Raw genomic sequence first — 230686 nt, forward strand, 5'->3', positions numbered from 1 at the left:
TAAAAGTTTTTAAAATGGCTGTGGATTGGTAAGGATTAGTATAAGATATTGAAATTTTTAAAGGATGGTATTTTTTGAACTGGGCAATTGCTGTCGGACCAAGTTCAAATACAAGGTTAATTGCTTCGTCCTTCTTACTTAGTTTTTCTAAAATCTTTTTCTTATTTAGCCTTTTGTTCGTCGTGTATGGTTCGATATTAATGAGATCATCGACAGGAAACATCATCTTCTTTTCTTCTTTTAAGTCAAAACCTTCAATGATCCAATGGCTTTTTTCTTGATAAAGGTGCAATAGATAAATTGGATAAGACTTGATTTCTTCATCTTCTTTCATAGTAATCAATAAATGGTTATCTAAAAGAAGGATTTGAATGAGTTTTTCTAACATAGGATGGGGGAGATCAGAAAGCTCAAGTAGATCGGGATTATAAGGATTAGTCCCTTGGAAAAGCAAGAGTTGATTTAAAAGAACGAGATCATCTTGCTGGGTTTCTGAGATGAGTCCTAGTAGTTTTTCGGCTAAAGATTGACGACTCTTTAGGTAGGGAAGTTGTTGATTCCTCGTAGCCATAAAGGCAATAAAAAGAGCTTTCACTTCATTATCAGTAAAGCGAACAACGGGCAGGATAGAGTTGTGCATAACAAAATATCCCCCGGTCCTCCCAACTTCAGCGACAAGTGGCATTCCCATAGCTTCAATTTCTCTAATGTCTCTAATAGCTGTCGACCGTGATATGTTAAATTCTTGTATAATTTCAGATATTGTAAAGTGGGAGCGGTTGTTGATATACCGCATAATTGTATTAATCCGTTCAATTTTTTTCATTTTGGTCTCCTAAACAGTATCATTTTTTGACATGGTTTAAAGGTATTATAAACGTATCAGATGAAAAGGTAAATCGTTTGATTAATAAAAAAAGAGGCAGGTTTTGCAAATGAAAAATTATACTATAGAAGAAAAAGATAGCTTTATTGTATTAGGTATTGGAACTGAAATTAAGAGTGAATACACAGACTTTGCTGGAATAAATAAAGAAAAGGAAGACTTTTGGTCGGCTGTTAAAGAAGATGGAAGGCTGGACACTTTAAAAGCTTTAGCTACAAATGAATACATTTTTTCCGTGAGCGAAGCGGTGAATAACAAAATGATGTATTATGCGGGTGTCATGACAGAAGCACAAATAGAAGAAGAATCTAGAGTGATTCAGTTTCCGAGGGGAGAATACTTAGTAGTGAAAGGGGAAGACAAAACGGCTGAAGAGCTAAGTAATAAGCTTACTGGCATCGCCTTCGGTCAAGCTTTACCAGAAGCAAAGGATTTTGCCTATGTTGGTGGACCGAATACAACGGTTGAGATGGGGCAGAGAAATGGCTTAGTATTTGGTGAAATGTGGATTCCGGTTGTTAGGAAGTAAAGTGATAAAAGGTGCGAATATGGAAAGTAGAGGCTAATGATCTTGTATTGTTGGCCTTTTTAACATGAATATAATATTCATATGCTGCTACACAGTATGTTCTGATAAAATGGAATAAAAGGGAATTACTGTAAGGTGGTGGTGGGGAGAATAAAAAAGGCTATTTGAGCTATTCATAGTAACGTTTGTTTTTCTATTCCTTCATGTAAGTACATTTACTAATGAAAGATTTAACGATAAATTGGGATCCTTTACTTTCATTGAGCTACTTCTTATGCTTTCTATTTACACTGCATTTATAGAAAAGTATTTTGATGATATACAAAAGTGGATTCAAAATATTACATGTTGCTTTGCTTTATTCGTAGTGGTTTTAGTAGCTCTATGGATAGGTTATTTTTAGTCCTTACTTAAGAGAATGAGAAATATGTGATTACACTACATTCGATTCGATAATATGACTTAGCTGCATCGGTTTATATTAATCTTTTCTCTCCTCAATCATGATAAAATGTACAAAATGAGAATCCAATTTAATAGATATTATAAGAAAACCATCAATTTGATTATCCTTTTTCAAATTGATGGTTTTTATTTTTGAAATAAATATGTATTTTTTTAAAAAATATTTTTTGACCCCCATAAAACTATGTATTCCTCCGAATATGTATAGTGAAGAAAATAAATAGAAGAAAAATGACTATGAAAGAATATAGAAGCATTAATAAATTTACTAGATTAAGTGGGCATCCGAAATAAAAGGATGAAATTACCAATGATATAGAGAAGAGTTATTCAAGGATTGCAGATAAAATAGAAAAAGAATAAGCAAAACGAACGGTAGAAAATAAGAAAGTAGATAAAAATTAAAACTTAACTTTTGTGCCGAGAGAAAAGGAAAATCATTAAGAAAACGTTAGGAAAAGTTAGAATCGAAAAATATAACTAACAGCAAGAAGACAAGACCGAAGAAAAGTACCAAGAAAATCTGGTTAAATGGTCACTTGTGTAGTGGCCATTTTGCTATTTGAAGGAGGCTGGGAGATTACAAGTGTTGAGTTTAGTAATGAAGATCTTAAGAAAACCGAAAATAGAAGATATCGTATGTAACATACAAAACAACGAAGAAGACAAAGAAGCGTTTATCGTACAGTATCAGCCTTTTATTAGAAAATCAATCTCATCTGTCTGCCGCCGATATATAACAGAACAGGATGATGAATATAGCATTGGATTGTTTGCGTTTAACGAAGCAATTGAACAGTATTCATATACAAAAGGAAAATCCTTTTTAGCGTTTGCTGATCTTCTTATAAAAAGAGATGTAATTGACTATATACGTAAGGAGTCTAAACATAACTTTGTCTTTTTAAAAGAAGATGAGCAAGAGGAAATGTTAGAAATGCAAGTATCGCTTACGGAGTATATGAAAGAGATGGAAAATAGTAACCGTAAGGAGGAAATTCTTCATTTTCAAAGTGTGCTAGCTGAGTTTAAAATCACATTCTCAGAGCTTGCTAAAGAATCTCCTAAGCATCGTGATACACGTGAGCACTTAATAGAAATTGTAAAAATTATTATAAAAGAAGAGGAAATGATGGAAGAGCTGTTCCGAAAGAAAAAGTTACCGCTTAAACATATAGAACCACGTGTTAGGGTAAGTCGTAAAACGTTGGAACGACATAGAAAATACATTATTGCAATGTGTATTATTTTTGCAAACAACTATACATATATTCTGGATTACATAAGAGGGGAAAAGCATGATGAATAAAGGAATTGTGATGGATATAAAAAAGCATAGCGTAGTTGTTTTAACACCAAATGGAGAGTTTATTACGTGTAAAAGAAAAGGGGATTCTTGCATAATCGGGGAGGAAATCTTATTTGATGAGCAAGAACAAAAAGCATCGCATTTTTCGATCCCTTCCTTTTTAAAACCTGCATCAATACTTGTTGCTTGTTTTCTATTTGCAGTGCTGTTTTTCTACAATCAACCAGAAGAAAAAGTATTTGCTTACGTCTCAGTTGATATAAATCCAAGTTTAGAGGTGAGCGTAACAAAGGATTTTCGTGTTATAGATTTGCAGGCTTGTAATGATGATGGAAGGCGTATTTTAAAAGAATTGAAGCAATGGGAAAATAAACAATTGCAAGAAGTAATACGTAGGATTATAAAGCAAAGTCAAGAGGATAAGTATTTAACGAATGATAAGCAAGTTATGCTAACAGCTGTTGCAAAGGACAAGGCACTAGAACCACAGTTGGAAAAGGCGATGAAAGAATTAAAGAAAGAATATGAGCTAAAACATATTACAGTTGAATATCAAAGTAGCACAATGCAAGTACGAGAGAATGCTAGAAAAGCTGGAATTGGCACAGGTGTCTATATAAAGCAAGAGAGTGAGAAGAACAAATCGCTTACGCCTCCTGCCACGCCGTCTAATCCGGTGGAAAACGAAGAAGAGATACAATTGCAGCCGGAGTCATCTCCTGATGCATCACCGGATTTGTCTCCCGTACAAGAAAAAAAATATGAGAAGCCAGAGCATAAAGAACAAAAGAAAACAGAAGAACAGCCATCGAAGCAAATAAAAGAAAACAATGGAAGAGGATCCCAGCAAGAAAATAGAGGGAATCAACAGGAGAATAACAGTAGAGAATCTCAACAGGGAAATAATGGGGACCGACAAGGGAACAATGGAAGAGGATCTCAACAAGGAAATAATGGGAATCAGCAAGGGAACAACGGAAGAGGATCTCAACAAGGAAATAATGGGAATCAGCAAGGGAACAATGGAAGAGGATCTCAACAAGGAAATAATGGGAATCAGCAAGGGAACAACGGAAGAGGATCTCAACAAGGAAATAATGGGAATCAGCAAGGGAACAACGGAAGAGGATCTCAACAAGGAAATAATGGGAATCAGCAAGGGAACAACGGAAGAGGANCAACGGAAGAGGATCTCAACAAGGAAATAATGGGAATCAGCAAGGGAACAACGGAAGAGGATCTCAACAAGGAAATAATGGGAATCAGCAAGGAAACAATGGAAGAGGACCCCAGAAAGAAAATGATGGAAACGAGCAAGGGAACAATGGTAGGGGGTCTCAACAAGAAAATAGAGGCCACCAGCAAGGGAATGAAAAGAAGAATCAATAGAATATGGAAGTGAGAGATTCATTTCAAAGCTAAAAGGATTTCTCTCGCTATTGTGGGCAGTAAAACTCCCATCTCAAAATTTGGCTTGGGCAAAGAAGTTAGGTGGGGGTTGGGCTGCTTGTAAATGCCCAATTGGTGAGGGCTGATTAAAGTTGCACTTTATTATTCTATAGTTCTATTAAGAAGGAGTATGTGAAAAATATAATGGAGAAAAACATTCAACAAGAGAAAGATAAAGAAAAACCTGTTTTTTATGATCCGAAAGGAAGGAGAAACATAGCCTTTATTTGGTTTCTATGTATCTCAATAGTTAGTGTAGGTGTTGTATTTTATTTTTTCTTTCAAAGTATTTTTTCAACACCAGAAATTCCAAACATGAATCCTACTGTAAAACAAGATACGAAACTTGTACCAATTAATCAAAAACTTAGTGAGGAGCAGTTAAAGAACGAAGAATTCAAGCCAAATACCGAAATGAAGGATAATAAAAATTTGGTGAATTCGACAAACGATAGTAAACAACCTAAAGAAGTGTATGGTTTTTATGTAAACTGGGATGAAAATAGTACCGCTTCTTTAAAAGAAAATATCGATTCATTAACCACGTTAGTACCAGAATGGTATCATTTAAAAGAAGATTTAACGATTAGAAGTGAGATAAAACCTGAGATTGTAAAACTAGCAAAAAAAAATCATGTGAAAATTATGCCGTTACTTACTAACTATACAGAAAAAGCTTCTGGCCCTGATAGTGAGCTTATCCATAAGTTACTGAATTCGCCGAATGATGTGAAGACGAAATTTATTAATGATTTAGTAAGCCAAGTTAAAAAGAATCAGTTTTCAGGTATTAATATTGACTTTGAGGCCGTACCTGAAAGTGATAGAGAAAACTTAACAAATTTTATGAAAGAACTTACTACGGAATTTCATGAACATGATTTGCTCGTTACACAAGATGTTCCAGCTAATGATAAGGCTTTTGATTATAGTGCGTTAGCAAAAATAATAGATCGAATGATTGTAATGATGTACGATGAGCACTATGGAGCCGGGGAACCAGGACCAATTGCTTCAAATAAATGGTTCCAACATACATTAAAAGAACTGAATATTCCGTCTAATAAGCTTATAGTTGCTTTCGGTAACTATGGATATGATTGGGAAGTGAATAGTAAAGAAGCTGCGAAGTCTTTAACTTTCTCAGAAGTTATGGCAATGGCTCATGATTCAAATATGAAAATTCAATGGGATAACATGAGTGGAAATCCTTATTTTAGATATAAAACAGGAGAGAAAGAACATACTGCATGGTTCTTAGACGGTGTTACTCTCTATAATCAAGTGAAAATCGCAATGGACAACAATGCAAAGGGGGTTGCGTTATGGAGATTGGGAGCAGAAGATCCTACAATATGGAAAGTTTTAAAAAATCCTATTGAGGCACAAAAAAATCCTAATGTATTACATAAAATCAATAGTTTAGATGAAGTAAATTATTCTGGACAAGGTGAAATTTTACAGATTGAGAATGAAAGAAAAAATGGATTGAGAGATTTTAAAGTAGGCAAAGATGGTTATCTTACAGATGAAGTATATCAATCCTTACCATCTGCATACGAAGTGCAACGATATGGAAAACCGAAAGGGAAACAAGTAGTATTAACATTTGATGATGGACCAGACCCGAAATATACGCCAGAAATTTTAAATATATTAAAAGAGAATAAAATAAAAGCTGCTTTTTTTGTCCTTGGTGAAAACGCACAACTAAATCCTAGTATTGTAAAAAGAATATACGATGAAGGGCATGAAATTGGCAATCATACTTTCAAGCATCCTAACGTAGCTGATACGTCTTTACTACGAACAAAAGTAGAACTTAATACGACGCAACGTCTGATCCAGGAAATAACTGGGCATTCTACAGTTTTGTTTAGGCCACCATACGAAGCGGATGCTAACCCGGATTCCTCAAATGAAATAGTGCCTATTTTACGGGCACAAAATATGAACTATACAATGGTAGCAGAAAAAGTGGATCCCGAAGACTGGGCAACACCATCAACAAATGAATTAGTAAAGCGTGCTCTTAATCCCGTTTATAAGGGAGAGGGAAATATTATTCTTCTTCATGATGCGGGAGGGAATCGTACCCATACAGTAGAGGCGCTCCCAATCATTATTAAAGACCTAAGAAAGCATGGATATAGTTTTGTAACAATCTCGGATTTAATGAATAAAGAACGAGAGGAAATTATGCCTCCTGTTTCTTCAGAGGGGAAGCAATATTTACTTTACAATAAAGCTGTCTTTTCAGGGGCAGGATACTTTAAACATATATTAACAACTATTTTTTATGTTGCTATTGGATTAGGGATTTTTCGATTCTTATTCTTAATTTATTTTGCATGGAAGCAGAAAAGAAAAACGCTATCTCGCTATATTAATTCGTCATATCAACCTTTTGTTAGTGTTGTCATAGCGGCATATAATGAAGAAAAGGTGATAGCTAAGACGATTCGCTCAATTTTGGATAGTAATTATAGAGAATTTGAAGTTATTGTTGTGGATGACGGATCGACAGATGATACGTCAAAAGTAATGAAAGAAACATTTTATAAACACTCTAAAGTTCGTTTCATTCAGAAAGAAAACGGCGGGAAATCATCGGCAATGAACCTAGCGTTTCAACAATCGCGAGGAGAAATCATTGTTACTTTAGATGCGGACACTATTATTGCGCAAGACGCCATTTCTCTAATGATTAGACACTTTGAAGATCAGAATGTAGCAGCAGTTTCAGGTAATGTTAAAGTGGGGAATAGACGAAATTTGTTAACTACTTGGCAACATGTTGAGTATATTACAGGGTTTAATTTAGAACGTAGAGCTTTTGATGAGTTAAATTGTATTACAGTTGTTCCAGGAGCTATTGGGGCGTGGCGCAAGAAGAATGTAGTTGAATCTGGATATTTAAGCGAAGATACATTAGCAGAAGATACGGATCTTACTATTACATTTTTACGTCAAGGGCATAGAATTGTATATGAAGAAAAAGCGTATGCTTTTACGGAATCACCTGAAGATGTGAAAAGTCTTATTAAACAGCGGTATCGTTGGTCATATGGTACGCTCCAATGTCTTTGGAAACATCGAAAAGCTTTGTGTAATTCAAAACATAAAACATTAGGGTTTATTGCATTGCCTAACATGTGGTTATTCCAATATGTTCTGCAATTCATTGCTCCTTTAGCGGATATATTAATGATCATGGGGCTATTTGGTAGCGATCCGCTAAAAGTTTTAGGATTTTATTTTGTATTCTTTTTATTAGATCTGCTCGCATCTCTGTTTGCATTTAAATTAGAGGAAGAGAACCCTAAACCGTTAGTGTGGTTAATTTTACAACGCTTTATTTATCGTCAATTTATGACTTATGTTGTCATTAAATCTATATGTTCATCGCTTCGAGGAGTAGCGGTAGGATGGAATAAACTAAAGAGAATGGGGAGTGTTAAACATTCCACGGAACATAAGGAGGCATCATAAGAGAGCAGACTATCTGCTCTTTTTTTATTGATTTTAGTAAGTTGAATATAGAGTAGTGGTGAGACATTATGTTAAGATTCTCCTTTAGTTTCGGATTAAAGTTTTTTTATATTTTTTTAAAATGACGGACATAAAAACGCATATACCTTCGAATTATATATATGGATAACATAAATATGTATATAAAAGGGGAGAAATAAGATGAGAGAAAAAAAAGAAATGTTTCAAGAAATTGCTGAGGTGTTAAAGGTATTGGCGCATCCCGTTCGTCTATCTTTAGTAAAAATAATGCTTGCAAAAGGCCCTACTAATGTAACAACAATGTATGGGGATTTACAAATGCCTCAAAGTACAATTAGTCAACATTTATCTAAACTAAAAGCTGCTAAAATGGTTACAGGTACTCGGAAAGGATTAGAAATTTATTATGAGGTAACGGACAATCGCACAAAATCAATATTAGCATGTTTAGTTTAAATACTGATTGTCTAGACATTAAGAAGAGGATGCAAAAGTAATTCTTTGACTACAATTTTTAAGATTTTATACAAAAGTAATATGTATAAGTGCATGTGATTTTCTTACTAACATAAGTTGTATGTAGGGTGGTTATTAATTTGTTATACTTCTTAATTAGCTTATTTTATTAAAAATTAGTAAGGTGAAGGATTATTTATGTACACATGAAATATTTTATAAAGAGTACGACTTTACTCCAAAGTTACATTTTTAGTTTTTTATCTATAGATCTAATACTAAAGGGAAAATAACTGAAATATAAATGTAATTGAAAGGAGTGGAGTAACAATGGAGGTAAGCCTTTTTTTAGGATTTTTTTGGGGGTGGATAACGGTTATCATCTCAGGAATACTTTTTGTACGACCATCTATACTACGTGAACTGAAAAAATTAGTGGTAGAAGACAGAGGATTTGGAATTATGTATGGCTTTCTATCAATTTTCCTCGGGTTAGGTACTGTTATCTTACATAATGTTTGGACACTTAATTGGCAGGGACTCATTACACTTATTGCATGGCTCGCACTATTAAAAGGGATTTATGTAATTGCATATCCTGAACCATCCAAGAAAACCGATTTTGAAGTAAGAGTACTATCTACTCGTATAGTGCTTGCTATCCTTGGTGCTTTATCTTTATGGATGCTTTTCATACTTTATATGAAATAGAGACAAATATTTTTGATCATGGGAGTATATAGGTGAGGAGTTTTGGGTAGTCCTTTGGAACGGGATTTTATAGTTAACTGTAAATATAGTGTTTCTTCCCTTGTAGATATGTTTTTATAAATAGTGAGATGGGCAAAACGAAAAGAGTCCTAAATAAATAGGATTCTTTTCGTTTTATAAAAGTGAACTTATTTTGTATCACTAATACAATGGATGATTATTTTTCCGGACTATTCGCAGTTATCTATCTTGGTATACTCAATGGTGGCTATGTGACCATCCGGTCGAATCAAAACGGTATCTATATTTTTTAACTTGGAATCTTGTATTTCTCCTATTATCACCTTTATGTGTGAATCAATATTTATTTTATTTATCTTATCTATATAAGTAGGGTGTATTAATAAAATAAATTTACCATCCTGCATTAATTCAAAGAGTTTATAACTTTTCTTATTTAGAGAAGAAATAGTGAGGTTTGTACATCTTTTTCCTATCAATGGATGCCTTTCTATATCGTGCATCGACGAATACATTATCCCTAAGCCACTTACTCTTTCAGATAAATCTTGATTTATCTCGGGGTATGTAAGTAGGTACGAAAATAAATCCCTCAATTCCATTCCTGCGTTTGAAAAGTGTATCATTAATTGTTCTTGCGCTTGTACTTCCTTGAAAAATTGTTTTCCCACAGCATGTCTTTCAATATGATAACTTTCTAATAGGCTTTCATATTTTTTTTGTTTTATTGCGAGTCCTAATTTCCATCCTATATTAAAAGCATCTTGTAGACCTACATTCAAACCTTGTCCTCCAGCAGGGAAATGAATATGTGCTGCATCCCCAGCTAAGAATACACGCTTATGTTGATAAGTATTTGCTAGTTTGGTTGCATTGCCAAAACGAGAAAGCCATATTGTGCTCTTAATTTGAAGATGTTTACCTGTAATACTATAAATACTATCTATAAACTCTTTTTCTGTAACAGCAACATGAACAGGTATTGTCTGATTCTTAGGGTCAATAATTGCAAAACGAAATACATCAGGTGTAATAGGTACCATCATTAATATCCCATTTATATTAGAAGTAGATAAAAATGGATTATCTGGTATACCTTCTAAAATAACATCACCTAATATAGCGGTAGTTGTTGTGTTTGTTCCATTAAACGGTATATTTGATAATTCACGAACTACACTTCTTGCTCCATCAGCTCCTATTACATATGGAACTTCTATTTTATATATTGTTTCTCTTTGTTCTATTTCTAGTTGTACGAATGTTTCATATTGTTTTAAGTCTTTCAGAGTATGCCCGCGTTTAATGACTACGCCTAATTCTAATGCATGTTCTTCTAATATTTCTTCTGTAATAGATTGGGGAATAAAAAGTGTATACGGAAAATCAGTATTTAAATTTTTAAAGTTTAATCTTGTATCTAAGGCAGCAAAATGACTTGTATTTAATTTCTGTCCTCTAGCTAAAAATCTATCTGCAATACCTCTCATAGCCATCAATTCTAAGGAACGAGGGTGTAGTGTGAGTGCTCTAGAATTTCGTACCCGGTCTAATCTTCTCTCTAAAACAACAACTTTTACGCCTTGGATAGCTAATTCACATGCTGCCATAAGTCCAACTGGACCACCACCAACTACCGCTACATCATAATAATTGTCCATATCATGCCCTCCATTTATTTAATTGTTTAAGAGCTAATGTGAAAAATTGTAAATAGATTAATGATATCTATTGTACATATATAATTATACTTCATTTTAGTTTCTTCGGAAACTAAAATGAAGTTCCTAGGAGAAGTCTACATAGTAAGTGTGTAGTTAAAGCTATATATCGTTTCTGCAGCTTCTTCTGCTTGTGCTATTTTTGCTAAAAATGCTACTGCTGTAGTTCCATATGGGAGTTGTAAAGGTCTTTCCGCTATTCGTAGTTTTAATGAAGTAGTAGTGGTTTTAACTCGACTTCAAATAATTCGCTTTCAATTTCATTAAGTGCATACATTGATACAGGGTGTGGAGAGGTATTAGATAAGACTTGTGATGAAAGAAGTGCTCCTGATGAGGAGTAAAATGTAACAAACACTTGTGAAAATGGAGGTACCATAATGATTACACGGTCAGTTTTTTGTAACGTATTAACCAACTCCAAAATAATATAGTTTTATAAAAATCAAAAAAAAAAATAGATAAATATAAAGATATTATTATGGGTACTTTTCCGATAGTGAATTAAGAAAATTAATAAACTCTTTATTTTATTGTAAATAATTTAAGAGCACACAAATATGCGCGCTCTTAGAATAGAAAGGTAGTTTTCTATGAGTAGGGAGTCCTCATATAATAAAATATGCTTGTCCAATTTAAATGTGAGAAGTTTTTTATAAAAATGCTATTTGGTAAGTCTATGTGAAAAATTACCTTGTACAGGAACTCTTTGCAAAGTATTTTGTCTGCAGTCATGATTATTAAAGTTGATGAGAGCTGTTATTCGACTAATAAAACCACATCTCAAATTGTTGACTATATGTCTAACAACTAGGATGCGGTTCAATTAATAAAAAGTGTCCGAGCAAAATATAAGGTGAAAAGTATAAGATACTTTTGTTATAAAGAGTATTTATAGATGAATGTTATTGTTTTTTATTTCTGAAAGATTTGGGGTTCTAAATTACGAGTTGTTGGAGTCCCTCTAATATAAAATTTCAGTAGAAATATTGAACTACTAATATGAATGTAGAAGATTTAATAAAGACGGTAATGTTTTTTTAGTCATGTAATCTTTTCAATTGATGATCTTTTCCCCATTCACATAGTTCATCCATAATTTGCATTAAAGATTTCCCATATTCGCTTATTGTGTACTCAACCTTTGGTGGAACTTCTTGATATACAGTACGATGGATAATTCCATCAGCTTCAAGTTGCCGAAGTTGTTGAGTCAGAACTTTTTGCGTAATGTTTGGAATTTCTCGTCGGATTTCATTTGTTCGCATTTTTCCATCTATTAAGACACATAAAATATGAACTTTCCATTTTCCGCCGATTACATCGAGTGTCGTTGCAATTGGGCAGTCATCATTTTGATTCATATAACACCTCCACAGGTACTTTAAGGTTCCTATAGCACTTTAAAGTACGTACTTTTCAATTATATGTGACTCATTCATACTAATACGTAAAGGGTTGAATAATTTATAAAGGGGATGAAAAATGATGAAAACACTTGTAATTGTAGCACATCCTGATATTGAAAAATCAAAAATTAATAAAAGATGGATTGAAGAACTTGAGAAATATTCGGATGAAATTACGGTGCATGAATTGTATAAAGTGGCACCGAATTGGGAGTTTAATGTGGAAGAGGAACAAAAGCTGTTAGTAGAACATGACCGATATATATTTCAATTTCCTCTCTACTGGTACAGCTCACCACCTTTATTGAAAAAATGGTTCGATGATGTATTAACATATGGGTTTGCATACGGATCACAAGGAGATAAAGTGAAGGGAAAAGAATTTGGTGTAGCTATTTCTATAGGTGGATTAGAAAAAGACTATGAAAATAGTGGGATTACAATGGATGAGTTGACGAAACCATTCCAAGCTACATGCTTATATACAGGTATGGAATTTATACCTTCCTTTTATTTATATGGTGCAGAATATAAACTAAGTGATGAAGAGATTGATAAAAGTGCACCTGAATATGTGCAATATGTGATAAACAAGAAGTATTCTAATATATAATGAAAAATAGCCATTTACTTGTGAAGTAAATGGCTATTTTATATTCTTCTTATATTCACTAAGTGTAATCTTTAGTAAATTAATAGTTAATCTGGTAAAATAAAAAACCTAACATATATAAAGGGGAGTTTTACTTGAGAACGATGCAAAAATTATTACAAAAAAGAGCAATGCAATCACCAAATTTGGAAGCGCTTGTAGGCGGAGAGAAAAGGTATTCGTTTCAGCAGTATAATGAACGAGTAAATCAGCTTGCACATTATTTGTTACATAATGGTGTGCAAAGAGGAGACCGTATAGGAATACTATGCAAAAATAATCACCCGTTTCCAAGCGTTATGATGGCAAGTTTAAAAATTGGAGCGGTATGTATTCCGCTAAATCATCAGCTTACTGCTTATGAATTAGAAACGATTGTAAAAGAAGCGAAATTAAAAGTATTAGTTATTGATGAAGAATTTAGTGAAGTATTATTAAAGATTGATGCTGTTAAAGAAATCCCTTATGTAATTCAAACGACAAAAGAAGGCTTTGGTTCATTTGAATTAGAGTTGCAAAAACAGCCAACGTCAGAACCGAACGTAGAAGTTCATGAAGAAGACGATGCCATTTACTTATTTACTTCAGGAACGACTGGACAGGCGAAAGCATGTGTAATTGGACATAAAAACTTGCATCATTATTTTGCTGAAATTGCGGGCCAAAGAGAAATCCCAGCAGGTGAACGTTTTTTATCCGTGCATCCATTGTTCCATATGAGTGGCGTGCTTTCTATTTTAAATTGTATTTATCATGGCGTTACGATGATTTTCTTAGCTGATTCGAATCCTGCTATTATTTGGGATAAGATTGAAGAAGAGAAAATTACTACGATGCTTGCGTTCCCAGCTGTTTATAGTTACATGCTTGATGAGCTAAATAAAAAAGAACGTAACATTTCAACCTTTAAAGTAGCACAAAGCGGTGGTACAAAAGTGCCAGAAACACTCATTCAAAAATATATGGAAAAAGGAATATATATGGTGCAAGGCTATGGCAGTACAGAAGGTTGGGTTGTAACCTCATGGCATCCAATGATGGGAAAAGAAAAGATGTCTTCTGTAGGAAAAACACTGAAACATGTAGAGGTGAAAATTGTTCATCCAGAAACAGGTGATGAACTAATAACAAATGAAGTCGGAGAGATTCATGTAAGAAGTCCATACATGTTTAAAGGATATTGGAATAATGAAAAGGCGACAAAGAAGGTAGTGAAAGATAATTGGTTTAACATGGGTGATGCTGGCATGATAGATGACGACGGATTCCTGCATATTATGGGAAGATATAAAGACGTTATTATACGCGGTGGTGACAATGTATATCCAGATCAAGTAGAAGATGTTATTCATGAAATACATGGTGTTTTAGAAGTTGCAGTAGTTGGAGTTCCAGATGACTTTTGGGGAGAAGTTCCAAGAGCTTACATTGTGAAGGATGGCGAAACAACATTAACAGAAGAAAGTATTACTCAGTATTGTAAGGAGAAATTAGCCAGTTACAAAATACCAGAAGTGGTATTCATAGAAGAATTACCGAAAAATGCTTTAGGAAAAGTGTTGAAGAGGGAATTACGAGATGTAGTTCTTATGAAATAGAAAATTATGAAACGATGGAGAACCCAGTTATGTATAAAGCATGACTGGGTTTTTATGTATCAAAAACATAATAATTTACTAGATTTTGTATTTCGTGTAAGATAATAAAGAATATTCAATTAATAATTCGAGGGATGAAATTAAATGAAGCTACCGTTATTAGAAGTAGAGACGGATAGACTCATTATCCGTCCATTTCAAAAAGATGATTACGAAAGTTGGTTAGATGGATTTAATAAGAGACTGCCATCGCAGTATAAATATGACGATGGCTATCAAGTTCTGGTATCATCAACAAAAGCATGGTTCACGGAATGGATAAGAGGTTTTGATGAAGCAGCACATAGAGATGAGATGTATGTATTAGGCATTTTTCGTAAAGAAGACGGAGCTAATATTGGAAAGCTAGAGCTGATAAAAATTTTACGAATGGATTACCAATGGGCGATGATGGGGTATTCCATACATAATCAATACTGGAAAAATGGATATGGCATAGAAAGCGTGAAAGCTGCGTTATCGTTATTTTATAATAGTCTTCATTTTCATAGAATTGAATTACATATACATGTTGATAATGAGCCATCTGTTCGTCTTGCGGAACGATCAGGTTTTTCTTTTGAATGCGAGAGAGAGGCGTTTTCTTTAGAGAATGGTAAGTGGATGGATTTTCTTATTTATTATAAAAATAAAGAAATGAACAAATAAGGAGAAAAGAAAATGAAGACTATAAACGTATTTCATTACGACGCATTTACGAATAAACCAAATAAGGGAAATCCAGCAGGTATTGTATTAGAAGCAGATGGATTAACGGAAGAGAAAATGCAAATTATTGCTGAAAAAGTTGGATATAACGAAACAACTTTTGTTCTTTCTTCAGAAGTAGGAGATATAAGAATGCGTTATTTTACACCTGGTTTTGAAATGGATTTATGTGGTCATGGGACAGTAGGGACGATATATGCTTTGCGCGAAAAAGGTTTATTAGAAGAGAAAAGTAACCTTACGATTGAAACGAAGGCTGGGATTTTACCGATACAAATAGGTGTAAATAAAAATGGAGAAACCTTTATTAAAATGAGACAGGCAGCACCTCAGTTTAAAGAATTTACAGGTTCAAAAGAAAAATTAGCTCATAGTATTGGTTTAGAAATAAATGATTTAGATGTAAGTTTACCGATTGTATATGGAAGTACTGGTAATTGGACTGTAATTGTACCGATTAAAAATCTTAATGCATGCGAGAGAATGAAACCTAATAATGCTGCATTTCCATCAGTATTAAAAGAAATACCTAATGCTTCTATTCACCCAATTTGTCTAGAAACTTATGATGAACTAGCACAAATGCACGGCCGTCATTTTTCATCAGCTTACGCTGGGACGATTGAAGATCCAGTGACAGGAACAGCTTCAGGTGTAATGGGAGCGTATTATGCGGAGTATTTAGAGAAAGATTTTGAACATGAATTGGATTTAATCGTTGAGCAAGGACAGGAAATAAATAAAGATGGTCGTGTAACTGTTTATGTAACGAAAGAGATAGAAAACGAGAAGTTACAAATAGATATTGCTGGAACAGCGGTGTATGTGAAAGAGTTTGAAGTTTCAATATAAAGTGAAACTTTAATCAGTGGGGGTTTTACTGCCCGGTGAATAGCAAGATAAAAAAGAAAGCCCGGAATACATCCGGACTTTCATTATCTGTTCAATACTTCAATGTACGAAGCATTTCCGGTTGTTCTTAAAGCGGAGCGGAAATTATTATTTTCTAACGCCACAGCAACTTGTTGTAACTGCTGTGCATCATCATGATGGATAAGTAAGCTGTCAGCACCGCTTTCTTCTATATGAATGTGTTCGACATTTCCGATAGCATCATGTACAGCTTTTAAAAATTCAGGTTTCATGGTGTCCTCCTATATGTATGTAACGTTGTTATTTAGTATTTCCTTATTTTTGAAATATAAAAGTAAATGAAAGGAGAAATAAAATGAATATAACGCAGTTTAACGAACAGATAACATCATTATTTGAAGAGCATCTTCACAAATATGGCGATGATGAATATGGTTTTACTCATATAAGTAAAGATGAATTTCACAAAATCGGTTACACAACAAATCTGACATTAGAGACGATTGAAGAAGCGTATAAAAATGGAGTCGATATGATAGTTACACATCATGCGCCGTGGAGTTTTTTATTTGGTATGGAAAAGGCTTGTATTGAGAAATTGAAGCAATATGAAATGAATCATTTTTGGATTCATTTGCCGTTAGATTTTGTAAAGTTTGGCACGTGTACGTCGTTATTTAACGGAATTGGGATAGATACAATACTAGAATATTCCACGTATGAGGAAGAAGAACTACCGGGAATAGGAGAATATAAAGAAGCGATTCCTTTTTCAAACTTAGTTGGAAAACTGGAAGAAAAAATGGAAGAGAAAGTGAAGAGCTGGAGAAATCATGATAAACCAGTAAAACGGATTGCGATTTTAACCGGTGCAGGAAACAATACAAATTTAATTGAACGTGCATTAGAAAAAGGATGTGACACGTACATAACAGGTGAAAAAACATTATATACAGTGCAACATGCGAAATTTAAAGGGATTAATTTAATTGTAGGCAGTCATACTTTTACAGAAGTGTTTGGTGTAGAAAGTTTGGCTCATAAATTACAAGACAGAGACCCGGCAATAGAAATTATTAGAGTATATGAAGAGCATTTAGAGTGATGAAATCACATCACATTACCATAAATGGAATGAACTATATGATGGAATATTGAAGAAAGCCATTGTAATAAAATAAAATTGTTGTTTGCTATATTAGGATGGTTGGCAGGATTCCCCTCACGTTTGTCAAATAATAGTAAAGTTGTCTTTTAAATTAAGGGAATATTCCGAATTAAAGGGTGAGAGAATGGAAATTTCAATAATCACTGCACAACTAATTAAGGAAAAAGTTATTTCACATTATCCAAATAGCGTAAAAGCATTAAACGGGGGAACGACAAGTACTGTATATTTGTTGGATGAACAATACGTTGTAAAGTTGAATGAATCGGATGTCATACGTGAAGAAGCTTATTTTCTTCAGTTTTATAAAAAGGACGAATTATTTCCAAAGCTTTTATATAAGGAACCTTTAAATCGCTATATTGTTTACTCATTCCTTGAGGGCACAACGTCTTGCAAACTAGGCCATAAACGGAGTGTTCTTTGTAAACTTGTAAAGGAAGTTATCAATAAGTATGAAGTGGCTACAGAGGTTGATGGCTGGGGATGGAAAGAAAATCTGCTTCAATCTTGGAGTGAATTTTTAACAACAAATGTGATAGAAGCTCATGAAAATGTAAGACGTTACATAAGTGAAGAAGAGTATAGAACGGTTCTTAATTTAGCAAATAGGGATGCTGGAATAAATCAGCCATTTTTATTGCATGGTGATCTTGGATTTCATAACTTTATATTTAAAGAGAATAAACTGCACGGTGTAATTGATCCTTTACCAGTGTTAGGAGATCCTATATACGATTTAATTTACGCGTTTTGTTCAACTCCGGAAAATTTAACAAAAGAAACAATTAATTATGCGATGAAACAGTGTGTATTTCATAAAAAAGACTGTGATTTATATGAAGAAATAGTCATAGGATTATATTTACGTATAGACACATGTTTAAGACACCACCCGAAAGATTTAGAAGATTATTTAATAGCTTGGCGTTATTGGATGGGTGAAATTAAGCCGGCTTTATAGCACAAATATTTTTGGGGGAGATAGTGAAATGAATGTTGCAGAAGCGAAAAAGGATTTAGCAATAAAAACGAAGAGAGGCTTACCGATTATATTAGCCGGCGTTTTATTTTGGATAGTTATGAGTATAACGGGATTTGTTCTTTCTGAAAAACAAGTGGTGTGGGTATATTTAATCGGTATGGGCTGTGTGTTTCCTTTTGGCTTAATGATAGCTGCTATATTGAAAATTGATATGTTTGCGAAAGGAAATCCGTTAGGGGTTTTGGCAGGCTTAATTGGTGGGATAAATGTATTGAATATTCCACTTGTATTACTTGCCTATTTTCAATTTCCAGAATGGTTACCTTTTGTAGTAGCGATGTTAATAGGTGTTCATTTTATTCCGTACGTATGGATTTATGAAAGTAAAAGTTATGGTTTATTGTCAGTAGGGACTGTATTTGTAACGTCAGTTTGTGGGATTCTTTTTGCAGAAAAAGGATTTATTGTAATTCCATTATCGGTTACAGTTGTCTATTTACTTACTTTTATAAGTTTGTTAATTGAAAATAAAAAAGCAGATCATTATCAACAAAAGTCAGCTTAATAAAGAAATAGGGATAGGGGGAATTATTATGGAAAATTTCGTTTGTACAACGTGTGGTGTGCAGTATGCAGCGAGTGTAGAAGAACCGGTGAGTTGTCATATTTGTGATGAAGAAAGGCAATATGTTAACCAAAAAGGACAATCTTGGACGACACTAGAAAGCTTACAAACAGGTGATACATATAAAAATGAAATAATCGAAGAGGAAAATGGACTTTATAGTATTACGACAAAACCAGGATTTGCGATCGGTCAAACTGCATTTCTAGTGAAAACAGAGTCATATCGTTTACTATGGGACTGTATTACGTATTTAGATGAAACGACAATTGAGAAGATAAAAGAGCTTGGTGGATTAGATGCAATTGCATTGTCTCATCCGCATTATTATTCAACGCAGGTAGAATGGGCGGAGACATTTGATGTACCAATTTATATACATGAAGATGATAAAGAGTGGGTAATGCGCCCGAGTAGTCGTATTATTTACTGGTCTGGAGAGTCATTACAATTAGCTGATGGATTAGTCATTCATCGTTTAGGGGGACATTTTAAAGGTGGATCTGTCTTACATTGGGAAGAAGGTAATGATGGAAAAGGGATTTTGTTAACAGGTGATATTATTCAAGTTGTAGCGGATGAAAGGTGGGTAAGCTTCATGTACAGCTATCCAAACTTAATTCCACTACCAGCGAGAAAAGTGGAAGAAATGGTGAATCGAGTGAAGCCGTTACAGTTTAATCGTTTATACAACGCTTTTCATCGAGTAGTAAAAGAAAATGCAAATGAGGCAGTTGAACGTTCTGCTGAAAGATATATAAAAGCAATAGAAGGAAAGTTGTTTCATACGTAAAAGGAGAATAGCTTAATGAAAACGTTAGTATGCTTTGGAGATAGTATTACAGCTGATGAAACATTTTTTAATGGAATGCCGAGATTAACACCACGTTTGCAAGAGGTGTTTCCGAACTGGAAAATAGTGAATGCAGGTATTCCAGGTGATAATACATTTGATGCGTTAAATAGAATTGAAGAAGATGTAATATCATATAAACCAGATTTCGTAACAGTTTTTCTTGGTACGAATGATGCAGTCCCTTTTTCTCAAGTGTCATTACAAGCATATAAAGAAAACTTAGAGAAGATTGTGAACCAAATTTCATCAAATAAAGTACTACTGATTAGTCCTGCACCAGTTGATGAAGAAAGACAGCATAACAGAACAAATAGAGTACTTGGTCAGTATGCAGACGTGGTGGAGGAAGTGGCGAGGGAAACAGGAAGTTATTTTCTAAACGTATTCGCTGAAATGATTCAAGAACGGGATTATAAAAGATTTGTAGAAAATGATGAAAAAGATGGATTACACTTTGGACCAGAAGGTTATGAGTATGTAGCGAAGTTAATTGGTGAAAAGTTAAAAGGGATTTTATAAGGAGCAAAGCACTTAGTGTTTTGCTTTTTCTTATTTCTTTCGCAGTCCATAAACTTATTGATTGCTGTAATTTGGACAAACGTTTTGCATTTGTATGTGCGTAAAAGGCTAGTACTGTTTTAAAGTAATATAAATTTATTTTTTAAAATTTATATTTCGTAGTTGAAAATCAATAAAGGTGTAACTATAATAGTTACAGTAAGTTCGTTGTTTTGAAATGTACACATTGAATTACAAGAATGAAGGGAGTTTTTATGTAAATCAAAAAGTTATAAAAATCTATTAATTTTTATAATGAGATAAAATGTTTTTTGTTCGTACAAATTATTAAATATGTTATTTCTAATAGAAAACTAGAGGTGGAAAAATGAAAAATTTTAAGGGTATGTTGATATCATCACTTGCAATTACAACTTTTGCTGGGGTAGGTACGACATTTGTAACAAATACAGTACATGCTGCTAATAACGATTCTAGTAAAATACAAGTTCGTTCTAATAAGAGTATAAACACAACAACTGGCTCGAGAGGGCCTGTATTATCAGTCAATCCTTATGATGAACCTAGATTTTCGAGACAGGGATATCTTGAAGAGGCACCTTTAGGAATTAATGCTCCTTATGCTTGGGGAATTAAAGGAGGAAATGGTCAGGGAGCAACTTTTGTAGATTTGGAAGAAGGCTGGTTATTAAATCATGAAGATTTAGTCGGTCAAAATATTGAATTTATGTCTGGAAAAATGAGTAATGATCTTTCTCACGGTACTTCAGTTCTAGGTGTTGTTTCTGCAGCTGACAATGGAATTGGGAACATTGGGATTGCACCAAAAGCAAAGGCAAAAGTAATTTCAGTGATCCGAGATAATGGGAGAATCGATGTAAGAGATGCTATTTTAAGTGCCGTAGATTCTTTACAGGCTGGAGATGTTTTATTAATTGAAGAATCCTTTAAATATGATGGATATGGAGATGACCCTTTACCAGTCGAAGTGTATCCTAGTATATTTAACGCAATTCGCAAAGGGACAGATAAAGGCATTATTATTGTAGAAGCAGCTGGTAATGGTGGGATTGATTTAGATGAATTTAAAGACCGTAATGGTAAACAGATTTTAAATCGAAATAGTCCAGACTTTAAAGATTCAGGATCTATTATAGTTGGAGCATCTACTGCAAGAGTTCCTCATAAACGTTTAGCTTTCTCTAACTATGGTAGTAGAATTGATGTATATGGTTGGGGAGAATATGTTGATACATTAGATACATATCAAAATCAAAATAGTAAAGGACAAAAAATTACAGATCAGAACATAATTAATCGTTATACTCCTAATTTCCGTGGTACTTCTAGCGCTTCGCCTATAATTGCTGGGGCTGCTGTATCGATTCAAGGGATTGCTAAAGAACATTTAGGTAAGGCATATTCACCAAAAGAATTGAGAGCAATTTTAAGTAATCCAAATACAGGCACAAAGTCTAATAACCCATCATCTGATAAAATAGGGGTTTTACCAGATTTAAGGGCGATTTTGTCTAACCTTGGATATAATAGTGATTTGACTACCAATGATCCTATGGTATTTCCAGATAACATAGAAAAAAATGAAGGAAAAGAAAATTCAACTTTCGTATTTCCAGGTGAAGAAACAAAAAGAACAGGTGATAAAAATTCAACTGTAACCTTCCCAGAAGAAGATTTAAAACAGGAGGAAAAAGAAGAGGGATTAATTGTTTTTCCTGATTAATAAAAAAATACTACCTTCCATTTGGAGGTAGTATTTTTTATTTCTTGTCATTAACAAGCAGGCATGAAAGTTGTATTTGTTTATCTTTCATAATGAATTTAACCACAAAGTCGAATATTTGACTGTTAATTAACTTTTTCTTCTCAATCAATTATATTAATTAATCTAGAAATGCTTGCTGCAATGCTTTGAGCCCATCGCTGTATATACCATGGAACAGATTAATTGCCTCTTCATCACTAACTTCAACAGGAGTGAACGTACCAGACCACTCTACTAATGATGTGTTACTTTCAGTACCTTTTTTCACCCGGATTGTAGATAAATAATTAGTGACCGGGAACGGTGCATTCATGATTGAATACGTGTAGTAGCGTTCCTTATCATTGAATACTTCTAAGCGTTCTATAATTGTATCACCATCTGGATTAGCTAGATGACGTACACGACCGCCTTCAGTTAATTTACTACTAGGTATATAAGGTAACCAGTCTGGAAGGGAGTTGAAACCTCCGATTAATTGCCATACTTGTTCAGGTGATCCGAAAATTTCCATAGATATAGTAGTATATGCCATGTTCATTACGCTCCTTTTCATCCCGGTATTTACGGGTAAATAATCAGTAGGGGATAAACCGCCCCACTGATTAAAGTTTCACTTTATAGGTCCATAACTTATAGTGAGAATGAATTTTATCGTGGATTTTTTATTTGATATATAATTATAAAGTTAAAACTATATACTTTTAATGATTAAATTATATAATAAATATAGAAACGAAAATTTATGAGCAAGGAAGTTGAAAAATATGACATTAACAATGGGCTTTATTGGATTTGGAAAGTCAGCTAATCGCTATCACTTACCTTATGTAAACACACGTAATAATATAAAAATAAAAACGATTTTTGTACGTCAAATAAATGAAAAATTAGCGGCTCCATATAAGGAAAAAGGTGTTTACTTCACTACTGATTTGGATGAATTGTTGAATGACAAAGAAATTCAAGTGGTGACGGTCTGTACGCCAGCACATACGCATTACGAATTAGCGAAAAAAGTTATACTTGCTGGAAAGTCAGTTATCGTTGAAAAACCATTTTGCGATACAGTGGAACATGCGAAAGAATTATTAGCTTTAGGACGAGAAAAAGGTGTAGTAGTTATGCCTTATCAAAACCGCCGTTTTGATGGTGATTTTTTAGCTGTGAAGCAAGTAGTTGAACAAGGATTCCTTGGTGATATTATTGAGATTGAATCACATATTGATTATTTCCGTCCTGGTTCAATCACTCATGAAGCTCCAAAAGAAGAAGGTTCATTTTATAGTTTAGGTATTCATACGATGGACCGCATGATTTCACTATTCGGCCGTCCAGATACGGTGACATACGATATTCGTAATAATGAAATGGAAGGTGCGGTTGATAATTATTTCGATGTTGGTTTACATTACGGAAATCAGTTGAAGATTAAGCTGAAAACGAACCATGTCGTAGCAAAAGATTATCCACGCTTTATCGTCCATGGAACAAATGGATCATTTATTAAATATGGTGAAGATCAGCAGGAAAATGATTTGAAAGCGGGGATTATGCCTGAGAGTGCAGGGTTTGGTGAAGATTCACCGATGTACTATGGAGTTGCTAAATATCGTAATGCAAATGGTGACTGGATTGAAAAACAAATTAAAACGCCGCTTGGTGATTACGGTCGTTTCTATGATTCCGCGTATGAAACAATTATAAATGGTGCACCAAAACTTGTGAAAGACGAAGAAGCGGTAACGAATATTGAAATCTTAGAAAATGGATTTGCTGCCCCATCACCTTCAGTTTACAAACTTGAGGCTTTACATTTGAATGAATAGAAGAGAGTTTGCAGTATAAAGGAGGTATGAAAATGGCAAGCGGATCAACACAAGTAAAATACCTCGGCATTTATCAAAAGATTAAACAGCAAATTTTAGACGGTGAATATAAAATCAACGAAAAAATTCCGAGTAGCCCCGTCCTTGCTGAAGAATTTGGTGTTTCAGCCCTTACTATTAAGAAAGCGCTGGATCTATTAGTTAGAGATGGCTACATCATCCGCCGGCGCGGAAGCGGAACAGTGGTGCAAGATTGGCGTCAACAGGAAAAGGCACGAATGATTCAAACTTTAACGGGTACGAAAGCTGTATACGGCAGTGAGGTAGAAAGTAAAATTATCGAGTTTGCGATTGTTGGGGCTGATGAAGTAGTTGCTGAGAAATTGGGAGTTTCAATCGGTGATTTCGTCTATAAAATCATTCGCCTCCGCATCATTCACAGCATTCCGACGATTATGGAGCATACATGGATGCCAATTTCGGTTATCCCAGGTGTTGAGGCTTCTGTTTTAGAGGAGTCGATATACTCACATATTCAAAATAAACTTGGCCTTGAAGTAGGGACATCTGTTGTCAGGGTTAAAGGAATTCGCCCAGATGATAGGGAAAAGCAGTTTATGAACTTAACAAATCAGGATTTCCTAATGCGAGTTGAACAAGTAGCTTACTTAACGGATGGACGAACTTTTGAATATTCTTATGCAGATCATCTACCAGAAACCTTTGAGTTTGAAACAGTCATTACGGCAAAAAATTATAAAGAGACATAAAAACCGGTTGAGGCAAGTATTGTCTCAACCGGTTTTTTATCTTGGATAGAATTTACACATATAGTAGGAGCAGTTATTATTCATCGGCTGTAATCAGCATGGATGTGTTCCCGGTTTTTTCAAGATGAACTTCTCCCCAGGAACAGAGGGAATCGAGTATAGCTCCTAAAGACGAACCGTAATCGGTTAAAGAGTACTCTACTTTCGGTGGTACTTGGTCATATATTTTCCTTTGGATTACACCATCTTCTTCTAGTTCCCGTAATTGTTGCGTTAACATTTTTTGCGTAATACCAGGCATTAATCGTTTTAATTCACTCGTTCTTTTTGTCCCTTTTTTTAAATGACAAAGGATAACAACTTTCCACTTTCCGCCAATAACTTCTAAAGTCGCCTCTACAGGAATATTGTATGTTTTCATAAAAAAACTCCTTTGATGAATTTAGATTATAGTTTTGAGCCTAAATACGTTGTAATACTAAAATTATTTCTTTTTAGTGCCGATAACACTTTAAAGTACGTACTATTTATTGTGCGAAATGTCGTTCATAATAACTGATGTAAGAGAGAAGTAAGCAGAACTGCACTTTAAAGTGTATATATTACTTTTTAGTACCTATAACACTTTAAAGTACGTACTTTTTATTATGTTAAATATATTCCATAATAGCACTTGTAAGCAAGAAATGAATAAAATGTGCTTTGAAGTGCATTTGAGATTGGTTAGCTGTAATACTATGGGGACATTCATACAAAAGAAAACGATTTGTTGCGTTACAATAATTAATCCAAGACTTAACAGTTGATTAATCGAACTGTAAAGTTTAAAATTACAGTAAGATTTTTAGAAGTGAGTTGTCATCGTCTGTAAAATGTAGTTTCAACAATGTTATAGAAGAAGCATTTTGAAAAGAAATGAATAGTAGAGATAAACGAAACATTACGTGAATTTGATTCTAAACTGTAATTTTTTTTAATACATTTCAATAACCGATATGTAAAATGTACGTTTGATAAAAAACATTAAAGGAGTGAGTTAAATATGGTAATTCTATATACAACAGCAAGCTGTGCTTCATGCCGAAAAGCGAAAGCATGGCTTGAAGAGCATCAAATTGATTATATTGAAAAAAACATCGTATCAAATTCTATGACAGTTGATGAGCTTAAAGCAATTCTTCGTTTAACTGAAGAGGGGGCTAATGAAATTATTTCAACTAGATCCAAAACTTTTCAGGACTTAAATATAAATATTGAGGAGCTTTCGCTTAATGAATTTTATAAATTAATAATCGAGTATCCACTAATGTTGCGTCGCCCAATTATGCTGGATGAGAAAAGATTACAGATTGGTTTTAATGATGAAGAAATTCGCAAGTTTTTACCACGTAGCGTTCGAACATTTTTAAACATTGAACTGCAAAAATTGGCCAATTAATAAGTAATATTTTTTAGAAAAAGTTTTTTGAAAGGAGGAAGCAGAAGATGATTGAAGTATGTGTTACAGTTAATTATAATGATAGAAATTATCAAACAAATGTTATTGTGAGTAAAGATACGATTTGGACAAAAATTAAACAACTGGCAGAAGAACAAGTGAAGAAACAGTGGAGTGTTTAATTTTATTTTCAACTTAAAAAGCTAAATGAAGTTATCGGATATAGGCCAGACCGGATAGAATATAAAGGAATTAATTTTTTATGGTAAGAAGTATTCTATATGTTTTAACGTTCTAACCTATCTGTAATATTTATGGCTACAGTATGTTAATATATGAGAAACAATATTTTTAATCGTAGGAGGAAAACAATGAACAGCGACTTTACCTTGGCCATTCACAGTTTAACTTATTTAGCTTTACAGCCAGACCGGATGTCAACAAGTAATGCTATTTCAGAAAGTGCAGGTGTACATCCAGTACGTATTCGTAAAGTACTAAGTTTGTTAAAAAAACATAAGTTTATACAATCAAAAGAGGGAACTGGTGGAGGCTTTATTTTCGCTCGCGATTTAGGTGAAGTTAATCTTTGGCATATTTATCAGATAACCTCTGAAGGTGCTTTGCAGCCGAAGTGTCCGGAATCAAACGATCAGTGTGTTGTAGGTTCGAACATGCGAAAAGTTCTTTTTGCTATTTTCTTAGGTGCTGAAGAACATCTAGGTGAATACTTAAAGAATTATACAATGAAAGAAGTTGTTGACCTTATTAATCAAGAGCGTTAAGCGGCTTAATTATTATATAGCCGTGAGTTCTTAACACATAAATGTAATGAAAAATATTACAGTTAAATTTATTTTTTTATGTTGTTTATCGTCACTAAAAATAATTTGTAGGAAGGTGAAAGAGTATGATGTCAAAGCATAATCCTGTTTTAAAAGTAGGCGATTGGGTTCGAGGAATATCAGTAGAGGGTGAATTAATACTTGGTTATATTGAATCATTTGATAATGTAGGGGAAGTAGTTAAGGTTAATGTTGTGAAATGTGACAACAGAGATACAATAAATAAAACAATGTCCTTTTTAAGTAAACATGTAAAAAAACTCCCTGAATCAAAGGCAATAAATAAGGAACAAATTCTTTACCTTATAGACCTTGCATTATTAACAGGGGACGAAGAATGGTTTATCGGACTTTCTTCAAAATTAAACTCGATAAACGAGCTAGTTAATGGGGGAGTTTAATTTTTTAGCTTATACCCTAATCAATAATATCCTTTCTTTTGTTGCATCTTAATAAAAGAGGGGATGGATGTTATGAAAATAAGATTAACAATGGTTAGCATCATATGTCTGTTTATTTTTTTATTACCCTGCATTTCTGCTCAAGCAATTGTAAAAAAGGAAAATGATATAAACAGAAATTTTGGCATAGATTTAACTGGTTATAAACTTTATTCGTTTGGTGAATTTAACCAATTAGATTATAAGATAACACCACTTACTCAGTTGTTTTTAGGAATAGTGCAAACAGAAGGTGAGTGGATTAATGAACCACGATTATATATTAAGGGAAATAAAGGTTATTTTCATCTTTTGAAAGCGGACGGTACGAATGTTCTTTATACCGTTGAAAAGAGCGGGGATTTTTGGAGAATTATAGATGTAAAAAGAAAGAAAATCAGCAGAATAACTGTATCAAAACAGCTTTTAAAAGAAGTAGTAATTGAGCTCTTATTGGAGCCAATAAGTAAAGAGGTTGAAAACTATTATAAGGAACCAAAACTTTGGTATCGAGGTTCTGAAAAAATACTTGAAATAAAAAAAGATACAACAAACTATACTTTTTATGTAACTGTTCAAATTCAAACTTTTGAGGGTGCACACAACCCGCCTTATTGAGAGGACACAATTACTTTTCGCATAAAAGGAAATGATCTAAAAACGATTCATTACAAACATAGAGATATTCCTGAAGAAGAGTCGAACAAACTACAATTAAGATAACATTGAAGTGATTTGTTTGTGCATCCTTGATAATGATAATTATGTAAATGAGCTGTCCATATTGGGCAGCTTTTTTGTTTTTTGCTCAATGTAGTTTTTTTAAAGTGTATATGAATTCAATATTAATAATATATATCCCAAAATTTGGTTTTTATATTTTGGAAATCTTTTCTTTTTACCTACATTAATTATTTATTAGAATATCTTTTATGTTTAAAATGAAATTTTTTGATAAAAGGGGATATAAGTATCTCCATCATGAGTTACCTAGAAAGACAATGTATTATTGTATTTTTTTACTAACTAATTCAGCTTTAAGCGATAAAAACAATGGCTACATGCTAACTGTAAAATATTATCCATATAAAATTATTCACCTTTAATATTTCTGAAAATATAAAAATATTAATTTTATAAATATACACGTTATAATGAGGGCGTCGAGAGAAATTTTATTATCTCTGGAGAAAATATAAAAAATGCGATTACTAGTAAGAAAGGTGTGTGATTAGAGGCGAAATGTATGTAAAGTGCTTCAGTGGCTTGTGTAAGCAATATCATCAGTGCTGCCGAAGTTATTAAAGTAATGTATAGAATTGAGAAAGAAATGCCTCGCAAATTAAGAGAGGCCGGTTTAGCTAAAATTACTGTTAAAAGTAAAAAAAGAGAAACCATTAAAGTAATACACTGTTATTAGAAATGTTGCAACGTATTTATGAAGTCTATTCTATATTGTTCTCTTAAGAGGTCTTTATATAAAGAGCGGATATTACGAGTAAACTTTTTTGTGAACGCTAACAATTATATTAGGACGCTAACTAGCGAATGTTTCAATTTGGATTCATTATGATGAAGGACATACAAAGTGGGGCAACTTGTAAGGAATTCATTTTCCGAAAAGGGAATATTTGTTAGGTGCAAAGAGAGATGTAGGAATAGATACAAGGGGGAGTTATTATATGAACGGGAATACTGCAAAGAAAATAGAAGTTCAAGCTGAAAATACCGCACGAAAAAATGAGCAATATGCAGATCCGAAAAAGTGGCATAAGCAGGATACTACATGGGCACTCAGTCTATTTGGAACTGCAATTGGAGCAGGGGTGCTCTTTTTACCGATTAATGCAGGTTCAGGTGGTTTATTATCTTTACTACTAATTACATTACTTGCATATCCAGTTATGTACTACTCACATAGGGCGCTTGCTAAAATGATATACGCTTCTAATTCTGCTGATGAGGGGATCACAGGTACAATTAGAGAGTATTTCGGAAATAAAGCGAGTATCATTTTTAACATCGTATATTTCAGTTCAATTTATACAATCGTACTAATGTATTCGGTTGCGCTTACAAATACTGCAAGTAGTTTTATCGTGCATCAATTGCACATGCCAGAACCTCCAAGGGCTATTTTATCACTTGTATTAGTTCTTGGTCTTATCGCTATACTAAATTTTGGTCAAGATATTACTGTAAAGGTAATGAGTATGTTAGTGTATCCTTTCATAGTTTCTCTACTTTTTATCGCAATATCTTTAATTCCACAGTGGAATACGTCAATGCTTAGTTTTTCAGCTGTTTCAACTGCTTCAACAGGAACAGGCTATTTTGGGACGATATTGATGATTCTACCAATCATCGTATTCTCATTTAATCATTCACCTATGATTTCATCATTTGTTGTGAAACAGAGAGCTACGTATGGAATCGAAGCCACTGATGCTAAATGTGCGCAAATACAAAAGGTTTGTTATATCATGACATTCGCTGTTGTTATGTTCTTCGTTTGGAGTAGCGCATTGAGCTTGACTCCAGATGATATAAAAATGGCAAAAGAACAAAACTTATCAATTCTTTCATATCTTGCTAATGAGCTTAATTCGCCTGTAATCACGATTGCAGCTCCAATTATTGCTTTTGTGGCTATTACAAAGTCTTTCCTTGGCCATTATATAGGAGCATTTGAAGTAATGCGTGACATGATTATTAAGTTCGGTAAATCACGTGGAAAAGATATTGAAGAAAAAACAATTAAGACAGTAATCCTTACTTTTGTTGTATTATCATGCTGGTTTGTTGCTTATACAAATCCAAGTATTCTTGGACTTATTGATTCTCTAAGCGGTCCATTAGTTGCTGCTATCTTATGTCTATTACCGATGTATGCGATTCAAAAAGTGCCAGTACTAGCTAAATACAAAGGGAAAATGAGCAACGTATTTGTTATTATTGTAGGTGTACTTACTGTCTTAGCAAGTATTAAGTCATTATTCTAATTCACTATTATTGGTATTAGTGTAAAAATAGTTAACATGAAAAACTTTTTGGACAAACTTCTCACATTGGAGAGTTTGTCCTTTTTTAGTCATTCTATCAACTTGCCGACAAACAAGCCACCTTCCAGGCAGAAGGTGGCTTGTTTCGGTATTAATTTATTTTAACTATTCATGTCTGAATGGCCCTTTTGGAGCAATTAGCTCTAAATTAGTACCATCTGGATCGGGGAAGTAGGCAACTCCTGTACCAAATCCAGATTTCTAGCCGTCTTCTTGAAAGATAATTGGTTCGTCATATGGTGCTATCCTATGCCCATCAAGCTAACAAAATGGATTGCCTCTGAAACAAAAAATGATTTTTATTACTATAAAAAACGTAAAGTATCTGTTTTTAGAAAAAAATAATTTTTATAAATTGATGGAGATATAACTCAATTCTTTTATATATTTAGTTAAATATGATTGTCAGAATGAACTTAAAGTAATTATGATTTCTAGAAATACGAACTGATGTTTTGAATTGGTTTAAAGTTGCTGGAACAAAATAAAACCAATTGAGCAAAAAAACTTGCAAAAATAAAAAGAGAGATGTATATTAATTGATGTATCAATAATTGATACATCAATTAATATTTTGACAAGAAAGAAAAGGAACATTTTATGAAGGAAATGTTCGTAAATATCAGTGGAGAAGAACGCAAAATACTTATTCATGTTCTATTACAGATACAAAAAAATGTAGAGAATATTAAAGAATAGAGAGTGTAGGGGGCAGAATAGTGTGGAAATAATCGCAGCTATTTTAGTCGGGATCGTAGCATTAGAACATTTGTTTATCATGATCCTTGAAATGTTTTTTATTGATTCAAAAGTAGCGAAACGTGCTTTCAAATTACCGAAGCATTTAGAAGGAGATCGAAACGTAGCCATTATGTTTGCAAACCAAGGTTTATATAATGGATTTTTAGCGGCTGGTCTCATTTGGGGACTTGTACTTGGGCTCAATCCAATTGGTTATATGGTCCAATTATTTTTCGTGATTTGTGTGGTGATAGCAGCTATTTTCGGAGGTTTCACATCTAATAAATCAATTATTGTGAAACAAGGACTTCCAGCTGTTTTAGCACTAGTTGCTCTTTTATGTATGATATAGAATCAAAGTTTCTCAATAAAAGAACTCATTTTTGAAAAAATACGCTATTCTTTCTTTAGAATTATAGGAAAGGATAGCGTTTTTGTATGTCTATTTCTATATGTAGTGAATTACAACTATTCCTTCAAGGGATTCAACTGCTTTTCAGCTTTTGGATATATTTTCATCCATCTTTGTTTCCTCCTATTGTTGGATAGTGTAATAATTGATAAAAATTTTGATGAAATTGGATTATAATGATTGATCAAAAAAGCTAGTGATTAAAAATATTATTCTTTAGTACATACATTTTTAAGATGTTAAATATATTTCATAATAGTCGCTGTAAGATAAGGGTAACTAGAATAGTACTTTTTATAACTTTGAATATCATTCATAATAGCACCAGTAAGAAGAAAACAAGCTTTACGGTACTAGTCACCAAAGATGTTACAGTAGTTTATTTAGAATCAGATTGATTGAAAGGTTGTACTATATGGCCTAATAATTTCGAAAAAATGTCGGTGTGGCATAAAACAATTATGGAGGTTAAAGATATGAGTACTTCAAATTTGAATGAAATAAGTAAACGAATTTTAATAGAGGAGGAAACACTTCAATTTTCCTCTTTTACAAATGAAGATGCACTGCAACTAGGTTTATTTATCGTTGAAACAGCGAAGAAAGAGGGGAAATTGATTGCTGTTGATATAACGAAAAACGGTGTGCAATTGTTTCATTTCAAAATGACAGGGACAAATGAGGAAAATACGAAATGGATTGAGCGTAAAAAACGAGTCGTTTCTCTGCATGATCATAGCTCGTATTATATGCAGATACAAAGTGAAATAACTGGAATCTCATATAATGAAAAATATCTTTTAGATACTTCGGAATATGCTGCGTTTGGTGGCTGCTTTCCTATCAGAATAAAAGACGTAGGGGTTATTGGAATGATAACAGTTTCGGGATTACCACCAGAAGAAGATCACGAATTGGTTATAAGAGCAGTTAAGAATCATCTGAAGCAATAATAAAAAGGCCAAAACGAACAAGAATATGTTCATTTTGGCCTTTTTATTATTCATTTCATGTAATGAACATAGATCTAATCTTTTTCTAATAAATACATGAGTACTAAAAGATATTAGGGAATGAAGAATCTTTAATCCGAGACACTTTTCTTGACGATGATAATTTATGTAGTTAATATGATAGATATAAAATAACTTAATTACTTTTAATAATTAAATTATTTTATATAAGTTATAGTAATTAAGTAGTATGTGGTAAAAATGCTTTGAATTGCCACTATTAATATTGGGGACAATGAGAAAGCGACAAATATAAAAAATTTGAAGTTAAGAAGCAAGAGTGAATCAACAATGATAGTAGCTTCTGTACAATGCATTTTTACTATAGTGACAATGACTATACATCACGAGGGGGACTGAACTTGGAATCAATGACCTTTGTTTTATTTGGAGCGACAGGGGACTTAGCAAAACGCAAAATTTACCCCGCGCTATATAACTTATATAGAGATCAAAAGCTTCCAAAGCAAATATCTGTTATCGGGCTTGGAAGACGTGAAGTGTCTCATATAGATTTTCAAAAAAGAATAAAAGAATCAATAGAGACGTTTTCTCGTCAGAGGGAAGAAGGTACTCCGGAACTCGAAGGTTTTTTAGATAATTTTCGCTATTGTCCATTAGATGTGAGTAAACCGGAAGACTATGAGAGGTTATTACAAGTCGTTCGTGAAAGGGAAGAGGAACTACATATAAAAGGTAATAGAATGTTCTATCTTTCAGTTGCTCCTGAATTTTTCGAGACCATTGCTTTAAATATTAAGGAAAGCGGACTTGATAAAACAGATGGATGGAAACGCCTGATGATTGAGAAACCGTTTGGGCACGACCTTACATCTGCTCGTGAGCTTAATGATAAGCTTAGTCGCACGTTTGAAGAAGACGAGATATACCGTATTGATCACTATTTAGGTAAACCGATGATTCAAAACCTTGAAGCACTAGAATTTGCAAATCCTGTTCTCCAATCGATTTGGAACAAAGAACATATAGCAAATGTACAAATTACAGCTAGTGAAACAGTTGGGGTTGAAGAAAGAGCCGGATATTATGATCATGCAGGAGCCATTCGAGATATGGTTCAAAATCATATGTTACAAATATTAATGATGACTGCTATGAATCTGCCGGAAAAGGTTAATGCGTGTGAAATTCGAGAGGAAAAACGAAAAGTAATGGAGACGCTTCGTAAAGTGAAAAAAGAAGACGTTCAAAGCCATATCATTCGCGGTCAATACTCTTCAGGAGAGATAAAAGGCGGGCAAGTTGTAGCGTATAAAGAGGAGCCAGGAGTAAATCCTTCTTCTAACATAGACACATTTGTTGCTGCTCGTTTGTGGATCGATAATCCATTTTGGACTGGCGTTCCCTTCTATATACGAACAGGAAAACGAATGAAAGAAAAGTCTACTCGTATTGTAATTGAATTTAAAAATACGTTAAAACAGCAATATCAAGATAATAATCCAAATGCAGCACCTAACTTATTAATAATTGAAATTAGCCCAGGTGAGAATGTTTCATTACAGTTAAATAGTAAAAATCCATTGAAAAATGGAGAGATTGAACCGATGCGTATTAACTTTACTTGCGAGCAAGTGGATGTGGGAGTACCTGAAGCGTATGAAAGACTCATTCATGATGCGGTGAGTGGAGACGCTACATTCTTTGCACATTGGAGAGAAGTTGAATTGTCATGGGAATGGGTACAACCAATTCTTGAAGCGTTCGAGGAAAACTTATTACCGCTTCATGAATATGAGTCTGGTTCATATGGTCCAGAAGCGTCTAATGAACTGTTGCAAGAAAGTGGATTTAAATGGTGGTTAGATCAAGAGACGGAAAAATAAGTACTTTCTTTCATGAAAGCATTTAGGGGGACGATTACTATGGCACAAAACATAAATCAATTAGCAGTGAATACACTTCGTACGTTATCGATTGATGCTATTAATGCGGCAAACTCAGGTCATCCAGGTCTTCCGATGGGAGCAGCACCAATGGCTTATGCATTATGGGCGAATCATTTAAATTACAATCCTAATCACCCAGAATGGTTTAACCGTGATCGTTTCGTTTTATCGGCAGGACATGGATCTAGTCTGTTATATAGCCTACTTCATTTAGCTGGATATGACGTTTCAATTGATGACTTGAAAAACTTCAGAAAGTTAAATAGTAAAACACCAGGACATCCTGAGTTTGGTCATACTCCTGGAGTTGAAGCGACTACAGGCCCGTTAGGACAAGGGATTGCTAATGCTGTCGGAATGGCAATGGCAGAAGCTCATTTAGCAGCGAAGTTTAATAAGGATGGTCACTCTATTATAGATCACAATACGTATGCTTTAGTCGGAGATGGTGACTTAATGGAGGGTGTCGCTTATGAAGCGATGTCAATGGCAGGACATATGAAACTTGGCAAGTTAATTGTACTGTATGATTCAAATGAAATTTCACTTGATGGTGAATTAGGCATTGCTTTCTCTGAAGATATTCAGAAAAGGGCAGAATCTGTACATTGGCAATATGTAAGAGTTGAAGATGGAACCGATGTCGATGCTATTACAAAAGCCATTACATTAGCGAAAGAAAATACGGATCAACCTACTCTTATAGAAATTAGAACCATTATAGGTTATGGAAGTCCAAAAGTTGCTGGAACGAATAAAGCACATGGTAATCCGCTTGGAGTAGAAGAAGCGACAGCGACAAAACAAGTGTATGGTTGGCACTATGAGGAAGACTTCTTTGTGCCTGAAGAAGTAACAGCTCATTTTAATGAACTGAAACAAAAAGGTATTGAAAAAGAGAACGAATGGAATGAGCAATTTAACGTATACAGAGAGTCAAACCCTGCACTAGCAGATGAATTAGAAAAAGCGATTACAGGTGAGGTTTTAATTGAAGCGAAAGACATTCTATCTTTTGATACTGAAAAAACAATTTCCACTCGTGTTGCAAGTGGGGAAGCTATTAATCATTATGTGAAATCGATTCCTTCTATTTTCGGTGGAAGTGCGGATCTTTCTCATTCTACGATGACAGATATAAAAGGTGAAGCAGTATATGCAGTAGAATCATATGCTGGACGAAATATATACTTCGGTGTACGTGAACATGCAATGGGCGCGGCAGCGAATGGACTGGCTCTCCATGGAGGAGTAAAACCTTTCGTAAGTACATTCTTTGTATTTAATGATTACCTTCGTCCATCGATTCGACTGGCTGCACTGCAAAAGTTACCTGTTACTTACGTATTTACACATGATTCGATTGCTGTAGGAGAAGATGGTCCAACGCATGAACCAATTGAACAATTGGCAGCGCTTCGAGCAATTCCTGGTCTAACAGTTATCCGTCCGTCAGATGCAAATGAAACAGCAAGTGCTTGGGCGTATGCTTTACAGCAAACGGATGGTCCAGTCGTTTTAGTACTGAGCCGTCAAAATTTACCGGTGTTTAATGAAACGAAAGCGAACATAGAGAATCTCTCTAAAGGAGCTTACGTATTAACACAAACAAATGAAAATCCGGATGTAATTTTAATTGCGACAGGTTCTGAAGTATCCTTAGCTGCTAGTGCGAAAGCAAAATTAGAAGAAGAACAAGTTTCTGTTCGCATCGTTGCAATGCCGAGCTGGGAGTTATTCGATCGCCAATCGAACGAATATAAAGAATCCGTTCTTCCGTCTTCTGTAACGAAACGAGTATCTCTTGAGATGGGTGTATCTCTAGGTTGGGAACGTTATGTAGGACAAGAAGGAAAAGTACTATCAATTGAAACATTTGGAGCTTCAGGAACTGGAGCTGAAGTCATGAATCTATTTGGATTTACGACAGAAAATGTTGTTCAAATTACAAAAAATGTGTTGAATTATTAAGCTATGACTGTGAATACCTTTCTGTACATACTAACATTTCAGTGCTGAAAGGTATTCCAGATTGTAGTGATATGGATTTTTAATAAAAGATGATTTGAGGAGGAATTATATTATGCAAGTAGGATTAATTGGGTTAGGTAAAATGGGATTAAATTTAGGGAAAAATTTAATGGATCATAAACATGAAGTAGTAGCATTTGATTTAAATACGAGCGCAGTAGAAGAAATGAAAGAGTACGGGGCAACGGGTACATCTAGTTTAAGTGAACTTGTTCAGTCATTACAATCACCAAGAATTCTTTGGGTAATGGTACCACACGCTGTTGTTGATTCTGTTATTGATGAGGTTACACCACTTTTATCAAAAGGAGATATTTTAATTGATGCTGGTAATTCACATTATAAAGAGTCTATCCGCCGATATGAGCAATTAAAGAAAGATGGCATTCACTTTATGGATGCAGGAACTTCTGGCGGAATGGAAGGCGCTCGTAATGGTGCTTGTTACATGATCGGAGGAGATCAAGAAGCTTGGGACATCGTTGAACCTATCTTCCGCGATACTGCTGTAGAAAATGGATTCTTATATGCTGGAAAAGCTGGTAGTGGTCACTTCTTAAAAATGGTTCATAACGGAATTGAATACGGTATGATGGCTGCTATTGGTGAAGGATTTGAGATTCTAGAGAAAAGTGAATTTGACTACGATTATGAAAAAGTATCAAGAGTATGGAACAACGGTTCAGTCATTCGTTCTTGGTTAATGGAATTAACAGAAAATGCATTTTCTAAAGATGCAAAATTGGATGAGATTAAGGGTGTTATGCATTCTTCTGGTGAAGGAAAATGGACAGTAGAAACAGCATTAGACCTTCAAACAGCAACTCCTGTTATCGCAATGTCTCTATTAATGCGCTACCGCTCATTAGACAATGATACATTTACAGGAAAAGTTGTAGCAGCTCTGCGCAATGAATTTGGCGGACATGCAGTAGAAAAGAAATAAAGTGAAACTTTAATAAGTAGGGGCTTCATTCCACACCAATCGGGCTTTTACGGGATAAGCATATTAAACATGTAACTCATCAACGTTTAAAAACTGGAGGGAATTAATCATGAAATTTTTTATTGATACTGCAAATCTTGAGGATATAAAAAAAGCATATAAACTTGGAGTTTTAGCTGGTGTTACAACGAATCCTTCTTTAGTAGCAAAAGAGGGCATTAAATTTGAAGACCGTATTGCAGAAATTTGTCAGGCAGTTCCTAAAGTTGAATCTGTTTCGGCAGAAGTAACGCCAGATGCTGTTACAGCTGAAGAGATGATCGCCCAAGCAGAAGAACTGATTAAAATTAACGGTGGCGATGAAAAAGTTACAATTAAACTTCCGATGACGTTAGCTGGATTAGAAGCTTGTCGCTACCTTACTGAAAAAGGTGTGAAAACGAATGTTACACTTATTTTCACGGTGAACCAAGCACTTTTAGCTGCTCGAGCAGGTGCAACGTACGTTTCTCCATTTTTAGGACGCTTAGATGATATTTCTGAAGATGGCGTATTATTAGTTGCTAAAATTGCTGAATTATTCGATGTTCATCAACTAGATACACAAATTATTGCGGCTTCTGTTAGACATCCAGATCATGTAACTCGTGTAGCGATGGCAGGTGCTCACATTGCAACAATTCCTTATAAAGTAATTGAACAACTTGCTATGCACCCATTAACAGACCAAGGTATTGAGAAATTTGCTGCTGATTGGGCGAAAGCGCCTAAATTATAATGAAGTGAAATGTTCACTAATTGCTTTTTTACGAGAGGGTCAATCTCTATGTGACTTCATCCTATAAACTTAATCTTGATTTTGACATCTTATTACGTGAAAACAGCAATATCATATAGAAACGATTCATTTTCAAATTAGTACAATAGATATGAAAAGGCCCCCTTATGAGAGTAAAGTTAGTTAGCACGTAATTCTCATAAGGGAGAGTCTTTTTTCGTATAAACCATGGTGCTCCCAAGTATGTATGCATAATTAGTAAAGAATTGAGAGTGTTCTTTTTTAATGGGATATTCTGAAAGGGGTTACATAGTGAGATCGAAATATATGATCGGTGTAGATATTGGGACAACTAGTACAAAATCGGTTTTGTTTTCAATTGATGGATCTGTTATTGCAAGTCATGGAATTGAATATCCTTTATATTCTCCTACGCCTGAAATAGCAGAACAAGATCCAGAAGAAATCTTTCAAGCGGTGATACATACGATTAAAGAAGTTGTGCAATCAAGTAATATACAAGCGGTTGATATTCTCTGTGTTTCTTTCAGTTCGGCAATGCATAGCGTTATCGCTGTAGACGAAGATGGAAATCCGTTAACGAAATGTATCACGTGGGCAGATAATAGAAGTGCAAGCTGGGCGGAGAAAATAAAGAATGATATGAATGGTCATGAAATTTATTTACGTACTGGGACACCTATTCATCCGATGTCACCACTTTCGAAATTAGTTTGGTTACAGAATGAGCGGGTAGAATTGTTCGCAAGAAGTTATAAATTCATTTCTATTAAAGAATATGTTTTCTACAAGTTATATAAAGAATATGTAATTGATTATTCTATAGCATCAGCGACAGGGATGTTTAATTTGAAATCTTTAAAATGGGATGAAGAGGCTTTACATGTTGCGGGAATTACAGATGACAAGCTTTCTAAACTTGTTCCAACAACGCACAGTTTAACAGGATTAGATGAAGAGCTTGCCAAAGAGATGAATGTACTTGTTTCTACGCCTTTTGTAGTAGGAGCGAGTGATGGAGTACTATCTAATTTAGGTGTAAATGCAATAGACCCTGGCGTTGTGGCTGTTACAATTGGTACAAGCGGTGCGATACGTGCTGTAACAAATCGTCCTGTAACAGATCCAAAAGGTAGAATTTTTTGTTATGCGTTAACTGAAGACCATTGGGTAATCGGTGGTCCAGTTAATAACGGTGGTATGATTTTCAGATGGGCTCGTGACCAATTGGGCACTTCAGAGATTGAACTTGCGAAGCGTTTAGGAAAAGATCCATATGAAGTACTTACTGAAATAGCAGCAAATGTGAATCCTGGATCTGACGGTTTATTGTTTCATCCGTATTTAGCAGGGGAAAGAGCTCCTTTATGGAATGCAAATGCACGGGGATCTTTCTTTGGACTCGGATTGCATCATAAGAAAGAACATCTTATCCGTGCTGTTTTAGAAGGAGTAATTTATAATTTATATACCGTTCTTCTCGCTTTAAAAGAGCTAATTGGCGAACCAAAAAAAATTCAAGCGACAGGCGGTTTTGCAAGATCGGAACTTTGGAGACAGATGATGGCAGATATTTTCCATCAAGACGTATATGTTCCTGAAAGTTTCGAAAGCTCTTGCTTAGGTGCTGCAATCCTCGGTTTATATAGTTTAGGTGAAATAGATACATTATGCGTAGTTTCTGAAATGGTAGGGGCAGATTTTCATCATGGGCCAAACATGGAAAGTGTGGAAAAATATAAAGATTTAACACCAATCTATATTCGTCTGTCTCGTCAATTGGAAGAAGAATATGAAAGTATAGCAGCGTACCAAAAAAAGTGGGTTTAAAAGCTATTTATCAAGAAAATATGGTAACGTATAAAGAGGTACTCCGATTTTTTAGGATACTCTTTCAACATAAAATATTTTAAGAAGTATGATGAACGAAAAATATAGGGAGAGAGGGTTATAAAAATGAAGGATAACAAAGAGTTTATTGGATATGTTGGAACTTACACAAAAGAAAATAGTGAAGGAATATATAAGATTACTTTAGACACAGAAGCAAAAAAAATTAGTAATGTAACACTTGCCGCTAAGCTGGATAACCCTACATATGTAACGATTAACCGAAATAATGAGTATCTCTATTCCGTTGTTAAGGAAGGAGAATCTGGTGGTGTAGCTGCCTATTCAATTGATAGTAAAACTGGAGAGTTAAAGGCAGAAAACAGACAAGTAGTAGAAGGGGCTTCTCCTTGTCATGTGAGCGTTGATAGTGGGAATCATACGGTAGTTACAGCAAATTACCATAAAGGAACGATTGAGTCTTTTGAAATAAATGAAGAAAATGGAACTGTAAATCCTGCTTCATCTATTATGGCGCATGAAGGTTCAGGTCCAAATAAAGAAAGACAAGAAAAACCACATGCACATTACGCGGGATATACTCCTGATGAAAAATATGTGATAGGTGTTGATTTAGGAATTGATAAGTTAATTACGTATGAAATAAAAGATAGTACATTAACAGAAGTGAATAGTTTATCTGTAAATCCAGGGAGTGGTCCAAGACACATTACTTTTCATCCAAATGGAAAATACGCTTATGTAATGACGGAGCTTAGTTCAGAGGTTATTGCGCTAACATATAACTCGGAAGAAGGATCCTTTACAGAAGTACAGTATATTTCTACTCTTCCAGAACACTTTGATGAAAATAGTCAAGGAAGTGCTATCCATATTTCTTCTGACGGCCGTTTTGTATATGCAGGTAATCGTGGTCATAATAGTATCGCTATTTATAGCGTAGATCAAAATTCAGGTCAGCTTACATTTGTTGAACATACATCTACAGAAGGAAATTGGCCGAGGGACTTTGTATTAGATCCCACTGAAAAGTTTCTTGTTGCTACAAATGAAAAGTCACATAATCTTGTGCTATTTTCAAGAGATGAATCTAGAGGAAAGTTAACACTTTTACAATCTGATGTTGCTGTGCCAGAGCCTGTTTGTGTGAAGTTTTTAAATGTTTAAGTTGTGTTCGATATAATTTCATATACTCAGAAAACAATAAAAAGCAAAGCGATATCGCTTTGCTTTTTATTGTTTCTTTTTCGGTCTACGTACTAATTCGCCGCCGCAGTTTGGACAAACGTTGTGTCTTTCTTCTGTACATGGTGCGCAAAATGTACATTCATATACACAAATGTATGCTTCAGAATCTTGTTCGAGCGATTGATCGCAAATTTGACAGTTTGTTTTCATTTGTAGTGCCATAATAAGTCTCCTTTTAGTTAGAAAATTTATAATTTAATTATAATTCATTAAATAAAAATAGTCCTTTTCAATTGAAAGGAAATCGAATGATAAAGTTATGAATTGAAACGAAAGATGCCGGTTTATTTTAAAATTGATTATTTATTACAGTTGGAATATTATGAAATAGTCAAAAGACAACAGGGGGTATAGATTTTGACTAATCATAATGATCATTTAAAAGCAAACTGCGAAAAATGCTTCGGTCTATGTTGCGTTGCATTACCGTTCGCAGCATCGGTAGATTTTGCAGTGAATAAAGATGGTGGTAAACCATGTTCCAACTTACAATCAGATTTTAAATGTAGTATACATAAAAATCTTAGAGGAAAAGGTTATAAAGGTTGTACAGTATTTGAATGTTTCGGCGCTGGGCAGAAGATTTCTCAAGTTACATTTAACGGGGTTGATTGGCGGAAAGATGCTAAGCATGCGAGAAAAATGTATGATGCTTTTCCAGTTATGCATCAACTTCATGAAATGCTTTGGTATTTGAATGAAGCGATTCTTTTAAAGGCAACACAGCCAATTCATAAAGAGCTGAAGACCGCAATTGAGGAGACAGAGCGACTTTCGAATTTAAATCCAGATGAGTTAATGAAAATAAATGTTCCAGTGCATAGGGCAGAGGTAAACATTCTTCTTTTAGAAACGAGCGAATTAGTATGGAAGGAAATGAATACTGCGCGTAAGAAACGAATCATACACCGCGGTGCAGACCTTATGGGAGCAAATCTGAAAAAGAAAGATTTACAAGGTGCAAATTTAAGAGGAGCATATTTAATTGCGGCAAACTTAAATGGAGCAGACTTACGAGGGGCAGATCTCATCGGAGCAGATTTACGAGATGCAGATATTCGCGGGACTGATTTTACAAATAGTATTTTCCTGACGCAAGTTCAAGTTAATGCGGCTAGAGGGGACAAACATACGAAATTACCGAAATTATTGTCTCGTCCATCGCATTGGAGTGCGTAAAGAGTGAGGAGTATTTAGTGTGGATATATTTCAGTATTTAGAAGAGGTGCAAGAGGATGCCTTTTCGTTAGCAGTAGAGCAAATAGAAGCGAAGTATTATGATATTTGTTGCATGTTGGCGTCTACAGAATATGCAGAACGAATTAAAGCAATTGATTTAGAGTCATATAAGGAAAGTATTAGAGTAGGTTTGGATGCAGCTGTAGAAATGGCTACTAATGAAGAAGCAAAGGCGATTTATTTTGAGTATGATCTTGATAACGAGTGGAATAGTCAGTTTTATCCCGCATTAACGGGCAGTAAGACCCCCACCTCAAAATTCAGCGAAAGCAAAGAAGTTACGTGGGAAGTCAACTGCCCGTAAAAGCCCGATTGGTTCAACTAATAATCAGTGGGGATGAAGAACGCCCCCACTGATTAAAGTTTCACTTTATATTTGTGAGGAATATGTTTCAATGGAAGAAGAGGACGATAATTGGGCTTCAGAATGGACATATAATATTGAGGGGCCGGGGTCTGTAGAATTAGCGGATATGTATACTGAAAATGGCTTTGACACAAGTGAAAAAGCAATCGGTATAACTTTATATTTAATTGCTAAAACGCTGTGTAGTTTTATAAGTGTACGTAGTGAAGTGCAAAGTAATATACCGATTTGTATTGGTTTTCACGACCAAGATCCAATTATACGAACAGGCAGAGACTAAGAATCTCTGCCTGCTTTTTATTTCTTTTCAAAAGTAGTAATTAAAACGCTACATATAATGAGAATACCACCAATGAAAAAGTTACTATTTAATGTTTCATTTAAGAGCAACCAACCAAGTAACGATCCAACGATAGGTTGGAAGAAGAAAAATAAGGAACCGATGCTTGCATCCAGTAATTCTAATCCTTTATTCCAAAGGAAAAAGGCACCTGCTGTTGAGACGATTCCTAAGTATAATACGCCTAATATTACGTACGTATTTACTGTTCCGATAGAGGCCGCTTGTAGCTCCCATATCATAAAAGGTGTAATAAAAAAGAGTGAAAAGAAAATTGCGTACGTTGTAATAACTAAGGATGAAAATTGGATTGAAGCGATTTTTACATAAATAGATAGTAAAGCCCACGTAATAGCGGCTCCAACTAAAATGATTGTTCCGATAAAATAGGAGCCGATTTCAATATCCCATCCGATTACGATAATGACACCGATTGTCGCTATTATAGTAGATAAAAGTCTACGAGCAGTTAGTTTTTCTTTCAAAATGAGCGCTGCAAATATAACCATAAATGCAGGTGTAGCTGATGTAACTAACGAGCCTGTATGAGCGTCGGATAATTTTGTTCCGATAAATTGGCATGTGATTGAAATGAAATAGCCGATAAATCCAATCCAAGCGAATAATAGCCAATCTTTTTTGCGAATGGTTGCTTTTTTCTTTTGCTTTTTCTCAGCTATTTTCAAAATGAAATACAAAACAACAAAAGCGATAATAAAGCGTAACCAAACGAGTGTCAGTGGTGGGATAAAATCGAGTATGTATTTGCTAACAACATACATACCACCCCATATACTTGCTGTTAGTGATAAATATATAGCTCCTAAAATTGTTTGTTTCATGTAAAGTACCTCCGTCTATTTTTAGGGTAATATGAGTTCCCTAAGACGAGGCGTAGTGTATGTGCTAAATGAATGCCCGTCTTAGTTTATAGACGGCCTACAGGTTGATCGTTTTCGAATGAAGTGTTGTAGTACATGAGTGCATTCCTCCTTCATATTTTATAATGATATTATAACTTAATTTTCAGTTTATTGTACTGGGTTATTTTTTTAGAAATAGAACGGTATGTTCTAAAATAAGAAAATTTGAAAAGAACAGGTGATTTCATAAATATATTTGGCTAGCACGTAATTAATGAAATTTAATAATTTAATTATATAAGTAGAAACATATTCTATAAGTTTAAGAAAATATATGAAGTTGTGTATAAATTGTGAATAATAAACCGTCACGTTTGACTGTACAGTTTATGTGTTGTATGATGTAAGTAATATAAACAAGGGGGGAAGATCGTTGGGAAGGTGTATCGAATCGGACAGTTGGCTCTCATGGCTCACGTGTCGAAACGAACGATTGATTATTATACGAATCTAGGTATCTTAAAAGCGGAGCGATCTCAATCTAATTATCGCTATTACGACGAAACAGCATTTGAGACATTACAATTTATTGAGAAGTGCAAAGAAATGCATATGCCGCTTTGTGAGATTAAAGAGAAAATCGAGGAGAAGAAGAAGCTGCTCGGTATCAATGAACACGTTTCGAAACAAGTGAATGAAGTGACAGACCATATTCACCGATTAGAAGTGGAGCTTACTGAGTTAAAACCGCTTTTAGATGAATTGACTGATTCACAACGTGAAAAAATATCGAAATCTTTATCAGGTCAAACGACAGCTTTAATACAGACACTTGCTCTATTATTATAGAATAAGTGAAATCCGACCTCTTTAATTTTTGTATCGGGCTATGTTTTCTAACAAACAAATAAGAAAACATTATAGTATACAGGAGGTGGACACCTTAGTTTTTTAACTAAGGGGATTCATTGGAAATATTTAATTTAGTCATGGTTGCGATTTTAATCGCATTTACTGGATTTTTCGTAGCAGCAGAGTTTGCGATTGTAAAGATACGTTCAAGCCGTATCGATCAGCTTGTTGCGGAAGGAAAACGCGGTGCTTTAGCAGCGAAAAAGGTAACAACAAATTTAGATGAATATTTATCTGCTTGTCAATTAGGTATTACAGTTACAGCTATGGGATTAGGTTGGTTAGGTGAACCGACAATCGAAAAGTTATTACACCCGTTATTTGAGAAATGGAACTTAAATCCTTCTATTTCATCAGTATTAACATTTGGTCTTGCTTTTATGATTATGACGTATTTACACGTTGTAGTAGGGGAATTAGCTCCGAAAACGATGGCAATTCAAAAGGCTGAAAGGGTAACGTTATTATTGGCAGGTCCATTAATGATGTTCTATAAAGTAATGTATCCATTTATTTGGGTATTGAACGGTTCAGCTCGTGTGATAACTGGTTTATTCGGTTTAAAGCCAGCTTCAGAACATGAAGTAGCTCATACAGAAGAAGAATTACGTCTTATCCTTTCAGATAGCTATGAAAGCGGCGAAATTAATCAAGCTGAATACAAGTATGTAAATAACATTTTTGAATTTGATAATCGTATTGCGAAAGAGATTATGGTACCGCGAACAGAAATCATTGGTTTCTACCTGGAAGATTCAGTAGAAGAACACATGAAAGTAATCCAAAATGAGCGATACACACGTTATCCGATTTTTGGGGAAGATAAAGATGATATTATCGGTATGGTCAACGTAAAAGATTTCTTTATTCGATATATGACCGAGGATCAAAAAGATTTATCATTTATTCGCTCGTATATGCGTCCGATTATTGAAGTGATGGAAACGACTCCAATTCACGATTTATTACTTCAAATGCAGAAAAAGCGAATTCCGATGGCTGTTTTATATGATGAGTACGGAGGAACAGCCGGAATTGTAACGCTTGAAGATATCTTGGAGGAAATCGTCGGCGAAATTCGTGACGAATATGATGAAGATGAAGCACCACCAATTCAACATGTGAACGAGCAACATATCATTGTTGATGGAAAAGTGCTTATCTCAGAAGTGAAAGATTTATTTGGATTACACATCGAAGAAGATGATGTGGATACAATCGGTGGATGGATTATGATGCAAAATCATGAAATCGAAGAAGGACAACACGTTGAGGCGGAAGGTTATGAATTTAAAGTGTTAGAAAAAGACGCTTACCAAATTAAACGTGTTGAAATTCGTAAGATGGAACAAGAACAAGAAGAAGAGAAAGCAGCAACTGTGTAAGTTGCTGCTTTTCTTCTAAAGTACAAAAAATGAGAACTTAGGAGCGGATATTTTGATTCAAGAAGCCTTACGTGTATATCGATTACAATTGTATGTGATCTTTAGTGGTTTACTACTTATGTGGACGATTACTCCGTTTGGAAAACAAGTGACAGGGTTTGGTATTGGATTAGCAGTAAGCGCCTATTGTCTTTGGTTATTAGCTCGCAGGGTGGAGAAACTCGGAAAAAGTATCGTAATGAAGGAAAAGGCTCCTGGGTTAGGAGTTCTAAACCGATTTGCAGCTGCCATTTTAGGAGCAATCATCATGTATGAAATTGAGCATGAAATGGAAATGTGGGCATTTGGTACAGGCATTTTAGGTGGTCACTTTTTAATGATTGCAAATTTAGCTTATGCGAATATGCAGTTAGTGAAAGAGGAAGAGGAAGAGAAGCAAAGGGAACATGCTTCGAAAAACATAGAGCTATGATGAAAGGGGCTTAATGGGGTTCCTTTTTTGTGTTTAAGTGAGCTAATGAAAGGAATCAATTTTACGACAAATATAATACGCTTCTTTTTTTCGTTTTTCAATAGTATGAAAAATAATGTAAAAAAATTTAAAAACCCATCGATTTCTAAAGGTTATGTATGTTATTATGACAAAAGACTTTTTGAAAGAGGTGGATACCAATGTTACAAGCGTTACTTATTTTTGTGCTTCAAATTATTTATGTTCCAATTTTAACAATCCGTACGATTTTGCTTGTAAAGAATCAAACAAGATCCGCTGCTGGTGTTGGATTGTTAGAAGGAGCTATTTACATTGTCAGTTTAGGTATTGTGTTTCAAGATTTATCAAATTGGATGAACATCGTTGCCTATGTCATTGGCTTTAGTACAGGACTTTTATTAGGCGGTTATATAGAGAATAAATTAGCAATTGGTTATATTACGTATCAAGTTAGTTTACTAGACCGTTGTAATGAATTAGTAGATGAACTACGTCACTCTGGATTTGGTGTTACGGTATTTGAAGGCGAAGGAATTAATTCTATACGTTATCGCTTAGATATCGTTGCAAAGCGCTCTAGAGAGAAAGAACTGTTAGAAATCATTAATAAAATTGCACCGAAAGCGTTTATGTCTTCTTATGAAATCCGTTCATTTAAAGGCGGATATTTAACGAAGGCGATGAAGAAGAGAGCGTTAATGAAGAAGAAAGATGAACATGCATCGTAAAGAAAAGGGGGTAGTGCAGCTTTAAAAGCATGGCATAATCCCAAAATAAAAAGAGAGGAATCAAGTTTGAAAAAGATTCCTCTCTTTTTTATGTATTATTTTTTTCTACTCTTTCTTAAATTAACAAGTAACCATACAACTTGAATAATTATTGGTAATATAAATGCAATTAATAAAACGATAAAGGCTATTAATTTCAGCTCAGGTGTTTGAGTAACACCGGTCCCATCAACCTCTCTTAGCAAAATGATAGCTGTCAATATCCCGAAAGCTATAATCCAAAATATGTTACCAATCCACCAATAAATCCATCTTCTTTTCATGCTAGCACCCCTTATATTTACCCACTGTTAAAAGTGAATTTTCGTTCGTTACATTTATAATGAAATGCCTATAAAATTAATTTTTTTTAACTGTATACCTAACTTGTTTAAAGGTTACCATTTCTCCATCTTTATCATCATCTTTTGTTTGCAAAAGTTGAACTTTTGGCTTGTAGTCCGTCCTATGAGCGTGTTCGATATCTTTAATGTTAAGCTTGTAGGATTCACCATTATTAATTTTTTGTTCCAATACTTTTTTATTAGCAACATAAATAAAGGTCACTTTATTTTCATCAATGCCCTCGGTCTTAATTTCTAATTCATTATCTTTTGTTGTAATGGTTGGTGTTAATAATTCCATACTGCCGTTTCCAGTTTCTAAAGAATTTCCTGCAATAGCTGAACATCCGGATAATATGATTCCGGTGAATAGAAGAACAGCTAATTTCTGTTTCATAACATCCCTCAATTCCATGTGAATTTTGATTTTGGTATTGCTAGATTACTAGTGTGGAGCGTAAATGTTTAGTTAGTACCCTTTTAATTGCACCATAATATGTAAATTAAAACAGGATGTATATCCAATTTAAGGGAGATTAAAAAATTTACTGATTGTTGTAAATTCGTGTGTTTTAGCTTCTATTTCAATCGAAATGTAGACGAGAGAAAGAAATTTTTTTATAGAAATTATAATTTTTACATTTTACAATAATGATAGGGAATAGATGAATTCATTTACTTCGGAGGTAGTTATTTGAACATTAATGAGAAGGCAATTGAAATGTTTGAACAAAATAAATATGAGGAAGCAATGGAACTGTTTCAACAAGCAGTACATGAATCTAGAGACGTACAATCTCTCAATAATCTGGCTTGGATGTACTTTTATGAGGAAGAGAATGATGATAAAGCTCTTGAATTAATAAGAGAAGTTGTTAAGTTGAATCCTTCTTCATACTTTCCTTATAACATCTTAGGGGAAATTTACACGAAACAAGAAAAATGGGAAGAAGCGAAAGAAGTATTGCAAAAATCTATTTCGATGCAACCATCGGATGAAGCATTTCACAATGTAGCTGTAGCGCATTATAACCTTGGAGAGTTAGAAAAAGCTTCGGAATTTTTTTTGCGAGTTGCAGGGGATTCGGACTATATAATGTATAGCTATGTAAAATGCTTAATAGATTTAGGGCGAACGACAGAAGCGAAAGAGAAGTTAGATGCTTTTAACAGGAAATCTGATAATTTTTTAGGAGAAATTCATGTAGCAGATTTATATGTTGAGTTGAATTGCTATAACGAAGCAATTGAATGGTTCGAAAAGGGATACAAAGAAGTTTGGAAAAGTCCTAACTGGATTGGTAGGTTTGTATATGCTCTATATAAAGCTAATAATTTCTCCCGTATAAATGAAGTTATACAGGAATCTATCGAAGCGAAAACATCAGAAATAGAAGATGTTCAGAATGAAGAAGTAGAAGAAAACTGGACAGAAAAAGATAAGAAAGAGTTAATTGAGGAATATACAGAAGAGAATAATTGTTATAAAACAATGATAGAACGTATCAAATCTGGATATGTTCCAGGGTTAGAATTTGAAACTTATCATTTAGGGGGGTGCTATTTATTTGGTTGTAAAAGACATAATCATCTTGAATATGAAAAATAAAAAGATTCGACTGTCAAGTATGATGGTCGAATTTTTTTATTATAGGTTGCTTGTCTAAAGGTACCATCTCAATTGTAATGTGTTAAAGAGGTTTCGTCTCATTACATAGGTATATATCCTCTTTAGAGCTCCCTTTTTTAATATTTAAAATATGGAGTGAAATAAAACCAATAACTCCTATTCCGCCGAAAATAAGCCATGGTGTATACATTCCGTTTAAATTGGATGTAAACGATGTCCCGGTATAGTTACCGATGATAAAACCAAATGCGAGTGATAGTTGATAAAATCCGAAGAAAGTGGCTGTATATGATTCATTACTGTAATTTGCAATAGCGATATCAGCGTTAGGTAATACGAGTGTTTCACCGATTGTAAATAAAATTACACAAATAAAGAGCCAATATGGGTGTTGAAATAAAGGAATGAGTAAAAAGGAAATACTCATTAATAAAACACCGTATTTAATAATCGAAAGTGTGTTGTATTTGTGGAATAATTTTCGGAATAATACCATAAATATGACGCCTGTTATCGCATTTATCGTAATAACGAGTGTAGCAAGTTGATTGCTATTACTAATGTTTTTCATATGAAGTGGAAGTGCGACAGTAAGCTGAGTAAACATAATATAGAAGAAAATCATGATAAAGGAAAACAGAAGGAAAGACTTGTTTTGTAAGATGGCCTGTATTCCTAATGTAATAGACGTGTTTTCAGTAGTGACATGGAAGTGATTTTTAAGTAAGTAAAAGATAAAAGCAAATAACAGCATAAGAGATCCTGTTAGAGAGAAAGCGTAGAGTGGATCGAGTAAGAGTAAGAACCCTCCTGCAATTGGTCCGATTATTGCACCGCAATTAAAGCTAAGGTTTAAATATGTAAATAAATTTTTTCTCAAATGAGCTGGCTGTGAGCCAAATATAGCGCGAGCGGCAGGTTCGTAAAATGCAGTTCCGAAGCCAATAAGTGCAGAAGAAATAGAAATTGTATAGAAATCAGAGCATATTCCTAAAGCGATAAATCCGATTCCTCTCAAAAATAAACCAGCTATCATCATAATGATATAGCCTATTTTGTCAGCAATTAACCCTGAGAATAATGGGATAACTCGTGATGTAATTGTCATAACCGTCAACACTGTTCCTACTTGGACAGCAGAAAAATGAAGAAAGGTTAATAGATAAATAGCTAAAAATGCGTATACTGCAAAATACCCAAAAGACATAAAAAATGAAGAAATAAGCATGAAACGTATCGGTGTTGAGAAACTTTTCATAGAAATCCCCCTAATTATGTAACCAGTAAAATTATTTGATGGTTAACTATTTTATACTATAATTATACATAAAGTCAGAAAAAAGTAAATTTTAAGAAGAAGGTGGATCAAATTGAATCAAAACGCTCCAAATGAACTAGAATATATTCGGGAATTTTTAAATACATGGAGAATACCAAACGATACGAGAGAGCCAATTGATTTGCTGCAAACAAAAGAAGATATAAAGCTCTTTATGAAAGAATATTTTGATGAAGAGTTTCCATTTCATACGATAGAGGAATTAAGAAATTTTCGAGAAGATATTCGGATGACAATTGAAGGCGAAGAATCATTGCAAAAATGGTTAGAGAAATACCCATTTCATGTACATATAAAGGAAGATATGAAAGGTATTACATATGAACCAGTATATGAAGAGAATGTGTATACAAAAGTGCTAAGCATTGTGTTAATGTCAATTCAAGAAAATGTGTGGGGAAGGTTAAAAGCATGTCCAGATTGTCGCTGGGTATTTTATGATCATTCGCGAAATGGAAGTAAAAGATGGTGCGGTATGTATGCTGGAGAAGAAGGAGGAAGAGCATGCGGGACGATTGCAAAAGTGAAAAACTACCGGGCGAAGAGAAAAGGGCGATCTGGTTATGATATGTAAGTAATATTAGAGAAAGAAAAATGGATGGGGGGAATGATATGGAAGGCACACAAATGTTAGCTTTAAACAAAAAGTGTTGGGATACAGTTGCACCATATTTCTTTCAAGTGGATTGTTTACCGAAATATGGTCCGTATACGGCGTCTGAAGATGAGATTCATTTGTTCGATTCAATTAGAAATAAAAAAGTTCTTGATATTGGGTGTGGAAGTGGACATTCGTTGCAATATATGGCAGAGCATAGGGCAGAGGAAGTATGGGGTCTTGATCTTTCAAGTGAACAAATTAAAACAGCGAATAAAACGTAAAAGCGTTGGAATCCAAAGTTAATATGCGGAGCAATGGAAGAAGAAGATATTCAGAAAGGGTATTTTGATATTATATATTCCATTTATGCATTAGGTTGGACTTCAAATTTAGGAAAAACAGTAGAGTTTATATATTCCTATTTAAAGCCAGGAGAAAGTTTTATTTTTAGTTGGGAGCACCCAGTATATTCAAACTTACAATATGGTACAGAAGAAGTTGCTATAAAGTCTTCTTATCATGAGGAAACGTCCATTACGTTTGAAACATTTAAAGGAGAAAATGTACAAGCGATATTATATAAGAGAAAAATAAGTACATATATAAATGAGTTAAATAGAGCAGGCTTTATAATTGAGAGAATAGAAGAGCCTGAACCATCGAGCTCGTTTGATGGAGAACTAGCTGAGCCGTCTACGAAATATTATTCTTTATATAAAGCTAGGATGGTACCAACTACTTTTATTATTAAGGCGAGGAAACAAATTGTTTTATAAAAAGAAGCCTATCGTTTCAAATAGTTGAAATGATAGGCTTCTTTATTTTTAAAAAATAAGGTCAGAGGTGTACTTTTTTTAAAAAAATGCATTTCATATAAAAGGTGTAATGATTTTAGGGAAGGGGGATTGTTGTGCGTCATCATAAAAATTGCAAAAAATTCGGAGTGGCACTGCCTCTTCCGCTTATAGGTGCAACTGGTCCAACAGGTAATAGTGGCCCTGTAGGTCCAACTGGAGGGCATGAAGGTCCTGTTGGTCCAACAGGGATGACTGGACCGACGGGAGCAACTGGTCCCCAAGGACCTCAAGGTATCAGGGGAATACAAGGTTCGCGAGGGACAACAGGAGCGCAGGGAATACAAGGAGCTGTTGGTGATACCGGAGAGCAAGGTATAACTGGTCCAACTGGCCTCCAAGGTGCTCAAGGATTAATCGGAAACCAAGGTCCAATTGGTGATATTGGGGTACAAGGATTAGAAGGAACACAGGGAGCTACGGGTCCTGCTGGTAGTCAAGGAATACAGGGCATACAAGGAATACAAGGGGAAGTAGGTGAGCGAGGACAAACAGGGGCACAAGGAATACAAGGAGAGAGAGGGGTAACTGGAGTTCCAGGGGTAACTGGTTCCCAAGGTCCTCAAGGTGTTCAAGGGATACAAGGAGAGCAAGGGGCTACTGGTATACAAGGAGAAGACGGCGCTCAAGGAATACAAGGAATTACTGGAGAACAAGGACACCAAGGTGATCAAGGGGCACAAGGTGTAGTAGGACCAACTGGTTCTACTGGAATACAAGGTCCTCAAGGTATAAGCGGAATAAAGGGAATAACCGGTGTAACAGGCCCTCAAGGTCCACAAGGAGTTCAAGGAATACAAGGAGTAAGTGGATCCACAGGTTTTCAAGGAGCAAAAGGAGTACGAGGGATAACAGGAGCAACTGGTCCCCAAGGAATTCAGGGGATACAAGGAGTGCAAGGTCCAATCGGCCCAACTGGTCCAACCGGCCCTCAAGGTCTACAAGGAATAACCGGCCAGGCGGGCCCAACCGGTCCAATAGGAGCAACCGGTCCGACTGGAGAAACGGGTCCCCAAGGTCCTCAAGGAATTCAAGGATCACAAGGAGAAATGGGTCCAACGGGAGCAACCGGCCCGACTGGAGAAACGGGTCCCCAAGGTCTTCAAGGAATCCAAGGTCCCCAAGGGATAACGGGTCCAACGGGAGCAACCGGCCCGACTGGAGAAACGGGTCCCCAAGGTCTTCAAGGAATCCAAGGTCTCCAAGGGATAACAGGTTCGACGGGAGCAACCGGCCAGACGGGAGTGACTGGTGCCACTGGCCCGACTGGAATACAAGGCATACAAGGAATAACTGGAGCAACAGGGGGAACGGGAGTAACAGGCCCAACCGGCGCCACTGGTCCAACCGGCTTAACTGGAGCAACAGGATCATCTGCTATATCGACAGGTGGTGGCTATTTCTTTTCTACATCAACAAGCACAATTGCAGCAAGTGCCAATATTCCAATTAACTCGGGATCCACTGTATATGGAACTGGTGTATCTTTAACTAGTGCTACAACTGTCACAGTATCGACGCCAGGAATATATTTAGTAAGCTACTATTTCCAAGGGGACGCGACTGGTGGGAATGAAGTAGTATCTGTAAGATTACTATTAAATAGAACACAAGTAACAGGGAGTTTTATACAAAATGTAACGACATCAACTGTAGTATTGGAACCATCTATTTCAAATACGCTTCTTGTAAATGTAGCTAGTGCAAATTCAACGTTTATATTACAAAATGGCCCGCTCGGTGTTGGGCATGTGACTACAATAGCAGGTACGATTACGGCAAGTTTAAATGTAGTGAGAATATTATAAGAAATATAAAAACACAAGGAATGTCTTTTTAGACACACCTTGTGTTTTTGATGTTAAATGAACAATTTTTTATCCTGCATTAACGGGCAGTAAGACACCCACTACAAAATTCAGCTAGAGTAAAGAAGTTAGGTGATAGATCAACGGACCGTAAAAGCCCGATTGGTTTAACTAATAATCAGTGGGGATGCCCCCACTGATTAAAGTTTTGCTTTATCTTTTTGGCTGAAAAATATGTTGAAAGAAGTATTTGTGATGTAAGTTATCTACAATTTTATTTGCTTGATATGTGCGATGTTGTTCGAGTCGAAGTCTTTGCTCCATCATTTTTATTGCGTGATCAGATAAACGTAACATAATACATATCTCCTTTTCTATAAATATAGGTGACTATTTGATATCGATCCCATATTTATAATTAAGGAGGCAAAATGTGTAACATAGGCAAAAAGCACCTTCCTCTCCCATTACGCTTACGAGGTTAGCTGTCGGACTCGGGAAGTGAGAGTTTCCCTACTTAAAAAAAGATTCGCCCCAAGTAGCATAGCTACAAAATTGGTTCCCCCGCTCCAAAATTTGGACTCAGCAAAAGGTATTATAAGGTAAAAGGTAACATAAATAAAACGATTAGTCAAATTATTTTATTTTTTCTGTTTTTTTCAGTTGTGTAAGTACTATTCCATCAGGTAGTTCGGTGTATGTTACTTCAAGGAAGCCGTGTTTTTTATATAATGCGATAGCAGGGGTATTTGCTTTACCTGTTTGTACAATGTATGTCATAGAAGAAGGGAACATGTTAAATATATAAATTAGGAGTTTCGTCGCAATTCCTTTTTGAAAAAAATCGGGCGATACAACTAACCTGTGGATATCAATTAGTTTTTCTTCTTGTACAAAAGAAATAAAGCCGACAAGTTTATTTTCAGAAAAATATCCATAGAATGTTTCAACGCAACTTTGAATATCGTTTACAGTATCATATAAACGGGGTATGGCAGTACTATTTAAGTAGTCCCCTTCAACTTTATAGGCTGGAATTTGAACTTGTAAAATGGATGTTGCTACTTCAAAAGAAGTGGAATTTAACTTAAGAATCATAGATAATGAAGCCTCCTTTGAATATGGTATATTAATATAATTGCTTTATGGGTGAGTTTGACAATATTTTTCTTTTTTGCATATAATATATGTATCTCCATATGTAAAATAGTAGTAAATATATTTCTATAGTGAAATATGATTAGCAATGATAAATACATATGTTTGTATTGAATCATACAAACTATAATAGAAATGGAGGACTAAAAATGGGATGGATTATCACATTAATAGTTGGTGCTATTATAGGTGCAATTGCTAGTTCTATAACGGGTAAAAATTTCCCAGGTGGTATGTTCGGAAATATTATCGCAGGTTTATTAGGTGCTTCGTTAGGTGGTAGATTATTTGGATCCTTTGGGCCATCATTTGGTGGGATTCATGTCGTGCCGGCATTATTAGGTGCAATCGTGTTAATTCTTATTGTATCATTTGTAGTGAAAGCTGCAAGGAAATAGAGATATAGATTATGATGAAGAGCCCTGAATAAGGGCTTTTCATCATTCGAAGAGGTGGTTTCATTGGAGAAAATAAATATAAGAAAAAGAGATAAGTTAAGAAAGTTTTTTAGAGAACAAAATTATTTGGCGGTATTGCTTGGATTTGCGTTATTGTTTATTAATATTTTATTACTAACAAAAATATCATTTGTTTTTACACCGTTTATCGTATTTTTAAAAACAATTTTCTTCCCAGTACTATTGGCAGGCGTGCTATTCTATATTTTGCATCCATTCGTTTCACTTTTAGAAAAGAAAGGTGTTTCAAGAATCGTATCGATAGCCTCAATATACTTAATAGTAATCGGATTATTTGTGTTTTTAGTTGTAACTGTTATCCCTATTATTAAAGATCAAATTGATGCATTAATTGATAACTTACCGTACTTTGGCCATGAGATTGAACAAGCAGCGCGTAGATTCGGGGAAAGTAATTTACTTGGTAAAATTCAGGAGAATTTAAATATTAATGTTGCGAATATGGTAAAAGACTATACAGTTGATTTTACAAAGTCATTATCATCAGTAACTGGGAATGTAACTGGATTCTTGAGTACTGTTACAGAGGTTGTTTTAACATTTGTAATGGTTCCATTTATATTGTTCTATCTTTTAAAAGATGGCGAACAATTGCCGAATCACTTCTTAAAATTCATTTCAGAACAAAGACAACCAGCAGCAATGAGAATACTAGATGATATGCACTATGCGATTAGCTCGTATATTAGAGGGCAAATTATCGTGAGCTTGTTTATCGGTATTATGCTATTAATCGGTTACCTTATTATCGGTATTAAATATGCGGTACTACTTGCGATTTTAGCGATGATTGTAAATATCGTTCCGTACGTAGGACCAATTATTGCTATTACACCAGCGTTAATTATCGCATTTATTGACTCGCCAGCAATGGTGTTAAAAGTAATCATTGTTATGATGGTTGTACAATTAGCAGAAGGTAAATTTATTTCTCCTCAAGTAATGGGGAAAAAGCTAGATATTCACCCAATTACAATCATATTTATCATTTTAACTGCCGGAAACTTATTCGGGATTATGGGCATTATTTTAGCCATTCCAGGATACGCGATATTAAAAGTGTTAGTTACGCACGGTTATAGATTTGTTAAGTTGAATACGTGAAAAAAGAGCTAAAACAGTGGGAACTGTTTTAGCTCTTTTTTATTAACAATTCATTTGCATATTGGCGCGCCCATTGATCCGCTTCCAATATAGCATCTAATGAAGGATCTTTTACGTTATGATGAGCTTCAATTGTTGTGTAAATTGTTTTTTCAATATCGAAAAAGGCAATTTCGTTTTTAAGAAACAGTGCATTTGCAATTTCATTTGCTGCATTTAATACAGCAGGGGTAGTACCACCGATTTTGCCACATTCATATGCGTATTGTAGACAAGGGAACTTCTCTAAATCTGGTTTTTCAAAATGTAAACTACCTAGTTCTAATAAATTTAATTTTTCATAGGAAGAAGGTAGCCGAGTAGGATAGTGAAACGCATATTGAATCGGCATTCTCATATCAGGGGCACCGAGCTGCGCCATAACTGATCCGTCAATAAACTCCACTAAAGAGTGAATGATACTTTCTTTATGAATCATAACATCAATTTTTTTATAAGGAATATCGAATAGCCATTTCGCTTCCATTACTTCAAAACCTTTATTCATTAACGTGGCAGAATCAATCGTTAGTTTTGCACCCATTAGCCAGTTGGGGTGTTTTAAAGCATCCTTCGCTTGTAATGTTTTCATTTCTTCACGTGTTTTATCACGAAAAGCACCGCCAGAAGCTGTAACAATTAACTTGTCAATTTCTTTATTATTTTCTCCGTTTAAACATTGGAAAATAGCTGAATGTTCACTATCAACTGGAATTAAACGACATCCGTTTTGTTTCGCAAGTTCAGTTACAATATGTCCAGCTGCAACTAAAGTTTCTTTATTAGCAATAGCGATATCTTTCTTCGCTTTTAATGCTTCAATTGTTGGGAGTAATCCTGAAACACCGACAACAGAACTTAATACAAGATTTGAATCAGGGTGAGTAGCTACTGCAATTAAGCCATCAGTCCCGTGTGTGATTTTTGTATTTGCTGAAATACGCGTACGAAGCGTGTCTGCTAAGTCTTTTGTCGCAACGCTTACAATACGAGGTTGAAACGTTTTGATTTGTTGCTCAAGAAGATCAATGTTATAATTTGCGGTTAAACCGACGATTTTGAAATGTTCAGGATGAGCTGAAACAACATCTAATGCAGATGTGCCGATGGATCCTGTGGAACCTAAAATGGATATATATTTTACCATGAAAAAACCTCCAAAGTTGTTTTGAATATTTCTGCAAACCTATATAAGATTAGACAATTGAAGTGGAAATTCCTGCTATATAAAACGGAAAATTTAGGTTTATTTGAAAGTTAAATGTGATAAACTGTAAAAAAAACCTAAAAGCAATGAAAGAGAAGAGTACATATTCGAAACTTTTCAGAGAGCTGATATGTGGTGAGAATCAGTAAGGGATGAATATGGAATGGGCTCTGGAGCTTCTAACTGAAATGAGTAGGTAAAGACGGTTACTTCACGTTAAGAAGTTGAAGTGAGCTATAATGATAGCTAATTAAGGTGGTATCGCGGGAGTTTCTCGTCCTTTTTAAGGATGAGAGGCTCTTTTTATTTTGAGAAAGGAGGAGTTAGTGTGAGTGAAAAAATAATGTTAACAGGAATTAAGCCGACAGGTTATCCGCATTTAGGGAATTATATTGGGGCGATAAAACCTGCATTGCAAATGTCAAAGAAGAATGAAGGAAAAGCATTGTATTTCATAGCTGATTATCATGCGTTAAATGCTGTACATAATCCAAGTCAGTTTAGTAATTATACGAAAGAGGTATCCGCTACTTGGTTATCACTCGGACTTGGTGAAGATGTTATTTTTTATCGGCAAACAGAAGTGCCGGAGATTCTAGAATTAGCTTGGATATTAGCTTGCCTAACTCCGAAAGGGCTTATGAATCGTGCCCATGCGTATAAAGCGAAGGTGGAGCAAAATAAAGAAGCAGGTTTAGAGATAGATGCGGGAGTGAATATGGGATTATATACGTACCCGATTTTAATGGCTGCTGATATATTACTATTTCAAGCGACGCATGTACCAGTAGGAAAAGACCAAATTCAGCATATTGAAATTGCTCGTGATATTGCGACGTATTTTAATCATACATTTGGTATGACATTTACGCTTCCGGAGTATGTCATACAAGAAGAAGGTGCCATTTTACCTGGTCTTGATGGAAGGAAGATGAGTAAAAGTTACGGAAATGTAATCCCATTATTTGCAGATCAAGAAAAACTACGAAAATTAATATTTAAAATCAAAACAGATTCTTCACTTCCGAATGAACCGAAAGAACTAGAAACATTATTTATGACATATAAAGAATTTGCGATGGAAGATGAAATACAGTCGATGCGCGAAAAGTATGAAACTGGAATCGGATGGGGCGATGTGAAAAAAGAGTTGTTTCGCGTTGTAGACCGCGAATTAGCCGGACCTCGTGAGAAATACGCTATGTATATGAATGAGCCAAATTTATTATACGAAGCGTTAGAAAAAGGGGCCGAGCGGGCAAGAGGAATTGCGAAGGTAAATTTAGCGGAAATTAAAAAACGGATTGGATTTGAGCGTTCCCTTGTTTTTTTATAAAAAAATCGAACGAAATTTAAATTTGTTACCAATATAGAGTGAGGGAGGGATAGAAATGGTTACAATTCTCGAATTAAAAATGTTACTAGTTCAAATAGGAACAGAAATTGTACCACCTAGTAATTTGAAAGAAAAAATTTTAATTCAGGTTAATTTGGTGAAGGGAATAAAACTTAATAATGTTGAGGTGTATAATGATGAGTGAAGTTGTGTTAGCAGTTCAAGATTTAAGTAAAACATATGAGAGTGTAGATACAAATGTTAGGGCGTTACAAAATGTATCTTTGGAGTTAAATAAAGGAGAACTCCTTGCCATAATGGGGACGAGTGGATCTGGGAAGAGTACATTACTTAACATACTTGGTGCTTTAGACAAGCCTGATGAGGGAGTTGTATATGTAAATGGTGAAGTGCCTAACAATATGTTTGTTGAACCATATGCGACGGAATACAGGCGGGATAACATAGGATTTATTTTTCAGTCATTCCATTTATTAAAGGATTTATCTGTAGAAGAAAATATTGCATTACCCCTCATATTATCAGCTGATTCAGAAGCGGAGATACGAGAAAAAACAAATAAAATATTAGATGTTCTTGGTTTAGTAAATTGGAGAAATCATCGACCAGTTCAGCTTTCTGGGGGACAACAACAACGTGTTGCAATTGGTAGGGCGTTAATAACATCTCCTCCAATTGTTCTTGCAGATGAACCTACTGGAAATTTAGATTTCAATACGTCTAATGATATTTTACGAGTACTAGTCGATATGAAACAAAGATTCAATCAAAGTATGATTCTTGTTACTCATGATCCTCACATTGCTACGTATGCAGATCGGGTTCTCTTCTTTCATGATGGAGAAAATGTTGATGATTATACGTGTACTCATGGAGTAAATGATATGAATATCATTTTAGATAAATTTAAAAAATTACTGGAGAAATCAAAATGATAAAATCAGTACGAGGATTAAGTTTACGCTTTTTTAAGACGAATAAATTCACTGCTATTTCCTCTATAGTTAGCGTTATGTTGGCTGTTTCTCTAATTATTACGATGGTTGTATTTTCGAGTCATGCGAAACAGTCTGTTATAAATGAAGTGAAAAATGTATATGGAGATATGGATTTATCAGTTGGATATAACCCTGATCAAAATAAGTTGATGGATAAATCTTTACTACAAAATATTAAAGAACAAAAAAATATTGAATACATATCAAAAGTATTAGTAAATCATTTGCAAGTGAATAAATTGAATACCGCTATTTATACAGTAGGTGTTCAAAATGATTCGTTATCGAAAAGTCGATATCACTTTTCTAAAAATCTATCAAATGAAGAAGTAACATTAAATCATGGATTAGCAGAAACTCTACAAGTAAACGTTGGGGAAAAGATTGAAATAGAAAATAAATCCTATGTAGTAAAAGAAGTGTTATCTGATATAGAAGCTGGAGGTTCAGCTCCAGATATACTCGTTTTATCGAAAGGTGCGGTGAAACAGCACGTATATGAAAAAACGGGTAAACACAATGAAGCTACTTATGTGTTGATAAAAGTAAAAGCGAATGCGGATGTACTAGCTTTGTCTAATCAAATTCATAAAATAGACAAAGAATTAAGAATCGATATTGCGGAGGAAGACGAGTTTTTAAAAAGTAACTTAGCTTCATTACATATTTTTATAGTTATTTTATCTGTATTAATACTTATTATTACTTCATTATTATTAATGTCTAATTTTGAAGTGTTTTTATATAAATATAAAAGTCAATTTGCGATTATGCGATCAATGGGAGCAACAACGAAACAAATGTTTACAGTTATATTCATTCAATGTAGTGTAATTAATTTCTTTGGTGGAATATTTGGTTTGTTACTAGCTGTAATAAGTAACCGTTTTTTACAAAGTTGGCTAGAGCATTTATTTGCTTTTCAAATTAATTCGATGAGTTTCGACTATAAACTAGCAATTGTAACTGTGATTTGTAGTATCTTTTTTATTGAACTGTTTATGTTATATCCGTCATATAGAAGTTCGAAAATATTGCCAGTAAAGCTTATGCGCGAAAATGAAGAATCTGATTTTTCTAATAATAAAACACGCAGTATTATGGGGAAATTCCTTTTAATTAGTAGCATAGTTTTAACTGCTTTAGGTGGATTTGTAGCAAATACTGGAGATACGCAGGCGATAGTGATATTAATAGGATCTATATTTCTTGTTTTAGGAGTGTATGTTTTATTTCCTATTTATCTTTCTTGGATATTAAAATTATGTCTACCTATGATGAAAAAAATATTTGGAAGGAATACATTTGTTGCTATTAAAAATTTAATTCCACAAGTGAGAAAAAATACATTTGTTATCTTAATGATAAGTACAATGATGGTGATAGTTGTCTTCGGCTCCACTATATTTAAAACGATGCAAAAAAATAATGAAAGATATTTAAAACGAGAATTTCCAACACATATTGTTGTGGAAAATCGTTTGACTAATGATTCAACCATTACCTTACCTCATATACAAAACATATTTAAAGAAATAAGTAGTGTAAAAGGAGCTAGTACAATTAGTACGAACTCACTGACAGAATTAAAACAAGGTGAAAATTATATTACTTTTGACTATAATTTAGGTGATTTAAAGGAAATGGAAAAGCAAGGATTACTGTCAGAAGTACCTGCAAATTTGGAGAATAGTATAATTGTTACAAAAGAGTTAGCGGAGCGGTATAAACTTCATGTAGGTGATATCGTTCAATTGGGTCTATTTTCAGAACAGGAACAAAAAGTTAGACCGACTAGTAAGGTAGAAATCGGATTAATTGTTAACGAGCTACCGAACTCTCCTTCAGTACTTATGGATTGGAGTAATGTAACATATAAACAAGATTATACAGTTTTTGAGCGGGCATTTATTAGTTCAAATAACGAGAGAGAGACGTTGGAGCAATTAAAGAAAGTGAAAGGTCAATATCCACAATTAAAAATAAATAGTTATACTCAATCGTTAAAACAATCTAATTTAATGTTTCAGCAAAGGTGGTCCATTTTCATCGTTGTTATTGTAGTAATTTTGTTTAGTGTAACATTAGGGGTATGTAATACACTTATAAATAATATTCAATCTAAAAGAAAAGAGTATGCTATTTTACGAGCAATAACAGTTAAGAAAAAAGGGATTGTACAAATTATTTTGACGCAAGTTAATTTATATGTACTTATTGGAATCGTACTAGGGGCTGTTATAGGAGCATTATTAACCTATATGGTAAGTATAATAGATCGTACACCTGTATTTTTTGATTTCAAACTTATCGTAACGGTAATAGCGGGGATGTTCGGAATAGTCCTTATTATTTTTATACCTTTTGCTAATAGAATAGGGAAAAGGGACATTGTAGAAGAGTTAAATAAGGATAATAAATAAAAGAGGTTAACCCAAGTTGCTATTCAGCTACTTTTGGGTCAATCTCTTTTTATTAACAATTGATTTGAATATTGGTGTGCTCATTAATAAATGTATAGTATAGCCCCTAAAGGAGAGGATTTCATATGATGATGAGTCTCAATGGTTTTAATGAAAAACAATGGATCAATCATTATATTAGTTAAATGCCACCAAGTAATATCATTAGGTGAAGTAAGAATTCACATTTCCTTTCAAAACTTATTAGTTGCACATATTAAAAAATATGCTAATATAGGGATACTTATTAAACTTGTTTAATAAGTATAATTAAAGTCACTTATTAAAGAAGTTTAATAAGTGGATCTCATTCAATAAAAAAGGAGATGAATGTATGAAAACGGAGAAAGAAAAGATGGTGGCAGGAGAAATGTATATGCCAGATGATGAAGAGTTAGTAGCTGATAGAACTGAAGCAAAACGTTTAACACGCCTTTATAATGAGGCGATGGAGATAGGAGATGAAAAACGTTTTACGTTATTAAATCAGCTTTTAGGTTCTTCAGCTGATGGGAAAGCCCAAATTAATCCTGATTTTCGTTGTGATTATGGCTACAATATCCATGTTGGAAAGAGCTTTTTCGCAAATTTTAATTGTGTGATTTTGGACGTTTGTGAAGTGCGAATCGGTGATAATTGTATGTTTGCACCAGGTGTTCACATTTATACTGCTACGCATCCGTTGCATCCGGTAGAGCGGAACTCTGGTAAAGAATATGGAAAGCCAGTAAAGGTAGGTAACAATGTTTGGGTTGGCGGGGGAGCTATTATTAACCCTGGTATTTCAATTGGAGACAACGCTGTAATTGCTTCAGGGGCAGTTGTGACAAAAGATGTACCTCATAATGTAGTAGTTGGTGGTAATCCAGCTAAAGTTATTAAAACGATAGAAGAATAAAGGGCGTTTTCAACAGTTCGTAAATTATCGTATAGACAATGTGAAAGGTGTTTCATATGGAGAAATATAGTGCGGACAATCATAAAAAGAGATTACTTGCCTCTCGAAATGCTCTTTTTCTCTTATTTGCTTTGCCAGGTGTGGCATTTGCTACATGGATTTCAAGAACAGCAACTACTCGAGATATGTTAGCAGTGTCAAATGCAGAAATGGGCTGGATTTTGTTCGGACTATCTGTTGGTTCAATAATTGGTTTACTGAGTGCAAGCCGCTTCATTGACTGTAAGGGAGCTAGAGACGTTATTATAGGCAGCATGTTTTTTATGATTGTTGGATTGATTTGTTTAGGTATAAATATTTATTTTGTTTCTAGTATGGGGGCTTTTAGTAGCTTACTAGTATTTGGAGTAGGCTACGGATTGGCGGAAGTCGCATTGAATGTAGAAGGTTCTTCCATTGAGCAGAAATTAGGAACAACTCTTCTTCCAAAATTTCATGGCTTTTTTAGTGTAGGAACTTTAGTAGGCGCGCTCAGTGGTTCTGTCGCAGCGTCGCTTCACATCCCGATTCTGTATCAGTTTCTTGTGATTTCGGTCATGTTTCTATTACTTGTATGTATGGTGTATCGTTTTCTTCCGCATGGAACAGGAAAGAAGGAGAAATCGCGGAACAAAAGGAGAGAGAAGCGTACTTCCTTACGTATGGAAAAAAAGGTGCTTTTAATTGGTCTTTTTGTGCTTGGAATGGCATTTGCAGAAGGTAGTGCAAATGATTGGCTACCTATCGTGATGGTAGATGGACATGAGCAAAGTATAGTGGCAGGTTCTATTATGTACGCAATTTTTGTATTAGCAATGACGTTAACTCGTATGTGTAGCAGCTATTTCCTTGATCGATTCGGTCGTGTCGCTGTCGTACGTGCCACTATTATGATGGCGATTCTAGGAATTTCAATCGTAATATTTGGGAGTAATTCGTATTTTCTAGCATTTGGCGTAGTACTGTGGGGGATTGGTGCAGCGCTAGGGTTCCCAATTGGTCTGTCAGCTGCTGGAGATGACCGTGAAAATGCGACTTCTAATGTTGCTGCAGTTTCTATCATTGGTTATACAGCCTTTTTAGTCGGACCACCATTTTTAGGGATACTTGGGGAAGCATTCGGAATACGTAATGCCTTGCTAGCTGTTTTATTATTTGTTCTTTTGTCTGGAATTGTATCGTCTATTACAAGAGAGAATACATCGAGCTAAATAAGGGTTGCATGCAGCGGAAATATATCATCTCTATTGCTTTAGAAAATGATGTATGATATATTGTCAACGCAACTTATTAAAAGTGTTTAATAAGTATGTTGATTAAGGTGGTGAGCGATTTGAGTGAACAATTTGTTACTCAAAAATCAATTAAAGAGACGATCCTTCGCGGCATTCGTACGGCTCTTCTAGAGCAAGGAAGTGCGACGAAAGTTGAACTTAGTAATACATTAGAAATTAGTTTTCCAACGATAAGTAAATTTATAGAAAATATGAAACAAGATGGTGAAGTCACTTTAGTCGGTTTAGATGATTCAAGTGGCGGAAGAAGAGCGAAACGATATGCGTATAATCCAGAATATATGTTAGGATTAGCGATATTTTTAGAAAAAAATGAGACGAATTATACAATTTTTAACTGTTTAGGGGAAGTAAAAGAACAAGGGAGTACTTCAAGTGCATTAATTGATGCGGGACTAAGCGTATTAACAGAACATATAGAAAGTCTTATAGCTATGTTTCCAAAAATAAGTTCTATATCAATTGGTGTCCCTGGTGCGGTCGATAATGGGCGTATTTTCTATATTCCTGGATATGAAAAGTTTCAAAATTTTAATTTGAAAAGTCACTTTGAGGAACTGTTTTCTATACCAGTAGTAATAGAAAACGATATGAATGCTGCAGTGCTCGGGTATCATAAAAACACGAGGAATAATGACAATTCCTCTCTTGTATATTTGTATTCAGGTCAAAATGGCCCAGGTGCGGGGATTATGGTAAATGGAGATGTCGTACGCGGAAGTACATTTTTCTCAGGAGAGATATCTTTCGTTCCGCAGTATGATAATAAAAATTTCTTACAAGCTTTGAGAAGTGGGGATTCGCATAATTCAGAGGAATATAATATAGATGCTATTACTCGTTTAATAGCTACATGTATAGCTATTATTAACCCTCATACGTTTATCTTCTGTGATGATGAAGTGAATCAATTTGTAATAGATCAAATTGTAAAAAGTTGTCCGCAGTACATTCCGGCGGAACATATTCCGAAAATAACAGTGAGTAATTGGAAAGAAGATTATTTATATGGATTAAAAAGTCTTGGACTTGATCTTATGATTACTAGAACGAATAAAGAAAATTAAATGTGCTGGCAATGAAGCATCCAATTGTCAATTGAATAGCATAAAAGAAAAGGTGTCGATTATGAAAATTGAACATGTAGCAATTTGGGTGAATGATTTAGAAGGAATGTGTGATTTCTATAAACAGTACTTCGGTGGTGAAGAAAATAGCTTATATCACAATCCGAAAAAGCAGTTTGAATCTTATTTCATAACTTTTGAAGGTGGTGCGCGTCTAGAACTTATGAGACAAGTAGGGATAGACGATAAAATAAAAACACAAACAGTAGGATATGCGCATATTGCTTTTTCTGTAGGTAATAAAGAAAAGGTGAACGAATTAACTCATACATTAAGAGAAGCAGGGTACCCTGTGTTAAACGGCCCACGAACTACAGGGGATGGTTACTATGAAAGTGTAGTAAGTGATCCTGAAGGGAATCAGATTGAGATAACAATCTAACATTATATTTACTAATAAAAAATAAAATTTTGTTGTTCCCCCAAATGTTTACGAGAAACCTATTATTTCTGCAGAAAGGGGGACATAACATTGAGTGAAATCATTTTTATTTTCTGTATATATCCATTGCTTATTTGTATTTTTTCAATAGCTGTGACATATAAAGTAGGTACATTTTACGCGATGCCAATTGTAACATTTCTTATTTTTCTTATGTTAAGTGTTACAGTGCACGATCCAGCATTTTTCTTTTGGGTTGGCATGTATACTATTCTTTCATTTATTGTTTCTTATATAACTATCCTTTTTATAAAGGGATATAAAGTTGTAGAAAGAGAGCGTTAATATCATTTTGAGGAAATAGGGATTTACGGTGAACGATAACAACCTCATTTCACGTTGTAATGACGGGAAATGAGGTTGTTTTATTTATATTTTTAATTAGAGTGATGAAAATCGCGAAGAATCCCCTCAATGACTGGATGAAGAGTACTAGGTAACTCATCAAACGGAAAGAAACGTAATTCTTTTGACTCAGTTTTATCACATATAAGCTCCCCGTGAAATTCGCGGCAAATATAAACAACGAGTACACCATGTACTTGATCGCCGTTTGGATAGATTTCAAAGAAATCTGGCCCTGAGTATGTACGGAATAGTTCTGGATTTTTAATAATAAGTCCAGTTTCTTCAAATACTTCTCGTTTTAAAGCACCTTCTAACGTTTCGTTATATTCTAAGGCACCCCCAATAATGCCCCATCGGTTAAAATCTGTCCGAAGCTGCAGTAATACTTCATCTTTTTCATTTAATATAATGGCATGTGATCCTATTAAAATAAGTGGATGATTTCCTACTAGATTTCTCATGTCTTCAATGTAGCCCATATTTTTGCTCCTTGTATTTAATAATAGTTAGGGAGTTCTTTTAACATTCTTTCTGTTTTACGCGCTGTAAAAGCTAAGTTATGGTCATCTTTCGTTCTGAAAAATAATGTGCGTAAAAAGGTTTTAATGTTGGCGCATAAAATACAATACTCATTAAGTGAAAGGCGTTTTCTAATTTGAGGAAGCCTTTTTATTTTTTTATGAATAATAGAAATTAACTCGTTTTGAGGAAAATCATGATACAGCATTGCTAGTAATGGAGTAACAATGCGTTCATCTTCATTATTATGAAAAAGGTCAGATGGAATAAAAATTTTATTTAATAAACAATGAATTAATTCTTCGTACCATTCAAAGGTCGTATACGTATTATGAACAATTTCGGTGAAAGCATCAGATACGTGAGCAAGACAATGAGCCCATCCTTTGTTTTCAATATAGCCTCGAAAATCCGTTTCTAAGTTTGTATATGTAATGAGTTTATTTTTTATTTCTTCGATATCCTCCTCTGTACAAAAGTAGTGCGAATTAGCGAATTGGAGTATTAACGCAATTAACGAAACAGTGTAAGAACGTGTGAAAACCCCATCTGTATGTGGGGAGTAAATGTCACAATATAAATACTCATCACTTAAACAAGTTTGCAGAAGTAATTTCAGCTGATCGTCCATAAGGAATTCATGATGAATGAAATGCGCAAAACATTTATATATAAGTTGGTAACGAACGTAGCTATCAGTCGTTCCGATATACTGAAGCATGTTCAAAGTTAACTCATTTACATCTATATGTTGCAGTTGCGTATAGTCATTTTGTTGTATAAGCTCTAACTGTTGTTGCAATGCTGTAATATCCAATGGAGAACCTCCTCCGCACTTTAAAGATGCGATCTTTTCTAGTATTCTATATATTCAAGGACAATCCTGCTCATGCAAGGAGAACGATTAGAAATTCGAGTATGATATAGATGAGGGAAGAATATGACGACGATAGAACAGTTAGAAAAACATTTTAAAATAAGAAGAAGTGCTTCTTCTATTATGATAAAAGAAAATAATGCAGAGATTTTTACAGAAGAGCAATTAGAGGGAATGATGCAGTATTGCGTTACTGAGGCTGAAAAAGAGGGAATAGAAAACTTACATTTTGAAACTTCTTCAAAAAGCCCAAATTATGATGTGTATAAAAAATGTTTCGACACGTATTCATTTGAATATATTACTGAAAACATGATTGTATTTAAAGATATATATGAAGTAGAAGATGTAGAAAGTGAAATTGATTTTAAGCTTATTGAAGAAGTTGGAGAAGAGGCTTTTTATTCACTGTGGAATGAAGCGACGGGAGAACCAGTCGCTCATGATCAATTTGTGCATATGATGCTACAAGAAATTGGTGAGCAATGGAAAGAACATTGTTTAACAGCAAGTGTCGATGAAGAGCCGATAGGAATTGTAATTCCGCATATTGAAAGAGGTACGTTAGAAGAAGGGAAACTTATGTACTTCGCAGTTACTCCAAATATGCGTAATAAGGGATATGAAGCTGCACTATTTGCAGGTGCGATGTTTGTCTTAAAGGAAATAGGTGCATCTTATTATATTGGTGAGACAAATGTACAAAATGAGTGGATGAAGGATGTTTTTGAAAAGAACGGATGTCAGCTGCTGAGTTGTACTGAGCGGTATGTGAGGGTGTTTTAGGAGGATGAATGGTCTATATTCTCGAACTCGTATAGCGGGAGGGGACTATTTATTCGCACCCTGATCGCGGGACAGTTGTATATAAAGATTTAGGTGATGAACAAATTGCATATGTCTTTCGAGGGAATCCGTGTACAACTTATGAACAAGTAAAAGAACTTTTTGCCTCTTTGTAAGATAAAAAGAAAAATGAGAACGACAAAATAGATATTCCTATAATACAATAAAGAAAGATTCGATTATATGAGAAAGCGTTGGTGAAAGAATGGAGCAGCAAAGAAATTGGCTACAAGCAACTGTAGAAAGAATTGAAGATAATACGTTACAAATAAAGTGGGAAAATAATATAGAAGAAGTTCGTATTTATTGGAGTACTTCACCAGATCATATTGAAGAAAATGGAGAACTACTTGCAACGGTAAATGGAGAATTATCATATACAATTGAAAACCCGAGTGAAAATGAACGTCCATATTTTAGATTAGTAGGAAGTAATGGACAAGCAGTAACAGTAGCCGAGCGTAGATTGCCATTACAAGGTGCGTTTAACTTCCGTGATATGGGAGGATATGAAACGACTGAAGGCCGTAAAGTAAAATGGGGCAAATTATACCGCTCTGAAGAATTAGCAGGGCTAACTGAATGGGATATTGCCTATTTACAAAAGTCTGGCTTAAAGTTAATTTGCGATTACCGTACAGACTTTGAAGTGAAGCATAAGCCGAATCCAGAGATTACGGGTGCTCGTCAAGTGTGCTTACCAGTTATGCAAGACTTAGCGAAAGACTTAAATATAAATGAGTTTTTCCAAGTTGGTGACCTTTCTATGTTAGGAAAACCAGGTGAATATCTTGTGAAAATGAATCAAGGTTTCGTAAGTGGTAACGAGGCATTCGTGAGCTTCTTAAACTTAGCGCAAAACCCGGAAAACTTACCGTTAGTAAACCACTGTACAGCTGGAAAAGATCGTACTGGATTTGGTTCAGCATTATTACTACTTTTACTAGGTGTACCAGAAAAAACAGTAATGGAAGACTACTTACTAAGTAACGGATTTCGTGAAAAGCTAAATGAAAAAATGGTGGCCTTTTTAGGTGCGAAATTACAAAACGATGAGAGCAGAGCGATATTAGGTGCAATGTTTGAAGCACGTGCTGAATACTTGCAAGCTGCGATTGGTGAAATTCAAAAGCAATACGGATCAGTTGAAGCATACGCTGAAAGGGCTCTTGGCTTTACGAAAGAGTCGTTAGAGGAAATGAAAGAGTTATTGCTGGAAGATAAGTAAGAAGAAGGGAGGCTGGTTTTAATTAGCCTCCTTTTCTTATTGTTGTTATAATTAAGCTATGAGAATATAGGAGTTGAGGAAAACATCATGAAATACAAAGTTATATTATTCGACGTAGATGATACATTATTAGATTTCCCTGAAACGGAAAGACACGCATTACATAATGCGTTTGTACAGTTTGGTATGCCTACAGGGTATAATGATTATCTTGCAAGTTATAAAGAGATTAGTAATGGATTATGGAGAGATTTAGAAAATAAAATGATTACGCTAAGTGAATTAGCAGTAGATCGATTTAGACAATTATTTGCACTTCATAATATAAACGTAGATGCGCAGCAATTTAGTGATGTATATCTTGAAAACTTAGGGAAAGAAGTACACCTTATAGAAGGCGCAGTACAATTATGTGAAAATCTACAAGATTGCAAGTTAGGTATTATTACGAATGGATATACGAAGGTGCAACAATCAAGAATCGGAAATTCGCCTTTATGTAATTTCTTTGATCACATTATTATTTCTGAAGAAGTTGGTCATCAAAAACCAGCGCGTGAGATTTTTGATTATGCATTTGAGAAATTTGGAATTACGGATAAATCAAGTGTACTAATGGTCGGAGATTCGCTAACTTCTGATATGAAAGGCGGAGAAGACTTCGGCATTGATACGTGTTGGTATAATCCAAGTTTGAAAGAAAATAGGGCAGAAGTTAAGCCGACTTATGAAGTGGAGAGTCTGCTACAAATTTTAGAAATTTTGGGAGTGGCGGAAGAAAAGGTAGCTTCATTTTAATTGTGCTGATATTTGTCGGCAAATCGATGATATATTGTAAGTTGCGATAGATATATTTGAAAAATCGCTCATATAAGTTCATATACTAAGATATAGAACAAAAAATAACGCTACTATACAAGGTCATTCACGTGTTATAATGCGTGAATTAAATATACGTATATAAATAGTTTCTCAGAGTGATGCGATGTCATGTATGATTAGTGTAACAACTAGAGGTGAATGAAGGATGTTAACGTTTTTATTTGAGTTAGACAAGAATCTCCCGCAGAAGGATGAGCCACGGTATGTTGCTTATACAAATGGTTTTATCGAAGGGGATTTAACAATTTGTATGGGTGACAGAGTATTTTTTCAAAAATCATGTATGAAGGTTGCAGAGCTGGGCATTTATTTAGGTCAGTGGATGGAACAAGTTCAACACGGGCAAAACGTGCCTATGAAATATGAAACGGCTGACCGTGAAGAGGTCATTCTTGGCTTATTCTATGAAGAGGATCATAACCAATGGAATGTTTCTTCCAGCTGGCAAGAATTTGAACTTCAAGAGCGTATCTCTACTGAAACATTAGTAGAGAGCGTTCAATGCTATTTATATGAGCTAAATAAGGAACTGCGTGCGATAGAATATCCTGTGACGTTTGATCAGTACTTAAGAGGAGAGCGAATGATGCAGCTTTCTTACAAACGACCGTGTGATAGCAAAGCAGATACGACGCCGATAGAGGTTTATAATGGAAGCGAGCAAGTAGGCGTAGTAAGGGGCTATTATAAAAATACGCTGATGAGAGTGCTGGATTTTATTCCGAAAATTGGTAGTAATATCATTTATGAAATAAAGGATATTAAGAACAATATTCGCGTCATTGCAAAGGATGTAAGTAGGCAGCGCCAAAGAAAGATTTTAGTAACGTACATCGATAATAATGATGCAGAGCATAAAATACTTGTATGTGACGGAAAGTTATTGGATGCAAATTTTATATTTACCTTTACATATAAGGCAGAAGAATATGTTGTTCATAAAACTTCATTTGGAATGGGAAAATTATTACGAAAAGGCTATTTAATCGCAGATTGGAATATTCGTCTTGAGGAAGATATGTATTACATCGAGATGAATGCATATGATGGAGATTACATGGAGGATCAATACTTACTATTAGGCGTATTTCATGCGGTTTTATATGGATAATCGATGAGAAATACCGTCATTCTTCTTGGAAAGAATGACGGTATTTTTTATTTATCCTCAAAAATAAAAATCTCATCAATCGTACTATGAAGTGCCTTCGCTATATCGTGAGCGAGTTGCAATGAAGGATTATACTTACCTTTTTCAAGGTGGCTAATTGTTTCACGGCGTACACCAACTTGCTTCGCTAAATCTTCTTGTGTCATGTTCAATTTTGCGCGGTATTCTTTTATCTTCGTTACGAACGCCATGGTGCATCTTCCATTTCATCAACAGGTTTATCATAAAAGAACATAGAAAAACCGAACGTAATAATGAGTGTGCCGAAAATAAGAGCGATATCAATTTCTTGTAGCGCCGGGTTTGGAAATAACATTTCAATAAATATAATGATAGCGGTAGTTAGTAATGTAACGATAAATGCATTGCGACACGATTTATTGACAATTTGTTCAAACAGTTCATCGTGTTGAACTGTTCTATACGATGTGAAAAAGGAGAAGAAACAGAACATAGTAAACAATCCTTTTTCATAAAAAAATCCGAGGAAACCGAAGAAACCGAGAAATCCTAAATATTTTATCCAAGTTGTTTTCATGATAGGTCCTCCTTACGTTGTTAGAAATAAGTCACGTTATGTTACAAATATATCACAATTGGATAGGAATGGTAATAATAGTTTTCCAGTTTGCTTCATAATAATAGTAAAAAGAGGAAATATGCTGCGAAATAAAGAGGATAATATTGTAAAATGGTTGTAAGGAGGGGGAGGAAGAAATGCTAACTTGGATCATGATCGTTGTATTACTTGTAGTGATTACTGTCATTGCGACGGTGTTAATTGGGCGGAATGGTGATGCAAATTATAGCAAAGCGACAAAGGGGAATATTAAACGATTAACAATGATTTATATTATACTAGCTGTCGTTTTAGTTGTTGGATTAGGGGTGTATATTTATTTTAAAGGTTAAATAAACTGAAAAATGTAAAAATCTTAAAATAGAAGTATGCTATAATATCAATATAGTTATTTGGTAATTAAGGAAAGGATTGGATGGAATGATTGAAATTACGAATGTGTCAAAAAGTTATAATGGGTCTACCTATGCAGTAAAAGATTTAAGTTTATCTGTACCTAGCGGCGAAATCTTTGGATTTTTAGGACCGAATGGTGCGGGTAAATCCACGACAATTAAGATGATTACTGGCATTCACGGGGTGGACAAAGGGACGATTACGATTAACGGAAAAAATATTATGGAAGAGCCGATGGAAGCGAAGAAGACGTTTGGTTATGTGCCGGATAGCCCAGATATGTTTTTACGTTTAAAAGGAATTGAATATTTAAACTTTATGGCTGATATGTATGAAGTGCCGAAAGAAGTAAGACAAGAACGAATAGAGTCTTTAGCGAAGAAGTTTGATCTTTATAATGCATTATCTGATCAAATTCAAAGTTATTCGCACGGTATGAGACAAAAAATCGTTATTATTGGTGTGCTCGTGCATGAACCAGATGTATGGATTTTAGATGAACCGTTAACAGGGCTTGATCCGAAATCTGCATATATTTTAAAAGAAATGATGAGAGAACATGCGGATAAAGGAAAGATTGTATTTTTCTCTACACACGTATTAGAAGTAGCGGAAAAAATATGTGACCGGGTTGCTATTATTAATAAGGGGAATTTGCAGTTTAAAGGAAATTTAGATGAAATGAGAGATCATTTTAAATCCAATGAATCACTTGAAAAAATGTTCTTGGAGATGACGGGCAATGAGTAAAATTTGGACGTTAACGAAGGTACTATTAAAGTTAAATTACGCAGATTTTATAGCAGATAAGAAGAAGCGATGGGCGTATTTATTTTCATTTGCAGCTATTTTATTTGTTGGATTTTTAATATTTGGTTCGATGACGCACGGAATGTATGAAGGTCTGAAACAATTAGGGCAAGGGCCGGGAATGATTATTGCAATGGGACTTGCGATTGCGAGTATATGGGTATTTTTAATGAGTATAACGAACATTTTAACTGTATTTTACTACAGCAATGATATTGAAATGTTACTGCCGTTACCATTAAAACCAGCGCAAATTATTTCGGCAAAATTTTTAACGGTATTAATTACACAATACGTAATGAGTTCATTCATTTTATTACCAATCTTCATTACGTACGGTTTAAAAAGTGGCGCATTTATTACATATTACATATATATGATTTTTATTTACTTACTCTTCCCAATCGTGCCGTTAGTATTAGCTTCGTTACTGATGACAATTATTATGAGGTATACAAATATAGCGAAAAATAAAGATCGAGGAAATATATTTATTGGAATCGTAAGTATATTATTTATTGTAGGAATTAACGTATTTATGCAGTGGAGAAATAAAAGTGCGTTTTCTGGAGATGGGGCTGCGGAATACCTTGTAAATAATCAATCTTCTCTTTTAGTACAAATGACAAATTATTTTCCAACTACATATTTTGGAGCAGTGGCATTAGTAGAAAATGCAAATTGGAAGGGACCTTTATATGTAATAATCTTTGCAGTTATTTCATTTGTCTTCTTTGTGTTGTTTTATTACATAGCAGAGCGTACATATTTAAAAGGGGTTATTGGACTTTCAACGAGTACAGCAAAGAAACAAGTTATTTCGGCGGAAGGTTTACAGAAATCAACAGTACAAAGTTCGCATTTAAAAGCGTATGTGAAAAAAGAATTTAAAACGTTATTCCGTACACCACAATTTTTCTTAAATTGCATTGTACAAACTTTCGTTATGCCAATTATGTTGTTCTTTATTTTATTTGTGCAAGATGGAAATTTAAAGTTTATTACAGAGTATATTAACAATCCAAAGACAACAGGATTTGCAATTGGTGTTGGTCTTTGTGCATCGTTATTTTTAATGGGTAGTAACGTCATTGCAACAACGTCATTTTCGCGAGATGGAAGCTCTTGGTTTGTGAATCGTTATTTACCAGTAAAGGCTTCGGATATCTTTTTTGCGAAAGCAATCACTGCTTGGTTAATTAATGTGATCATTTTAGCAGTATTCGGTATTACGATGGCAGTTGTAGCTGGGATTTCTCCAGTCTTTATGATACTGTGGTTTTTACTAAGTGCGAACGGGTTGTTATTAATTAATTTAATCGGAACACGCTGGGACGCGCAAACTGCAGATATTCATTGGGATACAGAGCAGAAATTATTTAAGAGCCGATATACCACTTTGTGGAATTTTTTAGCTAATATTTTAATAGCTTTAATTATTGTGGGGGGAGTAAGTGTATTATACTTCTTCCTTCATGTCGGACTGTGGGTTATGTTTATCGTTTTATTTGTAATGTTTACGATTGTAAATTATATCTTTATTAAAATGTTAAAATTAGGTGCTGAACGTATACTGTCAAATATTCAATAAGAAGATAGATCCTCTGTATTCATGCAGGGGATCTGTGTATAGATGGAGGAGAAAAAGGTGAAGAAAATAGCAATTGTAACAGGGGCAACTCGTCTGAATGGAATTGGTGCAGCTGTATGCAAGGTGCTTGCTCAAAAGGGGATAGACATTTTTTTCACGTACTGGCCAAAGTATGATAAAGCGATGCCATGGGGAATGAGTGATCAAGAACCCTTTTTGCTGAAAAAGGAAATTGAAAGTTACGATGTTCGATGTGAAATGGCAGAAATCAATTTATCGCAGTCTTATTCGCCAAATCGTTTGTTTTATATGGTATCAGAACGGTTAGGTGATCCATCTATTCTAGTTAATAATGCAGTATATTCTACTCATACGAGAATTGAGGAATTAGATGTAGAGCAGTTGGATAAACATTATACAGTTAATATTCGGGCTACTATGCTATTAAGTTCATTGTTTATAAAACATTATTCACTTAAAACGGGCGGGAGTATTATTAATCTTACTTCAGGACAGTCAGTAGGTCCAATGCCAGATGAACTAGCATATGCAGCAACGAAAGGGGCAATTGAAGCATTTACAAAGTCAGTAGCACCAGTAGCGATGGAGAAGGGGATTACTGTTAATGCCGTTGATCCAGGACCAACAAATACAGGGTGGATTACAGAGGAATTAAAACATTATTTAGTATGGAAATTCCCGCAAGGTAGAGTTGGAGAAACAATGGATGCTGCGCGCTTAATTTCTTTTTTAGTAAGTGAAGAAGCGAAATGGGTTACTGGGCAAGTTATTCACTCGAATGGTGGTTATTCATAAAAATATTATGTTAACAAATGTTGAGAAACAAAAAACGAAAGGAAATTTTATTTTTTTGTATAAATAAAATGTCAAGAAAGATAAAAATTTGATAGAAGAGTATATCGTCATATAAAGATAGTAATTCTTAATGTGACAATATACTCTTTTTCTTTTACTTACGAGCAGAAAAATGAAGTAGAAGAAACTCGAATATTAAAATGAGTTTATCAGTTTTTGTCCGTATTATTATGAAGATTACTGTCGGAAAGATGGTAATTCGTATGAAAAGGGATTTTTTAAGGGGAAATCGAATCGTAAAGGGGAGGATAAATAAAGTAAACATAGGGGGATTTATATGAAAATGAAAAAGGTCGCTATCGCATCGATAACAATTGGTACAATGCTTACTATGGCAGCTTGTAGTCCATCAGCAGATAAAGAGGCAGAAAAGAAAGAGCAAGTAACAGCGCAAAATGAAGGAGAAGCAAAAACGACAAGTGCAGATGAAGCGTCCAAAACAACGAAAGATACTGAAAAAGAAACAAATACTTCTTCAAATGAAAAAACAGATAAAGATGCAAAAAATACGAAAGAATCATCAGGAACAGAAAGTAACGGCAAAACGTCAACTCAAAATGAGAATGTGAAAACAAAAGAAAAAGAAACGACAGGAAAAACGAATGACCAAACGACTAGCGGGAAAACAGCAGATCAAAGCACAAGTACAAGCTCAAACACAAACAATAACGAAAAGACAACGAAAGATCCGAAGAAAAGTGTTGCTGTGAAAACGAACGTTAAAGAAGTTGTGGCATTAATTGATAGCTTGGACAAGCAGTTAGCTGCTAATCCAAAATTGGAAACAGTGAATAAGCTTGGCAAACAAATTAATGAAAAGTGGGACGTGATTGAAAAAGAGCTAGAAGCATCACATCCGACGGATTCTAAAACAATCGGTCAAAGTATGTATCCGTTAATTGTAGGAGCGGAGAAAGAAAAAATCGATATTAATAAAATGAAATCATTAACGACGAAAACGAAAAAAGATTTAAATCAGTTATTGACGAAACTTTCATAGTTTCAAAAGCCTACTCGTGTGAGTAGGCCTTTTTTAGGTTGTTGTAATGTGCACAGTATAACTTATTTATTATCATTTTCAATTACGATGCGAAAGGAACTGAATGCTTGTTGACTGATATAATCTTCTTCGCTAACTTTAAAAGGAAATGGAAAAGCAACGAGTTGAAAATTACTTTCCTGATCCACTGAAGGCAATGTGAAATTAAAGATTTGTCTTGTTTCAGGTGCAACCTTAGTATAAACGACTTTTCTATTGTTAAATATTTCAACTTGTTTCCAATCTTTAAAAGCTACGATTGCGTAAGTCATTTCATCATTCGTTTCATTACCGTTTGATAGGGTTAATTGCTTGCCTTCCTTTTCAAAGAAGACAGTTTGTAAGTTCTCTTCACGGTTCGTAACAAATAATGGTTCGTAAAGACCATCTTTTAAAATAGCATCTGGATCTATAAGGGAGAGTTTTATTTTTTCGTTTTCTTTCTGAAAAGGATGCATTGAATATCGCATACTTAGAATATCTTCTAAAATTGCTGCTTTATTTAAGTTATTATCTTTTAATTTGTATTCAGGTTTTTTAATTATTAAAAAGGTTAATTCATTTCCATTAGGAGAGGTGTGTAAAGAGATTTTCGTAGTAATTGAACTGTTTGGTTTCATATCAAAAAAATAGTGTGATATTTCATTAGTAGTATCTTCTATTCTAAAAGGTTTTTGTTCGTAATCTTCTAGAACAATTAATCCATATTTTCGGTTTTCATTAATAGTATGTACGAATGATAATGTTACATTAATTTTATTATCCTCACTAGTAATTGTACTGCCATTGTTGATATGTTGGCCTTGATTATCCTTCAATCCGTAAGAAATAGTATTGGTTTGTTGCTCTCGTTTATTTTCTATGGAAAGAGGATGAGGTTGTATGATTGAAGTATTGAACAAAATATAAATTGTAAGTAATGAAATAAGTAAAACACCGCTAATAATATATATTTGTTTCATAAATAGCACCTCAATATATGTAAAGTATTAGAGAAAAAAGATATGCAAGATGCATATCTTTTTTCTCTTTCTTACCAGAAGGCTTTTGTTTCGTGATTTACATCATTATAACCACTTAATTTATAGGTATGATTACCGATAGCGTAATCATCTCCATAATAAACGCTTGTGTTGGTCGCTGTAGCATTTACAAAGGATGATTTTTTTGCACTATTACTTTTCGTATTTACTAATGAGCCATCGCCATTGAAAGTTCTTGCTTTTGCATAAACATAGTCTTCGGTCGTAGTTGATTTCGATTTCGCAACTGCATATGGGTTACCAAAAAAGGGAGTATATACGCTAATGTTAGAGTCATTCTTAGGTGCAGCTGCAACAGTCAAACTAGGAACACTAGATGTTTTTGTTGATTGAATTGTATCAAAGTCAACTAAAACGGGCTGCTTGTCTACAGTATCGACCTCTGAAGCACTTGCGTTATTAGTAAAACCAAAACCTAAAACCGCTAACCCTAAAGTTGTCACCGATAAAGATTTTTTCATATTCACTAATTTTCCCACCTTTTTAAATTTTTGAGTTCGAACTCAATTCAAACAATATATGAAAATTTCGAAACTCTCAATGGTTTATCCCATACTTAACTTTTCTTTTACTTTCGATTCAACATGTCTTCATTTGCAAAAAAGCGAATATATCTTCTAATGCTTAGCCAGCAAGGGATACAGGTTTAATTTTATGAAATTCGTGTAAATTTAAATCTATTCATGTCATTATCTCTGTTATTTTTAAGTTCATATGGGAAACTTATTAAAAAAAGGATGGTGACAAAAATGACAATCGATCGAATTTGTACAATTGGACCCGCAAGTAATAATAAAGAAACGTTAGCACAGTTAATAAAGAATGGTATGAAAATTGTTCGACTGAATTTATCGCATGGCACGCATGAAAGTCATAAAGACATCATTCGTTTAGTGAAATCATTAGATGACTCTATTAAATTTTTGGGTGATGTACAAGGTCCTAAAATAAGATTAGGTGAAGTGAAGGGAGAGCAAATTACACTTCAGGCAGGAGATTCTTTTATTTTACATACAAAACCAGTTACAGGGAGTAATACAGAAGCAAGTGTTGATTATGAAGGAATTGCGAATGATGTGAAAGTAGACAGTAGAATTTTGATTAATGATGGAGAAGTTGAATTAATTGTTGAAAAGATAAGTACGGACAAAATAGAAACAAAGGTTAAAACAGGTGGCAATATCTCATCTCATAAAGGAGTTAATTTACCAGGTGCGACTGTTCGTTTACCAGCTATTACAGAGAAAGATAAAAAAGATATTCAGTTTCTTTTAGAAGAGGATGTTGATTTTATTGCGTGTTCTTTCGTACGAAAACCTAGTCATATAAAAGAAATACGAGATTTTATACAACAGTATAAAGAAACTTCTCCAAGTTTAATCGCTAAAATAGAAACGATGGAAGCAATCGAGAATTTTCAAGATATATGTAAAGAAGTAGATGGAATTATGATTGCAAGGGGCGATTTAGGAGTAGAGTTACCATATCAATGTATTCCCCTTTTACAGAAAATGATGATTCGTGAATGTAATCGAACGAATACATATGTTATTACAGCAACACAAATGCTTCAATCTATGGTAGATCATTCTATTCCAACAAGGGCTGAGGTGACTGATGTGTTTCAAGCTGTACTGGACGGGACGAATGCAGTTATGCTTTCAGCTGAAAGTGCATCAGGAGAACATCCAATCGAAAGTGTGAGAACATTACGTCTCGTTTCAGAATTTGCGGAGCATATTAAAAAAGATGGACCTTTTGCGATGAAAGATGTACTGCAATTACTGCGTGAGTCTCTGGATGAGTAATAAATAAAAAGAGGGCGGATATGCATCCGCCCTCATGTTTTTCATTCATACTATTCTTGCTCTTGCTCATCCAAAATCTTTTCAAACGCAGCAGATACTTTATCAAACTCTTCATCATTTTCAATGTATGAAAACTCATTATCTTCTTCTACTTTTAAAAAGAAAATATCAATGTCTTCCTCAGTTTCTGTTTGGATATCTTCAACAAAGGCAACTGCAATATATTCTGCGCCTTCGACATCCATCGCTCCAAGTACTTCTACTTCTTGCTCTTCGTTATTCTCATCACTAAGAGTAAACACTTCGCCAACTTCAATATCAGACATATTCATTCTCCTCCTGTTCGACTCTAAAAAATAGAGCGCTCAAACTGTATACATACTAATATATCTTTCCATGAAAAATCAAATTCATACATAAGAAAAACGACTGATAGTTCTTTAGTATAAGTATCCAGCTATTAGGAGCATTATTTGTGTGTGCTATATTACTTAATCCATTCAACAATTGTATCCATAGTCTGTCTTGTTTTATCACGCTTTGGCTCTTCTTTACGGTAACCAAAGGCAACCATAACTGATGCTTCAAAGTTATCGCCTTGTATAATGCCTTCTTGACGAAGTAAAGAATCTACTTCCTCTTTATCAAATCCTTCTATTGGACAAGAATCAATACCGATTTGAGCTGCGCTCGTCATCATATTACCTAAAGCAATATAAGTTTGTTTAGATGCCCAATCAAATACAGCACGATCGGATTGTAATAAGTTAAAATCTGTTTCCTGGAACTTTTTGAAGAATTCATATCTAATTTTTTGAGTGTCTTCAGGCAATCCAATAATATCGTTCATCATATATTTAATATACTCTGCATCATAGTGCATATCTTTAATGTTTCTTGAAAGAACAATGACGAAGTGGCTTGCTGTTGCAAGTTGCCCACCAGCGCCCCATGAATACGGTTGTAGTTTTTCTCTTAATTCTTTATTTTGTACGACAATAAATTTCCAAGGCTCATATCCAAAAGAAGAAGGAGATAATCTGCCTGTTTCTAAAATGAATTTAAAATCCTCTTCTGAAATTTTGTGTATAGGATCGAACTCTTTACATGCATGTCTGAAATGAAAAGCCTCCATAATTTTCTCTTTTGTAATTTCTTTTGTATTTGTCATAAAAGTTCCTCTTTTCGTTAATTTATTTTGTAAGTAAATTATATTTTTAAAGTAACATAGACACAAGTACGCACATTTTTGTGTTATAGTATCAAAAAAGATACTATTGGTAAGGGAAAGGAGTTATGATGGATTGTTCGAATGAAAATAATATAAATTACCCATTTCTAAATAAATATTCTTGTCCAGTTGAAGCTATGGTTGAGGTTATTGGTGGAAAATGGAAAGGGGTTATTTTGTATCATTTATTAGATGGTACAAAGCGGTTTAATGAATTAAAAAGATTAAAACCTAATATCACACAAAGAATGTTAACACTGCAGCTGAGAGAACTTGAAGCAGACGGCATCATCCATCGTGAAGTATACCGTGAAGTTCCACCTAAAGTAGAATATTCGTTAACTGAGCTTGGTGAATCACTACGTCCAATGATTCTATTAATGATGGAATGGGCGACTCATAATATGGAGAAAGTTTTGGAAAGTAGGAATACGAAAAATAATAGTTAAGAGTTGTAAAAATAAAAGGTGTTTTCCATACGTAAAGACACCTTTTATCCCGCATTAACGGGCAGTAAGATCCCCACCTCAAAATTCAGTGGAAGCAAAGAAGTTAGGTGGGGGATGAACAAAACCCCCACTGATTAAAGTTTCACTTTATTTCTATGTTTTTACTTTTTAACTTCAACTGCTGAAATTGCAAAGTCATTCAAGTTTACAGTTTTACCATACCAATCAGAGTGTTTGAAGACGATACCTTTACCATATCCTTCAGTTGAAGTACGATCCCATAGTGTTGTCGAATAGCTAGCAGTAGGGGATGCTGTACTTACAGAAGAAATTCTATTTTGCCAATTAGGAGGCAAATTTTTAAAACCGCTACTAAGAGAAAAATACTCGCCACCTTTATTTGCATGTTCATAGAAATCTGTACTATTAGGTCCGCTCCCTCCAACACCAAGGGGATTGATTGTATTATTCAACCTTTGTTTGTCTTTTTCAATAAAAGAATCTAAACTTTCTTTGTTCGAAAATCCATAAGATAACCAGTCTCCATTTTGATTTTGTTTCGGTAGAACTACAGTTATTTTTACGTCTTCCTTAGATGGAGCACCCAATTTGTTAAACGAATCTACAGTCTTTTCATCTACAGTTACATATTCAAAAGAGCTAATCGAATAATCCTTTTCGGTACTAGCTGATACTGACCCCAGTCCTCCAGTTAACGACGAAACAGTTAATAATGCACCTGCTACCAACTTTTTCAGCATGGATTCATCTCCTTAAAACTTAGATTTTTTACATAACTAAAATGTATGTTAATTTGAATGTATTATAAATATTTAGAAATTTATAAAAAATAAACAGAATATTCTTTTATTAGTCTTGAGTAAGGAAAGTAATTAAAAATGAAAAAAAGGTTTACTTAAAAAGTAAATCCTTTTTGCCAACCTATCTCAAAACTCTATGGATTAAAGTTTCATTTTATCCATCTATGAATCATACACTTCTTTTGCATTCATAGAAACAGCATCTAATAAAAGAAAAATGGCTGCTATCATATGTAGAAGGATTTCTATATAAGGAAAGAAGGCAACTAGAGTAACGATAATACCTATATAATGAGCGTACGTATTCATGCCTGCTTTTTTAGCTAATAAAATAGTAGTGATATGTAAAGCAATCAATAGTAGTAAAGGTATCCCATCTAGGTTAACAAGACTTGGAAATATATAATAGCAAGGAAGTAATAAAAGATGATAGATCCCTGTAGGCCACTTTAGTGCTTGTATGTAAGTTTTCAAAGTAAATCCTCCTAAAATAATTAATATCTATATATTACCAAAAAAGATAGGTGATTGGATATTAAACACTTGTGGTTTTTAGTATAATATAATTATTTTATGTTAACTAATTGTTTCCTTATCTATAAAATAGAAAAACCACCCAAACGAGGGTGGTTCGTATTATAAATAACTACTTAAAGAAGAAAGGGGAACCTTCACCTCACTACCTTCCTTCATATTCCGCAGCATAACGGTTTCTGTACTAAGTTCTTCTTCACCAATAATAAGCACGTAAGGGATATTCTCTTTATTGGCATAATTAAGAGCACGTTTTAATTTGCGTCCTGCTAGTTCGAGTTCGACTTTTAAGGAAGTGGTAGAACGTAATTGCTGGGCAATTTGTAAGCATTGTAATTCTGTCCCGAGTGGGATGATAAATACATCCGCTGTAGATGATATCGTTTCTTTCTGTGAGAGTGCTGTATAAATAACGTCTAAACCGAATGAAATACCGACTGTTGGATAGATAATATTATCGCCACGGAATGCCCCAATAATATTATCGTATCGACCGCCGCTACCGATGCTAGATGTAATCGATCCATCTTTTAAAAAGATTTCATATACGGTGCCTGTGTACATTGTAAGTCCTCGCGCTAAAAACGGATTGAATATAGCATTTTCATTTATTCCAAGAGCGATTAAATATTGCTGTAATTGTTGCAATTCGTTTACTCCATCGGCAACGATTGGAGTATTGAAAGCGTCTTTAAAGTCATCAATTGAAAGCTTTAGACAAGATAATACAGTATTACATATTGTATCAGCCATTTCTTTAGAAATTCCGCGCTCTAATACATCTTTTCGTACACCATCAATCCCAATCTTTTCGATTTTGTCTAATGATAAAATGACGTCACTTGTTAATTCAGTAGGGATGTTAATGGCCTGAAGAATACCATTTAACAGTTTTCGGTTATTATATTGGATCGTTATCTCTAAGTTTAATGTTCGGAACAGCTCAAACGCCATGCTCATGAGTTCCGCTTCAGCCATGACTGATTCTACACCGACTATATCAACGTCGCATTGTATAAATTCACGAAATCTTCCTTGTTTAATTGGCCCATCTCGAAATACTTTCCCAATTTCATAACGTTTAAACGGAAGGCGGATGTTCGGATTCATTGCCACGACTTTTGCGAATGGAATAGTTAAATCGTATCGTAAGGCAAGGTCACGTTTTCCTTGATCCTGAAGTGTATATATTTCTTTTAATATTTCATCGCCACCACCGTACTTGTAAGACATAAGCTCATACATATTTAACATTGGTGTCTCTAACGGTTTGCATCCGTATCGTTCAAATGTATCTTCGCAAGTTCTTTTAATTTTATTTCGCAGCACTTGCTCCTCTGGTAAATAGTCTTTCGTTCCTTTTACATTTTTCATTTCCATTGTAATCACTCCTTTTTTTAATTAAAAAAAGCTATGCAGGTATAAAAATACCCACATAGCTTTATGAACGCTTCGTGGGTCAACAGGAAAAGCCCTGTACCCACGAAGAAAAATTTTTCTTCGGATACACGGCGTTACGTATGATGATGAAGTTGGAAAGAAGTATTAAAATTTCGCATTGCAAATCTCTCCTTAACGTAAGTTTTTCCAAATTATATCAGATGATTTTTGAATTATCAATATTTTTAGTTTTGAAATATACGTGAAGTTATGTAGGAGAAATGGAAAAGGGTGTATAATAAAACTTAATAATATGAAATAACCTTTTAAGGAGAACGTTATGAAAAAAGATAAAACAAATGCGATGCGAATATTAGATAAAGAAAAGATCGAATATTCGATGATGTCATATGATCCAGACGATGGGAAAATTGATGGCGTATCAGTAGCCGAGAAAATTGGACGAGAAGTGAGAGAAGTATATAAAACGTTAATCGCTCAAGGGAATAGTAAAAATTATCATGTGTTTATCATCCCAGTAGATGAGGAATTAAATTTAAAAGCTGCCGCAAAAGCAGTAAGTGAAAAGAAGATTGAAATGATTCCTGTAAAAGATATTACGAAAGTGTCAGGATACATTCGCGGTGGTTGTTCACCAGTCGGAATGAAGAAGTTATTTTCTACATGTATCGATGAAAGCGCCCAATCACTTGAAACGATGATCGTAAGTGGCGGGAAGATTGGTATACAAATTGAGCTGAAAGTGGATGACTTGGCGAAAGTGGCGAGAGCGCAGTTTGGAGAGGTAACGAAGTAAATATACATATAAAAAGAAGTTCTAGTTTTATGGGACTTCTTTTTATTTTAGGAAGATTTTCATTAACGATTGCTGTAGGATAAACTAGTTTAGTATATATTTTTTTTACGATGTAAGTTATTTGGGAAGGTTATTTTTTTATCGGATTTATCTTTAAAAACGAACATTTTTAAAAACTTAACAAAAAATGTTCATGTTTTAATTGCGCGCACACTAATAGTTTGTTATATTATCCATATAATAATTTTGAATAACATCACTCGTATATACTCGGTAATATGGTCCGAGCGTTTCTACCTAGTTCCCAATGAAAGAACTGGACTACGGGTTAAAGTATTCGGCCGTTCTATGCTAATGAGCGCTACCGATCTATAATTTGGCATTTGTTTTATCTTTTGCTCAATTAACTTTGACTACCGTAGTTCTAGAAAGTAGAGATTCTTCTACAATTTCTAGAACTTTTTTGTTTGGACCAAAAGCATCGAGTATAGAAAACACAACAAGAGAAAGAGGAGAGATTATTTATGAAGAAGAATACGTTGAAAAAATGTGCTGCCCTAGTAACTACTGTTGCATTGTCATTCTCGATACTTGTGGGATGTAATGCGAGTCCGAAACAAGTTGAGGAAAAAAGCAATCAAAAACCTATCTTAATTCAAGGGCCAATGCCGATAGAAGCAGAAAAGTTTGCGAAAAGGCTAAAAAATGTGAAAGAAGAAAAGTCTGGAACTTTTGTATTTTATAAAGGAACTGTCGACAATTATCCTGTAATCGTTGCGAAAACAGGTAAAGGAATGGAGAATACAGCAGCTGCTACAGCGGTGGCTATTGAAAAATATAAACCTACAGCAATTATTAACCAAGGAACATCAGGTGGACATGATCCAAATTTAAATGTATTTGATATTGTATTAGGAAAACAAGTTGCAAATATAGGTTCATTAAAAACAACAAATATGGATGAGAATCAAGGAATTGAGCCGACAAAATGGATATCTATGGACTTAATGGCTTCTGAAGGAAGTGCAGGAGAAGATCCAAATGCTGAGAAAATCCGATACTACGAAGGAGATAAGGATTTACTTGCAGCAGCTAATGCGGTAAAAGATAAATATACAAAAGGTAAAGTGGTTGAAGGTACTATAGGCTCAGCAGACCTTTGGAATAATGAAGTAGATAGAATTAAGTGGTTCCATACAAAATACGGTACATCTGTAGAAGAAATGGAAGGAGCTGCTGCAGCTCAAATCGCGAAAGCTTATGATGTCCCATTTTTAGGGATTCGAGTATTATCTAATAATAAAACAAACGGCGGGAAATATAACCCAAATACAGCAGCCGCAAATCAAGAATATGTATATGAAGTAGTTAAAAAATATATAGATTCAATGCAAAGTAAATAGTAGTAGTTCTGCTCCAGCATAAACGTCAAGTAACTGTAAATGTTTTCGAGACGGATAAACTTGTCTTAGGAATGGTAGTTGAAAAAAAAAGCTTGTTTCTTATAGAAAATATAAGAAACAAGCTTTTTTATTTAAAATAAATTGGGTAATTAAACTATAACGTCAATATATACCGTTGAATATCATAATAATATAATGGGGGGATGTTATATGGCACTTACTACAGGACCAATTGAAAACGTAGGAAATCAACCTGCTAATGCAAATAGAGTTAGGGTAAAGATCCTTAACCGTACTGCGGGCCCACTTACTGGAGTAGCTAGAGTTTTTAGACTTGACGGTTCATTAGTATTAATTGAACAGGTAAACTTCAATGTGAATTCTAGTGCTTCTACTTTTGCAACTCTAAGTTTAGTTCATCCTGCTTTTGGACAAGCATTTGAATATGAAGTTCAAATTGTTCCTAATCAACCTGGTGGACTATATAGTGTTTATGGACTAACAGCTGACAGTGTTATCATTACTGCACAACGTGTTGTGAACTCAGAATTGACACAGTTTCTTTAATTAAAATAGATTGGTGCCTACATGGTATCCAATCTATTTTTGTACGTATTATTCAGAGAAAGAAAGGTTTTACACAAAAATAAAGACAGTTATAGAAAAGGGAAAAGTCGAGCTATCATCTTGATTTTTATTATTTCTGTCTTAGATTGTATCTGTTTTGTGGCATGGTTTTCTTTGAATGCTTTTTATTCAAACTGTTTTTTAAAGTATTTATCAAATATGCATTATTGCATAAATAAATTTAAATTTATAAGTTAATATTAAACTACTTTTTAATTGTAAAGAATATTTTAATAATCTTTATAAGAGAAGGATATTCCATGTAAAAAGTGAAATTGTTTGGAATGTGAATAAACAAAAAGTTTAGAAGTGATACAGACTGGATAGAGTCGTGTATTAAATAAACAGAAAAGGGGTATGGATTTCTAAAAGGTTTCGGGGGTTAGAAAGCACTTTTTAGTGAATAGCTTCAAATTATATTTTAAAGGGGAATGGGTATATGAAGTTTCGAAATACAAAGATTGCTATGATTACACTATCTTCATTTTTTATTTTAGGTTCTGCATCGCTATCATTCACAGATACTATACACGGTGAAGTAGCTCCTGCATCAGCACAAGAGATTATTGTAAAAAGTTATGACGATACATATTATAATAACGCAATAGGAAAAACGGGGTTAGAATTAAAGAAGGAACTGCATAATATTATTGATAATCATACAAAGTTATCATACAGTGCGGTTTGGGAAGCACTAAGAGATACTGATGAAGATCCAAATAATAAAAATAATGTGTTACTCTTATATACTGGTCGTTCGCAAGGGAAGCTTACGAATGGATCAGGAGTAAATAACTGGAACCGAGAGCATGTTTGGGCAAAATCTCACGGTGACTTTGGAACGACTGCAGGACCTGGAACAGATCTACATCATTTAAGAGCGACGGATGTATCTGTAAATAGTTCACGTGGAAATCTGGATTTTGATAACGGTGGTGTAAATCATTCTGAAGCGACAGAATGTAAATATGATAGTGATTCTTGGGAACCTCGTGATAGTGTAAAAGGAGATATTGCTAGAATGCTGTTTTATATGGCTGTTCGTTACGAGGGGGACAACGGCGAAATAGATTTAGAACTAAATGAAAAAGTGAATAACAATAAAGATGCATACATGGGGAAACTATCTGTTTTATTAAAATGGAATGAACAAGACCCGGTCGATGATTTAGAGCGAAAGCGTAATGAAGTGATTTTTACAAAATATCAACATAACCGCAATCCTTTTATTGATCATCCTGAATGGGTAAATAAAATTTGGAACTAAGATTTTTAAAGGTATTATATTTTGATAAAAGGGATTGATCATTATGATCAATCCCTTCTTATATGTTTACTAGAATAAATGATTTTTATAGGATTGAAGAGGAGAATAGGATAGATATTTTATCAAGTTAAGTATATATGGGTATTTTAGTACGGTCCCCACTCAATATTCACCCCAATAATAAGAAAAACAAGTCCAATGATAAACCAAATGAATGCAAGTGGAGCCATGAATCGAATCCATTTGCCGTAAGAAATGCCGCTTGCTGCGAGAACGCCCATTAAAACACCGGAAGTTGGATTTAAGCAGTTGACTACACCTTCTCCAAGCATAACAGCCTGTACTGTAACTTGGCGTGTAATGTGCATGAAATCAGCTAATGGAGCTAATATCGGAATAAAAATAACCGATTCTCCTGTCCCGGATGAAATAAGGAAATGTAATGCGGCACTACTTACGTACATACCGATAACACCAAATACAGGGCTTTGTCCTTCGAGAGCTTGTGCGAGTTGGTTAACAATTGTATCAAGCAATTTTCCTTGTTCTAAAATGACTGAAATACAACGAGCCATTCCAACGATTAAAGCACCATATATGAGATTTTGGCAGCCCGCTAGAAAAGTAGAAGCGATATCGTTTGCTTTCATGCCACCTATTATTCCGGCTGTAATTGCTATGAAAATAAAAGTAGCGGTCATTTCTGCGTCCGTCCAATGTAGACGAAAAGCGCCTATTAAAAATGCAATTAATGATAAAGCTGAAACGAGTAAAATTAATTTATGACGTATAGTCCAAGGAACTTCTTTTTTCTCTGTTTCTTTTTCGCTTGAAAGAGCGTTACTTGGAAACCAGTTATCGCCAAGAATGCTTCCTTTATTCGATTTTTTCAAGCGCTTTACATACCAATTTATATAAAGGATAGTGGCAAGTAAAAAAGATATATAGATTGCGGTGCGTAAACCAATTCCGGAAAACATCGGAAGTTCTGCAATCTTTTGTGAAATGCCTAAAGGTGAGGGAGATAAAATAGTAGCATTAAAGCCAGCATAAGTACCTAAATAAATAATTGCTACACCGACGATAGCGTCCCATTTCAATGTGCGTGCAACGATGATGCCGATGGGGATAAAACCGATAACTGAATTAACGATAATGCCAGTCGTTCCAAGAATAGAAAAAAGTGCAGCAACGATACAAATGAAAAGTAATTGCTGATTACGAAATTTGTTAATAACATGATAGATTAAACCGTCAAGGGCACCTGTTTTTTCAAGAATTGCAATGGCTCCACCTGTAAATAAAATTAGAAAGATAATAGGAGCAGCAAGTGTCATTCCTTTTTCAATAGCGGTAAAAAAAGAAACAAATCCTACGGGTGATTGCGGAACAGAATGGTAGCTACCTGGTATTGTTGTTGTAACGGTCCCGTTTGTAACCCTTTTAAATTCTCCAGCAGGAACGAAATACGTAGCAATGGCGCAAAGTAAGGCAATAAAAAATAGTAGTACGTAAGCATCAGGCATTTTAAACTTTTGTTTACTAGGTTGTTTTTTTGCCTCAGTTTGTATTTGCATAAAATCCCTCCTTCTTCACTTGGTTAATTTTTAATATTCTGAATTTAATCTGTGAAATAGATTATAATAAAGGTGGCTTCTTAAGGCAATAGTTTTTGTATCCTTTCCCGTACATACAAATTATTGCAATATTAGACAGGGAAACGATAATAAGCCAAGAATATGTTATGTAGAAAGAAAATGGAAAAGAGGGAACAAGATGTGGAAAACTACAGATCTATGTGATGAATTTGAAAAGGAATTACAAATATGTCGCCAGCCTTTTCGGTCTTTTGGGAAGAAAGAACAATTCCACGGGAAAATTGCAACTGTAAAAGTGAAAGATGATAATGTACTAGTGAAGGAAGGATTGCAAACATTACCAGAAGGAACAGTATTAGTTGTTGATGGCGGAGCGTCTAGGAATTGTGCGTTACTTGGTGATAATTTGGCAGCTATTGCGGAAGAAAGAAAGCTAGCAGGAATTATTGTGAATGGATATGTTCGTGATTCTAGTGAACTAAAGAATATTAATATTGGTATTTTAGCGTTAGGGACAATGCCAAATAGAAGTGTGAAAGAAGGAAAAGGAGAACGAAATATTTCATTGCACTTTGGACAAGTGGATTGGAATCCAAATGAATATGTCTATGCGGATGAAGATGGCGTCATTATTAGTGAAAAGAGTTTACATAGTTAAGAGTTAATAAGTTATTATTCTTAGAAAATAAATCCGATAAAGCATGGACAAAATTCTTTGTCAATAGTAAAATAATACAGAAATTTAAAATTTACAGAATGTATAGGTTTATCGTTTTACGATAACTTAAATGGAAGTAAGTTGTGCCGAGAAAAGTGAATGTTATCACAATGATACGTTCATAAACAAAATTATTTTTCCTATACAAATATAGCCGCGAATAATGCGGGTAGGAGGTGTTGTACATTTTTGTTCGACACTTACAAAAAGAGAGTGTCAATCGCACGCCCTTGAAGGGCCTTTTTTTGTGTAAATGGTAGTAAGGGAGGAAATTTTGGGATGGCAATGTTGAAAAAGTGGCTGCTTACGTCGTTAATGGCAGTGACACTTGTATTTGTTTCTTTTGCGAATACAGTACATATTACGTTTGCTGAAGAAAATACAGCAAAACTTGCAATTATTGGGGAATCACAAAAAGGCATTATGTTATGTCCGAAAGAAGAGCAAATTAAAGATGGGGAAACAGCTTTAAGTTTGCTGCAAAAGGTCATGGGGGACAAGGTAGAATCTGAAACGATGTCGTTTGGAACATATGTAAAAGGCATCGATGGTTTAATGGCCGGGGCTACAAGTGCTTGGCTGTATGATGTAAATGATAAGTCTGCAGAAGTCGGAGCAGATAGTTATAAATTAAAATCTGGAGACGTTGTTGTCTTTCGTTTTGTTTCAGACTGGAGCAATATAAGCCAGGAAACATTGAAAGAAACGTTAGATAAGTTCGGAACGTGTAAAACAGAAGAACCTAACGGTGGCAAAACAGAAGAACCAAAACCAGAAGGTCAAGATGATAAAATGCCAGATGAGAAAAACCAAGGTGACCAAGACGGTAAAACGCCAGATGAGAAAAACCAAGGTGATCAAGATGGTAAAACGCCAGATGGGAAAAACCAAGGTGACCAAGACGATAAAACGCTAGATGGGAAAAACCAAGGTGACCAAGACGATAAAACGCTAGATGGGAAAAATCAAGGTGAACAAGATGGTAAAAAACCAGAACAACCACAGCAAGAGAACATTCAAGTTCCAAGTGCACAATTAAACGAAGCCATTTCTAAAACATCAGATAAGATGTTACAAGATGGAATTGAAAGTGATTGGGTAGCTGTAGCGCTTTCTCGTTCTGGAAAGAATGTGCCAATTGAGGCAAAATTAAATTATGTTAAGTCAGTAACTGAAAAAGTAGAAAAGCGTATTAACCGTTTTTCAGCGACAGATTTAGCTAGAACAATTATTATGATGAATGCAATGAGTGCAGACCCTAAAAATGTAGGTGGACATAATTTAGTTCAAAAATTGTATGAGTCAGATAAAGTGAATTCTGTTACAGGTTATGTATTTGCTTTACTTGCATTTGATACGAAGAAGTATGAGATTCCAGTTGAATCAAAATGGAACAGAGTTGCTCTAGTGGAAGCACTGTTAAATAATCAGCATACAGACGGTGGATGGACTTATAATAGTTCAGGTAGTAAAGATAGTGCTAGTAGCGTTGATGTAACAGGTATGGTTTTATCAGCATTAGCTCCTTATCAAGAGCGATCAGATGTGAAACCAGCTATACAAAAAGCTGTTGCGTATTTATATAACGAACAGCTGCAAAATGGCGGTTTTTCAGCTGATGGACAAGAAAATTCAAATAGTACTGCGCAAGCAATTATTGGATTATCGCTTGTTAAAGATGTAGATCAAAACCGTCTTCATAAGGCAATGCAAAACCTATTATCATATCAACTTTCAAATGGTGAATTTAAATGGTTACCAAGTGATCAAAATGGTAACGGAATGGCTACAGAACAGGCTCTTTTAGCATTACTTCAATTTAAGGAAATGGGAAAATCTATTTATGATTGGTCTAATGTAGACGCTGGTGATGTAATTAAGCCAAAACCGGTTGAAGAGCCAGAAAAGGTCGTTGAACCAGAAAATAATGTAGTAGAAAAAGAAGTTATTGAAGAACCGAAAGAACAAAAACAAGTACAACAAGAAACAAAAGCTGAAAATCTAAAAGTAGTTGTAGATAACGAACCGGTTAAGGATAAAAAAATCGGAAACGGTAACAGTCTACCAAAAACAGGAGCATCTTCTCATAGTGCAGCAACAGAAGTAGGTATGGGTGTATTATGTATTGCTTCTGCATATGTATTATGGAGACGTAAAGCAGCTTAACAAAAAATTAGGAGCAATTATTTGCTCCTAATTTTCGTATGAAAGGTGAGAGATAGGATGAGTAAGGTGAAATGGTTCATTTCTTTACTGCTTTCGCTCGGGCTACTTGCCGGATGTGAAGAGGCAGCTGTAAAGCCTGAGAAGAAGGTAGAACCGAAGCAAGAAGAGGTAGCGAAACAAGAAGAACAAAAAGATGAAGCGAAGCCGGAAGAAAAAACAGAAGAAAAGCAAGCTGAATCAGAGCAAAAAGAGAAACAAGAACAAAAAGTAGAAGAGAAGCCGAAAGAGGAAAAGCCGCAGGCACAACCAGAGGTAAAGAAAGAAGAGAAACAACAGGAACAACCGAAAGAACAGCCGGCTGTAAATAAGCAACCAGAGCAGCAACAAGCGCAAGAAGAGAAACAACAACCGAAAGCACCAGAAGTAAAAGAAGAAGCAAAGGTTGTGAATCAGCCGAAAGAAACACCGAAGCAGGAGCAAAAGAAAAAGTCAGAAGAGAACAATAGTGTACCAGCTCCACCAACACCGGTACCACCACCAAACCCAGTGCCACCACCAGTACCACCAGTACCTAAAGCAAAACAAGTAACAATCTCGGTAAAAGGAAATAACGGATATATAATGGGTGCGAAAAAGATGGATGTACAAGAAGGCGATACAGTGTATAAAGTATTGCAACGTACAGGATTAGATGTTGATGCAAGCGGATCTAGAGATAGTATTTATGTAAAAGGTATTAATGATTTATATGAAAAAGATATTGCGGATACTAGTGGATGGAAATATCGTGTGAACGGTGCTTTTCCAAACCATAGTGCTGGTGTAGCTACGGTAAAACCAGGAGATACAATTGAGTGGGTATACGTATTACAATAAGAAAGGCATTCGGTAAAGGGCTATGAAAATAAGTTTTTCTTCTTTACATCCTTTTGTGAATTTTTTCTATTATATCGGGGTGATGATACTATGTATGATGTGTCTTCATCCTCTTTTTTTAATTGGAGCAATAGTATTAATTGTTATTTTAAATGTGATGCAAGGAAATAGCGAAAAGATAAGAAAGATGCTACCGAGCACAATTGTTTTCTTCTTTGTGGTAATTTTATTTAATTCGTTATTAACGCATAGAGGTCGAACTACGTTATTTTGGTTAGGTGATAGCCGTATTAAGCTTGAGGCGATTATGTTTGGAATAGTAATGGGGTTATTACTAGTTGCAGTTATGTTTACCTTTGCGTCATACAATGATATTATTTCCAGTCATAAATTTTTATATTTGTTTTCAAGAATTTCACCGAAAGTTGCATTGTTAACGATGATTACAGTGAGATTTGTTCCTTTGTTTATAAGGCGATTAAAGAAAATCACACTCGTTCAAAAGACGAAAGGTGTGCAGGTAGATTCAGGTTCGATAATTGAACGCGTCAAAAATGGTATGCAATTGCTGCAAGTATTATTAATTTGTTCATTAGAAGATGCACTGCAAACGGCAGATTCTATGCAAGCTCGTGGATTTGGTGTAACGAAGCGTACGACGTATATTCGCTATAGAATGGAAAGGCGCGATTGGTATACGCTCAATTATTTAATCATTCTATTTATAGCTGCTATTGTATGTAGTAATTATAGCGGGGGGAAATTGATTATTTATCCGAAAGTTGAATCGATTCTATTTCAGCAATACGATGGGATGATGTTTGTCGTATTTACGATGTTTATTAGTTTACCAATCATAATGGAAGGGAGAGAATGGATATGGTGGCGCATGCAGAAATAAACAATTTATCATTTGTATATGCTGATGAAAATGAAAAAGCGTTACAGCATATTTCTCTTTCTGTTCAAAAAGGTGAGTTTATTGCACTTGCTGGAGGATCGGGATCTGGGAAGACGACGTTATTAAAACATTTTAAAAAGGAGTTACTTCCAATTGGTACGCGTTCTGGAGAGATATTTTATGAGGGTGTTTTAATAGAGGAAGTAGCTAATTTGTTATCTGCCCAAGAAATTGGGATGGTATTTCAAAACCCAGAAAACCAGATTGTTATGGATACAGTGATTCAAGAATTAGCATTTTCTTTAGAAAATATCGGATTACCATCACATATTATTCAAAAAAGAATAGCAGAGCTTATTAGCTTTTTAGGATTTCAAGATTTATTGCATCAATCTGTTCATACGTTATCTGGTGGGCAGAAGCAGCTTGTCAATTTAGCTGCGGTATTAGTTATGCAGCCGAAATTGCTATTATTAGATGAACCGACAGCGCAGTTAGATCCAATCGCTGCAAAAGAGTTTTTAGGATTATTAAAACGGATTAATGAAGAACTTGGAATTACGATTATTTTAAGTGAACATCGTTTAGATGAAGTTATCCCGCTTGCAACACGCGTTGTTTGTATGGATAATGGCTGTATTATGTATGATGGTAGTCCTAAAACTGTTATTACGAATATGTGGGGAGTAGAAACATTCCGTCCATTTATTCCGCAAATTCCAAGGCTATTTTTAGAGTGGAATGTGAGAGATATTCCGTTTACGGTGCGAGAGGCGCAAATGAAAATGAATAATTTTTCAGCGATATCATATGTAAATGAGCCAATAGCACAAAGTGAAAAGCAAGAGGTAATTTTAAGCGCAGAGCATATTTCGTTCCAATATGAAAAAAATAGTCCGCTTATTTTACGTGATTTATCAGTTTCGATTGAAAAAGGAAAATGGGTAGCGCTCGTTGGGAAGAACGGTACAGGTAAGTCTACACTGTTAACGATTTTAGCGGGATTGCAAAAAGCGAGAAGAGGGAAAGTAAAGTGGAATGGGAAAGTGATACATAAAATTGATTCGAAAGAACGATTTAAAAGTATTGGGTATGTATCGCAGCATCCATATTATCATTTTACATTTGATACAGTGTGGGAAGAAGTGTATGAACGTGCACGTGAATTATACGGAGAACAAGGAAAAGAAATAGCAGAAGATACGCTAAAACAGTTTTGGTTGTATTCGCTTAAAGAACGCCATCCGCACGATTGTAGCGGAGGAGAGCAACAACTTCTTGCATTATGTACGACGTTATTATCAAAGCCGACTTTATTATTACTTGATGAACCGACAAAGGGGTTGGATCCATGGAAGAAAGAAAGAGTAGGAGAACTATTTAGGAAGCTACAAAAAGAAGGTACAACAATTGTAATGGCAACGCATGATATTGAGTTTGCAGCGAAATACGTGGATCAATGTATGATGTTATTTGATGGAACAGTCATTATGAATGATGCACCGAAAGAATTTTTTAGCGGCAACTTCTTTTATACAACATCTATTAATCGATTCATTCGAAAAGAATTGCCATATGCATTAACGTGGGAGGATGTGTACGAAGCGTGTCCAAACGATATGTTGCATTTATAATATGTATCTTTGCAGTAATAATCGGCACATTACTTCTTACGACACTTGTCATGGACGGTTATTACATGTTAAGTAGTTTGTTTATATTAGCAGTTATTATGTTACCTTTCTATATCCGTTTTGAAAGAAAGGCGTTTGTTTCACGTGAAATTGTTCTCGTTGCTGTATTAGCGGCAATTGCAGCAGTAAGCCGGGTGCCATTTTCTATTTTACCAAGTGTACAACCAACTTCTTTTGTCATTATCGTTTCTGCAATTGTATTTGGAAGTGAAACTGGTTTTATGATTGGTGCTACAGCAGCAATCATATCCAATATTTTTTTAGGACAAGGTCCATGGACACCGTGGCAAATGTTTTCATGGGGCATGATTGGTTTTATAGCAGGTCTACTTCGTAATACATTTTTTATGAAAAAGCTATGGGGAAGACTTTTTTACGGAGTAATTGTTGGCTTTTTATTTGGCTGGATTATGAATTTCTGGGGCCTTCTCGGTTTTATACGAGAAGCAACGTGGGAAACTGTCATTTCGTATTATATCGCAAGTTTTTACTTTGATTTGAGCCATGCGATTTCGAATGTTATTTTCTTATTACTATTTAGTACTTCATGGATTACGATTCTTACAAGATTTAAAAAGAAATACGGTATATTAGATGAGCATAACGTGACATAGAAAAGCATACTCATATAAGGTAGGGTCGCGACTTACATATTCGTTTGCCTCTTTCATGCTTCTTACATATTGTAAGGAGCATTTTTTTGTCAAAAAATTGATTTAATATGCATCCGTTATTATATAAAATTATTTGTATAATGGTAGGTGAGAACTTTTTTCAAAAGTGAGGTGTATAGTTAATGAAGTTAGTTATTCCGAAGCAACATGGTGCATGGGCCATGCTTGTTATTCCTTTTTTATTAAGTGTCGTACTTGGGAAACCTACTATTTATCATATTCCATTGTTTTTAGCGTGGTTTTTTATCTATTTAGCCACGTATCCATTTCTTACGTACATAAAGCAAAGACGAAAAAAAGAGTTTTTACAAGCTGCCATTGTTTATTTCAGCATTGCGTTCCTATTTGGGATGATTTCTTTATTATATGAGTGGCGAATTCTTTTATTCTTAATAGTAATGATTCCATTATTTATAGTGAATATGTATTACGCCCGTCAAAAAAATGAAAGAGCACTATTAAATGATATTTGTGCAATCATTGTGTTTTGTATCGGTGGGTTAATTAGTTATTACTTTTCAATGAAGCAAATCGATCATACAGCTTTATTCATTGCACTTATTTCATTTTTATACTTTTTAGGTAGTACGTTCTATGTGAAAACGATGATTCGTGAAAAAAATAACCCGAAGTATCGTCTTATATCTTGGGGATATCATATCTTATTAACGATAATTGTATTTGCGATTAATCCGTGGTGTTCTCTTATTTTTATACCAAGTGTCATTCGAGCAATTGTGTTGTATGGCAAAAAAATTTCTATTATAAAAGTAGGAATTTTAGAAATTGCTAATTCTGTATATTTTTTAATCATAACGGCAATAATTATGAAGTATGCCATTTGAAAAAACTTCCCATCAATAGATGGGAAGTTTTTAATCTTTTTCTAAAATGTGAACGGTGTACTCGCAACGTTGAATAGCTTGTTCAACAGCATAAAGTGATTGTTCAATACGAGCGCGATTAAAATCTTTTTCAACTGTTTCGAGCGCTTCTTCTAAACAATTTTTAGCTTCTTGTAATGATTGAAAAGAATCTTGTACATATCCGCGAGCATTTTGATGCATTTCATAATCCTCCTTGCATGTTCGTATATGGGTAGTATGAACAGTAAGGAAGAAAATATAATTTGTTATATTTATTATATTTGTTTGACAATTAAAGTGGAATTACGTATAGTAAGAATTAAGTGAATATTTTCTTATCCAGAGAGGTGGAGGGACTGGCCCGATGAAACCCAGCAACCGCGATGCAGGTGCTAATTCCAGCAGAACATATTTGTTCTGGGAGATAAGACGAAGATATATACGTAACTTCTTCTTATCGGAGAGGTTTTTTTATTGCAAAAAAACCGATTACGAAAATTTATATTAAGAAGAAAGGGGTTGCGCATTACTGTGACACTCGAAAAATACGTAAAACTGCGTAGTACAGTTTATGAATATATGATAGAGCAAGATAAGCCGATATCATTGTTAGATATTCAAGAACATATCGTTTCGCATCATGAAGGAAAATTCACGAAAAAGATGTTGCATCAATTTTATTTATCAAGATTATTAGACGAACTAAAACTGGATGGGAAAATTACATTAGCTGATGAATATCTCTATGCTGAAAAAGGTGTATTGTATAAGGCGAGAAAAGGGAGCTAAGCTCTCTTTTTTTCTTAAAATAACGGAGTATGTAGAGTAAAAGACTGCTAAAGCAGCCTGATACAGGGAATGGTGTTGAGTGTGTAGTGTCAAAAATTGAATGTGCCTGAAAGAGGCAATTCATATCGGCTGCAAATGAAAAGAGACACCTTCGCCGAATAGGTGTCAGTCGTTTTGTCACGTAGACTTGCTATTTGACAGTTATTAGAATAACATGCAGGGGCTCTAGAAGTCAAAAGGGAATTAAAGGAAGAGGTGTTGTTATGTATGCTTATTTAATAAAAGAACTATATAGGCATATTCCGAAATATATTATTGATAGAGGATATGAATATTATGAAGATGGACATGTAGAAGATGTTGAAGTACATGATAATAAAGTATTTGCTTTTGTGAATGGTAATGCAGGAAATTATGAAGTCGTTATCGACCTCAAAGATTTTTCAGAAAGTAACTGTGAGTGTCCCTATGAAAATTATTGTAAACATATGGCGGCAGTTGTTTATGATATTCAAGGCACTGGTGAGAGTGCAGTTAAAGAGAAACTGAAAGATTTAGAAAAGGAAGAGTTACTTACTGTATTAAACCGTTTATTACAAAGTTCGAAAAACGTGCAAATTGTAGAGAAGTTGTTAAAGAAGGGGAAACTTTAACTTATAGAGGGAGTTGTTATGTAGTGAATGTACTAATTGTATACGCTCATCCTAATCCTTCAAGTTTTAACGCGGCGATTTTAAATCATGTGCAAAAAGGACTACAGGAAACAAATCATTCAGTTACCGTACTTGATTTATACAAAGAACAATTTGATCCAGTCCTCGTGTTTCATGAAGAGAAGAAAAGACGTGATTTAGTAAATGAAGAGGAAACAGCTCGGTACAGAACGTTAGTAGAAGAAGCAGATACACTTCTATTCATCTATCCAATATGGTGGTGGGGGATGCCAGCAATTTTAAAAGGATTTATCGATCGTATTTTCGTAGCTGGATTTGCTTATAAATATGAAGGGGCTCTGCCGAAAGGATTATTGCAAGGGAAAAAAGCATGGGTTATTAATACGTTAGACTCGCCTCTATGGTACGTCGCATTGTTATATCGATCAGCAGATTGGATTATGATGAAGCGAGGTGTTTTACGTTTTTGTGGCATTCGCGATATAAAACGGTCAGTGTTTCAATCTGTGAAAACGAGTAAAGTATCAAAGCGTGAAAAATGGTTATTACAAATAGAAGAAAAGGCTCGTACATTATGAATGAAGTCGACCGTATTATAAACTGTGTTCAGTATGATGGCGAACTTTTTCGGAAGTATGTTACGCGTTTACTTCAATTGAAAAAATGCAGCGATACATTTCAACAAATTCAAATTGAGTTAAGAAATGACTACTTGATAAGAGGAATTTGTGAAAGAGAAGTTGATGAGGTAGTACGGGGAAGTAAAGAATATGAAATGCATTTTCTTCCTAAAGTATTACAGTGGAATTTTTTGAGGGAAAATCCATATCTAATTGAAAAAGTGTGTGAAGATTTTTTTGCGTTTGAGGCATTACATCTTAAGGACGTAGAGTGGAATACAGTTATAAATTGCATGGGAAATAAATGATTTATTATGTAAAAAAACTAGTATAAAACTAGCTTTTCGTTTAAATAAATAAGAAGTATAGACTAAATGATAAAACCCGCATATAGTAAGTTCACAACACAAAATCCCATAATGTCACGAGCACCTAAACCAGCTATCGCTAATGCTGGTAATGCCCAGAAAGGTTGAAAGGAACGGTATTTGAATATTGATCTAGTTGATTAATATGCAGCAAGTGCAAAAGGATTTTATTTTCTTTTGTGGAATGTTATTTATATTTACCTTATTAAAATTTAGAAAGGAGAATATTTATGAAACATTCCTTAATGGAGACAAATTCAGAACCAGAAAAGAAAGAATCGTTGCTTACACGATGTGCAAATATATTTTCGAGATGGTCTCAGAAATATGTCCCGGATGCCTTTGTTATTGCAGTGCTGCTCACTTTATTTACTTTCATTATAGCTTTGTTGATGAATCCCTCAAATCCGTACAAAATCGTAAAATCTTGGGGGGATGGGTTTTGGACTTATTTAACGTTTACAATGCAAATGGTATTGCTAATGGTTACAGGGATGACGTTAGCTTCTGTCCCGTTTATTAATAGAGCCTTGCAGTCTGTTGCAAAGTTAGCCGATACACCTCAAAAGGCCTATACGATGACATTTTTGATCAGTGCAATTGCATACTATATCAATTGGGGTCTAGCCGTAGTTGTGGGAGCTATCATTGCAAAGGAAGTAGCAAAAAAGAATGCGAATGCACATTTTCCATTACTTGTAGCAGCTGCTTATGCTCCGACAGCCTTATATAGCGCAGGTCTCTCCAGTTCTATTGGCCTGACAATTGCCACAAAGGATCATTTTCTTGTAGATATGATTGGAATTATTCCTACCTCACAAACAATCTTTAGTTACTCTACTTTAATTATTTTTTTCACTCTATTCATCACGATGCCAATTATTATTGTACTTATGGCTCCTAAAAGTGGGATTATCAGCTATAAAGCAATCGAAACTGATACAAATTCTTTTGTAAAACCTCCTCAAAAAAGTTTAACTCCTGCGGAAAAACTGGAATGGACACCAGTTTTAGGAATAATATTAGGCGCAATCGGCACGTTGTATTGTGTTTATGAATTCATGAACGGTCATAGTTTAGATTTAAATATCATTAATTTGTTTTTCTTGTCACTTGGTTTGCTCCTACATGGTTCTCTTGGTAACTTTGCACAAGGATTCAAAGAATCTGCGCAATCCATTTCTCCAATTATCTTACAGTTTCCATTTTATGCAGGGATTATTGCTGTTTTAGGTAGTTCAGGTTTGGGAAGCTCAATCATTGAATGGATGGCATCCATTGCGTCAAAGGATACATTTGATATATTTACATATTGGTCAGCGGGGCTGGTAAACTTATTGGCGCCATCTGGCGGGGGGCAATGGGCTTTACAAGGACCACTGCAGGTCCCGGCAGGATTGAAGTTAGGTGTAGATCCGGCTACTATCGCTATGGCGGTAGGTTGGGGGGACGCATGGACAAATTTGATTCAGCCGTTCTGGGCATTACCTCTTTTAGGTGTGCTGGGATTGAAAATTAAAGACATTATGGGTTATTGTTTCATTCTTTGCATTTGGGTTGGCATAGTTACAAGTTTATTGATGTTATTTGTATATTAGCTTTAATAGGAATGCCAATACTATCAAGTAATACTATTAAAATGAAAAAACCTATTCTTTCTATAAATATATAGGAAAGGATAGCGTTTTTTTATGTCTATTCTTGTATCTGATGAATTACAATTATTTGCTTAAGAATTTTAAAGATTGTTATCTTCAAATATCTTACGAGAGATTACTAGGGATGTTGGTTTTGTGCAACAAACAGATAGGTACCAAGCAAGTATTTAGTTACTTTATATGCTTGGATGAGTCAAAATACCACTAAAACTTCTTTCACATGTATGGAATGTACGGTTTTTTTATCCACAAGCTGTTCTTTATCAAGCTCAGCATGATGATCACCATTAACATTATGGTTGAAAGTATACAATATGGTATGGCAGAACCGAGAGTGTTGGAAGTACTACGAGAACTGTTGGACATTATTAATAAGCGACAATAAAAATTTTTTCCTGAACGCAAGAGGAGTTTTTTATTGGGAATAGTAAGGATGAGGGGAGGTGCATTACATATGGGAAAAGGTAGAAGTAATAATGCAGGTAAAAAGCAACCAAATTTCGATGATTCATCTAATTTCGCTAAACAAAGCCAACCGACAGAAAAGAAGAAGAAATAAAAAAAAGGATCTCTCTATATCAAGAGAGATCCTTTTTTACTATATTGACGTTTTAGCACAACAGATCGAGTGTTCAATTGAATAGTCATAACTGTGCAAGGTTTAAACTCCTGCTTCCACTACTGTGGAAGCTTTTCTAAATGATGTGCAATATCAATATACATATTTGAATAAACCGAATGTATTTCATTACTTGGCGTTGCGTTAGAAGAGAAATGAACGATTACCATATTTGCTTTCGGATCGATGTAAAGTGTTTGTCCGTAACTACCTAACACTTCGAAAGCACCTTGTTCATTGTGGGGAATCCACCATTGATTATGATAAGAAATAGAAGCGCCAATACTAATTTCAAGTTCACCTTCTTGTACATTTTTTACACTTTCTGTAATAGAAGAAGGGAGAATTTGTTTTCCGTTATATTCCCCGTTGTTTAATAGTAATTGCCCGAATCTCGCCATATCTCTAGCAGTTGCATTTAAGCCAGCGCTTGCTTGTTCTATTTTCATTTCATCTGTAACGTAATACGCGTTTTCTTCCATACCAATTTGAGACCAAATTCGTTCGCTTACATTTTCAGCTAGTGATTTACCAGTAATAGTTCTAATAATCCAAGCAAGCGTTTCTGTTGATCCGTTATTGTAAGAAAAGGAAGAACCAGGCGGTGCAGTTTCTTCGGCTTCCCGTAACATATCATAAATTTTCATCGGACCGTCGTAATTTTTGCCGCGGGGTAAAATATTGCTAGCTAAATATAATTGTGCATCTTGATTTTCTAGCCCAGGTTGCTCATATCCATGAGTAGGATATTCAGCTGAAACTTGCATGTCCATTAATTGCTGAAGTGTGGCATTACCGAACGGTGTGTTTTTTAATTCTTTTATGTAAGTGTCAGCTGTTTTTTCTAAGTCAATACGTTTTTCTTCAGCGAGAGATTGTATAATTGCCCCGGTAAAGACTTTTGCTAATGATGCCATACCATGAGGTTCATTCTGTTTATACTCATTGAAATATCGTTCGTAAACAAGTTGTCCATTATGTACAACGACAAAAGCATCTGTTTTGTTATCGTCTAAAAGTTTTTTTAGAGGAGTTGTATTTCCGAATCTACGCTCCACAGCAAAATCATCTAAGTTTTGCAATGCGGAAGGGAAGTGAGCAATTTGGTCAGGATTGTTTTTTACGTTATTAACTAAAGTGAATTCTTTCATATGGGTATATGACCAACGTAAGTAAGGGTCATTTAACCAGTTTTCTTTTGTCACATTATGTTTTGATGGGGTCGTTTTATTTTGTTTGAAGTAAGTAAACCCAAGCCCTGTAATTACAAATATGAATGTTAGTATAAGTAAGAGTAGGGGAGATCTTTTTAGTTTCATATATGGCCCTCCTTTTTATTTCTACTATAAGTATACGCTCGTCTTGAAAGAAATACAAAATAAGGAAAGTAAACGGGGAAGTTTACTTTCCTTATTAACGTTAAGCGGAAATTTTTCCGTCTGTAGGTTGTTTCTTGAATTTTTGTTTTCGTCCGTGTAATCCGTAATATAAAAGTAAAGTGAACGCAACGATAATAGCTGCGATAAAATACATATTATGATAACTGGATTTCGCTGCGACAATACCTAAAATGAAAGAACCAAAACCAATACCACTATCAAAGAATGAAAAATACGTAGCTGTCGCAGAACCACGTCTATGGTTTGGGGCGGCAGAAATTGCAATCGTTTGGAAACTCGGAATTAATGTTCCGTAACCTAAACCGATTAGCATACCTGCGCCAAGGAACCAAAATGAAGTTTGTGCTTGGCTTAATATGAACATTCCGATTGTGAAAATAATGATTGCAGGGTAAACGAGTACATTTTCACCGAAGCGATCAAAAATCTTTCCTGTAAATGGACGAGAAATGACAACAACAAGTGCGTATACAATAAAGAAGTAACTTGCAATTTCACTTAAACCGAGTTCTTTCGCATAAATAGGAATAAAGGATAAAATACCACTATAAGAAAAGGCTAAAACAAATCCTGTAAGTGCAATCGGAATAGAAGATGGTTCGATTAAGTCTTTCCATTTCATTTTTTCACGTTTTTGTTTGCTAACAGGTGCTTCGTGAGGAATATCGACAAGTAGCCCTAATAAAAATGCAAGTAATGAAAATACGGAACAAACGATAAATAACACAGTAAACGAAAAATGAGAAATAATTGTTAAACCTAAAAAAGGACCAATTACCATTGGCAGACTCATAAATACGCCGAAATATGCAAGTGCTTCGCCTCGTCGATGAGCTGGCGCAACATCAGTTACAATCGTACCAGTAGCTGTCGTTGCCATCCCGAACCCAATACCGTGTAAGAAGCGAAGGGCAAGTAATAAGAATAAACTTTGCGCACCGAAATACATAACAGTAGCGGCTAAAAATAATGAAAGTGAAATAAATAATATTTTCTTTCTTCCTAAATCATCGAGCCATTTTCCTGTGAATGGTCTACATAAAACAGAAGAAATAAGAAACACAGTTGCAACTAAACCAATTTCCTCAGGTTTTCCTTTTAGGCCGTCTATTACATAGACAGGCAGAGTAGTCATAAGCATGTAAAATGTTAAGAAGAGAAATAGACTACTAAAACAAGTTCCGAGGAAATCCTTCGTCCAAAGTTTCTCACTTTGCATCGTCATCCCTCCAATTTAATCTAAATTTTTAATAATTTGTTGTAACATTTGAAATGCTTGATGTAAATCATCTTCGTTAATACCTTCTAGCGTTTTTTCTTCGAAAGTGTCAACTTCTTCTTGCCATACTGGAATCATCTTTATCGCTGTTTCGGATAAAGAAATAAGCTTCTCGCGGCGATCTTTACCTTCTGTACGAATAATCCATCCCATCGTTTCCATACGTGTTAACGTACGAGTCATCGTTGGTGATTCAACATTTAAATACTGGCATAATTCTGTTTGCGTACAAGAACCAGTTTGATTAATGCGGAAAATAACAGCCCATTGCGCACTAAATAACCCTGTTGGAGATACACGTTCATTAAATTTCTTCGTAAACTTTCGAGAAGTCTGGCTGACGATGTGAAAAAAATGTTGTTTTTCGTCCATGTATTTTGATCCTTTCAAATTAGTTACCTAGCTAACTATATACTTTTTTATAATAATTGTCTAGTAATAGACATGTTGATTTATGTAAAAAATTCTTATAGGTTTTATGTTGCGAACGTATATTCTACGTGCTATTCTTTAATTAAGTAAAGAATTTTCTTTCTATTAAATAGAATGGGGGAACTTGTGATGATTAAGCCTGCAACAATGGAGTTTGTTTCACTATCGAACGGAGAAACGATTGCATATCAGGAAGTTGGAAGGCGAAATACAGATATTCTTGTACTCATTCACGGGAACATGACATCGTCACAACATTGGGATTTAGTCATTGAAAAGTTGCAAGATCAATACCATATTTACGCTCTTGATTTAAGAGGGTTTGGACAATCAACGTATAATCAGTCCATAGATTCATTACAAGACTTTGCAGAGGATGTAAAATTATTTATCGACGAGTTAAAGCTAGAGAAATTCTCATTAATGGGCTGGTCAATGGGCGGTGGCGTTGCGATGCAATTTACAGCGAACCACCCAACTTTTGTAGAAAAGTTAATTTTAGTAGAATCAGTAGGAATGAAAGGATACCCAATCTTTAAAAAAGATACGAATGGGCAGCCGATTGTATCAAGTTTAGTAAAGACGAAAGAAGAAATTGCGCAAGATCCAGTACAAATCGCTCCAGTATTAGACGCGATAAAAAATATGAACAAACTATATTACCGTACAGTATGGAATCTATTAATATATACGCATAACCAACCTGAACCGGACCGTTATGAAAAGTATTTAGATGATATGTTAACGCAACGTAATTTCGTAGATGTGAATTATGCGCTCATTACATTTAATATTTCAGATGAACATAACGGGGTTGTAGGGGGAAGTAAGCAAATTCATCGTATTAAAGCGCCAACACTCGTCATACAAGGTGATAGAGATTATGTCGTACCGCAAGTAGTCGGTGAGGAATTAGCGAAACATTTGCCAAATGCAGAGTTGAAGGTATTAGAAGATTGCGGACACTCGCCGTTTATTGATTGTTTAGATGTATTTATAAAACATGTAGAGGATTGGTTAGAACAGAAATAATCCCCGAAATGAGAAGTGTTGCATATACTATAACATTTGTATGTATAAGGGGAGATTATCAATGCATAAACCATCCTTAATCGCTTATTCGCCATATAATCATCATATCTATACAAAAATAATGATAGATCCGATGTATATGCAAGTTTCACCAGCTGTAGTTCCTTTACAGATGCAGCAGCCACTAACAGCTCATATGCAACATTACTTATATGGACCTTCATTTTATGAAAATCCATATTTTAAACACTTTCATTACAATGTGAAAGCGCAAGTTTGGGAAGGATAGGAAGCTAAAAGGTTCATTCTTTTAGCTTCTTTTTTATTATGAATATTCGTACACGCATTTGCAGAAACAGTTTATAATGAAAAGTGGAAGCGTGAGAAGGAGAGGGAAAGGGATGTCAATGCGTTTTACTTTTTGGATTATGGTTGGGATTGTAGCAATCTCGGGTTTGTCACAAGGAATGCTCTTACCTGCCATTGCAATGATTTTTGAACAAGAAGGGGTTAGTTCAAGTATTAATGGTATTCATGCGACGGCATTGTACATTGGGATATTAGTCATTTCGCCGTTTCTTGAAAAACCGATGCAAAGGTTTGGAATGAAGCCGATTATTGTTATAGGTGGGTTTCTCGTTATTATTTCATTATTCTTTTTTACACAAACATTTTCGTTTTGGGTATGGTTTATCCTTAGATTTCTAGTTGGAGTCGGAGATCATATGCTTCATGTCGGAACACAAACATGGATCACGACAACATCGGACCCAAGTAAAATAGGGAGACAAGTATCGATATACGGTGTATTCTTCGGAATTGGTTTTGCCGTTGGTCCGTATTTAGCAAGCACTGTGCAGTACGGTCTTGCGACACCATTTATTATATCTACTGTACTTTGTTTAATAGGTTGGCTTTTACTACTTCCAACAAAAAATACATTCCCAGCGCAAGATGAAAGAGAAGCGAAGAGTGAATCATCATTTTCTCGTTATAAACAAGTTGTTGGATTAGGATGGATTGCACTGCTAGGTCCACTTGCATATGGCGTACTTGAAGCGATGTTAAACAGTAACTTACCAGTATACGCACTTCGTAAAGGGTGGTCTGTTTCAGATGTATCCTTCTTGTTACCAGCATTTGCAGTTGGGGGTATTATTACACAAATTCCGCTCGGTATATTAAGTGACAAATACGGAAGGGACCGTATATTAACGTGGACGTTTAGCATAAGTACGGGCATTTTTCTACTTGCCGCCGTATTTGATCAATATTACTGGATCGTCTTTGCCTGCATGCTTTTAGCGGGTATGGTTATTGGATCGTGCTTCTCTTTAGGGCTTGGATTTATGACTGATTTATTACCGAGACACTTACTACCAGCAGGTAATATATTATCCGGAATCGCTTTTAGTTTAGGAAGTATTATGGGACCTGTATTAGGCGGCGTATTTATAGAAAAAATACAGTATACAAGCTTTTTTATTGCGGTTATGATTATAATGGGAATTCTCGCAATGTTATATATGGTCTACATGAAAAATCAATTCGCATCAAGAAAAATAGAAAGTAGGTTAGGGCATGACAAAACAACCTAATAAAAAGAAATTTGAAGTACTTGAAAATGAAACAATTACAGACTGCTTAGCACGTATGGAACAAGAAGGCTACGCTCCGTCTCGTCGTATGGAAGAGCCAATCTTTCATGAAGTAAAGAAAGACGGCAAAACAGTAGTTGAGCCGTGCGGTAGGAAGATTGTTTTTGAAGGGAAATTGAAGTAATCCAATAACAAATTCTCTTTATAGTATAGAGCCATCCAATAGTTGGGTGGCTTGTTTTTTTATTAATCAATGAAGGAATTGAATAGAATGAATCTCTCGTTCATTTCTCCTAATTGGCTTCTTTATATGGGGCAAAAGATTGCTACTTTTTTCGTATATTGGTAAAATAAGTTCTTGGGTCTTACTTATTGTTATCGGTATAATGTTTGTCGCTTGAATGAAAGAAATTAGTTACAAAAATTTCGCACTATGCAAAGGGGTACAGCAACGATCCCTTTTTTGGAGGCACCTTAAACATAAAGCGAGAGAAGAGGCTATATGAACGATTCTCCTATCTTGTTTAAATATTAAACGAGTTATTGCAATTGGAATAGGTATATCAAACTAGTCGACATCCTGATGGATTATGTTTTTCTAGTAATCTATTACTTCTGATGGAATCGATAGATTGCTAGAAAGCGGAAAACAATTATTAGTATATTCCGAAGCAGGTGTAACAGAGTGTCCTTCCATAATTAAGGGTAAAACCAAAATACGTTTTTTTAAAGAATGATTTGTTAGAACAGGTTATAAGGAATAAAACAGAAAAGAGGATCACATGTTAGATACTTTACAGAGAAGTAAAAAGTTTTTTTTAGTATGTCTTATTTTTTTAGTGCTTTTAACCGCTTGTGGTAATACTGATGTTAAGACATCTAAAGCTTCATTACCACCGGCTGAATCCAATATAGATACATCATTAAAAGCACCAAATTGGGTAGAGAAAAGTCCTATCCAACAGTCTCCTAATTTTACGGAAGATAAAAAAGTACAATCGGTTGTGAATTTAATAGCTACGGGTGATAATTTATATCATGACGCAGTAATTAAAGATGGCAAACAAAAAGACGGTTCATATGATTATAATTATATTTATGAAAATATCAAAAAAGCTGTTAAATCAAGTGATCTTGCTATAGTGAACCAGGAGACTCCGATTGCCGGGAATAATTTAAAAGTACAAGGATATCCGACTTTCAATACACCTGAAGAAGTAGGCCAATCTTTAGTGGGCACTGGATTCAATATAGTGACGCAAGCGACAAATCACGCTATGGATATGGGTATTAAAGGTGTTGCGAATACAAGAGAATACTGGAAAAAATATCCGGATGTTATCCCAGTAGGCATTAATGAGAGTAAAAACGAGCGTAATGAAATAAAAACGATTACAAAAAATGGTATTCGTTTTGCGTTACTAAATTATACATATGGTACGAATGGAATTAAAATTCCAGCTGATAAGTCTTGGGCTTTAAATTTAATTGATAAAAAAGCGATACAAAATGATGTGGAAAAGGCAAAGAGTAGCTCTGATATGGTGATTGTTATGGTGCATTGGGGAGTAGAATATACCTTNAATTATACATATGGTACGAATGGAATTAAAATTCCAGCTGATAAGTCTTGGGCTTTAAATTTAATTGATAAAAAAGCGATACAAAATGATGTGGAAAAGGCAAAGAGTAGCTCTGATATGGTGATTGTTATGGTGCATTGGGGAGTAGAATATACCTCCACACCTTCAAAGCAACAAAAAGAAGTTGCTCAATATTTAACAGATCTAGGTGTAGATGTAGTAATTGGAAATCATCCACATGTAATTCAACCAATTGAGTGGAAACAAAATAAAGATGGACATGAAACGCTAATCTATTATTCTCTTGGAAATCTTATTTCTGCGCAAGAAAAATTAGAAACATTGGTTGGAGGATTATCTTATGTACAATTTGTTAAGTATGAAGATAAAACTTTTGGTATACGACAAGCGGCAATCGTACCGACAGTAACCGACTACGCTGATGGTAAGAAACAATTTAAAATTCAATTTTTAAAAGATTATTCGAATGAAAATTCTAAAAAACATGGAATTAAAAAATTTGTCGGCCCAGTTTCTTTGAAGGATTTCAAGGAGATTCCTAGAGACGTGTTGGGAAATTGGTATAAAGACTAATAAACAAAAAGGGAATGAGATACAATTAAAAAATTTATAATTTTAGCATTGGTATTAGCAATGGGATGGAGTCTTGCTGCTTGTAGTGGAAAGCAAACATCTCAGGAAACTACTAATAATAACGATAAAAATAAAAATGAAATACATGCGAAGAAAAAAGATGTTTTACCTATCTCTGATGTTAATGATTGGAGAATTATCCTTGTAAATAGAGAGCATATGTTATCAAAGGAACTAGGAATTGAATTAACAAGTATTACTCAAAATGCTAAGCCGAATATGAAAATAGATAGTAGAATTGCAACTTCCTATCAGGATATGGTAGCAGCTGCAAAAAAAGAGGGAATCAATCTTTATTTAAGATCAGGTTATCGAGCTATAAAATTACAACAAACTTATTATGATGCGTCAGTTAAAAGCTATAAATCTCAAGGTTTGTCGGATAAAGAGGCTAGTGCTAAGGCGTTGGAATATCTTCAGTATCCTGGTGCAAGTGAACATCATACTGGATTAGCGTTAGACATTATTTCAGTTGAATGGCAGAATACTGTAGAAGATTTAAATGCAAAATTTGAAACTACCGATGCATTCAAATGGTTAGATAAGAACGCTGCAGAATATGGATTTACTCTCCGCTATCCAAAAGATAAAGAGAATATTACTGGCATTAAGTATGAGCCATGGCACTATCGTTATGTAGGGAAAGAAGTTGCTGTTTATCTAAAAGAAAAAGGGTTAACTTTAGAAGAATATAACGAAAAAATTAAGTCTGGTAAGTAAAAATATGCTTTAATTTTATTAAACATTATGCACTGCTACAAGAAAAGGTGAATCTGAGGATTTGTTAACCTTCCGCCTAGTATTGTAAAAACTGAGTATGATAATTTGAGCACGTACGAACCAGTTATCGTGTAAAAAGATGTATGTATTAAGAAATTAAAGTTAAGGATCTGATATTCATATCAGATCCTTTTTCTATCGTTCTTTTAAGAGCGACTGAGCCAAAATGTTGGAATGAATATAGAAATAAAACAGCCAAAGGAATAGTAAAACGAATCAGGGAGTCTACTCGTACGCTTCATTGGGATTATCCAGAAATAGTTGTTGATGAAAATAAGAAAGAACTGGTCTTACTCTCAAGCAAGGATTTAATATGAATGAATTGGATAAAAGGAAATAATAAATACATAGTCATATTGATTAAAGTTTCACTTTATTGAAGAAAAATGCGAAAGCCATTCATAAAATATGGAAATGTTAAAATCCCTTTGATAAAATAGCAATATGCAAAAAAATTATTTGTTAATTCTTAATGTAATGAATATTCATGTTTAAATATACGGATTTAACTACATAGTTATTGTGCTAAAGGGGGAGAAAGATGTTAGATGAATTGTATAATGCTTTTTTAAATGCGTCTGGTTTTACAGAAAGTGCGAGGAAACGAGATCGGTATGATGATTTACATGATTATTTAAAAGATAAAGAAAGAGAGTTAAAGCAATTCATTCAAGAGGCTGAATCAGCGAAGAGAGAGTATGAGAGTAAAAGTAATGGCTTAGAAGCTAATAAAATTCCGGCAGTTGAATTTGAACAAAAACGTCATGAAAAGGATGAAGACTTAAATACAGTATTATCCTATTTTAAAAGTGCATTAAGCGATATTGGATCTGCAAAAAGTACAGCTTATGCAAAGTATTTGGAATATAAAGCGAAAGCAGAATCGGAGAAAGCGTCAGCATACGCCGCAGCGACCAAGGCTTTTGAAGAAAAGAAAAAGGAAATTGAAAAACTTATCCATTAAGTATACAAAGAATGGAGGGAACGAACATGAGTGGTAAAGAGGTTGAAATTATAGGAAGTAACACTGCAAGTGCCATTTCTTACGCACAAAACATTGAAAATGGTATGAAGGATTCTTTAAACCAAGCGAAAGACTTAAAAGCATATGTCACAGGTGCGAAATGGAATGGAAAAACGAGAGATGCATTTTTAAGTTATCTTGATTTGATCATTCAATATAATTCAGAAATGGTAGAGGCATTTGAAGGACATACGAAAGCTTTGAAAGAGTTAGATAAAAGCATTCAAACGTACGGAGATAAATCGGAAGTAAGGGCGATAAAACAATTGTGATGGAGAAACGAGGGATAAAAGAATGGGGAAAGAAATGAGTTTTGCACCTGCTGAATTATATGTTCTCGCAGGTGCAGCTGGGGTTACCGATATATTTGGATTGCCAAACCGTGACGCAATTATTTTACTTGATGCAGAATGTGTCACGAAAGCAACTACGAGTTTAAAAGAAAAAGGCCTACTTACAAGTGAAAATGGAATTACCCCTGCAGCTTTTCAAATAATTGAACTATTAAAGGAATATGAAAATTGTCATGAATACACGAGAATGAATAATGTATTAATTGGCTTTTTAAAAGAGGATAAAGACCGAGTGGCTGTATTAACAGAAATAGAACCAAATAAAAAATACGAGATCGACTACATACCAAAACCGGACGTATATTTTTCATTATTAACACGCATTCCCTTCTTATTGAGAGAACCGAGGGAAATAGAAGATACATTTTTCTCAAAGAGAATGACAGAGGCAGAACAACAAACATTTGAGGGAAAAGATTTATCAAATAAAGACGTTATAGCGATAGAAACGTATACGAGGCCTCGTAGTAATAGAGGAGGAAAATGGGAATGTTTCTTATATTTCACTGAAGGAGAAGATTTCGTTCAAATTGATGTAGAACGTAATCGATATGACTGGGTGAGTCTCTATGCGGTAAATAAGAAATTGTATGACGTGTTAAAAATGCCGTATAAAAAATTAGTTGATCCGAGACAATTTTCGTTAGGAGGTATTGAATAATGCAAGTATCAATGGGAGACGGTGGTTCTGGTGGTGGAGAAGAAGTATTAGTTAATTTTCAAGAACTACTTGATATAGTAATGAAATTAGAAGATATATATAAAATCCATGTAGACGTCATTGGAACGAATATTGAGAGTTTATTAAGCTGTGATTTTTATCAAAAAGGTGAAGCGATGAGAGTAATTGAAAAATATCCTGATATATTACACAAAACACTAGAATTGGCTGAACACTATTCTAGGTCAGCGACAGTTGTAGGGAATGTATGTGTAGAAATGCTTGAAAAGGACGAACAATTACGTGAAATATTAAGTAAGTTGTAGAAATCACCATACGGCTGGGGGGATGAAAACGAGATGGATGTGAAATATAGACCTGAACCATGGCAAAACATGGGAGATGGTATGAATCGAATTACAAAAGATGCACTCATGAAATTACGGGAAGCAAATGAATCATTAAAAAGAATTGATGGAAGAATACGAGATTTAGACTCGGATGGTAGTATACATTTTAATCCTAAAGATCAATCGCAAAAAATCGGGGAATTACTTGATAGTTATACGACATTACAAAAATATTGCGGAGAAGCAGGGCGATTAGTCTCTGAACATATAGATAAACCTTTTTTAGTAGAAATGGATAAATTCGCTCAAAAAGTGAGAGATACATCTATTCTCAGTTTTGAAACAAATAACCGAATTGGCTCCACAACAACGACAGTATTACCAGGTGCGCATGCGGGCTACGGAAGTGTACCACAAACAATACAGAAGAAGAAAGATAAAATAACAGTAGAAGATATTTTTAAAGATTCACCTGCATTTGATAATGTACTGAGAGAGGAATACAAAGAACTAAAAAAACGAAATCCAGATGCAAAACTAAATTATGAAGAATATAAGAAAGTAGTCCCATCCACACGAGGATTTGAATACAAATCGATAGAAGATGAACAGAAAAAACTAGAAATGGTGCGAGACATAGGAATAGGCGTAGGAATCATCATCACAACAATCCTTTGCCCACCACTCGGGGCCGCTGCCGCAGTAGTATACGGAGGTGTACAAATAAAAAGCGGTATCGACGGAGAAGACTGGGGAACACACCGGAAATTGAGCCAAGAAGAGCGGGTAGGAAACATCATTTTTGGTGGATTAGACGCAATCCCAGTTGTTGGAGCAGTAGGAAAAGGAGTAAAAGCATTCAAAGGGACGAGTGAATTAGCTGATTTAGCCAAATTATTAAAATTCAAAGAAGGAATGCCTGGTTTTAATCCAAATTTGGGTAAAAATGTGGTACAATCGCTTAAGGAAAATAAGACTTTAAAAAATGCACTAGATGCTATGAAAAATACTCCTATTCCAGTAGCAGTTAGGACGGTGGATACTGGAATAGGAATGAAGCTTCCTTATATAGAATCTTCAACTGTTGGAGAAGTAGCTGGAAAGTTTTCAAAGGCAAGTACGGCAGCTAAGGATGATGCTTATCAACTTGCTAAGGGTAGTGGTGGTTCAGGAGTTAGTAAGGAAGGTAGTGTGGCTAAGGGTACGGGTAAAATTGATTATGATTTAGCTAAAGATTATATTAGAGATGTAGAGTCAAAAACAGGATTGAAGCTTCATAAAAACCAAATAGAACAATTAAAGGCTGCTCTAAGGGAACATAAGTATGAAAAAATGACGCCATTGGAAACGTTAAAACACAGAAATAAATTTAACAGTGTGAAAAACAAATTGATAAGTGAATGGGAAGAAAAAACAGGTCAAACATGGCCAAGATATACTGAGGAAGTTTATGATAAAAAAGGTAGAGTAGCAAGGGATATTGGGCAACCCTATGATGCGCATCATATTATAGAGAATAATTTTGGTGGGCCTCATGAATGGTGGAATATACATCCAGCTAAGTTTCCTGATGAACATCAGGCAGGAATTCATGGTAAAGGGTCACCATCAAATAAATTATTTCCAAGGAGGTAGTTTTTATGGCTACATTTGATTTTATAAAAAATAGTCATCATAAGTTTTTTAAATTACAAGAAAATGAACTTATAGTGGCAGAAGAGAGACTTGGATTTACATTTCCTAATGAACTTAGAAATTTTTACTTAGAAGTTGGCTATGGTTTTATAAAAGGAAATAATGTGGATGCAATAAATAGAATAATGGATCCAGATACTATAGCGGATATTACATTGAGAGAAGGTATTTACGAGTTTGATCCAGATTTAGAGGGAATATACGAGGAAGAAGATAAATTAGTTTTTTATGAAGTAAACGAGGGTGTATATTTAACACTTGATTTGAATACACCTCAACAAACTCCTGTATATTTTTTTGAGACTCAAATAGCTGATTCATTGGAGGAATTTATACGAAAAATTAATCAAGATACTGAATACTTTGTGGATATGGTTGATTAATGCTCTATAGTATAGATTAAAAGTCTTCAGTAATAAGTAAACAAACGAGATTGGTTATAGTAGCTTTATAAGTATCATAGTCATCGATACTACTCGATGTATACTTTACACACGAGAATGACAAAGTTCGTGATGCTAAAGTTAAATATACACTGGCACATAAGACAAGCAAACGAAAAAGTACTTTTTTTGAAGTGGACAGAAAAAGAATAGGCTGTTAAAAAGTATATACTCCATGATGGTTGTACCATCATAGAGTGTTATGTGCAATGATAGAATAGAAAATAAAGTACGAGCTTAGGCGAGATGACATTTTACTGGGCGATAAATATAAACACATGGAATGTATATTAAACTAACGAACTCGTACAAACTCGTAAGTTTTAATATAGTATTTGTCATGATGTACAAAGGGTGTCATACTGTTACTACAAAACTTACAAATTTACGCTACTTAAAAACATATGAACTTAAAGCACTTGATTGTCAATTAAAGGCAACAAGTGCTTTTTTGTGTTTTAGCGTAGAAAATGGAAAAACAGCATTAGCATTTTGGAAGCAATATCCGTCACCCTCTTGTTTAGAGGGGGCAAATATAAAGCAATTAACGGCTTTTTTAGTAGAGGTTAGTCACAATACATGTTCGGTAAAGAAAGCAAGCGACATATTAAAACTTGTAAAAGAAGATGGACATACAATGAAGGAATATTAAGACACACGAGACTTTTTAGTGAGAAGTATTATACGGGAGATTGAGTTTAAAAAGAAAGAAATGAAATACATCGAAAGAGAATTAAAACAGCTAGTAAATCTACTAGATTATCAATTAGAGACGATGCCGGGAATAGAACTTGTGACGGCATCAGCATTAATTGCAGAAATTGAAGATGTAAGACGATTTCCAAATGCCAACAAATTAGCACGATTTGCGGGGATTGCGCCTGTTTACTTTGGTTCTGGTGGGAAAGGTAAGACACACAAAAGCAAACAAGGAAACAGGCGCTACACGCTTTATTTTATAATTTAGCAGTGGTGCAGCAAGTGCAAGTAGCAAAAGGCAGTAAGATGCCACGAAATCCAGTGTTTCATGCGTACTATCAAAAGAAGCTTAAAGAAGGAAAAACAAAAGGACAAGCATTGGTATGTATTATGAGAAGGCTTGTAAACATTGTATATGGCATGATGAAATATAAAACGGCATATGAATTGCCGATAGTAGAAGAAAAAGAAGTAGTTTAATAAGGTTTACATGGTTTGCTTTTTTATTGTGAGGGTTTAAGATTACAACATAGGGTACGGGTGATAGTAGTAAGACAAACCCTAACAAAATTAAACTAACCCCGGAAAGAGAAAAATACTATCGAATAAAAATAGATGAAGCCAAAGCACGGGGGGATTATAAGGAAGCAGATAACATTAGGTATAATCGTCATTGTGAAGAAACAAAAGAGCCTTTAGAGCGTAAAGAGTGGGATGTTAAGCGTGAAAATTTAAGGAAAAGTCAAGAGCGAGGAAGAGAAGAAGAAATAAAAGGGAGAAAAGCTTTGGGAGAACACCTAAATCGTACATTAGAGGACAATAACTCTGGCAAGGTTGTTACGTATACATCCAGTGAAGGGCATCTTACGCGTCCAGATAGTATAGGTCGTAATGCTAAGGATGAAATCGATTTAGTTCATGATCACAAACACAAAATAAGTGACAAAGAACACGTTATTCATAATGACAGTCAAATGCGAGCTGAAAGGGAAATGCTCGAAGATAAAAATGGAAGTCATATTGTGACAATATCAAGTGATAAACCCGATTTGAATGGGATACCTCCTCATCCAAGACCAAGTGGGCCTTTAGGAGAAAAGAGTGAGATTTACTATACTGACCCAAGTAGTGGAAAAGTGACTCATAAATGGGAGAACAATACACGTTTACCTGGTGGAGGTAGGTGGAAAAAGCTGTGAATAAAAATTATTATGTGACTATATTTTTTAATATTAAGGGGAATATACATGAAACCAGATTTTTTCACAATTACAATGTATCCTACAGTATCTTTTAACGAAGAAGAATTATTAGGTCGTCTTTTGGATGTGTTTGAGTCAAATGAAAAATTTGCTCCTACTCATTGGGGCAACTGTGAAACGGTACGGGTAGAATATAACCGTCAGGAAATGCTGGAAAAAGTAGTTTCAGAGCGTATAGTATCAGAAGTTTACCTGTATCGTGATAAATCTGTGAACTACACAGGACGTTTTCAAGTTAACTGGAGCCATCGTTCATTTTTAGAGTTTGAGTTTCATAAATCAATACCTAAAAAATTATGGGCTGCTTTTTTTGAGTTATCTGACCAAATCGCAGAAATTGCGAAACCAAGTTATGGAGTAACTCAAATTTTTTGGCCTTTATCATATCCGTGGAATACCGAACATGAACGCTTACAAATGTGGATGGAAATATCTTCCCAACCAATACCAGTTAGGTTTCTTCCTAACGGTCCCTTAGGGATAGGGGCTAGAACATACTTTAGTGGTCATATTTTAGAAATGTTTGATAAGGAATTATTACAAAATAGTCCAGCTGTGGTATCTGAGCTAGATTGGGGTGGCCTTTGTATTGATATTTTAAATAATCCATTAGAGAGTGACAGTGATACATTACTTGATAATTGGCTACAAGTAATGAAGTATTTGGAACCAGCACAAGTAATGGCTATACCAAGTTTTGATGAAGATCAGATGGGTATAACTTATTCTCCAAATGTTGCTTGGAAGGAGTATCTGGAAAGTTAAATGAAAGGAATTTGTAATCATGGATGAGAAAAATAATGATAGAATAAAAGTCATGGAAATATTAAATCGATCTCAATACAATGATGAAATTATAGATGGGCTAGATATGAGCAATTTAGACCTTACTTTTTCTGATTTGTCAGAGGTGATGGCAGAGGGTATCATGGCAAAACAAGTCCATTTAAGAGCTTCTTCACTAATGAGAGCATCTTTTTTTGATTGTGATTTTGAGTTTGCTGATTTCAGAAGTTGTAATTTAGAGGAAATACACATTGCAGATTGTAGGTTTGGTGAAGCTAATTTCTCTAAAGCGAATATGAAATATGCAAAATTGAATATAAGTAGTTGTTTTGAAACATGTTTTGACGAAGTTGATTTTTCATATGGAGAATTAGTTGGAACAATTTTAAATCATGCTACTTTTCGACGAGCAAATTTATATAAAATAGATGCAAAACAGGCCGACTGTACGGGAACGGATTTCAGCAACGCGAATCTTACAGAAGGTAACTTTGAAAAAGCATATTTAGAAGATGCTAATTTATCAGAAGTAGATGCTAGAAATACAGATTTTACAAACGCAGATTTAACAGGAGCAATCCTTTTAAATGGGAATTTCACGGATGCGAATTTTACCGGTGCTAAACTTGACAATGTAGTTTGGAAGGGAGCAAATGTGGAAGGCGCTAAGTTTGACGAAGATGTTAAGGAACAAATCTTAAAAATGATTTAAATATGATGGGAAGTATATACATTTAAGCACTCGAAAACCTATGATTGGTAGCGAGTGCTTTTTTCTTAGAGATATTAGAGATTGATAAATAAGTGAAAATCAATATAGATTATTTTTAAGGATTATTAGATAGATTAAGTCGGGAATATTATATAATTGAAAATACATTAGCAAAAGGTGTGGACTCTGTATCCCCAATCTTTAAAGGTGTAGAAATAATGCTCGATGGAAGTGTCGCTAGAACTGGAACGAACTATAGCGGGAAATTCCAAGAAGCCCATGATGCCTCAAAGGCGAGTATTCAGAGTAGGATTTCGAATTTGGAGAGTAGTGGGGTTAAGGGTACAGGCAAAGGTACTCAAACTATAAAAATTAAACCGACTAATGAAAGAACTGCAGAATATGAAGAAGCTATGACAAAAGCAGCTAGAGATTTACCTCCTTATAGTAGAAAACCTAATAAACCAAGAGATTTTGAAGAAAAAGTAGTAGATGATTCTACAGGAATTACTACTTATACATTTACATCTAAGAAAAATGGGGAAACTTATAAAGTTAAATATGATAAAGATGGTTACCCAATTTTTAATTCAAAATATGAAACATCTTTATCAGAGTCATATCATATAGAGCCTGACTCAGTGCAGTTAAAATATCTCTCACAAAAATTATAGGACGATATAATGAAAGATCCAAACTTAGCAAAACAATTCAGCCAAACAGATATTGAGTTATTTAAATTAGGTAAGAAGCCAAAATCAGTCACATGGCATCATCATCAAGAGACTGGTAAAATGCAACTTGTTGATTACTATGAACATCAGGTTGCGGGTCATACAGGTGGTAGAGCAATTTGGGGTGGTGGAGATGACGGTAGAACAGGTAAACTGAAGAAAATTATTTTGGAGATGATAAAATGAGCCGAGTAACTTGGCTATTTACGGATGGAGCGATAGATGAGCAAGTAATTATTGCTGTGGAGAATTCATTTGGTGTCAGATTTCCAGATGACTACCGTGAATGCATTAAAAAAAATAACGGTGGTTATCCTGAGCCTAATATTTATGATATTAATGATGATGAGGGTGGAGCAGTCTTTGATTGTCTATTAAGTTTTACAAGCAAAGATGCAAATATAGAAGTTGTTTATGAATTAACTTCACTTCCGGAAGGTATTATTCCATTTGCAAGAGACCCATTTGGGGGACTTATTTGTTTTAATTACTGTGATACTAAAGATTCTCCGTCAGTAGTTTTCTATGATCAGGAGTCAGTGAATGAGGATAAAATTAAATTAATATGCGACTCTTTTTCTGAATTGATTGAGAGATTATACTCTGATTGAGAAAAACAAAATGAACAGGAAAGAAGGTTAATTGTATGAGGAATTTAGATTTTGAATATACTTTTACCCCTATTGGCATTGAAGATATCGAAGATTTCGAAAATAAGTATGGTATATTGTTACCTGATGATTATAAACAATTTTTGCTGTCTAAAAATGGAGGGAAAACTGAGCAACGAAGATTTAAAACTAATGATACAACTAAGAAAGGCGTAATAACATCGTCTGTTTCAATGTTTTTTCCTCTATCAATAGAAAATGAAATAAATCTAGAAGAGAAATTAAGAAGTTATAATTTGATGCAAGTGGTACCAAGTAATTTTCTTCCAATTGGAATTGACCCCGCGGGGAGTTTGATTTGTTTATCAATTGATGGGAAAGATAGAGGTAGTGTATATCATTGTGATATGGATTACTTTGAAGAAGATAACGAGTTAAGAGAGGAATACATCCGACTAATTTCTAAAAGTTTCTCTGAATTTGTGGATAATTTATATATTCCTGAAAACTAATGATAGGATTTTATTGATTGGAATTAGTTAATAGTTGGTTAATCTCTTTAATTTAAACGGGGCTTTCTTTATGGTCTAACGACCTAGAGAAAGCCTCTTCTTTTTCCCCGAATTATTTAAAAGTACAACATAGGGGACGGGTGAAGGTAGTAGGATTATTCCTGGTACTCCGGGTATTGCAATAGGAGGAAATTCTACTAAATTAGGAAAAAATATGATGACAGAAATGGGGCTTAGACGTTCAACTAAATGGAGTGGATATCAAGCACAGCATATTATTCCTTCTGAAATGGCAGATAATCCTGTCATTAAAAAGATAGGTATGAACTTTGATGACTCATCAAATGGTATTTTTCTAAGAGTACCAGATGATAATATAAGTACAATGGCTAGACACAGAGGATATCATTCTGTTTACAATGAAGTAGTTGCAAGAGCATTAAATAAAATGGATATTAGCCAAAGTATTGATAGTTTACAAAAGCAGGTATATGATTTGCAAAAAAATTTAAGAAAATTACAGGGGAATGGTTTACCATTGTACCCAAGCCAAGGTGCAACAGTAGAACTCTGGGAAAGAAAGCTAAAACAATTGGAAATGCAAAATAAGTAAATATCAGTAAGGTGGTAAGGTGTAATGGAAAATAAAGATATTAGTTTGCTTGAAGAATTACTTTATAATACAAATAAAGAGGATACAATTAGCCGAATAAAGAATATAGATAATCCAATACTCCTTCATTGTTTTGCAGCAAATTATAATTGGAATAGTGGATTTGATATACCAAATGCAATTCTTGAAAACAAAGATTGTGACTTAGGAACGGGATTACTAATGTTTCATTATGCAGACGGATATCGATTATTAGAAAGTCCAGAGGAAGTTTCGAATTCTCCATTACAAGAATGGAAGGTTTTTATATTAAAACTTCAAAATAAAATTATGAATTTGGAGTTTAAAACACAAAATATATCATTTAGCTCTGAATTAACAAAAATTCAAATATTCAAGTTGAAAAAAAGGAACCCAAGTATTTCAGATATTCTTATTAATGAGTCACCAGGAAATATAATTGATATTCCTAAAATATAAATAAATATTAAAAACTCATTACAGTAAATAAATGAGCTTAGTTATAGTGATTTTATAAACCTTACTATACTAAATTATATTTTATGGACGGATATAATAAAGTTCGTGGTGCTAAATTTAAATACGCATAAGTATATATGAATAAAAAATAAAGTATATGTGAAGTAGATAGAAAAAATAAAAGGTTTTTTGAAAGTATGTACTCCATCATGGTTGTACCATCATGGAGTACTGTGTGCAATGATAGAATAGAAAATAAAGTAAAATCTTAGGTGAGATAGCATTTTATTTGGCGATGAATATAAACATATGGAATGTATATTAAACTAACGAACTCATACAAACTCGTAAGTGTTAACATAGTCGTTGTCACGACATATAAATGGTGTCATACTGTTACTACAAAATTTATAAATTTATACTACTTAAAAATAGATGAACTTAAAGCACTCGATTGTCGATTAAAGGCAACGAGTGTTTTTTTGCGTATTAGCGTAGAAATTTAACAGATAACTATAATTTTATTATGTAAAATTTTTACATAGTTTTCTATACAACTAAAGAGAAGAAAAATGTTCACTATTACTTTCATTTCTGTTATAAAAATTCTACAATAGAAGACAGAACGTATATTTGGTATAATCAAAATATACTATATGAAATGATGTACATGAGTTTGAAATTCATGTAATGAGGTAAGCAATACATAACAATAGCTAATATTTAAAGTTCTTGTACCTATAGAATTCAATTCATGTTATATAAATCAATTGTTAGAAAGGAAAAGATGTAATGAATCAAATTTCATTTGAAGATTTATTTGAAGAAGAAAAAGAAAAGGTGGAGGTAGCTGAGGTATGTAAGGTACCAGCCCCTTTATCACCATTACAAAAAGATATTTTAGAATTAATTGATTCTGAAGAAATAAGTGCGCTTGAGCTATGTGAACGATTAATACGATCTGGTAAAATACCCGATGAAAGATTCACTACGAATAAGCCTAAAGCATATGGACAAGTATGTTTACTATTAGAAGGTTTTGTTACAGAAGGAAAACTTATTTTTATCAAAGATGATGAGAAAAGAGATAGGGTATATAAATTGAAAGAAGAAGTTTGAGATGTATAGGGGGGAGATGAATGATTGGTTCCCTTTAACTTGCAGTTCCGTTAGTCTAGTAATGTCCACTAAAAAGGTGTCAATCTCTCCTAGATTGACACCTTCATACTTTTAACATCTTACATACTTACGCTTGAAACCAAGTCTTCCTCTATCAAGTTCTTTCTGAATACTTTCAGAAGCATTTAACAAACTGCTTTTTTTATTCTCCCGTTTGACTTCAACTATACCAACTTCTTTTGCAATCTCGACTGCTTTTTCATGTAGTGGTACATATGAGATTGCTACTGTGTTTAGGAAATTATTCATAGCGGATTTTGTTCGTTCTGGAGAATGATGAATTGTATCTTTCACCATTTCAAGCATATCGGAAATTTTACTTTCGGAAAATTCATTGTCTTTGCGGTTTCCTAAAAGCCAACAGTAGCAACTCCAGCCTGCAGACATTTTAAGCTCGTCCCCACTTGCAATCCATTTATCAGCAACATCTTGTGCGATATTTGACTCCGATAAAGTTACTGCCACTACATAATCAGATAGCATATAAAAATATGCCCCGTCTATCCAGCGATCAAAATCAGACTCACTCATAGCTTTTGGATCGGCAATAATACCTGCAAAGTACATAGCATCGTAGTTGCCTGTGGCATAAAGCTCTTCAGCTAACTCTTGATTTAATTTTATTTTTTTAGCGATTGGTTTCATAGCACCTGTAGCAACTCCGAATACTGGCTCATGCGCACCGTTAGATATGTATATTTTTTTCATTCGTTCCTTACCTAGAGCTTCAAGTTCTTGCATAACTGTTTTAAAATCCATAGTTGTGCAACTTCCTTTCATCATGTAAAAGCCTTTTTAAGCTTTTCGTATTTCATATGTTAATACTAATTGTATTCAAGAGGTATGTCTACTTTCTAAAAGTATCGAAACTTGGTTTGAATTTTAGATGAAATAAATTAGCTCTTTATTGTAAATAAAGAGCTAATTAAAAGGGTGGTATAATATAGAAAAAGTGAATGATGAAAATCAAATAGGGGGTATTCAATTGGAAATAAAATTGAATCGATTATATAGAGAGATAGCGGAAACGGTTCATGCCATGATTCCAGAAGAATGGGAGAAATTTTATTTTTATGCACAAATATCAGAAGCTGGAGGGGGAACTTACTTTTTCTATAACAACTTCAGAAATAAAGAAAATTATAAGTATAGTGTAGAAATTCCTTTTAAATACGAAGTTAATGAAGAGGAGTTTGAAAGGAAAGAAGATTCTTTATATAAAGTGAGTAAGGAATTAAGAAATGTTTTCAAAGATAATCAGCAAGAGCTTTGGTACTCTTTTACAATGTCTCTGGAACATAGTGGGGAATTTAACATGCATTTCGATTATACCAATTGGCTCGACACAGAATATAGTTTTAGTGATCAAATGATTATTTGGAAACATAAATACTTAGGTGAAGTACCAATTAATGAAAATGATAAAGCGCTAATTAATAAGTATGATAGTGAATTTCCGAATAACCCCATTTAACTAAATGGAAAGAAGAAATGTTTTTCATAAAAATTATGAGTTTTAAAGTAGTCGGTAAGTTATAGAATTGGTTCTGCAAGATAAAAAATAAAGGAGAACTACAATGGAAGTACATGGAATAGTTTCAATATGGTTAGGTAATATGAAAACGCAAGATCAGTTGGATACATATATAGATGTTACGTATGATGAAGAAGGAGACGCTATACCAGCGAGTTTTTTTGTTGATTTTAATATAGATATGATTGATGTAGATGAGGATTTTATTGAAAAGGAAGTGTTAGAAGAAGCAAGTGATGACATTTCTATGTTATTAACGGGATGTTCATATGATGACAAAATACTTTCTCGAATTAACGAAGAAGTTAAATTAAAGAAATCCTACAATTCTATCATATTAATTTATAATTTTCAGTATGACAATTCGGTTAGTAATTTTGAAGGTTTTAATTTTGTAACTACTACAAGCTATCTATAAAGGTAAGAAGGTCACTGTAAGGTAAGGGAGCATGAAAAATATGTATAGTTTTTCCAATAAATATTTGGTATGATGGTGAATGGGAAAAATATACAAGTTTTTAGTGGCTCATAATAGGGGGATTGAATTGAAAAGAACGATTGAATTCGTACTAGGTTTAATTGGTGGCATTATAGGAATTATTATTTCCATACTATTAATAGTTGTAGCGTTTAATATTATGGAAGGTTTTGATTATGAACTTTTAGCTTATTACTCTATTATTTTAACGGTTCAAATAGGATTGCTTATTTTATCATGTTTAGTAAACAAGGTTAATAATAAAGTTTATGGAGTTTGTATGATTGTGATTCCTATAGTTATGTTGTTTATGTCATTATTCTTTTTACTTATTCCGACAATTTTACAAATTATATCTGGTTCATTTGCATTTAGAACATTAAAGTTAGAATCGAATGTAAGCTAAATATAATTATTAACGTCTGAATATTCGGTTTTTTAAACATTTTCGTTTGCAGTTCAAATTAACATAAAGTACAAAGTTGTACGCTTTAGGAGGAGAAATAAATGATTATTTGGTCTGGTTGGGGTTTTTTAGTCGCAATTATTGTAATTATTAATACTCTTTTGGGTAAGGCTATCTTTGGATCTATAACGGGGGACGCTACATATTTTCAAGATCATAGTTGGCCAATGGCGGTAATGTTTATTATATCAGGGGTTATGTCTTGGTATTTAGGTAAATATATTAATAAGCCAGATGGGAAAGTTTATATAGATACCGAAACTGGTGAAAAAGTTATGTTTAACAAAAAGCACTCATTATTTTTTATAAAAATGGAATATTGGGGACCGATTCTAGGAGTTATTGCGATTGTAACTTTAATTACAAGATAAAAAAAGAGGATGGGTATAGCAAGAGTAATCTATTCAAGTAAAAGGAGAAATCAGTCATGAATACAAAGAAACTACTAGGGGTAGCAGTTCCGGTCATGTTGTTATTTGGTTGTGGAGTTTCTGAGAAAACGAACACTTCTAAACAGGAGAAAACAGAAGAGTCTAAAGTAAAAGAATCGAAGTCTAATAGTAAGAAAGAAAAAGTTTCAAAGGAAGACTATCCTAATAAAGTGTATAAATTAGGGATAGAGTTTGATAAGTTGTTTGCGGAGCATAACAATATTACAAGAGAGGTTTTTGACGGTAAGAAAAAGAAATCAGATATAGTAGATAGTGTGAAAGAATTAAATAAAACGTTAGATAAATTCGAGTCGATAGATCCCCCTGCAGAGTATGTAAATCAACAAAAGGATTTTGAAAAAGCAATTAGTTATTTTAGAGAGTCTTTTTCTTTAATCAATGAAGTATTCACCCGAAAAGAAAAAAGAGAAAAAGGCGATAAGACTGATAAAGAGTTAATGGAGAAATCCGAAAAGTTAGTGAAAGAAGGAGATATTTACTGGCTTAAGGCATTCAAAGACCTTGAAGGGGATATTAAAATCGGTGACGGTACAGTATCTGTGAAAGATTTGAAAGAGTTAGATAAGAAAGCTGGAATTAATACGGATAACGTTATGAAGAATGTGAAGGATGGTACGGAATTAATTGGTAATTGGGGATTCAAAGGAACAGACGGTTTCATTATGTCACTTATTTTAAAAGGTGATAAGACATTTGAAACGTATGGTAAAGGTGAGTATCCAAATAAAAAGAATTATATTGAAGGCACTTGGGAATATGATAAGGAAGCTTTTACAATCTATTTACATCTCAATAAACGTTTAGTAGACGGTGTAGAAGATACAATTCAAAAAAAGAAAATAGCATATAAAGTTCAAGATTATGATGGGGAAAATTTGCAATTATTTAATGAGACGTCATTTCATACAATTAAGTATGTGAAGCAAAGTTAAAGTTATGGAGGACTAGGTTTAAATGGCCTGTTCCTTCATTAAAGTGTGGGTATGTAAATAATATGTTATCTTTCGTTCTGTTTACTTAGTATCATGTTATTCTTTAATAGAGTAATAAATGGAGTTTTACATTAAATATATGAGGTTGGTTAAAAATGATAAAGAAATTCACTAGGTTAGTATTAATAGTGGTTATGCCAATCAGTCTTATTACAGGTTGTGGGGCTACTGAAAAAACTGAAGCACAAAAGCCGAAAGCGGTACAAACGGAGAAAAAGGACTATATGGATTATTCATATGGTAGCAAAGGTATATTAGTAAGTGGCAAAGCGAAAGAACGGCAACAATACGAGATTGGATATATGGATGATAATAAGTTAATTGGGATTGACGAAAATATTGAAGACTGCATTATTTTAGATAATAAAGATGAAGCAGGCCTCATTTGGAAACAAATAGAGCGTGGATTTATTATTGAAGTGCAATACGGTAAGGATCGCAATGATATCGTAGGCGTGCAATTCGTAGGAGATCGTGAGCCATACGAAATTAGTGATAAGTTTGATCGAAATACGATAAACGAAATTGTTGAAAACGTTAAAGGGAATTTGTAATAGATGTATTTCGATAGTATAGGATCTCTTATTATGAAATTGTGAATCAACGGCATTTTTTATATGAAAATGCCGTTGATTTGTGTTAAAAAATAAATGCTATTCTATAGTCTTGTAGAAAAACACGTATTAATCATAAATGAATTATTCTTCGTTCAGCTGTGATGATCGCCGCAAGGTTATTATCCAAAATAAAAGAGCACAAGCACTAATAGATACACCTAATATGCATACGCCATCCCAACCATATTTTGCATACGTATTTGTTGAAAGAATTGCACCTGTTGCACTACCGATAGAATAAAAAATCATGTAACTGGCAGTAAGTCGACTTCTTGCTTCGGGACGCACTGTGAACAGCATACTTTGATTGGTGACATGTACAGCTTGCACCGCTAAATCTAAGAGGATAATGCCGAAAATTAGTAATAATAGAGAGTGATTAATAGATTTAATTAGGAGCCATGAAAGTACTAATAAAGATAAAGCTATGCCAGTTGTTCTTTGTCCTAATCCTTTATCAGCTAATTGTCCAGCTTTAGTAGCAGCTAATGCACCTGCAACTCCAGCAAGGCCGAACGCACCAATAGCTGTATGTGAAAGATTATGTGGTGTAGCACTTAGAGGTAATACTAAAGAAGTCCATAAAATACTGAATGAAGTGAAAATGAGCAATGCTAATATTCCGCGAATGCGTAAGAGTCGTTCTTCTATAAATAATAAGAGTACAGAACGTATTAACTTCCGGTAAGGCATAGTTGTCATTCTGCTCTGTCCAAGAGTAGGTAAATTACGATATAACAAAACAGTTACGAATAGTATAAGGGTAGCGGAAGTGAGATAAACGGACCGCCATCCAGCTAAGTCTGTTAATGCGCCTGCAAATGTACGCGCAAGGAGAATGCCTATTACAACGCCGCTTGTAACGAAACCTACTATGCGTCCACGTTCTGCTGGATTTGCTAAAATTGATGCGTATGCGACGAGTGTTTGCGTAACTGTTGCAAGAATTCCTACTAAGGCCATACCTATAAAAAGTACGATGGCCGAGGGAGCGGTCCCAATTACAATTAAAACGATAACGGATAAAACCATTTGAACAATAATGAGTCTTTTTTGGTTTAATAAGTCACCAAGTGGAACTAATAAAAGTAATCCGATTGCATAACAAACTTGAGTAATAGTAATCACAATACCGATAGTTGAATGACTAATCTTAAATTCATTTGATAAAGAATCAAGTAGCGGATGAGCGAAATATATATTTGCCACCGCCATCCCGCAAGCTATTGCGAATAATAGAGTCATGTAGCGGGACATGTTTGTGCTAATAGGTGAATGTAACTGGGGATCATTATGTTTAAGAGTGGTCATCATCTTTTCCTTGCTATTCATAAAATCAGCTCCATTTTGTATTGTTGTAAATAACGTACCGAACGGTATGTTATTTTGTAAGTAAAATATAATCTTGAGTAAATATATATGTCAAGTTTCTTTTGATTTAATTCCATTTTCTTTGACACATCGTTTATAATTTAATACGATATATAATATACTGATTGGTACATAAAGTGTTAGTTTATAATTTGAAAATGTAGAGGAAGGGGATATTTTTAAATGGCTCGACTACGCGAATTTGATGAAGAAAAAGCTTTGGATGCTGCTATGCAACTTTTTTGGGAGAAAGGATACGCTGCTACTTCATTAAGTGATCTAACTGCAAGAATGGAAATACAAAAACCGAGTTTATATTCAGCTTTTGGTGATAAAGAGGGCTTATTTGAAGCGGCATTAAGGAGATACACAAATTTACATGCGGCTCGTATACGAACAAAACTTCAAAACGAACAATCTGTAAAAGAAGCAATTCAGATGTTTTTTGAAAATATGGTGGAAGAGGAATATAAAAAAGAGTTCAGTAAAGGCTGTTTTTGTATTAACACAATGGTTGAGCTTGCTCCTCATAATGAAAAGTTTGAAGTACTGACTAGAGAACACCAAATGTATCTTGCAGTTATTTTTCAAGAATTAATCATGAAAGGAATTCGATCAGGAGAACTACAAAGTGATTTGAACGCTAAAGCATTAGCGCAAACATTAGTCACGTCCTTAATTGGATTAACAGTGTTAATGAAATCACGCCCAGAACGTTCCGTTATAGATAATTCGGTATCTATAATAGTATCGTTAGTAAAATAATTTTTGAGTGAGATGTTAATCAGCAAATTAAATATTAAGAAAGTCGATTCCTTATTAAAATAAGAAATCGACTTGTTATAATTATATATTTTGTAAGTTGTCTTTCCAAAAATTATAGCTATTATCAATAACTTCTTTTAATTTGAAATAATTTTCTCAAGTAACTTGCACGTGGTAGAGAGTTTCTCCATCGTCTGTAAAAATACCTGAGTAATCATCTATATACTTCCACTCATCCTTATTGTTAAAGTAGTACATTGCGAATTGGTTGCCCTCATCATTTAACATGTTGTCTGCTAAAACGCCATCCCAGTTTATATAAATTTGTGTGCCAGTCATTTGTCTAAGTTTAAATTGATTAATTTCGTCTGGAGACTCTTCTTCAAATTCTTGACTAAATAAATTATGTTCAATGATCCAGCCTAAAAACATGCCAGTATGTACAAATGCTTTTGACGGTATTTGTAATTAGTTGTAAAATAATGTTTGTTGACGGATTTTGTAAAAAGTATGTTAGATGAAATTCATCTGTAGGGATGACATATAAATATTTTCTTAATGGTTATAAAATATAATTATTTAAATATGTAAATAAAAAGAAGTCATATTAGAAGTACATAGTAGATTCATATTTTAACAAATTAATGTGAGAATAAAGGGAGGTTGAGATACATACACGGCGGGAATGTGTATGTATCTATTATAATAATGAATAAGACAATCAAACAACAAGTAATCGCACTATCAACAAGTCTAGTGATTTTAGGGAGCGTACCTTTATCAGCATCAGCAAAAGAGTTGAACAAATCTCAAACTGATCAACTTAATATTGCCCAGGGAGAAAATGGAACGAGCGGATTAAATTATTCTAATTTCAAGTTGGAAGTTCCTGATCATGTACAAGTTAACGAAGCAGAAGTATCTGAAAATGAAAAAATTCTTTTAGAAGAATATAAGCATAAACATGATGAAACAGAAGAATTAAACAAAATGCAAGATGCTAAGAAGGGGCAAGTAGCAGAAAAGGAAGCTATTTCAAACATTGAAAAGGCATTTGAATCTGTAGATGGTCGAAATGATGGGTCTGATCGTCAAATGAAACCTGTTGCAAAGCCAAGAGGTATTCAATATAGCGCACAGAGTACGAAGAAATATGGAACACTTGCAGGAGTTCCATTTGTGGAGTGGATTGTTCCAGCAGGAAATCCTGATATTCGTCCTGCAAATCCGATGAAAGCACGTTACATTACAATTCATGAGACCGCAAATACAGCCGCTGGTGCTAATGCTGAAAATCATGCGAAATATTTATACAAGCAAGCAACTGAAGGCACTTTCCGAACAGCTTCATGGCATTTTACTGTAGACGATAAACAAATTTATCAACACTTACCAACAAACGAAAATGGTTGGCATGCAGGAGATGGAGATGGATCAGGAAACAGGGAATCTATCGGTATCGAGATCGCGGTTAACCAAGATGGTGATTACAATAAAGCATTAGAAAATGCAAAACGACTTGCAGGTTATTTAATGAACAAAGAAGGAATTGGTGCAGATCATATTTACAAGCATCAACAATGGAGCGGGAAAAAATGTCCTGACATTTTAATTTCACGTGGTAATTGGGCTGGTTTCGTACAAGGAATTCAGTGGTATGCAAATATAAATGCGCAGATTGATACGCCTTTACAAGATAAAAATGACTCATTTAATCCAAATGAAAATAATCCAGCTGAACCTAGCATGGAACTAGTGGTAAATGGTAGTGGCATCAATGTACGTAGTGATGCGGGTATTGAACATCGTGTTGTACGTAAAGCTTCAAACGGAGATCGTTACAAAGTATTAGCGGTTAAAAATGGTTGGTATAAAGTAGGTAATGGAGAATGGATTTTCTATGACCCAAGTTGGATTAAAATTAACTACAATGTACCAAAGGAAGAAGTACAAAAACCAAAAGATGATATTACAGGTGGCTGGTTTGAAGGGCATATTCGTAAATTAAACAGTCTAGGTATTATGCAAGGCGAAGGTAATGGTGTATTTGCGCCATATCGAAATGTAACGAGAGCGGAGTTTGCGAAATTAATCTCGAATGCTCTTAAACTACCAGAGGGAAATAAGTCATTTGTAGATATTAATGAGGCACATCCATCACTTCATGACGGTATTAAACGTTGTGCAAGTGCAGGAATTATTAATGGTCGTGGTGAAGGGATTTTTGATCCTAACTCACCAATTACTCGTGAAGAAGTATCTATTATGATTGACAAAGCATTACGATATAAAGGAATTACAGGTGAGTTAGTAGCATTACCATTTACAGATAAGCATTTAATAACATACAAAGAATCGGTTCAACGATTATACAGTCTAAAGGTAGTTAATGGTATTGGAAATAATGAGTTTGATCCTAGAGGCACAACAACTCGTGGTCAGGCAGCTGCCTTTATTGTGAAGATGTTAGATTCAATGCAAAAATAAAATGAAACTTTAATCAGTGAGGGTCACTCGCATTGCAATCGAGCAGTTTATTCACCGAATTTTGAAATGAGAGTGTTACTGCCCGCAAATAGCAGAAGAAATTGTATGTAGAAGCTGACATTGGTAGAAGTAAAAAATAAGAAGAATTTGAAAGGAGCTATCCAAAATAATAATTTTGAATAGCTCCTATTTAGTAGGAAGAAAAAATTGTATTTGATAGATTGTAATTAATGTAGAATGCCCTTCCAAGCCCCTCATAAGCCCCTACCAAGTAATAAATCACTAAGAAAAAACAAAAACAAAAACAACTACAAGAACAAAACAAGCACGAAAAAATGAAACCGGCGTTGTAGTAGTAAAAAAATTGTAATTCGAATGCCAAAACCATTCCCGCATGCCTATCTTTATAATGAAGGATTAAAATTTTCCTATTTACTAGCAAAGAGTGGAGGGAAACATATGGCGGTATACCGTAATGTGCAGGTGAACTTTTGGCAAGATGAATTCATATTAGATTTAACGCCAGAGGAGCGTTATTTTTACATATATTTGTTAACTGGTACGAAAACAAAGCAATGTGGTATTTACATATTACCGAAGCGTGTGGCAGAGCTTGAAACAGGTTATAGTATGGAGACTGTTGAGAAGCTGCTAAACAGGTTTGTTGAGTATGGAAAGATTCTATATGATACGAAAACGAAAGAGGTATTCATAATAAACTGGTTACACTATAACCCTATTTCAAATACGAATGTGGAGAAGTGCGTATTACGTGAGTTAAAGACTGTAAAAAGTAATGAGTTCATACATATATTTTTACGTAAATGCCTTGAAGAAGAATACACGATTCCATTATTATTGCAGTATTTTGGTATGCCAGAAGAAGAGGATAATAGTAGTTCACAAGTAGTTATTGAAGAGAAAGAAGAAGCGGAAGAGATAGAAACCATAGAAGAGGGCGTTCCAAATAGTGAAGTTTATAAGTTTTATGAACAAAATATTAGTAGTTTATCCCCATATATTGTGAAGGAATTGAAGAATTGGATACAAAGACTTTCTGGAGAGAAAGTGTTAGAGGCACTTAAAATTGCGTTTGAAAATAATAAGAAAACGTTAGTTTATGTGAAGGGGATTTTGAGGAATTGGTGTAAGAAAGAACGAATAGATTTTAGTGAAGGAATCCATAGGAGAGAAGTATTCGGTTTGTATGATCCATAGTTTGGATAAGGATTTTTTCTAGTCTAAAAGGTTCTTTTACTATAGAAGCGAATAGTGTGAGAAAGGGGTGGTTATATGGAAGTCGTTATAAAGAAGAAACGAAAAAGAGGAAAAAGAATTTTTATTTGGGCTAGTAGTATCGTTCTTTTTTTAGTTATTTCCGCTGCGATTTTTTTGAATATATATACGCTGAAATCTATGCCAAAGATAGATGGAACGATAAAGCTAGAGGATTTACAACACGCTGTTACGGTGAAGCGGGATAGTAAAGGTGTCCCGCATATTAAATCGGAAAATGCACATGATTTATATTTTTCGCAAGGATATGTACAAGCGCAAGATCGGTTGTTCCAAATGGATTTAAGTAGAAGACAAGCTTCTGGTATGTTAAGTGAAGTTGTTGGGGAAGCAGCTGTTGACCGAGATAAATTGTTTCGAACACTCGGTTTACGGCGAGCGGCAGAAGCTTCAGTTAGTCAATATGATGGAGAAGCAAAATATGCCCTGCAGTCATTTGCTGATGGGGTGAACGCTTTTATACGTGAGGCAAAAGTGGAAAAGAAATTGCCGGTTGAGTTTACTATATTAGGTTATGAGCCTTCTGAATGGTCAATCGTGGATTCTTTAACAATTGGAAAGTATATGGCGTTTGACTTAGGAGGACATTGGCATGGACAGGCGTTTCGATATTGGGCGCTGAAAAACCTTTCGAAAGAGCAAGCAAATGAGCTATTTCCTAAATATCCGAAAGATGCTCCTAGATTGCTAGCTGAACTGAAAAATACAAATGTGGACGTAGCGCAAAGTTTTTCAAAAACGATAATTCCCCCGGAGTTTAACGGTAGTAATAACTGGGTTGTGAGTGGTGAGAAGAGTGCGTCAGGTAAGCCGATTTTAGCAGATGACCCTCATTTATCTCTTGCGACACCTTCTATATGGTATCAAACGAGACTTGAAATGAAAGATTTAAATGTGAGTGGCGTTATTTTCGCTGGAGTACCAGGTGTTATATTAGGACACAATGACAAAATAGCGTGGGGCGTTACGAATACGGGGCCTGATGTGCAAGATTTATATATTGAGAAGAGAAATCCTAATAATGAAATTGAATTTCTGTATAACGATAAATGGGAGAAAGCTACCGTTGTTGACGAGTCTATTAAAGTAAAAGGCAGGAAGACAATTCCTTATAACGTTACGATTACGAGGCATGGGCCAGTAATTTCAGAGTTTGCGGATAAGGGGAAGGAGAAAACGAAAACAGTATTTGCTTTAAAGTGGACTGCTTTAGAACCGTCAGCTGAGTTAAAAGCTGTATTAAATATGAACAAAGCAAAAGACTGGACGGAGTTTGAAACCGCTCTTCAAGATTTCCATACACCAACCCAAAACTTTGTGTTTGCATCAAACGATGGCACGATTGCTTATAAAGCGAATGGAAATATACCAGTGCGTAAAAAAGGCGATGGTAGCTTGCCTGTTCCAGGATGGACAGATGAATATGAATGGGAAGGGTATATCCCGTTTAATCAACTTCCAAAAGTAATCAATCCAAAACAAGGGTTTATTTCAACTGCGAATAATAAAATTGTTGATGATGATTATCCGTATCATATTAGCAATACGTGGGCGCAGCCATATAGGCAAATGCGTATTCAAGAATTTTTACAAGAGAAGGAAAAGTATACGGTGAAAGATTTAGAAGAGTTACAGATGGATCAAAAGAATTTATACGGGAAAGAGTTTACTCCTATATTTTTAAAAGAGTTAAATAAAGCATCTTTAAATGAGGTAGAGAAAGAAGGCGTAAACCAATTAACAAAGTGGAATTTTTACGATAGTAAAGATGAACCGGCACCATTAATATTCTATTTATTAATGAAAGAGATTTCAAATACGTTATTTTCAAAAGAAATACCGAAAGATGTAATGAAGTTATTTGAAGGGAAGTCACAAGTTGTTGATGAATTGATTCGAAAAGAAGTAGCGGGAGAAAATAGCGCGTGGTTTACGAAGTACGGAGGTTTCACAAAAGTTGTGCATACATCGTACGAGAATGTAATGAAGAAATTGCAGAAGGAATATGGACCGGATGTTGGAGAGTGGAAGTGGGGCGATTACCATCAACTCGCTTTTACACATCCAATTTCAAAATCATCTAGTATGTTAGCACTACTCGCTTTTAATCGTGAGAAACCAGTCCCGATTGGCGGAAGTCAAGTTACCGTGCAAGCAGCGAGTTACGGCGATAACGGCATTGTAAATCACGGGGCTTCTTGGCGATTTGTTATTGATACGAAAGATATGTCAAACGGTTATCATATCGTAGGACCAGGACAATCGGGACATTTTAGAAGTGATTGGTATCATGATCAAATAGATGATTGGGTAAGTGGAACGTATCATACGACTACATTGAATACGGAGGGAATAGAGGGGAAGGTGCTAAATTTAGAACCGAAGTGATAGGGTGTTTTTGTTTGTGGAGGGACTAGTAATAATCTTTTTGATAATGAAAGCTTATCATTTAGAACATAACCCAGTTCTTAAATAATTTTAACAGCCAGCCTACTATCATTTAATTTGATAGTAGGCTGTTTCCATCTTCGAAATACGCTGTAGCAACTTCTTCAGGATTACGATTATTTCCACATGCTGCAAGTGCTGTAACAAATAAAGCCATTACAACTATTAACATGATTATTCCAGTTTTGAGGGGAATTAGTTAACAAAGACCAGGTATTATTTGCAACAGAACGGTCCCTCTGTACCCCTTGTTTCGTCATTTTTCTACGCCATCCAACTTGACAAATGTTTTTTTATCAAACTACAATGAAAATCATTATCAATAATGTAGGGAGGATACTTTTGTCAATAAATGAAAAACAATATATTTATAGGTTAATAACCAGATCTTGTTAAGTCGTATGTACTATTTTTAGTTTAGCGTTGCCCAGAATGTACACCAATTAATCTCGCGAATTACAAGAAAATTATTATTGAAATGAGGCGTGCATTGTGAAGTTGGACGTGAATGAGTTAGCAGAGTATCTTGCCAATAATCCTTTCCGAGTAGAAGGAGTATATCGTTATGCTAAAAATCCAGGTGTGCCTTGTGCTGAGTCTACAGATTCTTTCCCAGGATTTGTATTTCCACTTACAGGGAAGACGCAATTTCAATTTAATGGTACGCCGTATATCCTTTCCCCAGGAAAAGTTATACATGGGGGTGCAAAAATGACATTAGCCCATAAAATGCTTGGTGAAATAAACTGGGAATATATTCTTGTTTTATATCAGATAAGCAATCCAGAACGAGAAGACTCTGGCTTTACTCATCAGCATTTTGAATTATTAACAGGACAATCTCCTCGTCTTGTCGAATTACTTATGCGTCTTTGGGATGTGTATAATCAGCGTGGAGGCATTTCGATGCTTCAGACCGAAATGCTGTTTCGCGAAGCGTTGAATGAAGCTTTATTAAGTGTTGTCAATAGAGAAAACAACTATGAGTCGCATACTTTATTCGAACGAATATCTAGTTACGTTCGCCAATACTATTATAAAGATATTACAATACATACGCTTACAGAACAAAATAATGTTAATCGAAATCGTCTTTCTTACGTGTTTAGAAAGCATGCAGGTATGGGGCCAGCAGAATATTTATTGAACTATCGTATAAAGATGGCTCAAAAAATGTTATGTACAAGTGGTGTGCCTGTACAACAAATTTCGCAGGCTGTTGGAATTGCAGACCCTTTTTATTTTAGTAGAGTTTTCAAGAAGCGAGTTGGCATTTCGCCTACTAAATATCGCGAGAAGTTCATCAATAATCCATACTAATGTCAACAGGGGTCCATTCTTATTTGAAAATCACTGTTCTATACTTATGGAGAGTTAAAGGAAACATTGGATTGAAAGAACTTTCATTGAAATCACTCCTTTGTACTATCTGAATGAAAAGTTCTGGCCGGAGCATTTTCTTTTTAAGCGTAATGACGACTTTTTTACTTAGATTATTGTAATATAGTGGAAGTTAAAAATGAGGAGGGATTATTATCCATTACCAACCTATTAAACTAAATGACGAGTTATCTAAAATTAACGATTATTGGTATCCACGAGTGATTGGTGAAATGAATGATGATCAAATTCAGCTTTTTAAAGCTAATGGAGATTTTATATGGCATGAGCATCCTGATACGGATAAGCTATTTATTGTGCTTGAAGGGGAGATGTTCATCGATTTCCGTGATGGACAGGTGAAAATTTCTAAGGGCGAGATGTTTATTGTCCCGAGAGGCGTTGAGCATAAACCTTTCACTGAAAAGGAATCCCACATCATGTTGGTAGAGCCTAAAAGGGAAATGGATTGATAATCGTAAAAAGATAAAAAAGGAGCGGAAATCCGTTCCTTTTTTATTTATCTTACTATTTTTAGGGGCTTAGTATGAGTAAGATGTGAATAAAGGATGAATAGCATTTTTATCAATAAAAATTTATTGGATTTTTTGTGGAATATATATGAAACGTTGTATAAAATAATCAAGAAAGCCAAAAATTATAGGGGGAAAGTTGTGAAGAAAAATAAGAGTTTAATAAGTTTTTTAGGAGTGTTTATTATGTTGTTTTCTTTTTGTTTTCAAGGAAATGTACAGGCAGATGTAAATACTGTTCAATCTGGAAAAATCAAATCAGGAAACGTAACAGTATGGGAAGTTGGAAATGTAGCGAAAGTATTAGCGGATGTGGAGCGCTTAAATTTAAATACAGTAAATGTACCGATTCAAGTGGATATCCCAAATGTGACTTCTACTAACATGGTAATTAATCAAGCGCAAAAGCAACAAGCTATTATTTTAATTCAAGAATTATTAAAGCGTAATATTCAAGTTATAGTGGAACCGTTCCCGTATATTCAGCAGGGGAATGTTGGAGAGACAGAATGGAACCCAAGTAACATTAATGATTTCTTCTGGAATTGGAAGACGGTTATTCTGCAAGATATTTTTAATTCCATTACAAGTAAATACAATGTGTATGGACTAAAGATTGCTTCTAATTTCGTGAATATGGAGTATGCAGAAGGATACTGGAGCGATACAATTGATTTTGTTCGTAATCAGTATAAAGGAAATGTTTTGTATCAAATGAACTGGTGGTTAACAGCAAGCTGGGACCCTTCTTATGAAGCGAAGTTTAAAGAGAAAATCAATCGTCCGTATTTAAAAAAGGTGGATATTGTAAGTATTGATAGTTGGTTTGAAGTTTCAGGAAAAAGAAATCCAACATATGAAGAAGTAAAGAAAAGTTTATTTGCGACGACAGTGTATAATCGTGGACAAAATGTTGTTCAGCAATTGGAACAATTACATAATGCAACAGGAAAACCAGTTTACTTCGGTGGGTTTAACGTTCCGGCGCGTGAACTTGGATTACAAAATCCGTGGAATCCAGATGTTTCAAATGTGTTTTCAAAAGATGTACAATTAAATGGATGGCGTGCTTACCGCGATGTATTAGAACCGAAACCATATTTTAAAGGTTTTTCAATTTGGTTTATTGGCTCTAATGATAGTACACATGCGTATCAAATACATAGTAAAGAAACAGAGGCAGTTATTAACGGGTGGTACCGAAAATAATTTTTATAAAATAGGTAAGTTTTAAAGATTACTACATATATTTCTAGTGAAAGGCCTTTCACCATCTTATCACCTAGGGGGCAATCATAATGAAATTTTTGTCTTACCTTACAGTAATTTTGGTGATTCTCGGCGGTTTGAATTGGTTGTTTGTAGCGTTAGATTACAATGTAGTTGAGAAATGGTTTGGTTCTATGCCGGCGCTTGTGGACACTATTTATTGGCTCATTGGTCTTTCTGCTATTTATCAAATTTTTGATCGGTTCTTCACGGACAATTAGCAATTATACTTTATTACTAGAGTGTTAAGTACGATTATGTACTTAACACTTTTTTGTATGTTTATAAAAATAGTTTGCACATGCAAGCGATTCCATTGCGTCTTGCGCCGTAATAATAGAAAACAAATTGACCACGTATTATATTTTGGGTTATAATTCAGAAAGTTTAAAAATTAATAAAAATGAGAAATAGGGAGGTTATGAGGGTAATGGAGAGAGTCTATAATTTTTCAGCAGGACCATCAATACTCCCTTTGCCAGTTTTAGAGAAAGTGCAAAAGGAGCTTGTAAATTATAACGGGACAGGCATGTCTATTATGGAAATGAGTCATCGATCTTCTTATTTTCAAAGTATTATAGAGGAAGCGAGTAACTTACTTCGTGAATTAATGAGCATCCCTGATGAGTATGATGTTTTATTTTTACAAGGCGGTGCGTCATTACAATTTTCTATGATACCACTGAACTTAATGAATACGTATAAAAAAGCTGGATACGTACTAACTGGCTCATGGTCTAAAAAGGCACTGCAAGAAGCCGAAAAAGTTGGGGAAGTACAAGTGATTGCTTCTTCCGAGCAAGAGAAGTTTACTACGATTCCTAAACTGGACGGTTTACTAAGCGATGAAAAACTAGATTATGTACATATTACAACGAATAATACAATTGAGGGGACAAAATATGTGGATATTCCACATATAGAAAGAGTGCCGCTCGTTGCGGATATGTCCTCAAATATTTTATCAGAACGATATGATGTTTCGAAGTTTGGTCTTATATATGCGGGAGCGCAAAAGAATTTAGGGCCAGCGGGCTTAACGATTGCTATTATAAAAAGAGATTTAATTGGGGGAGCAGATCGCTCTTGTCCGACAATGTTAAATTATGAAACTTACAGTAAAAATAACTCCTTATATAATACACCGCCATCCTTTAGTATTTACGTAACAAAACTTGTACTAGAGTGGTTGAAAGAGCAAGGCGGAGTATCTGCGATTGAAGAACAAAATAAAATGAAATCTTCACTTATTTATCATTTTTTAGATGAATCTAAATTGTTTACTTCACCAGTTGACCCTGCGTATCGATCACTTATGAATATTCCGTTTACAACACCGTCAGAAGAGCTGAACAATGAGTTTTTACAAAAAACGAAAGAACGCGGCCTTGTTACGTTAAAAGGACATCGCTCAGTCGGTGGTATGCGTGCAAGTATTTACAATGCGATGCCAGTACACGGTGTACAGCAATTAGTAGATTATATGAAGGAATTTGAGCTTGAGAATAGATAGGGAGATGGGGATATGTTTCGTGTTCAAACGTTAAATCAAATTGCAGAAAAAGGCTTGCAAGTTTTTACTGAAGAACGTTATGAAGTAGGAGATAGAATCAATCATCCAGATGGAATTTTGCTTCGTAGCTACTCTTTACATCAAGAAGAGTTTTCAAAAGACTTAAAGGCGATTGCAAGAGCTGGCGCTGGTGTAAATAATATTCCTGTCGAGCGATGTACAGAAAAAGGGATTGTAGTATTTAATACACCAGGAGCGAATGCCAATGCAGTAAAGGAACTTATTATCGCCAGCCTTATTATGTCTTCACGTAACATTATTAACGGTGTAAGCTGGACGAAAAATTTAGAGGGTGAAGAAGTACCGCAGCTTGTTGAATCAGGAAAAAAACAATTCGTTGGATCAGAAATTGCAGGAAAACGTCTAGGTGTAATTGGTCTTGGCGCAATCGGTGCTTTAGTTGCGAACGATGCGTTAGCGTTAGGGATGGACGTTATTGGATATGACCCTTATATTTCAGTTGAAACAGCTTGGCGTCTTTCTACACATGTGCAAAGAGCATTTAGCCTTGATGAAATTTTTGCAACGTGTGATTATATTACCCTTCATATTCCTCTTACAAATCAAACGAAGGGAATTATTGGGGAACACGCTATAGAGAAGATGAAAAAAGGTATGCGTTTATTCAATTTCTCAAGAGGAGAACTTGTAGATGAAAATGTTCTTCAAAAAGCGTTAGAAGAAGATGTTATTACGCATTACGTAACAGACTTCCCGAATGAAAATGTGATAAAGATGAAAAATGTAACAGCGACGCCTCACCTTGGTGCATCTACGTCCGAATCAGAAGAAAACTGTGCATTCATGGCAGCGCGCCAATTACGTGAATATTTAGAGACAGGAAATATTCGTAATTCAGTAAACTATCCAAACGTAGAATTGCCGTATATCGGAAAGAAACGAATTACAATTATGCATCAAAACGTCCCGAATATGGTAGGGCAAATTACAGGATGCTTAGCGGAACATCATATTAATATTGCCGATATGATTAATCGTAGTAAACATTCTTGGGCATACACAATGATTGATATCGATAACGGAATTGATGATATAATAAAAGAGAATATTGTAGAAAATATAAGCAAAATTACAGGTGTTGTAGCCGTTCGAATGATTGTGTAAAGGAGAGAGGAATGTGGCAAAAATACGACCGTTTCGGGCCATTCGTCCAGTAGAGGAAAAAGCGGCACAAGTGGCAGCTTTACCGTATGACGTATTAAATAGTGAAGAGGCAAGGGAAGTTGTAAAAGGGAATCCATATTCTTTCTTGCATGTTGATAAAGCAGAAATTGATTTAGACCCGGCACTTTCACCGTACGATGATCGTGTATATGAAAAAGCGGGTGAAAATTTAAATCGATTTATACGAGAAGAAGTGTTCATTCAAGACGAAGAGCCAGCGTTATACATTTATGAACTGACGATGCAGGGAAGAACGCAGTCAGGCCTTGTCGTTTGTACATCTATTGATGAGTATGAAGATGATACAATTAAAAAACATGAGAGAACGCGTCATGAAAAAGAGCTAGATCGTATTCGTCACGTAGATGTGTGTGATGCAAATACGGGTCCTATCTTTTTAACGTATCGTACAAAAGAAGAGATAAAGCATTTCATTGCCAGCTGGAAAGAAGAACATGCGCCAATCTATACATTTACAGCAGAAGACGGCGTTAGGCACGTTGCTTGGAAAATAGCTGATGAAGAAGTAATTGCAAGTTTAGTAAACTTATTTGAAGATATTCCTAACCTGTACATTGCAGATGGACATCACCGCTCTGCATCAGCTGCAAAAGTAGGGATCATGCGAAGAGAACAATATCCGAATTACACAGGAGAAGAAGAGTTTAATTTCTTCCTATCTGTATTATTCCCTCAGGATGAATTATCGATTTGGGACTATAACCGAGTTGTGAAAGATTTAAATGGCTTATCAGAGGAACAGTTTTTAAATCAAATTACGCAGTACTTTTATGTAGAAGAAGCACCTGTTTCTCCGTATAAACCAAATGAGCCAAAAACATTTGGTATGTATGTAAATGAGAAGTGGTATAAGCTTACTGTGAAAGAAGAAACATTTGATGCGAATGATCTTGTTAGAGGTTTAGATGTATCTATCCTGCAAGATCATTTATTAAGTCAAGTACTTGAAATACATGATCCGCGTTCTGATTCACGCATCGATTTTGTCGGAGGAATCCGCGGATTAGAAGAACTAGAACACCTTGTAAAGAGCGGTGAATATAAAGCAGCATTCGCATTATATCCGACATCAATGGAAGCTTTATTAGCAATCGCAGACGCTGGAGAAGTTATGCCGCCAAAATCAACGTGGTTTGAACCGAAACTGCGCAGCGGGTTGTTTGTACATTCATTAAAATAAATAGACTTCTTTAGATTGAAAAACCGAAATGATTTGAGTTTCGGTTTTTCTTATTTTGGCTCAGTTAACGTTTAATGTTGATTTTCATGTTAAGATTGAAATATGTAACAGCAGGTCGCTACAAAAAAATGGAGGAAATACGATGAAAATGCATCTTCAAAAAAGTTTTTATGTTGAATTGAAAAATGCAATTCGTTGTCATTATAACGAACTTTTAACTAGGTGCGGTGTTGACACAATATATGGGTACTCCATATTAACAGACGATTGTGTCAATAGCATTGGACCAGTGGCTAATGAAGAAAGACTAATCAAAGTTAATAAATCGGACCCTTTATACAATTATTATAGATACGGAGCTGTTGAGTGGAGCGAATGGGACGATTTTGGAATGTTTGATGAAGTGAAAAAAATTATTAAGAAATATCATAATATTGTCGAAGATGACTTTAACATACGAGTAAATACACTGTTGAAAGAAACATTAAATGTGTTAATGGAACTTGAATCAGAAGGATTGTTTGGAGATAGAGATGATAATCGATTTATTGTCATTTGTGTAACTGATTCTTCGAACGAAATCATGATTGAATCAGCTCGATTGCTTAATACATTAAAGACATACGAAGAATATGCTTCAGAATTTGCATAAGAATAAATATAAGTAAAACTGCTCTCTATAAGAGGCGATTTTCATTTGATCGAAAGTCACCAATTAATAGTAACTATTCGTTGTGACGTAACAATTGAACAATTAGAACCTGATGAAAAAAACGTACAAAGATAATTGCGATGTTTACATGTGTGAATCAAGTTGGAAAAGAAGTTATGAAGGGAAGTTTTTCGGGGATTATTCTTTAATAGGAGAAGTAATGAATAAGTGGGTTCTCCATGCCTCTCAGGCTTAGCGTTTTAATTCCCCCATAACGTATATTCTGTTCTTTTCTTAACTATTAGAAAATAGTTGAATAAGCTCGTCAACAAAAAGGACATTCCGAGTATTACAAGAAATGTCCTTTCTGCTAAAATGTAAGGTATTTTGCTAAAATTCAAACTCTAAAATCAGTTTACTAGTTTGACCTGTAAACTGATAATTATAGGACCCTCTCAGATTTTCTAAGTTACCGGTAGCTTTAATAATTGTTCCTGGGGAATCTAAATTTCCTTTATCAAATATTCCTTGCTCTATAGCTGTGAATGTCCCTTGTTGCCCCTTATAAATTCCTTCAAAGTGTAAAAATCCAGAAATTTTAGCCGTAGCCAAGTGACCATCATTTATATTTGAGTCTACATAATATAATAAGTATTCAACAAAAGCTTTTCCTTTTAATTCTCCATCAATATCATATTCAACATGGGCAATATTAATAGGGAAATCTTTTCTAGTATCATCAATTAGTTTTTCATCCCATTTACTTACTGTAAATGTTACTTCCATACACGTAAATCCCCCTTTATCATTAGATAAGTAATCTTCATATCATTTGAAAAGTACCAATTCACAGTCATATCTTATAGAAGTGTTTTTTATTTATTTGAGTCCTGTCATATCGTTATCTGCTCCTCCCCACGAAGGACTTACTGTCGCCACGGTATCTCCTGGCTGTAATCTCTTTGGTTTTTTTAACATGTTAACTCCGCTCCTACATAATGTAATGGACTACGATTATACAAACTGTATCATTGAAAAACATGATGTATGACATTAGTTTCTTCATCATTAATCCGTTTACCTGCTGGGATTCAAGAATTCAGTCTTAGTGTTGAATATAGGAATAACCGATTTATATTTGAAAATTACAGTATGCAACATTGCATGAGAAAAACGGTTGTTATTTTCACTTCCTGTAACTATAATGATTACAGGTTGGTCGATACCAATCAAAAAAATAAAATCATCATGAATGGAGATGTTTCATAATGGGTATGAAAAAATTAATTTTAGCAGGTGCTTTAGGGATCGCAGCATTATCAGGAACAAATTTACCAGGACTAGAAGTAACAAAAGCGAGTGCAGCTTCTATTGAATCGAATTTCTCGACGTTAGAAGGACGAGTAGTAGAAGTAGATAACGGTGTAATTGTTGTAAAATCTAAGCAATATGAGGAACCGGTTAGTGTGTATATTGATTCACTTTCAAATGTGAAAGTAGGAGATGAAGTAAAAGCTACTGGATCTATGATGCGTAATTTTACAGAATATATGGTTGCAACTGCAGTTGAAAATACAACAAACAAGTTAGGTATGCACATGAAAGAAGATGGCTCACCTAATTATGTAATTGGAGAAGTATCAAAAGTAGGAACGATGGAAGATGAGGGAGACGGTGCTACTAAATATGTTGTAGTTGAGTATCCATCGCTAAATGGGAAGAAAGATATTATTGATGTTTTCTTAACAAAGGGACAAGTATTTAATGTGGGTGAGAAAGTGAAAATTGATATGGAGTATGTGGGCTGGGGTGGTATTTCTATTAACTGGAACACAGTTGATCATATTGAAAAAGTTCATGAAGCAAAGACGAACGCTGAAAATAATGATGATGTATGGATTTGGTCTTAATAAGGCGAGTATAGGTCGTTATTTGCAATTTTCTCCAAACAATACATGTAAAAACTAAATGTATCATGCAGTACCCATCTAATTCTCATTGCGTATGACAATTAGATGGGTACTTTTTTATTTGAAATTTGTGCAAGTCAATGTTTAGCATTTCTTTTTAAGAGTAAATTACGGTTGAAATCAAAACTTTATTTGCAGTACATAATAAATAATGTTGATTTTTTATCTTATATTAAAATAAAAACAAACCACTGTTCGATTTGAATATTCCACGATATAATAGTGAGAGTTTATGGCAGAATAAATATTTACATAAGAAGTGAGGTACTGTATGAAAAAAAGAACGACAGACATTATTTTTATTATTATCGGTGCATTTCTTTTTGCGTTAGGTGTTAATTTGTTTGTTATCCCGAACGAGTTTGGTGAGGGTGGGGTAACAGGTATCACGATTATTACGTACTATTTATTTGAATGGTCACCGGGCTTAGTTAACTTAATTTTAAATGCGATTTTGTTAATAGCCGGTTATAAGTTTTTAAATAAGATTACAACAATTTATACGATTATCGCTGTAGTTACGAACTCGCTATTTCTTCATTTGACAGAAGGCTGGACGATTGCTTCGGATGAAATGCTTGTAAATGCCATTTTCGGAGGAATATTTATTGGGTGCGGGATTGGTCTTATTATTCGCGTTGGTGGAACAACTGCAGGTACTACCATCTTAGCAAGGATGACGCATAAATATTTAGGCTGGAGCATTAGCTACGGTCTACTGTTCTTCGATTTAATTGTTGCGTTTTCATCTTATTTCATCATTGGTGCAGAAAAACTGATGATAACAATTATTATGCTATATGTAGCAACGAAAGTGATGGAGTTTGTAATTGAAGGTTTAAATCCGAAGAAAGCCATTACGATTATTTCTGATAACCCGAATGAAATAGCTGGGAAGGTAACTACCTTAATGGGCAGAGGGGTTACTGTGTACTCAGGTCATGGCTATTACACGAAAACTCCAAAGGAAATTCTTTATGTTGTTATTAATAAGCAAGAAGTAGTGAAGCTAAAGCGGATTGTTCAAACTACGGATCCGGCGGCGTTCATCGCTATACACGATGTTCGTGATGTGTTCGGAGAAGGATTTGTTGATATTTCGAAGGCTTAGAAATTATTTTTGATTAAAATAATCTTAATACTAAAACGTAAGAATCTATTTTGAATAATCTTTTTTCAAAATAGATTCTTTTCTAATGGATCTATATTTATAATTAACCCCCATGCACTTTAAGCTCAATCTTTTACGTTCTAAAGAAAACTGCCGATAAAGCCCTCCAGTCTTTTCTTTAATTTTGAAATGTGAGAGTTGAATTACAATGAATTATATGTGATTGTTTAATCTATTCCCCATGAGTTTTGCCATTTGTTTCGCATCTGGATTTCCTTCATCGTACAATTTATCAATAATATTACTATAATCCCTCTCATTCCGATTTTGACTTAATTTATATGCAGCCTGGATGTCTCCTACTTTAATTTTAAACCCAACTATCCCTTTCAGTTCATTTTCTAAGAGAGTGGGGGAAAGTTTATCCCATAATATTGGATTTTCACGATGTTCTTCATATTTTTTCAACATTGTTGTTAATTCATCTATTAATTCCTGTTTATCTAAAATACTTGCTTTACCATATATATGAACGGCTTGATAATTCCATGTTGGAACTTCTTCATTTTCATACCAAGAAGAAGAGATGTAAGAGTGCGGTGCCTGAAACATTACAAGAACATCTTCGCAGGTTTCAAATGTTCTCCACTGGGGGTTCCCATAAGCCATATGTCCAGTAATAAAATAGTCATCACCTTGTTTAGTTAATCCAAAGGGCAAATGAGTTGCGATTGGTTTCTCTTTTTTAGTTGTGACGATTGTTCCAAAAGAGTTTTTTTGAACAAAATCCCAAATTTCATCAACATTTGTGACTTTAAAATACTTTGGAATATACATAATAGCCCACCTTTCAAAAAAAGTTATATGAGTGTTTTGATCATTATAAGGTCAACTTGTTCGTCATCGCCCATATAAAAGGAATGAGAGCCAGCTTGTACAAAACCTAATTTCTTATAAAAAGCAATAGCATTTTCATTTTTCTCCCATACGCCTAGCCAAATATTCTTTTTATTATGTTCTATTGCAATTTCAATAGCATTATTTAGTAGATATTTACCAAGACCATGTTTTTGAAAGGAGCTCTTTATATAAATTCTCTCTACTTCAAGTGATTCATTTCCCATTTCTTCAGACTGAGCATCATCAATATTGACCTTTAAATATCCAGCAATTTCATCGTTAAAGTAGACAAAAAAGAATTGAGAAGAGATATTGGATAATTCTTTTTCTAATTGTTTTAAGTTAAATGCCTTTTCCAAATAGTGATTCATACTTTCGGGTGAATTCTGATGTTTAAAAGTCTCATTAAATGTTTCATAACTAATATCTTGAAGTCTGTGTATATCTTCAAGGGTGCACTTTTCTATATGTGTAGTCATTTGAATAGTTCGCTCCTTTATATAATCAATAATTTCTCTTATTTCCCTTTTTTACAAATTCCCAATCTTTTTCTAAATTTTCTCTTACTCTTTGAAGAAGATTAGAAATAGTTTCCGCTTCTGTTTCCGAAAATCCCTCTAATGCAACAGTATTTGAATAATCGTTTTCTCTTTTAATAAAAGGATAGACATTTTTCCCTTTTTCTGTTGGGAAAAGTTTTTTGATTTTCTTGTTAGATTCATCTTCTTTCTTTTCGATAAATCCATTGATTTCAAGCTTTTTGATAGCACGGGCTGCAGTTGTACGATCTACTTTTATCATCTCAGATAGCTTTTCTTGAATGATTCCTGGGTTTTCACATATTCGCACAAGGTACAAATACTGACCTTTTGTAAGCTCATATTCTTTAAATTCTATATTACTAATAGAATCTAATGCTCTTGCAATCATGCCAATTTCACGAAGAATTTCTTTCATAATGAACTCCTTATCTTTTGTTTTTATTGCAAATGCAACAATTTGAAGTTACATTTAATATAAAATATTTTTATTGTAAATGCAACAAAAATGACGATGAAGAGGTTGATTAAAATGAAGTATGTTTTTTATGTATTAGGAATTTTAATATTAACCCTTGGTATTTCTGTCACAATACAATCAGATTTTGGCACTTCACCTTTTGATGCACTTTTAGTAGGACTTTCTTTAAATGTGGGGCTTACTGTGGGAAGCTGGGAAATAATAATAGCTTTATTATTAATATGTTGTAATTCGAAATTAAAAAGACAAAGACCAGAGGTACTAGGGTTGTTAACAGCATTCATAACGGGTATTGGTATTGATGTGTGGCTATTTTTATTACGCGATTTAATTACACCTGAAATATGGTACAGTAAAATGATTTATTTTGGAATCGGATTAGTTATTACAGGATTAGGAACTGCAATATATTTACAAACAAATTTTGCTCCCATTCCAATTGACCGATTAACTTTAATCATACAAAAATTAACTAGAACGAATATTTTTATAGCACGAACATTTATTTACCTTATATTCTTAATAATGGCAACGATTTTACATGGACCAATTGGTGTTGGAACTATATTAACTGTTTGTTTAGGTGGGTTATTACTGAATTTCTTTATACCACTTACTAAAAAAGTAATAGATCACTTATTCGTACACCAGAGTACGTCATCAAGTTATAAGAAAAATAAAGCAGCTGACCATAATGATAACAAAAGTATCTTCTAAGGAATCCTTTTCTTTAAATTACTTATACATTTGAAGACTGACTGTTTTTGAAACCTTCTTCAATCCACCAAGAACTTATAAATTCTGTTTTTCTTTTTCTTGCAAAAAATCCAATTGTTTCTTAAGGTAAGGATGTAGAAGGATGAACGAGAGAGGGTTTAATGAAGATGATACATATTTTATTAGCTGATGATGATAAACATATTAGAGAGTTATTGCATTATCATTTACAAAAAGAGGGGTTTAAAGTTTTTGAGGCTGAAGATGGAAAGATAGCGCAAGAAGTATTAGAGAAGGAAAATATTCATCTTGCGATTGTAGACATTATGATGCCGTTTGTTGATGGTTATACGTTATGTGAAGAAATTCGTAAGTATCATGATATTCCTGTTATTTTATTAACTGCGAAAGACCAGTTAGTGGATAAAGAAAAAGGATTCATTTCTGGTACAGACGATTATATCGTAAAACCATTTGAGCCAGCTGAAGTCATTTTCCGTATGAAAGCATTACTTCGTCGTTATCAAATGCTGAGTGCTGATATTATTACGTTGCACGGTACAACAATTGACCGAAAAGGCTTTGAAGTGAAGTGTAACGGACAAACGATTTTGCTTCCACTGAAGGAATTTGAATTGTTATCGCAACTGGCTAGTTATCCTGGAAGAACATTTTCAAGGGAAGAATTAATTGAATTAGTATGGGGAATGGATTTTGAAGGGGATGAACGAACGGTTGACGTTCATGTAAAGCGATTAAGAGATCGTTTTTCAAAACGAACGGATGATTTTCAAATTACAACGGTGCGCGGCCTCGGGTATAAGTTGGAGCTGAAATAAGATGAAATCACTATATTCTAGATTTGTATTTATGACGGTCGGCATTATGCTACTTAGTAGTATTATAGGCTTTTTATTAACGAACGTATATTATCAAGTGAAGTTAAAACCGTATAATAGTGAAAAGATTTTAAAGTATGCTGAAGAAGTAAAATCGTTATATGAAAAGCAAAGTGAAGAAAATCAAGAGGCATACTTACGGTCTATTGCGAAGCTAGGATATGAAATTTATATTGTCGATGATCAAAAGAATGGAAAGCGTATCGGAAATGCATTTCGTAAGACGACAATAAGTGATGATACCGTTCATAAAGTATTGCAGGGGGAGACATTTAATGGTGTTTCTACTTATCCAACGCGCCTTTTCATTACAGGATTTTTCGATAATGAATTAATTAATAGCGTCGGTGTCCCGGTAAAACACGGTGATAAACAGTACGCTTTATTCATTCGCCCTGACATTCAGCAACAATTTGGCGAGATGCGAATTTTCTTAGCGGTATTACTTGGGTTTATCGTTTTACTAACTATTATTTTTATAGCGATTGCAGCAGGTTATATCGTTCGTCCCATTCGTAAATTTACGAAGGCTACGCAAAAAATTGCGAGTGGGGAATATGAAATTGAATTAGACGTAAAACGAAAAGATGAAATAGGAACGTTATCTACAAGCTTCCAAAAGATGACGAAGAGTATTAAAGAACTAGATGAAATGAGACAAGAATTCGTTTCGAACGTTTCACATGAATTTCAGTCGCCACTTTCTTCCATACAAGGTTTTTCAAAGACGTTGCAAACAGAAAAGATGAGTGAGGAAGAAAGAAATCATTACTTACAAATTATTGAGGGTGAAAGTAAGCGAATGTCTAGTTTATGTAAACAGTTACTTACGCTCGCTTCATTAGATAAAGAGGAAAAGGTTCTACAAATAAGAGAATTCAATCTACAGAAGCAAATTAAAGACGTCATTTTTATGCTTGAGTGGAAATGGCGGGAAAAAGATATCGCCGTTGAATTTGATGTGCCAGATATCACTATAAAAGGTGATGAAAACTTACTTCATCAAGTATGGAGTAACATTTTCACGAATAGCATTAAGTTTTCAAACGATGGTGGGACGATTGAGTTTTTCGTCGAAGAGTTAGAGTCTAGTGTCATTATCTCTATATCTGATAACGGAATTGGTATGGAAAAAGAAGAGATGGACCGTATATTTGATCGTTTTTACAAAGTAGATACGGCAAGAGCGAGAAACGTAGAAGGTAGTGGTTTAGGATTATCGATTGTGCAGAAGATTGTGGAACTGCATAACGGAGACGTTTCAGTGTATAGCACGAAAGGGGAAGGGACTACTGTTCGGGTGGAGCTTCCGAAATAGATGGAAGAGGCTGTTTGGGAACGGCCTCTTCTTTTTTTGGGCGCTAGTATACGTGTAAAGTGAAAGAATGGGAGTCATTTTAATTACATAATTGGACCGATTTGTGGCATAAGATTAGCAGGAAGTTTATTTAAAAATGTAGAATCTCTACAGAGTTATAAGGATTGTATTAAAACTTGAACCGTGTAGGGAGGAAATTAATTTGAAACGAACTGACTTGTTATTAAACGCACTAGATTCAACATTCGATAAAGAGAGTTGGTATGCACCGTTTAAACATGCTATAGAAGGACTTACAGCCGAACAGGCTATGTGGAAACCATCTGGTGAGGAAACGAATACCATTTGGGAGAACGTTAATCATCTCATTTATTACAAAGAGAGGCTTGCTGCAAACTTGGAAGGTCATGGATGGGCACATAACCTTGACGGTAATGACACTTTTTATCTTACTAAGCAATCTAATGATGACACGGAATGGAAGGAAGTCGTTGAACGTTCTGAAAATGCTCAGCGTAATTTAAGACAGGTATTGAGCGTGATTTCTGAAAAAGAGCTTGAACAAAATTCACTTGAAGAGAAATTACTGGACATCATGCTTCATGATGCTTATCATACAGGCCAAATTATTCAATTAAGGAAAATGCAGGGGGCATGGCCAGCAAAGCGTTAACGGAACGTATTAGTTATTCCATTAAAGGGTGCTATTTTGCATCAAAAAGTAAACAAGCATAACTTCGTTCGAAATTTCGAATAGGGTTATGCTTGTTTGAGCTTTGTAACAGAAAGAAAATATTTTCTTTCTGTTACAAAGCAGTACCTTTCACCTGTTCTTCCTTAAACCGAAGCTCAAAAGTATCCGCCGTAATTTCATCAGCTTTCGGCAAAGCCCGTAATTTTGGATGAAGCAGCCATACGAGGGAGATGAATAAAATCCCGATGCTAGCGAGCGCAAAAATGATTTGGCTACTATATACATTCGCAGTGTATCCGCCAATTAAAGAGCCAAGCGGCATAGCAATTGTGCCCATACTCCGTGTGACTGAATTGATACGCCCAAGATATTGGTTTGGAATTACAATTTGACCAATAGTCGCAAATAATATGTTGGTCGCACCAATTGGTATCCAAGCTAAGCCGAATAAAAAAATAGATAACCATTGAAACGGTACAACCGTAGAGAGAAACCAAAAGAAAGCACCAGTGGCAAAGCTAATAATGGAGACACGGCCAACATTATATTTACCAACCGATGAACTGAATAGTGCTCCAATTAAACAACCGGCGGATATAGCGGCTAAAAAGAAACCATATAATTTCACACCGCCTAAAGAATCAGCGAAAGAAGGGAGTATTGCCATCGTCATACCGATTGAAAAATTAGCGACAACGGAACCGATTAAGAAGACGCCCATCAATGAACGAAAGACGATTGAAAAGCCTTCTTTTAAATCAGAGAAATATTGCTTTGTTGAAAGTGTTGTGTCTGCTTCAGTTTGTTTTGGCATTTTTAATGAAAAGAACAAAAGGGCAGTAATCGCGAATGTAAAGGAGTCGATCACATATAAAGTAATTGCGCCAAATAGTGCTACTAATATTCCAGAAAGAGTCGTACAAATTAAATCAATGCCTTGATATGCAAATGAAAAGAGTGAGTTTCCTTTTAATAATTGTGTTTTATGCAGTAGAAGTGGTAAAGCTTTCGATTGTGCGGGATAGGCGAATTGTTCGATAAAAGCTACGATGGGCATGATGATGAGTAGTAGGTGGACTGTTAGTAGGTCGAAGTAGTGTGTAATTGGAATGATTAAAATAAGAATGCATTGCAAAACTTGTGTGATGACGAGGGTGTTTTTTATTGACCATCTATCGACGAATGGACCAGTAAGAAATTGTAATGCAGAAGGTAATAACGTAAGGGAACCAGCCAATCCAGAATAAAAAGGATTACCACTTAATTTGTATACGAGCCACATTGCTGCTACATAATACAAGCTATCTCCTATGTTTGTAAAAATTCTCCCTAAAAATAATAAGAGGAAATTCCGGTTTTTTAATATGTCCACTTTATCTACTCCTTTATAATAATTTTATTCGGTAAAATAAAATTGACCGTCTCGGTAAAAAAATCGTATTACGATTTTTCTTCTTTTTTAATAAATTGCTGCATTGTTCTCTCGGCGATTTGAAGTGCAGTAGTAGAAATATAATAAGGTTTGCTATTCGGATCTTTATCTGCACCTTTTGTGATTTCGTTTAATTCAGCCATTAATTCATAAAACTTTTTCACCCACACTTGAAATTGTTCTGGCGTAGCATCAAATTCCCAGCAGGATGAAACGTAATTCCACTTAGCTGGATCTTCACTTGCATTTTGTAATGTAAAAGCTTCTTCTGGTGCAGCAAGAATTTGGCTTTTCGTTCTTTCTATCATTTGTAAAAAGATTTGGCGACCTGATTCGCTTAATATTTCTAAATGAGGTAATAGATCTGCGGCAGGGGTGAAGCCTTTAGCGACAGATTGATAAAACTTTTGAACAATGCCATTCTTTTCTTCTGTATAAACAATCTCTATAAGACCATTCTTTTCTAATTCTTTTAAATGATAATGAATTTTCGCCCTTGAAATGCCGAATTTCTCAGATAGTAATTGTCCAGTATAAGGACGTTCGCATAGACGTATCATCATTTCGGCACGTAGTGGATCGCTTAATGCTTTTAGTTGGCTATAAGTGGTTAGTGTTAATACGGGCTTCAACATGATCAACTCCTTTAATAAAATTACTCGGTCAATATTATTTGACTGAATTGTATCAAGGATTCTATTTATTTTCAATACTTTCAGAAAATTTATTTTTTACTCTGTAATCTTCTGTTCATATTCCGTTCATATTTCTTTTTTATGATAAGTGCATAGAAAGAAAGAGGAAGGAGCGAGCATAATGTTTTTAGCTCTGCGTGAATTGAAACAATCAAAATTAAGATACGGATTAATCGGACTTATCATGGTTTTATTATCATTTTTAGTCCTTGTTATTTCAGGATTAGCAAATGGATTATCATATGATAATGCTTCATCGATTCAAAATATGGAGGCGAATAAGTTCGTTTTAGCAGATGATGCGGAAAATAAATTACTTCGTTCACAAATTAAGAAAGACGATGTAGATAACGTAGTAAATCAAGTGGACGAGAAAGAGGCAGTTCCATTTCGGGTGAAAGTTTCAACGTATGAAAAGAAAGATAGTTCGAAAAAGGTTGATATCGCTATTTTTTCAAGTGAACGTGATTCATTTTTAGAACCGAACATTGTAAAAGGTGAGAAATTAGGTACAGCAAATAATGAAATGGTTGCTGATGAATCAATTAAAGAAAAAGGAATCGATATTGGGGATACAATTATCGATCCTGTTTCAAAGAAAGAATTTACAATCGTCGGATTTACGAAAGATCAAATGTTTAGCCATACACCAGTCGTTTATGTAAATGAAGACGTATGGGGCGCTATTTCACAACCAAACCAAAAAGATTATAGTGCAATCGCACTTAATACAGATAAAGAAGTAAAAAATGCACACGTAATTGACAAAAAAGAAGTGCTGCAAAGTATTCCAGGGTTTAAAGAAGAGCAAGGAACATTAACAATGATCATTGCATTCTTACTTGTTATCGCTGCATTACTAATTGGTGTATTCTTCTACGTCATTACACTGCAAAAAACACAGCAATTAGGTGTATTAAAAGCAATCGGTACAAAGAACTCGTATTTAGCAAATAGCTTAGTCGTGCAGGCGTTATTCTTATCAGTCGTTGCGATGGTAATCAGTATCGTTCTTGTACAAGGGTTAGAACAAATTTTACCAGCAGGTATGCCGTTCTTATTAACAACACCGATGATTGCACAATATGCAGCAATCTTTATCGTAATTAGTATTTTAGGAACACTTATTTCGTTATACCAAGTATTAAAAGTTGATGCGCTAGAGGCAATTGGAGGCGGGATGTAATGACTTCATTATTAAAATTAGACAAAGTAAGTAAAGTGTACGGAGAAGGGAATACGGAAGTAACAGCCCTTCATCCGATATCGCTTGATGTGAAAGCCGGAGAATTTATCGGAATCGTCGGTCCTTCTGGATCAGGGAAAAGTACGTTATTATCAATCGCGGGTGCATTATTATCACCATCAAAAGGGGATATTTACATTCGTGAGCAAAATATTACACAGTTATCAGAAAAGGAAATGACAGACATTCGTTTGAAAAAAATCGGCTTCATTTTCCAGTTTGCAAATCTTGTTCCATATTTAAATGTGAAAGAACAATTGCTTTACATTGCAAAGCTGAAAAAAGAAAGTAAACAAGAATCGGAAAAGCGTGCAGATCATTTATTAGCGGCATTTGGATTAGGAGAAAGAAAGAATCATTATCCAAATCAACTATCTGGCGGGGAAAAACAAAGGGTAGCAATCGCTCGTGCGTTCATGAACAACCCAGATTTAATATTAGCGGATGAGCCAACGGCAAGCTTAGACTCAAAACGTGCACGTGAAGTTGTAGAAATGATGAAACGTGAAGTGAAAGAGAGCCAAAAAGCAGCAATTATGATTACACATGATGAAAGAATGCTTGATGTATGTGATCGTATATTGATGCTTCGAGATGGACAGTTAATATAAAAAAAGGAAACCCGTACATGTATGTGCGGGTTTCCTTTTTTTTAATGGATTTATTTAGAGAATAACGTTTTAATTTTATTACGAGTAAGTAATAAAACACCGCCTAATACAGATAGCATTCCTAGAGCCATATTGTTTGATTGCTCGCTACCAGCGTTAGGAAGTTCTTTAGCGTTATTGTTTTTAGTACCATTAGTTTGTTTAGCCTGTGATACTTCATTAATCTTATTATCAACATTTTGCTTCGTTGTATGTATCTCAGCTAATTTGTCATCAATTTTTTTCTCAGTGTGTTTAAAGTCGTTGATTTTAATATCTAAGTCTTGTTTTTTCTTTGATAAATCGTCTGAAACAGTTTGTTTTGATTGTTTAATTTCGTTAATTTTATTGATTAAATCTTGTCTAGCTTCTTGTAATGCAGCTAGTTTGTTTTTCACATCTTGTTTAGCTAGTTCTAAGTTAGCGGAAAGACTGTCTAAATTGCCTTTAATTTTCTTAAGTTCCTCTAACGTGTTACCAGTATTCGGCTTGTTTTCTTTTAACTCAGCAAGTTTGTCCTCAGCAGTTTGTTTCGCTTTTTTTAACTCAGCTAATTTTTCATCTACTTGTTTTTTAACTTCCTTAAGTTCATTAACCTTTTGATCGATGTTCTCTTTATATTGCTTCATTTCATTCACTTTTTCATCGACAGTTTGTTTATGTTCTTTAATCTCATTCACTTTGTTATCGATATTTTGCTTATGCTCTTTTACTTCAGCAACTTTATCTTCTACTTGTTTTTTATGCTCTTTAATTTCAGCGATTTTATCTTCGGCGATTTGTTTGTCTTGCTGAAGTTTTGCATCTAACTCTTGTTTATGTTGTTTAATCTCGTTAATTTTTTCATCAGCAACTTGTTTACGTTCATGTAGTTCATTCACCTTCGTATCAACATTTTCCTTAACCTTGTTAAGTTCATTCAATGTTTGATCCACGTTTTCTTTGTGTTGCTGTAATTTCGCATCTAACTCTTGTTTATGTTGCTTAATTTCAGCTAATCGATCTCCCGTACTTTGCTGAGGAGTAGCATCATTTACTTCCGCATGAGCAGGGTTCGCGCCAGCAATCATTGCTAAAGCTAGTGTAGACGCAGCGATTGTTTGTTTTGTTTTCATATTTTTGTACCTCTTTTCTTTCATATGCATGAACTGTTTTGTGTAAAAATGAGCATATAGAAGTAGATTATCTTATTATTATATACTATGTTAGGCGCTTAGAGGAAGGATTTGCATAATAATCTATGATTATGTAATTTTTATAATCTCTTATTTGGGGGTAGGGGATAAACCTTTAGCTAGATGAACAATTTCTTCTATAGTAAAGCTTACATCTTTATTATTGCGAATAACAAACAAATAATCAGCCTCGTTTTCTACAGGATCTACCACATCATCGTGAAGTGATTCAGTTTGTTGTCGATCAAGTACTTCTTTGAAACTAGAATATCCACCTCTAAAAATATTCGTACTTCGCGTGCTTCGAGCCACTCTTTCGTAAAGTACATCATCTGGAATGTTAAAATGAACTAATATGCGTACATATTCATTCTGTGGAAATAATTCGTTTAGTAAATAGAATCTTCCGCTTTTACTGCGATTGGAATTACAAATAATAAGGTGTAAATTTGTATGTTCTTTCGCATAATCAACAATGAATTTTGAAAGACCGTGCTTAAATGTATTAGCACCTTCAGCCGGCTGTAATTTTTCATAATGCGTGTTAATAAATTCAGCTTGGTTATCTTGATCCATAACGAAAGAGTGGGGTAACTCTTTTTCTAAAGCTTTTGCAAATGTAGTTTTTCCACTGTGTGTTTTTCCAACTGTAATGATGACTAATCTTTTCATGACGCCCTCCATTTGTATTGTTATGAACTGGAATATTCGGTGTAGATCGAAATCTTCCTGCTAGAGATTACACAAATTATTGGAGCGTTAGTAGGCTGAAAACTTGCCAAAAAAACTTATTTATTCTATAATTTACCAATATAAAAATAAGGTGTATAATAGGGTTCTCCTGGCCAGGGGAACCCTATTTTTGTTGTGAAAATGAAGGAGAGTGTATGTGCGTGAAACAAGGTGAAGCAAGTGTAACGTCGTTAGTATCAGCATTCGGAAGGGCGTATCATAGTGAATTTGATAATCCTAAAATCTTTGATGATTATGTAGCTAAAGATTTCATTTCACAAAAAGAACGTAACAATATTGAAACGAACATGGTTCAAGGGATTCACTTTTTCAATACAGACATTGCAGAGCAGTTTCAAGACAATCCAAAAGAAATATTAAAATGGATTACGCAAGTTCAGTTATCACCAACACCTTTAGCACGTGCCGCATATTGTGAAAGAGTATTACTACGTGAAATTATATTAGGAGCGAAACAATACGTCATACTCGGTGCAGGCTTAGATACGTTCAGTTTTAGACACCGAGAATTAGAAAATAAAATAGAAATATTTGAAGTGGATCATCCTTCTACGCAGGCGTTTAAGAAGGAAAGAATAAAAGAAGTAGAACTTGAAGTTCCAAATCACCTTCATTTTGTTTCGATGGATTTTACGAAAGGAATTTCCTATGAACAGTTACAGACTGAAGGATTTGAACATAAAAAGACTTTCTTTAGCCTTTTAGGTGTTACGTACTATTTAACGAAAAAGGAGCTTGCTAGTTTAATAGAGTGCTTGTTTGAGATAGTTCCAGTAGGGAGTTCTATCGTTTTCGATTATCCCGATGAAAACTTATTTACGAAAAAAGGACTGTCCAATCGAGTTGAAAATATGGTGAAAATGGCTGCGGTAGGCGGAGAACCGATGAAATCATGTTATTCTTATGCCGAAATGGAAGCACTGTTAGAGAAGGCGGGCTTACTTATTTATGAGCATTTATCACCAGAGGATATAAATACATTGTATTTTGAAGGAAGAAATGATTATTTAGAAGCTTTTGAGACGGTGCATTATGTGCATGCGGTGAAGAGGTAGAGGTTAGTAGGCATGGAGAGGAATCTCTGTGCTTTTTTGTGGAAAACAAGAGGATAGGGTTTATTGGGAAAGATAATGATAAATATATTGCTATATAAGTTATTATATCTAAATGAACATCAGGAAGAGTTTCGGGTATATTTGTCGGAAAAAATAGAATATTTAACAAAAATCCATGATTATATTATATAATGATTTTAATAAACCATATTTTAGAAATTACCCCCGATTGTGTAGAAGGTATATTTTGTTTTGATAAGCTAAAATGTTTAGCTAAAAGAACTTGTAGTGGGGCTTGCTACAAGTTTTTTATTTGTAAAATTTTTATTGGCTAAAATATGGAAAAAAGGAGGATGCAAGTTTGATAAGAAATTTAAAGAAAGCAGCACTTAATTCGTTAGATGGGAAATGGGGAGTAAGTATAGGGATATCGGCGTTATACTATTTTGTACCAACTTTAAGTGCATCAGCAATCGCTAGTTTTATATATTTAATATTTGGCTTGTTTATTGGGATAATTGGTTTGGATGTTTTCTTTATTTATTCAATGGGTGGGCAACTACAAGTAGATCTAACAGCACTAGTTTTACTTATTCTAAGTTATTTTTTTATAGGACTGATTTGTTTCTTAATTTACAGTGTCATACAAGGTATCTTTAATTATGGGTATTCTGTTTTCACCTTACGCTTAGGTAAAAATGAAGATGCTAAGGTGGACGATGTATTTGTGGGGTTTAGGAAAAATAATTTGTGTAAATCAATGAAATTAGGAGTGTTGCAGGCTGTTTTTCTATTTTTATGGAGTCTGTTATTAATTGTTCCAGGTATTATTAAATATTTTTCTTATTCAATGGCATATTATATTTTAATAGAGAATCCGGATTATACAGCAAGTGAAGCATTAAGGGAGAGTAAAAGAATAATGAAAGGACATAAGTTCAAGTTATTTGTTCTTTGGTTATCTTTTATTGGTTGGTTTTTATTAACTGCATTTATAGGCATGTTTACATTTAATCTGTCATTCATATTCATTTCCCCTTATTACAACACAACTGTCTCGCATTTTTACTTAGACTTAATTAAGAAACAAGATGCTAGAGAAGCGAAGGTAAGTATATAAAGAATATAATTAGTAAGAAAATATGTATAATGTATATTTTCTCGATTGTGGACATGCAATTAAGCATATCCCTTTTTAATGTGATATTGAAAGAAATAAAGAAGCTGCAATTGGATATGTTTTACTTATAATAATTTGGACAAGGATGTTATAACATTGGAGGAATTTAAAATGAGGAAGAGTAAAATGTTTCAGGATTTTAATTTTAAGTTAGTGGTAATTGAAGCTTTATTAGATAAAGAGCCACTATTTCTAAAAGAATTGAAAGACTTAATAGAAAAGCATACAAATTATTTTGAATGGTATTCAGGAGCTGGGCCAATTGTTGAAATCAAAGCTTTTTTAGAAGCGTTAACTTTGGAAATAAGTGATTTGGAAAAGATTGAGTCCCTTTGCTTTGATGGTGGGAATGAAATTTATCATATTTTAAAGCCTGATTGGGACGGTGAAGACAGTTTATTTGATGTTATATCTGTTGAAGGATTTCAAAATCTAAAAAATTTAAAAACAGTGGAATATATTTCAATGTGTTACCCGAAAGTATTAGAACCATTAAAACAGGCTGGAATAGAAGTTGAGGATTAATGAAGAGAATTTAAAATGGTAAAGTACTTTATTGAAATTGTGTAAAGGAAATTAAAACACAACATATTAAACGAAGTGATTTATCGTATAAATTTACATTCAGTTAATATTAGTAGGTTAATAGAAAAATTAGTGTTAATTGTTAAATGGGGCGTGTAAAAAAGACAAAATCTCTTAAAAAACACTTAAATTTTTACTCCATTAATCTTTACAATCTCCCCCTATAATGTGAATTGGACAAGCACCTAAGAGAAAGCAGAACATGTCAGTTTGTACATTCTATTATTAGGGGGAGAATTTGTATGAAAAAGACAGTTGCTTCGTTAGCAGTTATGGCGGCATTATTACCGACGTTTTCAGTGCATGCGGAAGGGAAAGAGCAAGTCCGGAAATCAGCTACAACTTTTAACGTTATTAGTGATATTCAAGGGGATTTAGGGGATTTTGATCATGTGCTAAAAGATATGAACAAAATGACGCCACTTTCTAGAGCGCTTATTATGAATGGGGATATAACGCCAACTGGACAACAGTCACAATATGATGATGTAAAGCGTGTGTTAAATAAAAATAAGCATCCAGAAAATGTATGGTCTACTGTTGGGAATCATGAGTTTTATGCTGGGAAATGGACAGCAGATGGGAAACTCTCTCAAAGTACATGGCCAAATGGTGTAACTGAGGAAACTTTATTTAACCGATATCTGAAATTTAGTGCACAAGAAAAGGTATATCATAAAAAAGAATTAGATGGTTATCCGCTTCTATTTTTAGGAACTGAAAAATATATGAAATACCACGATTCAAAAATGTGGGACGAAGTATATATGAGTGATGAGCAATTAGGTTGGTTAAAACAAAATTTAGAAGAGTATAGTCAAAAAGATAAAAATAAGCCAATCTTTATTTTCTCTCATCACGTTTTACCTGATACGGTATCTGGATCAAGACAATCGCCGTATTTACAAGATTATTTAAACGTGGATAAATTGTACGATATATTAAAAGACTATCCGCAAGTGGTTTTCTTCACGAGTCATACACATTGGGATTTAAACTTACCTGACTGGGCTGGTAAAAAGAAAATTAAAGGCGGAGATGAAAAAGGTTTCACTGTTGTAAATACGGGCGGGATTGAAACAGGCTGGATGTCAGCGGGACCAAATGGAGGAGAGAAAACTGCTCCAGATGGCTATTCATTTAAACAAGGGTTACAAGTGAAAGCATATGGTAACGATGTAATTGTGACAGCTTACGATTACAAACGTGATAAGGATATAAAGAAGTTATTAATTAGTGATTCAAAAATTGCGCAGATGGCACCAAATGTAGCGGCAGATGATAGTAAAAATATAATTGTCGGTGCAACTGAATATATGGAGTATTCTATAGAAGGAACGAATGAGTGGCATACGTATAGTAAAGCAAACCCTCCGAAATTTGATGGGGATAAAGTGGTATACGTACGCCATAAAGGTGAAATGAATTTAGAGCCGGGATTAACACAGTTACTTCTTTTTTCGGTAAATAAGTGATTGGAGGGAGTCTGCATTTGAATGTGTGGGCTCTTTTTTTGATGAGAAATGGGTCCTTGTCTGTCGTTTTTTGTCGTTAGATCGATATATTTGAAAAATCGTTGATATAAATTTCATGTACCGTAATTAAGTTAAAATCATTAATACGGTTTTACTTATCAAAACGAAATTCTAATACATTTTTAACCCAGAAAGATGACTTCACCATTTTTACGTGTAATAATAGTAACGTTATATATATTGTGAAAGAAGTACAAAAGGAGCGTTACAATGAATTTAGCTAAATTCCCGAGAAAAAAATATACAGAGTCATATACACCAATTGAAAAATTAAACAATTTTTCTGAAGTACTTGGTGGGCCGACTATTTATTTTAAACGAGATGATTTACTTGGTTTAACAGCTGGTGGTAATAAGACGAGAAAGTTAGAGTTTCTAGTTGCGGATGCACAGGCAAAAGGTGCAGATACGTTAATTACAGCTGGTGGTATTCAGTCAAACCATTGCCGTCTAACACTGGCAGCTGCGGTAAAAGAAAAAATGAAATGTATCCTTGTATTAGAAGAAGGGCTTGAACCAGAAGAGAAGCCAGACTTTAACGGAAACTATTTCTTATATCACTTATTAGGTGCTGAAAATGTCATTGTTGTACCAAACGGAGCAGACCTGATGGAAGAAATGCATAAAGTAGCAAAAGAAGTAAGTGAAAAAGGGAATACACCATATGTAATTCCAGTTGGTGGATCAAACCCTACGGGCGCTATGGGATACGTTGCTTGTGCGCAAGAAATTATGGCGCAATCATTTGAGCAAGGAATTGATTTCAGTTCAGTTGTTTGTGTAAGTGGTAGCGGCGGTATGCATGCTGGTTTAATTACTGGTTTTGCTGGAACACAAAGCCACATTCCTGTAATTGGAATCAACGTAAGTAGAGGAAAAGCTGAGCAAGAAGAGAAAGTAGCAAAACTTGTAGATGAAACTTCAGCACACGTTGGTATTCCAAACTTTATCTCGCGCGACGCTGTTACGTGCTTTGATCAATATGTAGGACCAGGCTATGCGTTACCAACGCAGGAAATGGTAGAGGCAGTTCAGTTACTTGCGAAAACAGAAGGTATTTTACTTGATCCAGTGTATACAGGTAAAGCGGTAGCGGGATTAATCGACTTAATTAAAAAAGGGACATTTAATAAAGAAGACAACATTTTATTCGTACATTCAGGTGGTTCACCAGCTTTATATGCGAATACGTCTTTATTTGCGTAAGTGTAAAAGCATTGGGTATCCAATGCTTTTTTTTGTTATATACTGGAATATTTGAGTTGCGGATCAATTCTATCACTTTAATTAACTAAAAGAAGAACTTCCCCATCCCGATTAGACTACTAATCATTCCTATTCCACTCATGGTGCCTTTTCCTGCTGTAAGTAAGTTTCCAAGCATTCCTAGCTGACCGTTACCTCCGTTATTTCCCCATCCCATTGGGGCCCACGGACCACCCCATCCTGAAGGATTTCCAAAAACACCCGAGTTATTGGTATTGAAATGAAAAGGCTTGGCTGGCGGCGATAGTAAAGCGGCAAGATGACCTTGTGCAAACATCCCTGTATGATTGAATGGTTGCGCCCAGGGGAAGGGAGGTTTTTGAAAATTAAAACCTGCATGACCTGGTAATGGAGTCCAATTAGCAGGGTGACCTTGTGGTATTATCCCTGTATAATTAATTGGCTGCTGCCCCCAAGAGAAGGGAGGGGGTTGGGGAGTGAATCCCGTATAATTGGCTGATGAATCCCAACTAACTGGATAGACTCGGTAACTCCAATTCTCAGGAATCTTCAAATCATTCATTACCTCAGATTTAGTTATTTCGGGCTGTGAATATAATGAAATTTGGTTAGTATATTGTTCCCCGTTTCCCTTTGAATTCAAATACCAATATTGGTGCATACGCTTATTCTCCTCACTTTAAAAATGTAATGTTAGACTTAGCCTATGTAATATTCCTTTTTATGGATGGTTACATAACTAGATCTACAAGCCTGTATTTAAAGGAATGGGTGTGTGGCCTTGTTGATTTAAAGTTTCACTTTATTTTAGAAGGGTATTTTCAGTCGCTTCTTTTATATATTTCAGCCTAATTTAAATTCCGTTAACAAACGTTTTTATAAAGGTTTAATCAAAAAAAAGATTTTAAAATGTTATGTTGGGCAAGTGGAATTGCTAAAAAGAGAATATCCATTCGAAGAGTTTGGCAAAATACTGCAAGGGTAATGTTTTCTTGTGCAAATATGTAAACGATTTAAACGAATCAATGAAATTTATAATGAAGGGGCAATTAAATATATGAGTGAAACATTACATAAAAGAAAACCACCATATTTAATGCTTGTAATCCTTTTTATTGGGGCATTTGTTTCATTTCTAAATAACTCGCTTTTAAATGTAGCCTTGCCATCAATAATGAAAGATTTAGACATTCAAGATTATTCAACGATCCAGTGGCTTTCTACAGGGTATATGCTTGTAAGTGGTATATTAATTCCGGCATCAGCATTTTTAATAACGCGTTTCTCGAATAGAAGCCTATTCATTACATCTATGGTGATTTTTATTCTTGGTACTGCCTTAGCAGCTGTAGCGCCGAATTTTGGTTTATTACTTACTGGTCGGATGGTTCAAGCGGCAGGCTCTTCAGTTATGGGGCCTTTGTTAATGAATATTATGCTAGTAAGCTTTCCAAGAGAAAAAAGGGGAACAGCAATGGGGATTTTTGGACTAGTTATGATTACAGCTCCAGCAATTGGACCGACACTATCAGGTTATATTGTAGAGTATTATGACTGGCGTTTGCTTTTTGAAATGATTTTACCGTTAGCAATCATTAGCTTACTGTTAGGGATTTGGAAATCTGAGAATGTCATGAAACAAAACAAAAATGCAAAACTTGATTATCTCTCATTACTATTATCTTCTGTCGGTTTTGGCGGTTTGTTATATGGATTCAGTTCTGCAAGCTCCGATGGTTGGACAAATAAAGTTGTCTTAACAACCTTAATCATAGGCGCTATTGCCCTAATTGCTTTTATTATCCGCCAATTAAAAATGGATGAGCCATTATTGGATTTACGTGTTTACAAGTACCCAATGTTTGCACTTGCGTCTGTAATTGCAATTGTCAACGCAGTGGCCATGTTTTCGGGGATGATTTTAACACCAGCTTATGTACAAAACGTCCGCGGTATTTCACCGCTGAGCTCTGGGCTGATGATGCTTCCAGGTGCGGTAATAATGGGGGTTATGTCACCAATTACAGGTAAACTATTTGATAAATATGGCCCTCGGATTCTTGGTATAGTAGGACTTTCCATTACAGCCGTTTCAACTTATATGCTGGCAAATCTGCAACTCGATTCTAGTCACACACATATTATTCTTATTTACACATTGCGGATGTTTGGGATGGCGATGGTGATGATGCCACTTATGACAAATGGCCTCAATCAATTGCCAACGCGCTTAAATCCGCACGGTACAGCTGTTAATAATACAGCTCAACAAGTGTCCGGTTCGATTGGTACTGCTATTCTTGTTACGATTATGAATTCTGTAACAAAAACAAAAGCTGAAAGTCTAATGGCTGATGTAGATCCAACAACCTTCACAGAGGCTACGAAGGCAATGTTAACTCAGAAGGCTTTATTATCCGGAATTCAATATTCATTCTATGTAGCGCTTGGCATGAATGTTGTTGCACTACTATTAGTTTTTTTCGTTAAACGTGTAGATACAAGTGCGGAAGCTGTCGAGAAGTTAAATCGGTAGAGAAGAATAAAACGCTAGATAATGATTCCTACAAGTTTTTTTGCTGCTAAGGCGCCGATATTTAAAGCTGGAAAAGAGCTGAAAGAAGCAGTGAAATAATTATATATAGTGAAAGAGGACCTGACGTTCATATCAGGTCCTCTTTCATTAGTAACACGGTATACTTGCTTATCGTATTGGTTTAACTAAACTACTGATTTTTCGAATACTACAATCTTAAGCTCGTCAACTTCTCTATTTTGGGGTGTTTTAGAAGAAAATAAATCAAAATGATCGTTTTATAAACAAATGCAAGAGATGAGATCCGTTTGCAAATTCTCATAAACATTATAATTTTAGCTTATCTTTTAACGCCAATATTAAAAGGATCCAATTATATTTATTCGCTTCATTTTAATTTAGTATTTTTCTACAATTTATAAATCTAATTGCCAAGCTTATACTCAATATCATAATCATGAATAGTTAGGGAAAAGATAAAATAAGGTAATCAATTACATATCTGTATCCCAGGCAATTAGTTGCTATTTCCTCTTTATTAAATGGGATATGCTATTTCATGCTTTTTTGAAAGGGTGTTTTAAATGGAAAAAAAAGTATCTGCCATTCCCCAGCCGAAAACATATGGACCGCTGGGTAATCTCCCATTAATCGATAAAGATAAACCGACTCTATCGTTTATTAAGCTGGCGGAAGAGTATGGTCCCATTTTTCGAATTCAAACTTTAAGTGATGCCATAATTGTCGTTTCTGGACATGAACTGGTAGCAGAAGTTTGTGACGAAACGCGGTTCGATAAAAGCATAGAGGGTGCTTTGGCAAAGGTTCGTGCCTTTGCTGGAGACGGATTATTTACTAGCGAGACTCACGAGCCTAACTGGAAAAAAGCTCATAATATTTTGATGCCTACATTTAGCCAACGGGCAATGAAAGATTACCATGCCATGATGGTCGATCTTGCTGTACAACTCGTTCAAAAATGGGCACGGCTTAATCCGAATGAAGACGTAGATGTTCCGGAGGATATGACTCGCCTTACGTTAGATACAATTGGTCTATGTGGTTTTAATTACCGATTTAATAGCTTTTATCGTGAGACCCCTCATCCTTTTATCACTAGCATGAGCCGTGCTCTAGATGAGGCAATGCACCAATTGCAGCGGCTGGATATAGAAGACAAACTCATGTGGAGAACGAAACGTCAATTTCAGCATGATATCCAATCTATGTTTTCTTTAGTAGATAATATTATTGCTGAACGTAAAAGTAGTGGAGATCAGGAAGAAAATGATTTACTTTCCCGTATGTTAAATGTACAGGATCCGGAAACTGGTGAAAAATTAGATGATGAAAACATTCGTTTCCAAATTATCACTTTTTTAATAGCTGGGCATGAGACAACAAGTGGATTGTTATCTTTTGCAATTTACTTTTTATTAAAGAATCCGGATAAGTTAAAAAAAGCCTATGAAGAAGTAGACCGTATTTTGACAGATCCTACTCCAACATACCAACAAGTTATGAAACTGAAGTATATACGGATGATTTTAAATGAATCGCTACGTCTATGGCCTACCGCTCCAGCATTCAGTCTCTATGCAAAAGAAGATACAGTGATTGGCGGGAAATACCCAATTAAGAAAGGAGAAGATCGTATTTCTGTTCTTATTCCACAGCTGCATAGGGATAAAGATGCATGGGGAGACAATGTGGAAGAATTCCAACCTGAACGATTTGAAGAGCTGGATAAGGTTCCTCATCATGCTTATAAGCCATTTGGAAATGGCCAGAGAGCATGTATCGGTATGCAATTTGCACTTCATGAAGCCACTCTTGTAATGGGAATGCTTCTTCAACATTTTGAATTAATCGATTATCAAAACTATCAGCTGGACGTAAAACAAACATTAACGCTAAAGCCCGGTGATTTTAAGATTAGGATTCTACCCCGAAAACAAACTATTAGTCATCCTACTGTTCTTGCACCTACAGAGGACAAGCTGAAAAACCATGAAATTAAGCAGCACGTTCAGAAGACACCTTCTATTATTGGGGCTGATAATCTTTCACTTCTTGTTCTGTACGGCTCGGATACAGGTGTAGCAGAAGGTATTGCAAGAGAATTAGCAGATACAGCTAGTTTAGAAGGGGTTCAAACGGAAGTGGTAGCTCTTAACGATCGAATTGGAAGTCTACCGAAAGAAGGAGCGGTTCTTATTGTAACTTCTTCTTATAATGGAAAACCGCCAAGTAATGCAGGACAGTTTGTGCAATGGTTGGAGGAACTAAAACCAGATGAGCTAAAAGGTGTTCAATACGCAGTTTTTGGTTGTGGAGATCATAATTGGGCTAGTACCTATCAACGGATTCCAAGATACATTGATGAGCAGATGGCTCAAAAAGGAGCAACAAGGTTTTCTAAACGCGGAGAAGCAGATGCAAGTGGTGATTTTGAGGAACAGCTCGAGCAATGGAAACAAGGCATGTGGTCTGATGCGATGAAGGCATTTGGATTGGAATTTAACAAAAATATGGAGAAAGAGCGTAGTACTTTGAGTCTGCAATTTGTCAGTCGTCTTGGAGGATCTCCTCTTGCACGAACATATGAAGCAGTTTATGCAACTATACTAGAAAATCGTGAACTCCAATCATCCAGCAGCGATAGAAGTACACGACATATCGAGGTATCCTTGCCAGAAGGCGCTACATATCAAGAAGGAGACCACCTTGGAGTGCTGCCAATTAATAGCGAGAAGAATGTTAATCGAATTTTAAAACGCTTTGGATTAAACGGAAAGGATCAAGTCATACTGAGTGCAAGTGGACGAAGTATAAATCACATACCTTTAGACAGTCCTGTTAGTTTATTGGACCTTCTTAGTTATAGTGTCGAAGTTCAAGAAGCAGCCACTCGTGCACAAATACGGGAAATGGTAACATTCACAGCATGCCCTCCTCATAAAAAAGAATTGGAAGCATTATTAGAAGAAGGGGTCTATCATGAACAAATACTAAAGAAACGTATTTCAATGTTGGATCTTCTTGAAAAGTATAAGGCTTGTGAAATCCGATTTGAACGCTTTTTAGAACTGCTTCCTGCGCTCAAACCGCGTTACTATTCTATTTCAAGCTCTCCACTTGTTGCACAGAATCGTCTGAGCATTACGGTCGGTGTTGTTAATGCGCCTGCATGGAGTGGAGAAGGGACATATGAAGGAGTCGCTTCTAATTATTTAGCTCAGCGTCATAATAAAGATGAGATTATTTGTTTCATTCGAACGCCACAATCAAACTTTGAATTACCTAAAGATCCAGAAACACCAATTATTATGGTTGGGCCAGGTACTGGAGTTGCACCATTCCGTGGATTCTTGCAAGCGCGTCGTGTTCAAAAGCAAAAAGGTATTAATTTAGGACAAGCGCATCTATATTTTGGTTGTCGTCATCCTGAAAAAGATTATCTCTATCGTACAGAGCTAGAAAATGATGAAAGAGATGGATTAATCTCTTTACACACAGCTTTTTCTCGTCTAGAGGGACATCCCAAAACATATGTACAGCATTTAATAAAACAAGATAGTATCAATTTAATTTCGTTATTAGATAATGGAGCTCATCTTTATATATGTGGTGATGGCAGTAAAATGGCTCCGGATGTAGAAGATACCCTTTGTCAAGCATATCAAGAAATTCATGAAGTCAGTGAACAAGAAGCAAGGAATTGGTTGGATCGTGTGCAAGATGAAGGGCGATATGGAAAAGATGTTTGGGCTGGTATATGAATGTTTCTTAATTAGATACGTATTAACTAATGAACTTCTTTCGAATAAATTTCACTTTATTAGTATCGTGTATTTAGCTGAATAATGATTAACCGGACTATTTAGTATCTACTAAATAAAAAACAGGACCTGATATGCATCTATCAGGTCCTGTTTCACATAGACATTATACATGGATATTTTCCACACATTATCAATGTTTGTAATGTAGTTAGCCTTGTGGGTCAGCTATAAAATCAGATATTATTTTTTCAATATCGAAAGGAGTAATCCCTTTATCCAAAGAGAAAATAGTTTCTGCTTCTTCGATGTCTTGAACGAGTTCACCTCTAGCTTCAATATGTAATCGGAACAAGTCATATAAATTCGGTTTAACTAAATTAGTTAAAGCCTTTCCAACTAGTATCATACCTTTTTGATTCGCCTCGATGGTATTATCATAAGTTAGATCTCTTGTAAGAGATAAATCTGTCCAAATCAATTTTCGTTCCTTTAAGTCTAAGATAACTGGAATAGAGATTTGGGTGTCGGCAGTAATATCCACTTTATCTTGAACAGTAGAAGGTTCAAATATTTCACCTGAACCAGGATATTGACGAACCATCCAACCAGTAAAGCATTCTGGTAAATCTTTATATGGTTGGTCTGTGTAAGAAAGCAAAGTCATGACTACATAGCGTCCACCATATTTCAGCACAGACGGAATATCGAAATCAATGAATTCAGATGCCCCCTTTGGTGCAGAAGTAATGTCTCCGCTATGGTAGGCTTTGAAATTTTTTGAACGTAAGTTCGTGAAGGATACATGTTCTTTGTATTGCCAATCTTCGTCGTACATTGCAGCAGACAAATCAATGTCAACGCGTCCTGTATGTTGTCCATTCACATAGCCTTCTTTCCACCATAGGAAAAAACGAATCGTATCTCCTTCTGGCAAATCTACTTTACTTCCTCGAGATAATGTGCGAAGCGCTTTGCTGGCTGAACGTTGAGAGAAGGGAACTAAGTGATTTTTTAACTGTTCATCCAAAAATACTTTTCCGAGACTTGGAAGTTTTGCGAAGCGATTTTTTAAAGTATCTTCACACATTTTTACAATCATTAAACAAATATCCTCTGAGATAAATGGAAGTGTATTTTCAATACCTATAGCTTTTGCTACATTTCCCTTTGGAAAAAAGGTACGAAATTCATTTTTATCATTTCGATGCTTAAAATGAGCTGTGAGTTGAAGTAATACAGGAGTAGAAACGTCTCCTATTATACTTAGAAACTCTTCGAGAATATGGAAAACATCTGTTGACTTATCACTACATAAACGGATTAAATGATCCAAGCGTCTGGCAAATTCCCCAGGGCGAGTTTTTAAAAGATTTTTCGCTGTCATGATATCACGATTCAACAAAGCTGCTTCTATTTTTCCATTAAATGTTTCAACTTTAATGTTGTTGCGAAGAATCTCAAATGCTCGGTGGGTTTTTGGGAAACGAGTATGATATTCTGCTGGATGAAGAATTTCACCTAGACGAATCCAACGTTTTTTGTATCGAAGCATATCTTCGGTAATGTTTCCGCATTGCTCTAACAATCCTAAAAGGAAGCGTCTTTCTGCTCGGTTAAACTTCTTGAATCGAACGGAAGATGCTAAACTCACATCGCCTTCAGATAAAGCAACTGCAAGGCGAAGAACATCAGTTGCTGTTTTAAAATACTTTGCAGCAGCATCGGCTGATATTTTTCTGTTTATTAATAAAACTCCAATTATAAAAGACATATTTTCCTTATGAGGAATTACATTAGGTAGAAAACAGGAAACATCTTCAGTGTGTGTAATAGCCCATTCTACATCTGTCTTATCAGTTGAGGAAATAGAGCTGTTTGCACTAATCAATTGAGAAATCATTTGATTGAAATCTTCTTCACTTCCTAAGTTAATAACTTTCAAATCAACGCTATCTAAAAGAGGAAGTCGTTCTTCTACTTTTGATACAGGTAGGCGCAACGTCACATAATGAATAATAGCATTAATGTATAAATCAGCGTCACTTAAATCCATCATTTGTTGCGGAAAGTTTGGATACATAGGAGCAAACTGAATATGTGCACCAACCATTTCTTTTAAATGTTTTACCAACTCTTTGTAAAACGATGTGAATGTATCAACCGAAAGTGTTTGCAACTCTTCTATTAAAGGCTCGGAAAAAGTAAATCCTAAACTTTCCAAGTTTTTTAAAACAGTGGCTAAATAAATGTTCGGTAGTTTATTTTCTTCTCTTTTTATAATTACTTTCAAACTTCTTCTTATGTAAATAGAATTTTTCATGAGAACGCCAGCTATTCACTCCTTATAAAAGAGGGGAATAGTCTGACTGTCCTCCTTTCAGTGGTAGATTTTTATTTTTACATGCATAAACACACTAATTATAGAGAAATGCACTGAGGGTACATAGCTATTTTTTAGTGGAAAATTAGGGGTATAACATTTAGTTGTTAAGTGGTAATTTGTTAATTAAGAAAAGAAAACCTCTACATCAATGGTTGATAAACTAAAGTTTATTCAATCCCAAAGAAGAAAGAGGTTTTATAGTCTAATTATTTTCATAGGAAATTGACAACTCTAAAACAATTTGAAATTTCTACAAAGAAGGAAGAATTGTCATAGCCTATGTGTTTAGCAGGAAAGTAACATCCCTATTTGGTCAAAGAAGTTAGAAGGAAGGAACATCATAGCCTGCTTTATTAGTATATTCTCTTGCGAAGAGCAATTCAAGTATACTGTCTGATTTTTTATATTTTTCTTAAAGGGGAATTTTCATGTTTATCCCGCATTAACGGGTAGCCCGATTGGTGAGTGGGATTAAAGTTTCACTTTATAAATAGGGAGACCATCACATGCCCTTTTTATAATACTATTACGGGAGGATTTTTATTTTTGATATATTATACCATTTATTTAATGGTATAATATGGTATTAGTTCTATGGAATGGAGTTGAATGAGTATTATAAATACAAAAGGTGAAATTAAAAAAACAAAAAGAAAAGTATTACTAACTATAATTACTATGTTAGTAATTATAATTGGGTTTGGATATTGGAAATTTTTTAGTTTGCAAGGTGTTCCAAAAGGGGAATTAATTCGAACAGTGAAATCTCCAGATGGAAAATATCTCATCAAGACTTATTTTCATAATGCAGGATCATTAAGTGCGGATGCTGTTAGGGGTGAATTAGTTAACCTTGATACAGATTCAGAGAAAAATATATATTGGAATTATCCAGATACCGATCCATATATTGAATGGGTAAATAAGAATATTGTTAGAATTGGAGATCAAACTTTAGATATTTCACAGAAAGAAACCTATGATTGGCGTGATGATGATAAGCACGTTAAAGAAATGCCTAAACAGTTTAGTAGATAAAGCAAGAAAATTTAAATTTATTTAATCTTATTCGTTTAACTATAGATAGGATTATATGAGTAAAAAAGTCCATTTAGATCTTCTAAATGGACTTTTTTAGGTTTCTAGATACGACTACTGATAAAAATGGAACAAACTTGTTACTTAAGTTGTCTATTAAGTATACGTATAAAACAGGTGTTCATGATAATTCGCTCATTTTATCCCGCTATTTACCCGTAAAAGCCCGATTGGTGAGGGCTTCTTGCATTTCACTTTATGAAAAGTGAGATGCAAGAAGAGTGATATCCGATAGACTTTTTCATTGTGTCGGTATGTATAACACCTAGAAAAACTATATATTCTTGAAAGAGGTTGAAAATGTATGATAGTCTTAAACAAGTTTTTTAACATTTTACATTACAAAAAGATGGTACCTGTAGTATTTCTTTCATGTGCAACGCTTATAGGCTGTTCCGATGGTAATACTCAATCTGAATCACTTAAACAAACGAAACAAACAAATCAAATCAAACAAGAAACTACTGGTAATGATTCTTTTGCTAAACTTGAAAAAGAATTTGATGCTAAACTTGGTATTTATGCATTGGACACTGATACGAATCAAACCGTTACGTATCAATCAGATAAACGGTTTGCATACGCATCTACCCACAAAGCTTTAGCTGTGGGAGTACTTTTACAAAAGAAATCAATAGAAGATCTAAATCAAAGAGTTTTGTATACTCGTGAAGATCTTGTTAATTACAATCCAATTACAGAAAAGTATGTTGATAGGGGGATGACTCTGAAAGAGCTTGCAGATGCTTCCCTTCGATATAGTGATAATACTGCACAAAATCTTATTCTTAAACAATTAGGTGGACCTAGCGAATTCAAAAAATCACTGAGAGAAATAGGAGATACCGTTACAAATCCTGAACGTTTTGAACCAGAGTTAAACGAAGTGCATCCAGGAGACGTACATGATACTAGTACCCCAAAGGCATTAGCTACTAGTCTTCAGGCTTTTGCGTTAGGAGATGTACTTTCAACTGAGAAACGGGATTTATTAATAGATTGGATGAAAAGGAATACTACCGGAGACAACTTAATTCGTGCTGGAGTTCCAGGAGGATGGGAAGTAGCTGATAAGACGGGCTCGGGATCTTATGGAACCAGAAATGATATCGCAATTATTTGGCCACCAAATAAAAAGCCAATTGTTCTTGCGATACTTTCTAATCATGATAAAGAGGATGCTAAATACGATGATAAGCTTATTGCAGAAGCAACCAAAATAGCGCTGGGTGTCTTAAAAGCTAAAAATAAATAATAATAGTATTAGTTATTGAAATTTTCCTGTTTTTCCGTCACAATACTGTGACGGTCTTTTTGTGTATTTTACAAAGAATCGTCTTAATTAAAGAAAAAAAGATAGAAACTATCTCTAGTAAGTTTATTAATTAAGTAACAACAAATATATGCTTTATTGTATACTTATTGCATTTAATGTGGAGGAATAATATGGAGTCAAAAATTCTTATTGTTGATGATGATAAAGAGATTAGAAATCTTATCTCTGTATATCTAGAAAATGAAGGCCTAAAAACTCAAAAGGCAGAAGATGCTATACAAGCTTTACAACTGTTAGAAGAAAAGGAATTTGATTTGGTTATTTTAGATATTATGATGCCGAATATGGATGGCATTGAAGCATGTATGAAAATTAGGGAAGATCGCAATATGCCTATCATTATGCTATCTGCAAAATCTGAGGATATAGACAAAATTCAGGGCCTAGCCTCTGGTGCAGACGATTATTTATCAAAACCGTTTAACCCATTAGAATTAATCGCTAGAGTGAAATCCCAATTAAGAAGATTTAAAAAATACAATACGTCCGTAGAACATAATAAAAGCATTCTAGAAATTGGTGACTTAACCGTAAATACAGATACACGTCAAGTATGGGTAAGAGGAAAAGAAACAAGGTTAACTCCAAAAGAGTTTGCTATTCTCGAACTACTTGCCCGCAATAAAGGGATTGTCCTGAGTGTAGCAAAAATATATGAAGCAGTTTGGAAAGAGGTTTTTTATAAATCAGACAATACCGTCATGGTGCATATTACAAAAATAAGAGACAAAATTGAAGAGGATTCTAAACATCCCATTTACATTAAAACTGTTTGGGGAATTGGGTATAAAATATGAAGAATGTTAGTTTCAGAAATAAGATCATTATAAAACTTCTTGGTGCTGTTGCAATTAGTTTTTTTATTTCATTTGGTTTAACAATCCTCATTTTGGCATACGTCATAGATCCATTATTTATAAAACACGAAGAATTTGGTATGTTTGAATTCAATGTCGCAATGTTGTTCTTATTCGCGTTCGCAATCTTTACCTTTATTATACTTTTTTTGATATTGGTTCGAAAGAAAATAGTATATTTGAAGCTTATTTCTGATAACGTGAATGATATTGCCAATGGAAAACTAGGTCTAACAATTGGGATTAAGGGGAAGGACGAATTGACCCAACTTGCTAAAAATATCAACTATATGTCTAAGGAATTGGAAAATACATTTGAACAAGAAAGACGATTAGAACGTACAAAAAATGAGCTCATAACTAACGTATCTCATGACTTACGCACACCGTTGACATCTATTATTGGTTATTTAGATTTATTAAAAAGAGGGCAATACAACAATAACACACAATTACAGGAATACCTTGAAACCACTTATTCAAAGTCACAGAGACTGAAATATTTAATTGATGAGCTGTTTGAATATACTCGTTTATCAGGCATAGATGCTAAGTTAAATCTTAATGAAGTTGATTTATCAGGTCTGTTGGAGCAAATAGTTGGAGAATACATTCCTATATTTGAAAAGGAAAGTTTAATCGTTCAAAAATCAATTACACAAGAAATAATACCTATCTTCATAGATGCAGAAAAAATGGTACGTGTATATGAAAATCTGTTTATGAATGCGATAAAGTACAGCATGAAACCATCCCAATTATTCATATGTCTTGAATTAATGGATAACAAAGCAATTTTAAAAGTATCAAATAAAGTCGAGAGATCGCCTGTTAGCGATCCAAATAAATTGTTTGAAAGGTTTTTCAGGGGTGATAAGGCAAGAAAAAATAATCAAGGAAATGGACTGGGACTTGCTATCTCAAAAAGAATTGTTGAACTTCATGATGGTAATATACATGCAGAATATAAAGATGGCTGGATGTCCTTTATTGTTGAACATCCAATCAAATAGAACGGCTTATGGAATTACAGGTTCCATAAGCTTTTTTTATAAAACTTAAGAATTCTTAAGGATTTTACAGGGTGTTTCCTAATTTTTATAGTTTATCATGGGTGTATTCAAAGTGATGAGGTGAGCAAAGAAGAAAAAAGGAAAGACTTCATTGTAGCTTTAGGGTGAATGCAATATGACTATTTTATTAGTAGTAAACAAACGTAGTAGCTTATTGTAATGAAATAAAAAATGTAGGAGGATATAAATGATAAAGCCAGTTGTAGATGTAAAAAACATTCAAAAATTGTACGGTAAAAAAGGTGAGAATCAATCACATGCATTAAAAGGTGTATCATTCTCAATTCAAGAGGGGGAGTTTGTCGGTATTATGGGGCCTTCTGGTTCTGGTAAAACAACATTATTAAATGTAATTTCAACGTTAGATAAAGCGACAGGCGGCGTTGTTGAAATTGCAGGAACGGATATTACGAGGATGAAGCAGGGTGAACTTTCTGATTTTCGTTCACAAAAGTTAGGATTCATTTTCCAAGACTTTAACTTATTGGAGAATTTATCTATCTATGAAAATATCGCACTCCCACTTTCACTTCAAGGTGTTTCATCTCGTAATATTGGAAAGAAAGTAGAAAAAGTAGCTGATATGTTAGGCATTACAGCTATACTTCAAAAATATCCTTCTGAAGTATCTGGTGGACAAAAGCAACGTTCCGCAGCAGCACGTGCGTTAGTTCATGAACCAGCAATTATTTTGGGAGACGAGCCGACTGGAGCCCTAGATTCTAAAAATGCAACGAGTTTACTTAATGCCATGACAAGCTTAAATAAAGAGCAAGGTGTATCCATTATGATGGTTACGCATGATCCTTACAGCGCAAGTTACTGTCAACGTATTTTATTCATTCAAGATGGTGAGTTATATAAAGAAATTCATCGCGGTAGTACCCGTGAAGAATTCTATAAAGAAATTTTAGATGTGCTTGCAAACTTAGGCACAGAAAAAGCGTAAGGAAGGAAGTTCAATCATGTTATTTAAGCTTTCTATGTCAGGCCTAAAAAGTAAGTTGCAAGATTACATTGTTTTACTTGTTGGTCTTATTGTCTCTATTTCAACTTTTTATATGTTTCAAACGCTAGCATCCAATAAAACGTTCCTTGAATCTAACTCTTCTATTAGGGATATTGTGGCTGTCTTTAAAATTGGTTCCGTTTTGTTAGCGATTATCACATTTTTCTATATTTTATATGCAAACTCTTTCTTATCAGCTCTTCGTCAAAAAGAATTTGGTATGTATATGATGTTAGGAGCAAAAAAGCATAAAGTTACCTTACTTATGTTCATTGAAACAATCATATTAGGTGCCACCTCTCTTTTGATTGGAATTACAATTGGTGTAGGACTTGCAGAAGGTATCGGTCAGCTATTAATGAAACAACTCGAGTTTGCTGGTAAAGGTTATAAAGCATTTTATCTGCCATCAATAGCTATTACTTGCGTCTTCTTCTTTGCACTATTTGTATTATCTGCAATTATGAATAGTATTAAATTATCGCGTATTTCTGTACTGCAACTTGTACATGCAGATGCACAAACAGAACGTGTTGCCATAAAAGGAAAAATGACAGTTGTAATTGCATTCCTTGGTATTCTTTTATTAGGTATTGGTTATGCATCACTGATCTATATGTCATATGCAAATCCGCTAATTGCTTTGGGATTAATGGCCGTCGGATTAATCTCAGCAACCGTTGGTACTTACCTTATATTTGGATCCCTTCTTCCAGTTATGATTAACAAGCTAAAGAGTAATAAAAAACGTAGTGAAAAAGGCCTCAATGCTTTTACTTTTGCACAATTAAATTTCCGCATTAATAGTCTAACAAATGTGCTTGCAACAGTAGCAATTTTAGTGGCTCTTGGTGCTGGTGGAATTGCTTGTGGTATGGCATTTAAAAACAACATTATAAACATGACAGATCAAATGCGAATTTACGATTCAGTCATTCATAATCCAACTGCGGAAGAAAAGACAATTTTGGGTGGTATCTTATTTCAAGAAAAATTTGAATACCATTACAAAGTTGATGATAGGTATGTTTATTATCTTAAAGAAGATGTAGAAAAAAATCGTCCTTTCTTGCAAGGTATGAAAATAGAGAAAGTTTCAGAGGAAGTACCAATTGGTGCATTTTCAATAAAATGGGTTAAAGGAGAGATCGACACAAAACAATGGATTCAGGCTTTCAGAACGATCCAGCCAAATTATATGTATCCTGATTATGAAATCAAAATTGTAGAACAAAACATATACGATGGGTTGAAGGGTAAAGAAAGTACTGTATTCATAGGGAAAACAGATGATTTTGGATCATACATAAAAGAATGGAAAAAACTTGATGAATTACAGATAGCAAAATATAAAAATGTGAAAGCGGAAGAATTGGATAGTAAGTATCAAAAATATATTACGAGTCATGATTTTTCCAGCGGACTAATGTTTATGGGCTTTTTCGTTGGAGTTGCATTTTTAGCAATGATGGCAAGTTGCTTAATGTTTAAAGTTCTGTCGGGAGCATCAAAAGATGTAGCACGTTATCAAATGCTTCGTAAAATTGGTGTTCGCCGAGAATTATTAACAAAATCAATCTATAAAGAGTTATTCTTCATATTCTTATTCCCAGCAATTGTGGGGATTACTCACATATTAGTTGGTATGAACATGTTTGGATCGCTTTTAATCGATCCGTACTTTCGTATTTGGTTACCACTTGTTATTTTTGTAGTAATTTACTCGATTTATTACTTGATTACAGTTCAATTATATAAAGGGATTGTACTCCCGAAAAAAGATTAATGTAATGATGTTATTTATACGAAGTATAGACATAATCGGACCTCGTTTTATTGATTATTTTGAATGGGTACAAGAAATTTAGAAATAATAGGTGGACTAGCACTACAGTCCATAAACTATTTATTTTAGATTTTAAATTAAAAATTTATCTTTTATCTAAGAAGGGGCGCGGCAACGATTACTACTTTTAGGGGCCATTGGCAAGTTTTATTTAATAGGATTAATTTGTATGAGTTTTCTTTAAAGCTTGTAATGCTATAATCTCATAAGTTAAAGTTTCACCCTGAAAATCTATTATTTATAATGAGTAGCCCGAAAGAGAAAGGATTGTTGCCGTGTCCTATCACCATCAAGCAAGGTTGATAGGTATGCGTCACTACGCCATATAGTAAAAATAAAGGCTCAAAAACGGCATTTGTCGATTTAAAAGCTGCACGGATTTGTTTAATTTTATGAAAAAAAGTAAGAATCACCAATATAATTGGCGGTTCTTACTTTTTTTTACATACATATTATTAGCATGATAGCATTAAAAATTTTTGTACGGAGAGAGAGGTTTCTATATGCTCTATGATGAAAATATAAGTTTAACAGGACGTATTGTATCGCCTGGTGAAGCGCAATATGATTCAGCACGTCAGGCGTTCAACACATTTTTTAATAGATTCCCTTTTGTTATTGTCTTTGCACAAAATACTCAAGACGTTGTGAATGCAGTACGATGGTCGTTACATAATAACGTACCTATCCGAGTACGTTCAGGAGGGCACAATTATGAAGGCTTGTCAGTTTTAGATGGTGGTATTGTAATTGATGTCAGTGAGATAAATCAAATAAAAATAGATCCAACATCAAAAACTGTTACAGTAGGAGCTGGTTGTAAAAATCTCCATCTAGCTGAGCTTCTTGGGAAAGAGGGATTAGCTATTCCTAATGGGGTCTGTCCTAAACCAGCTATCGCAGGAATAGCGCTAGGTGGTGGGCAAGGTATTCTTTCTCGACCATTAGGACTACTACTTGATCATGTCGTAGAAATAGAAATGGTTGATGCTAACGGCTGTGTATTGCAGGTTAATGATCAGGAGCATCCTGATCTATTTTGGGCTTTACGTGGTGGAGGCGGAAGTTTCGGTATTTGTACATCTTTTCGCTTTCGTACTCAGGAAATTAAGACTGTTGGTTTTGTTGAAGTTAGTTGGAGGCATCAAGATTTAAAAGCCGTTATACAGGAATGGCAAAAGTATACTCTACCTACTTCTGATAAACGCTTTACTCCTACATTATTATTGTCTTCAGAAAAGACAGCTCCTGTGTTGATGCATGGGATTTTTCATGGATCAGTTACAGACTTACAGAAATTGATACAACCACTTCTCAAAATTGGATCACCTATAAAGGTAGACATAAAAGAACTCTCTTATTTAGAAGCTATAACGTTAATATCCAATCATCAGCTTACAACTCCTTTTCCATTTAAAAGCGTAGCACCTTTTATGGATTCTTTATTACCTGAAGAAGGTATTGCTACAATTCAACATTTTATGAGTCAATCTCCACCTAATTCTACTGTTTCTATATTTTTTCAGGGCTTAGGGGGGACTGTTTCTGCAGTACCCGAGGAAGCAACTGCTTATTTTTATCGAAAAGCTCTAATGAATATGGTGTTATTTTCCACTTGGGACAAACCTGAGGGAGCTGCACAAGGGATTCGTTGGGTAGAAGCTTTTCGTCACGCGTTAATTCCTTTTACGAAAGGTGTCTATGTTAACACACCTGACCTCTCAATGAAAGATTGGTCGGATTTATATTATGGTGAAAACTTTAAACGATTGACTCAAGTGAAAGCTAAATACGATCCAGAAGATATTTTCAATTTTCCACAAAGCATTCCACCTGTTTATAAAAAATAGAAATCCTTTTCTGACCTTAAATTTTGCAATTTATAAAGAATGATAGATAATCCTTTTTGGAAATAACAATTAAAAGAGAGAGATAACATTGATTATTGACTGTATCAAAAGTTAAATCACTTCTTTACAGAAGGAGAAGGAGAATTAAGTCAATCGGATGAATAGTATAGTCCTGCTAATATCCCAGAGTATGTTATAAATGATATTGCCACTTGGGTGCAAGGAAGAGTGAAATGAAATTAGCAACTATATTTTTAAATGACTATTTTCAGAGACAACAAGTGAATTAGGGGGACTGGTTTAGAGGAATCCCCACATGAAAAGACCTGAAACTGTCTTCCGTATAGCGATAATAAAGATGTTTAATTTCTAATATAGAAAACAATAGCGTTGCTACATTCAATATGTAGTAACGCTATTTAAATTTTTTAAAACAGGGTTAAATTTTTCAAAAAAATTACCTATCAAAAATGATATTCAATTAAATTCATAAGTTTATCCCGCATTAACGGACAGTGAGACCCCCACCTCAAAATTCAGCGAGAGCAAAGAAGTGAGGTGGGGCGGGCTGCCCGTAAAAGCCCGATTGGTGAGGGCTGATAATCAGTGGGGGATGAACAAAATTCCCACTGATTAAAGTTTCACTTTATCCTTTACTGTATCTTGTAACTACATTTTACCTTGCTGTAGAGAAACAAAAAACATTTTTCTTATTCAATAATTCCAATTTCTAGAGCCTTTTGAACAGCTTCTTCTTTGTTGCGGACTCCTAGCTTTGTATAAGCTGTGGAAGCATAATTTCTGACCGTACCATTCGATAAATATAACCTTGATGCTATGGTAGTGTATCGAAGTCCCTTTGCCACTAGCTGCAATATTTCTATCTCCCTAGCTGTTAGCTCATAAGCGGTTGCTTTTGATTGTGGTGTCTCTTTTTGCTCATCAAACTTCTCAAATATTTTGTGAGACATTCCCTGATCAATCAGTGTCCCACCTTTGTGAATAAGTCGGATCGTATTAGCTAGCTCCAATGTTTCAATAGATTTGAGTAAAAAACCATCCGCACCGTTGCGAAGGGATTCCAACGCCTGTTCGGTATCCTGAAAAGTTGTGAAAATCAATACGCGGATATGTGGCCATTGTTGCTTGATTTTTTTGGTTGCTTCGACTCCATCCATGTGCTGCATATCTAAATCCATAAGTATAACATGGGGTTGAAGGCGCCCACACAAATCGATGGCTTCATTGCCATCCTCAGCTAAACCGACTACATTTAAATCTTCATATCTATCGAGTAGTGTCCTCAAACTTTCCCGAACAAATGGTTGATCGTCTACAATTAACAAACGAATAAGTCCATCTTTTATTTCAGTTTGTCGCGGTATGGTACATGTAACAAGCATTCCTTCCTCTGGCTTTGTATATACAGACAATTGACCTTGCAAGTTCATTGCCCGTTCTTTCATCGCATTCATACCAAAGCCTTCCTGCCATTCTACATTTCCTTTTCCATTATCTTGAACTTCTAACCTCGTATATTGTTCGTCAAACTGCAATGAAACTATAATTTCAGTCCCCTGACCATGACGTACTGCATTCGTAAGGGACTCTTGTAAGCAACGAATGAATGCGATCTTCGCTTGCCGAGACAGCCGATATTCCTCTCCGAATGTCCTAAAACTTACATTTACCTGAGCGTGCTCCTGAAATTCGGCTCCAAGATTTTGTAGAGATTGAATTAAGGAAGGCGATTGACATGAAGAATCCATTTGATGTAGGTAACCTCTCACGTCCTCGATACTTTTCCGTCCCATTTCAAGCAGAGAGTCTAGCCTCTGTATACCCATTTCAGTAGAAAGTTCGGTACGCAACGTTTCCATCCCCATAATAATAGAAGTATAAGCATGACCAACTGTATCATGAAGCTCACTCGACAGTCTGTTCCGTTCTTCCGCCAGTGTGATGCGTTCAATCTGAGACATATATTGCTCAAGTACCGCGTTTTGTTTACGAATTGATTCATTTTGTTTATGATTGACGATTAATAAATGAAAAGCGAAGCCCATTACATAAGCAAGTCCATAGTAGGTAACCAAAATCCAATAGCTATTACTTGGCGCAACCGCATAGAGAATTCCAGTTGTTATAAAAACTGTTGTTGGAGCTGTCCAATAATAGGACAAATGCTTACTATTCGCAGCAATTAGAAAAGCCGATATCAGAAATGTAACGTTAGCTTCCGGAAATAAAGAGGTTAAATATATACACAGTCCACCATATAGCAGTATTTCTGTGAACAAGTAATATTTGTAATTGAACAGTAAGGCTACCCATGGAATCGAGAAGGCAACAACCTCCCAAAAAATAACAATCCAAAGTGGCAATGTTAAACTATCCTGAAAATCTAATGTGGTTATGGCGATAGAGACACTAACAAGTATACGGACTCCTAACATAATCCAATCGTACCAAAACCAATACTTAACCATATCTAACAAGTCATTTACCCCCTAAATAGCCTACCTTTTTACTTCCTATAGTATAAATTAATCCTTCATGCCTTATTATACTTTTTAATTTAAAACTGCGATACTACTCACAGACTGCAAACTTCTATTGATTTAGTTGCTGAATCATACTACGTGTATAGCCCCCAATTTTCTGTGTCAAACCTTCTACTATTCTAATACTTATGGCGGTAAATACTATACCCATAAACATTACAAAGAGTGACTTGGCAAACGTATCTATCTGTATGAATATAATATTCATATCGATGTATCGATACAGTAGTGGTGCCAACAGGAACATAAGTGGCATTACATAAAAAATGATTGCACTAATAAGACTGAAAATGCCAATCACAAATTTCTGCATTAACCAATAGACAGCAGACCAAGTACAACGATCTGTAAGCACTAATTTCACCTGAGCCCAGTTCGATGTATCCATTGTTATATTTCTATCGTAAGAGTCTGTTGAAATATCTGTATAAATTTTCGTCTGTATGCGCTCGAATTGGATAAAGTGTGTGGTAGTCTGTAGTACGCGCATAATTAATGGAATCCCAACAACAGTAAATGAAAGGGTGAAACTAAATAGCAGAGCTATTAGATAAAAACAAAAATAAAACAATCCTGTAACGAAAGTTAGCAATAAAAAATAACCATTCTGGATGAATTTTGATTTCATAAAGTTCATCGCTCCTATCTATGTAATAACCGAATCATACTGCTTTTTTTGTCATTCTCACTAGTGTAAAAGTGTCATATGACATTTCTAAATGATGCTAAAAAGGGGAGAGCAGCCTACTGCTGGTTAAAAAGATGCTTATATCCCGCTATTTGCCGGGCAGTAAGACCCCCACCTCAAAATTCAGGTGGAAGCAAAGAAGTTAGGTGGGGGTCGGGCTGTCCGTAAAAGCCCGATTGGTGAGGGCTGATAATCAGTTGGGATGAACAAAACCCCTACTGAATAAAGTTTCATTTTATTAATCCTCCACAAAACAATCCCGTTTTTGCATTTGCAAGAACGGGATTGTTTTGTACTTTTATTTAATATGAGATGGGCTTGTTTTTCGAATGTGAAAAATAATATCAAATTGCTCAAGCAATGATTTATCAAAGTATGTCGATTCGTTTGGGAATATTTGTCCCCCTATACTTAGTAATGGTCTTTTGGCTTTAACCCATTTCTCTGCTTGTCCTTTAAGGTGACGGTTATCCAATAAAAACATGTTATATGGTACTTTTCCGAGGGTATAGTTAAAACTATTTACATTTTGTGGAATCGCACGCGTTGTAATCTTACCTCCAGTAGAAGGATCATATTCGCTGTATAAGGTGAAATTCCCCTTCGTAGTTGTACTACCAATTGTGACATAATTATTGTCTAAACGTTCCTTCAAAAATTGCCCCGCAACATAAGGGTATAATTTCTCATCGATAATTCCTTTAGCAATATGAATATTGTGTCCCCATACCATCGTTTTACCACCAAATGTTTCTTGTGCCCACATTGCATGATCGGCCAAGTATTGCTCATGTAGCTTTAACATACTTGGATAGTCGTTAGGAATTAGCATTGTGGTAAATTTCTCTATTGCACTTGCCGTTGCTTTCGCCCAGATGTACTCGGGTGAAACTATTTCTGTGTTGGCTTGTTTATTCTCATCTTTTAGTAATCGAGCTACTCTCTCAGCGTTTGCTTTGAACTTTTCTTTTATTTCAGGAGCAAGGTCCATATATTCCTGTGTACTTCCATTAAAAGCCGACAATTCTTTATAATTTTCTTCTACTTCTGCCAGCAAATTTGGTCGATGCAGCTTTACATAATCAATTACTTTATTAAAGCAACCTTGGTCCAATTCCTTTAAGTCGAGCCCGATAAATTGGATCTTGTTTTTATTGGATGGATCGGCATTATAATCTTTCATCCACTCAATCATGGCTATAATTTCATCAGTAGGATATAACAAGTTTAAAAACTCCCTAGGGTTTCCTTTTCCTGTTTGGATATATTCATTTAGCTTTAAGCCGTTTCCCCAATCTTCTTCCATTGCGAAATTTGTAAAACCCATCTCAGTAACCAAATATTTCACAAGGCGAAATTTCATAGTGAAAATTTCAGAGCTTCCATGAGTATTCTCTCCTAATCCCACATATTGCGCGCTCCCAATCATTTTCTTAAGTGGTTTTAAATCCTCAAATGATTTTGACGGCTCTATCGTTTTTAATGGGTAAGCCTGTGATTGTATGGATTTAACTATATTTTTTTGTATTGATTGACCTGAATTTTCGACTGCTACTGTTTGAGCCTTTCCTACTTCTACACATCCTGTGACTAATAAAGCTGTACTAACCATTGCAATTATGCTTTTCTTATTCATTTTTTCCACCTCAATTGAATTATTTGTAAAGCAAGATTGATTCATTGTACTTGAACGAATCAATTGCCTTAATTCAATTGTTATCTATTCCATATCATATTTTCTAGTTACATATTGTCATAAGGTTAATTGACACAGGTCATAGACTAATCATTACACTTTTGTACTATCGGTTATGACAACTTATAAATAATAATTACATTGATGAGTCGTAAGTAAGACTAGACTATAAATTGGGGAGGGATTTTAAAGATGAATGAATCTGTATACAAAAACATTTTTATTCTAAGTTGTGTCTGTGGAAATGACAAGAAGTAAATTCGATAAACAAGTGAATGAAAGGGGAAGGGCGGATTAAAATGATATTACACGCAAAATCGTTCCACAATAAAGATAAAATCCAACGTGCTAAAATAGGACTTCAACTCTTTTTGAGTATCTTAATCATTACTTCTATTATCCTAAATGTAGTAGTAATAATTACGAAAAGTATGCCGCTTATTGTGGTATATATGTTTACCCCAGCATTATCTTCTATTTTGACTCGCATAATACTGAAAGAAGGGTTTAAAGATGTATCTTTTAGTCTCGGTAACTTAAAGATATGGAAGGGGATTGGGTTTGCTCTGCTAATCCCTATGATTATTTGTGGAATTACTTATTCTATCGCCTGGTTGAGCGGAATTGCGGGGTTTCAGTATCCCGAAGTTGGTATGTTTATTTTAGAACCGATCTACAATATGCTTGGGCTTCAGTATGTAACGGCACCATTCAACTTCATTTATCTAGTAGTATTGAGCGGCATTTTCGGAAGTTTGCTTGGCTTAATCCCGGCTTTGGGAGAAGAAATGGGTTGGCGAGGTTATATGCTCACAAGGCTAGTCGATGCAGAGTTTTCACGGCCCATCCTTATTAGTGGATTGATTTGGGCAACGTGGCATGTTCCAATAGTTATTGCTGGTCTATATGTAGCGGGACCATCTGTCGTTCTTTCAGTACTTGGTATCTATCTTTGTATTGTACCATTCGGTTATATTATAGCTTATTTACGACTTATCACAGGTAGCATTTGGCCTTCGGTTATCATCCATGCTACTTGGAATGCCATTATTCAAGGACCTTTCACACGTGCAAGTACAGGGTATCAAACTGAGATTTGGATTGGAGAATCTGGCTTGATAACCGCTATTATTATCTTGATTACTGCAATAATTACGTCTCGAATCGTAAATTTTACTAAATAGCATACGGATGTGTTTTAAATTCAATTAGTGAAATATGACGAGGCGAAATAAGATGCACCTAAAAATATTAGAAAAAATCTAGTTGAATGGACTCTTACTTAATCTTAGGCTGCTGGATATATGGGAGGCATCAAGCTAAGGGTTTAATTTATAAAAATAAACTTGATTGTCATAAAAACATAATGTTTTTCATTTAAAGGCTATGAGATGAAATTTCATCATCTTCATCACGTTAGACCTTCAGGAAATAAAAAGTTAAACGATTATACAAATACTCTAACTGAAAAAACGATAGTCCTTTTATCAAAAATGTAGAAGGACTATCGTTTATTTTTTTGACAAAATTAGGGGTTGATGTTCATAAAATGGAGAATATAATTCGTATTTTACGTAAAGAGGAAAAATTTTCCGAATAAGATTTAGCTAATTTTCTTGATGTATAACGATTGATTGAAATTTCACTTTATGACTTGTAAAGGGATGTTCAATGCATCGTACCATTAAAAAATCTAAATTTAATCGATGAATTGCGATAAAATGTGGTCGGAAATAATGAAATTTTAGGAAAAATAAGGTACACTAGTCTATGATTTTAGTTGAAAATCGTTTGACGTTAATGCATACGGGGGAAAGATTGATGAACAACAATACAACAAATGAATCAGTTGAAGAAATTGATCAAAAACGAGTAAGATCAAAAAAACGTTATACAAATTGGAAGTTTATCGCAGTGGGTATTGGTGTAATTGCACTTCTTATTGGGGGAATGAGTTATTATCAGGCAACTCACTTCAATTCGAATGTTACAATTAATGACACAAAAGTTGGTGGTCTGAGCGCTGATCAGGCAATACAGAAATTAAAGACATCTGGACTAGCAAACAAAGTCTATGTTGATCAACAACAAATTTTAGATGAAAAAGATACAAAAACGGAACTTACGGAAAAAGATTTGCCTCAAGTTAAGAAACTATTAAAAAGTCAGTGGACATTTTTCCCTTCCTCAAAGGGAGAAAATTATTCATTACTACCAGAGAAGGCAGATCAGTATCGTAGTGAAACGATGAAAAAACTTGTAGAAGAAACGCTCATCTCTATGAATGCAAAATTAAAAGCGCCTCAAGATGCTATGGCGAAGCTAGAACAAGGAAAAATAGTTATTTCGAAAAGTGTTGAAGGAAAACAGTATGACGTTACTAGTCTACTAAAAGATTACGATAAGCAAAAATATAAAAGCGAAATTCACCTGAAGTCTGCATACATAAAACCTATTAAAGAAGACGATCCAATTGTCAAAAAAGAGGAGAAAGCACTACAGAATCTTCTTGGGCAGTCTGTTGAGTATAAAGTGCAGAATGAAGTTTATCCTTTAAAAGCGAAAGATTTAATTCAAAATGCCTCTATGTCAAAGGATATGAAAGTTACAATTGACGCGAGCGACATTAAGAAGAAAATTATTGAAATTAATAATGCCAAATCAACATTAAATAAAGATTTCTCATTTAAAACGCATTCCGGTTCAATCATATCAGTAAAAGGGCAAGGCTACGGCTGGGCACTAGATGTTGAAAAAGAAACTAAACAAGTTCAACAAGCCTTTGAGAAAGGCGAAAAATCGCTTTCTGCTTCTAATATTCATGGAAATGGTTGGGAGAAGGAAGGTATCGGTTATAAAACAACATCGAATAATGGCATCGGAGACACATATGCAGAAGTTTCAATTGCAGAGCAACAAATTTGGATTTATAAAGATGGAAAATTAGTTGTTACAACAAATGTAGTAACTGGTAAACATAGCACGGGTGAAGATACATCACCAGGTGTTTGGTACGTCCTATATAAACGAACACCATACACGCTCAGAGGCAGCGCAGTAGGTAAAGCTGATTATGCAGTTAAAGTAGATTACTGGGTCCCATTCACAAATAGCGGTCAAGGGTTCCACGATGCCGGTTGGCGAAAAGACTGGGCAAATAATGCTTATTTAACAGGAGGATCAGGTGGGTGTGTGAACCTTCTTCCTAATGTTGCAAAAACTGTATATGATAGTTTGAACACTTATGATCCAGTTATCGTGTACTAAAAAATAGCTAAGTATCAAGAAATAAACAAAGCAGGAAATCTTACCTGATGGTATATGAAAAAAACACCTCTTGCATTCGCATACTAAGTGTGCAAATGTAATGGAGGTGTTTTTGTTTGAATATAAAAGTGTATTGCTTATAAGAAACAAAGTAGAAAGAGATTGAGAATAAGTATTCAAATAATCAATAAAATTGACAATGAATATCATTTTCACTTAATATAGAATCGTCGCATTTAATTAGACATGAATTTTTTGTTAATATAATAGATTTCTATTAAGTTGTCATATTTACGAACTATCATTAAATATTTTAAGAATTTAAACGTAGGAAAGGGTAATATAAAATGAACTGGAAAAAAGGCGGGTTATGGGTTATTATTTTTTTCGTTGTAAAAGGCACGATTTCTACACTTTTAATCGTTACAGGTGCTAAATATTTTGATTTATCATTTATGCAACTTATCTTATTAATTCTGACCTTATTAGTGATTTCTCTAATAAGTCGAAAATTGCTGTATAGACATAAACAAAACAAAAAGCAAAAAGAGCTAAATATATAATGGAGCCCCAGAGACCGTTGGATTTCTGGGGTTTTATTTCGATAGTTTTTTCGCATGTATATCAATTTAACAGAATAGGTTGTCCAAAATGATAAAATCGATGATGTTTAAAATGCGTCAGTTATTTTTACATAAGGATTGTAGAGAGCCTTTAAATATCAATTTTTATTTTGAAGCGACAGATGCGCATAAATTATGCTTGTTTTTCAATTGGTAGTTTAAATGTAAAAGTACTGCCTTCTCCTAATTCACTTTCAACTGTAATTTCTCCTCCGTGTAGTTCGACAATCCATTTTACCATAGACAATCCTAAACCTGTGTTTCCGATGTTTGAAGATGTTCGTGCTGCGTCAACTCGATAGAAGCGGTCCCATATTTTAGTAATATGTTGCTCGCTGATGCCTATACCATTATCAGAGACTTTACCTATTATGTTGGTTTCATCACGGAATAGTTGCATATTCACAGTTCCACTCGCTTTGCTATAAGCAATCGCATTCGTTAGTAAATTCATTAATAAACGCATCATCAATGTTTGATCGGCTTTAATAAATAGGTCTTTCTCTATATTAATTGTTATATCAATCGAAGCCTCTTGTACCATTAATGAGAGCTCTTCTACGACGATTTCCGTTAATTCACTCATATTGATACATTCAAATTGGAAAGTATTATGGTTTCCTTGGTCAGCTCTTGCTAATAATAAAAGTTGTGAGATTAGAGTGGATATTTTACGTGATTGCTTTAAAATTACTTCTAACGATTCTTCCATTTCTTTCGGATTATTCTTCTGCGATAAAGCGTATTCGCATTGTGAAATAATAACAGATGTTGGTGTTCTTAATTCATGAGATACGTCAGATGTAAATTGTTTTTCACTTTCAAATGATGTCTCCAATCGCTCAAACATTTTGTCAAAGGTTTGTGCTAAATGATACATTTCGTCTTTCGGTGAACCTTGTAAATTAATTCTCTTCGAAAGGTCTTTACCATCACCAATTTTACTAGCTGAATCACTCATTTGTTGCACAGGTCGAAACGCCCTTTGCGTGATAAAATATCCTCCGAATGCCGCAATAAGAATAAGTAATGGGAATGAGATGATTGTTACCACGATAAGCGTATTCATCGTTGAGGATAATTGGTTCATAGTCATTATTCCACGAACCCAGACTTGCTCATCGCCGCCTGCATTATGGAGAAAATCATATACTATCCATTCTTTATTGCCGTCTTTAATGGTTTGTATTTCATCGGATTTAAGCGATATCTTTTTATTAAAGCTTGTTGGACTATGTCCTACTAACAGCTCACCTTGTTTACTATAAATACTAATATTTACGCCATCTTCTAAGGTTTCAAAATCATCGTCAATCTTTAACTGCCCATGCTTATATTTGATATCTTCCATGCTTTCTTTTACTGTGCTCTTTAATTGATCTTTCATATTAAAAAGCAAAACTTTATCTGAAGAAGTTAAAATAAAAGCTAACACGAGTGCCATAATAATTACAATTAGCCCCGTATACCACAGGGTTACTCTCATTTTTATTGATAGTCTTTTCATGATTCTACTCGCAATACGTAACCAGTTCCTCGTACTGTATGAATTAACTTCGTTTCAAACTGGCTATCAATTTTTTTGCGAAGATAGCGGACGTAAACATCAATAATATTCGAGCCACCTTCATAGTCGTAATTCCACACATGTTGCTCAATTTTATCTCGTGTCAGCACAACTTCTTTATTACGAATCATATATTCTAAAATAGCAAATTCCTTACTGGAAAGAGTGATAACTTGGTCTCCTCGTGTTACTTTATGCATATTGCAATCTACCACTAGGTCAGCGATTTCAAACACATTAGATGTATTTCCTGTTTTTCTTCGCATTAACACTCGAATTCTTGCTAACAGTTCGTCAAAAGCAAACGGCTTTACTAAATAATCATCCGCACCTAAGTCGAGTCCTGTTACACGATCATCAATTGTATCTTTAGCTGTAAGAAGCAAGACAGGAGTTGTATTATTGTCCGCGCGTAATCTTTGTAATACTTGTAAACCATCTATTCCTGGAATCATAATGTCAAGCACAATCAAATCGTAGGTAGCCATGTTTATATAATCCAAGGCATCTTCTCCATTCCCACATGCATCGACACTATAATGTTCTGCATTTAATCGTTTTACCAATATATTTTGTAAGTCTTGTTCATCTTCGACAATAAGAACTCGCATTAACATTCTCCTTTTCTTCTTATTAATATGTATCACTATAATTCCAAAACATTAAAGCAAGATTAGAAACGATTTAATTATATCATTTTATCCAGCATTAACGGGCAGTAAGACTCCTCCTTCAAAATTCGGCGAATGCGAGGGAGTTAGGGGAAGTCGGGCTACCCGTAAAAGTCTTCACTTTATTTTTTTATACATTAATCTTCCTTTAATGTTTGTTCAGTAATATAAAGGCAAGGATAAGGTGCACATGTAAAGGGAGGAAAACAGAATGCGAAAATGGATGCTGATTGGAGCGATATCTTGTGTATTGTTAACAGCTTGTTCTACTCAAGCTGTTAACAATACAGAAGTGCAACAACTGAAAGTGGAAAATGATAAATTACAAAAAGAAGTTGCTCAACTACAACAAGAACCAAACAAAACAGAGCCTGCTACGAATGATACGAAGCAAACACAAGATTTCAAAAACGAAGTCACATCTATTGTAGAAAAGGCAAATAACACGAAACCAGTTGGAGCAAAAGAAGATAACTTAAATATGTACTTGGCAACAAAAAAAGAAATTGACCAATTGGATGACAAGATAGATCTATCTGATAATCAGCTAGAAGCAGATTATCACGCTGGAACGATAACTGTTGAACAATATCAAACGCAAGAAAAAGAACACGATATACTGGAAGATCAATTAGAGCAAGCAGAAAATGCGCTTGAAGCAAGATTTGGAATAGAGGAGTAATCATTAAGGAGTGGATGAAAATGTTAAAGCATAAAAAGAAAATAATTATAAGTGTAATTGCTATTTTAGTAAGTGGTATTGCTATTGTTGGTGGATATTATGGTATGGGTTACAATTATGCAAAAAAGAATGAAAACTACACAGAGAAACAAGTTCGTGAAATTTCTTTAGCTCATACAAATGGAGAAATTATTAATGTGAAAAAAGAATTCGAATTAGAAGATGATAACTTAGCACAATCAAAATTTGAATATGAAGTAGAAATCAAGACACCTGATAATTTGTTAAATATTTTAAAGGTTAGTGCTAGAACGGGTACAATAGAAATCGATAATGAAGATTGAAAAAATATCGACAAATAAAATATTACGTACTTGATTTTTGTTATCGATAGCGAAGAAAAAGACGGTTCCCTAATTTTACAAGGGAATCGTCTTTTTTTTGTTCTATGGATCTATGCATTTTTTATACTTTCCTATCCTGGTGCGGTTTTAGGGTTCTTGTCTCTTATTGGATTAACTGAAAAACTGTATAAAACCTTGTATACCCTTAGTGTGGTTTTTTCCGAAATACTGGCGGTACCCCGTCGCTATCAATCAAAGCTCATACAACGTCAATTATATTAGGGGGTGTTTCAGTTCTCGTTTTATCTTTTTACAATGATGAATATGAAATAATGACTTCCACTTATAAGAATGTGAAGAAGTGTTGATGCCAGTTGGAACTGTGGTAAAGGTTGAGGGTGGAATCTAAGGGAATATTAGAGATGTGCATGAAAGGTTATTAATCCATCTTCTATAAAATCGTGGGATTATATATGCACTTATTATCCTGGAGATTTTAAAATAAAACCTATCTAATTATAGAAGTGATTTGAACGTAAGGAAATTGTAAGAAATGGATAAGAAAAAAGAAATTTTTATTGTGTAGGATACAAATATAGAGAAGCGTAAAAGAGGGAGGGTAAATAGGATACATTTATACGAAAAACAAACTAGTAATAAGAGCATTCTATTGGTGGCAATTACTGAAAGAACAGAATACTCACTACAGTTCCTACAGGAAAGGGAAGAATCAATGGATATGGTCTAGGAATCTATGAAATTATATTTCCTAACGGTGTCCCGATATGGGAACATACAGATGTTATTCTAGGATTTGATACTTTTGCTGGAGGGGCATATGTTGACGGCAATTTGAACAGTATGGGTAGAGCCGAGAATACTGGTCTTTTTAAAAGTATTTTACTTGTTGAATATAGACAGTAGGGATAAAGCCAGAATAGTAGTTTATGTGATGTTTGTAATTGAACAAATAAAAGATGAAATCGATCATTTATCTAAGGAGGAATTTTTCTTATGGAAAATAAATTATCTGGAGTGTTAGCCGCTACCTTAGCTCTAACGATGAGTCTACCAACAGGAGCGATAGCGTCTTCTAGCAGTAAGACTCCGGTTGTATCTAGCCAAGAAGTTGCTAGCAAAGATTTGGAGAAGATTGCTGCAGAGAACGCTGCACTGCTCACGAAGTCCTATGAGACGACTAGTGTACAGTATGCGCTGATTGATAATGGTAAACTTATTTTGTCGGGGCAGACAGGTAAGAACGACATAGAAGGGAAAGAGCCACTAACCAAAGATACTCTATACGGAATTGGTTCAACCAGTAAAGTATATACAGCTGCGGCTGTTATGAAACTGGTAGACGAAGGAAAAGTTGATTTGGATGCTCCTGTTGCCCGCTATATTCCTGATTTTAAAATGAAAGATAAACGATATAAGCGTATTACACCGCGTATGCTGTTGAATCACTCCTCGGGTTTGCAAGGTTCGACGTTCAATAATGCATTTTTATTTAAAGATAATGATGCTTACGCCCATGATATATTATTGCAACAATTGTCCAACCAAAACTTGAAGGCAGACCCTGGTGCGTTCTCAGTATACTGTAATGACGGTTTTACACTGGCTGAGATCTTGGTAGAAAGAGTCAGCGGTATGAGTTTTACTGAATTTCTACATCAAAAGTTTACAGAGCCATTAAAACTGAATCATACGATAACATCGCAAGACAAATGGGAAGACGAAAAGCGGGCTGGACTGTATTCTCCGACATACCAGGGACAGCTACCAAGTGAAATGGTGAATCTAATTGGTACGGGAGGAATCTCTTCTACTGCAGAAGATGTGGTGCGATTCTCACAAATATTTATGGGACAGGGAAAAGAAATTCTCTCTAATAAAGCAGTCAAGGCGATGGAACAAGAAGAATATAAAAAAGGAATGTGGCCGGGAGATAGCGGAAATGTGTTCAACTATGGACTTGGCTGGGATAGTGTGAAACTATACCCATTCAGTGAATATGGGATAAAAGCGTTGACTAAGGGTGGGGATACGATACTGCAACATGCTACATTGGTCGTGCTTCCAGAACAGAAGATGGCAGCAGCTGTATTGTCCTCCGGCGGCAGCAGCATGACAAATCAACTGTTGGCAAATAAATTACTGCTAGCTAGGCTTAAAGAGAAAGGGACAATTAAGGATATAAAGCCAGATAAATCCTTCGGAAAGCCCGTCAAGGCTAAAGTGCCTCAAGACGTGGTAAAAAAAGCAGGATTTTATGGAAATAGCTATAGCCATTTCAAAATAGAAATTACGAAGAAGGGAGAACTGGTTTTACCAACTAAACCGGAAGAAAAATATGTATATACGGCGGATGGAAGCTTTATAAATGAGAAGGGTACTTCCAAGCTTAACTTCGTCACAGAGAAGAATGGAAAAGTTTATTTGAGAGAGAGCACATATGAATTATCACCGGGATTGGGGCAAAATGTGCTGACTCACTATTTAGCCCAGAAATTAGAAAACAATGTGTTACCGAAGAAAACAGCTGCTGCATGGGCGAAGCGCGAGGGTGGCAAGTTCTATCTCGTTAACGAAAAATTTAATTCTATGAACTATCTAGGACAACTAATGCCTCTTAACACACAAATTACGATCAAGGATGGATATTGGGACGGCAAAAAAATTACAGGTCCGAATACGGCGACGCATCAAATTCAAATTCCTGTGATGAATGGGCGGGATACAAAGGAAGCCCATTTCTATACAGAGGATGGTACTGAATATATGGAGATGTCCAGCTTTTTATACGTCAGTGAATCTAACGTAAAACCCCTTGATACAGGTCGATTATCAAAAGTTACATTGCAAAAAAATGGGCATGCGAAATGGTTTACGGTCCCGCAAGAGGCAGCAGGGAAAACGATGAATGTGGAGTTGCCATCAGGAAGTTCATTCGCGGTGTATGATGAGAATGGAGTATGCGTCAATTTTACCGTCGTTAGTGATAATAACAAAGTGAAACTACCAGAGAATGGAACGGTTGTATTTGCTGGCGCACCGAACTCCGAATTTACAGTCGCATTGAACTAGCTACAACTCGGGATAGACTTCAATAAAACAGTGCGACATGGAAAAGATATTTTATTTGTATCTTAAGTATTACCTTATTACAATTAAATTCTTAGCTTAATAGCAATGGGATAGCACCACATGCCTATCAGCCTAAGAAAATAAATCAACCCCATGTCCATCAAGCTAGTAAAAATAAATACCCAAAATATAGTAAAATTGACATCTCCAGAGTAAAAATGTAAAAAATTATTGTTTAGGGGCAACATAAAACCTTAGTTTGATAACGATATGGCGCTACTCATAAAAAAGAAATAGGAGAGAATATCCTATTTCTTTTTATTGATATAATAAAATGTAATGAATAGATCCAAAGTAATGATAATAATTAGAAGTAACAAGTGTATAAGTGCATCAGTTTTTCCGTTTAGTAAAGACTTTACAAAGAAATCCCATTCTGTTTCATAGGGAGGTTCTACCCAATTTCGTTGCAGACCTAATACCATTCCATTTATAAAATAGACAATACTTAATAGAATCCTTCCAACAAATAAGGCAGCTGTTTTTATATTCCAATCCTTTATCTTGATTACATAAAGGATTGGAAATAGTATCAGTATCCAAAAAACAATAATAAAGACTGTATTTCCCATTCTCTCCTCCTAACAAAATGATTGTATTTTTAATCTTGGCAAATTCTTAGGTTGGAGGTATGTTTCATTGTTACTGGTTAAAAACAAGGACCGTAATTCCGGCTCCTTTTCTATCCCGCAAAATAAAGGTTTGTTTTATCTCTCCGTCTCAAAAAACTCAATCCACTCTCCATCAGGACCAGCGAAGAATATGTAACGTGTTCCATCTGGTAATGTTTCGACTTCTTCTCCTAGTAAAAAGGTTACTGTGTGTTTCTTTAGTCTTGTGATTTCTTCTTCTAATGAATCTACCTTAAAGCAAATGTGATGTACTTTTCCTTCTGCCGGAAGAGAAGAATTGTAGCCTTCAATTAATTCAAGTATCGTTTCCTTCGATTCTTCTACACCTAAAAAAGCGAGTTTTAAGTCTGGGTTTGGGTGTCCCATTCGCTTAATGAGCTGTAAGCCAACTACTTTTTCATAAAAAGTAATAGATGTTTCTAAGTTTGCAACCATAAGTCCTACGTGTTCAATTCTTCTAACTGGCATGTAGATTCCTTCTTTCTGAAAATTATATACAATATATTATTGAAAATTAAGAAAATAAGCAAGATAAAAACCTTACAAATTTAAGCGTGTTGTATGGTATAGTGAGAAAGTATGTTTGGGGAGAAGGAAGGAGATTATACGATGAATATACCTACTCAAACTCCTTCATTATCGGAAACGATGAAAGAGTGGCATTATGCATTAGCATATGAAATTAAACATTGGAAAACGATAGGTGGTAGTAAAATTTCTATCATGAACGGTCGTTTTTTATATACAGATTATGAGAATACAGTGTATGTATTTCAGCTTATTTCGGAAGTAAGTTTACCTGAAGGTTCACCAATTCGAATTGAGTTCGATGGTGAGGAAGCGACAGGAGAAGTATTATCTGTACATGGATTAGAAATAGAATTGAAATTAAATGATTATATACAAGGTGAAATAAGAGAAGCGGTTTTATACAGTGAACCGTGGCAACTTTTAGAGCAACTGCAAGAGCGATTGAAAGAAGCACGTAAAGATAAGCTAAAACGTAATCGTATAAAGCGTCTCGTTGATGGGACGAGCAGTCCGAAGCATATTGAGAAGATGAAAAATCCGAAAAATGAACTAGCATATCGTTCGTTTTACAATCCGACAACGTACGTATGGGGACCGCCTGGAACAGGGAAGTCGTACAATTTATCACGTATTATTTCGGCTCATTACCAAAAAGGAAAATCGGTACTTGTGTTAGCTCATAGTAATGCGGCAGTGGACGTATTAATGAGCGAAGTAACGAAACAAATTGAGAAGAAAAAGAAATGGACACCTGGCGAAATTGTTCGTTACGGTTATAGTCAACATGAACATATACGAAATCATGAAACATTACTTACGTCGAAGCTAGTTGAAACGACGAACGGATCTTGGGGAGAAGAAAGACTCTATTTAGAAGAAACACGACAAGATCTTCGTGAAAAGATTTTATCATATAAAGCGACTTCTGCTGATAAGAAGCGTATACAAGAGATTGAAAGTGATCTTCGAAAGCAAAAAGCGAAAATTAAAGAAGTAGAAAAAGAATATATTGAAAATGCGAAAGTAATTGGTGCAACTCTATCAAAATGTGCAATTGATGCGCTAATTTATGAGCGTACATTTGATTTAGTTGTCGTAGATGAAGTGAGTATGGCGTTCGTTCCGCAAATCGCATTAGCTGCTTCACTTGGAAAACGTATCGTTGTTTGTGGCGACTTTTTACAATTACCTCCAATTGCGATGGCGAACCATGAACTTGTTCGCAAATGGCTTGGGGAAGATATGTTTTACCATGCTGGGATTGTTGAGTCTGTTAATAAATCAGAAGCACATCCGAACCTATTTATGTTGCAGGAACAAAGACGTATGCATGCGGATATATCGAAGTTTACGAATTCGTTTATTTATAAAAATAGAGTATACGATCATCCGTCTGTTTCAGAGCGTAAAGAACTTGCGCAATTGCAGCCGTTCGCAAATGAAGCGAGTGTTTTATTTGATACGAGCCAAATGGGAGCTTTTTCGTTAAAAGATGCGGCTTCTGGTTCACGTTTTAACATTATGTCTGGTTTAGTAGCGATGCAAATGATGTTAATCGGATTATTAGACGGTGTTCAGTCGATTGGTGTTGTGACACCTTACAGGGCGCAGTCACGCTTTTTATCAACGTGTATTAGAGAAATGTTGCAGAGAACGAAATATCAAAACATACCAGTTTTAGCGGCGACAGTTCATAAGTTCCAAGGTTCTGAAAGAGATATGATGATCTTTGATACGGTTGACAGTTATCCGCAAGAACGACCTGGCGTATTATTCTTTGATCACAAAAACCATCGCCTCGTCAATGTAGCAGTGACAAGAGCGAGAGGGAAGTTCATTCAATTATCAGATTGCCATTATATGCGTAAAAACCTTTCGAGAAAACAAGCGTTATCACAATTAACAGCTCATATAGAACGTCATGGAGATGTGTATGATCGCACGACATCAAGACAATTGTGGGAACGGAAAATTTCGAAACGTTTACGCTGGTTTATGGAAATGAATCTTGAAGAGCCGAAAGGGTTATTAAAAGATATTTTAGCCGCAAAACGAAAAATTATTATTTCACTTCCAAGTACAAAACAAGTGGATAAGCGAGTATGGCAAGCGTTAATGCGTACAAATGCACAGATAACAGTTTATAGTGATGGACCAGTTCCACTGAAAAATGTAAAGTTACAAAGACAAAATAAAGCATTCCCGTTTATCGTAATTGATGATGAAATCTTCTGGGCAGGCGCACCGCTTACATCTCAAATGATGTTTGAAGGTAGTACAGAATTTCCGTACGTATGTGCCAGACTGCAAGCGCCAGAAACAATTGGTGTATTAAAAGGATTTTTAGATATTCGGTAAATTCGGATAGGAATTCCTTGACTTTTATTTGGAATGAACTTAGAATGAATGTAATTTAATATAATTTTATGAAAATTCTTATCACGAGAGGTGGAGGGACTGGCCCTATGATACCTCGGCAGCGGATTCGTTATGAATACTGTGCCAATTCCAGCAAGGTAACTTGAAAGATAAGAAAGAAGCTCATTTTGATTGTATATACAGAAGCCTCTTTCTATCTTTTAGAAAGAGGCTTTTTTACGTGAAAATAAAAGGAGGAAGAACAATGGGAGCGACAGGAGTAACGTCACAAAGAAAAACAATTGAAGAGAGTATCGAAAGAAATAAGGAAAAGTACATAGAAACAAGTCATGATATTCATGCGAATCCGGAGATTGGAAACCAAGAGTTTTACGCATCCAGAACGTTAAGCTTATTACTAGGTAGTGCAGGATTTCAGCTGCAACACAATATAGCTGGACATGAAACAGGTTTTATCGCGCGAAAAAGTTCAGGAAAACAAGGACCAGTCATTGCATTTTTAGCGGAGTATGACGCTTTACCAGGACTAGGTCATGCGTGTGGTCACAATTTAATTGGCACAATTAGCGTTGCAGCAGCAATCGCATTATCAGAAACGCTTGAAGAAATTGGCGGGGAAGTTGTCGTGTTTGGTACACCAGCAGAAGAAGGCGGGCCAAATGGTAGCGCGAAATCAAGTTATGTAAAGGCAGGTTTATTTAAAGACATTGATGCGGCGCTTATGATTCATCCGAGCGCAAAGACAGCGACAACGAGTCCTTCATTAGCAGTCGATCCACTTGATTTTCATTTTTACGGAAAAACAGCTCACGCTGCAGCCTCACCAGAAGAAGGGATTAATGCATTAGATGCGGTTATTCAGCTTTATAACAGTATTAACGCACTTCGCCAACAACTTCCGTCAGACGTGAAAATTCATGGCGTTATTACAGAAGGCGGAAAAGCACCTAACATTATTCCTGACTACGCCGCGGCAAGGTTCTTCATCCGCGCAGCAACGCGAAAAAGATGTGCAGAAGTAACAGAAAAAGTAAGAAACATTGCTGAGGGAGCAGCGTTAGCAACAGGTGCAAAAGTAAAAATTCATCAATTCCAAAATGAAATCGATGAATTACTCGTAACAAAAACATATAACGATATCGTAGCGGAAGAATTAGAACTATTAGGTGAAGAGGTAAATCGTAAAGAAAGAGTAGGGATCGGTTCAACCGACGCAGGAAACGTAAGTCAAGTCGTACCGACAATTCATCCGTACATTAAAATCGGACCAGATGACTTAATTGCACATACGAATGAATTTAGAGAAGCAGCACGTTCAGAACTTGGAGATAAAGCATTAATTACATCGGCAAAAGCATTAGCAAATACGGCGTATCGATTAATTACGGAAGAAGGGTTGTTAGAGAAGGTGAAGGAGGAGTTTAGAGAGGTGCAGAGGAATCAAGGGTAAGGGATTAAGGTGCTTTTTTCGAATAGCAATCGAATTAATAAGTAGAGATATAAAAAGAACATTGAAAAATCAATGTTCTTTTTTGTTTGCTAGTCATTGATTTTGTTGGTTTTTCTCAAGAAAGAGAAAATTTTACTGTTAGTGAGGATAATAATACGTATCCCTTTATTAGAATGACAATTTCTCCTCGAACTCACTCTTTAAAACAATTAAAGGAGATGATAATCCGAATTGCATTAACGAGTCTAAAAACGCAGCGAGGGAATCCATCGAATCGCTCATGACCTTCATCATATAATTAAATTCCCCGCTAATTCGATATAAATCAGTTACTTCAGGAGCGGCATTACAATATTGGATGAAATCAGAGCATTGGCTCGTTTTAAACATGATGAATGCTTGAATGTTTTTATTAATTTTGGAAGGCTCAAATTTCGTTCGGTAAGCCGCTATAACTCCTTGATCTTCAAGTTTATTAATACGCTCTTTTACAGCAGGTTGCGTCATGGATATAATTCGTCCTATTTCTGAAACAGAAATTCTCGCATTTTCATACAACAAGTTCATAATCTTATGATCGATTTCATCCAGTTTTACTGTGTTTTGCATTGTGTAGCCTCCTTATTTTATTTTCTAAAGTAAAACGTAAGTTATAACTATAATATCATAAGTGAACGAACTGAATTACTTATAAATCTATATTTAAAATTATCGGTGTTTGCATGAAAATATAAGTGTTGGATTTTTTAAACGGAAATTTAGAAAGGATGGAAAAAATGAAGAATCTTGATGGGAAAGTAGCGTTAGTAACAGGGGCGAGTCGCGGTATTGGTCGTGCGATTGCGATGAGATTGGCAAACGACGGTGCATTAGTTGTGATTCACTACGGACGAAATAAGGCAGCTGCAGATGAAACAATTAGTGAGATTGAATCTAATGGAGGAAAAGCATTCTTAATTGAAGCAGAACTCAATTCAATTGATGGTGTCAAGAAGCTAGTAGAACAATTGAAGAATGAATTACAAGTAAGGGTTGGTACATCAGAGATTGATATTTTAGTAAACAATGCAGGGATAGGTACACAAGGAACGATTGAAAATACGACAGAAGAAGTTTTTGATGAAATTATGTCTGTAAATATTAAGGCACCGTTCTTCTTAATTCAGCAAACATTGCCGTTACTACGAGCAGAGGGGCGTATTATTAACATTTCATCAGCTGAAGTACGACTTGGTTTTACAGGCTCAATTGCATACGGCTTAAGTAAAGGTGCATTAAATACGATGACACTTCCTCTAGCTAAACATCTCGGAGAAAGAGGTATAACAGTGAATACAATTATGCCTGGATATACGAAGACAGATATTAATGCAAAATTGCTAGATGATCCGGAAATACGAAGTTTTGCTACGAATTCATCTGTGTTCGAACGAATAGGGCAAGTTGAAGATATTGCAGATGCAGTAGCATTCCTTGCTTCTGCTGATAGCCGCTGGATAACAGGGCAGATTTTAGATGTTTCTGGAGGGTTTTGTTTATAGGGGCACTACTCCATACCCATCAAGCTAATCAAGTAAATTACTAGATATGAAACGATCCTTGTTTCATATCTGGTAATTTATAGAAAGATAGGCATGCTAAAGAAGTCTATTAAAACGTGATTTTTTGGCTAGGCAACTTGAATAAGGGGGCATTTCTTTTTCTTAAGTTGATGGGTATGTATGGTGACCTCTATTAGACGATAGTGAATTAACAATTTCGGGGTTCAGTTCAACTTTATTCAAAATAAGATTTTTTTTGCAGTAAAATCAATGTTAGTGGAACTTTTTTAAACAAACTTTTTTCTAAATTAACATAAATACTTGTAATATTTAAATTAGTACTATATAGTTCTAGTTATGACAAAGGTAAAATTAATGAATCAAAAACGTGTGATTGAAGTAGCTGCAACATTATTTTTAGAAAAAGGGTTTGCTTATACAAGTATGGATGAATTAGTACGTGTAAGCAAAGTTTCAAAGTCTAATGTGTATTATCACTTTTCTAATAAGGAAGTATTATTAGAAGGGGTCGTTGATTATTGGATTGAAATGTATCAATCTGCAATTGATGACGTACTTTCTCAGAACCAATTTTTAGTTGAAGATCGTATCCAACTGTTTTTAAAGCAATTATCACAAGGAGTTCAGTCGAGAGAGTATAAGGGGAGCTGTCCATTTATTACTCTTTATATTCAAAGTCCTAAACAGGCCACGCAAATAAAAGAAAAAATAGGTCTTTTTTTTACAGGATTACAAAAGAAAGTTTCTCTATTACTTAAACAAGGGGTAGAGAATGGAGAATTTAGAAATACGATTCATATTGATGAGGTTGCATCACTTTTTATTACAAATCTTGAAGGAGCGTTATTTATTTCAGAAACATTGAAGGATGCAACTGTAATCACGAAAACAGCAGATCATTTTTTAAAATTGCTTCGATAAAAGAAGCATTTTTTTTAAATCAAATTAGTACTGATTAGTACTAAAAGGGGGATTTTATATGAGAACAGTATTTTTAACTGGTGGAACAGGCTTTATTGGAAAGCAATTAGTGAAAGAATTAGCCAAAGAGGATGTTAAAATTCTTCTTTTAGTAAGGTCGAAAAGTAAAGCAATACGCCTTTTTCAAGAAAGAGGAAACTTAAAAAAGGAAGTTATGGACTTTATTGAAGGTGATTTGACGAAAAAAGATTTAGGTCTAAGTGCTGAAGATAAGGAGAGGGTATTGAAAACGGATGTGATTATTCACGCAGGAGGCCCCATGGATATTCAAGCGACAAGTAAAGAGGCAGCTTCCGTATTTTTAAATGGCGCAAAACATATTAGTGAATTAGCTAAAAGTATTCATCAATTGAAGGGCTTGCAACAATTTATTCATGTTGTAGGTTATATGAGTCCCTTTGATGATAAAAATAGCAAGATTGCAATTGATGTGTTTCAAGAAGGAAATAATTATTTGAAAATAAAAAATCCATATGAGAGAACAAAATTTTTAGCAGATCTTTATATCCGTCAGCAGGCATCAGCAGTAGGTTATCCGCTTTCTGTAATTAATCCGCCAACTGTAGTCGGTAGTAGTAAAACAGGGAGTACAGAGCAGATAGCAGGATTAGGTTTGCTTGTGATGAGTATGCGAAGAGGGCTCATGCCAATGATTCCTGGAGGTAAGGGATATAGGTTACCACTTATTTCAAACGATGAGCTTGCGAAGTTTATTGTGCAGGTTTTCAGATTAGAGCAACCGACTATTCAAACATATACACTTGTTGAAGACAAACAGCACGATCAGAACATTGCTGAGTTATTAAGTATTATGTCAGAAAGTATGAATATGAGGGCACCAAAAATCTCTGTCCCAATGCCACTTATGAAAGCAATTATGAATAGTGGAGTAAGTAAAATAACAAAAATTCCTTCTGATGGACTGAATTTTATTACAAAACGAAAATTTTCAAATGTTTCAGCGAAAAAAATTATGGGAGGAGATTGGTTTAAGGAGACGAGTGTAATGAAATTTTTCCCTGCCGTAGTAGCTGATCTGGATTATCGAATGATGTATCAATATGGCCAGCATAATCATGTATTTAAACGAACATTATGCGATAACAATACCCTTTACCAATTACAAGGAGAGGGTAAACCGTTTATTTTATTACATGGTTTATTGAGTGATGGAGAGGATTTATTTCCTTTAGCACAAGAGCTTCATGAAAAAACTGGTCAACCTGTATGGATTTTGGATCTTCCAGGTTTGGGACGTTCTCCTTTTAAACAAGAGAAAAATCTTCTAGCTATCTATTTGAATGTAGTGAAAAAGTTATTGGAGAAAGCTACGAATGGTGCACATCTAATTGGCCATTCATTCGGTGCATTTATTCTTCTGGAAGCATTGGTACAAGAGTACATAGATAAGAAGTATTCAATTACGTTACTTCAGCCACCTGTTGCTAAAAAAAATGCTAAATTGCTAAATGTTCCCCAATTTATAAACAAATGGACATTAAAATTGGCAACTCCTAATTTGATAGGGCGTTATTTATTAAATAATGGTTTGTTTGAAAGTATGGAGAGCATCCCTGAACATTATATCGAAAAAGTAAGTAACAGTTTTACTTCTCCTAGAATTTTAAATACTACGGTTCAGCTTAACAGTTTACTACTGAAAAAAGATCAAGGTGATTTCAAGGAAGTAACAAAGTATAATCTTCACATTATTTTGGGGGATTATGACAGAGGTTATTCTGCTCCATCGTATCTTGGTAAGGTTGATTTTGTTCCATATGGCCATCATTTTCCTCTTAGCCATCCGAGTGAAACGGCAAGATTAGTAATGAAAAATAGTAATACTAGCAGATGAGAGTTTGGGATAAATAAAAAGTGTGTAGTAAAATCGTTGTGTTTTTGAAATAAAATCGTACTGTGTGGGGGCCCACCCCATCACTATCAGACTAAGAAACGCAAATACCTCAAAACGAAAAAATGAGCATTTTATTACAAGATAGTACAAAATTTCGTTCTGGGGGTGCTATAAAATTTTAGCTTGATGGCGATGTGGTGCTACCCCATAAAGGCCCCTGATACATAATTGATGTTCTGCCATTTGTAGAAAACAATCCACTTATACCATTTTAACAAGAAGAAATATCTCGTCCATGTTGTAATATTGGCTTACGTTAAGCTTGTGAAAAAAACATATTCATGTATAATACAATTGATGTATGATACATTAGTTGTAGGAGGGTGACCTATTTGAAAAGAGAAGATGCCTTAAAACTAAGAACGGATATTAAGAAAATGATTATAATAACTGGGGTTTTTGAATCTCAAAATTTGCCCAATGGACCATTTGAAAAACCTTTACCAACTTCTCAAATGATGGCGTTAGAGGAACTAGAGGTGGAAAAATTAACTGTTTGGCAACTATCCAATAAACTTAGATTAGAGACTTCAACTGTAAGTAGATTGGTAGATAAGTTAGTAAAAAAGGGGCTTGTTTATCGTGAAGTAAATGAAAAAAATAGAAGAGAACTTTTTCTGCACCTCACAGAAAAAGGTCACATAACTGTTAATTGCTTAAGAGAGCAATCCATTACATTTTATCAAAGTATTCTCAATAATTTATCAGAATCAGAACAAAAAATAGTTGTGGATGGTTTTGAATTATTTATTGATTCTATTTCTAAGTCTTTTGATTAGAGTGAGGTAAGTCATAACATTTGGAGGATAAAATGAGTTTGCATTTTGAACGTCCTATTATTGAATTAAAAGAGAAATTTGATGAATTAAAGAAAATTATGAAAGAAAATAATGTAGATTTATCGTCAGAAATTCATGAATTAGAAAAACGTTTAAATAAAATGCAAGATAAAATTTATTCTAATATTACACCTTTTCAACGAGTTCAAATTGCAAGGCTACGTAACCGACCCACGACATTGGACTATATACCTTTATTGTTTACAAACTTTCTCGAACTTCATGGTGATCGATTATATGGTGATGATAAAGCAATGATAGGTGGTATTGCAAAATTTAAAGGAATGCCCGTTACGGTTATTGGTCATCAAAGAGGTAGAAATACAAAGGAAAGTATAGAAAGAAATTTTGGAATGGCACATCCAGAAGGTTATAGAAAAGCGCTAAGACTTATGAAACAAGCTGATAAATTTAATCGCCCTATTATTACATTTATTGATACAATAGGCGCCTATCCAGGGATAGGGTCTGAAGAACGTGGAATTTCTGAAGCGATAGCTCGAAATCTATTTGAAATGACTACACTTAAAGTGCCAATTGTTTGTATTGTAATTGGAGAGGCATCAAGTGGTGGAGCTCTTGGCATTAGTGTCGGTAACCATATCCATATGTTAGAGTATTCATGGTACTCGGTGATTTCGCCAGAAGGAGCAGCATCTATCCTATGGAAGGACGCTAAGTATGCTCCAGAAGCTGCTGAACATATGAAAATTTCAGCAAAAGATTTAAAACATTTAGGAATTATTGATGAAATCATTCCTGAAATTAAAGGTGGAGCACAAAATGATTTAAAATCACAGGCAAAAATGATTGAATCTGTAATCGAATTATCTCTAAAAAAATTGATACTATTATCCTCAGAAGAGCTTATACAACAGCGGTATGAAAAGTATAGACAAATAAAGAATTATAAATGAAAATATTTAAAGTCCGTATTACATTTCGGAGGATTCTCGCGGAAAAATTTTAAATATTTTGTAAGTAACCTCTTAAACTGGGATATGCTGATACTATTACTCTACAAAAGATGTGTGATTGGTATGGAAAAGGAAAATTTGTTCAAATGGAAGCATTATCACATACCCATCAACTTAAGAAATTGATTGTTCCCCAAAACGAAAAAATGAGCTGAATTCTCATAAATAATTGTAAAAAGGTGAAAATTTCGTTATGGGGGGTATCACAAAAGCTTAGGTTGATGGCAATGGGGTACCGCCACATCGCTATCAAGCTAAGACCATAAAACGTTAATTATAATAGAGGTTGTTTCTTTTTTTTAAAAGCTACGTGTAGGGAATTTAAAGATTTGCATACGAAATAAACCCTAATGGGTTTCAATTTTTTGATTTAAGCCGCTTGATTATCAAACATGGTACAATTGTAAATGACACCTAATATATCAAAGACTGTTTTCTTCTCATATCGATGAGATTTTCTCCCGTTTTGCTGTAGGAGGTTGAACAGGCGAATTAAAATCTTTGATAGCTCTTGGGTGTCTTTCTGTATAGCTTGGAAAATAAGAAGAAAGTAATCTTTAATCATATATATGGCCTTATATTCACTCAGTTCTCGTTTCTTTTTCATAAGAAGCAATTGTCGCATTTGAAACATGGTAGAAGAACGAAGTAAAATGGCAATCAGTTGCCCATACAAATGGCATTCTAATCGTTCTCGTTTTATCTTTTTACAATGATGAATATGAAAGAATGATTTCCACGTTTTAAATAAAAGCTCGATTTGCCAACGTAAAGAATACCAATCATGTACTTGTCCCATCGGGACAATATCTATAGAGGTATTTGTCATATATACATTGATACCGCTAAGTCGTTTACTACGAGCAGAATACTTCATTCCTTTCTTTTTTTCTCTTACAGTTTGATCGTGTAATCGTTTTTGTTGTTGTTCTTTTGTTAGTCGATGAACAATCACACGAGTCGGCACTTTATCAGTCATTCCTACATAAGCGTCAGCTATTTCACATGTTTGTCCTGGTTGAAGAGAGCTCATTAAACCCTCCATATCTATTTGAATATACTCTGTACCTTTCTTAATTCTTCCATCTTGAAAATAATCAGGATTGGGATTTTTTTGATAAATACGTGTATTCGACTTGATACGAGAGATATAGTAAGCCTTTTGGTCTTGTATATGTTTAAGATCTTTCAAATGAAAATACCCTAAATCTCGGATACATAAATCATTCGCTGTCACAGTTGGAACACGCAGGGAACCGTAGGTTCGATCATGTTGTTTACCTGGACCTGTATGGATATGCAGGAACTGGCCACTTAATAGATCATACTCTAGCTGAATCTTCACCCCCGCTGTATGGCTGTATCCTCCTGCACCTGGATAAACAAATGAAAAGGGATCTGGAAGTTGAAATGCAGTTGAATCTAAAATACGAATACGCTTGAAAACAGAAATATATGGAGAAGGAATAGGTATAGATGAGGCCAATTTTTGGTTTAGTAGTTTAGATAATATGTGTTGTAAAAATTGGACAGCCGCTTTATTAAATCGTTGATTCATTCCCTCAGGACTGATGAGCACTTCTGTCGATGCTTCTAAACAGCTAGATAACTGGGTTGAAGAAGTTGTAGCGACATTTTGACTCATCCATACACATAAAGCGACTAAATCTTTTGCTTGGTATTTACTAGTTCTTTGTACAAAACCAACATCTCTAGCAAGATCTCGTAAGATATTTGGAGATAAGAATTTTTGAATTTCTTGAGCAAATAGTTGTAATTCATCAGATACAGAAATAGACATACAAAAACGCCATCCTTTCCTATGATTCTACAGAAAGAATAGCGTATTTTTTCATTTTATGAGGTATTTTGTTTTGGTATCTTGATAGCGATGGGGTGGACTCCCTTTTTAACATAAGGGTAATTTATGTCGTGTTTAGCAATTATTCATTACATAATGCAAATGATTGTTTACATTTTGTTAGTAATCATTTACAATTACAGTAATTGTAAATGAGGAAAGGGGAATTATGATACTAGAAAACAGAGTTAGAGAATTACGAGCACGATTTAGATGGACTCAGCAAGACTTGGCCGATGCAATTGGGGTCACAAGGCAGACAATTGGATTAATAGAAAAAGGTGATTATTCTCCATCTGTCACTATGGCGTTAAAATTAGCTGCTGTATTTCAAGTTACCGTAGAAGAGGTTTTTTATTTAAAGGGAGAGGAACGATTATGATAAAACAGGTTTTAAGATCTCCACTTATAGGGGCCAGTATATTTGTGTTGATTATTGCATTTTTACTATTTTCTCTTATGAATACACAAGTCATTTTAGCTAAGTTATGTTTCGGGATTTTAGTGACGGTTACTTTTTTATGGCTCATTCTCACAAGGATTTATAACCGAAAGAATCCTCATGATAAGATTAGGCTATTTGGTTTTATACCATCCGAATTTCGTGAAATAGATGAAGGGCAGCAGTGGGTAACCTATAAGGCTTGCCGAAATGTGTATATTTACTATAGCATTGCGCTTCCAGTAACGGCAGGGATTTGCTTTCTCTTTTCTCAACATAATTTTGTTCCATTATTGTGCATTGGTTTACTAGGTGCAGGTCAATATATTGTCTATTGGTTAACCACTATTTTTATTTTAAATCGTATTTAACAAAGGGGATGAAACAATATGGTGGAGTGGGCTCAAAATGCGGGGGCATTATGGCAATATGTAGTGTTATTTCTTTTAGCATTTGCCCCATGGATGGATGTATCAATTGTTGTACCACTTGGTATCGCATGGGGATTACAACCATTTGCAGTAGGAGTAACAGCATTTGCAGGAAATCTTATCTTGGTTCTATTACTCGGTTTTTTCTTTAAACAGTATGCAAAATGGCAAGCAGCAAGAAAACAAAAAAAAGGTATAACAACACCTTCTAAAAAAGAAACCCGATCAAGAAAAATATGGGATCGATATGGTATTCCAGGTTTGGCTCTTCTAGCTCCAATTCTCGTAGGAACTGATATTGCAGCCGTATTAGCTTTAACATTTGGATCTAACCGGACACACGTCATAAGTTGGATGACGGTCAGTCTAGCAGTATGGACAGTCATTTTTACAGTTGCTGCGATGTATGGACTTAGCTTTTTAAATATTATTTAGGATATCATAGTGATTTTAGGTAATCTAAAATCGTTCACTACCTAAAAATTATGGAGTGATGAAGTGAGTTCATATGATATTAGGAGAAAAGCTTTGACCAAAAACATTTGAACACTCAACTAGCTGTACGATATGGTCATAGTACCGTAATTCACGAACCTATATGGATAGAGACACATTGCTATCAAACTAATATTTTGAAGCATCCTCAAAATAAAAAATGAGCATTTTGTTACAAGTTAGTACAAAATTTCGTTCTGGGGGGTACTATAAAATTTTAGCTTGATGGGCATGGGGTACCGCCAACAAGACGCGAATTTTGCACGCTAAGCAAAAAAAACAATAAGCTGTCCACATGGACAGCTTATTTACATAATTCTTGATTATCGGTAGCAAGTTTTTCATAGAATCCTTGTTTTTACTAAATTTTTTGTCTCTATGTCTATCTATCACTTATACAAGATTTTATACATCATTGATATAGCGGAGATTCTAGGGATCTTCGCTATTCTTTTTCGCATAAAATCTTGTATAAAAAAGTAGTTAGACTAGTGTGTTTTACTCCAATTCATTTCAAAATATAATTGGAAATTCATCTTTAAATTAAAAAAAGAAGGGGTTACCTCTATATATATTAATAACTTCGAAATATTGTATAACAGATAATTTTTATTGTGCTAACGAATCAGGATAGTGTGGCGACCGACCAACTAAATAGTTGCTTCTCCTCAATTATTAGAAGGGAAGTTCTATCATTTCGCGAATTTATTAGACATAGATGAGTGCTATAATTTTCTATATTTACATAAAGAGGTGACTACGCATGAATCAAAGACCGTCAGAAGAAGAATACGCCGGGAACTCCGGTGAATATATCCGTTTGGTGCCGGACGGTAACATCATCAACATTCTGCTCGCCCAGGAAAAGCAAATGACTGAGCTCCTGGCATCGTTGACCGAAAGCCAGGCTGCATATCGGTATGCGGAAGGAAAATGGACGCTGAAAGAAGTCGTGGGCCACATTGCAGACGCGGAACGCGTCATGACCTACCGCCTGCTCCGGTTCGCAAGAGGGGACCAGACGCCTCTGACCGGTTTCGATCAGGAATTGTTCCTACCTCCTTTCGGAAGCTGGACAACCGCGCAATTGGCCGAAGACTACCGGGCCGTAAGGCAATCAACGATCACATTGCTGCGCGGGCTACCGGCTGAGGCATGGAATCGTAAGGGCACAGCCAACAACCTAAGCATTACGGCACGCGCCCTCGCGTACGGCATCGCAGGACACGAACTTCATCACATGGGAATCATCCGAAACCGGTACTTGAGTTAATCGTCGGCTGAGATCTTTGAAATGGAACAAACACCTCTCATACAATCTTAGATACCGTTCTTATTGGGGTCCCGCCCCATGCCCATCAAGCTAAGATTATATAAATTTAATTTCACGTGAGATTTTTTCTTTTTTTTAAAATCCAGTGTAAGTTCTTTAAAGATGTGCATACCAAATAAACCCGAACGGGTTTCAATTTTTTGGATTACGCTACATGATTGTGTGACATAGAAAAGTTGTATACGACACCTAAGACATCAAAGACTGTTTTCTTCTCATACCTATGGGATTTTCGTCCGTTTTTCTGTAAGAGATTAAATAGCCGAGACAATATCTTTGTTAATTCTTGTGTCTCTTTTTGTAGAGATTGATAAATAAGTGGAAAATAATCTTTTATCATATAAATCGCTCTATATTCGCTTAATTCTCGTTTCTTCTTGATGAGGAGTAATCGGCGCATTTGAAACATGGTGGAGGAACAAAGAAGGATGCTAATTAATTGTCCGTATAAGTGAGATTCTAGTCGTTCTAATTTTATAGAATTACAATGATGAATACGAAAAAATGATTTCCAAGTTTTAAAGATAAGTTCAACTTGCCATCGTAAGGAATAAAAATCGTATACTTGTTCTTTTGGCAGATATTCCAAAGGAATATTTGTAATGTAAAAGTTAATTGCACTAAGTCGCTTACTGCGTTCTTTATAGGTAATTTGTTTTTTATGTTCTTTAGATGCTAAATCTTTTTGTCTACGTTTCATTTGCGTTTCAGTTAATTTGTACAGAATTAGTCTTGCAGGAAGTTTTTGATATATCCCAATATAAATCTCAGGAATTTCATATGTTTCACCGGACTGTAATTGGTCAATGAATTGCTCCATATCTAGTTGGATGTATTCAGATTGCTTTTTTATTGTTCCGTTTTGAAAGTATTCAGGTTCTCTATTCTTCCTATATATACGTGTATTGAGCTTTAATCGTGAAATAAAATAAGCACCACACTCGTCTATCGTTTGTAAATCTCTTAAATCGAAATATCCTAGATCACGTATACATACATCGTGCGGTTGAAGAGACGTTAAGCAAGTAGAACCATAAATTTTATCGTTTTGCTTTCCCGAACCTACATGAACATGTAAAAATTGACCACTAAGCAAATCGTACTCTAATTGAATTTTCACACCAGCACTATGACCACTACCTCCTGAACCTTGATATCTAGAAGCAAATTTATCTGAAACCTGAAAATGTGTAGAATCCAATACACGAATACTACGAAAATAGTTTGTATACAAAGTTGGAATCTTACTAGAAGAGCAAAATTGTTGGTGAAGTAAATGTGCTAAGAGTTGTTGTAAAAACTGCACAGCTTGTAAATTAAAGCGTTGATTCAATCCTTCTGGACTCATAGAAATACCGGTGTTAGCTTCTAATCGACTGCATAGTTGTGTCAATGAAGTATGGGCTATGTTTTGACTTAACCAAATACATAAGGCCACTAAATCTTGTGCGCGGTATTTACTTTTTCGTTTAACAAATCCTACATTTTTAGCTAATCTCTCTAGAGCATCAGGTGACATATATCGTTTTAACTCTTGAGAAAACAATTCTAGTTCATCAAAAATTGATAAGTTCATATCAAAAACGCCATCCTTCCTGTATATTTTTACAAATAGAATAGCGTTTTTTTCATTTTATAGATACAAATTTATAAAGTTTGTTTGTATAGGAACATGCTTGTGTTGGTTTAAAATAAAGTTCGATAATCTATAAAGAGTCTAATCATTTATAATAAGGATTGATAATTTTTAATTTGTTTATAAAAAAGTATATTTTGTAGAGTATTTCTTCGCTCCACAATCTGGCCATATTGTGAAAGATTTTTTCTAAATAGAATTGGATATTTATGTTAAAATAGATGAGGTTGTGAAAAAATATAATTAAACTATAGGGCAGTATGAAGAAGGAGAAAAAGTTAATGTCAAAAAATTATGTGCACCATCTATGTATCCAAACTAATACATATTCAGAAACCTTGACATTTTATACAAAAGCGTTGAGTTTTATAATTGTCCAAGAGTCACCAAATTTTCACAGACGTGCATTTAATACCTGGTTGAAGTTAGGTGCGTTTTATATCGAATTACAAACGGGTAAGCAGGGGGAGGAGCTACCCGTAACCAATTCAAATAGTGAAGGGCTTGTCCATTTCTGTTTGTGGGTAGAAAATCTTCAGTAAGAGGTTGAACGATTAAAAGAATTGAACACCCATTTTGTTTTGAAAAATGGTGAGATTATATATCAAATAGAAAATGGTTACTTATGTAAGTTAAAAGCGCCTGAAGGAACAATTGTGGAATTACGTGATAACAAAGGAATTTAAACTTTATAAACTTATATGAAAACGAGCTGAAAAGCAAATAAATAGTAGTACTATGTTAGTTGTTAGTATATCGATTGTTATAGAAGAGGGAATATTACGAATATTATTTGTGGACAAAAAAGGAAGGCTCTTTAATTTGGAGGACCTTCCTTTTTAAAAATTTATTTTGAACACGCAAATAAGAAAATGCCTTAAATAATTAGGATTCTTTTTGTATACCTTTAACTGGAATATTTAACTGGATTTTACGATTAGTTATATAAACTCCGATAAGTATAAAAACTAATCCAATGATTAATCTCCAACTGATATTTTCATTTAAAAGAATATATCCCCAAAAAATAGCTGATACTGGAACTAAGTATGTGGATATGGATGCGAAGTTAGGGCCCCCTTTTTGAATTAAGTAAAAGTAAAGTAAATAAGCTATACCTGATCCAAATGTACCTATTCCAATTAATGCGCCTATATGATGCCAGGATATTTTAGTTAAAATTTGAATTGGTTCTTCTAAAAATAGAACTATGCCACCACTACATATACTACCAACTAATAATGTACCTAAAGAAATTTGGAACATGGACATCTCTTTAAGATAACGCTTTGTTATATGAGTTGCTAAACCATAGCAAAAAGTTGCTATCAACATTGCGACGAAATTTAATGAATCAACTGAAAAAACATTTGATAAATGTATATCTGAGAGTATTAAAATACCTACGAATCCAATAAATAGACCTATAATTTGGTTGCGATTGGAATGTATACCAAATAATAAGATTCCTAAAACCATTGTCCATAATGGTTGGGTTGCATTTAAAACAGAAGCTAAATTACTAGTCATTTTTTGTTCACTAAAACAAATAAGTGTCCATGGAATTAAAGTATTTAGTATTCCGACAGCAAACAAAGGTATAAAAAAGGTGTTTCCTCTAAAAGATTTGCGAAAAAATGGTATAAGTGCAATAAGTGTTATAGCTCCAAAAGTTGACCGTAAAAATGCTACTACTAAAGGATTGAAATCCGTAACTAAAATCTTAAAAAAATAGAAAGATCCTCCCCAAATAAGGCTTAACATAATGAGTGCAAAGTATAATTTACGTGACATTTTTCTCCCTCTTTACTTATTGATATTTATAGTTTTTTATCACTAGTGCCGTATTAAAAGAAATCGAACCAAAAATTTGTTTATAATAACTGTACCACCTAGTTTGTTAAGTAATTTAGTAGTTACTGTAATGGTTTGCTCCGATATTCGATAATGGTTAACCATATTCCACTCAAAGCAATGAAAAAAGCTAGGATACTAAACGGCACAGTATAACTATGGAAATAGTCAACAAATATACCAAACAACGTAGGTGCAAGTACAATAGCAAATTGATTCAATGTTAAAGCGAAACTAACAGTTAAACCAATAAATTGCGGATCTGATCTTTCCGATACGAAAACGATAAATAAACTAAACCAACCGATAGCAAAGAAACCAAAAAAGAAGCACAAGATTACAAGTATCCCAAAAATCATATAAGTCATGACATAGCTCGTACAAAGGAGCAATAAGACAGTCATAACAATAGTTATTTGTAATGGAATGATGCGATTTCCTTTAAATATGTTATCACTAGCCCATGCTAAAAGGATCCTCCCAAACATTCCACCTATCAATACTATACTTAATAATGTTCCAGCATGATGAAGACTTGTATGAACTTCATTTGTAAGATAACTCATTAGGTGGGAAACGAGCACCATCTGTAACGACATCATTGATATTCCAATTAAAAAGATAGGATAGAGAGAATAGTTTCTTTGTATCTTCTTTAACTTTGTAAAGAAGGAAACCGCTTCTGTTTTTTGAATGCTCGAATGCTCCTCACGATAAAATAGAATAAACAATACCCCCCCACTAATAGCTACAATTGCTTGCACAAGTATTACAGATGGAAGGCCATATTCATAAAAAAAGAAAGGGAGTGTACTAGAAGCTAAAGCACCTCCGATGGGAATTCCAGTTTGACGAATCCCCATTGCAAGTCCTCTGCGCTGAGGAGGAAACCACTTTACAATAGCTTTACTGCCCCCAGGTTGTGCCGTTCCATACCAAATCCCTACAAATAGTAAAATAGCAACTACATATGTATAATTGGTGACTGGATAGGCAAACAACATACTCGCTCCAAGTAAGACAGAACCTCCTCCTACAATCCATCTCTCGCCATGTCGGTCCATTAGGTTTCCAAACAATAACATTGAGAAGATAGGTCCAATATTGACAACTGATACAAGTAATCCTATTTGAAATTGAGATATGTGATGTATTTGCTGCCATAAAGAAGCTAAAGGACCAATCCCGTATGTAACAAACGTGGCACATGTTTGTGAAATAGTTGCAATCAATAAGACAATCCATTTGTAAGAACTAATGGGTTCATTTCTTGTTATTTGTTTCTGCATTTTATCATTTCCTCCTCTTCTCTCTTATTGTATGAATATATATGTATCAAGTAAAATGAATAATAAAGAAGGAAGTTATCAAAAAAAATGATATCACGAGAGGTGAGTTATATGGATATTAAAGATTTGACTGTATTTAAAAAGGTAGCCGAAGAAGGAAGTATATCGAAAGCAGCGAAATCACTAAGCTATGTTCAATCAAATGTGACTATGAAAATTAAACAGCTAGAAGATGAGTTAGGTGTTCCCTTATTTTACCGGAACGGAAAGGGAGTTACTTTAAATTCTAATGGTGAGATTTTGTTAACATATACTAGGAAAATTCTAGATCTAACTGAGCAATCAATCAGATTGGTACAAAGTAATCAATCTAAACCCCTTGGTACGTTGAAAATTGGATCTACTAACTCTACAGTAGCAGTCCGTTTACCTCCTCTTCTAAAAAACTATTGTGAAAAGTATCCTGAGGTTGAATTAGTACTAGAAACTCATAAAAGTACTGAACTAACTCAACTTGTGCTTGAACGTAAACTAGAAGGGGCTTTCATTGTTGAAGATGTTCATCATCCAGATTTAACTTCTTTTTTGTTTTGTCAGGAAGAACTAACGATTATTAGTTATCAACCATTACATACTTTACAAGAACTTGATAAAGTCAATATGTTAGCATTTGGGAACGGTTGTCACTATCGAAATAGAGTAGATAAGTGGTTAAAAGAAGCAGGTATTTATCCAAAGCGTGTATTAGAATTTGGGACAATTGAAGCGATTATTGGTTGTGTGAAGGCTGGCATGGGCATTGCTGTCATGGTCAAATCAATTTTGAAAGACCATGAGCAATCTTTAACCATGGCTGATTTACCTGAGCAATATTCTAAAGTACCAACTTATTTTATTATGAGAAAAGATGTACTTTTTTCGGCAGCTTTACAGAGATTTGTTGAGATGATAAAAGAAAAAACTATGTAACCTAATTTTGATTATTGAGGATGGTTTTAGTGCGGCATAAAATGTAGAACCCCACATCCATCAACTTAAGAATTTTATAACGCCCCCAAATAAGATTTTTACCCGGAAATATCAATTTTACTGTTTTTGGGGCGTTCGTTTTATGGAAACAATTTTTTAGCTTGATGGTATTGGCGGGATATCTGATTATTGAAAAATTTAAGACTCGCTACCACCACTTGAAATCGTTATAATTAAAATGTTTTCAATATTTAAATAACGGGGGCTAGAGAATGAAAATTGGAATAGTCTGTTTTGATAACTTTACTGATATAGATGTTTTTTTACCATGGGATTTATTAAATCGTGTACGTTTAGTTGGCGGTATTTCTGATTGGAACGTCCAACTATTAGGAACGGAAAAAACTCATATATCCGTATCTGGCTTACGTATTCCCATGACAGGAAGCATATCTGATATTCCTTCTGCTGACGCTGTAATATTTGGAAGTGGTAAGGGTGTACAAAATTTATATAAAAATCAAGAATATCTTAATAGTATTCATATAGATCCTCAAAGGCAATTAATAGGCTCTATGTGTTCTGGTTCACTATTACTAGGAGCTAAAAAATTATTAACTGGTAAAAAAGCAACTACATATCCATCAGTTGTAGAACAGCTAAAAGAATTTGAGGTAGACGTTATTGAACAAAGTTTCGTAAACGAAGGAAATATCTCGACTGCTGCAGGGTGTTTTGCTGCTCAAGATCTCTCAGTTTGGATTATAAGAACCCTAATTAATGAAGACATGGTTGACACTGTGTTAGAAACCGTTCAGCCAGTGGGCAAAGGTTTATATTTTTAATTTCAAATCAAGTCAAGAAATTGGGTGTTCCCCAACACGAAAAAATGAGTTGCATTCTCATAAAAAACTGTAAAATAATAAAATTTTCGTTTTGGGGGCACTTCAAAATATTAGCTTGATGGGCAGGGGGTCCCGCCCCACAACCATCAACTTAAGGATTTAGACTATTTTTGAGATTAAAAGCACGTTACTATTCTCTTATGTTAATGAGAAAGGGTGACGTGCTTTTTATGAATATGCACCAAAAACAAGAGTTATCTTTATTTGCCGAAGAGTTATATCGATTTTTCTCATTTGGGGGTATTTGTTTTTCTTAGATTGATGGTAATGGGGCACTACTCTATAATAATCAAATTAAAAGTTAAATAGTTATAGAGACTCCATTACTAGGAAATATTGTAACTATTAAGTTGTAAAAAGAACCGTAGTTTTTCATTTTTGAAAAGGCGATGGTCCTTTTTACTTGTAGCAAAGATATAATGGGAGAAATTTTTTCTAAATCAAAAAACTTGATTAATAAGTTGCATAATAAACTCACTAGCGTATATACTATAAACATCAAAAAAAGTTGATGAAGGGAAGTGAACTACAGTGGCACAAGATTTTCAGCTCTATGAGAAAAAATTTAAAGCGTTGGCGGATCAGAAACGTCTAGAAATCATGTATGAACTTTGTCAGCGAGGACAGACGTGTGTATGTGATTTAACCGAAGTTTTTGAAATGACGCAATCTAAGTTGTCCTATCATTTAAAGATTTTATTAGATGCAGGTTTAATTGTAAAAGAAACAACAGGTACGTGGAGTTATTATGATTTGAATGATGCGGAAGTGAATAATTTATTATCAGAAGAATTGTGTTGTATCTTTAGAAAAACAGGAAAAGGTAGTTGTTGTTAAAATTTTGTACTATTAATCAAAAAAAATTGATTAATGACATATAAAGAGGAGGAATAAGGTATGAGATATGTTCACGTCGGTATAAACGTTACGAATTTAGAGAAATCTATTGAATTTTATGAAAAGGTATTTGGTGTATTACCAGTTAAAGTGAAATCAGATTATGCAAAATTTCTATTAGAGACGCCAGGACTTAATTTCACGCTAAACGTACGAGATGAAGTGAATGGAAATCAAGTAAATCACTTTGGTTTCCAAGTGGATACAGCTGAAGAAATTACATTACATAAAGAGCGATTAGAAAAAGAAGGTTTCTTTGCGCGTGATGAGATGGATACGACTTGTTGTTATGCAGTGCAAGATAAGTTTTGGGTAACGGATCCCGATGGTAATGAGTGGGAGTTCTTTTATACAAAAGCTGATAGTGATGTTCACAAAATAGAAGATTCATCTTGTTGCATGACTTCAAATGAGGTAGCTAAAAATTCTTGTTGTTAATAGGAGATGGAAAATAAAATGAAACGTTTATCTTTTCTAGATCGATATTTAACACTATGGATTTTTCTAGCTATGGCAGTTGGAATTGGTTTAGGGTTTGTGTTTCCTAGTGTAGTAGATGGACTGAATACATTACAAGTTGGAACGACGTCTATTCCGCTTGCTGCTGGTTTAATTGTCATGATGTATCCACCATTAGCAAAGGTTCGTTACGAGGAAATGGGCCGAGTATTTAAAGACGTAAAAGTATTGGTTTTATCTTTAGTACAAAACTGGATTATCGGACCTGTACTTATGTTTGTTTTAGCAATTATTTTTCTTCCTGATAAGCCAGAATACATGGTCGGGCTCATTATGATTGGTTTAGCACGCTGTATTGCCATGGTAATCGTTTGGAACGATCTTGCAGATGGGGATAAAGAGTATGCAGCAGGTTTAGTGGCTTTTAACTCAGTATTCCAAATGCTATTCTTCTCCGTTTATGCATACGTGTTTGTAACAGTCATTCCAGAATGGTTAGGAATTGAAGGGGCTATTGTCGATATTACAATGGTAGAAGTAGCGAAATCCGTGTTTATCTATTTGGGAATTCCTTTTATAGCAGGTATGTTGACGCGATTTGTACTCGTTAAGTTAAAAGGTAGACAGTGGTATGAAAAGGTATTTATACCGAAGATTAGTCCACTTACATTACTTGCATTACTATTTACAATCATCATCATGTTCTCCTTAAAAGGGGAGATGATTGTTAGTGTGCCACTAGATGTGGTAAGAATAGCGATTCCGTTACTCATTTATTTTATTGTAATGTTTTTTGTATCTTTCTTTATGGGAAGGAAAATTGGTGCCAACTATCCGGTAACTACAACGTTAGCATTTACAGCAGGTAGTAATAACTTTGAGTTAGCAATTGCTGTAGCAGTTGGTGTGTTTGGTATTCATTCGGGCGCAGCATTTGCAGCTGTTATCGGACCGTTAGTTGAAGTGCCTGTAATGATTGCACTTGTAAACGTTGCTTTTTGGTTTAAACGTAAATATTTTAATGACCAACCAGTCTAAATATAAAATAAAGGTGGAAAATACCATGGAAAACAAAAAGACAATCTATTTCTTATGTACAGGAAATTCATGCCGAAGCCAAATGGCAGAAGCGTGGGGCAAACAATTTTTAGAAGATAAGTGGAATGTGTATTCTGCAGGAATCGAAGCACATGGAGTAAATCCGAACGCAATTAAAGCAATGAACGAAGTAAATATCGACATAACAAATCAAACATCAGATATAATTGATGCAACCATTTTAAATAGTGCTGATTTAGTCGTTACGCTTTGTAGTCATGCAGATGCTGTCTGTCCATCTACTCCGCCGCATGTGAATCGTGTTCACTGGGGATTTGATGATCCAGCAGGAAAAGAGTGGTCTGAATTTCAACGTGTTCGCGATGAAATTGGTGAACGTATAAAGCGATTTTCTGAAACAGGGGAGTAAAGTAAAGAGTCAATCTTCTATTTTATAGGGATTGGCTCTTTTTATTATCTACTTCTTTGGTTTAAAACAACTATTAAAACGAATAGAGAATATTCTGTCATGGTGGTAAAGTTAGAATAGAGCAGTTTCAGGGGGGATAACATATGATTTCTGAATTAAACAAGGATGATTTTTATAAATGTAACCGTTTAGTAAATGAAAAAGGGCAATTGGAGGTAAAGGCTGTAATTGCAAGAGTGAATCCTGGTCGTATATTTGTAGATAACATTTATTGTCCTAATTTACGATTCAAAAAAGAAACAATATGGGGTGTCCGAAAATGAAAATACAAATTGTATTGTTTGATGGCTTCGGAGAACTTGTCTCTTTCGCGCCGTTTGAAGTACTGAAAAGAGCAATAGAAGAAGGGGCTCCGTTTACAGTTGAACTCGTATCAAGTGAACGAAAACAAGAAGTTACTACCTCGTTTGGAGTTACGGTTACACTACATGATTTTTTACGAATGGATAATCGCCCAGATTTGTTAATTGTACCTGGTGGTGGCTGGAATCATAAAGCTGAACATGGGGCACGAAAGCAAGCAGAGCTTGGAACACTGACAGAAACGATTAGAGAGATGCATAATGAAGGAACGATTGTTGCGGGAGTTTGTACAGGAGGTATGCTACTAGCAGCCTCAGGTATATTGAATGGTAAAAAGGCGACGATGCACCATTTGGCACAGGGTGAAATGAGTAAATATGGGGCAGAACTTCTTCATTACCGAATTGTAGATCAAGGCGATATTATTACTGCAAGAGGAGTTACTTCAGGAACTGATTTAGCTCTTTGGATTACGGAAAAGTTCGCAAGTTCTAAAATTGCAGCTGCTGTTGAATATAGAATGGAATATGAGAGGCGAGGTGTTGTTTGGAAGTAATTTAATTATATTTTTTGCTGCAGAGCGTATCAAATATTGTAAAAGAGAAAGAGCCAACTCATACGAGTAGGTTCTTTCATTTATATACTATATTGCTTATTTTTTCACAGTAATATCTTTTTCAAAAAATCATAAAATAGATAATATATTTTGTTCCACATTGATAATTATTTTCATTATATATTTATAAATTAGTAAAATTTAGTTTACAAATTTTCATATAGCTTATATAATTTGACTCATATAAAAAAGTTTCCTTAAGGAAACTTAAGCGCGGGTTTACATTCGCTTTATATTTTTTCGCTTAAAAGTTGCCTTTGCGCAAAATAATTATATACACGAAAAAAAGAAAGGGGAATGCATAAAAAATGGGTGAGGCTATAATTGTTAAAGATTTGTTTGTATCGTATCAAGGGAATCAAGTAGTTCAAAATGTCTCCTTCGATATTGAAAAAGGGAAGCTCGTTGGAATTATTGGTCCAAATGGAGCGGGGAAATCTACTTTAATGAAAGCTGTATTAGATTTAATCCCAAATGATAAGGGATATGTCCAAATTCTTGGAGAGGATATTCGAAGCGTTAGAAAGAGTGTTGCATATGTACCGCAAAGAAGTGATATAGATTGGGACTTTCCGATTACAGTTTTAGATGTCGTGCTAATTGGAACGTATCCATCTTTAGGTATGATGAAAAGACCGAAGAAAGAGCATCGGGATTGGGCGTTTGATTGCTTAAAAAAAGTCGGAATGGAAGAGTTTAAAAATCGCCAAATCGGTGAGTTGTCAGGTGGACAACAACAACGTGTCTTTTTGGCGAGAGCTTTAGCGCAAAAGGCGGAAATATTCTTCTTAGATGAGCCGTTTGTCGGAATTGATGTAACAAGTGAAGAGACAATCATTAAAATTCTTAGGGAACTACGTAAAGAAGGAAAAACGATTGTCGTTGTCCATCATGATTTAAGTAAAGCAGAATCGTATTTTGATAAATTACTATTAATGAATAAAAGCTTAATTCATTACGGAGAAGTACGCCAAGTATTAGAACCAACTGTTATGTCAAAAGCGTATGTGAATCAAGGAATATTGTTTAATAATGCAGCGGAGGTACATTCATCATGAAGATTGTAGAATTTATAGATGCATTAACGCAGTATAGTTTTCTGCAGAAGGCGTTATTAACTTCCGTTATGGTAGGAATTATCTGTGGTGTCATTGGATGTTTTATTATTTTACGAGGTATGGCATTAATGGGTGATGCCATTTCACATGCTGTTCTTCCAGGAGTAGCGCTTTCTTATATGATTGGAATGAACTATTTTATAGGAGCGGTTTTAACAGGTGTTATTACTGCAGTAGGAATCGGATTTGTAAGTCAAAATAGTCGTATTAAACATGATATGGCGATAGGAATTATGTTTACATCTGTTTTCGCTGTAGGGATTATTTTAATTACCTTTATGAAGAGTAGTTCTGATTTGTATCATATTTTATTCGGGAATGTCTTATCGGTTCGTTCTTCTGATATGTGGATGACACTGATTATTGGAGTGGTCATTATTGGTCTTGTAATGTTGTTTTACAAAGAATTACTCGTATCCACGTTTGATCCAACGATGGCGCAAAGCTATGGATTACCGAATAAATGGATTCATTATGGCTTAATGATTCTCCTTACAATGGTTACAGTAGCTTCACTTCAAACTGTTGGAATTATTCTAGTCGTTGCGATGCTTATTACACCAGCGGCTACAGCGTATTTATTAACAAACCGTTTATGGGTCATGATTTATTTAGCAGCAGGCATTGGTGCGCTTTCATCTGTAGTAGGGTTATATTTTAGTTTCTCTTATAATCTTGCTTCAGGTGCAACAATTGTTCTTGTCGCAACATTCTTGTTCGGATTGGCATTCTTTTTCTCACCGTCACAAGGTTTGTTTTGGAGAGCTATCAAAATTAGAAAAAATAGAGCAGAGTTGTCATAATTGATTGGAGGATAATGATGAAATTTAAAAATGTTGTATTATCGGTAATTTGTATTTTTGTATTTGCATTAACAGCGTGTTCGAGTAACACAAATGGAAAAGAAGAGGGTAATGGAAAATTAAAAGTTGTAACTACATACTCCATTATATATGATATGGTGAAGCAAATTGGTGGAGATAAAGTTGAGATTCATAGTCTTGTTCCAATCGGAGCTAACCCGCATGAATATGATCCACTACCAAAAGATGTTATGAAAATGACAGATGCAGATATGGTATTTTACAATGGGCTAAACCTAGAAGAAGGTGGAGCGTGGTTTAAAAAGCTATTAAAAACGGCAAATAAATCAGCGAAAGATGCACCGGTTTATAAAGTAAGTGAAGGTGTAGAAGCTATTTACTTAGAAACAAAAGGATTAGAAAAAGAACCAGACCCACATGCTTGGATGAATATTAAAAATGGTATTTTATACGCTGAAAATGTGAAGCAGGCATTAATTAAAGAAGATCCTAAAAATAAAGAGTTCTATACTAAAAATGCTGATGAGTATGTAGCAGAACTTCAAAAGTTACACGATGAGACAGTAAACAGAATTCATCAAATTCCTGAAGAAAAACGTTTCTTAATCTCTAGCGAAGGTGCTTTTAAATACTTTGGAAAAGCATATGACATTAAGACGGGATACATTTGGGAAATTAACTCAGAGAATCAAGGTACGCCAGATCAAATTAGAGATGTTGTAAGTTTAATTCAAACAAACAAAGTGCCAGCTTTATTTGTTGAAACAAGTGTAGATCGACGTAGTATGGAAACTGTTTCAAAAGAAACAAACGTGCCAATTGCAGGGACAATTTTTACAGACTCACTAGGTAAATCAGGTGAGGATGGAGATACTTACTTAAAAATGATGAAATGGAATATAGATACCATTATTAATGGGCTACAAAAGTAGGATTTATCTGTTTTTCAATGTAGCGTAACTATTGAATTTTTATAAAATAAGAGATGAAAGAGCTAGCTCATATGAGTTGGCTCTTTTATTTATCCCAATATTTGCGGGCGGATAAGATTTCCTCCTTAAAAATTCAGCGAATGGGAGGGAGGGCTGCCCGTAAAATCCCACTGAATATGTACTAATAATCAGTGGGGGTGACAAAACTTCTACTAATTAAAGTTTCATTTTATAATTTTTACTTTATTAAAAGTAGATTTGTTAGAAAGGATAATCATTTATTGATATAATGAATGGATGCGAAGCAGGAAATAGATAGAAAGATACTGCTAGTAATTTATACTTAAAATGTAGGGAGATTGAACAGAGTTATGGGGACAGAAAAAGAAATTAGTTCCGCTAAATTAATATGGAAGATGACGCGCCCACATACATTAACGGCGACGTTTTCTCCTGTAATTTTAGGGACAGTGGCATCACTTTATGTTGCCAAAATTGATTGGCTGTTATTTATTGCGATGATGGTTGCATGTTTAGCATTGCAAATAGCAACTAACTTATTTAATGAGTACTATGATTTTAAACGTGGATTAGATACCGCTGAATCCGTTGGCATCGGTGGCGGAATTGTCCGTCATGGATTGAAGCCAAAAAATGTGTTAACAGTTGCACTTTTATTATATGTCGTAGCAGCTTTTATTGGCATTTATATTTGTATGAATAGTAGTTGGTGGTTAGTGGTTATTGGTTTAATTGGAATGGCGGTTGGCTATTTATATACAGGTGGTCCATTACCAATTGCGTACACTCCGTTTGGAGAATTAGTTTCTGGATTGTTAATGGGGACATGTTTTGTACTTATTGCTTTCTTTATTCAAACAAATACGATAACGATTGAAAGTGTATTGATTTCCATTCCAATTGGGATTTTAGTCGGTGCAATCAATATGTCAAATAACATCCGAGATATAGAAGAAGATATTAAAGGTGGAAGAAAGACATTAGTAATCCTCCTTGGGAGAGAAAAAGCCATAGTAACACTAGCGGTAGCCTTTTTCATTGCGTATTTATGGATTGCCGTAATTGTATTAATGGGTTATATAAGCCCTTGGGCATTAGTTATGTTCCTAGGTTTGAGAAAGCCAATCTCTGCTATTCAAAGTTTCCAAAAAGGAGCAAAGGACCCTGGGTATATGCGCATCGCAATGAAATCAACAGCAATGACAAATACGATTTTTGGCTTCTTATTATCGGCAGGATTATTAATTAGTTATCTGTTTTAGATAAAAAATCTTGTTAAATAACTTAACCCCAATTTCTCAATTTTAATATGGAGAAATTGGGGTTTTTATTTTGACTTTGTTTAATGCTAAAAACAGTTTCATTTGAAATATAAATACCAATAAATTGCAACTTCATCATTTTCAATATCTAAACCTTTATAAACAAGAAAATCAAACCCACCAATTACAAATCCACATTTTTCATAAAATTTACATGCTGCGACATTATTATTTTGCGTTTCAAGCATGATCCCGGGCATGTTGCCTTCTTTTGCCCATCGCTTTGCCTGATCAACCAATCTTTTACCAACTCCGAGTGTACGATATTTTTTATCCACCGTTATATCTTCTATGTAAGCATAGTGATTCCAATTCTTTTTCAATACCATTAATCCAATGATTTGGTTATGTAACAGTGCTATGTAAATGACTTGATTAGGTTTATTTATATATTCATTGTAAGCCAGTTCTTCATTATCATCTTGATTTTGTAAATAACTTTTTTCATAACTTGGAACGTCTTCTACTGTATATTCTATGCGTCTATTTACTTTGGAAAGAGAAAGAATTAACCGAGCATTCACTATAAAACTGTCATCGATCTTCGGGAAATTGTCTAAATCATTTTTTTCTAACTCTCTAATTAAAAGATTCATCGGAGCACCTCCACATAATAATATTTCTTCTAGTTCTTTATTTGATTCAAATGAATTCCAATTACAAAATTATAATAGAATTTCAATAGTATGGCTAACTCAGTATTTTATCTTTATAACAGCATACTATTATCTTGATATAAAAATTTTGTTTAGAAAGAGTAGTATTTTTTATTTTGGATGTATATCCAGTTTTCAAATTTAACTGTATTAGAGAAAATAATATTTTTCTAAAGAGTGGATGCAGTACGCTATTCTTTAACTAATTTCGACATTATCTGCATTTTATCTTCACCTTCCTCTATTAATCTATTTATTGTAAATATCAACTGGAGTTAATGCTTAGCTGTATAAATAATGAATATGAAAATTAGTAGGGAAAGGATCGAAACATAATGAAAGAATCACAAAATAAGAAAAAAACAAATGTAGGAACTAAGGCAATACTATCTCTAGGGGTTGTTTTAGCAACGACCTTTTTCACATTCTTTTTAATTGGGAAATGGAACTCTATCCCAGCGAAGGGAGTAGCTAATGAAAGTAGTAATCAAGTTAATACGCAACAACAAGAAAAGAAAAAGGAGACACCACCAGCAAAACAGAAAAGACCTGATGGAAAACCGGTAGGAAAGGTTGTTTATTTAACATTCGATGACGGTCCTAGCGAATTAACTGGGAAATTTTTAGATGTACTAAAAGAGCAACATGTTGCTTCGACATTTTTTATGCAAGGTAGCAATTTACAGAATACCGCTTTTCAGGAAAACGTAAAGCGAGCAGTAAAAGAAGGACATTATATTGGTGCTCATAGTATGACACATAATAGTGATAAGTTATACAAAAAAGGACAATTTGTACCGGAGATGAAAGAAACGTTAGCTCTTAT

The 230686-nt window shown here is 34.6% G+C and carries 222 protein-coding genes, 14 pseudogenes, 4 riboswitches and 1 other annotated feature (2 of these 241 running past the window's edge); of the genes and pseudogenes, 178 read left to right on the plus strand and 58 right to left on the minus strand.

Features of this window, described 5'->3' with window-relative positions; translation table 11 throughout:
* Positions 1–826, minus strand: the 5' portion of a protein-coding gene (locus tag ASE54_RS10225) for an HTH domain-containing protein (protein ID WP_000717857.1). It extends 137 nt beyond the left edge of the window; 826 of the gene's 963 nt are visible here — the first part of the coding sequence; the start codon lies at positions 824–826; its stop codon lies off the left edge, out of view.
* 109 nt (positions 827–935) lie between these two features.
* On the opposite strand from ASE54_RS10225, the gene ASE54_RS10230 reads away from it, so the two are divergent.
* The 8 genes and pseudogenes from ASE54_RS10230 to ASE54_RS10260 all read left to right on the plus strand — a co-directional run bounded on the left by ASE54_RS10230 (position 936) and on the right by ASE54_RS10260 (position 9318).
* The gene (locus ASE54_RS10230; RefSeq protein ID WP_003309742.1) at positions 936–1415 is read left to right on the plus strand and encodes a GyrI-like domain-containing protein; all 480 of its coding nucleotides are present in this window, start codon (positions 936–938) and stop codon (positions 1413–1415) included.
* Positions 1416–1590: 175 nt separating this feature from the next.
* Positions 1591–1818 (plus strand): DUF3963 domain-containing protein, encoded by a 228-nt coding sequence (locus ASE54_RS33925; protein WP_043333320.1) that lies wholly within the window; start codon positions 1591–1593, stop codon positions 1816–1818.
* A gap of 648 nt (positions 1819–2466) precedes the next feature.
* Complete coding sequence (sigI, locus tag ASE54_RS10240) at positions 2467–3189, plus strand: RNA polymerase sigma factor SigI (RefSeq protein WP_002082432.1); 723 nt, start codon at positions 2467–2469, stop codon at positions 3187–3189.
* Positions 3179–4366, plus strand: a 1188-nt coding sequence (locus ASE54_RS10245; protein WP_235567822.1) for an anti-sigma factor domain-containing protein, incomplete at its 3' end; no start/stop codon positions are given. The genes sigI and ASE54_RS10245, both read left to right, overlap by 11 nt.
* 1 nt (position 4367) lies before the next feature.
* Positions 4368–4578: pseudogene (locus tag ASE54_RS36805) on the plus strand (hypothetical protein); the annotation flags it as partial.
* 204 nt (positions 4579–4782) lie between these two features.
* Positions 4783–8130: a glycosyltransferase gene (locus ASE54_RS10250; RefSeq protein WP_000414294.1), complete on the plus strand. Its 3348-nt coding sequence runs from the start codon at positions 4783–4785 to the stop codon at positions 8128–8130.
* Between the two features lie 201 nt (positions 8131–8331).
* Positions 8332–8607: a metalloregulator ArsR/SmtB family transcription factor gene (locus ASE54_RS10255; RefSeq protein WP_001208312.1), complete on the plus strand. Its 276-nt coding sequence runs from the start codon at positions 8332–8334 to the stop codon at positions 8605–8607.
* 330 nt (positions 8608–8937) lie between these two features.
* The gene (locus ASE54_RS10260) at positions 8938–9318 is read left to right on the plus strand and encodes a hypothetical protein (RefSeq protein ID WP_000453955.1); all 381 of its coding nucleotides are present in this window, start codon (positions 8938–8940) and stop codon (positions 9316–9318) included.
* A 230-nt stretch (positions 9319–9548) separates the two neighbouring features.
* Here ASE54_RS10260 and ASE54_RS10265 read toward each other — a convergent pair whose 3' ends face one another.
* Together ASE54_RS10265 and ASE54_RS10270 are read right to left on the minus strand one after the other, a co-directional pair.
* The gene (locus ASE54_RS10265) at positions 9549–11000 is read right to left on the minus strand and encodes an FAD-dependent oxidoreductase (protein ID WP_003257301.1); all 1452 of its coding nucleotides are present in this window, start codon (positions 10998–11000) and stop codon (positions 9549–9551) included.
* A 1100-nt stretch (positions 11001–12100) separates the two neighbouring features.
* The gene (locus ASE54_RS10270; protein WP_001072962.1) at positions 12101–12424 is read right to left on the minus strand and encodes a helix-turn-helix domain-containing protein; all 324 of its coding nucleotides are present in this window, start codon (positions 12422–12424) and stop codon (positions 12101–12103) included.
* 124 nt (positions 12425–12548) lie between these two features.
* On the opposite strand from ASE54_RS10270, the gene ASE54_RS10275 reads away from it, so the two are divergent.
* From ASE54_RS10275 to ASE54_RS10290, 4 genes are all read left to right on the plus strand, one after another.
* Positions 12549–13082, plus strand: coding sequence for an NAD(P)H-dependent oxidoreductase (locus ASE54_RS10275; RefSeq protein WP_033795218.1), 534 nt, complete (start codon positions 12549–12551; stop codon positions 13080–13082).
* 134 nt (positions 13083–13216) lie between these two features.
* Positions 13217–14719, plus strand: coding sequence for a class I adenylate-forming enzyme family protein (locus ASE54_RS10280; RefSeq protein ID WP_001259942.1), 1503 nt, complete (start codon positions 13217–13219; stop codon positions 14717–14719).
* 144 nt (positions 14720–14863) lie between these two features.
* Entirely contained in the window at positions 14864–15427 is a 564-nt protein-coding gene (locus ASE54_RS10285; protein ID WP_000775342.1) for a GNAT family protein, read from the plus strand.
* A gap of 12 nt (positions 15428–15439) precedes the next feature.
* Positions 15440–16339 carry a PhzF family phenazine biosynthesis isomerase gene (locus ASE54_RS10290; protein ID WP_000849331.1) on the plus strand — a complete coding sequence of 300 codons (900 nt, stop codon included), beginning with the start codon at positions 15440–15442 and terminating at the stop codon, positions 16337–16339.
* A gap of 83 nt (positions 16340–16422) precedes the next feature.
* On the opposite strand, the gene ASE54_RS10295 is transcribed toward ASE54_RS10290, so the two are convergent.
* The gene (locus ASE54_RS10295) at positions 16423–16632 is read right to left on the minus strand and encodes a hypothetical protein (RefSeq protein ID WP_000801655.1); all 210 of its coding nucleotides are present in this window, start codon (positions 16630–16632) and stop codon (positions 16423–16425) included.
* 83 nt (positions 16633–16715) lie between these two features.
* Here ASE54_RS10295 and ASE54_RS10300 point away from each other — a divergent pair, with 83 nt between their 5' ends.
* From ASE54_RS10300 to ASE54_RS10325, 6 genes are all read left to right on the plus strand, one after another.
* Positions 16716–17465, plus strand: a complete 750-nt coding sequence (locus tag ASE54_RS10300) for a Nif3-like dinuclear metal center hexameric protein (protein ID WP_001027990.1) — start codon at positions 16716–16718, stop codon at positions 17463–17465.
* Positions 17466–17652: 187 nt separating this feature from the next.
* Positions 17653–18492 (plus strand): aminoglycoside phosphotransferase family protein, encoded by an 840-nt coding sequence (locus ASE54_RS10305; protein ID WP_000406146.1) that lies wholly within the window; start codon positions 17653–17655, stop codon positions 18490–18492.
* Between the two features lie 28 nt (positions 18493–18520).
* On the plus strand, positions 18521–19078 hold the full coding sequence (locus tag ASE54_RS10310) for a hypothetical protein (protein ID WP_001099747.1): 558 nt from the start codon (positions 18521–18523) through the stop codon (positions 19076–19078).
* A 28-nt stretch (positions 19079–19106) separates the two neighbouring features.
* Positions 19107–19931 (plus strand): MBL fold metallo-hydrolase, encoded by an 825-nt coding sequence (locus ASE54_RS10315; RefSeq protein ID WP_000427247.1) that lies wholly within the window; start codon positions 19107–19109, stop codon positions 19929–19931.
* Positions 19932–19946: 15 nt separating this feature from the next.
* The gene (locus tag ASE54_RS10320; protein ID WP_000855216.1) at positions 19947–20513 is read left to right on the plus strand and encodes an SGNH/GDSL hydrolase family protein; all 567 of its coding nucleotides are present in this window, start codon (positions 19947–19949) and stop codon (positions 20511–20513) included.
* Between the two features lie 367 nt (positions 20514–20880).
* Positions 20881–22257, plus strand: a complete 1377-nt coding sequence (locus tag ASE54_RS10325; protein ID WP_000787690.1) for a S8 family peptidase — start codon at positions 20881–20883, stop codon at positions 22255–22257.
* Between the two features lie 160 nt (positions 22258–22417).
* On the opposite strand, the gene ASE54_RS10330 is transcribed toward ASE54_RS10325, so the two are convergent.
* Positions 22418–22834, minus strand: a complete 417-nt coding sequence (locus tag ASE54_RS10330) for an SRPBCC family protein (RefSeq protein WP_000332041.1) — start codon at positions 22832–22834, stop codon at positions 22418–22420.
* Between the two features lie 232 nt (positions 22835–23066).
* Here ASE54_RS10330 and ASE54_RS10335 point away from each other — a divergent pair, with 232 nt between their 5' ends.
* On the plus strand, positions 23067–24128 hold the full coding sequence (locus ASE54_RS10335; RefSeq protein ID WP_000176645.1) for an oxidoreductase: 1062 nt from the start codon (positions 23067–23069) through the stop codon (positions 24126–24128).
* A gap of 32 nt (positions 24129–24160) precedes the next feature.
* The gene (locus ASE54_RS10340) at positions 24161–24898 is read left to right on the plus strand and encodes a GntR family transcriptional regulator (RefSeq protein WP_000146279.1); all 738 of its coding nucleotides are present in this window, start codon (positions 24161–24163) and stop codon (positions 24896–24898) included.
* Between the two features lie 76 nt (positions 24899–24974).
* On the opposite strand, the gene ASE54_RS10345 is transcribed toward ASE54_RS10340, so the two are convergent.
* Complete coding sequence (locus ASE54_RS10345) at positions 24975–25319, minus strand: helix-turn-helix domain-containing protein (protein ID WP_000860826.1); 345 nt, start codon at positions 25317–25319, stop codon at positions 24975–24977.
* Positions 25320–25940: 621 nt separating this feature from the next.
* On the opposite strand from ASE54_RS10345, the gene spxA reads away from it, so the two are divergent.
* The 6 genes and pseudogenes from spxA to ASE54_RS10375 all read left to right on the plus strand — a co-directional run bounded on the left by spxA (position 25941) and on the right by ASE54_RS10375 (position 30623).
* Positions 25941–26336 carry a transcriptional regulator SpxA gene (gene spxA / locus ASE54_RS10350; protein WP_000236187.1) on the plus strand — a complete coding sequence of 132 codons (396 nt, stop codon included), beginning with the start codon at positions 25941–25943 and terminating at the stop codon, positions 26334–26336.
* A gap of 47 nt (positions 26337–26383) precedes the next feature.
* On the plus strand, positions 26384–26518 hold the full coding sequence (locus ASE54_RS10355; RefSeq protein WP_000573532.1) for a BA3454 family stress response protein: 135 nt from the start codon (positions 26384–26386) through the stop codon (positions 26516–26518).
* Positions 26519–26707: 189 nt separating this feature from the next.
* Entirely contained in the window at positions 26708–27121 is a 414-nt protein-coding gene (gene saiR / locus ASE54_RS10360) for an Rrf2-family transcriptional regulator SaiR (protein ID WP_001083469.1), read from the plus strand.
* Positions 27122–27249: 128 nt separating this feature from the next.
* Positions 27250–27582 carry an IDEAL domain-containing protein gene (locus tag ASE54_RS10365; protein WP_033669682.1) on the plus strand — a complete coding sequence of 111 codons (333 nt, stop codon included), beginning with the start codon at positions 27250–27252 and terminating at the stop codon, positions 27580–27582.
* A 72-nt stretch (positions 27583–27654) separates the two neighbouring features.
* A pseudogene (locus ASE54_RS10370) lies at positions 27655–28344 on the plus strand (DUF3888 domain-containing protein).
* 959 nt (positions 28345–29303) lie between these two features.
* Entirely contained in the window at positions 29304–30623 is a 1320-nt protein-coding gene (locus ASE54_RS10375; protein WP_001014191.1) for an aromatic amino acid transport family protein, read from the plus strand.
* Between the two features lie 165 nt (positions 30624–30788).
* Here the strand turns inward: ASE54_RS10375 and ASE54_RS33930 are convergent.
* Positions 30789–30914, minus strand: a pseudogene (locus ASE54_RS33930) (VOC family protein); the annotation flags it as partial.
* 490 nt (positions 30915–31404) lie between these two features.
* Here ASE54_RS33930 and ASE54_RS10380 point away from each other — a divergent pair.
* The 8 genes from ASE54_RS10380 (at position 31405) to ASE54_RS10415 (ending at position 41553) form a co-directional block, all read left to right on the plus strand.
* A complete protein-coding gene (locus ASE54_RS10380; protein WP_000402472.1) occupies positions 31405–31776 on the plus strand; it encodes a DUF1304 domain-containing protein in 372 nt (123 codons plus the stop codon).
* A 497-nt stretch (positions 31777–32273) separates the two neighbouring features.
* A complete protein-coding gene (locus ASE54_RS10385) occupies positions 32274–32789 on the plus strand; it encodes a heme-degrading domain-containing protein (protein ID WP_074789785.1) in 516 nt (171 codons plus the stop codon).
* 422 nt (positions 32790–33211) lie between these two features.
* Positions 33212–34696, plus strand: coding sequence for a glucose-6-phosphate dehydrogenase (gene zwf, locus ASE54_RS10390; RefSeq protein ID WP_000445329.1), 1485 nt, complete (start codon positions 33212–33214; stop codon positions 34694–34696).
* A gap of 39 nt (positions 34697–34735) precedes the next feature.
* On the plus strand, positions 34736–36730 hold the full coding sequence (tkt, locus tag ASE54_RS10395; RefSeq protein ID WP_000068271.1) for a transketolase: 1995 nt from the start codon (positions 34736–34738) through the stop codon (positions 36728–36730).
* 112 nt (positions 36731–36842) lie between these two features.
* Positions 36843–37736 (plus strand): phosphogluconate dehydrogenase (NAD(+)-dependent, decarboxylating), encoded by an 894-nt coding sequence (gene gnd, locus ASE54_RS10400; protein ID WP_001195923.1) that lies wholly within the window; start codon positions 36843–36845, stop codon positions 37734–37736.
* A gap of 109 nt (positions 37737–37845) precedes the next feature.
* The gene (gene fsa, locus ASE54_RS10405) at positions 37846–38514 is read left to right on the plus strand and encodes a fructose-6-phosphate aldolase (protein ID WP_000667676.1); all 669 of its coding nucleotides are present in this window, start codon (positions 37846–37848) and stop codon (positions 38512–38514) included.
* Positions 38515–38841: 327 nt separating this feature from the next.
* Positions 38842–40365, plus strand: coding sequence for a gluconokinase (gene gntK, locus ASE54_RS10410; RefSeq protein ID WP_003309728.1), 1524 nt, complete (start codon positions 38842–38844; stop codon positions 40363–40365).
* Between the two features lie 126 nt (positions 40366–40491).
* Positions 40492–41553 carry a lactonase family protein gene (locus tag ASE54_RS10415; protein WP_000654321.1) on the plus strand — a complete coding sequence of 354 codons (1062 nt, stop codon included), beginning with the start codon at positions 40492–40494 and terminating at the stop codon, positions 41551–41553.
* 66 nt (positions 41554–41619) lie between these two features.
* On the opposite strand, the gene ASE54_RS10420 is transcribed toward ASE54_RS10415, so the two are convergent.
* Positions 41620–41796: a DUF1272 domain-containing protein gene (locus tag ASE54_RS10420; protein WP_001207874.1), complete on the minus strand. Its 177-nt coding sequence runs from the start codon at positions 41794–41796 to the stop codon at positions 41620–41622.
* Between the two features lie 195 nt (positions 41797–41991).
* Between ASE54_RS10420 and ASE54_RS10425 the strand changes: the two genes are divergently transcribed.
* The 3 genes and pseudogenes from ASE54_RS10425 to ASE54_RS10435 all read left to right on the plus strand — a co-directional run.
* On the plus strand, positions 41992–42813 hold the full coding sequence (locus ASE54_RS10425; protein WP_000181441.1) for a pentapeptide repeat-containing protein: 822 nt from the start codon (positions 41992–41994) through the stop codon (positions 42811–42813).
* A gap of 19 nt (positions 42814–42832) precedes the next feature.
* A pseudogene (locus ASE54_RS10430) lies at positions 42833–43096 on the plus strand (hypothetical protein); the annotation flags it as partial.
* 148 nt (positions 43097–43244) lie between these two features.
* A pseudogene (locus tag ASE54_RS10435) lies at positions 43245–43520 on the plus strand (hypothetical protein); the annotation flags it as partial.
* A gap of 17 nt (positions 43521–43537) precedes the next feature.
* Here ASE54_RS10435 and ASE54_RS10440 read toward each other — a convergent pair.
* Positions 43538–44422, minus strand: coding sequence for a DMT family transporter (locus ASE54_RS10440; protein WP_000814767.1), 885 nt, complete (start codon positions 44420–44422; stop codon positions 43538–43540).
* Between the two features lie 462 nt (positions 44423–44884).
* Between ASE54_RS10440 and ASE54_RS10445 the strand changes: the two genes are divergently transcribed.
* The 4 genes from ASE54_RS10445 (at position 44885) to ASE54_RS10460 (ending at position 47961) form a co-directional block, all read left to right on the plus strand.
* Entirely contained in the window at positions 44885–45292 is a 408-nt protein-coding gene (locus ASE54_RS10445) for a MerR family transcriptional regulator (RefSeq protein WP_000285639.1), read from the plus strand.
* A gap of 119 nt (positions 45293–45411) precedes the next feature.
* The gene (locus ASE54_RS10450) at positions 45412–46740 is read left to right on the plus strand and encodes a hemolysin family protein (RefSeq protein WP_000402254.1); all 1329 of its coding nucleotides are present in this window, start codon (positions 45412–45414) and stop codon (positions 46738–46740) included.
* A 52-nt stretch (positions 46741–46792) separates the two neighbouring features.
* Positions 46793–47212, plus strand: a complete 420-nt coding sequence (locus tag ASE54_RS10455) for an ATP synthase subunit I (protein WP_000613871.1) — start codon at positions 46793–46795, stop codon at positions 47210–47212.
* 200 nt (positions 47213–47412) lie between these two features.
* Positions 47413–47961 carry a DUF2179 domain-containing protein gene (locus ASE54_RS10460; protein WP_000938443.1) on the plus strand — a complete coding sequence of 183 codons (549 nt, stop codon included), beginning with the start codon at positions 47413–47415 and terminating at the stop codon, positions 47959–47961.
* Between the two features lie 95 nt (positions 47962–48056).
* Here ASE54_RS10460 and ASE54_RS10465 read toward each other — a convergent pair whose 3' ends face one another.
* Positions 48057–48284: a DUF3923 family protein gene (locus ASE54_RS10465; protein ID WP_000830329.1), complete on the minus strand. Its 228-nt coding sequence runs from the start codon at positions 48282–48284 to the stop codon at positions 48057–48059.
* Between the two features lie 76 nt (positions 48285–48360).
* A complete protein-coding gene (locus ASE54_RS10470) occupies positions 48361–48741 on the minus strand; it encodes a hypothetical protein (RefSeq protein ID WP_000810640.1) in 381 nt (126 codons plus the stop codon).
* A gap of 297 nt (positions 48742–49038) precedes the next feature.
* Here ASE54_RS10470 and ASE54_RS10475 point away from each other — a divergent pair, with 297 nt between their 5' ends.
* Positions 49039–49953: a tetratricopeptide repeat protein gene (locus ASE54_RS10475; protein ID WP_001024467.1), complete on the plus strand. Its 915-nt coding sequence runs from the start codon at positions 49039–49041 to the stop codon at positions 49951–49953.
* Positions 49954–50035: 82 nt separating this feature from the next.
* Here the strand turns inward: ASE54_RS10475 and ASE54_RS10480 are convergent, their stop codons facing one another.
* Positions 50036–51232 (minus strand): MFS transporter, encoded by a 1197-nt coding sequence (locus ASE54_RS10480; RefSeq protein ID WP_000834868.1) that lies wholly within the window; start codon positions 51230–51232, stop codon positions 50036–50038.
* Positions 51233–51344: 112 nt separating this feature from the next.
* Between ASE54_RS10480 and ASE54_RS10485 the strand changes: the two genes are divergently transcribed.
* The 3 genes and pseudogenes from ASE54_RS10485 (at position 51345) to ASE54_RS10500 (ending at position 54576) form a co-directional block, all read left to right on the plus strand.
* Positions 51345–51887: a CGNR zinc finger domain-containing protein gene (locus ASE54_RS10485; RefSeq protein WP_001072948.1), complete on the plus strand. Its 543-nt coding sequence runs from the start codon at positions 51345–51347 to the stop codon at positions 51885–51887.
* Positions 51888–51925: 38 nt separating this feature from the next.
* Positions 51926–52690: pseudogene (locus ASE54_RS36810) on the plus strand (class I SAM-dependent methyltransferase).
* 134 nt (positions 52691–52824) lie between these two features.
* Positions 52825–54576: a collagen-like protein gene (locus ASE54_RS10500; protein WP_001215784.1), complete on the plus strand. Its 1752-nt coding sequence runs from the start codon at positions 52825–52827 to the stop codon at positions 54574–54576.
* Positions 54577–54789: 213 nt separating this feature from the next.
* Here ASE54_RS10500 and ASE54_RS36305 read toward each other — a convergent pair whose 3' ends face one another.
* Together ASE54_RS36305 and ASE54_RS10505 are read right to left on the minus strand one after the other, a co-directional pair.
* A complete protein-coding gene (locus ASE54_RS36305; RefSeq protein ID WP_000945244.1) occupies positions 54790–54933 on the minus strand; it encodes a hypothetical protein in 144 nt (47 codons plus the stop codon).
* A 97-nt stretch (positions 54934–55030) separates the two neighbouring features.
* Positions 55031–55174: riboswitch (cyclic di-AMP (ydaO/yuaA leader) on the minus strand.
* Positions 55175–55212: 38 nt separating this feature from the next.
* Positions 55213–55674 (minus strand): GNAT family N-acetyltransferase, encoded by a 462-nt coding sequence (locus ASE54_RS10505; protein ID WP_000601236.1) that lies wholly within the window; start codon positions 55672–55674, stop codon positions 55213–55215.
* 209 nt (positions 55675–55883) lie between these two features.
* On the opposite strand from ASE54_RS10505, the gene ASE54_RS10510 reads away from it, so the two are divergent.
* Complete coding sequence (locus tag ASE54_RS10510; protein WP_000539733.1) at positions 55884–56132, plus strand: GlsB/YeaQ/YmgE family stress response membrane protein; 249 nt, start codon at positions 55884–55886, stop codon at positions 56130–56132.
* Between the two features lie 63 nt (positions 56133–56195).
* The gene (locus tag ASE54_RS10515; RefSeq protein ID WP_000411479.1) at positions 56196–57317 is read left to right on the plus strand and encodes an AI-2E family transporter; all 1122 of its coding nucleotides are present in this window, start codon (positions 56196–56198) and stop codon (positions 57315–57317) included.
* 28 nt (positions 57318–57345) lie between these two features.
* Here the strand turns inward: ASE54_RS10515 and ASE54_RS10520 are convergent, their stop codons facing one another.
* A complete protein-coding gene (locus tag ASE54_RS10520) occupies positions 57346–58503 on the minus strand; it encodes a 1-deoxy-D-xylulose-5-phosphate reductoisomerase (protein WP_000241790.1) in 1158 nt (385 codons plus the stop codon).
* A gap of 137 nt (positions 58504–58640) precedes the next feature.
* Positions 58641–58848, plus strand: a binding site (T-box leader).
* A gap of 4 nt (positions 58849–58852) precedes the next feature.
* On the opposite strand from ASE54_RS10520, the gene ASE54_RS10525 reads away from it, so the two are divergent.
* From ASE54_RS10525 to ASE54_RS10560, 9 genes are all read left to right on the plus strand, one after another.
* Positions 58853–59899 (plus strand): tryptophan--tRNA ligase, encoded by a 1047-nt coding sequence (locus tag ASE54_RS10525; protein ID WP_003260476.1) that lies wholly within the window; start codon positions 58853–58855, stop codon positions 59897–59899.
* Positions 59900–59954: 55 nt separating this feature from the next.
* On the plus strand, positions 59955–60104 hold the full coding sequence (locus tag ASE54_RS36310) for a hypothetical protein (protein ID WP_000256361.1): 150 nt from the start codon (positions 59955–59957) through the stop codon (positions 60102–60104).
* Complete coding sequence (locus tag ASE54_RS10530; RefSeq protein ID WP_000005818.1) at positions 60097–60855, plus strand: ABC transporter ATP-binding protein; 759 nt, start codon at positions 60097–60099, stop codon at positions 60853–60855. Before ASE54_RS36310 ends, ASE54_RS10530 begins: the two co-directional genes overlap by 8 nt.
* Positions 60852–63341, plus strand: coding sequence for an FtsX-like permease family protein (locus ASE54_RS35675; RefSeq protein WP_000597768.1), 2490 nt, complete (start codon positions 60852–60854; stop codon positions 63339–63341). Before ASE54_RS10530 ends, ASE54_RS35675 begins: the two co-directional genes overlap by 4 nt.
* A 373-nt stretch (positions 63342–63714) precedes the next feature.
* Positions 63715–64278 carry a maltose acetyltransferase domain-containing protein gene (locus ASE54_RS10540; RefSeq protein WP_000845634.1) on the plus strand — a complete coding sequence of 188 codons (564 nt, stop codon included), beginning with the start codon at positions 63715–63717 and terminating at the stop codon, positions 64276–64278.
* A 56-nt stretch (positions 64279–64334) separates the two neighbouring features.
* Positions 64335–65528, plus strand: a complete 1194-nt coding sequence (locus ASE54_RS10545; RefSeq protein ID WP_000417594.1) for an MFS transporter — start codon at positions 64335–64337, stop codon at positions 65526–65528.
* Between the two features lie 122 nt (positions 65529–65650).
* Complete coding sequence (locus tag ASE54_RS10550; RefSeq protein ID WP_000003031.1) at positions 65651–66679, plus strand: ROK family protein; 1029 nt, start codon at positions 65651–65653, stop codon at positions 66677–66679.
* Positions 66680–66740: 61 nt separating this feature from the next.
* Positions 66741–67121 (plus strand): VOC family protein, encoded by a 381-nt coding sequence (locus ASE54_RS10555; protein WP_000687550.1) that lies wholly within the window; start codon positions 66741–66743, stop codon positions 67119–67121.
* Positions 67122–67211: 90 nt separating this feature from the next.
* Entirely contained in the window at positions 67212–67466 is a 255-nt protein-coding gene (locus ASE54_RS10560) for a YbeF family protein (RefSeq protein WP_001289513.1), read from the plus strand.
* A 92-nt stretch (positions 67467–67558) separates the two neighbouring features.
* Here ASE54_RS10560 and ASE54_RS10565 read toward each other — a convergent pair whose 3' ends face one another.
* Both ASE54_RS10565 and ASE54_RS10570 read right to left on the minus strand, forming a co-directional pair.
* On the minus strand, positions 67559–68008 hold the full coding sequence (locus ASE54_RS10565) for an NUDIX hydrolase (protein ID WP_000540465.1): 450 nt from the start codon (positions 68006–68008) through the stop codon (positions 67559–67561).
* Between the two features lie 17 nt (positions 68009–68025).
* The gene (locus ASE54_RS10570) at positions 68026–68865 is read right to left on the minus strand and encodes a DUF2785 domain-containing protein (protein ID WP_000355454.1); all 840 of its coding nucleotides are present in this window, start codon (positions 68863–68865) and stop codon (positions 68026–68028) included.
* 123 nt (positions 68866–68988) lie between these two features.
* Here ASE54_RS10570 and ASE54_RS10575 point away from each other — a divergent pair, with 123 nt between their 5' ends.
* From ASE54_RS10575 to ASE54_RS10590, 4 genes are all read left to right on the plus strand, one after another.
* A complete protein-coding gene (locus tag ASE54_RS10575) occupies positions 68989–69711 on the plus strand; it encodes a GNAT family N-acetyltransferase (protein WP_000207413.1) in 723 nt (240 codons plus the stop codon).
* 265 nt (positions 69712–69976) lie between these two features.
* Positions 69977–70999, plus strand: a complete 1023-nt coding sequence (locus ASE54_RS10580; protein ID WP_000437804.1) for a tyrosine-protein phosphatase — start codon at positions 69977–69979, stop codon at positions 70997–70999.
* A gap of 87 nt (positions 71000–71086) precedes the next feature.
* Entirely contained in the window at positions 71087–71797 is a 711-nt protein-coding gene (locus ASE54_RS10585; RefSeq protein ID WP_000875914.1) for a YjjG family noncanonical pyrimidine nucleotidase, read from the plus strand.
* Between the two features lie 229 nt (positions 71798–72026).
* Positions 72027–72992 (plus strand): hypothetical protein, encoded by a 966-nt coding sequence (locus ASE54_RS10590; RefSeq protein WP_000955111.1) that lies wholly within the window; start codon positions 72027–72029, stop codon positions 72990–72992.
* Between the two features lie 47 nt (positions 72993–73039).
* Here the strand turns inward: ASE54_RS10590 and ASE54_RS10595 are convergent, their stop codons facing one another.
* Together ASE54_RS10595 and ASE54_RS10600 are read right to left on the minus strand one after the other, a co-directional pair.
* On the minus strand, positions 73040–73243 hold the full coding sequence (locus ASE54_RS10595; RefSeq protein ID WP_000896294.1) for a helix-turn-helix transcriptional regulator: 204 nt from the start codon (positions 73241–73243) through the stop codon (positions 73040–73042).
* The gene (locus ASE54_RS10600; protein WP_000859207.1) at positions 73231–73590 is read right to left on the minus strand and encodes a DUF3796 domain-containing protein; all 360 of its coding nucleotides are present in this window, start codon (positions 73588–73590) and stop codon (positions 73231–73233) included. The genes ASE54_RS10595 and ASE54_RS10600 overlap by 13 nt, the downstream gene beginning before the upstream one ends.
* A gap of 179 nt (positions 73591–73769) precedes the next feature.
* Here ASE54_RS10600 and ASE54_RS10605 point away from each other — a divergent pair, with 179 nt between their 5' ends.
* The 5 genes from ASE54_RS10605 (at position 73770) to ASE54_RS10625 (ending at position 78305) form a co-directional block, all read left to right on the plus strand.
* Positions 73770–73964 (plus strand): hypothetical protein, encoded by a 195-nt coding sequence (locus ASE54_RS10605; RefSeq protein WP_000958863.1) that lies wholly within the window; start codon positions 73770–73772, stop codon positions 73962–73964.
* Positions 73965–74052: 88 nt separating this feature from the next.
* Complete coding sequence (locus tag ASE54_RS10610) at positions 74053–74778, plus strand: ABC transporter ATP-binding protein (RefSeq protein WP_000570204.1); 726 nt, start codon at positions 74053–74055, stop codon at positions 74776–74778.
* Positions 74771–76429, plus strand: coding sequence for an ABC transporter permease (locus ASE54_RS10615; RefSeq protein ID WP_000036853.1), 1659 nt, complete (start codon positions 74771–74773; stop codon positions 76427–76429). Before ASE54_RS10610 ends, ASE54_RS10615 begins: the two co-directional genes overlap by 8 nt.
* A 57-nt stretch (positions 76430–76486) precedes the next feature.
* Positions 76487–77245: an SDR family oxidoreductase gene (locus ASE54_RS10620; protein ID WP_002082465.1), complete on the plus strand. Its 759-nt coding sequence runs from the start codon at positions 76487–76489 to the stop codon at positions 77243–77245.
* A gap of 337 nt (positions 77246–77582) precedes the next feature.
* Positions 77583–78305 carry a hypothetical protein gene (locus tag ASE54_RS10625; protein WP_000782525.1) on the plus strand — a complete coding sequence of 241 codons (723 nt, stop codon included), beginning with the start codon at positions 77583–77585 and terminating at the stop codon, positions 78303–78305.
* 62 nt (positions 78306–78367) lie between these two features.
* Here ASE54_RS10625 and ASE54_RS10630 read toward each other — a convergent pair whose 3' ends face one another.
* Together ASE54_RS10630 and ASE54_RS10635 are read right to left on the minus strand one after the other, a co-directional pair.
* Positions 78368–79306 carry a hypothetical protein gene (locus ASE54_RS10630; protein ID WP_000810164.1) on the minus strand — a complete coding sequence of 313 codons (939 nt, stop codon included), beginning with the start codon at positions 79304–79306 and terminating at the stop codon, positions 78368–78370.
* A 71-nt stretch (positions 79307–79377) separates the two neighbouring features.
* Positions 79378–79854, minus strand: coding sequence for a hypothetical protein (locus ASE54_RS10635; RefSeq protein WP_001056355.1), 477 nt, complete (start codon positions 79852–79854; stop codon positions 79378–79380).
* A 282-nt stretch (positions 79855–80136) separates the two neighbouring features.
* Here ASE54_RS10635 and ASE54_RS10640 point away from each other — a divergent pair, with 282 nt between their 5' ends.
* On the plus strand, positions 80137–81195 hold the full coding sequence (locus ASE54_RS10640) for a pyruvate kinase (protein WP_000151075.1): 1059 nt from the start codon (positions 80137–80139) through the stop codon (positions 81193–81195).
* 50 nt (positions 81196–81245) lie between these two features.
* On the opposite strand, the gene ASE54_RS10645 is transcribed toward ASE54_RS10640, so the two are convergent.
* Both ASE54_RS10645 and ASE54_RS10650 read right to left on the minus strand, forming a co-directional pair.
* Entirely contained in the window at positions 81246–81527 is a 282-nt protein-coding gene (locus tag ASE54_RS10645) for a DUF1292 domain-containing protein (RefSeq protein ID WP_002005464.1), read from the minus strand.
* A 155-nt stretch (positions 81528–81682) separates the two neighbouring features.
* A complete protein-coding gene (locus tag ASE54_RS10650; protein ID WP_000185604.1) occupies positions 81683–82366 on the minus strand; it encodes an NAD(P)H-dependent oxidoreductase in 684 nt (227 codons plus the stop codon).
* 128 nt (positions 82367–82494) lie between these two features.
* On the opposite strand from ASE54_RS10650, the gene ASE54_RS10655 reads away from it, so the two are divergent.
* Complete coding sequence (locus ASE54_RS10655) at positions 82495–82875, plus strand: winged helix-turn-helix transcriptional regulator (protein WP_000340656.1); 381 nt, start codon at positions 82495–82497, stop codon at positions 82873–82875.
* A 161-nt stretch (positions 82876–83036) separates the two neighbouring features.
* Here the strand turns inward: ASE54_RS10655 and ASE54_RS10660 are convergent, their stop codons facing one another.
* From ASE54_RS10660 to ASE54_RS10670, 3 genes are all read right to left on the minus strand, one after another.
* Positions 83037–83636 carry a hypothetical protein gene (locus ASE54_RS10660; protein ID WP_000914419.1) on the minus strand — a complete coding sequence of 200 codons (600 nt, stop codon included), beginning with the start codon at positions 83634–83636 and terminating at the stop codon, positions 83037–83039.
* Positions 83637–83858: 222 nt separating this feature from the next.
* The gene (locus ASE54_RS10665) at positions 83859–84170 is read right to left on the minus strand and encodes a hypothetical protein (RefSeq protein WP_000860703.1); all 312 of its coding nucleotides are present in this window, start codon (positions 84168–84170) and stop codon (positions 83859–83861) included.
* Positions 84171–84332: 162 nt separating this feature from the next.
* A complete protein-coding gene (locus tag ASE54_RS10670) occupies positions 84333–85610 on the minus strand; it encodes a histidine--tRNA ligase (RefSeq protein WP_000425333.1) in 1278 nt (425 codons plus the stop codon).
* Positions 85611–85950: 340 nt separating this feature from the next.
* On the opposite strand from ASE54_RS10670, the gene ybaK reads away from it, so the two are divergent.
* From ybaK to ASE54_RS10690, 4 genes are all read left to right on the plus strand, one after another.
* Positions 85951–86427 carry a Cys-tRNA(Pro) deacylase gene (gene ybaK, locus ASE54_RS10675; protein ID WP_000710859.1) on the plus strand — a complete coding sequence of 159 codons (477 nt, stop codon included), beginning with the start codon at positions 85951–85953 and terminating at the stop codon, positions 86425–86427.
* Between the two features lie 240 nt (positions 86428–86667).
* A riboswitch (purine riboswitch) is annotated at positions 86668–86771 on the plus strand.
* A 180-nt stretch (positions 86772–86951) separates the two neighbouring features.
* The gene (locus tag ASE54_RS10680) at positions 86952–87830 is read left to right on the plus strand and encodes a 5'-methylthioadenosine/S-adenosylhomocysteine nucleosidase (protein ID WP_000742458.1); all 879 of its coding nucleotides are present in this window, start codon (positions 86952–86954) and stop codon (positions 87828–87830) included.
* 210 nt (positions 87831–88040) lie between these two features.
* A complete protein-coding gene (locus tag ASE54_RS10685) occupies positions 88041–88397 on the plus strand; it encodes a hypothetical protein (protein WP_001229428.1) in 357 nt (118 codons plus the stop codon).
* A 499-nt stretch (positions 88398–88896) separates the two neighbouring features.
* Positions 88897–89724 (plus strand): endonuclease, encoded by an 828-nt coding sequence (locus tag ASE54_RS10690; protein WP_000672181.1) that lies wholly within the window; start codon positions 88897–88899, stop codon positions 89722–89724.
* Positions 89725–89870: 146 nt separating this feature from the next.
* On the opposite strand, the gene ASE54_RS10695 is transcribed toward ASE54_RS10690, so the two are convergent.
* Positions 89871–91301 carry an SLC13 family permease gene (locus tag ASE54_RS10695; protein ID WP_001166977.1) on the minus strand — a complete coding sequence of 477 codons (1431 nt, stop codon included), beginning with the start codon at positions 91299–91301 and terminating at the stop codon, positions 89871–89873.
* A gap of 199 nt (positions 91302–91500) precedes the next feature.
* Here ASE54_RS10695 and rraA point away from each other — a divergent pair, with 199 nt between their 5' ends.
* From rraA to ASE54_RS10730, 7 genes are all read left to right on the plus strand, one after another.
* Positions 91501–91980 (plus strand): ribonuclease E activity regulator RraA, encoded by a 480-nt coding sequence (rraA, locus tag ASE54_RS10700; RefSeq protein WP_000266028.1) that lies wholly within the window; start codon positions 91501–91503, stop codon positions 91978–91980.
* A gap of 339 nt (positions 91981–92319) precedes the next feature.
* The gene (locus ASE54_RS10705; RefSeq protein WP_001241059.1) at positions 92320–94206 is read left to right on the plus strand and encodes a DUF4430 domain-containing protein; all 1887 of its coding nucleotides are present in this window, start codon (positions 92320–92322) and stop codon (positions 94204–94206) included.
* A 57-nt stretch (positions 94207–94263) separates the two neighbouring features.
* Positions 94264–95082, plus strand: coding sequence for a DUF4430 domain-containing protein (locus tag ASE54_RS10710; RefSeq protein WP_000048884.1), 819 nt, complete (start codon positions 94264–94266; stop codon positions 95080–95082).
* Between the two features lie 22 nt (positions 95083–95104).
* A complete protein-coding gene (locus tag ASE54_RS10715; RefSeq protein ID WP_003258018.1) occupies positions 95105–95983 on the plus strand; it encodes an energy-coupling factor transporter transmembrane component T in 879 nt (292 codons plus the stop codon).
* Entirely contained in the window at positions 95956–97617 is a 1662-nt protein-coding gene (locus tag ASE54_RS10720) for an energy-coupling factor ABC transporter ATP-binding protein (RefSeq protein WP_003258016.1), read from the plus strand. Before ASE54_RS10715 ends, ASE54_RS10720 begins: the two co-directional genes overlap by 28 nt.
* Complete coding sequence (locus ASE54_RS10725; RefSeq protein WP_000044906.1) at positions 97590–98291, plus strand: ECF transporter S component; 702 nt, start codon at positions 97590–97592, stop codon at positions 98289–98291. Before ASE54_RS10720 ends, ASE54_RS10725 begins: the two co-directional genes overlap by 28 nt.
* Before the next feature lie 182 nt (positions 98292–98473).
* Positions 98474–99196, plus strand: coding sequence for a YwiC-like family protein (locus tag ASE54_RS10730; protein WP_000779995.1), 723 nt, complete (start codon positions 98474–98476; stop codon positions 99194–99196).
* 30 nt (positions 99197–99226) lie between these two features.
* Here ASE54_RS10730 and ASE54_RS10735 read toward each other — a convergent pair whose 3' ends face one another.
* The gene (locus ASE54_RS10735; RefSeq protein ID WP_000554032.1) at positions 99227–99418 is read right to left on the minus strand and encodes a hypothetical protein; all 192 of its coding nucleotides are present in this window, start codon (positions 99416–99418) and stop codon (positions 99227–99229) included.
* Positions 99419–99549: 131 nt separating this feature from the next.
* Positions 99550–99648, plus strand: a riboswitch (SAM riboswitch).
* 100 nt (positions 99649–99748) lie between these two features.
* On the opposite strand from ASE54_RS10735, the gene ASE54_RS10740 reads away from it, so the two are divergent.
* The 4 genes from ASE54_RS10740 to ASE54_RS10755 all read left to right on the plus strand — a co-directional run bounded on the left by ASE54_RS10740 (position 99749) and on the right by ASE54_RS10755 (position 101608).
* The gene (locus ASE54_RS10740; protein ID WP_000171476.1) at positions 99749–100006 is read left to right on the plus strand and encodes a hypothetical protein; all 258 of its coding nucleotides are present in this window, start codon (positions 99749–99751) and stop codon (positions 100004–100006) included.
* Between the two features lie 263 nt (positions 100007–100269).
* A complete protein-coding gene (locus ASE54_RS10745) occupies positions 100270–100659 on the plus strand; it encodes an SWIM zinc finger family protein (RefSeq protein WP_000271475.1) in 390 nt (129 codons plus the stop codon).
* 23 nt (positions 100660–100682) lie between these two features.
* Positions 100683–101258 carry an NAD(P)H-dependent oxidoreductase gene (locus ASE54_RS10750; RefSeq protein WP_001101653.1) on the plus strand — a complete coding sequence of 192 codons (576 nt, stop codon included), beginning with the start codon at positions 100683–100685 and terminating at the stop codon, positions 101256–101258.
* Positions 101255–101608: a hypothetical protein gene (locus tag ASE54_RS10755; RefSeq protein ID WP_001006485.1), complete on the plus strand. Its 354-nt coding sequence runs from the start codon at positions 101255–101257 to the stop codon at positions 101606–101608. The genes ASE54_RS10750 and ASE54_RS10755 overlap by 4 nt, the downstream gene beginning before the upstream one ends.
* A 62-nt stretch (positions 101609–101670) precedes the next feature.
* Here the strand turns inward: ASE54_RS10755 and ASE54_RS33965 are convergent.
* Positions 101671–101775 (minus strand): annotated as a pseudogene (locus tag ASE54_RS33965) (TIGR00366 family protein); the annotation flags it as partial.
* A 123-nt stretch (positions 101776–101898) separates the two neighbouring features.
* Between ASE54_RS33965 and ASE54_RS10760 the strand changes: the two are divergent.
* Positions 101899–103266: a TIGR00366 family protein gene (locus ASE54_RS10760; RefSeq protein WP_000682890.1), complete on the plus strand. Its 1368-nt coding sequence runs from the start codon at positions 101899–101901 to the stop codon at positions 103264–103266.
* A gap of 738 nt (positions 103267–104004) precedes the next feature.
* On the opposite strand, the gene ASE54_RS10770 is transcribed toward ASE54_RS10760, so the two are convergent.
* The 3 genes from ASE54_RS10770 to ASE54_RS10780 all read right to left on the minus strand — a co-directional run bounded on the left by ASE54_RS10770 (position 104005) and on the right by ASE54_RS10780 (position 106996).
* On the minus strand, positions 104005–105264 hold the full coding sequence (locus ASE54_RS10770; protein WP_000769540.1) for a serine hydrolase: 1260 nt from the start codon (positions 105262–105264) through the stop codon (positions 104005–104007).
* A gap of 100 nt (positions 105265–105364) precedes the next feature.
* Positions 105365–106564: an MFS transporter gene (locus ASE54_RS10775; protein ID WP_001190320.1), complete on the minus strand. Its 1200-nt coding sequence runs from the start codon at positions 106562–106564 to the stop codon at positions 105365–105367.
* Between the two features lie 15 nt (positions 106565–106579).
* A complete protein-coding gene (locus tag ASE54_RS10780) occupies positions 106580–106996 on the minus strand; it encodes a MarR family transcriptional regulator (protein WP_000343679.1) in 417 nt (138 codons plus the stop codon).
* A gap of 189 nt (positions 106997–107185) precedes the next feature.
* Between ASE54_RS10780 and ASE54_RS10785 the strand changes: the two genes are divergently transcribed.
* The 23 genes and pseudogenes from ASE54_RS10785 to ASE54_RS10905 all read left to right on the plus strand — a co-directional run bounded on the left by ASE54_RS10785 (position 107186) and on the right by ASE54_RS10905 (position 124757).
* Positions 107186–108088 carry an alpha/beta hydrolase gene (locus tag ASE54_RS10785; protein ID WP_000594882.1) on the plus strand — a complete coding sequence of 301 codons (903 nt, stop codon included), beginning with the start codon at positions 107186–107188 and terminating at the stop codon, positions 108086–108088.
* Positions 108089–108149: 61 nt separating this feature from the next.
* Positions 108150–108377 (plus strand): hypothetical protein, encoded by a 228-nt coding sequence (locus ASE54_RS10790; RefSeq protein WP_000549500.1) that lies wholly within the window; start codon positions 108150–108152, stop codon positions 108375–108377.
* Positions 108378–108489: 112 nt separating this feature from the next.
* The gene (locus ASE54_RS10795; RefSeq protein ID WP_000062805.1) at positions 108490–109686 is read left to right on the plus strand and encodes an MFS transporter; all 1197 of its coding nucleotides are present in this window, start codon (positions 108490–108492) and stop codon (positions 109684–109686) included.
* Positions 109670–109870 carry an NETI motif-containing protein gene (locus tag ASE54_RS10800; RefSeq protein WP_000166303.1) on the plus strand — a complete coding sequence of 67 codons (201 nt, stop codon included), beginning with the start codon at positions 109670–109672 and terminating at the stop codon, positions 109868–109870. Before ASE54_RS10795 ends, ASE54_RS10800 begins: the two co-directional genes overlap by 17 nt.
* 598 nt (positions 109871–110468) lie before the next feature.
* Positions 110469–111268: CapA family protein (locus tag ASE54_RS35680; RefSeq protein WP_162255437.1), on the plus strand; the 800-nt coding region annotated here is incomplete at its 3' end.
* Between the two features lies 1 nt (position 111269).
* A pseudogene (locus ASE54_RS35685) lies at positions 111270–111863 on the plus strand (CapA family protein); the annotation flags it as partial.
* A gap of 48 nt (positions 111864–111911) precedes the next feature.
* On the plus strand, positions 111912–112643 hold the full coding sequence (locus ASE54_RS10810) for a M15 family metallopeptidase (RefSeq protein WP_000241995.1): 732 nt from the start codon (positions 111912–111914) through the stop codon (positions 112641–112643).
* A gap of 601 nt (positions 112644–113244) precedes the next feature.
* Positions 113245–113667: a hypothetical protein gene (locus ASE54_RS10815; RefSeq protein ID WP_000883464.1), complete on the plus strand. Its 423-nt coding sequence runs from the start codon at positions 113245–113247 to the stop codon at positions 113665–113667.
* Between the two features lie 26 nt (positions 113668–113693).
* Positions 113694–113999 carry a WXG100 family type VII secretion target gene (locus ASE54_RS10820; protein ID WP_000014535.1) on the plus strand — a complete coding sequence of 102 codons (306 nt, stop codon included), beginning with the start codon at positions 113694–113696 and terminating at the stop codon, positions 113997–113999.
* A gap of 22 nt (positions 114000–114021) precedes the next feature.
* Complete coding sequence (locus ASE54_RS10825) at positions 114022–114741, plus strand: DUF5081 family protein (protein ID WP_000514122.1); 720 nt, start codon at positions 114022–114024, stop codon at positions 114739–114741.
* The gene (locus ASE54_RS10830) at positions 114741–115067 is read left to right on the plus strand and encodes a hypothetical protein (protein ID WP_001198192.1); all 327 of its coding nucleotides are present in this window, start codon (positions 114741–114743) and stop codon (positions 115065–115067) included. Before ASE54_RS10825 ends, ASE54_RS10830 begins: the two co-directional genes overlap by 1 nt.
* A gap of 33 nt (positions 115068–115100) precedes the next feature.
* Positions 115101–116726 carry a hypothetical protein gene (locus ASE54_RS10835; RefSeq protein ID WP_000382748.1) on the plus strand — a complete coding sequence of 542 codons (1626 nt, stop codon included), beginning with the start codon at positions 115101–115103 and terminating at the stop codon, positions 116724–116726.
* 5 nt (positions 116727–116731) lie between these two features.
* Positions 116732–117169 carry an SMI1/KNR4 family protein gene (locus tag ASE54_RS10840; RefSeq protein WP_000190066.1) on the plus strand — a complete coding sequence of 146 codons (438 nt, stop codon included), beginning with the start codon at positions 116732–116734 and terminating at the stop codon, positions 117167–117169.
* Positions 117170–117698: 529 nt separating this feature from the next.
* Positions 117699–118408 (plus strand): annotated as a pseudogene (locus ASE54_RS33970) (transposase); the annotation flags it as partial.
* A 77-nt stretch (positions 118409–118485) separates the two neighbouring features.
* Positions 118486–119127: pseudogene (locus ASE54_RS37535) on the plus strand (ADP-ribosyltransferase); the annotation flags it as partial.
* A 48-nt stretch (positions 119128–119175) separates the two neighbouring features.
* Positions 119176–119955, plus strand: a complete 780-nt coding sequence (locus ASE54_RS10865; RefSeq protein WP_000801404.1) for a hypothetical protein — start codon at positions 119176–119178, stop codon at positions 119953–119955.
* Between the two features lie 19 nt (positions 119956–119974).
* On the plus strand, positions 119975–120688 hold the full coding sequence (locus ASE54_RS10870) for a pentapeptide repeat-containing protein (RefSeq protein ID WP_000343655.1): 714 nt from the start codon (positions 119975–119977) through the stop codon (positions 120686–120688).
* A 179-nt stretch (positions 120689–120867) separates the two neighbouring features.
* A pseudogene (locus ASE54_RS10875) lies at positions 120868–121608 on the plus strand (HNH endonuclease).
* Positions 121605–122033, plus strand: a complete 429-nt coding sequence (locus ASE54_RS10885) for an SMI1/KNR4 family protein (RefSeq protein WP_000092333.1) — start codon at positions 121605–121607, stop codon at positions 122031–122033. Before ASE54_RS10875 ends, ASE54_RS10885 begins: the two are co-directional and overlap by 4 nt.
* A gap of 35 nt (positions 122034–122068) precedes the next feature.
* Positions 122069–122545, plus strand: a complete 477-nt coding sequence (locus tag ASE54_RS10890; RefSeq protein ID WP_001245027.1) for an SMI1/KNR4 family protein — start codon at positions 122069–122071, stop codon at positions 122543–122545.
* 217 nt (positions 122546–122762) lie between these two features.
* Positions 122763–123158, plus strand: coding sequence for an AHH domain-containing protein (locus ASE54_RS10895; protein WP_000138112.1), 396 nt, complete (start codon positions 122763–122765; stop codon positions 123156–123158).
* A 24-nt stretch (positions 123159–123182) separates the two neighbouring features.
* Positions 123183–123638 (plus strand): DUF4274 domain-containing protein, encoded by a 456-nt coding sequence (locus ASE54_RS10900; protein ID WP_000428103.1) that lies wholly within the window; start codon positions 123183–123185, stop codon positions 123636–123638.
* 792 nt (positions 123639–124430) lie between these two features.
* Positions 124431–124757, plus strand: a complete 327-nt coding sequence (locus tag ASE54_RS10905) for a DUF3895 domain-containing protein (protein WP_001071909.1) — start codon at positions 124431–124433, stop codon at positions 124755–124757.
* 111 nt (positions 124758–124868) lie between these two features.
* Here the strand turns inward: ASE54_RS10905 and ASE54_RS10910 are convergent, their stop codons facing one another.
* Positions 124869–125576 (minus strand): DNA alkylation repair protein, encoded by a 708-nt coding sequence (locus ASE54_RS10910; RefSeq protein WP_000346308.1) that lies wholly within the window; start codon positions 125574–125576, stop codon positions 124869–124871.
* Between the two features lie 226 nt (positions 125577–125802).
* Here ASE54_RS10910 and ASE54_RS10915 point away from each other — a divergent pair, with 226 nt between their 5' ends.
* From ASE54_RS10915 to ASE54_RS10940, 6 genes are all read left to right on the plus strand, one after another.
* Entirely contained in the window at positions 125803–126291 is a 489-nt protein-coding gene (locus tag ASE54_RS10915) for an antitoxin YezG family protein (RefSeq protein WP_000403540.1), read from the plus strand.
* 103 nt (positions 126292–126394) lie between these two features.
* Positions 126395–126769: an immunity 22 family protein gene (locus ASE54_RS10920; RefSeq protein WP_000451788.1), complete on the plus strand. Its 375-nt coding sequence runs from the start codon at positions 126395–126397 to the stop codon at positions 126767–126769.
* A 127-nt stretch (positions 126770–126896) separates the two neighbouring features.
* Positions 126897–127235, plus strand: a complete 339-nt coding sequence (locus tag ASE54_RS10925) for a DUF4064 domain-containing protein (RefSeq protein ID WP_000831394.1) — start codon at positions 126897–126899, stop codon at positions 127233–127235.
* Positions 127236–127336: 101 nt separating this feature from the next.
* Positions 127337–127666, plus strand: coding sequence for a hypothetical protein (locus ASE54_RS10930; RefSeq protein ID WP_000587855.1), 330 nt, complete (start codon positions 127337–127339; stop codon positions 127664–127666).
* 56 nt (positions 127667–127722) lie between these two features.
* Complete coding sequence (locus tag ASE54_RS10935) at positions 127723–128679, plus strand: DUF3994 domain-containing protein (protein WP_001093044.1); 957 nt, start codon at positions 127723–127725, stop codon at positions 128677–128679.
* A gap of 155 nt (positions 128680–128834) precedes the next feature.
* Positions 128835–129293 (plus strand): hypothetical protein, encoded by a 459-nt coding sequence (locus ASE54_RS10940; RefSeq protein WP_000591639.1) that lies wholly within the window; start codon positions 128835–128837, stop codon positions 129291–129293.
* Between the two features lie 144 nt (positions 129294–129437).
* On the opposite strand, the gene ASE54_RS10945 is transcribed toward ASE54_RS10940, so the two are convergent.
* Complete coding sequence (locus tag ASE54_RS10945; RefSeq protein ID WP_001085015.1) at positions 129438–130688, minus strand: MFS transporter; 1251 nt, start codon at positions 130686–130688, stop codon at positions 129438–129440.
* A gap of 222 nt (positions 130689–130910) precedes the next feature.
* On the opposite strand from ASE54_RS10945, the gene ASE54_RS10950 reads away from it, so the two are divergent.
* On the plus strand, positions 130911–131492 hold the full coding sequence (locus tag ASE54_RS10950) for a TetR/AcrR family transcriptional regulator (protein ID WP_000113331.1): 582 nt from the start codon (positions 130911–130913) through the stop codon (positions 131490–131492).
* A gap of 81 nt (positions 131493–131573) precedes the next feature.
* Here ASE54_RS10950 and ASE54_RS10955 read toward each other — a convergent pair.
* Positions 131574–131954: pseudogene (locus tag ASE54_RS10955) on the minus strand (hypothetical protein).
* A 246-nt stretch (positions 131955–132200) separates the two neighbouring features.
* Between ASE54_RS10955 and ASE54_RS10960 the strand changes: the two are divergent.
* The 11 genes from ASE54_RS10960 (at position 132201) to ASE54_RS11010 (ending at position 145516) form a co-directional block, all read left to right on the plus strand.
* A complete protein-coding gene (locus tag ASE54_RS10960; protein WP_003309690.1) occupies positions 132201–133979 on the plus strand; it encodes an S-layer homology domain-containing protein in 1779 nt (592 codons plus the stop codon).
* Positions 133980–134354: 375 nt separating this feature from the next.
* The gene (locus ASE54_RS10965; RefSeq protein ID WP_003264558.1) at positions 134355–135197 is read left to right on the plus strand and encodes a DnaD domain protein; all 843 of its coding nucleotides are present in this window, start codon (positions 134355–134357) and stop codon (positions 135195–135197) included.
* A gap of 75 nt (positions 135198–135272) precedes the next feature.
* On the plus strand, positions 135273–137663 hold the full coding sequence (locus tag ASE54_RS10970; RefSeq protein ID WP_000454314.1) for a penicillin acylase family protein: 2391 nt from the start codon (positions 135273–135275) through the stop codon (positions 137661–137663).
* Between the two features lie 552 nt (positions 137664–138215).
* Positions 138216–139043, plus strand: coding sequence for an AraC family transcriptional regulator (locus ASE54_RS10975; RefSeq protein ID WP_000762793.1), 828 nt, complete (start codon positions 138216–138218; stop codon positions 139041–139043).
* A 293-nt stretch (positions 139044–139336) separates the two neighbouring features.
* Positions 139337–139576, plus strand: a complete 240-nt coding sequence (locus tag ASE54_RS10980; RefSeq protein ID WP_000997179.1) for a cupin domain-containing protein — start codon at positions 139337–139339, stop codon at positions 139574–139576.
* A 201-nt stretch (positions 139577–139777) separates the two neighbouring features.
* The gene (locus tag ASE54_RS10985) at positions 139778–140845 is read left to right on the plus strand and encodes a hypothetical protein (RefSeq protein ID WP_000739769.1); all 1068 of its coding nucleotides are present in this window, start codon (positions 139778–139780) and stop codon (positions 140843–140845) included.
* A gap of 89 nt (positions 140846–140934) precedes the next feature.
* Positions 140935–141126 carry a DUF378 domain-containing protein gene (locus ASE54_RS10990; protein WP_000670803.1) on the plus strand — a complete coding sequence of 64 codons (192 nt, stop codon included), beginning with the start codon at positions 140935–140937 and terminating at the stop codon, positions 141124–141126.
* Between the two features lie 209 nt (positions 141127–141335).
* The gene (gene serC / locus ASE54_RS10995) at positions 141336–142418 is read left to right on the plus strand and encodes a 3-phosphoserine/phosphohydroxythreonine transaminase (protein ID WP_000442938.1); all 1083 of its coding nucleotides are present in this window, start codon (positions 141336–141338) and stop codon (positions 142416–142418) included.
* A 12-nt stretch (positions 142419–142430) separates the two neighbouring features.
* A complete protein-coding gene (locus ASE54_RS11000; protein WP_000490227.1) occupies positions 142431–143603 on the plus strand; it encodes a 3-phosphoglycerate dehydrogenase family protein in 1173 nt (390 codons plus the stop codon).
* Positions 143604–143616: 13 nt separating this feature from the next.
* Complete coding sequence (locus tag ASE54_RS11005) at positions 143617–144864, plus strand: DUF1015 family protein (RefSeq protein ID WP_001063062.1); 1248 nt, start codon at positions 143617–143619, stop codon at positions 144862–144864.
* A gap of 142 nt (positions 144865–145006) precedes the next feature.
* On the plus strand, positions 145007–145516 hold the full coding sequence (locus tag ASE54_RS11010; RefSeq protein ID WP_000781769.1) for a DUF4303 domain-containing protein: 510 nt from the start codon (positions 145007–145009) through the stop codon (positions 145514–145516).
* Between the two features lie 390 nt (positions 145517–145906).
* On the opposite strand, the gene ASE54_RS11015 is transcribed toward ASE54_RS11010, so the two are convergent.
* Complete coding sequence (locus tag ASE54_RS11015) at positions 145907–146302, minus strand: DUF3224 domain-containing protein (protein WP_000454083.1); 396 nt, start codon at positions 146300–146302, stop codon at positions 145907–145909.
* A gap of 482 nt (positions 146303–146784) precedes the next feature.
* Here ASE54_RS11015 and ASE54_RS11020 point away from each other — a divergent pair, with 482 nt between their 5' ends.
* Together ASE54_RS11020 and ASE54_RS11025 are read left to right on the plus strand one after the other, a co-directional pair.
* The gene (locus ASE54_RS11020) at positions 146785–147426 is read left to right on the plus strand and encodes a F0F1 ATP synthase subunit alpha (RefSeq protein ID WP_000525526.1); all 642 of its coding nucleotides are present in this window, start codon (positions 146785–146787) and stop codon (positions 147424–147426) included.
* Between the two features lie 331 nt (positions 147427–147757).
* Positions 147758–148597: a YitT family protein gene (locus tag ASE54_RS11025; protein ID WP_000747488.1), complete on the plus strand. Its 840-nt coding sequence runs from the start codon at positions 147758–147760 to the stop codon at positions 148595–148597.
* Between the two features lie 213 nt (positions 148598–148810).
* Here ASE54_RS11025 and ASE54_RS11030 read toward each other — a convergent pair whose 3' ends face one another.
* The 3 genes from ASE54_RS11030 to ASE54_RS11040 are packed head-to-tail and all read right to left on the minus strand — an operon-like array spanning position 148811 to position 150454.
* Positions 148811–149434, minus strand: coding sequence for an FMN-binding negative transcriptional regulator (locus ASE54_RS11030; RefSeq protein WP_000275826.1), 624 nt, complete (start codon positions 149432–149434; stop codon positions 148811–148813).
* A 23-nt stretch (positions 149435–149457) separates the two neighbouring features.
* Complete coding sequence (locus tag ASE54_RS11035; protein WP_000207056.1) at positions 149458–149976, minus strand: GNAT family N-acetyltransferase; 519 nt, start codon at positions 149974–149976, stop codon at positions 149458–149460.
* Between the two features lie 25 nt (positions 149977–150001).
* On the minus strand, positions 150002–150454 hold the full coding sequence (locus ASE54_RS11040) for a MarR family transcriptional regulator (RefSeq protein ID WP_000658982.1): 453 nt from the start codon (positions 150452–150454) through the stop codon (positions 150002–150004).
* A gap of 114 nt (positions 150455–150568) precedes the next feature.
* On the opposite strand from ASE54_RS11040, the gene ASE54_RS11045 reads away from it, so the two are divergent.
* From ASE54_RS11045 to ASE54_RS11060, 4 genes are all read left to right on the plus strand, one after another.
* The gene (locus ASE54_RS11045) at positions 150569–151234 is read left to right on the plus strand and encodes a YitT family protein (protein WP_000878286.1); all 666 of its coding nucleotides are present in this window, start codon (positions 150569–150571) and stop codon (positions 151232–151234) included.
* Positions 151235–151395: 161 nt separating this feature from the next.
* Positions 151396–152073, plus strand: coding sequence for a response regulator transcription factor (locus ASE54_RS11050; protein ID WP_000781960.1), 678 nt, complete (start codon positions 151396–151398; stop codon positions 152071–152073).
* Between the two features lies 1 nt (position 152074).
* Positions 152075–153451 (plus strand): HAMP domain-containing sensor histidine kinase, encoded by a 1377-nt coding sequence (locus tag ASE54_RS11055; protein ID WP_000839511.1) that lies wholly within the window; start codon positions 152075–152077, stop codon positions 153449–153451.
* A gap of 202 nt (positions 153452–153653) precedes the next feature.
* Positions 153654–154124, plus strand: coding sequence for a DinB family protein (locus ASE54_RS11060; RefSeq protein ID WP_000831311.1), 471 nt, complete (start codon positions 153654–153656; stop codon positions 154122–154124).
* Between the two features lie 133 nt (positions 154125–154257).
* Here the strand turns inward: ASE54_RS11060 and ASE54_RS11065 are convergent, their stop codons facing one another.
* Both ASE54_RS11065 and ASE54_RS11070 read right to left on the minus strand, forming a co-directional pair.
* Positions 154258–155517 carry an MFS transporter gene (locus ASE54_RS11065; RefSeq protein ID WP_000353373.1) on the minus strand — a complete coding sequence of 420 codons (1260 nt, stop codon included), beginning with the start codon at positions 155515–155517 and terminating at the stop codon, positions 154258–154260.
* Positions 155518–155585: 68 nt separating this feature from the next.
* A complete protein-coding gene (locus ASE54_RS11070) occupies positions 155586–156209 on the minus strand; it encodes a winged helix-turn-helix domain-containing protein (protein WP_014895296.1) in 624 nt (207 codons plus the stop codon).
* A gap of 184 nt (positions 156210–156393) precedes the next feature.
* Here ASE54_RS11070 and ASE54_RS11075 point away from each other — a divergent pair, with 184 nt between their 5' ends.
* Positions 156394–157458 (plus strand): ABC transporter permease, encoded by a 1065-nt coding sequence (locus ASE54_RS11075; protein WP_000477741.1) that lies wholly within the window; start codon positions 156394–156396, stop codon positions 157456–157458.
* Positions 157458–158129: an ABC transporter ATP-binding protein gene (locus ASE54_RS11080; protein WP_000202594.1), complete on the plus strand. Its 672-nt coding sequence runs from the start codon at positions 157458–157460 to the stop codon at positions 158127–158129. Before ASE54_RS11075 ends, ASE54_RS11080 begins: the two co-directional genes overlap by 1 nt.
* 50 nt (positions 158130–158179) lie before the next feature.
* Here ASE54_RS11080 and ASE54_RS11085 read toward each other — a convergent pair whose 3' ends face one another.
* Together ASE54_RS11085 and ASE54_RS11090 are read right to left on the minus strand one after the other, a co-directional pair.
* Positions 158180–159283: an LPXTG cell wall anchor domain-containing protein gene (locus tag ASE54_RS11085; protein ID WP_000851001.1), complete on the minus strand. Its 1104-nt coding sequence runs from the start codon at positions 159281–159283 to the stop codon at positions 158180–158182.
* 150 nt (positions 159284–159433) lie between these two features.
* Entirely contained in the window at positions 159434–160015 is a 582-nt protein-coding gene (locus ASE54_RS11090) for an AAA family ATPase (RefSeq protein ID WP_000826968.1), read from the minus strand.
* Between the two features lie 215 nt (positions 160016–160230).
* On the opposite strand from ASE54_RS11090, the gene ASE54_RS11095 reads away from it, so the two are divergent.
* From ASE54_RS11095 to ASE54_RS11115, 5 genes are all read left to right on the plus strand, one after another.
* The gene (locus tag ASE54_RS11095; protein ID WP_079245747.1) at positions 160231–161151 is read left to right on the plus strand and encodes a class I SAM-dependent methyltransferase; all 921 of its coding nucleotides are present in this window, start codon (positions 160231–160233) and stop codon (positions 161149–161151) included.
* 361 nt (positions 161152–161512) lie between these two features.
* Positions 161513–162271, plus strand: coding sequence for a DUF975 family protein (locus ASE54_RS11100; protein WP_000620770.1), 759 nt, complete (start codon positions 161513–161515; stop codon positions 162269–162271).
* Between the two features lie 171 nt (positions 162272–162442).
* Positions 162443–162856 carry a hypothetical protein gene (locus tag ASE54_RS11105; protein WP_001232168.1) on the plus strand — a complete coding sequence of 138 codons (414 nt, stop codon included), beginning with the start codon at positions 162443–162445 and terminating at the stop codon, positions 162854–162856.
* Between the two features lie 302 nt (positions 162857–163158).
* On the plus strand, positions 163159–164391 hold the full coding sequence (locus ASE54_RS11110; RefSeq protein WP_000754294.1) for a DUF4073 domain-containing protein: 1233 nt from the start codon (positions 163159–163161) through the stop codon (positions 164389–164391).
* A 270-nt stretch (positions 164392–164661) separates the two neighbouring features.
* Positions 164662–165657: a D-cysteine desulfhydrase gene (locus ASE54_RS11115; protein WP_001046625.1), complete on the plus strand. Its 996-nt coding sequence runs from the start codon at positions 164662–164664 to the stop codon at positions 165655–165657.
* 85 nt (positions 165658–165742) lie between these two features.
* On the opposite strand, the gene ASE54_RS11120 is transcribed toward ASE54_RS11115, so the two are convergent.
* On the minus strand, positions 165743–166339 hold the full coding sequence (locus ASE54_RS11120; protein ID WP_000554430.1) for a hypothetical protein: 597 nt from the start codon (positions 166337–166339) through the stop codon (positions 165743–165745).
* Between the two features lie 396 nt (positions 166340–166735).
* Here ASE54_RS11120 and ASE54_RS11125 point away from each other — a divergent pair, with 396 nt between their 5' ends.
* Together ASE54_RS11125 and cypD are read left to right on the plus strand one after the other, a co-directional pair.
* Complete coding sequence (locus ASE54_RS11125) at positions 166736–168214, plus strand: DHA2 family efflux MFS transporter permease subunit (protein WP_000005102.1); 1479 nt, start codon at positions 166736–166738, stop codon at positions 168212–168214.
* A 584-nt stretch (positions 168215–168798) separates the two neighbouring features.
* A complete protein-coding gene (gene cypD / locus ASE54_RS11130) occupies positions 168799–171996 on the plus strand; it encodes a bifunctional P-450/NADPH--P450 reductase (RefSeq protein ID WP_000412782.1) in 3198 nt (1065 codons plus the stop codon).
* A gap of 211 nt (positions 171997–172207) precedes the next feature.
* Here cypD and ASE54_RS35695 read toward each other — a convergent pair whose 3' ends face one another.
* On the minus strand, positions 172208–174319 hold the full coding sequence (locus ASE54_RS35695) for a TerD family protein (protein ID WP_000798032.1): 2112 nt from the start codon (positions 174317–174319) through the stop codon (positions 172208–172210).
* Between the two features lie 672 nt (positions 174320–174991).
* Between ASE54_RS35695 and ASE54_RS11140 the strand changes: the two genes are divergently transcribed.
* The 8 genes and pseudogenes from ASE54_RS11140 to ASE54_RS36315 form a co-directional block, all read left to right on the plus strand.
* On the plus strand, positions 174992–175420 hold the full coding sequence (locus tag ASE54_RS11140) for a DUF5412 domain-containing protein (protein ID WP_000022536.1): 429 nt from the start codon (positions 174992–174994) through the stop codon (positions 175418–175420).
* A 364-nt stretch (positions 175421–175784) separates the two neighbouring features.
* On the plus strand, positions 175785–176735 hold the full coding sequence (bla, locus tag ASE54_RS11145) for a class A beta-lactamase (RefSeq protein WP_000636466.1): 951 nt from the start codon (positions 175785–175787) through the stop codon (positions 176733–176735).
* A gap of 191 nt (positions 176736–176926) precedes the next feature.
* Positions 176927–177613: a response regulator transcription factor gene (locus ASE54_RS11150; protein WP_000444082.1), complete on the plus strand. Its 687-nt coding sequence runs from the start codon at positions 176927–176929 to the stop codon at positions 177611–177613.
* On the plus strand, positions 177610–178686 hold the full coding sequence (locus ASE54_RS11155; protein ID WP_000800283.1) for a HAMP domain-containing sensor histidine kinase: 1077 nt from the start codon (positions 177610–177612) through the stop codon (positions 178684–178686). Before ASE54_RS11150 ends, ASE54_RS11155 begins: the two co-directional genes overlap by 4 nt.
* 247 nt (positions 178687–178933) lie before the next feature.
* Positions 178934–179695, plus strand: coding sequence for an ABC transporter ATP-binding protein (locus ASE54_RS11160; protein ID WP_000595169.1), 762 nt, complete (start codon positions 178934–178936; stop codon positions 179693–179695).
* Between the two features lie 16 nt (positions 179696–179711).
* Entirely contained in the window at positions 179712–181541 is a 1830-nt protein-coding gene (locus tag ASE54_RS11165; protein ID WP_000897823.1) for an ABC transporter permease, read from the plus strand.
* 563 nt (positions 181542–182104) lie between these two features.
* Positions 182105–183451 (plus strand): FAD-binding oxidoreductase, encoded by a 1347-nt coding sequence (locus ASE54_RS11170; protein ID WP_000964998.1) that lies wholly within the window; start codon positions 182105–182107, stop codon positions 183449–183451.
* A 19-nt stretch (positions 183452–183470) separates the two neighbouring features.
* Positions 183471–183688: pseudogene (locus ASE54_RS36315) on the plus strand (hypothetical protein); the annotation flags it as partial.
* A gap of 473 nt (positions 183689–184161) precedes the next feature.
* On the opposite strand, the gene ASE54_RS11175 reads toward ASE54_RS36315, so the two are convergent.
* From ASE54_RS11175 to ASE54_RS11185, 3 genes are all read right to left on the minus strand, one after another.
* The gene (locus tag ASE54_RS11175; protein ID WP_000886421.1) at positions 184162–185949 is read right to left on the minus strand and encodes a hybrid sensor histidine kinase/response regulator transcription factor; all 1788 of its coding nucleotides are present in this window, start codon (positions 185947–185949) and stop codon (positions 184162–184164) included.
* A gap of 115 nt (positions 185950–186064) precedes the next feature.
* On the minus strand, positions 186065–186643 hold the full coding sequence (locus ASE54_RS11180; RefSeq protein ID WP_000836848.1) for a sensor domain-containing protein: 579 nt from the start codon (positions 186641–186643) through the stop codon (positions 186065–186067).
* Positions 186644–187001: 358 nt separating this feature from the next.
* Positions 187002–188339, minus strand: coding sequence for an erythromycin esterase family protein (locus ASE54_RS11185; RefSeq protein WP_001036324.1), 1338 nt, complete (start codon positions 188337–188339; stop codon positions 187002–187004).
* A 359-nt stretch (positions 188340–188698) separates the two neighbouring features.
* Here ASE54_RS11185 and ASE54_RS11190 point away from each other — a divergent pair, with 359 nt between their 5' ends.
* The 3 genes from ASE54_RS11190 (at position 188699) to ASE54_RS11200 (ending at position 192229) form a co-directional block, all read left to right on the plus strand.
* A complete protein-coding gene (locus ASE54_RS11190; RefSeq protein ID WP_000600467.1) occupies positions 188699–189583 on the plus strand; it encodes a CPBP family intramembrane glutamic endopeptidase in 885 nt (294 codons plus the stop codon).
* Positions 189584–190220: 637 nt separating this feature from the next.
* Positions 190221–191666 carry a L,D-transpeptidase family protein gene (locus ASE54_RS11195; RefSeq protein ID WP_001064071.1) on the plus strand — a complete coding sequence of 482 codons (1446 nt, stop codon included), beginning with the start codon at positions 190221–190223 and terminating at the stop codon, positions 191664–191666.
* A gap of 347 nt (positions 191667–192013) precedes the next feature.
* Entirely contained in the window at positions 192014–192229 is a 216-nt protein-coding gene (locus ASE54_RS11200) for a hypothetical protein (protein WP_001104104.1), read from the plus strand.
* 193 nt (positions 192230–192422) lie between these two features.
* Here ASE54_RS11200 and ASE54_RS11205 read toward each other — a convergent pair whose 3' ends face one another.
* Positions 192423–193796, minus strand: coding sequence for a HAMP domain-containing sensor histidine kinase (locus ASE54_RS11205; protein WP_000826691.1), 1374 nt, complete (start codon positions 193794–193796; stop codon positions 192423–192425).
* Complete coding sequence (locus tag ASE54_RS11210; protein WP_001264526.1) at positions 193793–194467, minus strand: response regulator transcription factor; 675 nt, start codon at positions 194465–194467, stop codon at positions 193793–193795. Before ASE54_RS11210 ends, ASE54_RS11205 begins: the two co-directional genes overlap by 4 nt.
* A 271-nt stretch (positions 194468–194738) precedes the next feature.
* Here ASE54_RS11210 and ASE54_RS11215 point away from each other — a divergent pair, with 271 nt between their 5' ends.
* From ASE54_RS11215 to ASE54_RS11225, 3 genes are all read left to right on the plus strand, one after another.
* Positions 194739–195209 (plus strand): hypothetical protein, encoded by a 471-nt coding sequence (locus ASE54_RS11215; protein ID WP_001233663.1) that lies wholly within the window; start codon positions 194739–194741, stop codon positions 195207–195209.
* Positions 195210–195229: 20 nt separating this feature from the next.
* Entirely contained in the window at positions 195230–195553 is a 324-nt protein-coding gene (locus ASE54_RS11220) for a PepSY domain-containing protein (RefSeq protein WP_000912129.1), read from the plus strand.
* A gap of 1014 nt (positions 195554–196567) precedes the next feature.
* Complete coding sequence (locus tag ASE54_RS11225) at positions 196568–198643, plus strand: serine hydrolase domain-containing protein (RefSeq protein WP_000428443.1); 2076 nt, start codon at positions 196568–196570, stop codon at positions 198641–198643.
* 308 nt (positions 198644–198951) lie between these two features.
* Here the strand turns inward: ASE54_RS11225 and ASE54_RS11230 are convergent, their stop codons facing one another.
* Both ASE54_RS11230 and ASE54_RS11235 read right to left on the minus strand, forming a co-directional pair.
* Positions 198952–199275: a hypothetical protein gene (locus tag ASE54_RS11230; protein ID WP_000528636.1), complete on the minus strand. Its 324-nt coding sequence runs from the start codon at positions 199273–199275 to the stop codon at positions 198952–198954.
* Between the two features lie 135 nt (positions 199276–199410).
* Positions 199411–199803: a VOC family protein gene (locus ASE54_RS11235; RefSeq protein ID WP_001145295.1), complete on the minus strand. Its 393-nt coding sequence runs from the start codon at positions 199801–199803 to the stop codon at positions 199411–199413.
* Between the two features lie 111 nt (positions 199804–199914).
* Here ASE54_RS11235 and ASE54_RS11240 point away from each other — a divergent pair, with 111 nt between their 5' ends.
* Positions 199915–202224, plus strand: coding sequence for an AAA domain-containing protein (locus ASE54_RS11240; RefSeq protein ID WP_002162750.1), 2310 nt, complete (start codon positions 199915–199917; stop codon positions 202222–202224).
* Positions 202225–202299: 75 nt separating this feature from the next.
* A riboswitch (SAM riboswitch) is annotated at positions 202300–202401 on the plus strand.
* Positions 202402–202489: 88 nt separating this feature from the next.
* Positions 202490–203695, plus strand: a complete 1206-nt coding sequence (locus tag ASE54_RS11245) for a M20 family metallopeptidase (protein WP_000501376.1) — start codon at positions 202490–202492, stop codon at positions 203693–203695.
* 168 nt (positions 203696–203863) lie between these two features.
* On the opposite strand, the gene ASE54_RS11250 is transcribed toward ASE54_RS11245, so the two are convergent.
* Positions 203864–204304 (minus strand): Lrp/AsnC family transcriptional regulator, encoded by a 441-nt coding sequence (locus tag ASE54_RS11250; RefSeq protein WP_001181721.1) that lies wholly within the window; start codon positions 204302–204304, stop codon positions 203864–203866.
* 167 nt (positions 204305–204471) lie between these two features.
* On the opposite strand from ASE54_RS11250, the gene ASE54_RS11255 reads away from it, so the two are divergent.
* The 5 genes from ASE54_RS11255 to ASE54_RS11275 all read left to right on the plus strand — a co-directional run bounded on the left by ASE54_RS11255 (position 204472) and on the right by ASE54_RS11275 (position 209909).
* A complete protein-coding gene (locus tag ASE54_RS11255; RefSeq protein ID WP_000792677.1) occupies positions 204472–205236 on the plus strand; it encodes an SDR family oxidoreductase in 765 nt (254 codons plus the stop codon).
* A 375-nt stretch (positions 205237–205611) separates the two neighbouring features.
* Positions 205612–206178: a TetR/AcrR family transcriptional regulator gene (locus tag ASE54_RS11260; protein ID WP_001072318.1), complete on the plus strand. Its 567-nt coding sequence runs from the start codon at positions 205612–205614 to the stop codon at positions 206176–206178.
* 58 nt (positions 206179–206236) lie between these two features.
* The gene (locus ASE54_RS11265; protein WP_001261152.1) at positions 206237–208093 is read left to right on the plus strand and encodes an alpha/beta fold hydrolase; all 1857 of its coding nucleotides are present in this window, start codon (positions 206237–206239) and stop codon (positions 208091–208093) included.
* Positions 208094–208485: 392 nt separating this feature from the next.
* On the plus strand, positions 208486–208932 hold the full coding sequence (locus ASE54_RS11270; protein ID WP_002094076.1) for a MarR family transcriptional regulator: 447 nt from the start codon (positions 208486–208488) through the stop codon (positions 208930–208932).
* 32 nt (positions 208933–208964) lie between these two features.
* Positions 208965–209909, plus strand: a complete 945-nt coding sequence (locus tag ASE54_RS11275; RefSeq protein ID WP_000052089.1) for an acetyl-CoA carboxylase carboxyltransferase subunit alpha — start codon at positions 208965–208967, stop codon at positions 209907–209909.
* Positions 209910–210339: 430 nt separating this feature from the next.
* Here ASE54_RS11275 and ASE54_RS11280 read toward each other — a convergent pair whose 3' ends face one another.
* Positions 210340–211770 carry an IS4 family transposase gene (locus tag ASE54_RS11280; RefSeq protein ID WP_014895295.1) on the minus strand — a complete coding sequence of 477 codons (1431 nt, stop codon included), beginning with the start codon at positions 211768–211770 and terminating at the stop codon, positions 210340–210342.
* A gap of 229 nt (positions 211771–211999) precedes the next feature.
* Here ASE54_RS11280 and ASE54_RS11285 point away from each other — a divergent pair, with 229 nt between their 5' ends.
* The 4 genes from ASE54_RS11285 to ASE54_RS11300 all read left to right on the plus strand — a co-directional run bounded on the left by ASE54_RS11285 (position 212000) and on the right by ASE54_RS11300 (position 214471).
* Positions 212000–212212 carry a helix-turn-helix transcriptional regulator gene (locus tag ASE54_RS11285; protein ID WP_000599740.1) on the plus strand — a complete coding sequence of 71 codons (213 nt, stop codon included), beginning with the start codon at positions 212000–212002 and terminating at the stop codon, positions 212210–212212.
* The gene (locus ASE54_RS11290; RefSeq protein WP_000595642.1) at positions 212209–212643 is read left to right on the plus strand and encodes a hypothetical protein; all 435 of its coding nucleotides are present in this window, start codon (positions 212209–212211) and stop codon (positions 212641–212643) included. The genes ASE54_RS11285 and ASE54_RS11290 overlap by 4 nt, the downstream gene beginning before the upstream one ends.
* A gap of 18 nt (positions 212644–212661) precedes the next feature.
* Positions 212662–213138 (plus strand): small multi-drug export protein, encoded by a 477-nt coding sequence (locus ASE54_RS11295; protein WP_000230643.1) that lies wholly within the window; start codon positions 212662–212664, stop codon positions 213136–213138.
* Positions 213139–213961: 823 nt separating this feature from the next.
* Positions 213962–214471 (plus strand): DinB family protein, encoded by a 510-nt coding sequence (locus tag ASE54_RS11300; RefSeq protein WP_001076303.1) that lies wholly within the window; start codon positions 213962–213964, stop codon positions 214469–214471.
* A 205-nt stretch (positions 214472–214676) separates the two neighbouring features.
* On the opposite strand, the gene ASE54_RS11305 is transcribed toward ASE54_RS11300, so the two are convergent.
* Complete coding sequence (locus tag ASE54_RS11305; RefSeq protein WP_001053907.1) at positions 214677–216107, minus strand: IS4 family transposase; 1431 nt, start codon at positions 216105–216107, stop codon at positions 214677–214679.
* Positions 216108–216448: 341 nt separating this feature from the next.
* On the opposite strand from ASE54_RS11305, the gene ASE54_RS37540 reads away from it, so the two are divergent.
* Positions 216449–216709: a hypothetical protein gene (locus ASE54_RS37540; protein ID WP_000042406.1), complete on the plus strand. Its 261-nt coding sequence runs from the start codon at positions 216449–216451 to the stop codon at positions 216707–216709.
* Positions 216710–217052: 343 nt separating this feature from the next.
* Here the strand turns inward: ASE54_RS37540 and ASE54_RS11315 are convergent, their stop codons facing one another.
* On the minus strand, positions 217053–217961 hold the full coding sequence (locus ASE54_RS11315; protein ID WP_014895294.1) for a DMT family transporter: 909 nt from the start codon (positions 217959–217961) through the stop codon (positions 217053–217055).
* Between the two features lie 122 nt (positions 217962–218083).
* Positions 218084–219310: an MFS transporter gene (locus tag ASE54_RS11320; protein WP_001171805.1), complete on the minus strand. Its 1227-nt coding sequence runs from the start codon at positions 219308–219310 to the stop codon at positions 218084–218086.
* Between the two features lie 111 nt (positions 219311–219421).
* Here ASE54_RS11320 and ASE54_RS11325 point away from each other — a divergent pair, with 111 nt between their 5' ends.
* The 12 genes and pseudogenes from ASE54_RS11325 (at position 219422) to menA (ending at position 229144) form a co-directional block, all read left to right on the plus strand.
* Positions 219422–220279 (plus strand): LysR family transcriptional regulator, encoded by an 858-nt coding sequence (locus ASE54_RS11325; RefSeq protein ID WP_000351670.1) that lies wholly within the window; start codon positions 219422–219424, stop codon positions 220277–220279.
* A gap of 272 nt (positions 220280–220551) precedes the next feature.
* On the plus strand, positions 220552–221124 hold the full coding sequence (locus ASE54_RS11330) for a DJ-1/PfpI family protein (RefSeq protein WP_000690036.1): 573 nt from the start codon (positions 220552–220554) through the stop codon (positions 221122–221124).
* A 591-nt stretch (positions 221125–221715) separates the two neighbouring features.
* Entirely contained in the window at positions 221716–222021 is a 306-nt protein-coding gene (gene arsR / locus ASE54_RS11335) for an arsenical resistance operon transcriptional regulator ArsR (protein WP_002162753.1), read from the plus strand.
* A 60-nt stretch (positions 222022–222081) separates the two neighbouring features.
* The gene (locus ASE54_RS11340; protein ID WP_001271002.1) at positions 222082–222519 is read left to right on the plus strand and encodes an ArsI/CadI family heavy metal resistance metalloenzyme; all 438 of its coding nucleotides are present in this window, start codon (positions 222082–222084) and stop codon (positions 222517–222519) included.
* Positions 222520–222537: 18 nt separating this feature from the next.
* The gene (gene arsB / locus ASE54_RS11345) at positions 222538–223578 is read left to right on the plus strand and encodes an ACR3 family arsenite efflux transporter (protein WP_000826540.1); all 1041 of its coding nucleotides are present in this window, start codon (positions 222538–222540) and stop codon (positions 223576–223578) included.
* 25 nt (positions 223579–223603) lie between these two features.
* Positions 223604–224008, plus strand: coding sequence for an arsenate reductase (thioredoxin) (gene arsC / locus ASE54_RS11350; protein ID WP_000428340.1), 405 nt, complete (start codon positions 223604–223606; stop codon positions 224006–224008).
* Positions 224009–224151: 143 nt separating this feature from the next.
* A pseudogene (locus ASE54_RS11355) lies at positions 224152–224289 on the plus strand (GNAT family acetyltransferase); the annotation flags it as partial.
* A gap of 38 nt (positions 224290–224327) precedes the next feature.
* Complete coding sequence (locus tag ASE54_RS11360; protein ID WP_000701570.1) at positions 224328–224927, plus strand: DJ-1/PfpI family protein; 600 nt, start codon at positions 224328–224330, stop codon at positions 224925–224927.
* A gap of 368 nt (positions 224928–225295) precedes the next feature.
* Entirely contained in the window at positions 225296–226045 is a 750-nt protein-coding gene (locus ASE54_RS11365) for a metal ABC transporter ATP-binding protein (protein WP_000503231.1), read from the plus strand.
* Entirely contained in the window at positions 226042–226908 is an 867-nt protein-coding gene (locus tag ASE54_RS11370) for a metal ABC transporter permease (protein ID WP_000706183.1), read from the plus strand. Before ASE54_RS11365 ends, ASE54_RS11370 begins: the two co-directional genes overlap by 4 nt.
* 17 nt (positions 226909–226925) lie before the next feature.
* Positions 226926–227861 carry a manganese ABC transporter substrate-binding protein/adhesin MntA gene (gene mntA, locus ASE54_RS11375; RefSeq protein ID WP_000669597.1) on the plus strand — a complete coding sequence of 312 codons (936 nt, stop codon included), beginning with the start codon at positions 226926–226928 and terminating at the stop codon, positions 227859–227861.
* 371 nt (positions 227862–228232) lie between these two features.
* A complete protein-coding gene (gene menA / locus ASE54_RS11380) occupies positions 228233–229144 on the plus strand; it encodes a 1,4-dihydroxy-2-naphthoate polyprenyltransferase (protein WP_000536383.1) in 912 nt (303 codons plus the stop codon).
* Positions 229145–229242: 98 nt separating this feature from the next.
* Here the strand turns inward: menA and satA are convergent, their stop codons facing one another.
* A complete protein-coding gene (gene satA / locus ASE54_RS11385) occupies positions 229243–229800 on the minus strand; it encodes a streptothricin N-acetyltransferase SatA (RefSeq protein ID WP_001050464.1) in 558 nt (185 codons plus the stop codon).
* Between the two features lie 395 nt (positions 229801–230195).
* Between satA and ASE54_RS11390 the strand changes: the two genes are divergently transcribed.
* A protein-coding gene (locus tag ASE54_RS11390; protein WP_000665156.1) for a polysaccharide deacetylase family protein crosses the window boundary here: on the plus strand, positions 230196–230686 show its 5' portion. Its footprint extends 352 nt past the window's final position; only the first 491 of its 843 coding nucleotides appear in the window; its start codon is at positions 230196–230198; its stop codon lies beyond the right edge, outside the window.

Source organism: Bacillus sp. Root131 (genome assembly GCF_001429475.1).
In the GTDB taxonomy this organism is placed as follows: Bacteria; Bacillota; Bacilli; order Bacillales; family Bacillaceae_G; genus Bacillus_A; species Bacillus_A thuringiensis_S.

Coding starts and splice junctions, on each gene's coding strand:
- ASE54_RS10230 (WP_003309742.1), top strand. CDS start 936: ATGAAAAATTATACTATAGAAGAAAAAGATAGCTTTATTGTATTAGGT.
- ASE54_RS10250 (WP_000414294.1), top strand. CDS start 4,783: ATGGAGAAAAACATTCAACAAGAGAAAGATAAAGAAAAACCTGTTTTT.
- ASE54_RS10255 (WP_001208312.1), top strand. CDS start 8,332: ATGAGAGAAAAAAAAGAAATGTTTCAAGAAATTGCTGAGGTGTTAAAG.
- ASE54_RS10260 (WP_000453955.1), top strand. CDS start 8,938: ATGGAGGTAAGCCTTTTTTTAGGATTTTTTTGGGGGTGGATAACGGTT.
- ASE54_RS10265 (WP_003257301.1), bottom strand. CDS start 11,000: ATGGACAATTATTATGATGTAGCGGTAGTTGGTGGTGGTCCAGTTGGA.
- ASE54_RS10270 (WP_001072962.1), bottom strand. CDS start 12,424: ATGAATCAAAATGATGACTGCCCAATTGCAACGACACTCGATGTAATC.
- ASE54_RS10275 (WP_033795218.1), top strand. CDS start 12,549: ATGAAAACACTTGTAATTGTAGCACATCCTGATATTGAAAAATCAAAA.
- ASE54_RS10285 (WP_000775342.1), top strand. CDS start 14,864: ATGAAGCTACCGTTATTAGAAGTAGAGACGGATAGACTCATTATCCGT.
- ASE54_RS10290 (WP_000849331.1), top strand. CDS start 15,440: ATGAAGACTATAAACGTATTTCATTACGACGCATTTACGAATAAACCA.
- ASE54_RS10295 (WP_000801655.1), bottom strand. CDS start 16,632: ATGAAACCTGAATTTTTAAAAGCTGTACATGATGCTATCGGAAATGTC.
- ASE54_RS10300 (WP_001027990.1), top strand. CDS start 16,716: ATGAATATAACGCAGTTTAACGAACAGATAACATCATTATTTGAAGAG.
- ASE54_RS10305 (WP_000406146.1), top strand. CDS start 17,653: ATGGAAATTTCAATAATCACTGCACAACTAATTAAGGAAAAAGTTATT.
- ASE54_RS10310 (WP_001099747.1), top strand. CDS start 18,521: ATGAATGTTGCAGAAGCGAAAAAGGATTTAGCAATAAAAACGAAGAGA.
- ASE54_RS10315 (WP_000427247.1), top strand. CDS start 19,107: ATGGAAAATTTCGTTTGTACAACGTGTGGTGTGCAGTATGCAGCGAGT.
- ASE54_RS10320 (WP_000855216.1), top strand. CDS start 19,947: ATGAAAACGTTAGTATGCTTTGGAGATAGTATTACAGCTGATGAAACA.
- ASE54_RS10325 (WP_000787690.1), top strand. CDS start 20,881: ATGAAAAATTTTAAGGGTATGTTGATATCATCACTTGCAATTACAACT.
- ASE54_RS10330 (WP_000332041.1), bottom strand. CDS start 22,834: ATGGCATATACTACTATATCTATGGAAATTTTCGGATCACCTGAACAA.
- ASE54_RS10335 (WP_000176645.1), top strand. CDS start 23,067: ATGACATTAACAATGGGCTTTATTGGATTTGGAAAGTCAGCTAATCGC.
- ASE54_RS10340 (WP_000146279.1), top strand. CDS start 24,161: ATGGCAAGCGGATCAACACAAGTAAAATACCTCGGCATTTATCAAAAG.
- ASE54_RS10345 (WP_000860826.1), bottom strand. CDS start 25,319: ATGAAAACATACAATATTCCTGTAGAGGCGACTTTAGAAGTTATTGGC.
- spxA (WP_000236187.1), top strand. CDS start 25,941: ATGGTAATTCTATATACAACAGCAAGCTGTGCTTCATGCCGAAAAGCG.
- ASE54_RS10355 (WP_000573532.1), top strand. CDS start 26,384: ATGATTGAAGTATGTGTTACAGTTAATTATAATGATAGAAATTATCAA.
- saiR (WP_001083469.1), top strand. CDS start 26,708: ATGAACAGCGACTTTACCTTGGCCATTCACAGTTTAACTTATTTAGCT.
- ASE54_RS10365 (WP_033669682.1), top strand. CDS start 27,250: ATGTCAAAGCATAATCCTGTTTTAAAAGTAGGCGATTGGGTTCGAGGA.
- ASE54_RS10375 (WP_001014191.1), top strand. CDS start 29,304: ATGAACGGGAATACTGCAAAGAAAATAGAAGTTCAAGCTGAAAATACC.
- ASE54_RS10385 (WP_074789785.1), top strand. CDS start 32,274: ATGTCGGTGTGGCATAAAACAATTATGGAGGTTAAAGATATGAGTACT.
- tkt (WP_000068271.1), top strand. CDS start 34,736: ATGGCACAAAACATAAATCAATTAGCAGTGAATACACTTCGTACGTTA.
- gnd (WP_001195923.1), top strand. CDS start 36,843: ATGCAAGTAGGATTAATTGGGTTAGGTAAAATGGGATTAAATTTAGGG.
- fsa (WP_000667676.1), top strand. CDS start 37,846: ATGAAATTTTTTATTGATACTGCAAATCTTGAGGATATAAAAAAAGCA.
- gntK (WP_003309728.1), top strand. CDS start 38,842: ATGATCGGTGTAGATATTGGGACAACTAGTACAAAATCGGTTTTGTTT.
- ASE54_RS10415 (WP_000654321.1), top strand. CDS start 40,492: ATGAAGGATAACAAAGAGTTTATTGGATATGTTGGAACTTACACAAAA.
- ASE54_RS10420 (WP_001207874.1), bottom strand. CDS start 41,796: ATGGCACTACAAATGAAAACAAACTGTCAAATTTGCGATCAATCGCTC.
- ASE54_RS10440 (WP_000814767.1), bottom strand. CDS start 44,422: ATGAAACAAACAATTTTAGGAGCTATATATTTATCACTAACAGCAAGT.
- ASE54_RS10460 (WP_000938443.1), top strand. CDS start 47,413: ATGTTACAAGCGTTACTTATTTTTGTGCTTCAAATTATTTATGTTCCA.
- ASE54_RS10465 (WP_000830329.1), bottom strand. CDS start 48,284: ATGAAAAGAAGATGGATTTATTGGTGGATTGGTAACATATTTTGGATT.
- ASE54_RS10470 (WP_000810640.1), bottom strand. CDS start 48,741: ATGAAACAGAAATTAGCTGTTCTTCTATTCACCGGAATCATATTATCC.
- ASE54_RS10480 (WP_000834868.1), bottom strand. CDS start 51,232: ATGAAAAGTTTCTCAACACCGATACGTTTCATGCTTATTTCTTCATTT.
- ASE54_RS36305 (WP_000945244.1), bottom strand. CDS start 54,933: ATGTTACGTTTATCTGATCACGCAATAAAAATGATGGAGCAAAGACTT.
- ASE54_RS10505 (WP_000601236.1), bottom strand. CDS start 55,674: ATGATTCTTAAGTTAAATTCCACTTCTTTTGAAGTAGCAACATCCATT.
- ASE54_RS10510 (WP_000539733.1), top strand. CDS start 55,884: ATGGGATGGATTATCACATTAATAGTTGGTGCTATTATAGGTGCAATT.
- ASE54_RS10520 (WP_000241790.1), bottom strand. CDS start 58,503: ATGGTAAAATATATATCCATTTTAGGTTCCACAGGATCCATCGGCACA.
- ASE54_RS10525 (WP_003260476.1), top strand. CDS start 58,853: ATGAGAGGCTCTTTTTATTTTGAGAAAGGAGGAGTTAGTGTGAGTGAA.
- ASE54_RS36310 (WP_000256361.1), top strand. CDS start 59,955: ATGGTTACAATTCTCGAATTAAAAATGTTACTAGTTCAAATAGGAACA.
- ASE54_RS10530 (WP_000005818.1), top strand. CDS start 60,097: ATGAGTGAAGTTGTGTTAGCAGTTCAAGATTTAAGTAAAACATATGAG.
- ASE54_RS35675 (WP_000597768.1), top strand. CDS start 60,852: ATGATAAAATCAGTACGAGGATTAAGTTTACGCTTTTTTAAGACGAAT.
- ASE54_RS10540 (WP_000845634.1), top strand. CDS start 63,715: ATGAAAACGGAGAAAGAAAAGATGGTGGCAGGAGAAATGTATATGCCA.
- ASE54_RS10545 (WP_000417594.1), top strand. CDS start 64,335: ATGGAGAAATATAGTGCGGACAATCATAAAAAGAGATTACTTGCCTCT.
- ASE54_RS10555 (WP_000687550.1), top strand. CDS start 66,741: ATGAAAATTGAACATGTAGCAATTTGGGTGAATGATTTAGAAGGAATG.
- ASE54_RS10565 (WP_000540465.1), bottom strand. CDS start 68,008: ATGGGCTACATTGAAGACATGAGAAATCTAGTAGGAAATCATCCACTT.
- ASE54_RS10575 (WP_000207413.1), top strand. CDS start 68,989: ATGACGACGATAGAACAGTTAGAAAAACATTTTAAAATAAGAAGAAGT.
- ASE54_RS10580 (WP_000437804.1), top strand. CDS start 69,977: ATGGAGCAGCAAAGAAATTGGCTACAAGCAACTGTAGAAAGAATTGAA.
- ASE54_RS10585 (WP_000875914.1), top strand. CDS start 71,087: ATGAAATACAAAGTTATATTATTCGACGTAGATGATACATTATTAGAT.
- ASE54_RS10590 (WP_000955111.1), top strand. CDS start 72,027: ATGTTAACGTTTTTATTTGAGTTAGACAAGAATCTCCCGCAGAAGGAT.
- ASE54_RS10595 (WP_000896294.1), bottom strand. CDS start 73,243: ATGGCGTTCGTAACGAAGATAAAAGAATACCGCGCAAAATTGAACATG.
- ASE54_RS10600 (WP_000859207.1), bottom strand. CDS start 73,590: ATGAAAACAACTTGGATAAAATATTTAGGATTTCTCGGTTTCTTCGGT.
- ASE54_RS10605 (WP_000958863.1), top strand. CDS start 73,770: ATGCTAACTTGGATCATGATCGTTGTATTACTTGTAGTGATTACTGTC.
- ASE54_RS10610 (WP_000570204.1), top strand. CDS start 74,053: ATGATTGAAATTACGAATGTGTCAAAAAGTTATAATGGGTCTACCTAT.
- ASE54_RS10615 (WP_000036853.1), top strand. CDS start 74,771: ATGAGTAAAATTTGGACGTTAACGAAGGTACTATTAAAGTTAAATTAC.
- ASE54_RS10625 (WP_000782525.1), top strand. CDS start 77,583: ATGAAAATGAAAAAGGTCGCTATCGCATCGATAACAATTGGTACAATG.
- ASE54_RS10630 (WP_000810164.1), bottom strand. CDS start 79,306: ATGAAACAAATATATATTATTAGCGGTGTTTTACTTATTTCATTACTT.
- ASE54_RS10640 (WP_000151075.1), top strand. CDS start 80,137: ATGACAATCGATCGAATTTGTACAATTGGACCCGCAAGTAATAATAAA.
- ASE54_RS10645 (WP_002005464.1), bottom strand. CDS start 81,527: ATGAATATGTCTGATATTGAAGTTGGCGAAGTGTTTACTCTTAGTGAT.
- ASE54_RS10650 (WP_000185604.1), bottom strand. CDS start 82,366: ATGACAAATACAAAAGAAATTACAAAAGAGAAAATTATGGAGGCTTTT.
- ASE54_RS10655 (WP_000340656.1), top strand. CDS start 82,495: ATGGATTGTTCGAATGAAAATAATATAAATTACCCATTTCTAAATAAA.
- ASE54_RS10660 (WP_000914419.1), bottom strand. CDS start 83,636: ATGCTGAAAAAGTTGGTAGCAGGTGCATTATTAACTGTTTCGTCGTTA.
- ASE54_RS10670 (WP_000425333.1), bottom strand. CDS start 85,610: ATGGAAATGAAAAATGTAAAAGGAACGAAAGACTATTTACCAGAGGAG.
- ybaK (WP_000710859.1), top strand. CDS start 85,951: ATGAAAAAAGATAAAACAAATGCGATGCGAATATTAGATAAAGAAAAG.
- ASE54_RS10680 (WP_000742458.1), top strand. CDS start 86,952: ATGAAGAAGAATACGTTGAAAAAATGTGCTGCCCTAGTAACTACTGTT.
- ASE54_RS10685 (WP_001229428.1), top strand. CDS start 88,041: ATGGCACTTACTACAGGACCAATTGAAAACGTAGGAAATCAACCTGCT.
- ASE54_RS10690 (WP_000672181.1), top strand. CDS start 88,897: ATGAAGTTTCGAAATACAAAGATTGCTATGATTACACTATCTTCATTT.
- ASE54_RS10695 (WP_001166977.1), bottom strand. CDS start 91,301: ATGCAAATACAAACTGAGGCAAAAAAACAACCTAGTAAACAAAAGTTT.
- rraA (WP_000266028.1), top strand. CDS start 91,501: ATGTGGAAAACTACAGATCTATGTGATGAATTTGAAAAGGAATTACAA.
- ASE54_RS10705 (WP_001241059.1), top strand. CDS start 92,320: ATGGCAATGTTGAAAAAGTGGCTGCTTACGTCGTTAATGGCAGTGACA.
- ASE54_RS10710 (WP_000048884.1), top strand. CDS start 94,264: ATGAGTAAGGTGAAATGGTTCATTTCTTTACTGCTTTCGCTCGGGCTA.
- ASE54_RS10715 (WP_003258018.1), top strand. CDS start 95,105: ATGAAAATAAGTTTTTCTTCTTTACATCCTTTTGTGAATTTTTTCTAT.
- ASE54_RS10720 (WP_003258016.1), top strand. CDS start 95,956: ATGGATATGGTGGCGCATGCAGAAATAAACAATTTATCATTTGTATAT.
- ASE54_RS10730 (WP_000779995.1), top strand. CDS start 98,474: ATGAAGTTAGTTATTCCGAAGCAACATGGTGCATGGGCCATGCTTGTT.
- ASE54_RS10735 (WP_000554032.1), bottom strand. CDS start 99,418: ATGCATCAAAATGCTCGCGGATATGTACAAGATTCTTTTCAATCATTA.
- ASE54_RS10745 (WP_000271475.1), top strand. CDS start 100,270: ATGTATGCTTATTTAATAAAAGAACTATATAGGCATATTCCGAAATAT.
- ASE54_RS10755 (WP_001006485.1), top strand. CDS start 101,255: ATGAATGAAGTCGACCGTATTATAAACTGTGTTCAGTATGATGGCGAA.
- ASE54_RS10760 (WP_000682890.1), top strand. CDS start 101,899: ATGAAACATTCCTTAATGGAGACAAATTCAGAACCAGAAAAGAAAGAA.
- ASE54_RS10770 (WP_000769540.1), bottom strand. CDS start 105,264: ATGAAACTAAAAAGATCTCCCCTACTCTTACTTATACTAACATTCATA.
- ASE54_RS10775 (WP_001190320.1), bottom strand. CDS start 106,564: ATGCAAAGTGAGAAACTTTGGACGAAGGATTTCCTCGGAACTTGTTTT.
- ASE54_RS10780 (WP_000343679.1), bottom strand. CDS start 106,996: ATGGACGAAAAACAACATTTTTTTCACATCGTCAGCCAGACTTCTCGA.
- ASE54_RS10785 (WP_000594882.1), top strand. CDS start 107,186: ATGATTAAGCCTGCAACAATGGAGTTTGTTTCACTATCGAACGGAGAA.
- ASE54_RS10790 (WP_000549500.1), top strand. CDS start 108,150: ATGCATAAACCATCCTTAATCGCTTATTCGCCATATAATCATCATATC.
- ASE54_RS10795 (WP_000062805.1), top strand. CDS start 108,490: ATGTCAATGCGTTTTACTTTTTGGATTATGGTTGGGATTGTAGCAATC.
- ASE54_RS10800 (WP_000166303.1), top strand. CDS start 109,670: ATGACAAAACAACCTAATAAAAAGAAATTTGAAGTACTTGAAAATGAA.
- ASE54_RS10815 (WP_000883464.1), top strand. CDS start 113,245: ATGTTAGATGAATTGTATAATGCTTTTTTAAATGCGTCTGGTTTTACA.
- ASE54_RS10820 (WP_000014535.1), top strand. CDS start 113,694: ATGAGTGGTAAAGAGGTTGAAATTATAGGAAGTAACACTGCAAGTGCC.
- ASE54_RS10825 (WP_000514122.1), top strand. CDS start 114,022: ATGGGGAAAGAAATGAGTTTTGCACCTGCTGAATTATATGTTCTCGCA.
- ASE54_RS10830 (WP_001198192.1), top strand. CDS start 114,741: ATGCAAGTATCAATGGGAGACGGTGGTTCTGGTGGTGGAGAAGAAGTA.
- ASE54_RS10835 (WP_000382748.1), top strand. CDS start 115,101: ATGGATGTGAAATATAGACCTGAACCATGGCAAAACATGGGAGATGGT.
- ASE54_RS10840 (WP_000190066.1), top strand. CDS start 116,732: ATGGCTACATTTGATTTTATAAAAAATAGTCATCATAAGTTTTTTAAA.
- ASE54_RS10865 (WP_000801404.1), top strand. CDS start 119,176: ATGAAACCAGATTTTTTCACAATTACAATGTATCCTACAGTATCTTTT.
- ASE54_RS10870 (WP_000343655.1), top strand. CDS start 119,975: ATGGATGAGAAAAATAATGATAGAATAAAAGTCATGGAAATATTAAAT.
- ASE54_RS10885 (WP_000092333.1), top strand. CDS start 121,605: ATGAGCCGAGTAACTTGGCTATTTACGGATGGAGCGATAGATGAGCAA.
- ASE54_RS10890 (WP_001245027.1), top strand. CDS start 122,069: ATGAGGAATTTAGATTTTGAATATACTTTTACCCCTATTGGCATTGAA.
- ASE54_RS10895 (WP_000138112.1), top strand. CDS start 122,763: ATGACAGAAATGGGGCTTAGACGTTCAACTAAATGGAGTGGATATCAA.
- ASE54_RS10900 (WP_000428103.1), top strand. CDS start 123,183: ATGGAAAATAAAGATATTAGTTTGCTTGAAGAATTACTTTATAATACA.
- ASE54_RS10905 (WP_001071909.1), top strand. CDS start 124,431: ATGAATCAAATTTCATTTGAAGATTTATTTGAAGAAGAAAAAGAAAAG.
- ASE54_RS10910 (WP_000346308.1), bottom strand. CDS start 125,576: ATGGATTTTAAAACAGTTATGCAAGAACTTGAAGCTCTAGGTAAGGAA.
- ASE54_RS10920 (WP_000451788.1), top strand. CDS start 126,395: ATGGAAGTACATGGAATAGTTTCAATATGGTTAGGTAATATGAAAACG.
- ASE54_RS10930 (WP_000587855.1), top strand. CDS start 127,337: ATGATTATTTGGTCTGGTTGGGGTTTTTTAGTCGCAATTATTGTAATT.
- ASE54_RS10935 (WP_001093044.1), top strand. CDS start 127,723: ATGAATACAAAGAAACTACTAGGGGTAGCAGTTCCGGTCATGTTGTTA.
- ASE54_RS10940 (WP_000591639.1), top strand. CDS start 128,835: ATGATAAAGAAATTCACTAGGTTAGTATTAATAGTGGTTATGCCAATC.
- ASE54_RS10945 (WP_001085015.1), bottom strand. CDS start 130,688: ATGAATAGCAAGGAAAAGATGATGACCACTCTTAAACATAATGATCCC.
- ASE54_RS10950 (WP_000113331.1), top strand. CDS start 130,911: ATGGCTCGACTACGCGAATTTGATGAAGAAAAAGCTTTGGATGCTGCT.
- ASE54_RS10960 (WP_003309690.1), top strand. CDS start 132,201: ATGAATAAGACAATCAAACAACAAGTAATCGCACTATCAACAAGTCTA.
- ASE54_RS10965 (WP_003264558.1), top strand. CDS start 134,355: ATGCCAAAACCATTCCCGCATGCCTATCTTTATAATGAAGGATTAAAA.
- ASE54_RS10970 (WP_000454314.1), top strand. CDS start 135,273: ATGGAAGTCGTTATAAAGAAGAAACGAAAAAGAGGAAAAAGAATTTTT.
- ASE54_RS10980 (WP_000997179.1), top strand. CDS start 139,337: ATGAATGATGATCAAATTCAGCTTTTTAAAGCTAATGGAGATTTTATA.
- ASE54_RS10990 (WP_000670803.1), top strand. CDS start 140,935: ATGAAATTTTTGTCTTACCTTACAGTAATTTTGGTGATTCTCGGCGGT.
- serC (WP_000442938.1), top strand. CDS start 141,336: ATGGAGAGAGTCTATAATTTTTCAGCAGGACCATCAATACTCCCTTTG.
- ASE54_RS11000 (WP_000490227.1), top strand. CDS start 142,431: ATGTTTCGTGTTCAAACGTTAAATCAAATTGCAGAAAAAGGCTTGCAA.
- ASE54_RS11010 (WP_000781769.1), top strand. CDS start 145,007: ATGAAAATGCATCTTCAAAAAAGTTTTTATGTTGAATTGAAAAATGCA.
- ASE54_RS11015 (WP_000454083.1), bottom strand. CDS start 146,302: ATGGAAGTAACATTTACAGTAAGTAAATGGGATGAAAAACTAATTGAT.
- ASE54_RS11020 (WP_000525526.1), top strand. CDS start 146,785: ATGGGTATGAAAAAATTAATTTTAGCAGGTGCTTTAGGGATCGCAGCA.
- ASE54_RS11025 (WP_000747488.1), top strand. CDS start 147,758: ATGAAAAAAAGAACGACAGACATTATTTTTATTATTATCGGTGCATTT.
- ASE54_RS11030 (WP_000275826.1), bottom strand. CDS start 149,434: ATGTATATTCCAAAGTATTTTAAAGTCACAAATGTTGATGAAATTTGG.
- ASE54_RS11035 (WP_000207056.1), bottom strand. CDS start 149,976: ATGACTACACATATAGAAAAGTGCACCCTTGAAGATATACACAGACTT.
- ASE54_RS11040 (WP_000658982.1), bottom strand. CDS start 150,454: ATGAAAGAAATTCTTCGTGAAATTGGCATGATTGCAAGAGCATTAGAT.
- ASE54_RS11045 (WP_000878286.1), top strand. CDS start 150,569: ATGAAGTATGTTTTTTATGTATTAGGAATTTTAATATTAACCCTTGGT.
- ASE54_RS11050 (WP_000781960.1), top strand. CDS start 151,396: ATGAAGATGATACATATTTTATTAGCTGATGATGATAAACATATTAGA.
- ASE54_RS11055 (WP_000839511.1), top strand. CDS start 152,075: ATGAAATCACTATATTCTAGATTTGTATTTATGACGGTCGGCATTATG.
- ASE54_RS11075 (WP_000477741.1), top strand. CDS start 156,394: ATGTTTTTAGCTCTGCGTGAATTGAAACAATCAAAATTAAGATACGGA.
- ASE54_RS11080 (WP_000202594.1), top strand. CDS start 157,458: ATGACTTCATTATTAAAATTAGACAAAGTAAGTAAAGTGTACGGAGAA.
- ASE54_RS11085 (WP_000851001.1), bottom strand. CDS start 159,283: ATGAAAACAAAACAAACAATCGCTGCGTCTACACTAGCTTTAGCAATG.
- ASE54_RS11090 (WP_000826968.1), bottom strand. CDS start 160,015: ATGAAAAGATTAGTCATCATTACAGTTGGAAAAACACACAGTGGAAAA.
- ASE54_RS11095 (WP_079245747.1), top strand. CDS start 160,231: ATGTGCGTGAAACAAGGTGAAGCAAGTGTAACGTCGTTAGTATCAGCA.
- ASE54_RS11105 (WP_001232168.1), top strand. CDS start 162,443: ATGAGGAAGAGTAAAATGTTTCAGGATTTTAATTTTAAGTTAGTGGTA.
- ASE54_RS11110 (WP_000754294.1), top strand. CDS start 163,159: ATGAAAAAGACAGTTGCTTCGTTAGCAGTTATGGCGGCATTATTACCG.
- ASE54_RS11115 (WP_001046625.1), top strand. CDS start 164,662: ATGAATTTAGCTAAATTCCCGAGAAAAAAATATACAGAGTCATATACA.
- ASE54_RS11120 (WP_000554430.1), bottom strand. CDS start 166,339: ATGCACCAATATTGGTATTTGAATTCAAAGGGAAACGGGGAACAATAT.
- ASE54_RS11125 (WP_000005102.1), top strand. CDS start 166,736: ATGAGTGAAACATTACATAAAAGAAAACCACCATATTTAATGCTTGTA.
- cypD (WP_000412782.1), top strand. CDS start 168,799: ATGGAAAAAAAAGTATCTGCCATTCCCCAGCCGAAAACATATGGACCG.
- ASE54_RS35695 (WP_000798032.1), bottom strand. CDS start 174,319: ATGAAAAATTCTATTTACATAAGAAGAAGTTTGAAAGTAATTATAAAA.
- ASE54_RS11140 (WP_000022536.1), top strand. CDS start 174,992: ATGAGTATTATAAATACAAAAGGTGAAATTAAAAAAACAAAAAGAAAA.
- bla (WP_000636466.1), top strand. CDS start 175,785: ATGATAGTCTTAAACAAGTTTTTTAACATTTTACATTACAAAAAGATG.
- ASE54_RS11150 (WP_000444082.1), top strand. CDS start 176,927: ATGGAGTCAAAAATTCTTATTGTTGATGATGATAAAGAGATTAGAAAT.
- ASE54_RS11155 (WP_000800283.1), top strand. CDS start 177,610: ATGAAGAATGTTAGTTTCAGAAATAAGATCATTATAAAACTTCTTGGT.
- ASE54_RS11160 (WP_000595169.1), top strand. CDS start 178,934: ATGATAAAGCCAGTTGTAGATGTAAAAAACATTCAAAAATTGTACGGT.
- ASE54_RS11165 (WP_000897823.1), top strand. CDS start 179,712: ATGTTATTTAAGCTTTCTATGTCAGGCCTAAAAAGTAAGTTGCAAGAT.
- ASE54_RS11170 (WP_000964998.1), top strand. CDS start 182,105: ATGCTCTATGATGAAAATATAAGTTTAACAGGACGTATTGTATCGCCT.
- ASE54_RS11180 (WP_000836848.1), bottom strand. CDS start 186,643: ATGAAATCAAAATTCATCCAGAATGGTTATTTTTTATTGCTAACTTTC.
- ASE54_RS11185 (WP_001036324.1), bottom strand. CDS start 188,339: ATGAATAAGAAAAGCATAATTGCAATGGTTAGTACAGCTTTATTAGTC.
- ASE54_RS11190 (WP_000600467.1), top strand. CDS start 188,699: ATGATATTACACGCAAAATCGTTCCACAATAAAGATAAAATCCAACGT.
- ASE54_RS11195 (WP_001064071.1), top strand. CDS start 190,221: ATGAACAACAATACAACAAATGAATCAGTTGAAGAAATTGATCAAAAA.
- ASE54_RS11200 (WP_001104104.1), top strand. CDS start 192,014: ATGAACTGGAAAAAAGGCGGGTTATGGGTTATTATTTTTTTCGTTGTA.
- ASE54_RS11205 (WP_000826691.1), bottom strand. CDS start 193,796: ATGAAAAGACTATCAATAAAAATGAGAGTAACCCTGTGGTATACGGGG.
- ASE54_RS11210 (WP_001264526.1), bottom strand. CDS start 194,467: ATGCGAGTTCTTATTGTCGAAGATGAACAAGACTTACAAAATATATTG.
- ASE54_RS11215 (WP_001233663.1), top strand. CDS start 194,739: ATGCGAAAATGGATGCTGATTGGAGCGATATCTTGTGTATTGTTAACA.
- ASE54_RS11220 (WP_000912129.1), top strand. CDS start 195,230: ATGTTAAAGCATAAAAAGAAAATAATTATAAGTGTAATTGCTATTTTA.
- ASE54_RS11225 (WP_000428443.1), top strand. CDS start 196,568: ATGGAAAATAAATTATCTGGAGTGTTAGCCGCTACCTTAGCTCTAACG.
- ASE54_RS11230 (WP_000528636.1), bottom strand. CDS start 199,275: ATGGGAAATACAGTCTTTATTATTGTTTTTTGGATACTGATACTATTT.
- ASE54_RS11235 (WP_001145295.1), bottom strand. CDS start 199,803: ATGCCAGTTAGAAGAATTGAACACGTAGGACTTATGGTTGCAAACTTA.
- ASE54_RS11240 (WP_002162750.1), top strand. CDS start 199,915: ATGTTTGGGGAGAAGGAAGGAGATTATACGATGAATATACCTACTCAA.
- ASE54_RS11245 (WP_000501376.1), top strand. CDS start 202,490: ATGGGAGCGACAGGAGTAACGTCACAAAGAAAAACAATTGAAGAGAGT.
- ASE54_RS11250 (WP_001181721.1), bottom strand. CDS start 204,304: ATGCAAAACACAGTAAAACTGGATGAAATCGATCATAAGATTATGAAC.
- ASE54_RS11255 (WP_000792677.1), top strand. CDS start 204,472: ATGAAGAATCTTGATGGGAAAGTAGCGTTAGTAACAGGGGCGAGTCGC.
- ASE54_RS11260 (WP_001072318.1), top strand. CDS start 205,612: ATGAATCAAAAACGTGTGATTGAAGTAGCTGCAACATTATTTTTAGAA.
- ASE54_RS11265 (WP_001261152.1), top strand. CDS start 206,237: ATGAGAACAGTATTTTTAACTGGTGGAACAGGCTTTATTGGAAAGCAA.
- ASE54_RS11275 (WP_000052089.1), top strand. CDS start 208,965: ATGAGTTTGCATTTTGAACGTCCTATTATTGAATTAAAAGAGAAATTT.
- ASE54_RS11280 (WP_014895295.1), bottom strand. CDS start 211,770: ATGTCTATTTCTGTATCTGATGAATTACAACTATTTGCTCAAGAAATT.
- ASE54_RS11285 (WP_000599740.1), top strand. CDS start 212,000: ATGATACTAGAAAACAGAGTTAGAGAATTACGAGCACGATTTAGATGG.
- ASE54_RS11290 (WP_000595642.1), top strand. CDS start 212,209: ATGATAAAACAGGTTTTAAGATCTCCACTTATAGGGGCCAGTATATTT.
- ASE54_RS11295 (WP_000230643.1), top strand. CDS start 212,662: ATGGTGGAGTGGGCTCAAAATGCGGGGGCATTATGGCAATATGTAGTG.
- ASE54_RS11300 (WP_001076303.1), top strand. CDS start 213,962: ATGAATCAAAGACCGTCAGAAGAAGAATACGCCGGGAACTCCGGTGAA.
- ASE54_RS11305 (WP_001053907.1), bottom strand. CDS start 216,107: ATGAACTTATCAATTTTTGATGAACTAGAATTGTTTTCTCAAGAGTTA.
- ASE54_RS37540 (WP_000042406.1), top strand. CDS start 216,449: ATGTCAAAAAATTATGTGCACCATCTATGTATCCAAACTAATACATAT.
- ASE54_RS11315 (WP_014895294.1), bottom strand. CDS start 217,961: ATGTCACGTAAATTATACTTTGCACTCATTATGTTAAGCCTTATTTGG.
- ASE54_RS11320 (WP_001171805.1), bottom strand. CDS start 219,310: ATGCAGAAACAAATAACAAGAAATGAACCCATTAGTTCTTACAAATGG.
- ASE54_RS11325 (WP_000351670.1), top strand. CDS start 219,422: ATGGATATTAAAGATTTGACTGTATTTAAAAAGGTAGCCGAAGAAGGA.
- ASE54_RS11330 (WP_000690036.1), top strand. CDS start 220,552: ATGAAAATTGGAATAGTCTGTTTTGATAACTTTACTGATATAGATGTT.
- ASE54_RS11340 (WP_001271002.1), top strand. CDS start 222,082: ATGAGATATGTTCACGTCGGTATAAACGTTACGAATTTAGAGAAATCT.
- arsB (WP_000826540.1), top strand. CDS start 222,538: ATGAAACGTTTATCTTTTCTAGATCGATATTTAACACTATGGATTTTT.
- arsC (WP_000428340.1), top strand. CDS start 223,604: ATGGAAAACAAAAAGACAATCTATTTCTTATGTACAGGAAATTCATGC.
- ASE54_RS11360 (WP_000701570.1), top strand. CDS start 224,328: ATGAAAATACAAATTGTATTGTTTGATGGCTTCGGAGAACTTGTCTCT.
- ASE54_RS11365 (WP_000503231.1), top strand. CDS start 225,296: ATGGGTGAGGCTATAATTGTTAAAGATTTGTTTGTATCGTATCAAGGG.
- ASE54_RS11370 (WP_000706183.1), top strand. CDS start 226,042: ATGAAGATTGTAGAATTTATAGATGCATTAACGCAGTATAGTTTTCTG.
- mntA (WP_000669597.1), top strand. CDS start 226,926: ATGAAATTTAAAAATGTTGTATTATCGGTAATTTGTATTTTTGTATTT.
- menA (WP_000536383.1), top strand. CDS start 228,233: ATGGGGACAGAAAAAGAAATTAGTTCCGCTAAATTAATATGGAAGATG.
- satA (WP_001050464.1), bottom strand. CDS start 229,800: ATGAATCTTTTAATTAGAGAGTTAGAAAAAAATGATTTAGACAATTTC.